General features: G+C 72.6%; 185 protein-coding genes, 1 pseudogene and 1 riboswitch (1 of these 187 running past the window's edge). Of the genes and pseudogenes, 46 read left to right on the top strand and 140 right to left on the bottom strand.

Going from position 1 to position 196,698, the window contains the following annotated elements; translation table 11 throughout:
- Positions 1–615: 615 nt before the first annotated feature.
- Complete coding sequence (gene tyrS, locus ACIRG9_RS20490; protein WP_402857949.1) at positions 616–1,899, bottom strand: tyrosine--tRNA ligase; 1,284 nt, start codon at positions 1,897–1,899, stop codon at positions 616–618.
- Positions 1,900–2,005: 106 nt separating this feature from the next.
- Between tyrS and ACIRG9_RS20485 the strand changes: the two genes are divergently transcribed.
- Positions 2,006–2,389 (top strand): PaaI family thioesterase, encoded by a 384-nt coding sequence (locus ACIRG9_RS20485; RefSeq protein ID WP_402857900.1) that lies wholly within the window; start codon positions 2,006–2,008, stop codon positions 2,387–2,389.
- Positions 2,390–2,400: 11 nt separating this feature from the next.
- On the opposite strand, the gene ACIRG9_RS20480 is transcribed toward ACIRG9_RS20485, so the two are convergent.
- Together ACIRG9_RS20480 and ACIRG9_RS20475 are read right to left on the bottom strand one after the other, a co-directional pair.
- Positions 2,401–3,039, bottom strand: coding sequence for a hypothetical protein (locus ACIRG9_RS20480; RefSeq protein ID WP_402857897.1), 639 nt, complete (start codon positions 3,037–3,039; stop codon positions 2,401–2,403).
- 10 nt (positions 3,040–3,049) lie between these two features.
- The gene (locus tag ACIRG9_RS20475) at positions 3,050–3,553 is read right to left on the bottom strand and encodes a GNAT family N-acetyltransferase (protein ID WP_402857894.1); all 504 of its coding nucleotides are present in this window, start codon (positions 3,551–3,553) and stop codon (positions 3,050–3,052) included.
- A 144-nt stretch (positions 3,554–3,697) separates the two neighbouring features.
- Here ACIRG9_RS20475 and ppdK point away from each other — a divergent pair, with 144 nt between their 5' ends.
- From ppdK to ACIRG9_RS20460, 3 genes are all read left to right on the top strand, one after another.
- Positions 3,698–6,358, top strand: a complete 2,661-nt coding sequence (ppdK, locus tag ACIRG9_RS20470) for a pyruvate, phosphate dikinase (RefSeq protein WP_402857891.1) — start codon at positions 3,698–3,700, stop codon at positions 6,356–6,358.
- 12 nt (positions 6,359–6,370) lie between these two features.
- Positions 6,371–6,805: a hypothetical protein gene (locus ACIRG9_RS20465; RefSeq protein WP_402857888.1), complete on the top strand. Its 435-nt coding sequence runs from the start codon at positions 6,371–6,373 to the stop codon at positions 6,803–6,805.
- 225 nt (positions 6,806–7,030) lie between these two features.
- Complete coding sequence (locus ACIRG9_RS20460; protein WP_402857885.1) at positions 7,031–7,255, top strand: hypothetical protein; 225 nt, start codon at positions 7,031–7,033, stop codon at positions 7,253–7,255.
- A 59-nt stretch (positions 7,256–7,314) separates the two neighbouring features.
- Here the strand turns inward: ACIRG9_RS20460 and ACIRG9_RS20455 are convergent, their stop codons facing one another.
- Positions 7,315–7,785 carry a cyclic nucleotide-binding domain-containing protein gene (locus tag ACIRG9_RS20455; RefSeq protein WP_402857882.1) on the bottom strand — a complete coding sequence of 157 codons (471 nt, stop codon included), beginning with the start codon at positions 7,783–7,785 and terminating at the stop codon, positions 7,315–7,317.
- 58 nt (positions 7,786–7,843) lie between these two features.
- Positions 7,844–8,260: an Hsp20/alpha crystallin family protein gene (locus tag ACIRG9_RS20450; protein WP_402857879.1), complete on the bottom strand. Its 417-nt coding sequence runs from the start codon at positions 8,258–8,260 to the stop codon at positions 7,844–7,846.
- 151 nt (positions 8,261–8,411) lie between these two features.
- Between ACIRG9_RS20450 and ACIRG9_RS20445 the strand changes: the two genes are divergently transcribed.
- Together ACIRG9_RS20445 and ACIRG9_RS20440 are read left to right on the top strand one after the other, a co-directional pair.
- On the top strand, positions 8,412–9,308 hold the full coding sequence (locus tag ACIRG9_RS20445) for a universal stress protein (RefSeq protein ID WP_402857876.1): 897 nt from the start codon (positions 8,412–8,414) through the stop codon (positions 9,306–9,308).
- Between the two features lie 225 nt (positions 9,309–9,533).
- On the top strand, positions 9,534–10,421 hold the full coding sequence (locus ACIRG9_RS20440; protein ID WP_402857946.1) for a universal stress protein: 888 nt from the start codon (positions 9,534–9,536) through the stop codon (positions 10,419–10,421).
- A 52-nt stretch (positions 10,422–10,473) separates the two neighbouring features.
- Here the strand turns inward: ACIRG9_RS20440 and ACIRG9_RS20435 are convergent, their stop codons facing one another.
- From ACIRG9_RS20435 to ACIRG9_RS20415, 5 genes are all read right to left on the bottom strand, one after another.
- Complete coding sequence (locus ACIRG9_RS20435; RefSeq protein ID WP_402857873.1) at positions 10,474–11,100, bottom strand: FMN reductase; 627 nt, start codon at positions 11,098–11,100, stop codon at positions 10,474–10,476.
- The gene (locus ACIRG9_RS20430; protein ID WP_402857870.1) at positions 11,097–12,236 is read right to left on the bottom strand and encodes an LLM class flavin-dependent oxidoreductase; all 1,140 of its coding nucleotides are present in this window, start codon (positions 12,234–12,236) and stop codon (positions 11,097–11,099) included. The genes ACIRG9_RS20435 and ACIRG9_RS20430 overlap by 4 nt, the downstream gene beginning before the upstream one ends.
- A gap of 148 nt (positions 12,237–12,384) precedes the next feature.
- A complete protein-coding gene (locus ACIRG9_RS20425) occupies positions 12,385–12,660 on the bottom strand; it encodes a MoaD/ThiS family protein (RefSeq protein ID WP_402857867.1) in 276 nt (91 codons plus the stop codon).
- The gene (locus tag ACIRG9_RS20420; protein ID WP_402857864.1) at positions 12,661–13,743 is read right to left on the bottom strand and encodes a WD40/YVTN/BNR-like repeat-containing protein; all 1,083 of its coding nucleotides are present in this window, start codon (positions 13,741–13,743) and stop codon (positions 12,661–12,663) included. It lies immediately after the preceding gene.
- A gap of 89 nt (positions 13,744–13,832) precedes the next feature.
- Complete coding sequence (locus ACIRG9_RS20415; RefSeq protein WP_402857861.1) at positions 13,833–14,450, bottom strand: DNA-3-methyladenine glycosylase; 618 nt, start codon at positions 14,448–14,450, stop codon at positions 13,833–13,835.
- A gap of 85 nt (positions 14,451–14,535) precedes the next feature.
- On the opposite strand from ACIRG9_RS20415, the gene ACIRG9_RS20410 reads away from it, so the two are divergent.
- A complete protein-coding gene (locus ACIRG9_RS20410) occupies positions 14,536–14,970 on the top strand; it encodes a DNA-binding protein (RefSeq protein WP_402857858.1) in 435 nt (144 codons plus the stop codon).
- A 59-nt stretch (positions 14,971–15,029) separates the two neighbouring features.
- Positions 15,030–15,383, top strand: a complete 354-nt coding sequence (locus ACIRG9_RS20405; RefSeq protein ID WP_402857855.1) for an MmcQ/YjbR family DNA-binding protein — start codon at positions 15,030–15,032, stop codon at positions 15,381–15,383.
- Positions 15,384–15,511: 128 nt separating this feature from the next.
- On the opposite strand, the gene argH is transcribed toward ACIRG9_RS20405, so the two are convergent.
- From argH to ACIRG9_RS20345, 12 genes are all read right to left on the bottom strand, one after another.
- Complete coding sequence (argH, locus tag ACIRG9_RS20400; RefSeq protein WP_402857943.1) at positions 15,512–16,975, bottom strand: argininosuccinate lyase; 1,464 nt, start codon at positions 16,973–16,975, stop codon at positions 15,512–15,514.
- Positions 16,976–17,054: 79 nt separating this feature from the next.
- Positions 17,055–18,260 carry an argininosuccinate synthase gene (locus tag ACIRG9_RS20395; protein ID WP_402857852.1) on the bottom strand — a complete coding sequence of 402 codons (1,206 nt, stop codon included), beginning with the start codon at positions 18,258–18,260 and terminating at the stop codon, positions 17,055–17,057.
- Positions 18,257–18,772 carry an arginine repressor gene (locus tag ACIRG9_RS20390; RefSeq protein WP_402857849.1) on the bottom strand — a complete coding sequence of 172 codons (516 nt, stop codon included), beginning with the start codon at positions 18,770–18,772 and terminating at the stop codon, positions 18,257–18,259. Before ACIRG9_RS20390 ends, ACIRG9_RS20395 begins: the two co-directional genes overlap by 4 nt.
- Complete coding sequence (gene argF, locus ACIRG9_RS20385; RefSeq protein WP_402857846.1) at positions 18,769–19,698, bottom strand: ornithine carbamoyltransferase; 930 nt, start codon at positions 19,696–19,698, stop codon at positions 18,769–18,771. The genes ACIRG9_RS20390 and argF overlap by 4 nt, the downstream gene beginning before the upstream one ends.
- A complete protein-coding gene (locus ACIRG9_RS20380) occupies positions 19,695–20,948 on the bottom strand; it encodes an acetylornithine transaminase (RefSeq protein ID WP_402857843.1) in 1,254 nt (417 codons plus the stop codon). The genes argF and ACIRG9_RS20380 overlap by 4 nt, the downstream gene beginning before the upstream one ends.
- Positions 20,945–21,835, bottom strand: a complete 891-nt coding sequence (argB, locus tag ACIRG9_RS20375; RefSeq protein WP_402857840.1) for an acetylglutamate kinase — start codon at positions 21,833–21,835, stop codon at positions 20,945–20,947. Before argB ends, ACIRG9_RS20380 begins: the two co-directional genes overlap by 4 nt.
- Positions 21,832–23,004, bottom strand: a complete 1,173-nt coding sequence (gene argJ, locus ACIRG9_RS20370; RefSeq protein WP_402857837.1) for a bifunctional glutamate N-acetyltransferase/amino-acid acetyltransferase ArgJ — start codon at positions 23,002–23,004, stop codon at positions 21,832–21,834. Before argJ ends, argB begins: the two co-directional genes overlap by 4 nt.
- Before the next feature lie 16 nt (positions 23,005–23,020).
- Positions 23,021–24,022, bottom strand: coding sequence for an N-acetyl-gamma-glutamyl-phosphate reductase (gene argC, locus ACIRG9_RS20365; protein WP_402857834.1), 1,002 nt, complete (start codon positions 24,020–24,022; stop codon positions 23,021–23,023).
- 30 nt (positions 24,023–24,052) lie between these two features.
- Entirely contained in the window at positions 24,053–24,268 is a 216-nt protein-coding gene (locus tag ACIRG9_RS20360; protein ID WP_402857831.1) for a hypothetical protein, read from the bottom strand.
- A gap of 228 nt (positions 24,269–24,496) precedes the next feature.
- Entirely contained in the window at positions 24,497–25,318 is an 822-nt protein-coding gene (locus ACIRG9_RS20355; protein WP_402857828.1) for a hypothetical protein, read from the bottom strand.
- Positions 25,315–27,567 carry a hypothetical protein gene (locus tag ACIRG9_RS20350; protein WP_402857826.1) on the bottom strand — a complete coding sequence of 751 codons (2,253 nt, stop codon included), beginning with the start codon at positions 27,565–27,567 and terminating at the stop codon, positions 25,315–25,317. The genes ACIRG9_RS20355 and ACIRG9_RS20350 overlap by 4 nt, the downstream gene beginning before the upstream one ends.
- A complete protein-coding gene (locus tag ACIRG9_RS20345) occupies positions 27,564–28,388 on the bottom strand; it encodes a hypothetical protein (protein ID WP_402857823.1) in 825 nt (274 codons plus the stop codon). Before ACIRG9_RS20345 ends, ACIRG9_RS20350 begins: the two co-directional genes overlap by 4 nt.
- A 227-nt stretch (positions 28,389–28,615) precedes the next feature.
- On the opposite strand from ACIRG9_RS20345, the gene ACIRG9_RS20340 reads away from it, so the two are divergent.
- Complete coding sequence (locus ACIRG9_RS20340; protein WP_402857820.1) at positions 28,616–29,326, top strand: Crp/Fnr family transcriptional regulator; 711 nt, start codon at positions 28,616–28,618, stop codon at positions 29,324–29,326.
- A 24-nt stretch (positions 29,327–29,350) separates the two neighbouring features.
- On the opposite strand, the gene ACIRG9_RS20335 is transcribed toward ACIRG9_RS20340, so the two are convergent.
- Both ACIRG9_RS20335 and ACIRG9_RS20330 read right to left on the bottom strand, forming a co-directional pair.
- Entirely contained in the window at positions 29,351–29,560 is a 210-nt protein-coding gene (locus ACIRG9_RS20335; protein WP_402857817.1) for a hypothetical protein, read from the bottom strand.
- 99 nt (positions 29,561–29,659) lie between these two features.
- A complete protein-coding gene (locus ACIRG9_RS20330; RefSeq protein WP_402857940.1) occupies positions 29,660–30,904 on the bottom strand; it encodes an amidohydrolase in 1,245 nt (414 codons plus the stop codon).
- 208 nt (positions 30,905–31,112) lie between these two features.
- On the opposite strand from ACIRG9_RS20330, the gene ACIRG9_RS20325 reads away from it, so the two are divergent.
- The gene (locus ACIRG9_RS20325; protein ID WP_402857814.1) at positions 31,113–31,289 is read left to right on the top strand and encodes a thiazolylpeptide-type bacteriocin; all 177 of its coding nucleotides are present in this window, start codon (positions 31,113–31,115) and stop codon (positions 31,287–31,289) included.
- A gap of 108 nt (positions 31,290–31,397) precedes the next feature.
- Here ACIRG9_RS20325 and ACIRG9_RS20320 read toward each other — a convergent pair whose 3' ends face one another.
- The 11 genes from ACIRG9_RS20320 to ACIRG9_RS20270 are packed head-to-tail and all read right to left on the bottom strand — an operon-like array spanning position 31,398 to position 47,839.
- Positions 31,398–33,332, bottom strand: a complete 1,935-nt coding sequence (locus ACIRG9_RS20320) for a TOMM precursor leader peptide-binding protein (RefSeq protein ID WP_402857811.1) — start codon at positions 33,330–33,332, stop codon at positions 31,398–31,400.
- Positions 33,329–34,084, bottom strand: coding sequence for an ABC transporter permease (locus ACIRG9_RS20315; protein WP_402857808.1), 756 nt, complete (start codon positions 34,082–34,084; stop codon positions 33,329–33,331). Before ACIRG9_RS20315 ends, ACIRG9_RS20320 begins: the two co-directional genes overlap by 4 nt.
- Positions 34,081–35,007, bottom strand: a complete 927-nt coding sequence (locus ACIRG9_RS20310) for an ABC transporter ATP-binding protein (RefSeq protein WP_402857805.1) — start codon at positions 35,005–35,007, stop codon at positions 34,081–34,083. Before ACIRG9_RS20310 ends, ACIRG9_RS20315 begins: the two co-directional genes overlap by 4 nt.
- Positions 35,004–36,176 (bottom strand): metalloprotease, encoded by a 1,173-nt coding sequence (locus tag ACIRG9_RS20305; RefSeq protein ID WP_402857802.1) that lies wholly within the window; start codon positions 36,174–36,176, stop codon positions 35,004–35,006. The genes ACIRG9_RS20310 and ACIRG9_RS20305 overlap by 4 nt, the downstream gene beginning before the upstream one ends.
- Positions 36,173–37,234 (bottom strand): lantibiotic dehydratase C-terminal domain-containing protein, encoded by a 1,062-nt coding sequence (locus ACIRG9_RS20300; protein ID WP_402857799.1) that lies wholly within the window; start codon positions 37,232–37,234, stop codon positions 36,173–36,175. Before ACIRG9_RS20300 ends, ACIRG9_RS20305 begins: the two co-directional genes overlap by 4 nt.
- The gene (locus tag ACIRG9_RS20295; protein ID WP_402857796.1) at positions 37,231–39,963 is read right to left on the bottom strand and encodes a lantibiotic dehydratase; all 2,733 of its coding nucleotides are present in this window, start codon (positions 39,961–39,963) and stop codon (positions 37,231–37,233) included. Before ACIRG9_RS20295 ends, ACIRG9_RS20300 begins: the two co-directional genes overlap by 4 nt.
- The gene (locus ACIRG9_RS20290) at positions 39,960–41,573 is read right to left on the bottom strand and encodes a SagB family peptide dehydrogenase (RefSeq protein ID WP_402857793.1); all 1,614 of its coding nucleotides are present in this window, start codon (positions 41,571–41,573) and stop codon (positions 39,960–39,962) included. The genes ACIRG9_RS20295 and ACIRG9_RS20290 overlap by 4 nt, the downstream gene beginning before the upstream one ends.
- A 9-nt stretch (positions 41,574–41,582) precedes the next feature.
- On the bottom strand, positions 41,583–43,523 hold the full coding sequence (locus ACIRG9_RS20285) for a TOMM precursor leader peptide-binding protein (protein ID WP_402857790.1): 1,941 nt from the start codon (positions 43,521–43,523) through the stop codon (positions 41,583–41,585).
- Positions 43,520–45,703, bottom strand: a complete 2,184-nt coding sequence (locus tag ACIRG9_RS20280; RefSeq protein WP_402857787.1) for a TOMM precursor leader peptide-binding protein — start codon at positions 45,701–45,703, stop codon at positions 43,520–43,522. Before ACIRG9_RS20280 ends, ACIRG9_RS20285 begins: the two co-directional genes overlap by 4 nt.
- On the bottom strand, positions 45,703–47,544 hold the full coding sequence (locus ACIRG9_RS20275) for a BTAD domain-containing putative transcriptional regulator (protein ID WP_402857784.1): 1,842 nt from the start codon (positions 47,542–47,544) through the stop codon (positions 45,703–45,705). The genes ACIRG9_RS20280 and ACIRG9_RS20275 overlap by 1 nt, the downstream gene beginning before the upstream one ends.
- 34 nt (positions 47,545–47,578) lie before the next feature.
- The gene (locus ACIRG9_RS20270; RefSeq protein ID WP_402857781.1) at positions 47,579–47,839 is read right to left on the bottom strand and encodes a hypothetical protein; all 261 of its coding nucleotides are present in this window, start codon (positions 47,837–47,839) and stop codon (positions 47,579–47,581) included.
- Positions 47,840–48,311: 472 nt separating this feature from the next.
- On the opposite strand from ACIRG9_RS20270, the gene ACIRG9_RS20265 reads away from it, so the two are divergent.
- Positions 48,312–49,283: a LuxR C-terminal-related transcriptional regulator gene (locus tag ACIRG9_RS20265; protein WP_402857778.1), complete on the top strand. Its 972-nt coding sequence runs from the start codon at positions 48,312–48,314 to the stop codon at positions 49,281–49,283.
- Between the two features lie 72 nt (positions 49,284–49,355).
- Here the strand turns inward: ACIRG9_RS20265 and pheT are convergent, their stop codons facing one another.
- From pheT to ACIRG9_RS20215, 10 genes are all read right to left on the bottom strand, one after another.
- A complete protein-coding gene (gene pheT / locus ACIRG9_RS20260; protein WP_402857775.1) occupies positions 49,356–51,905 on the bottom strand; it encodes a phenylalanine--tRNA ligase subunit beta in 2,550 nt (849 codons plus the stop codon).
- Between the two features lie 40 nt (positions 51,906–51,945).
- Positions 51,946–53,019: a phenylalanine--tRNA ligase subunit alpha gene (gene pheS, locus ACIRG9_RS20255; protein WP_402857772.1), complete on the bottom strand. Its 1,074-nt coding sequence runs from the start codon at positions 53,017–53,019 to the stop codon at positions 51,946–51,948.
- Between the two features lie 212 nt (positions 53,020–53,231).
- On the bottom strand, positions 53,232–54,071 hold the full coding sequence (locus ACIRG9_RS20250) for a TrmH family RNA methyltransferase (RefSeq protein ID WP_402857769.1): 840 nt from the start codon (positions 54,069–54,071) through the stop codon (positions 53,232–53,234).
- Between the two features lie 35 nt (positions 54,072–54,106).
- Positions 54,107–54,499, bottom strand: coding sequence for a 50S ribosomal protein L20 (gene rplT / locus ACIRG9_RS20245; protein ID WP_091087503.1), 393 nt, complete (start codon positions 54,497–54,499; stop codon positions 54,107–54,109).
- A 32-nt stretch (positions 54,500–54,531) separates the two neighbouring features.
- On the bottom strand, positions 54,532–54,726 hold the full coding sequence (gene rpmI, locus ACIRG9_RS20240) for a 50S ribosomal protein L35 (RefSeq protein WP_091117618.1): 195 nt from the start codon (positions 54,724–54,726) through the stop codon (positions 54,532–54,534).
- 19 nt (positions 54,727–54,745) lie between these two features.
- Positions 54,746–55,360, bottom strand: a complete 615-nt coding sequence (gene infC, locus ACIRG9_RS20235; protein ID WP_402857763.1) for a translation initiation factor IF-3 — start codon at positions 55,358–55,360, stop codon at positions 54,746–54,748.
- A 332-nt stretch (positions 55,361–55,692) separates the two neighbouring features.
- Positions 55,693–56,151 (bottom strand): PH domain-containing protein, encoded by a 459-nt coding sequence (locus ACIRG9_RS20230; protein WP_402857937.1) that lies wholly within the window; start codon positions 56,149–56,151, stop codon positions 55,693–55,695.
- A gap of 17 nt (positions 56,152–56,168) precedes the next feature.
- On the bottom strand, positions 56,169–57,140 hold the full coding sequence (locus ACIRG9_RS20225) for a DMT family transporter (RefSeq protein WP_402857760.1): 972 nt from the start codon (positions 57,138–57,140) through the stop codon (positions 56,169–56,171).
- Positions 57,128–57,973, bottom strand: coding sequence for an ATP phosphoribosyltransferase (gene hisG, locus ACIRG9_RS20220; protein ID WP_402857757.1), 846 nt, complete (start codon positions 57,971–57,973; stop codon positions 57,128–57,130). Before hisG ends, ACIRG9_RS20225 begins: the two co-directional genes overlap by 13 nt.
- Positions 57,974–58,022: 49 nt before the next feature.
- Complete coding sequence (locus ACIRG9_RS20215; protein WP_221623237.1) at positions 58,023–58,304, bottom strand: phosphoribosyl-ATP diphosphatase; 282 nt, start codon at positions 58,302–58,304, stop codon at positions 58,023–58,025.
- 130 nt (positions 58,305–58,434) lie between these two features.
- On the opposite strand from ACIRG9_RS20215, the gene ACIRG9_RS20210 reads away from it, so the two are divergent.
- Genes ACIRG9_RS20210 through ACIRG9_RS20200 form a run of 3 tightly spaced genes read left to right on the top strand, consistent with a single transcriptional unit; the run spans position 58,435 to position 60,885 of the window.
- Positions 58,435–59,298 carry a transporter substrate-binding domain-containing protein gene (locus ACIRG9_RS20210; protein ID WP_402857754.1) on the top strand — a complete coding sequence of 288 codons (864 nt, stop codon included), beginning with the start codon at positions 58,435–58,437 and terminating at the stop codon, positions 59,296–59,298.
- Positions 59,295–60,140 carry an amino acid ABC transporter permease gene (locus ACIRG9_RS20205; RefSeq protein WP_402857751.1) on the top strand — a complete coding sequence of 282 codons (846 nt, stop codon included), beginning with the start codon at positions 59,295–59,297 and terminating at the stop codon, positions 60,138–60,140. Before ACIRG9_RS20210 ends, ACIRG9_RS20205 begins: the two co-directional genes overlap by 4 nt.
- A gap of 1 nt (position 60,141) precedes the next feature.
- Complete coding sequence (locus ACIRG9_RS20200; protein WP_402857748.1) at positions 60,142–60,885, top strand: amino acid ABC transporter ATP-binding protein; 744 nt, start codon at positions 60,142–60,144, stop codon at positions 60,883–60,885.
- 171 nt (positions 60,886–61,056) lie between these two features.
- On the opposite strand, the gene ribH is transcribed toward ACIRG9_RS20200, so the two are convergent.
- The 7 genes from ribH to rpe form a co-directional block, all read right to left on the bottom strand.
- On the bottom strand, positions 61,057–61,554 hold the full coding sequence (gene ribH / locus ACIRG9_RS20195) for a 6,7-dimethyl-8-ribityllumazine synthase (RefSeq protein ID WP_402857745.1): 498 nt from the start codon (positions 61,552–61,554) through the stop codon (positions 61,057–61,059).
- Between the two features lie 2 nt (positions 61,555–61,556).
- The gene (locus tag ACIRG9_RS20190) at positions 61,557–62,825 is read right to left on the bottom strand and encodes a bifunctional 3,4-dihydroxy-2-butanone-4-phosphate synthase/GTP cyclohydrolase II (RefSeq protein WP_402857742.1); all 1,269 of its coding nucleotides are present in this window, start codon (positions 62,823–62,825) and stop codon (positions 61,557–61,559) included.
- A 76-nt stretch (positions 62,826–62,901) separates the two neighbouring features.
- Positions 62,902–63,588: a nicotinamide riboside transporter PnuC gene (gene pnuC / locus ACIRG9_RS20185; RefSeq protein WP_402857739.1), complete on the bottom strand. Its 687-nt coding sequence runs from the start codon at positions 63,586–63,588 to the stop codon at positions 62,902–62,904.
- Positions 63,588–64,205 (bottom strand): riboflavin synthase, encoded by a 618-nt coding sequence (locus tag ACIRG9_RS20180; protein ID WP_402857736.1) that lies wholly within the window; start codon positions 64,203–64,205, stop codon positions 63,588–63,590. The genes pnuC and ACIRG9_RS20180 overlap by 1 nt, the downstream gene beginning before the upstream one ends.
- Before the next feature lies 1 nt (position 64,206).
- Positions 64,207–65,268 (bottom strand): bifunctional diaminohydroxyphosphoribosylaminopyrimidine deaminase/5-amino-6-(5-phosphoribosylamino)uracil reductase RibD, encoded by a 1,062-nt coding sequence (ribD, locus tag ACIRG9_RS20175; RefSeq protein WP_402857733.1) that lies wholly within the window; start codon positions 65,266–65,268, stop codon positions 64,207–64,209.
- 166 nt (positions 65,269–65,434) lie between these two features.
- Positions 65,435–65,607, bottom strand: a riboswitch (FMN riboswitch).
- An 82-nt stretch (positions 65,608–65,689) separates the two neighbouring features.
- Positions 65,690–66,667 carry a response regulator gene (locus ACIRG9_RS20170; protein ID WP_402857730.1) on the bottom strand — a complete coding sequence of 326 codons (978 nt, stop codon included), beginning with the start codon at positions 66,665–66,667 and terminating at the stop codon, positions 65,690–65,692.
- Complete coding sequence (gene rpe, locus ACIRG9_RS20165) at positions 66,648–67,328, bottom strand: ribulose-phosphate 3-epimerase (protein ID WP_402857727.1); 681 nt, start codon at positions 67,326–67,328, stop codon at positions 66,648–66,650. The genes ACIRG9_RS20170 and rpe overlap by 20 nt, the downstream gene beginning before the upstream one ends.
- A gap of 275 nt (positions 67,329–67,603) precedes the next feature.
- Here rpe and ACIRG9_RS20160 point away from each other — a divergent pair, with 275 nt between their 5' ends.
- The gene (locus tag ACIRG9_RS20160) at positions 67,604–68,494 is read left to right on the top strand and encodes a septum formation family protein (RefSeq protein WP_402857724.1); all 891 of its coding nucleotides are present in this window, start codon (positions 67,604–67,606) and stop codon (positions 68,492–68,494) included.
- Positions 68,495–68,548: 54 nt separating this feature from the next.
- Here the strand turns inward: ACIRG9_RS20160 and ACIRG9_RS20155 are convergent, their stop codons facing one another.
- The 19 genes from ACIRG9_RS20155 to pyrR all read right to left on the bottom strand — a co-directional run bounded on the left by ACIRG9_RS20155 (position 68,549) and on the right by pyrR (position 91,995).
- Entirely contained in the window at positions 68,549–70,279 is a 1,731-nt protein-coding gene (locus tag ACIRG9_RS20155; RefSeq protein WP_402857721.1) for a M28 family peptidase, read from the bottom strand.
- 304 nt (positions 70,280–70,583) lie between these two features.
- Positions 70,584–72,215 (bottom strand): transcription antitermination factor NusB, encoded by a 1,632-nt coding sequence (locus ACIRG9_RS20150; RefSeq protein WP_402857718.1) that lies wholly within the window; start codon positions 72,213–72,215, stop codon positions 70,584–70,586.
- Complete coding sequence (gene fmt, locus ACIRG9_RS20145) at positions 72,212–73,138, bottom strand: methionyl-tRNA formyltransferase (protein ID WP_402857933.1); 927 nt, start codon at positions 73,136–73,138, stop codon at positions 72,212–72,214. The genes ACIRG9_RS20150 and fmt overlap by 4 nt, the downstream gene beginning before the upstream one ends.
- Before the next feature lie 5 nt (positions 73,139–73,143).
- Entirely contained in the window at positions 73,144–73,704 is a 561-nt protein-coding gene (gene def, locus ACIRG9_RS20140; protein WP_402857715.1) for a peptide deformylase, read from the bottom strand.
- Positions 73,705–73,885: 181 nt separating this feature from the next.
- Entirely contained in the window at positions 73,886–74,869 is a 984-nt protein-coding gene (locus tag ACIRG9_RS20135) for an AAA family ATPase (RefSeq protein WP_402857713.1), read from the bottom strand.
- 278 nt (positions 74,870–75,147) lie between these two features.
- Positions 75,148–77,118, bottom strand: coding sequence for a primosomal protein N' (locus ACIRG9_RS20130; protein WP_402857711.1), 1,971 nt, complete (start codon positions 77,116–77,118; stop codon positions 75,148–75,150).
- Positions 77,119–77,177: 59 nt separating this feature from the next.
- A complete protein-coding gene (gene metK / locus ACIRG9_RS20125) occupies positions 77,178–78,368 on the bottom strand; it encodes a methionine adenosyltransferase (RefSeq protein WP_402857708.1) in 1,191 nt (396 codons plus the stop codon).
- A 53-nt stretch (positions 78,369–78,421) separates the two neighbouring features.
- Entirely contained in the window at positions 78,422–79,675 is a 1,254-nt protein-coding gene (coaBC, locus tag ACIRG9_RS20120) for a bifunctional phosphopantothenoylcysteine decarboxylase/phosphopantothenate--cysteine ligase CoaBC (protein WP_402857705.1), read from the bottom strand.
- 15 nt (positions 79,676–79,690) lie between these two features.
- Positions 79,691–79,957: a DNA-directed RNA polymerase subunit omega gene (gene rpoZ / locus ACIRG9_RS20115; protein WP_013285517.1), complete on the bottom strand. Its 267-nt coding sequence runs from the start codon at positions 79,955–79,957 to the stop codon at positions 79,691–79,693.
- Between the two features lie 44 nt (positions 79,958–80,001).
- On the bottom strand, positions 80,002–80,535 hold the full coding sequence (locus tag ACIRG9_RS20110; protein ID WP_402857702.1) for a guanylate kinase: 534 nt from the start codon (positions 80,533–80,535) through the stop codon (positions 80,002–80,004).
- Between the two features lie 25 nt (positions 80,536–80,560).
- Positions 80,561–80,878 (bottom strand): integration host factor, actinobacterial type, encoded by a 318-nt coding sequence (gene mihF, locus ACIRG9_RS20105; RefSeq protein WP_073835268.1) that lies wholly within the window; start codon positions 80,876–80,878, stop codon positions 80,561–80,563.
- 175 nt (positions 80,879–81,053) lie between these two features.
- A complete protein-coding gene (pyrF, locus tag ACIRG9_RS20100) occupies positions 81,054–81,893 on the bottom strand; it encodes an orotidine-5'-phosphate decarboxylase (protein ID WP_402857697.1) in 840 nt (279 codons plus the stop codon).
- A gap of 194 nt (positions 81,894–82,087) precedes the next feature.
- Positions 82,088–83,362, bottom strand: a complete 1,275-nt coding sequence (locus tag ACIRG9_RS20095; protein ID WP_402857694.1) for an adenosylmethionine--8-amino-7-oxononanoate transaminase — start codon at positions 83,360–83,362, stop codon at positions 82,088–82,090.
- A gap of 55 nt (positions 83,363–83,417) precedes the next feature.
- Positions 83,418–84,437: a quinone-dependent dihydroorotate dehydrogenase gene (locus ACIRG9_RS20090; RefSeq protein WP_402857692.1), complete on the bottom strand. Its 1,020-nt coding sequence runs from the start codon at positions 84,435–84,437 to the stop codon at positions 83,418–83,420.
- Positions 84,438–84,537: 100 nt separating this feature from the next.
- Positions 84,538–87,915, bottom strand: coding sequence for a carbamoyl-phosphate synthase large subunit (carB, locus tag ACIRG9_RS20085; RefSeq protein WP_402857689.1), 3,378 nt, complete (start codon positions 87,913–87,915; stop codon positions 84,538–84,540).
- Positions 87,908–89,053, bottom strand: a complete 1,146-nt coding sequence (carA, locus tag ACIRG9_RS20080; RefSeq protein WP_402857686.1) for a glutamine-hydrolyzing carbamoyl-phosphate synthase small subunit — start codon at positions 89,051–89,053, stop codon at positions 87,908–87,910. Before carA ends, carB begins: the two co-directional genes overlap by 8 nt.
- A 55-nt stretch (positions 89,054–89,108) precedes the next feature.
- Positions 89,109–90,431: a dihydroorotase gene (locus ACIRG9_RS20075; protein WP_402857683.1), complete on the bottom strand. Its 1,323-nt coding sequence runs from the start codon at positions 90,429–90,431 to the stop codon at positions 89,109–89,111.
- A complete protein-coding gene (locus ACIRG9_RS20070) occupies positions 90,428–91,414 on the bottom strand; it encodes an aspartate carbamoyltransferase catalytic subunit (protein WP_402857680.1) in 987 nt (328 codons plus the stop codon). Before ACIRG9_RS20070 ends, ACIRG9_RS20075 begins: the two co-directional genes overlap by 4 nt.
- A complete protein-coding gene (gene pyrR, locus ACIRG9_RS20065; RefSeq protein ID WP_402857677.1) occupies positions 91,411–91,995 on the bottom strand; it encodes a bifunctional pyr operon transcriptional regulator/uracil phosphoribosyltransferase PyrR in 585 nt (194 codons plus the stop codon). Before pyrR ends, ACIRG9_RS20070 begins: the two co-directional genes overlap by 4 nt.
- 284 nt (positions 91,996–92,279) lie before the next feature.
- Between pyrR and ACIRG9_RS20060 the strand changes: the two genes are divergently transcribed.
- Positions 92,280–92,768: a transcriptional regulator gene (locus tag ACIRG9_RS20060; protein WP_402857674.1), complete on the top strand. Its 489-nt coding sequence runs from the start codon at positions 92,280–92,282 to the stop codon at positions 92,766–92,768.
- An 80-nt stretch (positions 92,769–92,848) separates the two neighbouring features.
- On the opposite strand, the gene nusB is transcribed toward ACIRG9_RS20060, so the two are convergent.
- The 15 genes from nusB to ACIRG9_RS19985 form a co-directional block, all read right to left on the bottom strand.
- A complete protein-coding gene (gene nusB, locus ACIRG9_RS20055; RefSeq protein WP_402857671.1) occupies positions 92,849–93,259 on the bottom strand; it encodes a transcription antitermination factor NusB in 411 nt (136 codons plus the stop codon).
- 23 nt (positions 93,260–93,282) lie between these two features.
- Positions 93,283–93,840 carry an elongation factor P gene (gene efp / locus ACIRG9_RS20050; RefSeq protein ID WP_402857668.1) on the bottom strand — a complete coding sequence of 186 codons (558 nt, stop codon included), beginning with the start codon at positions 93,838–93,840 and terminating at the stop codon, positions 93,283–93,285.
- A gap of 125 nt (positions 93,841–93,965) precedes the next feature.
- Positions 93,966–94,415, bottom strand: coding sequence for a type II 3-dehydroquinate dehydratase (gene aroQ, locus ACIRG9_RS20045; protein ID WP_402857665.1), 450 nt, complete (start codon positions 94,413–94,415; stop codon positions 93,966–93,968).
- Positions 94,412–95,488 carry a 3-dehydroquinate synthase gene (gene aroB, locus ACIRG9_RS20040; protein WP_402857662.1) on the bottom strand — a complete coding sequence of 359 codons (1,077 nt, stop codon included), beginning with the start codon at positions 95,486–95,488 and terminating at the stop codon, positions 94,412–94,414. Before aroB ends, aroQ begins: the two co-directional genes overlap by 4 nt.
- A gap of 16 nt (positions 95,489–95,504) precedes the next feature.
- The gene (locus ACIRG9_RS20035; protein WP_402857659.1) at positions 95,505–96,014 is read right to left on the bottom strand and encodes a shikimate kinase; all 510 of its coding nucleotides are present in this window, start codon (positions 96,012–96,014) and stop codon (positions 95,505–95,507) included.
- A 55-nt stretch (positions 96,015–96,069) separates the two neighbouring features.
- Positions 96,070–97,248 (bottom strand): chorismate synthase, encoded by a 1,179-nt coding sequence (aroC, locus tag ACIRG9_RS20030; protein WP_402857656.1) that lies wholly within the window; start codon positions 97,246–97,248, stop codon positions 96,070–96,072.
- A 241-nt stretch (positions 97,249–97,489) separates the two neighbouring features.
- Entirely contained in the window at positions 97,490–98,299 is an 810-nt protein-coding gene (locus ACIRG9_RS20025; RefSeq protein ID WP_402857653.1) for a shikimate dehydrogenase, read from the bottom strand.
- Positions 98,296–99,519, bottom strand: a complete 1,224-nt coding sequence (mltG, locus tag ACIRG9_RS20020; protein WP_402857650.1) for an endolytic transglycosylase MltG — start codon at positions 99,517–99,519, stop codon at positions 98,296–98,298. Before mltG ends, ACIRG9_RS20025 begins: the two co-directional genes overlap by 4 nt.
- Positions 99,516–99,977: a Holliday junction resolvase RuvX gene (gene ruvX / locus ACIRG9_RS20015; RefSeq protein ID WP_402857647.1), complete on the bottom strand. Its 462-nt coding sequence runs from the start codon at positions 99,975–99,977 to the stop codon at positions 99,516–99,518. The genes mltG and ruvX overlap by 4 nt, the downstream gene beginning before the upstream one ends.
- A 73-nt stretch (positions 99,978–100,050) precedes the next feature.
- Positions 100,051–102,729, bottom strand: coding sequence for an alanine--tRNA ligase (gene alaS, locus ACIRG9_RS20010; RefSeq protein WP_402857644.1), 2,679 nt, complete (start codon positions 102,727–102,729; stop codon positions 100,051–100,053).
- Positions 102,726–103,031, bottom strand: a complete 306-nt coding sequence (locus ACIRG9_RS20005) for a hypothetical protein (protein WP_402857641.1) — start codon at positions 103,029–103,031, stop codon at positions 102,726–102,728. Before ACIRG9_RS20005 ends, alaS begins: the two co-directional genes overlap by 4 nt.
- A 24-nt stretch (positions 103,032–103,055) precedes the next feature.
- Positions 103,056–103,517: a DUF948 domain-containing protein gene (locus ACIRG9_RS20000; protein ID WP_402857638.1), complete on the bottom strand. Its 462-nt coding sequence runs from the start codon at positions 103,515–103,517 to the stop codon at positions 103,056–103,058.
- Positions 103,518–103,663: 146 nt separating this feature from the next.
- A complete protein-coding gene (locus ACIRG9_RS19995; protein WP_402857930.1) occupies positions 103,664–104,281 on the bottom strand; it encodes a hypothetical protein in 618 nt (205 codons plus the stop codon).
- Positions 104,282–106,911: 2,630 nt separating this feature from the next.
- Positions 106,912–108,414 carry a replication-associated recombination protein A gene (locus ACIRG9_RS19990; protein ID WP_402857635.1) on the bottom strand — a complete coding sequence of 501 codons (1,503 nt, stop codon included), beginning with the start codon at positions 108,412–108,414 and terminating at the stop codon, positions 106,912–106,914.
- A 74-nt stretch (positions 108,415–108,488) separates the two neighbouring features.
- Complete coding sequence (locus tag ACIRG9_RS19985) at positions 108,489–108,686, bottom strand: hypothetical protein (protein ID WP_402857632.1); 198 nt, start codon at positions 108,684–108,686, stop codon at positions 108,489–108,491.
- Between the two features lie 165 nt (positions 108,687–108,851).
- Between ACIRG9_RS19985 and ACIRG9_RS19980 the strand changes: the two genes are divergently transcribed.
- Positions 108,852–109,592, top strand: a complete 741-nt coding sequence (locus ACIRG9_RS19980; protein WP_402857629.1) for a GNAT family N-acetyltransferase — start codon at positions 108,852–108,854, stop codon at positions 109,590–109,592.
- 65 nt (positions 109,593–109,657) lie between these two features.
- On the opposite strand, the gene ACIRG9_RS19975 is transcribed toward ACIRG9_RS19980, so the two are convergent.
- From ACIRG9_RS19975 to ACIRG9_RS19950, 6 genes and pseudogenes are all read right to left on the bottom strand, one after another.
- Positions 109,658–110,989: an MFS transporter gene (locus ACIRG9_RS19975; RefSeq protein WP_402857626.1), complete on the bottom strand. Its 1,332-nt coding sequence runs from the start codon at positions 110,987–110,989 to the stop codon at positions 109,658–109,660.
- Positions 110,986–111,609, bottom strand: a complete 624-nt coding sequence (locus ACIRG9_RS19970; RefSeq protein WP_402857623.1) for an ArsR/SmtB family transcription factor — start codon at positions 111,607–111,609, stop codon at positions 110,986–110,988. The genes ACIRG9_RS19975 and ACIRG9_RS19970 overlap by 4 nt, the downstream gene beginning before the upstream one ends.
- An 86-nt stretch (positions 111,610–111,695) precedes the next feature.
- Positions 111,696–112,503, bottom strand: a pseudogene (locus tag ACIRG9_RS19965) (sugar nucleotide-binding protein).
- A 104-nt stretch (positions 112,504–112,607) separates the two neighbouring features.
- Positions 112,608–114,413, bottom strand: a complete 1,806-nt coding sequence (gene aspS, locus ACIRG9_RS19960) for an aspartate--tRNA ligase (protein ID WP_402857620.1) — start codon at positions 114,411–114,413, stop codon at positions 112,608–112,610.
- Positions 114,414–114,613: 200 nt separating this feature from the next.
- Positions 114,614–115,666 carry a S1 family peptidase gene (locus ACIRG9_RS19955; protein WP_402857617.1) on the bottom strand — a complete coding sequence of 351 codons (1,053 nt, stop codon included), beginning with the start codon at positions 115,664–115,666 and terminating at the stop codon, positions 114,614–114,616.
- 244 nt (positions 115,667–115,910) lie between these two features.
- Entirely contained in the window at positions 115,911–116,384 is a 474-nt protein-coding gene (locus tag ACIRG9_RS19950; RefSeq protein ID WP_402857614.1) for a winged helix-turn-helix transcriptional regulator, read from the bottom strand.
- A 55-nt stretch (positions 116,385–116,439) separates the two neighbouring features.
- On the opposite strand from ACIRG9_RS19950, the gene ACIRG9_RS19945 reads away from it, so the two are divergent.
- Entirely contained in the window at positions 116,440–116,949 is a 510-nt protein-coding gene (locus ACIRG9_RS19945) for a PaaI family thioesterase (protein ID WP_402857611.1), read from the top strand.
- 130 nt (positions 116,950–117,079) lie between these two features.
- Here the strand turns inward: ACIRG9_RS19945 and ACIRG9_RS19940 are convergent, their stop codons facing one another.
- The 3 genes from ACIRG9_RS19940 to ACIRG9_RS19930 are packed head-to-tail and all read right to left on the bottom strand — an operon-like array spanning position 117,080 to position 120,179.
- Entirely contained in the window at positions 117,080–118,015 is a 936-nt protein-coding gene (locus tag ACIRG9_RS19940; RefSeq protein WP_402857608.1) for an acyl-ACP desaturase, read from the bottom strand.
- Between the two features lie 51 nt (positions 118,016–118,066).
- Positions 118,067–119,404 carry a histidine--tRNA ligase gene (hisS, locus tag ACIRG9_RS19935; protein ID WP_402857605.1) on the bottom strand — a complete coding sequence of 446 codons (1,338 nt, stop codon included), beginning with the start codon at positions 119,402–119,404 and terminating at the stop codon, positions 118,067–118,069.
- Between the two features lie 55 nt (positions 119,405–119,459).
- Positions 119,460–120,179 (bottom strand): MBL fold metallo-hydrolase, encoded by a 720-nt coding sequence (locus ACIRG9_RS19930; protein WP_402857602.1) that lies wholly within the window; start codon positions 120,177–120,179, stop codon positions 119,460–119,462.
- Between the two features lie 263 nt (positions 120,180–120,442).
- Here ACIRG9_RS19930 and ACIRG9_RS19925 point away from each other — a divergent pair, with 263 nt between their 5' ends.
- Both ACIRG9_RS19925 and ACIRG9_RS19920 read left to right on the top strand, forming a co-directional pair.
- Complete coding sequence (locus tag ACIRG9_RS19925) at positions 120,443–121,294, top strand: peptidylprolyl isomerase (RefSeq protein ID WP_402857599.1); 852 nt, start codon at positions 120,443–120,445, stop codon at positions 121,292–121,294.
- Positions 121,295–121,362: 68 nt separating this feature from the next.
- Positions 121,363–122,199, top strand: a complete 837-nt coding sequence (locus tag ACIRG9_RS19920; RefSeq protein WP_402857596.1) for a peptidylprolyl isomerase — start codon at positions 121,363–121,365, stop codon at positions 122,197–122,199.
- Positions 122,200–122,262: 63 nt separating this feature from the next.
- Here ACIRG9_RS19920 and ACIRG9_RS19915 read toward each other — a convergent pair whose 3' ends face one another.
- From ACIRG9_RS19915 to ruvC, 8 genes are all read right to left on the bottom strand, one after another.
- Positions 122,263–124,746 carry a RelA/SpoT family protein gene (locus ACIRG9_RS19915; protein ID WP_402857593.1) on the bottom strand — a complete coding sequence of 828 codons (2,484 nt, stop codon included), beginning with the start codon at positions 124,744–124,746 and terminating at the stop codon, positions 122,263–122,265.
- Between the two features lie 291 nt (positions 124,747–125,037).
- Positions 125,038–125,604: an adenine phosphoribosyltransferase gene (locus ACIRG9_RS19910; RefSeq protein WP_402857590.1), complete on the bottom strand. Its 567-nt coding sequence runs from the start codon at positions 125,602–125,604 to the stop codon at positions 125,038–125,040.
- 118 nt (positions 125,605–125,722) lie between these two features.
- Positions 125,723–126,913 (bottom strand): protein translocase subunit SecF, encoded by a 1,191-nt coding sequence (gene secF, locus ACIRG9_RS19905; protein ID WP_402857587.1) that lies wholly within the window; start codon positions 126,911–126,913, stop codon positions 125,723–125,725.
- A gap of 1 nt (position 126,914) precedes the next feature.
- Positions 126,915–128,864 (bottom strand): protein translocase subunit SecD, encoded by a 1,950-nt coding sequence (gene secD / locus ACIRG9_RS19900; protein ID WP_402857584.1) that lies wholly within the window; start codon positions 128,862–128,864, stop codon positions 126,915–126,917.
- A 221-nt stretch (positions 128,865–129,085) separates the two neighbouring features.
- Positions 129,086–129,433 (bottom strand): preprotein translocase subunit YajC, encoded by a 348-nt coding sequence (gene yajC / locus ACIRG9_RS19895; RefSeq protein ID WP_402857581.1) that lies wholly within the window; start codon positions 129,431–129,433, stop codon positions 129,086–129,088.
- Positions 129,434–129,571: 138 nt separating this feature from the next.
- Positions 129,572–130,636 (bottom strand): Holliday junction branch migration DNA helicase RuvB, encoded by a 1,065-nt coding sequence (gene ruvB, locus ACIRG9_RS19890; protein WP_402857578.1) that lies wholly within the window; start codon positions 130,634–130,636, stop codon positions 129,572–129,574.
- Positions 130,633–131,235: a Holliday junction branch migration protein RuvA gene (gene ruvA / locus ACIRG9_RS19885; RefSeq protein WP_402857575.1), complete on the bottom strand. Its 603-nt coding sequence runs from the start codon at positions 131,233–131,235 to the stop codon at positions 130,633–130,635. Before ruvA ends, ruvB begins: the two co-directional genes overlap by 4 nt.
- On the bottom strand, positions 131,232–131,762 hold the full coding sequence (ruvC, locus tag ACIRG9_RS19880) for a crossover junction endodeoxyribonuclease RuvC (RefSeq protein ID WP_402857572.1): 531 nt from the start codon (positions 131,760–131,762) through the stop codon (positions 131,232–131,234). Before ruvC ends, ruvA begins: the two co-directional genes overlap by 4 nt.
- Positions 131,763–132,039: 277 nt before the next feature.
- On the opposite strand from ruvC, the gene ACIRG9_RS19875 reads away from it, so the two are divergent.
- Together ACIRG9_RS19875 and ACIRG9_RS19870 are read left to right on the top strand one after the other, a co-directional pair.
- Positions 132,040–132,822, top strand: a complete 783-nt coding sequence (locus ACIRG9_RS19875) for a 3-hydroxybutyrate dehydrogenase (RefSeq protein ID WP_402857569.1) — start codon at positions 132,040–132,042, stop codon at positions 132,820–132,822.
- A gap of 14 nt (positions 132,823–132,836) precedes the next feature.
- The gene (locus ACIRG9_RS19870) at positions 132,837–134,756 is read left to right on the top strand and encodes a helix-turn-helix domain-containing protein (protein ID WP_402857566.1); all 1,920 of its coding nucleotides are present in this window, start codon (positions 132,837–132,839) and stop codon (positions 134,754–134,756) included.
- Between the two features lie 105 nt (positions 134,757–134,861).
- On the opposite strand, the gene ACIRG9_RS19865 is transcribed toward ACIRG9_RS19870, so the two are convergent.
- Positions 134,862–135,470 carry a TetR/AcrR family transcriptional regulator gene (locus ACIRG9_RS19865; RefSeq protein ID WP_402857563.1) on the bottom strand — a complete coding sequence of 203 codons (609 nt, stop codon included), beginning with the start codon at positions 135,468–135,470 and terminating at the stop codon, positions 134,862–134,864.
- A gap of 11 nt (positions 135,471–135,481) precedes the next feature.
- Positions 135,482–137,050 (bottom strand): MFS transporter, encoded by a 1,569-nt coding sequence (locus ACIRG9_RS19860; RefSeq protein WP_402857560.1) that lies wholly within the window; start codon positions 137,048–137,050, stop codon positions 135,482–135,484.
- 946 nt (positions 137,051–137,996) lie between these two features.
- Between ACIRG9_RS19860 and ACIRG9_RS19855 the strand changes: the two genes are divergently transcribed.
- Positions 137,997–138,584 (top strand): hypothetical protein, encoded by a 588-nt coding sequence (locus tag ACIRG9_RS19855; RefSeq protein ID WP_402857557.1) that lies wholly within the window; start codon positions 137,997–137,999, stop codon positions 138,582–138,584.
- Positions 138,585–138,688: 104 nt separating this feature from the next.
- On the opposite strand, the gene ACIRG9_RS19850 is transcribed toward ACIRG9_RS19855, so the two are convergent.
- The 5 genes from ACIRG9_RS19850 to ACIRG9_RS19830 form a co-directional block, all read right to left on the bottom strand.
- Positions 138,689–139,696 carry a branched-chain amino acid ABC transporter permease gene (locus tag ACIRG9_RS19850; RefSeq protein ID WP_402857554.1) on the bottom strand — a complete coding sequence of 336 codons (1,008 nt, stop codon included), beginning with the start codon at positions 139,694–139,696 and terminating at the stop codon, positions 138,689–138,691.
- A 73-nt stretch (positions 139,697–139,769) separates the two neighbouring features.
- Positions 139,770–140,651 (bottom strand): branched-chain amino acid ABC transporter permease, encoded by an 882-nt coding sequence (locus tag ACIRG9_RS19845; protein WP_402857551.1) that lies wholly within the window; start codon positions 140,649–140,651, stop codon positions 139,770–139,772.
- Between the two features lie 2 nt (positions 140,652–140,653).
- Complete coding sequence (locus ACIRG9_RS19840) at positions 140,654–141,907, bottom strand: ABC transporter substrate-binding protein (RefSeq protein ID WP_402857548.1); 1,254 nt, start codon at positions 141,905–141,907, stop codon at positions 140,654–140,656.
- Between the two features lie 46 nt (positions 141,908–141,953).
- On the bottom strand, positions 141,954–142,646 hold the full coding sequence (locus ACIRG9_RS19835; protein ID WP_402857545.1) for an ABC transporter ATP-binding protein: 693 nt from the start codon (positions 142,644–142,646) through the stop codon (positions 141,954–141,956).
- Entirely contained in the window at positions 142,633–143,394 is a 762-nt protein-coding gene (locus ACIRG9_RS19830; RefSeq protein WP_402857542.1) for an ABC transporter ATP-binding protein, read from the bottom strand. The genes ACIRG9_RS19835 and ACIRG9_RS19830 overlap by 14 nt, the downstream gene beginning before the upstream one ends.
- A gap of 481 nt (positions 143,395–143,875) precedes the next feature.
- On the opposite strand from ACIRG9_RS19830, the gene ACIRG9_RS19825 reads away from it, so the two are divergent.
- Entirely contained in the window at positions 143,876–145,084 is a 1,209-nt protein-coding gene (locus ACIRG9_RS19825) for an RNA-guided endonuclease InsQ/TnpB family protein (RefSeq protein ID WP_402857539.1), read from the top strand.
- A gap of 22 nt (positions 145,085–145,106) precedes the next feature.
- Positions 145,107–145,478, top strand: coding sequence for a TetR/AcrR family transcriptional regulator C-terminal domain-containing protein (locus tag ACIRG9_RS19820; protein ID WP_402857536.1), 372 nt, complete (start codon positions 145,107–145,109; stop codon positions 145,476–145,478).
- A gap of 11 nt (positions 145,479–145,489) precedes the next feature.
- Here ACIRG9_RS19820 and ACIRG9_RS19815 read toward each other — a convergent pair whose 3' ends face one another.
- Positions 145,490–146,527 (bottom strand): aminotransferase class V-fold PLP-dependent enzyme, encoded by a 1,038-nt coding sequence (locus ACIRG9_RS19815; protein ID WP_402857533.1) that lies wholly within the window; start codon positions 146,525–146,527, stop codon positions 145,490–145,492.
- A gap of 626 nt (positions 146,528–147,153) precedes the next feature.
- On the opposite strand from ACIRG9_RS19815, the gene ACIRG9_RS19810 reads away from it, so the two are divergent.
- Entirely contained in the window at positions 147,154–148,017 is an 864-nt protein-coding gene (locus ACIRG9_RS19810; RefSeq protein ID WP_402857530.1) for an SPFH domain-containing protein, read from the top strand.
- Positions 148,018–148,188: 171 nt separating this feature from the next.
- Here the strand turns inward: ACIRG9_RS19810 and dnaE are convergent, their stop codons facing one another.
- Positions 148,189–151,722 (bottom strand): DNA polymerase III subunit alpha, encoded by a 3,534-nt coding sequence (gene dnaE / locus ACIRG9_RS19805; RefSeq protein ID WP_402857527.1) that lies wholly within the window; start codon positions 151,720–151,722, stop codon positions 148,189–148,191.
- 230 nt (positions 151,723–151,952) lie between these two features.
- Here dnaE and ACIRG9_RS19800 point away from each other — a divergent pair, with 230 nt between their 5' ends.
- Positions 151,953–152,294 carry a PadR family transcriptional regulator gene (locus tag ACIRG9_RS19800; RefSeq protein ID WP_402857524.1) on the top strand — a complete coding sequence of 114 codons (342 nt, stop codon included), beginning with the start codon at positions 151,953–151,955 and terminating at the stop codon, positions 152,292–152,294.
- Positions 152,291–153,235 carry a permease prefix domain 1-containing protein gene (locus ACIRG9_RS19795; protein ID WP_402857521.1) on the top strand — a complete coding sequence of 315 codons (945 nt, stop codon included), beginning with the start codon at positions 152,291–152,293 and terminating at the stop codon, positions 153,233–153,235. Before ACIRG9_RS19800 ends, ACIRG9_RS19795 begins: the two co-directional genes overlap by 4 nt.
- 53 nt (positions 153,236–153,288) lie before the next feature.
- Here ACIRG9_RS19795 and ACIRG9_RS19790 read toward each other — a convergent pair whose 3' ends face one another.
- The gene (locus ACIRG9_RS19790) at positions 153,289–153,858 is read right to left on the bottom strand and encodes a GNAT family N-acetyltransferase (protein WP_402857518.1); all 570 of its coding nucleotides are present in this window, start codon (positions 153,856–153,858) and stop codon (positions 153,289–153,291) included.
- A gap of 151 nt (positions 153,859–154,009) precedes the next feature.
- Between ACIRG9_RS19790 and ACIRG9_RS19785 the strand changes: the two genes are divergently transcribed.
- The 5 genes from ACIRG9_RS19785 (at position 154,010) to ACIRG9_RS19765 (ending at position 158,593) form a co-directional block, all read left to right on the top strand.
- A complete protein-coding gene (locus ACIRG9_RS19785) occupies positions 154,010–155,281 on the top strand; it encodes a sensor histidine kinase (RefSeq protein ID WP_402857515.1) in 1,272 nt (423 codons plus the stop codon).
- Entirely contained in the window at positions 155,278–156,042 is a 765-nt protein-coding gene (locus ACIRG9_RS19780) for a response regulator (RefSeq protein ID WP_402857512.1), read from the top strand. The genes ACIRG9_RS19785 and ACIRG9_RS19780 overlap by 4 nt, the downstream gene beginning before the upstream one ends.
- Positions 156,043–156,124: 82 nt before the next feature.
- Positions 156,125–157,018, top strand: coding sequence for an ABC transporter ATP-binding protein (locus tag ACIRG9_RS19775; RefSeq protein WP_402857509.1), 894 nt, complete (start codon positions 156,125–156,127; stop codon positions 157,016–157,018).
- A complete protein-coding gene (locus ACIRG9_RS19770; RefSeq protein WP_402857506.1) occupies positions 157,018–158,079 on the top strand; it encodes an ABC transporter permease in 1,062 nt (353 codons plus the stop codon). The genes ACIRG9_RS19775 and ACIRG9_RS19770 overlap by 1 nt, the downstream gene beginning before the upstream one ends.
- 112 nt (positions 158,080–158,191) lie before the next feature.
- On the top strand, positions 158,192–158,593 hold the full coding sequence (locus ACIRG9_RS19765) for a hypothetical protein (protein ID WP_402857503.1): 402 nt from the start codon (positions 158,192–158,194) through the stop codon (positions 158,591–158,593).
- 108 nt (positions 158,594–158,701) lie between these two features.
- Here ACIRG9_RS19765 and ACIRG9_RS19760 read toward each other — a convergent pair whose 3' ends face one another.
- From ACIRG9_RS19760 to pgsA, 7 genes are all read right to left on the bottom strand, one after another.
- Positions 158,702–159,451, bottom strand: a complete 750-nt coding sequence (locus tag ACIRG9_RS19760; RefSeq protein ID WP_402857499.1) for a YebC/PmpR family DNA-binding transcriptional regulator — start codon at positions 159,449–159,451, stop codon at positions 158,702–158,704.
- Positions 159,452–159,726: 275 nt separating this feature from the next.
- Positions 159,727–160,332, bottom strand: coding sequence for a pyridoxal 5'-phosphate synthase glutaminase subunit PdxT (gene pdxT, locus ACIRG9_RS19755; protein ID WP_402857497.1), 606 nt, complete (start codon positions 160,330–160,332; stop codon positions 159,727–159,729).
- A 57-nt stretch (positions 160,333–160,389) separates the two neighbouring features.
- Complete coding sequence (gene pdxS, locus ACIRG9_RS19750) at positions 160,390–161,307, bottom strand: pyridoxal 5'-phosphate synthase lyase subunit PdxS (RefSeq protein WP_402857495.1); 918 nt, start codon at positions 161,305–161,307, stop codon at positions 160,390–160,392.
- Positions 161,308–161,480: 173 nt separating this feature from the next.
- The gene (locus ACIRG9_RS19745; protein ID WP_402857494.1) at positions 161,481–161,981 is read right to left on the bottom strand and encodes a hypothetical protein; all 501 of its coding nucleotides are present in this window, start codon (positions 161,979–161,981) and stop codon (positions 161,481–161,483) included.
- Between the two features lie 82 nt (positions 161,982–162,063).
- Positions 162,064–163,224 (bottom strand): glycosyltransferase family 4 protein, encoded by a 1,161-nt coding sequence (locus tag ACIRG9_RS19740; RefSeq protein WP_402857492.1) that lies wholly within the window; start codon positions 163,222–163,224, stop codon positions 162,064–162,066.
- Between the two features lie 101 nt (positions 163,225–163,325).
- Positions 163,326–164,261, bottom strand: a complete 936-nt coding sequence (locus ACIRG9_RS19735; RefSeq protein WP_402857490.1) for a phosphatidylinositol mannoside acyltransferase — start codon at positions 164,259–164,261, stop codon at positions 163,326–163,328.
- Entirely contained in the window at positions 164,258–164,875 is a 618-nt protein-coding gene (gene pgsA, locus ACIRG9_RS19730; RefSeq protein ID WP_402857488.1) for a phosphatidylinositol phosphate synthase, read from the bottom strand. Before pgsA ends, ACIRG9_RS19735 begins: the two co-directional genes overlap by 4 nt.
- Before the next feature lie 255 nt (positions 164,876–165,130).
- Between pgsA and ACIRG9_RS19725 the strand changes: the two genes are divergently transcribed.
- Positions 165,131–167,293: an elongation factor G-like protein EF-G2 gene (locus ACIRG9_RS19725; RefSeq protein WP_402857486.1), complete on the top strand. Its 2,163-nt coding sequence runs from the start codon at positions 165,131–165,133 to the stop codon at positions 167,291–167,293.
- 134 nt (positions 167,294–167,427) lie between these two features.
- Here the strand turns inward: ACIRG9_RS19725 and ACIRG9_RS19720 are convergent, their stop codons facing one another.
- Positions 167,428–168,060, bottom strand: coding sequence for a hypothetical protein (locus ACIRG9_RS19720; RefSeq protein ID WP_402857484.1), 633 nt, complete (start codon positions 168,058–168,060; stop codon positions 167,428–167,430).
- Between the two features lie 81 nt (positions 168,061–168,141).
- On the opposite strand from ACIRG9_RS19720, the gene ACIRG9_RS19715 reads away from it, so the two are divergent.
- Positions 168,142–168,678: a hypothetical protein gene (locus tag ACIRG9_RS19715; RefSeq protein WP_402857482.1), complete on the top strand. Its 537-nt coding sequence runs from the start codon at positions 168,142–168,144 to the stop codon at positions 168,676–168,678.
- 119 nt (positions 168,679–168,797) lie between these two features.
- On the opposite strand, the gene ACIRG9_RS19710 is transcribed toward ACIRG9_RS19715, so the two are convergent.
- The 3 genes from ACIRG9_RS19710 to ACIRG9_RS19700 all read right to left on the bottom strand — a co-directional run bounded on the left by ACIRG9_RS19710 (position 168,798) and on the right by ACIRG9_RS19700 (position 172,666).
- On the bottom strand, positions 168,798–169,355 hold the full coding sequence (locus ACIRG9_RS19710; RefSeq protein WP_402857480.1) for an HIT family protein: 558 nt from the start codon (positions 169,353–169,355) through the stop codon (positions 168,798–168,800).
- A gap of 157 nt (positions 169,356–169,512) precedes the next feature.
- Positions 169,513–171,525, bottom strand: coding sequence for a threonine--tRNA ligase (gene thrS / locus ACIRG9_RS19705; RefSeq protein ID WP_402857478.1), 2,013 nt, complete (start codon positions 171,523–171,525; stop codon positions 169,513–169,515).
- Between the two features lie 211 nt (positions 171,526–171,736).
- Complete coding sequence (locus tag ACIRG9_RS19700) at positions 171,737–172,666, bottom strand: ADP-ribosylglycohydrolase family protein (protein ID WP_402857476.1); 930 nt, start codon at positions 172,664–172,666, stop codon at positions 171,737–171,739.
- Between the two features lie 73 nt (positions 172,667–172,739).
- On the opposite strand from ACIRG9_RS19700, the gene ACIRG9_RS19695 reads away from it, so the two are divergent.
- Positions 172,740–173,429: a response regulator transcription factor gene (locus tag ACIRG9_RS19695; RefSeq protein ID WP_402857474.1), complete on the top strand. Its 690-nt coding sequence runs from the start codon at positions 172,740–172,742 to the stop codon at positions 173,427–173,429.
- Positions 173,430–173,458: 29 nt separating this feature from the next.
- On the top strand, positions 173,459–174,844 hold the full coding sequence (locus tag ACIRG9_RS19690; protein ID WP_402857472.1) for an ATP-binding protein: 1,386 nt from the start codon (positions 173,459–173,461) through the stop codon (positions 174,842–174,844).
- Positions 174,845–175,123: 279 nt separating this feature from the next.
- Here the strand turns inward: ACIRG9_RS19690 and ACIRG9_RS19685 are convergent, their stop codons facing one another.
- Complete coding sequence (locus tag ACIRG9_RS19685) at positions 175,124–176,146, bottom strand: adenosine deaminase (protein ID WP_402857470.1); 1,023 nt, start codon at positions 176,144–176,146, stop codon at positions 175,124–175,126.
- The gene (locus ACIRG9_RS19680) at positions 176,143–176,937 is read right to left on the bottom strand and encodes a trans-aconitate 2-methyltransferase (RefSeq protein ID WP_402857468.1); all 795 of its coding nucleotides are present in this window, start codon (positions 176,935–176,937) and stop codon (positions 176,143–176,145) included. Before ACIRG9_RS19680 ends, ACIRG9_RS19685 begins: the two co-directional genes overlap by 4 nt.
- Positions 176,938–177,020: 83 nt before the next feature.
- Between ACIRG9_RS19680 and ACIRG9_RS19675 the strand changes: the two genes are divergently transcribed.
- Positions 177,021–178,004 carry an aldo/keto reductase gene (locus ACIRG9_RS19675; RefSeq protein ID WP_402857466.1) on the top strand — a complete coding sequence of 328 codons (984 nt, stop codon included), beginning with the start codon at positions 177,021–177,023 and terminating at the stop codon, positions 178,002–178,004.
- A 91-nt stretch (positions 178,005–178,095) separates the two neighbouring features.
- On the top strand, positions 178,096–178,293 hold the full coding sequence (locus tag ACIRG9_RS19670) for a hypothetical protein (RefSeq protein ID WP_402857464.1): 198 nt from the start codon (positions 178,096–178,098) through the stop codon (positions 178,291–178,293).
- Between the two features lie 89 nt (positions 178,294–178,382).
- Here ACIRG9_RS19670 and ACIRG9_RS19665 read toward each other — a convergent pair whose 3' ends face one another.
- The 5 genes from ACIRG9_RS19665 to ACIRG9_RS19645 form a co-directional block, all read right to left on the bottom strand.
- A complete protein-coding gene (locus ACIRG9_RS19665) occupies positions 178,383–178,586 on the bottom strand; it encodes a cold-shock protein (RefSeq protein ID WP_007075740.1) in 204 nt (67 codons plus the stop codon).
- A gap of 284 nt (positions 178,587–178,870) precedes the next feature.
- Complete coding sequence (locus ACIRG9_RS19660; RefSeq protein WP_402857462.1) at positions 178,871–179,143, bottom strand: DUF4235 domain-containing protein; 273 nt, start codon at positions 179,141–179,143, stop codon at positions 178,871–178,873.
- Positions 179,140–179,508 (bottom strand): DUF3618 domain-containing protein, encoded by a 369-nt coding sequence (locus tag ACIRG9_RS19655; RefSeq protein ID WP_402857461.1) that lies wholly within the window; start codon positions 179,506–179,508, stop codon positions 179,140–179,142. The genes ACIRG9_RS19660 and ACIRG9_RS19655 overlap by 4 nt, the downstream gene beginning before the upstream one ends.
- Positions 179,508–179,939 (bottom strand): phage holin family protein, encoded by a 432-nt coding sequence (locus tag ACIRG9_RS19650; RefSeq protein WP_402857460.1) that lies wholly within the window; start codon positions 179,937–179,939, stop codon positions 179,508–179,510. Before ACIRG9_RS19650 ends, ACIRG9_RS19655 begins: the two co-directional genes overlap by 1 nt.
- Before the next feature lie 466 nt (positions 179,940–180,405).
- The gene (locus tag ACIRG9_RS19645; RefSeq protein ID WP_402857458.1) at positions 180,406–180,771 is read right to left on the bottom strand and encodes a hypothetical protein; all 366 of its coding nucleotides are present in this window, start codon (positions 180,769–180,771) and stop codon (positions 180,406–180,408) included.
- Between the two features lie 86 nt (positions 180,772–180,857).
- Here ACIRG9_RS19645 and ACIRG9_RS19640 point away from each other — a divergent pair, with 86 nt between their 5' ends.
- The gene (locus ACIRG9_RS19640; protein ID WP_402857456.1) at positions 180,858–181,145 is read left to right on the top strand and encodes a GNAT family N-acetyltransferase; all 288 of its coding nucleotides are present in this window, start codon (positions 180,858–180,860) and stop codon (positions 181,143–181,145) included.
- A 34-nt stretch (positions 181,146–181,179) separates the two neighbouring features.
- Here ACIRG9_RS19640 and ACIRG9_RS19635 read toward each other — a convergent pair whose 3' ends face one another.
- A complete protein-coding gene (locus ACIRG9_RS19635) occupies positions 181,180–182,682 on the bottom strand; it encodes a glycoside hydrolase family 3 protein (RefSeq protein WP_402857454.1) in 1,503 nt (500 codons plus the stop codon).
- A 143-nt stretch (positions 182,683–182,825) separates the two neighbouring features.
- Between ACIRG9_RS19635 and ACIRG9_RS19630 the strand changes: the two genes are divergently transcribed.
- From ACIRG9_RS19630 to ACIRG9_RS19605, 6 genes are all read left to right on the top strand, one after another.
- Positions 182,826–182,948 carry a hypothetical protein gene (locus ACIRG9_RS19630; RefSeq protein ID WP_402857452.1) on the top strand — a complete coding sequence of 41 codons (123 nt, stop codon included), beginning with the start codon at positions 182,826–182,828 and terminating at the stop codon, positions 182,946–182,948.
- A gap of 96 nt (positions 182,949–183,044) precedes the next feature.
- The gene (locus ACIRG9_RS19625; protein ID WP_402857450.1) at positions 183,045–183,995 is read left to right on the top strand and encodes a TIGR03557 family F420-dependent LLM class oxidoreductase; all 951 of its coding nucleotides are present in this window, start codon (positions 183,045–183,047) and stop codon (positions 183,993–183,995) included.
- Between the two features lie 83 nt (positions 183,996–184,078).
- On the top strand, positions 184,079–185,122 hold the full coding sequence (locus ACIRG9_RS19620; RefSeq protein ID WP_402857927.1) for an ATP-binding protein: 1,044 nt from the start codon (positions 184,079–184,081) through the stop codon (positions 185,120–185,122).
- Positions 185,123–185,211: 89 nt separating this feature from the next.
- Positions 185,212–186,963, top strand: a complete 1,752-nt coding sequence (locus ACIRG9_RS19615) for a hypothetical protein (protein ID WP_402857924.1) — start codon at positions 185,212–185,214, stop codon at positions 186,961–186,963.
- A 214-nt stretch (positions 186,964–187,177) separates the two neighbouring features.
- On the top strand, positions 187,178–187,681 hold the full coding sequence (locus tag ACIRG9_RS19610; protein ID WP_402857448.1) for a hypothetical protein: 504 nt from the start codon (positions 187,178–187,180) through the stop codon (positions 187,679–187,681).
- 130 nt (positions 187,682–187,811) lie between these two features.
- Entirely contained in the window at positions 187,812–188,855 is a 1,044-nt protein-coding gene (locus tag ACIRG9_RS19605) for a helix-turn-helix domain-containing protein (RefSeq protein WP_402857446.1), read from the top strand.
- Between the two features lie 200 nt (positions 188,856–189,055).
- Here ACIRG9_RS19605 and ACIRG9_RS19600 read toward each other — a convergent pair whose 3' ends face one another.
- The 8 genes from ACIRG9_RS19600 to ACIRG9_RS19565 all read right to left on the bottom strand — a co-directional run.
- Positions 189,056–190,042 carry a DNA topoisomerase IB gene (locus ACIRG9_RS19600; RefSeq protein WP_402857444.1) on the bottom strand — a complete coding sequence of 329 codons (987 nt, stop codon included), beginning with the start codon at positions 190,040–190,042 and terminating at the stop codon, positions 189,056–189,058.
- The gene (locus ACIRG9_RS19595; protein WP_402857442.1) at positions 190,026–190,991 is read right to left on the bottom strand and encodes a glycosyltransferase family 9 protein; all 966 of its coding nucleotides are present in this window, start codon (positions 190,989–190,991) and stop codon (positions 190,026–190,028) included. The genes ACIRG9_RS19600 and ACIRG9_RS19595 overlap by 17 nt, the downstream gene beginning before the upstream one ends.
- On the bottom strand, positions 190,988–191,689 hold the full coding sequence (locus tag ACIRG9_RS19590; protein WP_402857440.1) for an SDR family oxidoreductase: 702 nt from the start codon (positions 191,687–191,689) through the stop codon (positions 190,988–190,990). Before ACIRG9_RS19590 ends, ACIRG9_RS19595 begins: the two co-directional genes overlap by 4 nt.
- A gap of 76 nt (positions 191,690–191,765) precedes the next feature.
- Positions 191,766–193,181 (bottom strand): PfkB family carbohydrate kinase, encoded by a 1,416-nt coding sequence (locus tag ACIRG9_RS19585; RefSeq protein ID WP_402857438.1) that lies wholly within the window; start codon positions 193,179–193,181, stop codon positions 191,766–191,768.
- Between the two features lie 11 nt (positions 193,182–193,192).
- Positions 193,193–193,879, bottom strand: a complete 687-nt coding sequence (locus tag ACIRG9_RS19580) for an SIS domain-containing protein (RefSeq protein ID WP_402857436.1) — start codon at positions 193,877–193,879, stop codon at positions 193,193–193,195.
- On the bottom strand, positions 193,879–195,096 hold the full coding sequence (locus tag ACIRG9_RS19575; protein WP_402857434.1) for a glycosyltransferase: 1,218 nt from the start codon (positions 195,094–195,096) through the stop codon (positions 193,879–193,881). Before ACIRG9_RS19575 ends, ACIRG9_RS19580 begins: the two co-directional genes overlap by 1 nt.
- Positions 195,081–196,055 (bottom strand): glycosyltransferase, encoded by a 975-nt coding sequence (locus tag ACIRG9_RS19570; protein ID WP_402857432.1) that lies wholly within the window; start codon positions 196,053–196,055, stop codon positions 195,081–195,083. Before ACIRG9_RS19570 ends, ACIRG9_RS19575 begins: the two co-directional genes overlap by 16 nt.
- A protein-coding gene (locus ACIRG9_RS19565; RefSeq protein ID WP_402857430.1) for an HAD-IIIA family hydrolase crosses the window boundary here: on the bottom strand, positions 196,052–196,698 show its end. It continues 1,045 nt past the right edge of the window; the window shows 647 of its 1,692 coding nt (coding positions 1,046–1,692); the start codon falls outside the window, past its right edge — the gene reads right to left on this strand; the stop codon is at positions 196,052–196,054. The genes ACIRG9_RS19570 and ACIRG9_RS19565 overlap by 4 nt, the downstream gene beginning before the upstream one ends.

Genomic DNA, 196,698 nt, shown 5'->3' with positions numbered 1-196,698 from the left:
CAAAAAACTGTCAGAAAACAAATCCCAGCAACAAAAATGTTGCCAAAGGAATCCCAACCAGACAGACCAAAGCCTGACCAGTCCGGGGAATCAAACAATTTGGCACTGGCTTATCAAGCACCCTGTTGAGTTCTCAAAGAACAACCACACACCATCCGGAAACCCCCCACCAGGAGGACCCCCGTCCGGGGCATCTCGTTCAACCGCCCCCGCCGCTCTCGCGCCGGGCACTTTTACTACGTTACCCGGTGGTTTCTGCCGTGTCAAACCGGTGTTTCGCGGCTTGTCATGCTTCCACGCATTTTCCGGGCACCCCGATTCATCCGACTTCCGTCGGAGGTTCCGAGGATTCAGCAGGACGGCCGTTGCGGTGCGGTTACCCGCTCGCTCGTCCGTTTCCCTGCCGGCCGATAACCTTACCCGGTCGGTTCCGCCTCGCCAAATCCGCCTTTCGGCGAATCCGGGGCACCACCCGGTTATCAGTCCTGCGCTCCGGCCTTCCAGGTCTTTCGCCCTGTTTCGTCCGTTCCGCGCTGGCAGAGAGAAAGTTACGCGCCCGGCGGTTTGATCGTCAAATCCGCCGGGCGCGTCCCGCGTCACATTGTCGACGTACGGCTATTTGCGCAGTTCGACACCGGCGAACGAGCGCTTGCCCCGGCGCAGCACCAGGTACCGGCCGTGCAGCAGGTCCGCCGGCGAGACGGTGGCTTCCACCGCCTCGATGCGGGTGTTGTTGACATACGCACCGCCCTCGGCGATCACCCGCCGCGCCTCCTTCATGCTCGGCACCAGGCCCGACTCCTTCAGCAGGCCGGCGACGTCCGGCAGCTCGCTCAGGTGGACCAGACCGGCTTCGGTCAGCGCGGCGCGCAGGGTCTCCGGCGTCAATTCGTCAAGCGAGCCGCGACCGAAGAGCGCCTGGCTGGCCGCGACCGCCTGCGCCATCTCCCGCTCACCGTGCACCAGGGCGGTCAGCTCCTCGGCGAGCGCCCGCTGGGCGAGCCGCGCCTGCGGGCGTTCCGCCGTCGCCTTCTCCAACTCCTCCAGTTCCTCGCGGGAGCGGAAGCTGAAGTAGCGCAGGTAGCGGTTGACGTCCCGGTCGTCGGCGTTGACCCAGAACTGGTAGAAGGCGTACGGACTGGTCATCTCCGGGTCGAGCCAGACCGCGCCGGTCTCGCTCTTGCCGAACTTGGTGCCGTCGGACTTGGTGACCAACGGAGTGGTGAACGCCTGCACCGGTCCGGCGCCGCGCCGACGGATGTAGTCGACCCCCGCGGTGATGTTGCCCCACTGGTCGGAGCCGCCGTACTGGAGCTGGCAGCCGTGCCGGCGGTGCAGCTCGAAGAAGTCGTTGGCCTGCAGCAGTTGGTAGCTGAACTCGGTGTAGCTGATGCCGGTCTCCAGCCGGGCCTTGACCACCTCGCGGGCCAGCATCTTGTTCACCGGGAAGTGCTTGCCGACGTCCCGGAGAAACTCCACCACCGACATCTCGCCGGTCCAGTCCAGGTTGTTGACCAGTTGGGCCGCGTTCTCCCCGGTGTACGAGACGAACGGCGCGAGCTGGTCGCGGATCCGCTGGACCCAGCCGGCGATGACCTCGGGCGGGTTCAGCGTCCGCTCCGCGCTCTCCTTCGGGTCACCGATCTGGCCGGTGGCGCCACCGACCAGCAGCAGCGGCCGGTGCCCGGCGAGTTGGAGCCGGCGGGCCATCACGACCTGCATGAGGTTGCCGACGTGCAGGCTGGGAGCGGTCGGATCGAAGCCCACATAGAAGGTGGCGCTCGGGCCGTCGAGCAGCTCGCACAGCTCGTCGAGGCCGGTCGAGTCCTGGAGCAGGCCCCGCCACCGCAGTTCTTCGAACAGAGAGTCCCGCCCGTGCGGGAGGTTGCTGTCGGTCACGGTCACCGATTCTCCCTCATCAGCGGGCCTGGCCCGTAGCGGGTTTGGCCTCCGGGCGCGACTAGGCTGGCGGCGCCACCTGAGGCTTGGAGGGACTGCCGTGGAGATGCCGGAGCTGTCGGGGGGCTTCGCGGCCCTGCTGGGCCTCAAGTTCGACGAGGTCAGCGGGGACCGGGTGGTGATCCGCTGGCAGGTCCGACCGGAACTGCACCAGCCGTACGGCATCCAGCACGGCGGGGTCTACTGCTCGGTGGTGGAGACGGCGGCCAGCATCGGCGGCGCCGTGTGGCTGGGCGACCGGGGCCGCGTCGTCGGCGTGTCCAACCAGACCGACTTCCTGCGCGCGGTGCGGGACGGGGAACTGATCGCGGTCGGCACGCCGATCCACCGGGGCCGCAGCCAGCAACTCTGGGCGGTGGAGATCAGCGACGACGACGGCCGGCTGGTGGCGCGGGGTCAGGTGCGACTGCAGAACCTCACCGTCACCTGACCACGGCCACGTCAGCTGCGGGAGCCGGCCGGGGCGGCGGTCAGCTCCAGCACGTACGCGTCGCCCTCCTGCCGGAAGCCGAGCCGGTGGTAGTACGGGGAGACCATCCCCGGCGGAGTGACCACCCGGCGGAAGCCGCGGTCGGTGAACAGGCGGCTGCGCCGGTAGACGAACTCGCCCGGGGTGAAGTCGCGGAACGGCGGGGTGACGTAGTCCAGGTCGATCTGGGCCGTGCCGCCGGCCTCGGCGTGCGACACCACCACGCCGACCACCTCGTCGGCACGGACCACCAGGAACGCCGACCGGTCGGCCGCCGGGTCCCAACTGAAGTCCGGGTTGAACCGGGCGATGTCCGCCTCGTGCACGCGCAGCGTGTGGGCCAGGAACGCGTCGCCGGTGCCCACCTCGACCACCTGGTACGTCTGCTCGTCGTGCCGGGTGGCCAGCAGCTTGCGCAGATACCAGACGTTGATCACGGTGAGCACCACATTCAGCCCGACCATCGGCCACACGGCCACGGCGGCGTTGTAGCCGATCAGGATGAGGCAGCCGAGCAGGTTGAGCGCACGTAGCCGCAGGATGCGGGTCTGCAGCAGCGACCAGATCAGCAGCGCGGAGCCGGCCCAGCCGACAAGTTCCAGCCAGTTCACCCGGGGGAGACTAGTCGTCGGACCGGCCGACCGACCAGGCGGGCAACTCCAGCACGTACTCCTCGACCTCGACACCGCGACTCTCGGCGTATCCGGAGTCCTCGCCGATCACGACGAAGCCGCACTTGCGGAGCACGGCGAGGGAGGCGGCGTTGTCCTTCGCGGCACGGGCCTGCACCGGCCGCTGCGACAGCTCGCCCAGGAGCGCGGCCAGCGCGGCCGTGGCGTGGCCCCGGCCCCAGCGCCCCGGGTCGATCCAGTAGCTGACCTCGGTGCGCTCCCCCACCGGGAAGGCGACCACGTGCCCGACCACCTCGCCGCCGACCGTCACGGTCCGCGGGAGGATGCGCGGGTCGGCGCGGATGCGCACCCAGTGGGCGTCGAAGGCGGCCCGGTCGGCCGGGTCCTTCGGGCCGAACGCGGCCATCCAGTTGGCCTGCGGATCCTGCTCGTTCGCGAAGAACGCCGGCAGGTCGTCGTCGCGCACCGGACGGAGCCGCACCTCACTGGTCACGGGTCGGAGGATACGCGGACCCACCGACGCCGATCGGGACCTCCGGCCCGCCGAACGTCCCGTCCGGCCCTGCCGCCCGCGCCCCCGTCGTCGGTACGAAGAAAGGGGACGTCGAGGTCCCGCATGAGCCGAGGAGGTCGGACCATGCCGAGGTACGTCTACGACTTCATCGAGGGTGACCGGAGCCGCGCCGACCTGCTGGGCGGCAAGGGCGCGAACCTCGCCGAGATGACCCGGCTGGGGCTGCCCGTCCCGCCCGGGTTCACCGTCACTACCGACGCCTGCCGGGCGTACCTGGCCACCGGCTCGCCGCCGCCCGGCCTCTTCGAGGAGGTGAACGAGCACCTGCGGCAGGTCGAGGCCCGGCTGGACCGGCGCCTCGGCGACCCGTACGACCCGCTGCTGCTGGCGGTCCGCTCCGGTGGCCGGTACTCGATGCCGGGGATGATGGAGACGATCCTGGACATCGGGCTCAACGACGCCACCGTGGCCGGGCTCGCCGCGCGCAGCGGCGACGAGCGCTTCGCCTGGGACTCGTACCGGCGGCTGATCCAGATGTTCGGCCGCACCGTGTACGGCGTCCCGGCCGAGGAGTTCGAGCAGGAGCTGGCCTCGGTCCGGGCCACCGCCGGCGCGGCCGGCCCGAGCGCCGCACAGCTGCATGACCTGGTGGAGACGTACAAGAAGATCTTCGTCCGGCGCGTCGGGCACGAGTTTCCGCAAGCCCCGCACGAGCAGCTCTTCCTGGCCGTCCGCGCGGTGTTCGCGTCATGGCGCTCCGAGCGGGCCCGGATCTACCGGCGGCAGGAGCGGATCCCGGACGACCTGGGCACCGCGGTCAACGTGATGGCGATGGTCTTCGGCAACCTGGGCCCGGACTCGGGCACCGGCGTGGCGTTCACCCGCGACCCGGCCACCGGCGCCCCCGGCGTGTACGGCGACTACCTGCCCGATGCGCAGGGCGAGGACGTGGTGGCCGGCGTCCGCAACACGGTCGGCCTGCCCGAGCTGGCCCGGATCGACCCGGCCAGCTTCCGCCGGTTGCTGGAGATCATGGCGACGCTGGAGCGGCACTACCGGGACCTGTGCGACATCGAGTTCACCATCGAACGCGGCCGGCTGTGGATGCTGCAGACCCGGGTCGGCAAGCGCACTCCGGCGGCGGCGTTCGTGATCGCCGCACAACTGGTCGACGAGGGGACGATCACCCCGGAGGAGGCGCTGACCCGGGTCACCGGGGCGCAGCTCGCCCAACTGGTGTTCCCGGCGTTCGACCTCGCCGGCGCGCCGGAGCCCCTCGCAGTCGGGGTGGGCGCCTCGCCGGGCGCCGCGGTCGGGCGGGTGGTCTTCGACTCGGCCGCCGCGGCGGCCGCCACCGATCCGGTGATCCTGGTCCGCCCGGAGACCAACCCGGACGACCTGCCCGGCATGATCGCCGCGACCGGGGTGCTCACCTCGCACGGCGGGAAGACCTCGCACGCCGCCGTGGTGGCCCGGGGCATGGGCCGGACCTGCGTCTGCGGGGCGGAGGCGCTCGACATCGACCCGCGACGCGGCGAGTTCACCGTCGACGACCGCGTGGTACGGGCCGGCGAGGTGATCTCGATCGACGGCACCACCGGCCGGATCTACCTGGGCGAGGTGCCGGTGCAGCCCTCGCCGGTGTCCCGGTACCTGGCCGGAGAGCTGGCGCCGGAGGCGGATCCCCTGGTCGCCGCGGTGCACCGGCTCCTCGGTCACGCCGACGCGGTGCGCAGGCTGGGCGTACGCGCCAACGCGGACACGCCCGCCGACGCCCGGCGGGCGCGACGGCTCGGCGCCACCGGCATCGGGCTGTGCCGCACCGAGCACATGTTCCTCGGCGACCGCCGCGAGCTGGTGGAGCGGCTGATCCTGGCCGACGGGCCGGCCGAACGCGAGGCGGCCCTGGCCGCGCTGCTGCCGCTGCAACGGGTCGACTTCGTCGGCATCCTCACCGCGATGGACGGGCTGCCGGTGACCATCCGGCTGCTCGACCCGCCGCTGCACGAGTTCCTGCCCGCGCTGCCCGAGCTGACCGCCCGGGTCGCCCGCGCCGAGGCGCTCGGCGTGGATCCGGGCCGGGACGCGACACTGCTGGCCGCCGTACGCCGGATGCACGAGGCCAACCCGATGCTGGGGCTGCGCGGCGTCCGGCTCGGACTGGTGGTCCCCGGGCTGTTCGCCATGCAGGTACGGGCCGTGGCCGAGGCGGCGGCGCAGCGGCGCCGGGCCGGCGGCGACCCGCGGCCCGAACTCATGGTGCCGCTGGTCGGGGACGTGCGGGAACTCGCCGCGGTGCGGGACGAGGCCGAACGGGTGCTCGCCGAGGTCGACGGCGCGCCGGAGATCCCGATCGGCACGATGATCGAGATACCACGGGCGGCGCTGACCGCCGGGGAGATCGCCGCCGAGGCGTCGTTCTTCTCCTTCGGCACCAACGACCTGACCCAGACCACCTGGGCGTGCTCCCGGGACGACGCGGAGGGCTCGTTCTTCGGGGCGTACCTGGAGCGCGGGATCTTCGCGGTCTCGCCGTTCGAGCGCATCGACGCCCGGGGCGTGGGGCGGCTGATCCGGCTGGCCGTCGCCGAGGGACGGGCGGCCCGGCCCGAGCTGACCGTCGGCGTCTGCGGGGAGCACGGCGGCGACCCCGACTCGGTGGCGTTCTTCGCCGAGGCCGGACTGGACTACGTCTCCTGCTCCCCGTACCGGGTACCGATCGCGCGGCTGGCCGCCGGCCGGGCCGCGGTCGACACCACCACCGGCACGTCCGACCCCCGTTAGGAGGGCAGCGCCATGATCGCGATCTTCAACCCGACCGGACTCGCCCCGACCCCCCGGCCCGCGCCGGCCCCGGTCCCGGTACCGCCGCCGGGACCGGTCGGGCCGGTGCTGGAACTGCCCGGCACGCCGCCGGCCGCACTGGTGCCGGTGACCCACGAGGGCCGGCCGCTCGGGGCGTTCGTGCTCTCCGGCGGGCGGGTCCGGTACCGGCGGGTGGTCGACCCGGACCAGCTCGTCGCGGCCGCCGCCGGGGCGTTCGCCGTCGCCGCCCTCACCGCCGCCGTGGCGGTCGCGGCCCGTCGCCGGCCGCCCACCATCGGCACGGTACGGATGGGCCCGGGCGGCTGGGTGAGCCTGCGCGGCGCCAGGACGCCCGCGCTGCGGCCGGACCGGCGACCGTGGTGGGCGCGGCTGCTGCGGGCTCGCCGGCTCGTGGTCGAGCGCTGACGCGCAGCGGGTACGCCCCGGGTCCCGCCGGGTGTGGGGCGTACCCCGGTCCGCCGGGTCATCCGGGTGGTGGACGGCGGGTCCGAACCGGCACCGGCGACCGGTTCATGCGCCGAGAATCGGGGCATGATGACATCCCGGCGTTGCGCCCACCACCGCCACGGCCCGGCATCCCGCGGCCACGCCATGGCCCCTTCCTCGTACGGCGGATGGCCGAGACCACGGGTGGTGGGCCCGACGGCGGCCGGACCACGGGCGCTCGGCCCCACGGCAGCCGCGCCTCTGGCGCTCGCCGCGGCCGCGGTCGGCGCGGTGGCGGTGGGCACCCTGGCGATCGGGCGCCTGTTCATCCGCCGGGCGATGATCCGGGAGCTGCGCATCGGCCGGCTGGAGGTGGACGAGCTGGTCGTCCGGCGGCGCGTTGACGCGACGGCGGGGATGAACGGTTAGCGGACCACGTCCACGGTGCGCACGGCCGACGGCCGCCCGCACCATGGCGGTACGGCGGCTCAGCTCGCCTCGGATGTCGGGTAGCCGTACAGGTCGAGCAGGCGCACCCGGGACGCCTGGAGCCGGTCCACCACCACGCTCATGAACCGGGTGGCGAGCTGGCGGCCGAGCGCGTCGTCGGACTCCATCAGCCGGCGTACCCCGGCGGCGTCGAACTCGACGGCGGTGCTGCGCTGCACGGCGACCGCGCCGAACTGCCAGCGGTACGGCGGGAAGAGCCAGGACCAGCCGAGCACCCCGCCCGGGCCGATCGTCTCGATCCCCACGTCGCCGCGGCCGGGCACCGGGAAGTCCAGCGCCACCTCGCCGCCGCGGAACAGCCAGAACCGCTCGGCGGGCTGGCCGGCGCGGAACATCCGGTGCCCGGGGTGCCAGACCACCGGGCGGGCGTAGCCGGTCAGCCGGGGCAGCCACTCCTGGGGCAGGCCGGCGAGGAAGGGATGTTCACGGAGCATCTCCAACGGGGTCATCACGTCTCCAGGAAAGGGTGAGGGACCCGGCCCCGTCGCCAGGTCCCTCGGGGCAGGGTCACGTCCGGGCGCCGTGCTCCACGGTGATCGGGATCTCCCGGGCGGTCGGCTCGGTCGCGGCGACGGTCGCGGTGATCTCGAGGATGCCGTTCGCGTAGCGGGCCGCGATGGTCTCCTCCTTCACCCCGGCGGGCAGCGTGATGAGCCGGGAGAAGGTGCCGTAGTGGAACTCGGAGTGGGCCTTGTCCGGGTGGCTCTCCCGGCGGACCACGTCCAGCCGCAGGCTCTCCCCGGTGCAGGTGATCCGCACGTCCTTCGCCGGGTCGATGCCCGGGAGTTCGGCGCGGACGACGTACCGGTCGCCGTCGAGGTAGTTCTCGACGCGGATGGTCGGCGCCAGCTTCGGCAGCCAGGACAGGTTCGTCCAGTCGAACGGCGCGAGGGTGCCGCCCCGGAACCTGGTGACAGTGGACATCTTCGACCTCCTTGTCGATCGTCCCCGACTCCATCCCACCTCCGCAGGGCCCGAACTGTCAGGGCCGATGGTCCCGGTCCCCGCGGGCGCAAGGCCCCTGCCGGCCGGCTGCTGGCCGGAGAACCCTGGAGGTGGACGAAGGGAGCGCGTGATGACCGACAGAGCTGGTGCCCCGGTTGTGGTGGGCGTGGACGGTTCCCCCTCGGCGCTGGACGCGGTGCGGGTGGCCGCGCGGGAGGCGGCGGGACGGCACCGGCCGCTGCGAGTGGTGAACGCGTTCCTGTGGCCGGTGCTCGGCACCCCGCTCGGTCCGATCGCCGTCAAGCTGCCGGACGGCGAGCTGCGGTTGGGGGCCGAGACGATCGTCGCGGACGCGGTCGACGAGGCGCGGAAGATCGACCCCGAGCTCCAGGTGACCGGTGAGGTGGTCGATGGCGGCCCCGTCGCGGTGCTGATGCGGGCGAGCCGGGACGCCGCGCTGCTGGTGCTCGGACACCGTGGCCTGGGCGGCTTCGCCGGGCTGCTGGTCGGTTCGGCGGCCGTGCAGCTGTCGGCCCGGGCCGACTGCCCGGTACTGGTGGCCCGGGGTGAGCCGCGAGCCGACGGCCCGGTGGTGGTCGGGGTGGACGGCTCCCCGATCTCCGACGAGGCGATCGGTTTCGCCTTCGCCGCGGCGGCGCAGCGCGGTGCCGAACTGGTCGCGGTGCACGCCTGGCTCTACCCGTCCCCGATCGGCCCGGGCGACATCATGCCGCTGGTGTACGACCCGGAGAGGCTGCGCGCCGAGGAGGAGCGGGTGCTCGCCGAGGCAGTGGCCGGGTGGGCCGAGCGCTACCCGGAGGTCCGGGTACGGCAGAAGCTGGTCGCCGCGACCGCGGCCCGGGCGCTGGTGGAGGAGTCCGCCGACGCGCAGCTGACCGTGGTCGGCGCGCACGGTCGGGGCAGCCTGGGCGGGCTGCTGCTCGGCTCGGTCAGCCACGCGGTGCTGCACCACTCCCGCAGCCCGCTGGCCATCGTCCGGCATCACAAGGGCGGTGCCGCCGCCTGACCTGGGACCGCATCCGCGCCGGCCGCCACCCGCGGTCGGCGCGGAGCCGTACCGGGTGGTCCACTCCATGTCAGGCAAACGGTGGTATCCGACCCGCACCGAGACCACCACATGCCGCGCATCGAGTCGATCGGGCGCATCTACCGCGTGTGCCGGCCGGCTGTCGGGGCAAATACGGTGTGCCGGGCAATTCGCCGTCGAGAATGGTCTGAGTCGACCGGAGGAATCTCAGTGAACCGACCTGTCGTGGTGGGCGTCGACGGATCGTCGACCAGCCTGACCGCCGCCGAGCACGCCGCCCGCGCCGCCGTCCAACGGTCCCGGCCGCTGCACCTGGTGCACGGCTACCTGCACCCGCTCGGCTTCGGCGTGCCGCTGAACCCGTACGACCTCGGGGTGCCGGCGCCCACCGCGGAGGCGCAGCGGATGCTCGAACAGCTCGCGGCGGAGCTGACCGAGCGGCATCCGGGCCTGCGGGTGCAGGTCCGCCAGGTGGCCGGCGGCCCGGGTGCCACCCTGGTCGAGGAGTCCCGCCGGGCGGAACTCGTGGTGGTCGGCAGCCGGGGCGTCGGCGGCTTCGCCGGCCTGCTGCTCGGCTCGGTGAGCGGGCAGATCGCCCAGCACGGCCACTGTCCGGTGCTGGTGATCCGCCCGGCCGAGCAACCGATTCGGGCCGAGGGGCCGGTGCTGGTCGGGGTGGACGGTTCCGAGTCGGCCGACCTGGCCGTCCGGCTCGCCGCCGACGAGGCGGTACTCCGGGGCAGTGAGCTGGTGCTGATGCACGTCCTCCCGCCGGAGCGGGCCGGGGCGGCGCCGGCGGAGGCGGCCGGGGCCGCGGCGGCCGAGCAGGCCGAGTCGACGGAGTTGCTGGCCCGGGCGGCGGCCCGGCTCCGCGCGGACCATCCGCTGCTGACCGTCTCGCAGCGGCCGGTCCGGGCCGCCTCCGCGGAGCAGGCGCTGGTCGCGGCGAGCGGGGAGGCGGCGCTGGTGGTGGTCGGGTCGCGCGGCCGGGGCGGCTTCGCCGGGCTGCTGCTCGGCTCGGTCAGCCAGGCGCTGGTGCAGCACGCGCACTGTCCGGTGCTGGTGGCCCATCCGTACGAGCCGGCGGACTGAGTGGAAAGAGGGGCCCTGCCAACGCGGACAGGGCCCCTCTCGACAGGCCGGGTCAGGCCGGGTCGCGGCCGGCGAGCAGGTCCTCGAAGCTGGTGGTGAGGGCGAACGGGTCGGCCGGGCCGGTCACGGCCGGGCGCCGCTGCACCTGTTCGGCCAGTTCGGTGCCGGCCCGCCGGATCCGGGCGCGCAGGGCGTCCTCGACGCCGTCCCCGGACCAGTCCTCGGGTGCCGCGAAGACCGCCGTCGGCACCACCACCGCCCGCAGGTACGCGAACATCGGTCGGACCGCGTGTTCCAGCGCCAACGAGTGCCGGGCGGTGCCGCCGGTGGCTCCGATCAGCACCGGCCGGTCGGCCAGGGCGTCCTTGTCCACCACATCGAAGAACGACTTGAACAGCCCGTTGTACGAGGCGTTGAAGATCGGGGTGACCGCGATCAGCCCGTCCGCGCTCGCCACCGTGTCCAGCGCCTCTCGCAGGGCGGCCGGTGGGAAGCCGGTGAGCAGGTGGTTCACCACGTCGTGCGCGTACTCGCGCAGCTCGACGGGCCGGATCTCCACCTCGGCGCCGCGCCGGACCAGCTCGTCACGGGCGGCCGTGGCGAGCTGGTCGGCGAGCAGCCGGGACGAGGAGGGCTGGCCGAGGCCGGCCGAGACCACGGCCAGGGTGCGCCGGGTCATCGGCCCACCTCGGGCGCCTTGCCGGTCACGTCGTCGACGGCGTGGACGGTGCCGTCCTTGGCGCCGCCCGCGGCGGCCAGCAGCGAGGCGTGCGTCGGCGCCTCGGGCACGTGCGCCGGGCGCAGCGAGTCGAACTCCTTGCGGAGCACCGGTACGACCTCCTCGCCGAGGATGTCGAGCTGTTCCAGGACGGTCTTGAGTGGCAGCCCGGCGTGGTCCATCAGGAAGAGCTGGCGCTGGTAGTCGCCGACGTACTCGCGGAAGCCCAGCGTACGGTCGATGACCTGCTGCGGGCTGCCCACGGTCAGCGGGGTCTCCCGGCTGAACTCCTCCAGCGACGGCCCGTGCCCGTAGACCGGGGCGTTGTCGAAGTACGGCCGGAACTCGCGGACCGCGTCCTGGGAGTTCTTCCGCATGAAGACCTGGCCGCCGAGCCCGACGACGGCCTGGTCGGCGGTGCCGTGGCCGTAGTGCTCGAACCGCTGCCGGTAGAGGCCGACCATCCGCTGGGTGTGCTCCTTCGGCCAGAAGATGTGGTTGGCGAAGAAGCCGTCCCCGTAGTAGGCGGCCTGCTCGGCGATCTCGGGGCTGCGGATCGAGCCGTGCCAGACGAACGGCGGCACCCCGTCGAGCGGGCGCGGGGTCGAGGTGAACGACTGCAACGGGGTGCGGAAGCGGCCCTTCCAGTCGACCACGTCCTCGCGCCACAGCCGGTGCAGCAGGTCGTAGTTCTCGATGGCGAGGGGGATGCCGTTGCGGATGTCCTGCCCGAACCAGGGGTAGACCGGGCCGGTGTTGCCGCGCCCCATCATCAGGTCCACCCGGCCGTCGGCCAGGTGTTGCAGCATCGCGTAGTCCTCGGCGATCTTCACCGGGTCGTTGGTGGTGATCAGCGTGGTCGCGGTGGAGAGCAGCAGCCGCTCGGTACGGGCGGCGATCCAGCCGAGCATGGTGGTGGGCGAGGAGGGCACGAAGGGCGGGTTGTGGTGCTCGCCGGTGGCGAAGACGTCGAGGCCGACCTCCTCGGCCTTGAGCGCGATGGCCACCATGGCCTTGATCCGCTCATGCTCGGACGGCGGCCGCCCGTTGGTCGGGTCGACCGTGACGTCGCCGACGGTGAAGACTCCGAACTGCATGACAGCTCCTTGCGTGCCGACCGGGACCGGGATGGCCCTGGATCGCACCGCACAACATATTTGACGAGTCAACTATTCCGCCAGGCATCGGCCACCGGGTGGCCCACCTCACCACCCGCGCACGCGGGCCGGGATCCGTCGCTGCGGGTCAACCGCCGGCCACCGACGGCAGCACCTGCACCTCCGCGCCCTCGCCGACCGGGGCGTCCAGCCCGCCGGCGTGCCGGCAGTCCTCGCCGTCGACATAGACGTTGACGTAACGGCGCAGCTCGCCGCGCTCGTCGCGGATCCGGCGGCCCAGCCGGGGCCAGGCGCCGTCGAGCTCGTCCAGGACGGTCCGCAGCGTGCCGCCGGCGGCGACGGTGAGCCGGCCCGCGCCGCCGGCCTCGCCGCGCAGCGGGCCGGGCAGCAGCACAGTGACCACTCAGATCACCGCGGCGCGGACGCAGAGCACGTCGGGCAGGTGGGCGGCGACCAGCGACCAGGAATCCCCCTCGTCCCGGCTGGCGTAGACCTCGCCGGACCGGGTGCCGAAGTAGACCCCGGCCGGATCGGCGTCGTCGGCGCACATCGCGTCGCGCAGCACCGAGGGGTAGAACGGCTCGTCGGGCAGCCCGGCCGAGAGCGGCTCCCACTTGTCGCCCGCGTCTGCCGAGCGGTAGACCTGGCAGCGGTGCTCGACCGGGAAACGCTGGGAGTCGGCGGTCAGCGGGAAGACGTAGACCGTGCCGGGGCGGGACGGGTGGGCGACCATCGGGAAGCCGAAGTCGGTGGGCAGGCCGGCGGCGATCGAGGCCCAGGTGCGGCCGTCGTCGTCGGAGCGGTAGACGCCGTGGTGGTTCTGCGCGTAGAGCCGGTCGGGATTGCCGGCGTCCCGCGCGATCTTGTGGACGCACTGCCCGAACTCGGGCCACTCGTCGGGCATGAAGTAGGCCCGGATGCCGGTGTTGCCGGGCGCCCAGCTCGCCCCGGCGTCCTCGGTGCGGTAGACGCCGCCGGTGGACATGGCCACCGTCATCCGGGCCGGGTCGCCCGGGTGTGGCAGCACGCTGTGGATCGCCTGGCCGCCGAAGCCGGCGCCCCACGACTCGCGGTGCGGATGGTCCCAGAGCGCCCGGACGAGCTGGAAGCTTCGCCCGCCGTCGTCGGAGCGGAACAGCGCCGACGGCTCGGTGCCGGCCCAGACCACGTCGGGCTGGTCGACGCCGGCCGGGGTGAGCTGCCAGACCCGGCCGAGGCTGGCTCCGGTGTCGGCCGGGAAGGCCACCGGCGCCTGGTCGGGCTCCTGCCACGAGGCACCGAGGTCGTCGCTGGTCGCCACGCTCGGACCGAAGTGCGAGCTGGTCACGCTGGCGAGCAGCCGGGGCCGGTCGCGACGCTTGTCAACGGCGACCGCGTAGACACCGGTCATCGGGAAGTGCGGGCCGCTCACCTCCCAGGCGCGCCGGTCGGGACTGGTGGCGAGGAAGAGCCCCTTGCCGGTGCCGATCGCGAGCAGGGTCGTCATGTCGGTCCTCCGATCCGTCGCCGAGCGCGGTGTGGTGATTATGGCCACGCCCACCGACAGAATGCCGCGCTGCCGCGCCGACCGCCAGCTCAGCGACGGACGCGGGGCACGTGCCGGCGGTAGGCGCTGACGGTCGGGTCACCCTCGAGCCAGAACCGCCAGGGCACGTCGTGGGCACCGGTGACACCGACCCGGGGGCCGGCCGCGACCGACGCCTCCGGCACCGGGTCGAGCGGGGGCCGCAGCCGGACCGGACCGTCGCCGAGCAGGTCCGCGCCGTAGACGGACCGGTCGACGCCGAGCGCCGCACAGAGCCGGGCGGGTCCGCGCGCCAGATCCACGTCCCGTCGCACGGCGGGCCGGCGGGCCCGGGCGACGTCGAGGCCGTCGACCACCTCGCCGGCGCGCAGCAGCACCGCCGAGGCCTCCCCGTCCGGGCCGGTGACCACGTTGACGCACCAGTGCATGCCGTACGTGAAGTAGACGTAGGCGTACCCGGACGGGCCGAACATGACCGCGTTGCGCGGAGTGCGCCCCCGGTGGGCGTGCGAAGCCGGGTCCCCGGCCGTGCCCGCGTACGCCTCGACCTCGGTGATCCGGACGGTGACCCCGTGGCCGGTGAGCCGGCAGCCGAGCAGCCCCCGGGCGGCGGGAACCACCGGCCCGGCGAGCAGGTCGGCGAGGGGCGCGAGGTCGGTGCCGGTCACGGCTGAACCCTATCCGGTGGTCCGGATTGATGAGCACAACCCGCTGCCAACAAGGTGTTGACAAAGAGTCGTTCAAAGGGTTCTGATGGACGACATGGACACGCTGGACAACGACCCGTTCACCGCTCCGGACGCGGCCCAGGCCCGGGCCCACCGCAACTACGCGGCGTTGATGCGGATCGCGGAGCGGCACGCGGGCACGAACTCCCGGCGCCGGCGCTACGCCCACCCGGACGTCCCCGACGCGTACGAGGCGGCGACCCTGGTGATGGCCCTCGCGGGCGGGGCGGAGCGGGAACCGGGCGAGGACCCGGTGGACCAGGCCGACCTGATGGCCGCGCTGACCCTGATCCCGCACGTCCGCGCGGAGGTGGACACGCTGGAGGCCGGCCTGCTGCAGGCGGCCCGCGGCCGGGGCATGACCTGGCAGGCGATCGCCTTCGGGCTGGGGCTGGGCAGCGCCCAGGCGGCCCGCCAGCGCTACGAACGACTGACGGTACGGACCGGCACCGCCGACTGACCGGCGCAGACTGTCACAGAGCCCGGCCAGACTGGCCGGGTGGACGAGGCGAGAGTGCTATGACACGCGACGAGATGCTGGCGTACTGCCTGGCAAAGCCGGGCGCGTGGCCGGACCAGCCGTGGGAGGGCGACGAGGTCGTCAAGGTGGGCAGCAAGATCTTCGCCTTCCTCGGCTCCGCCGAGGGCGAGGCGCGGGTGGGCGTCAAGTGCGGCCCGTCCCGGGAGGTCGCCGACGAGTGGCTGCACCGGTTCCCCGACGACGCCCGCCCCTCCCCCTACATCGGCCGCTCCGGGTGGAACACAATCCGGCTCGACGGCGGCATCCCCGACGACGAACTGATCGACGCGGTCGACGGGTCGTACGACGCGGTGGTGGCGAAGCTGCCGAAGCGCGAGCGACCGGCCGGCTGACCGCCTGCGCGCGGCGCGACCGTCGGGGGGTCGCACGGCTGCGTTCTGCGGCACACCATCGGATCTGCGTCGAACAAAGATTGAAAGGCCCTCGGCAGCACGCCGAGGGCCTTCACGGTGTTCCAGGGTCAGCGGGGCACGACCTGCTCGGCGGCCCAGTCCCGCCAGCCGGCCAGCTTGTCCGCGGCGGTGGCGAGCTGGTCGGCCACCGGCCCGGGGCCGGTCGAGCCCGGGGTGGTGCGGGCGGCCAGGGCGGAGCGGACCGAGAGCACGTCCCGCACCGACGGGTCCAGGTGCGGGCTCACCGCGGCGAGGTCGTCGTCGGAGACCTCGTCCAGGGCGCAGTCCCGGGCCACGCAGAGCGCCACCAGCTTGCCGGTGATCTCGTGCGCGTCGCGGAACGGCACGCTCCGGCGGACCAGCCAGTCGGCCACCTCGGTGGCGAGCGAGAAGCCGACCGGCGCGGCGGCGACCAAGCGGTCGACGCGTACCGTCATCGTGGAGATCATCCCGGCGAGGGCCGGCAGCAGCAGTTCCAGGGTGTCGACCGCGTCGAAGGCCGGCTCCTTGTCCTCCTGCATGTCCCGGTCGTAGGTCATCGGCAGGCCCTTGAGCATGGTGAGCACGCTCATCAGCCCGCCGACGAGCCGCCCGGACTTGCCCCGGGCCAGCTCCGCGATGTCCGCGTTCTTCTTCTGCGGCATGATCGACGACCCGGTGGCGAACGCGTCGTCCAGCTCGACCCAGCCGAACTCGTGCGACGTCCAGAGCACCAGCTCCTCGCCGAGGCGGGACAGGTGCACGCCGATCATCGCGGTGACGAAGAGGAACTCGGCGACGAAGTCCCGGTCGGCGACCGCGTCCATCGAATTGGCGAAGGACGTCCGGAAGCCGAGCTCCTTGGAGACCGCCAGCGGGTCCAGCGGCAGGCCGGAGCCGGCGAGCGCACCCGCGCCGAGCGGGCTGATCGCGGTCCGGTGGTCCCAGTCGCGCATCCGCTCCAGGTCACGCAGCAGCGGCTGCACGTGGGCGAGCAGCCAGTGCCCGAAGGTGACCGGCTGGGCGTGCTGGAGGTGGGTCATCCCGGGAGCGGCCGTGTCCACGTGCCGTCCCGCCTGCTCGACCAGGGCCTCGGCCAGCTCCACCAGCCGGGCGGCCACGCCCCGGGCGTGGTCACGCAGGTAGAGCCGCAGGTCGGTGGCGACCTGGTCGTTGCGGGACCGGCCGGCGCGCAGCTTGCCGCCGAGGCTGCCGAGCCGCTCCAGCAGGCCACGTTCCAGTGCGGTGTGCACGTCCTCGTCGTCGACGGTCGGCCGGAACGCCCCGGAGGCGCAGGCGGCCTCCAGGTCGTCCAGCGCGGCCAGCATCTTCCCCAGTTCCTCCGGGTCGAGCAGGCCTGCGCCGGCCAGGACCCGGGCGTGCGCCCGGGAGCCGGCGATGTCGTACGGGGCGAGGCGCCAGTCGAACTGGACACTCACCGACAGCCGCGCGAGCGCCTCGGAGGGTCCGCCGGCGAACCGGCCTCCCCAGAGGCTCGTCCGGTTGGTGGCGGCGCTGTTCTCGGTCAGACTCTTGTCGTCCACCCCACCCATTGTGGCAGTGTTCACCTTTCGCTCCCGACTGCGGGGCTCACTCGCTGCACTCGTTCACTCCTCGCGCTCACAGCCACGATCAGGCACCACCCAGCCGGGCGTCCCGCGCGGCGGCCATCTTGCTGGGCAGACCCCACAGCTGCACGAAACCCTTGGCGAGGGACTGGTCGAAGGTGTCGCCGGTGTCGTAGGTGGCCAGGCCGAAGTCGTACAGGCTGGCCTCGGAACGCCGGCCGGTGACGGTGGCCCGACCACCGTGCAGGGTGAGCCGCACCTCGCCGCAGACGTGCCGCTGGGCGTCGTCGACGAACGCGTCGAGCGCCTGCTTCAGCGGCGAGAACCAGAGGCCGTCGTAGACCAGCTCGCCCCAGCGCTGGTCGACGCCGCGCTTGAACCGGGCCAGGTCCCGCTCGATGGTGACGTTCTCCAGCTCCTGGTGGGCGGTGATCAGGGCCAGCGCGCCCGGGGCCTCGTACACCTCGCGGCTCTTGATGCCCACGAGGCGGTCCTCGACCATGTCCAGCCGGCCGACGCCGTGGGCGCCGGCGCGCCGGTTCAGCTCGAGGATCGCCTGGTACGGGGTGACCGTCTCGCCGTCGATGGCGACCGGTACGCCCGCGTCGAAGGTGATGACCACCTCGTCGGCGTCCCGCAACTCGGCCGGGTCGGCGGTGTACGAGTACAGGTCCTCGATGGGGGCGTTCCAGATGTCCTCCAGGAACCCGGTCTCCACCGCGCGACCCCACAGGTTCTGGTCGATGGAGTAGGGCGACCGGGCCGACACGTCGATCGGCAGCCCCTTCTCCTCGGCGAAGGCGATCGCCTTGTCCCGGGTCCAGGCGAAGTCCCGGGCCGGCGCGATGATCTTCAGGTCGGGCGCGAGCGCGCTCAGGCCGACCTCGAAGCGAACCTGGTCGTTGCCCTTGCCGGTGCAGCCGTGCGACACGATGGTGCCGCCGTGCTTCTTCGCGGCGGCGACCAGGTGCTTGACGATCAGCGGCCGGGACAGCGCCGAGACCAGCGGGTAGCGGTCCATGTAGAGGGCGTTGGCGCGGATCGCCGGCAGGCAGTACCCGGCGGCGAACTCGTCGCGCGCGTCGACCACCTCGGACTCCACCGCGCCGCAGTCCAGCGCACGCTGCCGGATGGCGGTCATGTCCTCGCCGCCCTGGCCGACGTCGACCGCCACCGCGATCACCTCGGCGCCGGTCTCCTCGGCCAGGTACGGAATGGCGACGGAGGTGTCGAGACCCCCGGAGTACGCCAGGACGACCCGCTCGGTCATGGCGTGGTGCTCCCTTCAACGAATTCTTCCCGGCGGGCCCACGCCGCGAGCTTGTCGCCCAACGCGGCGCCGCCGACGGCCTCGCGGGCCACGACGAGAATGGTGTCGTCGCCGGCGATGGTGCCGACGACCTCGGGCAGGCCCGCCCGGTCCAATGCGCTGGCCAGGTAGTGGGCCGCGCCCGGCGGGGTACGCAGCACGGCGATGTTGCCGCTGGCGTCGACCCCGTTGAGCAGCTCACTCAGCAGCCGGACGAGCCGGGCCGGGGCGGCCTCGGCCTCACGCAGCGGCCGGTGGCCGTCCTCGGGGATCAGGTAGACGCCCCGCCCGTCGCCACCGCGGGCGGTGACCGCCCCCAGTTCCTTGAGGTCCCGGGAGAGGGTGGCCTGGGTGACCTGGATCCCGTCGCCGGCGAGCAGGTCGGCCAGCTCGGGCTGCGAGTGGACGGCCCGGTCGCGGATCAGCTCGACGATGCGGGCGTGCCGGGCGGCACGGGTCAGCGGGGCGGTCATGGTGTGGATGCCTCCAGGAGAAAGGTCAGTAGCGCCTTCTGGGCGTGCAGACGATTCTCCGCCTGGTCGAAGACCGCGCTGTGCGGCCCGTCGAGCACCTCGTCGGTGATCTCCTCGCCCCGGTGGGCGGGCAGGCAGTGCAGCACGATGGCGTCCGCCGCGGCGTGGCCGAGCAGCGCACTGTTGACCTGGTACGGCAGGAACGGCGTGGTCCGGTCGATCCCGTCGGACTCCTGCCCCATCGAGGTCCAGGCGTCGGTGGCGATCACGTCCGCGTCCCGGACCGCGTCGACCGGGTCGGTGAGCACGCGGACCGACCCGCCGGTGCTGGCGGCGATCTTCTCGGCCCGGGCGACCACCTCGGGGTCGGGCTGGAATCCGACCGGCCCGGCGACCCGGACGCGCATCCCGGCGGCCGCCCCGGCCAGCAGGTAGGAGTGCGCCATGTTGTTCGCCGCGTCCCCGACGTACGCCAGGGTCCGCCCGGCGGTGGCGCCGAACCGCTCGCGGACGGTGAGCAGGTCGGCGAGGAGCTGGCAGGGGTGGTAGGCGTCGGTGAGCGCGTTGACCACCGGCACGGTGGCGTGCGCGGCGACCTCGGCGATCCGGTCGTCGCCGTGGGTGCGCAGCACGATCGCCGCCACGTAGCGGGAGAGCACCCGGCCGGCGTCGGCCAGGGTCTCGCCCCGCCCGAAGTGGGTGACCTGGGTGTCCACCACGAGCGGGTGTCCGCCCAGTTCGGCGATGCCGACGTCGAAGGAGAAGCGGGTCCGCAGGCTCTGCTTGTCGAAGAGCACCGCCACCGACCTCGGGCCGGCCAGGGGCCGGTGGCCGAACCGGTCCGCCTTCATCCGGGCGGCGAGGTCGAGCACGGCCGACTGCTCGGCGGGGGTCAGGTCGTCGTCGCGCAGGAAGTGCCGGATCATGCGTTCGCCTCCGTGGTGGTCGTCGCGTCGGTCGAGATCGTGGACGGTTTCGGCCCCTGCGGGGGTCGCCTCCGGCCAGGATCTGCGGCGGCTGCCGTCAGGGCGGCGGGGAGGGCGGTCAGGAAGGCGTCGGCCTGGTCGGTGGTGAGGATCAGTGGCGGGGCGAGCCGGACCACGTCCGGCTGCACCGGGTTGACCAGGAAGCCCGTCTCGCGCAGCGCGTTCGCCACCGAGCCGGAGACCGGCTCGGCGAGCACGACGCCGAGCAGCAGACCGCTGCCGCGGACCTCGGTGACGAGGGGGTGGCCGAGCGCCTCGATCCCCCGCCGCAGCCGCTCCCCGATCCGCTTGACATGGTCGAGCAGCCCCTCGTTGGCGATGGTGGCGATGACGGCGAGGGCGGCCGCGCAGCTGACCGGGTTGCCGCCGAAGGTGGTGCCGTGCGAGCCGGGGCCGAGCAGGTCGGCGGCCCGGCCGAAGGCCAGGCAGGCGCCGATGGGCAGGCCTCCGCCGAGCCCCTTGGCCAGGGTGACGACGTCCGGCTCGACACCCTCGGCCTGGTGGGCGAACCAGTGGCCGGTGCGGCCGACGCCGGTCTGCACCTCGTCGAGCACCAGCAGGGCGCCGTGCGCGGCGGTGATCCGCCGGGCCTCGGCCAGGTAGCCGGGCGGCGGCACGACCACGCCGTTCTCGCCCTGGATCGGCTCGATGATCACCATCGCGGTGGCGTCGGTGACGGCCGCGGCCAGGGCGGCGGTGTCGCCGTACGGGATGTGGGTGACGTCGCCGGGCAGTGGGCGGAACGGGTCGGCCTTGGCCGGTTGGCCGGTGAGCGCCAGGGCGCCCATGGTCCGGCCGTGGAAGCCGCCCCGGGTGGCGACCACGTGGGTGCGCCCGGTGAGCCGGGACAGTTTGAACGCGGTCTCGTTCGCCTCGGCGCCGGAGTTGGCGAAGAACACCCGGCCGGGCCGGCCGGCGAGGGCCAGGAGCAGTTCGGCGAGGGCGACCGGCGGCTCGGCGACGAACAGGTTGGACACGTGCCCGAGGGTGGCGACCTGCTTGGACACGGCGGCCACCACGGCCGGGTGCGCGTGGCCGAGGGCGTTGACGGCGATGCCGCCGAGCAGGTCGACGTACTCCCGGCCGGCCTCGTCGACCACGACGGCGCCGGAGCCGGAGACGAGCGCGAGCGGCGGGGTGCCGTAGTTGTCCATCATGGACTGGCCCCAGCGTTCGACGAGCGTGGTCATTGCGCCACCACCATCGTGCCGAATCCCTCCGAGGTGAAAACTTCCAGGAGCGTGGAGTGGGCGACCCGGCCGTCGACGACGTGCGCGGCGGGCACTCCCCCGCGCACCGCCCGCAGGCAGGCCTCCATCTTCGGGACCATCCCCGACTCCAGGGACGGCAGCAGCTTCGCCAGGTCATCGGTGCTGATCTCGCTGACCAGGCTGGACGTGTCCGGCCAGTCGGCGTAGAGGCCGGCCACGTCGGTGAGGACGACCAGCTTGCGCGCCCGCAGGGCGACGGCGAGCGCGGCGGCGGCCGTGTCGGCGTTGAGGTTGTGCAGCACCCCGTCGGCGTCCGGCGCGACGGTGGAGATCACCGGGATCCGGCCGGCCGCGATCAGGTCGGCCACCGCCGAGACGTCCACCGACTCCACGTCGCCGACCTGACCGATGTCGACCGGCTGCCCGTCCACGTACGCTGGGCGGCGTACGGCGGTGAACAGCCCGGCGTCCTCGCCGGAGAGCCCGACGGCGAACGGGCCGTGCGCGTTGATCAGGCCGACCAGTTCCCGGCCGACCTGCCCGACCAGCACCATCCGGACGACGTCCATCGCCTCAGGGGTGGTGACCCGCAGTCCGCCCTTGAACTCGCTGGCGATGCCGAGCCGGCCCAGCATGGCGGAGATCTGCGGCCCGCCGCCGTGCACGACGACCGGCTTGAGTCCGGCGTACCGCAGGAAGACCATGTCGGCGGCGAAGGCCCGCTGGAGCTCGGGCTCGATCATGGCGTTGCCGCCGTACTTGACCACGACGGTGGCGCCGGAGAAGCGGGCCAGCCAGGGCAGGGCCTCGATCAGCGTCTCGGCCTTGGCCTGGGCCCGGGTGAGGTCCGCGGTGAGACTGCTCATGTTGAATACGCCGAGTTCTCGTGCACGTACGCGTGGGACAGGTCGTTGGTCCAGACGGTCGCCGCCGCGTCCCCGGCGTGCAGGTCGATCCGGATGGTGACGTCCCGCCCGGTGAGGTCGACCTTGGACCGGTCCTCGGCAGCGGCCCCGCCCCGGCACACCCACACCCCGTTGACCGCGACGTCCACCCCGTCGGGCTCGAACGCGGCGGCGGTGGTGCCGACCGCGGCGAGGATCCGGCCCCAGTTCGGGTCGTTGCCGAACAGTGCGGTCTTGACCAGGTTGTTCCGGGCCACCGACCGGCCGGCCTCGACCGCGTCCTCCTCGGTGGCCGCGCCGACCACGTCGATGGCGATCTGCTTGGTGGCGCCCTCGGCGTCGGCGATGAGCTGCTGGGCGAGGTCGTGGCAGGCGGCGGTGACCGCGGCGGTCAGCTCCGCCTCGGTCGGCTCGATGCCGGACGCGCCGCTGGACAGCAGCAGCACCGTGTCGTTGGTGCTCATGCAGCCGTCGGAGTCGATCCGGTCGAAGGTGACCCGGGTCGCGGCCCGCAGCGCGGCGTCGAGGATCTCCGGGCCGGCCACCGCGTCGGTGGTGAGCACGCAGAGCATGGTGGCCATCGCGGGGGCGAGCATGCCAGCCCCCTTGGCCATGCCGCCGACGGTCCAGCCGCTGCCGGCGGCGACCGTGGTCTTGGGCCGGGTGTCGGTGGTCATGATCGCGTCGGCGGCCGCCCGGCCACCGTCGCGCGACAGGCCACGCACCGCGTTGCGTACGCCGGAGAGCAGCGCGGTCATGGGGAGCCGCTCGCCGATCAGGCCGGTGGAGCAGACCGCGACCTCGCCCGCGCCGAGCATCAGCCGGGGGCTGCTCGCGGTGAGCGTGGCGGCGGTGTGCTCGGCGGTGGCGTGGGTGTCCTGGAAGCCGGCCGGGCCGGTGCAGGCGTTGGCCCCGCCGGAGTTGAGCACCACGGCGCGGACCACGCCGCCGTGGACGACCTGCTGGGTCCAGAGCACCGGGGCGGCCTTGACCCGGTTGGCGGTGAAGACGCCGGCGACCCCGGCGTCGGGGCCGTCGTTGACGACGAGCGCGACGTCGTTGGCGCCGCTGGTCTTCAGTCCGGCGGCGACGCCGGCCGCCCGAAAGCCTCGGGGGGTGGTGACGGTCATGCTGCGCTCCTCGCGCTCACGGTGCGACTCCGAAGATCGGCAGGCCGGTGGTCTCGGGGAGGTCGAACATCAGGTTGGCGTTCTGCACGGCCTGGCCGGCCGCGCCCTTGCCGAGGTTGTCGATGGCGCTGACGACGATCACCCGGCCGGAGTCGACGTCGACGGTGGCCTGGAGGTGGCAGGAGTTGGAGCCGGCGGTGGCGGCGGTGTGCGGCCACGTCCCCTCGGGCAGCAGGTGCACGAAGGGCGCGTCCGCGTACGCCGTGGCGAGCACCTCGCGCGGGTCGGCGTCGCCGGTGGGGACGGCGGTGACGGTGGCGAGGATGCCGCGCGGCATGGGCGCGAGCACCGGCGTGAAGGAGAGGCTGGTCGCCCCGGTGGCCTGCTTGATCTCGGGCACGTGCTGGTGGGCGCCGACCTTGTAGGGCGACAGGTCGCCCATCACCTCGCTGCCGAGCAGGTGGGCCTTGGCGGCCCGGCCCGCCCCGGAGGTGCCGGAGGCGGCGACCACCACCACGTCGGCCGGGTGCACCGCGCCGGCGGCGATCAGCGGGGCGAGCGCCAGGGTGGTGGCCACCGCGTAGCAGCCGGTGCTGGCGACCCGGTTCGCCGCGGCGATCGCGGCCCGCTGGCCGGGCAGTTCGGGCAGGCCGTAGGCCCAGGTGCCGGCGTGCGGGCCGCCGTAGTACCGGGCCCAGGCGTCCGCGTCGCGCAGTCGGTGGTCGGCGCCGAGGTCGACCACCTTGACCGTCTCGGGCAGGGCGTCGGCGAGGGCCGCCGACTGGCCGTGCGGCAGGGCCAGGAAGACCAGGTCCGCGTCGGCCAGGGTGGCCGGGTCGGTCGCCCCGAAGACCAGGTCCAGCCCGGCGAGCTGCGGGTGTACGGCGGCGACGGGCCGGCCGGCCGAGGAATGGGCGGTGGCGGCGACGAGGTCGAACTCGGGGTGACCGGCGAGCAGGCGGAGCAGCTCGCCACCGGCGTACCCGCTGGCCCCGGCGACCGCGACTCGGATGCCCATACTCACCTCCGCATGACTATGCAACGAAGGCTAACAGGATCGACGATGGACTGCAAGTTCATGCAATGGACTGCATGAAGTTCGACTCGCGGCCGCCGCCCCGGCGTTCCATGCCCTCAAATTCCGGGCGGCGGTAAGGGCGAGGGCCAGCACCATCGCCGAATAGAAGCTGGACCAGGTGAGATGTTCGATCAGCCGGCCGGTGATGCGGGTGAAGGCGAAGACCAGCACCACGTCGAAGAGCAACTCGACGAAACCGGCACGGCTCGGGGGCTCACGGCTCCCCGGCGGCTCCGCCGCCCCACCCCGCATGGCCATGTCGGCTGCCCTACGTTTTGCCCTATTTTGCCGCCAATATTCCAGAGCGTTTCACGAGGGACGTAGCTGCGGAGAGATCCGATGCCTCGCCTACCCAGGCTGAGTGACCCGGGGGCCCTTCTCGATGATCGCCGGGAAGAGCCCCTCGGTGGGGCGTCAGTTCGTTCGGTCGTCGAGACCGTGCTGCCGTTCGTAGGTACGCAGCGCGGTGTCCCACGCCTGCGTGTACTCCGACGGCCCCATGCCGAGGTCGTTGTGGCCGCGCACCGCCTCCCGGAGCAGTTCCACCAACTCCGGCACCGTCTCCCGCCGCTCCGCGACGTAGCGTCGGTAGACCTCGGCGAACTGCTCCCCGGTCAGTCGCGCCGCGTGCGCCGTCACCGGGTCGTCCTCAAGATTGAGCAGGACCCCACACCAGCGCCGGGTCAGATCGTCGGCCTGGCGAGCCTTGATCTTCTCGAGCTCGTGGTCGCACTCCAACTTGATCCGGTCTTCCCAGTACGGTCGCAACCGCTCCCGGACGCGCTCGTCCGGGCTCACCCTGACCTGCACCGTGAAGTACGGCAGGTTGCCCTGGCGGGGCCAGCGCTGCCCCGAGAGGCGCAGGTTCAACGCCTGCTCCAACTCGTGCGAACGGTGTGGTTCGTGCTGCCGTGCCAGGTCGACGGTCTGCTCGCGGACGATGCCACCGGCCCAGAACAGATAACGCTCAGCTCGGAACCGAAGCTCGTCGTAGGTCATGTTCTGGCCCGTCCAGGTGTAGACGGCGTGGAGACGGAAGTCGAAGGCGTCTCCCTTCGCGGGCACGAGGATGGGCTGCGGCACGTCTTGGCGGAAGGAGGCACTGACAGCAGCCGGAGGCGGCGCGAGAACGTGCGAGTCCTGGGGCGGGAAGACGCCATGCCACCAGCGGCGACGCTCCGGTTGGCGGGGAAGGGAGGAGTGGACGCTCGGGTTGGTGCGGGGGTGAGTGCTCATCGGTGGTCCTCGTCGGTGAGTCGTCGTACGTCGTCAAGGAGGGTGTTGTGGGGCATGAGGGGGCCCCAGACGTGCCGCAGCTGGTGCTCCAGGCGGCGCCGCAGCGGCTCGCGGCCGGCCACCACCAGCCTCAGCAGTTCCAGGCTGTGCGCTGCGACCTCCGAATGCCCGTCGGCCCGGTTGAGCCAGAACCCGAGCGTCCGCCAGGTGCGGTAGGCGGTCCCGGGAAGACTGAGCGCCACTGCCCAGCAGCTGGCAAGATCGCTCAGCGAGACAGCGCCGCCGCGGGCCAGATCCAGCAACTCGGGCCAGTGCTCCCGGGGAGCGGGCGACCACCGCTCGGCGAGCGTTCGCAGCGCCCGCCCGGCGTGCAGACGCACCTCCGGTTCCGACGAGGCGCTCCATTCGGCCAGCGCTGCCACCACGCTCGGCGCGTGCCCTGCCTCGTACACCTGCACCAGGCCGCGGACCACGGAGTTGTGCCACCGCTGCATCCGCGCCTGAGCCACCAGGCGGAGCTGTACGAGCGCGGCGTCCGGCCAGAGACGGGCCAGGCCGAGGGCGTAAGTGCGCGCCACCGTGTCGCGCAGGTGCGCCGCGCCGCCTTCGGCCCACCGATTCAGCTCGGCGCGGATCCGTTGCCGCAACCGAGGTTGCATCGCCATGGCGACCAGCGCGATGGCCGCCGTCTGGCGTACGCCGGCACGCCGCTCGCGGGCCAACCGGTCCACGGCCCGCAGCGCGCGGTGTACATCACGCCCGGCCGACCAGCCGATCGCACCGGCGGCGGCCTCCTGGATGCCCGGCGTACAAGTCCGGGCGAGTTCGGTCCACCAGTTCAGCAGTTGTTCGGGCGTCCACCAGTCATGCCAGGCGACGTCCAACAGGCTGGACCGGAGGGCGTCGTTACCCGGGGCGAACTCGATCCGTCGGCCGGCCGGAAGCAGTTCGTCGTCCGCCACCAGTACCGCCTGCCGAAGGGTGGGTCCCAGAAGGTAGTCGAGTGCCGCACCGGCGCGACCCGACGGCATGGCGTTCGGTACGGCATCGGACGGGCTCGGCGTGGTCAGGAGCCGCGCCGCCTGGTGAATCTCCGACAGCGGCTGCCCGGCCAGTACGGCGCAGGAGATCCGGAAGGCACGCCGCTCATCGTCGGTCCAGAATCCCGCCGTCTCCGGGCCGGAGTCCGCGCAGTCGAGGATCCGCGTGGCCCGCTCCCGCAGCTGTCTGGGCAGCAGGCGCTCCAGGCGCTGAGTGAGTTCCGCTCCCCGGGCGGGGTGCTGCGCGATGAGGTCGACCATGCCGACCACCTCACCCGGACGGGGCGCACCGCTCAGGTAGGCCAGCAGCAGCGGGTGGGTGCCGCATTCCTCATCGACGTAGCGGTCGACGCACTGCCCGGTGCAATTTTCTCCACACCACCCGACGCATCGGCTCCGCAACTGCCGGCGCAGCTGCGCCCGGAAGACGTCAGCCGCGGCGGGAGCCCGGTGCTCGACGAGGTGAACGGTGACGTCGTCGCGGCGTCGGAAGTCGCCGACGAGCACCACGCTACAACTGGCCGATTCGACTCGCGCCGCCAAGGCGACCAGGGTCATCCCGTCCAGCTCCCGGGCTCCCGCCTCGTCCAGACGCAGGACGTAGCCGTGTGCCGGTTGCAGGGCTGTCGCCGCACGAATCAGGTCGACCGGACTCTCCGCGTGCACCAGGCCCACGCGGTCGTAGCCGTGCCGTCTTGCGACGGCGAGGCAGGCCGCCGAGTAGCGCCCGGTGCCGTCCTGCCCGGAAAGGCAGACCATGCTCTGCTGCTTGAGACGGCGATCGAGGTGCGGGTCGTTCGGTGCCGCGGCGTATCCGTCGGCCAGCTGCCGTACCGCCGTCCCGGTCAGGGTCTCCGACCAGGTCCGGCCGCCACTCGCGCCGGCCATCGTGACGTTCACCGTACCGATCGCGGTCGCCCCGGCCCCGGTCGCGTTCTGGCCGCGGACGTGCATGTCCCCGACCTCGATCCCGGCCGAAGCGCCGAGCAGCGCGGAGAGCCGGTCGAGAATGGCCACCGGGTCGAGCGGCTCGTCCTCGGCCTCTTCATCCTCGGCCTCCTCGTCCGCGCCGTCCCTGCCCTCGGCGGTGGTGAAGTCCGGCGTCTCGTCTCCGTCGGGAGGCGGCTCCTCGGCGGCGTCCGGATCGAGCAGCCGGTCCGGCACCGGTTCCGCTCGGTCCTCGTGCGATAGCTGGGCGACGTCGTTCACCGGTCACCGCCGTCGCGGCCGAGGATCGCGTCGCGGCCGACCGACCCGATCGCCGTCGCGTTCGTACCGATCGCGTTCTGCCCACGCACTCGGATGTCACCGGTACGAATGCCACCGCCACCGCTGTCGGCGGAGTGCGGGGAGTCGGCACCCGTCCGGCCGGTCAGGGTCGGCAGGATCCGCTCGGCCCCGCTGGCACGACCCGTCTGGTCACCATCGTGCAGCGGCGTCGCGGACACATCCTCGTCCACCACGCACACCCACGCGTACTCCTCGAAGTCCTTGTCCGCGTGGCTGGCCCGGATGCGCTGGAAACGTTCCGGGCGCATCTCCTCCGGATACTCACGGACCACATCCCGGAAGATCTCGGTTGAGACGACGAGCGCCACGCCCGCTTCCGGGAAGGCCGCCAGCGCACGCTTCACCGGGCGGGCATCACAGAGCCGGCAGACGAGGACGACGGCCGCGCCCGGAAACCCGTTCGCCCCGTCGAGGTGCACGAGACCCTGATGCACGGCGATCCTCAGCCGGATCCGCGCCGCCTCCACCCGGCTCGCGTTGTAGGCCCGTAGCCGCCTGTTCAGTTCGGGAACGAAACGACCGATCACCTGGGACTCCGGTACGTCGCGGGGCAGGATCGCAAGTTCCCCGTCACCGGCCTGTTGAGTGCTCCAGGTCATCCGGTCCAGTCCGACCGCGCTGGCGGCACCGCGCAGAAGGCTGTGGAATTCCTTCTGCGCCTCGTACTGCTGCAGATTGCTCCGGCGGCTGTACCGCTCCATGTCCACACAGACCAGCAGCCGTCGCTCGGGATGGTGCATCGACGTGTCGCCCCTTCGCCGTCAACCCGCCTCTTCCAGCGGGACCGCAGGCCCATGGAATCGCCATCGCCGCCGCAGAACCCCGTAGAAGTACGGCTTCCGTGGAAGTTGTCCGCTACCCGCCATCCCGCCCTGGTGTGGCGGTCGCCCGCTCCCCAGCATCGCGCTGCGCACCGACTCAGCTACGCTTCGACAGCCTTCACTGGACGAGGAGAGTGAGGTGGCCGATGCGGCAAGGCGATCCGCCGGAGGCCCAGTGGCCGCACGGAACCTTCCTCAAACGATTGGACCCGCGCGCCCGCGCGGTCGTCTTACGCCTGGGCGTCCGGCGACGGGTCCCGGCCGGCCAGATCCTCATCCATCAGGGAACGCGCGAGTCGCATCTCGTGTTGCTGGAGGAAGGGCTGACCAAGGTGACCGCCCATCTTCCCGACGGGCGTTCCGCGTTGCTGTCCCTACGCGTCGGCGGTGACCTCGTCGGTGAGATGTCGGCGCTCAACGACCAACCCCGCTCGGCAACGATCACCACCTGCGGACCGACCCGCTACAGCGTCATCCCGCAGGAAGCCTTTACCCGGTTCCTCAAGGATCATCCCGAGGCCGCTCTTGAACTCGCCGCCATGGTCTCGGACCGGCTGCGCTGGTCCAATCGGCGCCGCATCGACTTCACCTCGTACGCGGTGAAGATGCGGGTAGCGCGGGTGGTCGCCGAGTTGTGCCGGACGCACGGCCGGCGCTGCCGGGACGGAGTCGTCATCGACGTACACCTCACCCAGCCCGAGTTGGCCACCATCTGCGGAGCAGCAGAGACCTCCGTCCACAAGGCCCTGCGCGAACTGCGCGCCGACCGCCTCGTCGACACCGACTACCGGCGGATCACCGTGCGGGACCTGACGCGCCTGCGTGACCTCGGCGAGCTGGACCCCGACGAGGATTGAGGGACGGCCTACCAGCGGGCGGGGTCAGTCCGACGACCGCGGCTGCTTCTCCATCCGGTCGACCCGGGTCTGCAGGTCGGCGAGCTGCGTCGACTGCGCCTCCAACTCGGCGCGCGAACGGGTCTGCACCGCCATCCGGGCCTGGCCCCGCCGGTGCCGCAGGACGATCCAGGTCAGCGCGATGGCCAGCCCGGCGAAAACCCAGATCAGGGCCATCAGCTCGTAGAACTTCAACAGACTTCACCTAACTCGCCGAGGGGCGTGGCTCGCGCGGGAACCAATGACTGAGAGATGGACCAAACCGACAGATGAGGCTCGATCTGTCACGAAACGCTAACATGCGCCATCGACTGGATCAATCGGTCCGAGCGCGGTCAGCGCCGCGACGACCAGCGCCTCCACGCCGGCCGGCAGGGCCAGTCCGACGCTCGGGGCGAAGGCCGAGCTGTGGTTCGTCGGCAGATTGCCGAGCTTCTCGGCCGCGCTCGCGCCGGCCGCCGCCTTCCACTGACCCGGCCCGACGGTGCCGAGCATCCAGTAGCTGCTCGGAATCCCGTCGGCGACCAGGAGCGGGAAGTCCTCGGACGCCAGGGACGGGGGCCACCCGGCGACCCGTTCCGGCCCGAACGCCCGCGCGTGCGCGGCACGCACCCGTGCGGTCGCCGCCGGGTCGGCCTGATACGCCGGGGTACGCGACACCACTCGCACGTCCGGATCGCGCGGGCTGCCGGCGGCCTCGCAGGAGGCCCGGATCGTGCGGACAACGCTGCGTAGCACGCGGTCCAGCGTCTGGTCGGACAGCGCCCGGATCGTGATCCCGAGTGTGGCGTCGTCGGCGATGACACCCGGATGCCGGCCGGCCCGCAGCGTCCCCACGGTGAGCACCACCTGCTCGGCGGGACTGACCTGCCGCGCCACGACCGTCTGCAGTTGCACCACGATGCTCGCCGCGAGCACCACGGGGTCCACGCACAGGTGCGGGGTGGCGGCGTGGCCGCCCCGGCCGGTCACGGTGACGTCCAGGGTGAGGCTGCCGGCGGTCATCGGGCCGGCCCCGTGCGCGACCATGCCCGCGGGCAGTGGCGCGGCGTGCTGGGCGAGGACCAGGTCGGGGCGCCCGAATCGCTCGTAGAGGCCGTCGTCGAGCATGGCCGCCGCGCCGCTGAGCGTCTCCTCGGCCGGCTGTCCCAGGACCAGCACCGTGCCCCGCCAGCGGTCGCCGGTGCGGGCGAGGTGGGCGGCGGCCCCGACCGCCGCGGCCATGTGCAGGTCGTGCCCGCAGGCGTGCATGACGGGCACGCTCCGGCCGTCGGCGTCGAGGCCGGTGGCGGTGCTCGCGTACGACAGGCCGGTCTCCTCCGCGACGGGGAGCGCGTCGAGTTCGGCGCGGATGAGCACGGTCGGGCCGGGCCCGTTGGTGAGGACACCGACGAGGCCGTGCCCACCGATTCCCGTCGTGACCTGGCAGCCGACCTCGCCGAGCGCGGCCGCGAACCGGGCCGCGGTGCGTTCCTCCGCCCCGGACAGTTCCGGGTGGGCGTGCAGGTCGCGATAGATCAGTCCCGCGTCGCGAACGATGTCCGGATCGACCGCCTGGCCGGGTACTCGGACTCGGGTCTGGGGTCCAGGTGGTGCCACGGCATGAGCCAAGTGCAGGATGCTGTCATCCTGCTGTCATCGAGTGACAGCGGTTTGAGACTCGTGGTGAGGGCGATTGGTGAGCGCCTGACGGTGTGCTTGCCTCGGGGCCGGAAAAGCCGGCCGTCACGACCCTTTGGAGGCCATCATGGCGCCGGACACCGACCTCAACGCCCTCGCCGAGGAGATCCTGGAGCTCGAGTCGGAGACCTTCGCGATCTCCGACTACGCCGACGCGTCCGAGGCCATCCTGGCCTCCTGCTCGTCCTCGGGCACCACCTCGACCTGCAGCAGCACCACCTCCACCACCAGCTGCTCGGCCTGATCGCCGGCAGTGTCACGTAGGGCCGCCCGTACGGGCGGCCCTACGTTTTTCTGTGCGTACCGCCGCGACGGTCGGGCCGGCGGCGATCCGTTCCGGCGCGAACCTGGCCTACGGGAACGGGTGCGGCACGAGACGCAGGTCGGCGTCGGTGAGGTCACTGTCGGCCAGGCCCGCCGCGCCGGGCGCGGTACGCAGCCGCGGCATGTGCGGTGCCCGCTGCCGGGTCCAGCCGAAGTCGATCGGCAGCAGCCCGGGCACGATCATGCACACCGACCGGAGCCCGACGGCGTCCTGCTCCGGAGTGGTCTGGTCGACCATGATGGCCACCAACCCGCGGGCCCGCAGGACGTCGAGCACCGCCCGGAGATCGTCGAGCAGGTTCCAGGTGCCGGCGGGACGGTATCCGTCGAACACCCGCTCCGCGGGAAGCGCCGCGTCGCCGTCCAGGTAGGTCCCGGCGTGGACCGCCATGCGCGGCAGGCCGAACAGTGCCGAGTGGTCCGGCAGCCGGCGCACCAGCGAGTAGTCGTCGGCCATCAGCTCCAGCTCGGCCCGGCGGCGGCGTACCGTGCCGGGCTGGTGGGGTATGTAGGTGAGCGCCTCGGCGAGCGCGCCCGCGACGGCCTGGTGCGGGTCGAGGTGGGCCGCGGCGGCGAACGACAGCATTCCGGGACCGCCGTCGTGGCGTACGGCGAGGCTGGTGACGACGGGAATGTTCAGGTCGACGCGGTTGTCGAAGGCGAGCAGCCGGTACCCCTGCAGCTCGGCGCGATCGGCCATCGCCCGCACCTCGGGCGAGCAGGTCTCCAGGTCGATCCGGGGCAGCGTGAGGCCGCCGTACCAGGCCAGCAGGAAGGCGTCCCGCTCGATGAGCTCCAGCAGCCCGAACAGTGCCGCCTCCTCCAGGCAACTGCCGGTGGCACAGCCGCTGGAGGACGACAGCACGAAGGTGTCGTCCGCGGCGGGCGAGCTGTAGAAGCAGAGCCGCCGGGGCACCAGAACCGGCCGGTCGGTGTGGAGGTTGTGGCCCCACACCCACGGGATCGGCCGCTCCGGGGAGAACCGGCGCAGGATCGGGTCGCTGTCGTACACGGCGTCCGGATAGGTGCCGCACCGGTCCGGGTGCAGCGCGTGCTCGCTGATTTCGGCGTAGGACGCGACGACCGGGGTGACGTTGCGGCGGCGGTGGGTGCCGGCGTAACGCTCCAGGCCCTCCAGATAGGCCAGCGACCGGCTGGCGTCATAGCCGGTGGACTGGCCGCTCCAGGAGACGTCGAGCAGCCCGCCGTAGCCTCGGATGAAGACGCTGCCGGTGACGGGCGCGGTGGTGGGTGAGGTGATGGTGAGCTGGGTGCCGGCGCCCAGAACACCGCAGACGGGGTTGACCAGCGCGGTCTCCGGCATCGGATAGCCCCCGGCGGCGCGGAGACGGTACGCGTCGGGGTGCAACTTCGTGCGGGGCTGCCACGCGCCCGCCACACCGGCGGGGGTGTCGGGCTGCGGGGCGCAGCAGGTGGGGCAGCGCGGCTCGGCCAGGATCGGGTAGGTCCGCACCCGCAGGCTGGCCAGGTCGAGTTGGCTGACCCGGGCGAGCGGGGTGCTGTGGCGGTCCCAGGTGGGTGGTGGCGCCGGTGTCGGGCCGGCGTGGACGGCACGGTAGAGGTCCCAGACGGCGTCGAGTTGGTAGGCGGTCAGCCGCGGCCACGGCGCGACCGGGGTCATCCGGTCGCCGACCTCCAGTGCGTCGCGTTCGCTGCGCGTACGCAGCCGCTGCCACCGGACGGCCAGGCAGTGCCCGCACGCCGGGTTCGGGCCCGAGCCGCCGAACGGGCCGATCAGCACGGCGTTCGCGCTGAGGTGCACGTCGGCGTCGCGGCGGTCGGGCTGGGGCCCGGCGAGCGCGTCGACGCCGCCCAGCGTCACGACATGCGGCTGGGCGCCCACCGAATGCCGCGTCCAGCGGTCGTGCAGGTGCTCCCGCAGCTGGGCCGCGGCGGCGGACAGCGGGGCAGGGCGTGCTGCCGCCGCCGCGGTGGTGGTCACGAGTCGTTGCTCCAGCGGAAGGTACGGACTCCGATGACCGCGAACACGGCGCCGAACACGACGAGCGCGCCGCACGCCAGCAGGTAGTCGTTCATGGTGCCGAACCCGGTGAAGGCGTACGCCATGCCGTCGTTGACGTAGCGCAGCGGCAGGGCCCGCGAGATCCCCTGCAGCCAGCCCGGCATCAGTTCGAGCGGATAGAACGAGCCGGACAGGAAGGCCATCGGCACCACGATGCAGTTGGCGATCGCGGCGACCGCCTCGGGGGTGTTCGCCCGTGAACCCACGATCAGGCCGAGGGCCAGGAACGCCGTCACCGCGAGCAGCATCACCGGCACCGACAACGGCCACTTCGGATCCGGGCGCATGCCGAGGAACGGCAGCATGGCGACGCCGACGAAGAGCAGGCTCTGGGCCACGCCGATGGCCAGCGCGACGGCGTAGCGGGAGCCGACCACCGACCAGATGCTGGCCGGGGAGAGCCGGACGATGCGCAGCAGGTCGTCGTGGCGCCACTGCATCAGGGTGAACGACACCCCGAACAGGGCGGCGCTGGCCAGACCCCAGGACAGCACGCCCGGGGCGATGAAGTCGACGTAGCCGTGGCCGGTCTCGGCGACCTCCTGGTTGCGGAAGATCAGTCCGAAGATGAGCAGGAAGACGAGCGGGAACGCGAAGGTGAAGAACAGCGTCGTGGCGTCCCGGACGGTCGCCTTGTAGGTGGCTCTGGCCAGTGCGGCGTAAGCGCTCATGCCTGCGGCGCTCCCATCAGGTCGAGGTAGACGTCTTCCAGGGTGGCGGGCCGGGTCTCCACGTCGTCGAGGCTGCCCTGGGCGCCGAGCGCGGCCAGCGCCCGGGCGGTGTGCGTGGTGCGCAGGACGATCGCGTCGTCCTCGAGGTCGACGCCGTCGACACCGTCGAGCTGGGCGGCCTGCTCCAGGGTCAGCCGGCCGGGCGGGACGACCAGCCGGGTGCCGACCCCGGAGCGGGTGATCAGCTCGCGGGGGCTGTCCAGGGCGAGGATGCGCCCGCCGGAGAGGATGGCGACCCGGTCGCACAGACCCTGTGCCTCGTCGAGGTGGTGGGTGGTGTAGACGATGGTCTTGCCGATGGCCTTGAGTTCCCGCAGCATCTGCCCGAGATCGCGGCGGGCCTGCGGGTCCAGTGCGGCGGTGGGCTCGTCGAGGAAGATCACCTGCGGGTCGTGCACGAGGGCCGAGGCGATGGCGAGGCGCTGGCGCTGGCCACCGGAGACGTTGGTGACCCGTACGTCGTTCGAGCTGGTCAGCCCGACCAGCTCCAGTGCCCGGTCGGCGGCGGACGTGGGCAGGCCGTACAGGGCCGCGACGGTCACCAGGTGTTCCCGGGCGGTCAGCCGGGTGAAGAACGCCGAGCGCTGGGTCTGCACGCCGATTTGCGGCAGCAGGGCGAGGTTGCGCGGGGCCGGCGACATGCCCAGCACGGTGACGGTGCCGGTGTCCGGCGTACGCAGTCCCTCGATCATCTCGATGAGGGTGGTCTTGCCCGCGCCGTTGGGGCCGAGCAGACCGAAGAACTCACCACGGGGGATCGACACCGAGATGTCGTCGACCGCCCTCACCTCGCCATATGACTTGCTCACGGCATCCAGCACGATGGCTGGACCGTCGGTGGGTGGCATTGGCTCGCCTTTCACTGGTTGTCCTGTTTGAGGAGTCGGGACGGCGCCGCGCCGGCGGGGCGTGCACGTCGGGGGCGGGCCAGCCAGCCGGCGATCGTCAGGCCGACGATCGCGGCGGGCAGGACATAGGCGAGTCCACCGAGGACGGGTCGGAGCTGCGCGCCCACGAAGTAGATCATGACGGCCGCGACGGTGGCGACCGCGATGAGCCACCACGCGCCGTAGAGGCCGAGCCAGATCGCGGCCGGTCGCGGGTAGCGCGGGGCGGTGCGCAGAAGCAGCCGGCGGGGCGCCGTCCAAAGGTAGCGGCGGCTCTCCGGGGCCAGGTCCAGCATGCCCAGCAGGTGGCTGGCGATCTTGTAACCGTCCAGCGGCGGCAGCGGGATGAAGTTGATCAGCGTCTGGGCGGCACCGACCAGGAGGTACGCGCTGAGCAGTCCGGGTGTGCGACCGTCCGGCACGACCGCGAGCACGCCGGCGAGGAACAGCAGGACCAGCCCGTTGGCCAGGCCACCGGCCGCCGCGATCATCACCTGTTGCGAGCGGCGCGGCAGGTAGAGGTAGTCCTCGATCTGGCAGGTCAGGGTGACCAGGTTGATCCGCTTGACGGTCGCGCCGAAGTGGACGGCCGCCAGCGCGTGGGCGAACTCGTGCAGCGCGGCGCCGATCCAGGCCAGCAGGGCCAGCGCTACCAGGCTGGTGGGGTCGGTGAACGCCGGGCGGGCGGCCGGCCAGAGCGAGCCGAGCTGCAGCGCGACGACGGCCAGCGCGGCGGCGACGATCCCGCACAGCAGTGCGAACAGCCCGGGGTGCAGCGTCCAGCGCAGGCGTCGCGCCCACCAGCGGACCGCCGCGTGCCGCGCGTCGCCGGGCGTGGCGACGGACTCGGTGGCGTCGGCGCTGAGCAGGCCCCGTTCGTGCAGCAGCCACAGCAGCCGGACCCAGTGGTCGTCGTTGAGCCGACGGCCGAACTCGGCGGCGTACTCGTCGGTGATCTCGGCCAGGGACCGGACACCGTCGAGGCGGCGGAAGAGGAACTGCTCCTTCTCCGCGATCTCGAAGGCCCTGCCCCTCGTGCGGTCCTTGATCAGGTAGACGGTGGCGGGGCCGCGCCGCAGCGGCCGCGAGAAGAGCAGGTCCGCGCGCAGCCGTGGGCGCTTGGCCAGCAGACCCGAACCGGTCATGCTGGTACCGCCGGGTCGCGCAGCACCCGCGCGAGCAGGTACGACAGGTACGCCTCGTCGCGGATGGTGGCGTGCAGCCGGTTGTTCGTCATGTGCAGGTACGGCGACAGCAGCGACGCGAGCGCCTCGTCCGGATCGGTGATGACCCTGTCGTCTCCGCTGCTCCACGTGCGCACGGCCAGCCGGCCGGACCCGGCCAGCGCCAGCACCTTCTCCTTGAGCAGGGCGGCGTGTTCGGCCCAGCCGCGCAGGAATCCCGGCAGTCGCTGGATCTGGCCCTGTTCGACGAGGGTGAGGATCTGCTTCACCCGGCGACCCAGTTCCCCGGAGACGCTGTCGTACATCCGGGTGTACTCGTCGACGCCGATGAGGCTGGTGCCGGCGAACGCGTGGTGCCAGAAGTGGTGGTACCGGTCGAGGAAGTCGACGAGCGCGTCCCGGTCGGTGAGGAACGTGCCCGCCATCACCGTCATGAGCTGCGCGGCGGTGCCCAGCAGCACGGGACGCAGGTGCAGGTTCATCGACGAGATGGCCCGCAGGACCACATCGCTGGAGTGCTGGAAGTGCCACTCGGCGACCTCGATGCCGTCGGGGCCGCCGTACTTGCCGTACTCGGGCTCGTAGGCCCGGTACCCGAAGGAGTTGTTGGGCTGCAGCAGCATCTGCCCGTTCTCGTCGACGAGTTCGGCCGGCCTGCCGTCGGGGAACTCCAGCGCGAACAGGATGTCGTAGAGCTCCCGCAGGTAGCCGGTGCCCATCGCGTAGAGCGCCGGGCGGGTGGCCAGGAACCGGCTGATCGCGGCCTCGGCCTGCGCCCGCACCGCGGGTTCGTCGTCCGGGGTGCGGGGGCGCAGCCGCAGCCGCACGTGTGGTCCCTCGATCCAGTAGTTGATGAAGAAGTGGCCGGCGAGCAGGCCCTGGTCGGTGAGGTCGCGGATCAACGGTCCGACGCACTCGACCAGCAGGGGTTGCGGGTTGGCCGCGTAGAAGACGTGCAGGGCGAGCCACTGCCCGCGCGGGTCGGTGGCACGGTCGGTGGCGAGGAGCGGGGCGGTCATCGGGTCTCCCTGGGATCGGTGCGGAAGGTCTCCACGGCCAGTTCGGAGACGTGGTCGCCGCGCCCGCTGCGGGCCGCCAGCTCGTCCGCGGCGGGCAGCATCTCGCGCAGCACGATCCGGTCGTCGGGTCCGTCCAGCGCGCCCCGGAGCGCCTGCAGCGACAGCGGGCTGTCGAAGTCGACGTACTGGGGCTTCGGGTTGGCCACTACCCGGCCCGGGTCGGCCGGGTAGATGGTGGCGAAGACCTGCTGCGGCATGCCGTGCCGGGCGCGCCACCGGCGCCAGTCGAGGAAGGCCGTCGGATCGGCCGCGGGATCGCCGGTGTCGGGGAGGTCGTGCACCCGCGCCGACCAGCTGCGCCGGCTGAGCACGATGTTGCCGGCGCGCACCCGCGGCCGTGCGGTGACCCCGTCGGGGCCGGCCGGTGCGGGAACGCCACGCCACAGGTCGAGCCGCACCATCGACGCCGGCGACAGCAGCAGGAGGGTACGCGGGATCTGCGGCAACGCCATCGGCACCAGGTAGCCCAGGTAGACGGCGATGACCTCCCGGCCGAGACGGGCGGAGCGGAGCACGACCCGGTCGGTGTCCGGGTCGTGCACGAGATAGAGGTCGTCGAGGGTGAGCTGCCGTTCGGCGGGCACGCTGCTGGTCTCGCCCGGGCAGACGATGACGTAGTCGGTGAGCCGCCCGTGCAGGTTCAGGTTGGTGGTGGCGGGTCCGCCGGTCAGTTCGGCGAACACCGCGCCGGCCGGCGTGATCGCGCTCGCCTGGTCCCGCAGCCGCTCGGCGAGCGTCGGGGTGTCGGCGTCGAAGCAGTGGGTGAAGCGGCTGAACGGGAACGACAGCCCGCCGAACGACTGGTTGAGCACCACGAGGGGTTCCGGGTCGCGCATCGCCAGTTGCACGAAGTGTCCCTGCGGGTGGAAACCGCGGGTGGCGTCGCCGAGCATGCCGTCGAGTTCGGTGAGCAGGTCCGCGGGCAGCAGCAGCTCGGTGTGGTCCGGGTCGGCGTCGGCGAGCCCGCGCAGGCGGGCGGCGAAGGCCTGCCGGGCCTGGTCCAGCGCGGTCATCTCGGGTCGGCCCAGCCAGTTCTCCTCCGGCGTGTAGGTGCCGTCGTCGGCGAACGGGCGGCGCCCGGCGGTGTAGGAGGAGTACTGGTCGTAGAGATCGTCGTGGAAGTCCTCGACCAGACGCAGCAGGTCGTCGCAGCGACCGCCGGCGCCGAACCGGGCGAGGAAGAATCCGTGGAACATGATCCGGTGCGGCAGGGTCTGGTCGAAGGCGGGCAGGATCCGCTCCACCGCGGCGAGGTCGGTGCCGACCAGCCGCCGCCAGGCCTCGGCCGAGACGGCGACGGGTTGGCCGGCGACGCGGCTGTCCTCGTACAGCAGCGTCTGCGGCAGGACCGCGTCCTCCTCGCCCAGCCCGGCCATGGCCGCGCGCAGCTCGCCCCGCAGCCGGTGCCGCAGTTCCCGGCGCTGCCCGAGGTCGCCGTGCGGATAGGCGTCGACCAGCTCCGTGATCTCGTCGAGCCGGCCGGCGAGCCGTCGGGCCCAGGGGCGGTCGAGCTGTCCCAACGTGCCGGCCAGCGCCCGCAGCGGATCCGGGACGTGCACGTCGGTGTCCAGGCCGACCAGCCGGAGCATGCCCAGCCGCAGCAGGGTCGACAGGTACGCCTCGCCGTCCGGTCGGGAGGCGCCGGTCCCCTCGCACAGCCGGTCCACCAGGTCGGCGCAGCGTAACGTGCCGCGGTCCTGGAGCAGGGTGGTCAGCTCGTCCAGGACGCCACTGCGGCGCAGGAAGAAGAGCCCGTCCCGGACCGAGTCGAAGCTGACCGAGGCGCTGTCGTCGCCGGCGGTGACCCAGTGCCGCACGTAGCGGATCCGGTCGGCGTCGCGGCGCCAGCCCGGACTCAGCGCGACCGGCAGGTCGCCGCGCCGCTCGGGATCGGCGCTGATCAGATCGGCCAGCCGGGAGACGATCACGACGTTGAGCCGGACATGCCGCTGCCAGTCCTCGCCGACGGCCAGGTCCAGCCCCGGCGCGCCGTCCTCGAAGCGGCCCAGCGCAACCGTGGTGAAGGTGCTGAACGGGCTGGTCTTGCACGCGGTGCGGTAGAGGTAGGACAGCAGCGAGCGCTCGACGCGACGGGTCTTCTTGTTCGCGGGCCGGGTCAGGTCCGGCTGGACGGCGGTGGCGAGCTGCTCGTCGAGGGTCGGCGAGGCGAGTTGGAGCCCGCCGCGCAGGCGCGGTTCGCCGGCCAGCTCCCACAACCGTTCACGGGTTCGGGCGACGTCGGCGGCGAACACCGCGGCGCCGTCGTCCTGCAACCGGGCGAGCCGCGCGCGCAGTTCCAGCCACTGCCGCACCGCGGGCAGGGCCGACGGGCGGGCGCGTTCGACCGCGGCGAGCGCCTGCTCGGGAGCGGCGGGCAGGCTGTTGTTGAAGATCTGCCGCCGCAGCGCCAGCAGGCGCCGCCGCGAGGACTCGTCGTCGTTGTCGTTGACGAGTTCGTGGAGCAGATCGCTGAGCCGTGCGCCGTCGGCCGCGAGGTGGGCGCGCAGCGCGAGGACGGAGTCGGCCCAGGCGCACGCCTCGGGACAGCGAAGCTGGTCGACCGTGGACAGCGGCAGGCCGGCGACCCGGGCGGTGAAGTAGGTTCCCGGCTGCCAGCCGGCGGGGGCGGCGGACCGGAGTGGGCTCTGGGACAGCACGGCCGGCGTCACCGCAGCTCGTAACGGTAGTCGCCGAGTCCGGCGCGCTCGTCGCCGGCCAGCATGATGAGCAGCGGGAACTCGCCGGTGTCGGCGAGCCCCAGCTCCTCGACGTACGAGACGTTGTCGAAGCCCAGCGCCACGCCCGCGCCGAGTTGCAGCGCCGCGGCGGCGGTGTAGAAGGTCTGGGAGATCGCGCCAATGGTGGCGTTGACGAGGTTGTAGCCGCGGTCGCCGGTGGCGTCCAGCACGGCGTGGGTACGCACGGTCGGGACGAGGACGACCGCGGCCTGTTCCAGGTTGTAGTTGGCCAGGAAGTAGTTGCGCTGCAGGAAGTCCCCCGGTGGGCCGCTGGTGACGCGGACCAGGGTGTGGGTGTCGGGGTCGTACCCGTAGCCGCCGGCGGGAACGCCGACGACGTGGTTGACGAACGCGTAGACCTTGGCCAGCGGACCGTCCGCGTCGCCGTCGATCTCGCAGGGAATCGTGGTGGCGGCGGTGGCGCGGAGCAGCGCCGCGAGCTGTTCGGCCGGCATCGGTCGGCTGGCCGCGAACCGGCCGAAGCTGCTGCGCCGGCGGGTGAGGGCGGTGCTGACGGGCATCTCCATGGGTTGGGGGTCCGGTAACGGCACCCGTGTCCCGTCTGCCGGCGCCGGGTGCGCGGCGGCGGCTGCCAGGGCCCCGACGGGAGGTCGCTCGTCGGCCGCCGCGGCGGTGCGGCGGTTGATCCGGCGCAGGGTGTCGAAGCCGATCAGGGTCCGCGACCGCTCCTGGTCGGTGTGCCGGACCCGGACGGTGTCCAGCGCCGGCTGCGGCGTGGCGGCCACCGGGTCGCGACCGACCTCGGGGGTGGCCGCCGCCCAGGTCAGGGGTACGACGGCGAACAGCGCCTCGTCGTCGGGGGCGAGCCCGAGCAGGTCGGCGAGCGCGGCCTGGTCGAACCAGAGGATCGGCCTGATCCGCAGCCCCTGGGCGCCGGCCCACAGCCGCCAGGTCTGCAACACGGTGCCCACGTCCATCGACACGGCGTGGTAGGAGAAGTTGTTGTACTTGAAGGCGTTCTGCCAGTACTTGACCCCGATGATCAGGAACTGGCTGGCCGGGGTCCGCGGTCCGACCGCCGCGTTCACCCGGGCGGTGACGTCGCCGGCCAGCAGCCGGCGCATGGCGTGGTGGGTGTGGGCGTAGTGGTAGACGCCGGGGCTGACCCCGGCGCCGGGCCCGGCGACCCAGTAGACGCTGCACGGGTAGAGGCCGCCGCCGGAGGCCGTGCCGCGGTGCCAGTTGGCGTGGGCGTACGAGGGCAGGGCGGCCAGGTCGGTGTTGGCCTGGATGCCGAGCCGGCGGCCGAGCAGCCCGTAGGAGTGGTGCAGCATGCCGGCCAGCAGCGACAGCGTGAACGGCTCGTCGGCGTCCGCCGGGCCGGCCAGCGCGCTGTCCAGGCCGGCGGTGACCTCCGGTGCGGCCGGCAGCGGGAACGCGGTCGCCGCCGGGTAGTACTTGCCGCGCCGGGGTGCGTCCGCCCAGTTGGGGGTGAAGTCGGCCGGAGGCATGGGTTCACGGCCGCGACGGAGGATCGCGGTCGCGTACGCGTGGGCGAAGCCGGGAGTGTCAGACGTCATGGCGGCACCTCACGGGAACGGGTGGGGAACGGAGTGGATCTCGTCTTCGTGCAGGTCGCGGTCGAGCAGCCCGGCCTCGCGGAACGCCGTACGCAGCCGCGGCGAGTGTGGGGCCCGCTGGCGCATCCATCCGAAGTCGATCGGCAGCAGCCCGGGTACGACGACGCTGGCGTTGCGGAGGCCGAGGTCGCGCTGCTCGGGCGTGGTCTGGTCGACGGCGATCACGTCGAATCCGTGTGTGGTCACCGTCTTGAGGCAGTGTTCGAGGTCGTCGCGGAGGTCGGTGGAGACCGGCGGGCCCGGACGGTCCCGCTCGTACAGCTCGCTCATCGGCACCGGGCTCGGGCCGCGCTCCAACAGGAACGCGGCGTGGTGCGCCATCTCGGGCAGGCCGTAGAGCAGCGGGTGGTCGTGCAGCCCCTGCACCTCGGAGAAATCGGCCACCATGCGGCGCAGGCGAGGCTCGTTGGCGCCGGCGCGTACCCGGACCATGACCGAGTCGGTGGCGATCTCGCACAGGGCCGCGGTGATGGCGGCCTGCGGGTCGAGGCTCGCGCCACCGCCGAAGGCCAGCGTGCCCAGGCCGCCGTCCTCACGGACGGCCACCGCGGTGATCACCGGGATGTCGAAGGTCATCCGGGTGTCGAAGAATCTGGCCCGGTAGCCGTACATCGCCAGCCGGTCGATCATCATGCGGGTCTGCGGCCGGTCGATGCTGGCTGGGTCGATCTCCGGCAGGGGCCGCCCGCCGTACCAGGCCAGCAGGAACGCGTCCCGCTCGACCGCCTCCATCAGGCCGTGGTAGACCGCCTCCACCATGGACCCACCGGAGGCGCAGCCGTTGGACGTCTCCTGCACGAAACGCTCGTCCACGGTAGCCGTGTGGTAGTAGACGAGGATCTCCGGCACCAGCCGTGGCCGCTGGTCACGCAGCGACCAGCCCCAGACCCAGGTAATCGGCCGATCCGGGTCGAACCGGTGCACGTACGGGTTGGCCCGATAGAAAGCATCCTGGTAGAGGCCGCACTCGCGCGGGTCGAGGGCATCGTCGCCCAGCTCCCGCAGGGTCGCGGTGACCACCGTACGCTTGCCCCTCGGGCGCAGCCCGGCGGCGCGTTCGAGCCCCTCCAGCACGGCGATGCGGGAGCTCTGCCGGTAGCCGTCGGCGTGCCCGCCGTACAGGGTCTCCCGCAGGTAGCGGCCGGTGCGCAGGGTGAAGGAGCCGATCGCCGGCGAGGTCGACAGCGAGGTGACGTCCTGCCACAGGGTGGCGCCGAGCGCACCGCAGACCGGGTTGGCGAACGCCTCGACGTCCAGCGGGTAGTCGTCCAGGTCGTGGCCGCGGAACGCGCCCGGCGCGCACTTCGGCGTCGAACGCAGCTCGATCGCGGCGAGTTCGGGCGCGTCCGGGACGGCACGGCCGCACCGGGGGCACTCCGGGTCCGGCACCAGCGGAACCCGGCGCACCTGCAGGGTGTGCAGGTCGACCTGGAGCACGGCACTCGGACCGTCGTCGGGCGTGGCGCCGGCGCCGTACGCCTCGATCAGGGCGTGCAGGAAGTCCGCGACGAACGCGGTCGCGTACGGCGACGGGCCCACGGCGACGGTGTCGCCGCCGAGTTCGACCGCGTCGCGCAGATCGCGGTGCCGCACCGCCTGCCACCGCCGCGCCAGACAGGTCGGGCACGCCGCGGCCCGCGGCATCGGTCCGAGCAGCGCCAGGTGCCCGTACAGCAGCACCCGGGGCGCGCGGGCCCGCTCGGCCGGCGCGCCCAGCTCGTCACGTACCCCGAGCGCGACCACCTCGACGTCGCAGCCGCGCCGGGCGAGCAGTCGCGCCAGGCCGGCGCAGACCAGCTCGTCGACCGCCGCCGGTACGGTGGCCACCTCGCTTCGCTCGGCGGCCGCATGAGGCCCGACCGCACCGCGCCTGATGATTCGCTCGCTCATCGGTCGTCCCCGCTGGCCAGCAGCACCTTCACCGCGACGAGACCACCTGCCGCCAGGTCCGTCCCACCGACCGGCGCCACCAGCACGTCGTAGCCGTGTTCCCGCAACTGGCCGAGGACGTCGGCCCACCGGTGCGCCCGTCCCGTACCGGCCTCGACCTCGGCGTGCACGGCCAGCGTGCCCGCGTCGAAGTCGACCAGCACGGGGTCACCGCTGTCCGGGACCGTGTCGGGCGCCTGCTGGTGCGCCTGCGCCTGCCCCAGCAGGTCGCGCAGCGCCGCGACGGCCGCGACGGTCCAGACCGGGTCGACACCCAGGGCGTACGACCACTGCCGGCGGTCCTGGTCCCAGTGGCGCGCGAGCAGCACCGCCATCCCGGTGGCGGGTTCGGTGCTCAGGTCCAACAGCTCCGTCGCGACGCCCAGGTTCGCCGCGGACTTGGTCAGGAAGACCAGCTCCGGGTGGGCGCCGACGGTGTCGAGGCGAACCTGCCGCACCGTGCCACGGCCGCTGACGGCCTGCCGCAGCGCGAGGTGGCCGAGCGCCGAAGCCAGCCCGGCGCGGACGGCCTCGCCCAGGTCGCTGCCCGCTCCCCCGCCGGCGCAGCTCGGCTCCACGCCGCGCCCACGGTTGGCGGCCCCGAACGGCTCCAGCGCCGCCACCGGCACCGCCGCCACCTCGCCGGTCAGCAGCGAACGCGCCGCGGCCCAGGATTCCGTGGTGGTGTCGGTCCAGCCCGACGCGACGCCGAGGCGGGTGGCGGAGAGCCGGGGAGCGCCGTCCGGGGCGGTTCTCGCGACCGCGGCGTGGCCGGTGTGGGCCACGGCCGCGACGCGCAACGCCCGCAGCCTGGCCGCGGCGACATGATGAACGTCGAAGGCGTGCACGGTCCGGCGGCGCCCGCCGGCGTCGGTGAACTCGACCGTGCCGACCTTGATCGGGGTCTGGTCCCACCGTTCGTCGTCGTAGCGGCGGAACACGCCCAGGTGCGGCTGCAGCAACGGCTGGTGGGCGGCCAGCCGTGCCACGGCGGCCTCGGCCTGCGCGGTCGGGTCCGCCTCGGCCTCGTCGTCGGTGCGCGCGACGTCCAGCTCGACGTCGTCCCAGGACAGCTCGGGCGGCTCCGGGCGGCAGAAGACACACCCCGGGTGGGTCAGCAGCGGTTCGGTCAGGACATCGAGCGACGCGAGGTGCTGCACGATCACGCTGCCGTCGGTCTCGGCCGGCAGCGCCCCGGTGGTCAGCCGGAAGACCTCGTACGCCAGCAGGTTGCCGACCATCGCCGCCAGCGGTCCCGACGGGCTGGCGGCGACCGGTGCGGCGCCGGAGGGCAGTGCCGCGGCCCGCCACACCTGCGCGGCCGCGCCCGTCCCGTCGTTGTCGGCGAGTCGCACCATCGCGCAGCTCCAGCAGCCCCGTCGGCCCTCACCCTGCACCGGGCCCACCAGCATCCGCTCCCCGGCGACCCACGCGGGCAGGAGCAGCCGGTCCTGCGGGATTCCCGCCGCGAGCAGCCGCAGGGTGTCGCGGGGGGCGTCGTCACCGGCGGCGACGAGGACGATGTCCACCTCGTCCAGATCGGACCATTGGACGTCGGGGCCCACGCTGGTCAGCGCCGTGACCGTCGCGGCGCAACCCGCCGCGCTCAGCTCGGCCAGTTCCGCCGTGAGCGCCGGCGCGATCGCGGGTGGCACCGTGACCGCGGCGGCGCCGTTGCGCAGCAGGCTGACGGCGCAGGCCCGGGCGACGGGGCCGGTGCCCAGCACGGCGACCCGGGTCGTTCGGAAGTCGGCGAACCGCCGGGCGGCCCGGTCGGTGTAGTGGTCGACGTAGGCGAGTTGCGCGGCGAAGTGCTCGGCGACGGCCGGATCCAGGATCGCCGCCGGGTCGGCGTCGTCGTCCGGGATGTCGCGGGCGAAGCCTCGGTCGTAGAGCGCCTTGATCAACTCGCCGATCATGGCGCGCTGTGCCTCGGGCAGCGGGGCGCAGATCTCGGCGACCCTGTTTCGCCCGTTGAGATGCGGGACGAGCAGCGACGCCAGCCGGTACGCGGTGGCGGAGGAGAGACGGAAGCCGCTGTTGGCGTTGTGGAACAGCACTCCGTCCTCGGTACGGGTGAACAGCACGTCGTGGCGCATCCGCGGCCGTGTCTGAGCCACCGTCTCGTAGCCAGTGCTCATCACAGGGTTCCCTTCGTTCGGTACGGGTGTGGTGGCACACCATCGGGGTGGGTGTAGCGGTCGGAGACACCTCGTGCGTGCAGCCTCAGCAGGTCTCTGATCCAGTAGTGCGTCGCGGCCTCTTCCACCAGGCTGTGGTCGACGAGTTCGTCGAGGAGATCGCGGGCCGTGTGCGGCTCGGTTTCCAGCAGCTGCGCGGCCCGGTCCACGGTGATCGTGTCGAGGGCGGACCCGGCCAGGCGGACGAACGCTCCGGCCAGCGTTCCCCCGGCCCGGTCCAGCGCGTCGTCGAAGCGGAAGCCGAGCGACATGCCCGGATCACCGGGCAGGCTCAGTCGGCCGATGCGGTCCGCGCGTAGCCACTCGACCGCCTCGGCGAGGGTCATGCGCGAGCGCAGCAGGATGCGGGTCGCGGCGATGCGCAGGGCCAGCGGCAGATGCTGGCACAGCGCCGCGAGTTCCGCGGCGGCCTGCGGCTCGGCTCCCACCCGTTCGGCCCCCAGCACGGCACTGAGCACCTGAAGGGAGTCGCTGGGGTCGAGCGGTTCGAGCCGGTGCAGCCAGCCACCGAGCCGCGCGACCAGACCGGACAGGCTCTGCCGGCTGGTCAGGACCATGACGTCGCCGGGTGCCAGCAGCGCCGGTAGTCGCAGTACCTGGGCGGCGTTGTCGACGTCGTCGAGCAGCAGCAGCCGCGGGCCGGTGCGGGTGCCGTCGCCGACGGCCAGCATCTGCCGCTCGGCGTCCTCGGGCGGCAGCGCCGCGCCCGTCGCGGACCGCATCTCCACGGGCAGCAGTCCACCGGGGAAGTCGTGAGCGACGAGATGGGCGACCTGTCTCGCCAGCGTGGTCTTGCCGACGCCCGGCACGCCGCTGAGCACCACGATCGTGGTGCCCGCCCGGAGCCGGTCGACGATGGCGCGGCAGAGCGCGACCCGGCCGACGAAGCCGGGTGCGGCCGTGACGCGGCCGAACTCGGGACCGGACCGCGCCGCCGGGCCGGCCGGGGCAGGCGGGGCGGGTGGGGTAGGCGGGGCGGGTGGCTCGCCGCGCAGGATGGTGAGTTCCAGTTCGCGCAGTGCCGGGCCGGGATCGACGCCGAGTTCGTTGCCGAGATGTTCCTTGATGCGGCGGAACTCCGCCAACGCGTCGGCCTGTCGGCCGGTTCGGTACAGCACCTCGACGAGCCGCGCGGAGAACCGCTCGTTGGCCGGGTAGGCGCGGGTCGCGGTCCACAGGTCCACCAGCGCCGATCGGTCCCGGCCCAGGCCGATCTTCAGGTCGCAGACGCGCTCGATCACCCGGACGCGCTCCTCGCTGATCCGGGGTACGACGTCCCGGTGCAGCGACTCCGACGGCACGTTGGCCAGCATCGGGCCGCTCCACAGTGCGAGCGCCTCCTCCAGCATGGCCAGTTCGGCCTCGGGGTCCGGCTCGTCGCGGGTCTGGCGGATCAGCTCCCGGAAGCGCATCAGGTCGACGGTGTCCGCGGTGGCCGTGATGCGGTAGCCGCCCGGCACCGTCTGGATCACGCTGCCGGTGATGCCGTGTCGGGCGAACATCTGCCGCAGCCGCAGCGCGCATGTCTGCAGCGCGGCTTTGGCCGAGGCGGGCCGCTCGTCGCCCCAGATCGCCTGTTGCAGCATGGCGACCGACACGACCTCGTCGGGGTGCAGCAACAGCGCCGCCAGAAGCGAGGTCACCTTCGACGGTGGCAGGACCAGCGAGTCTCCGGCGCTGGTGAGCGTCAGGGGGCCGAGCACCCGGAAGGCCGCGGCCCGGGCGGGCGGCTCCGGCGGCGCGGCGCGCCACCCGGGCCGGCTCACCGGTTCACGGTCCATTGTGATCTTCTCGTTCCAGCGGATGAGGATCGGGCTAGCTGACCGTCCAGCCACGCAACGCCGGTACGACCCGTACCGCGCGCTCGCACACACGCTGGACGATGTAGTCGGATATTTCCTGTTCGGAGGCGATCGTGAAGACCGCGACCTCCACGCATCCGGCGATCGCGCGGGCATGGATGTGCCTGATGCCGTCGGCCGCGGTCGCGTTGAGCCACAGCAGGTCCGTCAGCTCGCCGGCGGACAGGTCGGATTCGTCGCGCGGCGGTCGCAGCGCGATCCGGGTGAGCAGCACGGCACTCCTCCGCTGAACCGGGCCGAACGGGTCTGCGCGCCTGCCCGCTCCGACCCGATCTCGCGGTGACGATCAGGCATCTCCACGGGCCAGATCCGCGCGACCCGAGATCACGATCCTCCGGCTGGCCTTCGGTTGTCGCCCGGTCCGCATACCGCGCCTCCTTCTGCCGCACGCCGCCATGCGATGTCGGGTAAGAGACTGCGGTCCGGCCACCGCTTACGTCACCACCCTTGGCACCGGCGGAACCGGCCGTGTCCGGTTCCGGCAGGGCAGGGAGACCCCGTCGAACATCGCCGATATCCCGGGGCAGGACCCCCCTGTCGCCCCGGTGAACATCCGACGGCGGGGCCGGCCAGGTCAGGGCCGCCCTGGCCAGGGATTTGTTACGCGCCGGCCACGAATTGGTCCTTGCGGAGAACGTGAAGTCAACTAATGTGGATCAAGGCAGAGATCAATATGGAGGCACACCTTGCTCGAACGGCTGGGAGTGTCGGCAGCCGCCGAAGCCGTCTACTGGGCCATGCTGGAACATCCGATGTGGGATGTCGACGAACTCGTCGCGAACCTCGACATCCCAGAGACAGCCGTCCATGACGCGCTGTCCGCCCTGGCTGACAACGCGCTCATCCTGCCCTCACGCAACCGCCCGGGAACCCTGCGCGCGGTGAGCCCACAGATCGGCCTGATCGCGCTGCTCGACCGGGCCGAGCAACAGACGATCGCCCAGCAGGCGGAGATCCAGGCGGCACGCACCTCGATCCTCGCCCGCGCCGCCAGCCACGACACCAGCCGGGAGCGGGAGGAGATCGTCCGGCTGGAAGGGCTCGACGCGGTACGCGACCGGCTGGCCGAACACGCCCGTACCGCCTCCGAGAGCTGCCTGACCCTGACCACCGGCAGGGCGATACCGGCAGCCGTCATCGAGACCGGCAAGACACTGAGCCGGATGGCCCTGTCCCGGGGCGTGACGATCCGTCACATCTATCAGGAGAGCATCCTGCGCGACGCCGACTCCCTCAGGTACGCCGAGTGGATGGCCACACAGGGTGAACAGTGCCGGATCGTGCCGGAGGCTCCCCTCCGCATGACCCTCATCGACCGGCGGTTCGCGCTCATCCCGATCGAGCCGAGATCCGGCCGCGGCGCACTGGAGATCCGCAGCAGCCGTCTGGTCTCGGCGCTGTGCCTGCTGTTCGACATGATGTGGGAGAAGGGCCGGCCCCTCGCCAGCCGGAGAGCGGGTGAGGGGAACGAGCTGACCGACCAGGCGGTCGCCATCCTGAGGCTGCTCCGGCGGGGGCGCACCGACGAGGCCATCGGCCGCCAGCTGGGGCTCTCCGAGCGCACCGTACGCCGCACCGTGTCCGACCTCATGAAGCGCCTCAACGCCGAGAGCCGCTTCCAGGCCGGCGTCGAGGCCGCCCTCCGCGGCTGGATCTGAGCAGCCTGCGATCTTGGACAGTTACCGTTCCATCGGCGCGGCAACTGTCCAAGATCTCGGCCACTGCTCCCGTCAGGCGCCGCGCAGGGTGGCGCCGAAGCGGCGGGCCGCCTCGGCCACCGCCGCGTCGCGGGCGACCACCGCCTCCTCGCCGGCGAGCGTCCGGTCCGGGGCCCGGAACGTCAACTTGTACGCCAGCGACCGGCGGCCCGCACCGAGCTGCTCGGAGGCGTACACGTCGAAGAGCCGGACGTCCTCCAGCAGGTCGCCGGCCCCCTCGACCAGGGCCCGCTCGACCTCGGCGGCGGGCACCGACTCGTCCACCACCAGCGCCACGTCGATCAACGCCGGCGGGAACGTGGAGACGGGCGGGCCGGTCACCATCGGAGCCGCGGGCAGCGCGTCCAGGTTCAGCTCCATGGCGCAGGTGCGGCGGGGCAGCTCCAGCGTCGCCACCACGGCCGGGTGCAGCTCACCCGCGTAGCCGACCGTGGCGCCGTCCACCAGCAGTTCGGCGCAGCGGCCGGGGTGCCAGGGGGCACGCTCGGCCGCCCGCACGGTGACCCGGTCGGCCGGAATGCCGGCGGCGGCGAGGACCTCCCGACCCGCCTCGACGGCGTCCGCCCAGCCGGCCGCCCGGCCCGCGCCCCACCAGCCGGCCGGATCGAGCTCGCCGGCCAGCGCCACGGCGACGTGCCGCGGCTGGTCCGGCACCACCGCGTCGGCGCGGGCGAACTCCTCGTCGGTGGGCCGGCGGTCCACGCCCATGGCCGGCGGGGCGCCGACGCCGGGACGCGGGTGGAACACCGCGCCGATCTCGTAGATCGCCACGTCACGCTGACCCCGGCCGACGTTGCGCTTGAGGATGCCGAGCAGCGGGCCGAGCAGCGTGGTACGCAGCAGCGGCTCCTCCTCGGACAGCGGGTTGGCCACCCGTACCGCCGGACGGCGCGGGTCGCCGGCCGGCAGGCCGAGCTGGTCGGCCAACTCGCCGGAGACGAACGGGTGCGCGAGCACCTCGACGTACCCGCGCTCGGCGAGCGACCGGGCCACCGACCGGCGGCGCTGCTGCTGCCAGGTGAGGCCACGGCCGGGCGGCGCGGTGGGCAGCACCGACGGCACCCGGTCGTACCCGTCGAGGCGGACCACCTCCTCGACCAGGTCGGCCGGGTCGGTGAGGTCGGGCCGCCAGCTGGGCGGAGTCACCGTCAGCGCCTCGGCGCGACCGGCGGCGGCCACCCCGGCCTCGCCCGGGTCCTCGCCGAGCCGGTCGGTGCCCCGCTCGACCGTGCAGCCGACCTGCTCCAGCAGCTCGACCACCCGCTCCGGCGAGTACGCCACCCCGACCCGCCGGGTCGACAGGTCCACCGGCAGGATCACCGGGGTACGCGGCCGGACATGGTCGAGGTCGAGGATCTCCGCGCCGGCGCTGCCGCCGGCGTGGTCGGTGAGCAGCCGGACCGCCTTCTCCAGCGCGATCAGGGGCAGGGCCGGGTCGACGCCCCGCTCCCAGCGCTTGGCCGCCTCGCTGAACAGCTTGTGCCGGCGGGCGGTGCGGCCCACCATCGCCGGGTCCCAGTGCGCCGCCTCGAAGAGCACGTTCGTGGTGGAGGCGACGACCTCACTGGTCTCGCCGCCCATCACCGCGGCGAGCGAGATCGGCCCACTGTCATCGCAGATCACCATGTCCTCGGCGACCAGCGCCCGGGTCACCCCGTCCAGGGTGGTGAGCTTCTCCCCCGGCTCGGCGCGGCGGACCACCAGCGGCCCGGTGATCCGGTCGGCGTCGAAGGCGTGCATCGGCTGGCCGAGTTCGAGCATCAGGTAGTTGGTGATGTCGACCGGCAACGAGATGCTGCGGATGCCGGCGACGGTGAGCCGCCGGGCCATCCAGCCGGGCGTCTCCACGGTCGGGTCGACGCCGTGGACCATCCGGGCGGCGAACCGGTCGCAGCCGACGGTGTCCCGCACCTCGACCGGGTACGCCGGCTCGGCGGTGCCGCCCGGCGCGTCCCCGGCGGCCGGGTCGCGGAACGGCACGCCGAGGGCGTGCGACAGCTCACGGGCGATGCCCCGCACGCTCAGCGCGTACCCCCGGTCGGGGGTGATCTCGACGTCGACCACCACGTCGTCGAGCCCGACCACCGGGCGGGCGTCGTCGCCGGGCTTGGCCGCGAGGTCCTCGGGCAGCACGATGATGCCCGAGTGGTCGTCACCCAGGCCCAGCTCCTTGGCGGAGCAGATCATGCCGTTGGAGTTGCGCCCGTACGTCTTGCGCGCGCCGATGGCGAAGTTGCCGGGCAGCACGCCGCCGGGGAGGATCACCACCACCCGGTCGCCCGGAGCGAAGTTGCGCGCCCCGCAGACGATCTCCTGCGGCTCGCCGGTGCCGTTGGCGGCGCCGACATCGACCCGGCAGAACCGGATGGGCTTCTTGAAGCCGGTCAGCTCCTCGATCTCCAGGACCTCACCGACCACCAGCGGACCGGTGACCGACTCCCGCAGGTCCTCGATGGACTCCACCTCGATGCCGAGGTCGACCAGCGCCTGCTCCAGGTCGCCGGTGGGCAGGTCGGCGGGGAGATCGACGTACTCCCGCAGCCAACTGACAGAAACTCGCATGACTGTTAAACCACCGTCTCCGTAACTCGTGCCCGCACCGTCAGACCCCGAACGCGCGGGTGAACCGCACGTCGCCCTCGGCCATGTCCCGCATGTCGCTGACCCCGTGCCGGAACATCACGGTCCGGTCGATGCCCATGCCGAACGCGAATCCGGAGTAGACCTCCGGGTCGATGCCGCAGGCGCGCAGCACCCGCGGGTTGACCATGCCGCAGCCGCCCCACTCGACCCACTGCGGCCCGTCCCGGTGCTCCGGGAACCAGACGTCGAACTCGGCCGACGGCTCCGTGAACGGGAAGTAGTGCGGGCGGAACCGGGTCTTCGCCCCCTCGCCGAACATGGCCCGGGCGAAGTGGTCCAGCGTGCCGCGCAGGTGCGCCATGGTGATGCCCTTGTCCACCACCAGGCCCTCGACCTGGTGGAAGACCGGCGCGTGGGTGGCGTCCAGCTCGTCGGTGCGGTAGACCCGGCCGGGCACCACCACATAGATCGGTGGCTTACGGGTGAGCATGGTGCGCGCCTGCACCGGTGAGGTGTGGGTGCGCAGGACCAGGCCGGAGCTGTCGGCCCCCGCCGGCGGGGCGATGTGGAAGGTGTCCATCAGGCCACGCGCCGGATGGTCGGCGGGGATGTTCAGCGCGTCGAAGTTGGTCCACTCCAGCTCGACCTCGGGGCCCTCGGCGATCTCGTAGCCCATCCCGATGAACAGGTCGCTGATCTGCTCCATCAGCGTGCTGAGCGGGTGGCGGGCACCGCGCGGCCGGCGGTCGTACGGCAGGGTCACGTCGACCCGCTCCTCGACCAGCACCCGCTCGGCCTGCTCCTGTTCCAGGACCTCCTGGCGGGCGGCGTACGCGGTCTCGATGGCGCGGCGGGCCTCGTTGACCCGCTTACCGGCGTCGGACTTGGCGGCCGGCGGCAGCGCGCCGATCTCCCGGCGGGCCAGCGAGACCGGGGCCCGGTCCCCGAGGTGCGCGGGGCGCAGCGCGTGCAGCGCGTCCGGGTCGGTGGCGGTGGCGAACGCCTTTTCGGCCTCGGCCACGGCCCCGGCCAGGGCGTCGGGGTCGAGCAGGGCGACCTGCTTCGGGTCGTACGGATCGTTGCGGTAACTCATGGCGAACGGGACTCCCTCACGGCGTCGCCGGCCCTCACGGGCGGCTAGGCGAGTCTACGGACGCGCGGCTTCGCCGCAGCCCGCCGGTGGGAGTTACGCGGGGGGAAGGGTCAGGCCCGCCGCCCGCCGACACCGGCGGGCTGGCTAAACGAACGCCGTGGCGCGTTCATCACGTGGACGACTCCCCCTGCTGTGTTCGCGCTTGACGGAGGTCAGCGCAGTGCTCTCGCTGAAGAGTACAGGCAGACGGCCGCCGCCGCAGCCAGGTTCAGGCTCTCGGCGCGCCCGTGCAGCGGCACCCGGACCCGGGCGTCGGCCGCCCCGGTCAGCTCCTCCGGCAGGCCGTGCGCCTCGGAGCCGAAGAGCCAGGCGGTGGGGGTGGCCAGCCGGCCGGCGTCGGCGAGGTCGTCGAGGTCGCTGTCGCCGTACCCGGTGGTGGCGAAAACGGTCATCCCGGCGGCGCGGAGCGCCTCGACCGCCGCGACCGGGTCGGCGGCGCGGACCACGTCCACATGGAAGAGGCTGCCGGCGGAGGCCCGCACGCACTTGCCGTTGTACGGGTCGACCGCGTCCCCGGCGAAGACCACCGCGCCCGCGCCGGCGGCGTCGGCGGTGCGCAGCACGGTGCCGGCGTTGCCCGGGTCGCGGATCTCGGCGAGCACGGCGACCAGCCGCGGCCCCCGCGCCAGGGCGGTGTCCAGCGGTACGTCGAGTTGCCGGCAGACCGCGACCAGGCCCTGCGGGGCGACGGTCTCGGCGAGCGCGGCGAGTGCCTCGTCGGTGACCTCGGAGACCGGCACGTCCGCCCGGGCGGCCCCGGCGGCCAGGTCGGCGTACCGGTCGAGGGCGGCCGGGGTGCCGAAGAGCTCGACGACGGTGCCGGCGCGGGCCAGGGCCTCACGGACGGCCTGCGGTCCCTCGGCCAGGAACCGGCCGGTGGAGTCGCGGTCGCGGCGGCGGTGCAGCCGGCGGGCCGCGACGACCCTCGGGGTACGCGGAGTGAACGGGCCGGAGACAGCGTCGAGGCGCCTCCCGCGCGATGGTGACTGCATGGGGGACGCCTCGATCTGCTGCTTCGGGTGGTGGATCAGGCGGCCTGAGCCGCGGCACCACCGGTGCCCTCGGCCGCCACGGCGGCGCGCGCGAGCTCGACGATCGCGGCGAACGACGCGGCGTCGTTGACCGCCATGTCGGCCAGGATCTTCCGGTCGACCTCGATGCCGGCCAGGCGCAGGCCCTGGATCAGCCGGTTGTAGGTCATGCCGTTGGCCCGGGCGCCGGCGTTGATCCGCTGGATCCAGAGCTGCCGGAAGTCGCCCTTGCGGTCGCGACGGTCCCGGTAGGCGTACTGCATCGAGTGCAGCACCTGCTCCTTGGCCTTGCGGTAGAGGCGGGAGCGCTGACCGCGGTAGCCGCTCGCGGTCTCGAGCAGGGTACGACGCTTCTTCTGGGCGTTCACAGCCCGCTTGACGCGTGCCATCTCAACTCCTTCTTCGGTTCAGGTGGCGCGCGTCAGCGGCCGAGCATCTTGTTGATTCGCTTGACGTCGGCCTTGGCCACCTCGACGGTGCCGGTCAGCCGGCGGGTGCGGGTGGAGGCCTTCTTCTCCAGGTTGTGCCGCATGCCGGCCTGCTGGGCAACGATCTTGCCCTTGCCGGTCACGCGGACCCGCTTGCCCATACCCGTGTGGCTCTTCATCTTCGGCATTGGAACGTCTTCTCCCCTGTTACTCGCCGGTGGTCCCGGCGGGCCCGGCCGCCTCGGCCGGCTCGGCCGCAGGCGCCTCGGCGGCGCCCGCCTCCCGCTCGCGCGGCGCGCCACCGCGGGCCGCCGTGGCGGACGCCTTCACGGCCCTGTGCGGCGCAAGCACCATGATCATGTTACGGCCGTCCTGCTTGGGAGCGGCCTCGACGTACCCCAGCTCCGAGATCTCGGACTCGAGCCGGCGCAGGAGCCGGTAACCCAGCTCCGGGCGGCTCTGCTCGCGACCGCGGAACATGATCGTCACCTTGACCTTGTCGCCGGCCTTGAGGAACCGCACCACGTGACCCTTCTTGGTCTCGTAGTCGTGCGGGTCGATCTTCGGCCGGAGCTTCATCTCCTTGATGACGGTCTGCTGCTGGTTACGCCGCGCTTCGCGCGCCTTCAGTGCGCTCTCGTACTTGAACTTGCCGAAGTCCATGAGCTTGCACACCGGCGGGCGCGCCATCGGCGCAACCTCGACCAGGTCCAGGTCGACGTCCGCGGCCAGCTGAAGGGCGCGCTCCAGCGGGACGATGCCCACCTGCTCACCTTCAGGGCCGACCAGTCGGACCTCACGTGCCCGGATCTGCTCGTTCACGCGTGGTTCGACGCTGATGGGGCCTCCTCGAGTCGAGTCTCCTACGGTGCCGACTCCGCGGGCTCCCGGGCGGGAGCCGACCCGGAAAGCAGAAGGCCCCGGCGCATGCCAGGGCCTACTCGACCGGTCAGCACGATCACATGATCGCGCATCCGGAACCGGGACGTGCCCGGAACCGGGGGACCGGACCCGGCCACCTTCGCGGCGACTCGGGTGGGAGCAGGCGCTCCGCTTCAGGACCGCCCACCCGTCAGGAACGGGGGCAGTCTGGTCGACCCCGCAACACTACACCCTCACCCCACCAGGCCCCAACTCGCCCCATCAGGGGCGGGTCAGTGGGGGGCGGGGTCGGCGGACAGGGCGGCGAGGTGGGCCTGGTGGAGGCGGCGCAGGGCGCGTACGCCCTCGACCGCGAGCTCCTTGTCGGCGGCCTGGAGCGCGATCATCGGCAGCAGGTCGTCGTCGTACAGCTCCAGGCTGGCCCACGGGGCACCGCGGTCGAACCGGACCCCGCGGATGACCTCCCACGGCAGCTCGTGCGAGCCGATCACGTTGCGGACCCGGACGCCCTTGGCGTCGGCCACCACCCGAGGGCGGGTGAAGAGCAGGATGCCGAGGGCGCCGAAGACGCCCAGCCCGATCATGGCGAGCTGGTCGCCCCGCTGGAACGTGCCGTAGCCGCTGCCGGTGCCGCCGGTCAACGAGGTGGCCACCACGCTGAACACCACCAGCAGAGTGACGGCCGCGATCCAGCAGACCAGCCGGATCCGTCGGGGCCGCACGGTCACCACTGAATCGCTGCGCTCGCTCACGCGACCAGTCTGCCACCTGGTTCGGGGGTGCGTTCCGTCGCCACACTGACGGGTGTCTGCCTCGACACGCCGGCGACCAGCACCGCGACCGCGGTGAGCCCGGCGCCGGCCAGCACCGGCCAGCGCGCCCCGGCGCCGCCGGACACCGTCAGGTCCAGCACCAGGGCGCCACCGAGCTGCCCGGCGACCAACGCCAGGCCGGTCCGCAGCACCCCGACCGTGTGCACGCCGACCAGCAGGGCGAGCACGATGCCGACCCCGAGCAGGCCGCCCACGTACAGCCACCACTGCCCCGGCCAGCGGGGTGCGGCGGCGAACGCCCCGACCAGCGCGGCCACGGCGAAGATGGGCGGGGTGCTGACGGCGAAGTTGACCGCGATGCCGGCGGCCGTGGTGCCGGCGGCGGAGACCCGACCGTTCAGCGCGGACTGGAGGGCCACCGCCAGACCACCGGCGACCGCGAGCAGGACCAGTCCCAACGCCAGGTCACCGACCGGGCGGCCGAACTGGGCGAGGGCCACCGCGGCGATGCCGAGCAGCCCTCCGGCGACCCGGGGCGCGGTCAGCGGCAGCCGCCCCACCGGGGACAGGCCGGCCCGGTCGACGGCCAGCCCGCCCAGGCTGCCACCGGTCACCTGGGCGATGGTGAACACGGCCACCCCGAGCACCGGCACGACGTACGTGCCGATCACCACGATCGCGGCCCCGCCGAGCCCGCCCAGGTACGTCCACCAGGGCAGGCCGGCCCGGCGCAGCGCGGCCAGCCCGGCCCGCATCGAGGGAAGGGCGACCAGCCCGACCAGGACGAGGAGACAGCCGCCGAGGTTGTTGACCACCGCGCCGAGCACCGGGTCGCCGGCCCGCTGCCCCAGCTCGGAGTTGACGACACCCTGCGCGGCCGAGGCCACCCCGCCGAGAACGACCACCGACAGGGCGGCCGGAGCCGGCAGCGGTCTCACAGCCGGCACGCGTGGATGTTGGTGACCAGGATCGCCCGAGCGCCCAGCTCGTAGAGCTCGTCCATGATCCGGTGCACGTCCTCGCTCAGGACCATCGCCTGCACGGCGACCCAGCCCTCGCGGTGCAGCGGGGAGACGGTCGGCGACTCGATGCCGGGGGTCAGCGAGCTGGCCCGGTCGAGCAGGCCGGCCGGCACGTCGTAGGCCAGCATCACGTAACGCCGGGCGACCAGCACGCCGTGCAGCCGGCGCAGCAACTGGTCCGCCTGCGCGCAGCCCGGGGCGCCGATCCGGCGGACCAGCACGGCCGAGGAGCGCAGCAGCGGCTCCCCGAACACCACCAGCCCGGCCTGGCGCAGCGTGGCACCGGTCTCCACCACGTCGGCGACCACGTCGGCCACGCCGAGGCGGATGGCGTTCTCCACCGCGCCGTCCAGGCGGATCACGTCGGCCTTGACGCCCAGCTCCGCCAGGTGCCGCTCGACCAGGCCCGGGTACGCGGTGGCGATCCGGTGCCCGCCGAGCTGCTGGACGGAGTCCACGTCCTCGGGGCGGGCCGCGAACCGGAACGTCGCACGGCCGAAGTTGAGGTCGACGACCTCCTCGGCCGGCGCGCCGGAGTCGAACAGCAGGTCGCGGCCGGTGATGCCGACGTCGAGGTCACCGGAGCCGACATAGGTGGCGATGTCCTTGGGGCGGAGATAGAAGAATTCGAGGTCGTTGGACTCGTCCCGGCAGACCAGGTCCTTCGGGTCGGTGCGCTGGCGGTAGCCCGCCTCGCGCAACATCTGGGCGGCCGACTCGGCCAGGGCGCCCTTGTTGGGTACGGCGACACGCAGCATGGGTGGAGTGCTCCTTCGATCGATCAGAATGATCAGCGGATGGGAACACTCAGAGATGTCGGTAGACGTCCTTGAGTTCGAGACCGGTGGCGAGCATCAGCACCTGGGCCTGGTAGAGCAGCTGGGAGATCTCCTCGGCGGCCCGCTCGGGCCCCTCGTGCTCGGCGGCCATCCACGACTCGGCCGCCTCCTCGACGACCTTCTTGCCGATGAAGTGCACCCCCTTCTCGAGCGCGGCGACCGTGCCCGAGCCCGGGGTGCCGGCGGCGGCCTTGGCCTGCAGCTCGGCGAACAGCTCCTCGAACGTCTTCACGGAAGGCGATTCTTCCAGCTTGCCGGCGGGAGGGCGCGCGGCGGGTCCGGCCCGGCCCGGTGGTCGGGACGGCCCGTCCGACCGAACTTGATCCACAACTGTGGGACAAGTCTCGGCCACACGCGTCCGCGGCCCTACCATGTTGACCATGGTGAATACCCCTCGTATCCTCGCGCTCGGCGCGGCCGGCACCGTGCTCGCCGCGGTCGCCGCCTGCGCGCCCCAGGACAACCCGTCCCCCACCCCGAACCCGCCCGCCGCGGCCTGCACGAAGGACAAGATGCCGACACGGACCACCGGCAAGCTCACCATCGCGACCGATGAGCCGGCGTACGAGCCGTGGTTCCGCGACAACAAGCCGGACAACGGCGAGGGCTACGAGGCCGCCGTGGCGTACGCGGTGGCCGAGCAGCTCGGGTACGCCCGCGAGGACGTCACCTGGACCCGGGTGAAGTTCGACGCCGCCATCGCCCCCGGGCCGAAGAGCTTCGACTTCGACATCAACCAGTTCTCCATCACCGACGAGCGCAAGCAGGCGGTCGACTTCTCCGCGCCCTACTACCTGGTGCGGCAGACCGTCATCACACTCAAGTCCTCCAAGATCGCCGGGAAGAACTCGCTGGCCGACCTGAAGAACGCCACCCTCGGCGCCCAGGTCGGCACCACCAGCTACCAGGCGATCACCGACGTGATCAAGCCGACCCGGAAGCCGCAGGTCTTCAACAACAACGACGACGCCAAGAAGGCGCTGCAGAACGGTCAGCTCGACGGCCTCGTCGTGGACCTGCCGACCGCCTTCTACATGACCGGCGCCGAACTCACCGACGCCACCATCGTCGGCCAGGTGCCGCAGGTCGGCGCGCCCGAGGCGTTCGGGCTGCTGCTGGACAAGGACTCACCGCTCACCCCGTGCCTCAACGACGCCATCAGCCAGCTCACCAAGGGCGGCACCCTCACCGAGCTGCAGCAGAAGTGGCTCACCCAGGCGGCCGGGGCGCCCGAGCTCACGTGAGCCTGCTGCTCCACACCCCCTCGGCCGCCCACCAGCGGCGGACCGCGTACCGGCGCCGGCAGACCGTCCGCAGCGTGCTGGTCGCCGCCTCCTCCACGGCGGCGCTCGGCACGCTGCTGGTCGTCGCGGTCACCGGCGCACCCGGCTGGGACCGGGTACGCCAGTCGTTCCTGGACCCGGCGATCGCCCGGGACGCCCTGCCGGCGGTGCTCGACGGGCTCTGGCTCAACGTCCGGCTGCTGGTCTGCTGCGCCGCCGGCTCGCTGCTGCTCGGGCTGCTCATCGCGCTCCTGCGTACGCTGCGCGGCCCGGTCTTCTTCCCGGTACGCACGCTCGCCACCGGCTACACGTACACCTTCCGCGGCCTGCCCCTGATCATCGTGATCTATCTGCTGACGCTGGGCGTGCCCGGATTGCGGTTGCAGGGCACGCCCTCGGTGCTGGTGCTCGGCGGGCTCGCCCTGGTGCTCACCTACGGCGGATACCTGGCCGAGGTGTTCCGGGCCGGCATCGAGTCGGTGCACCCCAGCCAGCTCGCCGCGGCCCGGTCGCTCGGGCTGACCTACCGGCAGAGCATGCGGCACGTGGTGCTGCCGCAGGCCGTCCGCCGGGTCGCCCCGCCGCTGCTCAACGACGTGGTCGCGTTGCAGAAGGACGTGGGCCTGGTCTCCCTGGCCGGGCCGATCGACGCGGTCCGCGCCGCCCAGATCGCCACCGCGCAGCACTTCAACTACACCCCGTACATCCTGGCCGGGGCGCTGTTCGTGCTGCTCGCCATCCCGCTGATCGCGGTCACCGACTGGGTGACGCTGCGCGCGGCCCGACGCCAGTCCGGAGGTTGAGATGTCCGTGCTGACCTGCCGCGGATTGCGCAAGGAGTTCGGCGGCCAGGTGGTGCTCGACGGGCTCGACCTGACCGTCGCGGAGCACCAGGTGGTGGCGCTGATCGGGGCCTCCGGCTCGGGCAAGTCGACGCTGCTGCGCTGCGTCAACCTGCTCGAGGAACTGGACGACGGCGTCATCGAGCTGGACGGGAAGGACATCTCCGACCCCCGGGTCGACCCCGACCTGGTCCGCCGCCGAATCGGCATGGTCTTCCAGTCGTACAACCTCTTCCCGCACCTGACCGTGCTGCAGAACATCACCCTGGCACCGCGCCGGGTGCACCGGCGGGCCCGCGCGGAGGCCGAGGCCCAGGCTCGGGAGCTGCTCGACCGGGTGGGGTTGGGCGAGAAGGCGGACGCGTACCCGGATCGGCTCTCCGGCGGGCAGCAGCAGCGGGTGGCCATCGTCCGGGCGCTGGCCAACTCCCCCCGGCTGATGCTGCTGGACGAGGTCACCTCGGCACTCGACCCGGAGCTGGTGGGCGAGGTGTTGACGTTGATCCGCGAGCTGAAGACCGACGGGATGACCATGGTGCTGGCCACCCACGAGATGGGGTTCGCCCGCGAGGTCGCCGACCAGGTCTGCTTCCTCGACGGGGGCCGGGTGGTGGAGGCCGGGCCACCGGCACAGGTGCTCGGCGAGCCGACCCAGCCGCGTACCCGGCAGTTCCTCAGCCGGATCATCGAGGCCGGCCGGCTCTGACGCGGCCTGCTCGGGCTACTCGCCCCCGGGTGGCACCGCCGCCTGCTTGATCAACTCCACTTGCGGCAAGTTGTGGTCAAACCCGAGGACGAGACCACGACTTGCCGCATACCGAGCCGATCAAGCCCAGGAACGCTGACAGCCGACGGACGGACACCGGTGGAACGAGGGTCAGGCGAAACCGACGCGGTGGCCGTTGGCGGCGTCGAGGCCACGGATCGCCAGGGCGGCGTCCAGGGCCGCCACGGTGGCCGCCCAGCCCTTGTCCTCCGCCGAGCCGGGCAGCCCGGCCCGGTCCCGAGCCTGCTCGATGGTGTCCACCGTGAGCACCCCGTGCGCCACCGGCTTGCCCTCGTCCAGCGCGATCCGGGTCAGCCCCTCGGTCACCGCCTTGCAGACGTAGTCGAAGTGGGCCGTCGCACCCCGGACCACCACGCCGAGCGCGACCACCACGTCGTACCGGCGGGCCATCGCCTGGGCCACCACGGGCAGCTCCACCGAGCCGGCCACCCGGGCCACCACGGACCGCGCACCGCTCGCCTCGGCGGCGGCCACCGCCCGGTCGACCATGTGGTCGGTGAGGTCGCCGTGCCAGCGCGCCGCCACGATGCCGACGGTCAGCCCGGCCGCGTCAACCGGGGTGACGCCCGGTTCCCCGAAACCCGCCATCGCTATGCTCCGATCTCGTCGTCGGCGACCGGGCGGCCCATCGGCGCCTCGGTCACCTCGTCCAGCCCCTCCAGGAGGTGGCCCATCCGGTCCCGCTTGGTCCGCAGGTAGCGCACGTTCTCCGGGTTCGACCGGACGGGCAGCCCCTCGCGGCCGCTCACCGTGAGGCCGTACCCCTCCAGGCCGGCCCGCTTGGCCGGGTTGTTGGTCAGCAGCCGCATCGAGCGGACGCCGAGGTCGTAGAGGATCTGCGCACCGGTGCCGTAGTCCCGCGCGTCGGCGGGCAGACCCAGGTCGAGGTTCGCGTCCACGGTGTCCCGCCCCTGGTCCTGGAGCTGGTACGCCTGGAGCTTGTGCAGCAGCCCGATCCCCCGCCCCTCGTGCCCGCGCACATAGAGCACCACACCACGCCCCTCCTGGGCGACCCGGGCCAGGGCGGCCTGCAACTGTGGGCCGCAGTCGCAGCGCAGCGAGCCGAAGACGTCCCCGGTCAGGCACTCGGAGTGCACCCGGACCAGCACGTCCGCCCCGTCACCGAGGTCACCCATGACCAGGGCGACGTGCTCGGCCGGATCGTGCTCGCTGCGGTAGCCGAGCGCCCGGAACACCCCGTACGGGGTGGGCATCCGCGCCTCGGCGACCTGCTCCACCTGCTTCTCGGTGCGCCGCCGGTACGCGATCAGGTCAGCGATGGTGATCAGCGTCAGCCCGTGCTCGGCGCAGAACTTCTCCAGGTCCGGCAGGCGCATCATGGTGCCGTCGTCGTTGACCAGCTCGCAGAGCACCCCGGCCGGGCGCAGTCCGGCCAGCCGGGTCAGGTCCACGGCCGCCTCGGTATGTCCCGGCCGGCGCAGCACCCCGCCCGCCCGGGCCCGCAGCGGCACCACGTGCCCAGGACGGGCCAGGTCGGTCGGGTCGGTGCCTGCGTCGGCGAGCAGCCGGATGGTGTGCGACCGGTCGGCCGCCGAGATCCCGGTGCTGACCCCCTCCCGAGCGTCCACGGTCACCGTGTACGCGGTGCCCCGCCGGTCCTGGTTGGTGTGGTGCATCGGGGGCAGGTCCAGCCGGTCGCACTCGCTCTCGGTGAGCGGCACGCAGATGTAGCCCGAGGTGTAGCGGACCATGAAGGCGACCAGCTCCGGGGTGGCCAGCTCGGCCGCGAAGATCAGGTCGCCCTCGTTCTCCCGGTCCTCGTCGTCGACCACGACGACGGGCCGGCCAGCGGCCATGTCCGCCACCGCCTGCTCGATGGAACCGAACCTCGTGCTCATGCCGGCACTCCGCTTCGCTCCGTGCCACCATGAGGCACCAAAAGACTGACCCTGATGATTCGCTCACTGCGCTCGCTCATGCGACCGCCTCCGAGTAGATCGGGGTGCGGGCGGGCGCGGGGGCGCGGGAGGTACGCCACCAGGCGACCAGCCCGGCGGCGCAGAACCCGCCGTAGACCAGGTACATGGCGGCCGACGGATAGAAACCGCCGCGCAGCAGCAGCGGCACACCGACCGCGTCGACCGCGATCCAGACCAGCCAGAACTCCACCCAGCCACGGGCCATGCCGTACGTGGCGAGCAGGCTGCCGACCAGGATCCAGGCGTCCGGCAACGGCCCCCACGAGCCGAGCGCGGCCAGCACCGGATACGCGGCCGCGGTGCCGAGCACCGCGACGGCGAGCAGGCCGAGCCGCTCCCGGCCGGTGGCCCAGCGCGGGGTGACCGCCGGCTGCTCCGCACCGCCGGCACGCCGGTTACGTGACCAGCGCCACCAGCCGTACACGCTCACCGCGAAGAAGAAGACCTGCCGGCCGGCCTGGCCGTAGAGGTCGTGGGCCTGCGGGGTGGCGAAGGCGCCGCCGAGGAACACGGTGAACAGCAGCGCGTTGCCGATCATGCCGATGGGCCAGGCCCAGACCAGCCGGCGCAGCCCGAACAGCGCGGAACCCAGACCGAAGACGTTGCCGACGATCTCCCGGACCAGCACCGGCGAACCGGCGACCTGGAGCTGGGCGTCGAGCAGCCAGCGCAGCGGGCCCATCAGCGATCACCGCCCGGGCCGGTGGCGCGCTCGCCGAGCATCCGCTCGACGTATTTGGCCAGCACATCCACCTCGAGGTTGACCGGGTCGCCGACGCCCTTCGCGCCGAGGGTGGTGAGCTTGAGGGTGGTGGGGATCAGCCCGACGGCGAACCAGTCGTCGCCGACCCCGGCGACGGTCAGCGACACGCCGTCGACGGTGATCGAGCCCTTCTCCACCACGTACCGGGACAGCCCGGCGGGCAGCCGGAAACGGACCGTCTCCCACTGCGCGGCCGGCTCCCGGGAGAGGATCTCACCGACCCCGTCGACGTGCCCCTGCACCAGGTGCCCACCGAGCCGGCTGTTCAACGCGGCGGCCCGCTCCAGGTTGACCGGGTCGCCCGGACGCAACGCGCCGAGCGCGGTACGGCGCAGGGTCTCCCCCATCACGTCGGCGGTGAACACTCCGCCGTCGACGTCGACCACGGTCAGACAGACCCCGTTGACGGCGATGGAGTCGCCGTGCCGGGCGTCGGAGGTGACCAGCGGGCCGCGGACGGCGACCAGCGCGGAGTCGCCCGCGGTCTCGGCGGTCCGGACGATCTCGCCCAGTTCCTCGACGATGCCGGTGAACATGTCAGGCCTCTCTCTTCCGGGGCAGCGCGGTGATCCGCAGGTCGGGGCCGACCTGCGTGACGTCGGTGAGCTCCAGGTCGATGACGTCGGCGATGGTGGTGATGCCGGCGTCGAGCAGCGCGGTCGGGCCGGCGCCGAGCAGCTTCGGCGCGACGTACCCGACGACCTTGTCGACCAGGCCGGCGGCGAGGAACGCGCCGGCCAGCCGGGGGCCGCCCTCCAGCAGGGCGGCCCGGACGCCGCGGTGGTGCAGCTCCGCGAGCAGCGCCGGCAGGTCGACCCGGCCGTCCGGGTCGGCGCCGACCTCGGCGGCGGTGGCGATCCAGGTCCGGGCGGCGCCGTCGCGGACCCGGGCGTCGGCCGGGGTACGCCCCGAGCTGTCCACCACCACCCGCAGCGGCTGCCGGATGGCCAGCGTGCCGTCGCGCAGGTTGCGGGCGGTGAGCCGGGGGTCGTCGGCGAGCACGGTGCCCACTCCGGCGATCACCGCGTCGACGGTGCCACGCAGGGCGTGCACGTCGATCCGGGCTGCCTCCGAGGTGATCCACATACTGGTGCCGTCGGCGGCGGCGGAACGCCCGTCGAGGGTGGCGGCGTACTTCCAGATCACATACGGCCAGCCGCGGCGCATCGAGGTGAGCCAGGCGACGTTGCCGGCCTCGGCCTCCTCGGCGCGTACCCCGACCTCGACCTCGACCCCGGCGGCGCGCAGGGTGGCAGCGCCGCCGGACGCGACCGGATTGGGGTCGCCCACGGCGACCACCACCCGGGCGACCCCGGCCGCGATGAGCGCGTGGCTGCAGGGCCCGGTGCGGCCGGTGTGGTCGCAGGGTTCCAGGGTGACCACGGCGGTGCCGCCCTTGGCCCGCTTGCCGGCCTGTGCGAGGGCGACGATCTCGGCGTGCGGGCCGCCCGCGTACGCGTGGAACCCCTCGCCGGCGATCTCGCCGTCCGCGTCGAGCAGCACGCAGCCGACCACCGGGTTGGGGCTGGTGGTGCCGAGACCGCGGGCGGCCAGGGTGATCGCGCGGCGCATCGCCTCGTCGACGGAGACGCTCGCCATCGCCTGTCCCTGCCCTCTCGCTCGCCGGTCGCGCGGGCGAGGCTGGGAGGTTACGGCACGGATGCCGCGGACACGCGACGGCGGAGACCCGGGGACGGCGGCGCCGACCCCGAGAAGCCCAGGCGACGGCTGACAACGCCAGCGGCCGGCAGGGCCTCCCCGTCCCGCGCGCTGTCTCCCATCCGGACTGTCTGGGGGCGGACGAGCCGCACCCCAACCGTCGGCCCCGGATTCTCACCAGGTCCACCTTCAGGCCGAAGCCGTCCGGGTCGCGGGCTTACCACGGTCGGACCGTGGATCACCGCCGGTTCGGAATTTCACCGAGCCCCGCCAGCGCGTGGTGGGTATACCGAAAGTCTTACACGGCAAGCGGGGGGCAGCGCCAGAGACGCGAGCTACCTCACAGCGAGGAATGCCCGGTTCAGGTGACCCCGCGCCGGCGGTCGACCGCGACGTACGACCCGGGCTGGCTCTTGGCGACCGTCTTCATCTCGGAGGCGACGGCGATCGCCTCCAGCGGGCTGGTGAGGCGCTTGCCGGAGTCGGAGAGGGAGACCCCGATGGAGAGGGTGACCAGGGCGGCCCGCCTGATGTTGCCCCGCCGGTCCTTCAGCTCGACGAAGCCGCGTTCCCGGTCGGTGGGGTCGTAGAGGGCGTCGGCGGCCTTCTCGAAGTCGACCACCGACCGGCTGGTCAGCGGCCGGACCTGGTTGGGGGCGCAGACGATGACGAAGTCGTCGCCGCCGACGTGGCCGAGGAACGCCGGCGGCAGGCCGATCGACACCACCGCCCGGTGCAGGCTGCGGGCCAGGGCGGAGATGAACTCGTCGCCCCGGACGAAGCCGTACCGGTCGTTGACGCTCTTGAACCGGTCGATGTCGATGTATCCGACGGCGTAGTCGACCCCGCTGCGCACCCGGTCGCTGATCTCCCGCCGGATCCGGCTGTTGCCCGGCAACCCGGTCAGCGGGGAGACCTCGCGGAACTCCTTGTTGCGGCGCAGCGTGGAGCTGACCCGGGCGACCAGCTCGGCGGTGTCGAAGGGTTTCACCAGGTAGTCGTCGGCGCCGGCGCTGAGGCCGTTGACCTTGTCCACGGTCATGCCCTTGGCGGTCAGCATGATCACCGGCAACGCCGAGGTCATCGGGTCGGCGCGCAGCCGGCGGGTCAGCTCCAGTCCGTCGATGCGGGGCATCATCAGGTCGACCACGGCCAGGTCCGGCCGGTGCCGCTCGATCACCTCGAGCGCTTCCTGGCCGTCTGCGGCGTGCAGCACCTCGAAGCCGTGCAGGCGCAGGTTGAACTCGACGAATCGCGCGATGTCCTCGTCGTCGTCGACGACCAGGACGACGTCGGGTTGCTCGTCGGCCGGGTCCACGTCAGCCGCCAAGGGCCGCACGTTCCGCCAGGCCCCGCAGGCGGCGTACCGCCTCGGCGGGGTCGTCGGCGCCGTAGACCGCGGTGCCGGCGACGAAGGCGTCCGCGCCCGCCGCGGCGGCCTGCTCGATGGTGTCGGCGGCGATCCCCCCGTCGACCTCGATCCGCAGCTCCAGGTGGCCGCTGTCCACGTGTCGTCGGGCGGCGCGTACCTTGTCCAGCAGCTGCGGGATGAACCGTTGCCCGCCGAAGCCGGCCTTGATCGTCATGATCAGCAGCGTGTCGAAGCTGGGCAGCAGCTCCAGGTACGGCTCGATCGGGGTGTCCCGGTCGATCGCCAGCCCCGCCTTCGCCCCGGCCGAGCGGAGGTCCTTGGCGAGCGCCACCGGATCGTCGCACGCCTCGGCGTGGAAGGTGACGTTGTAGGCCCCGGCGTCGGCGTACCCGGGGGCCCAGCGCCGCGGGTCCTCGATCATGAGGTGCACGTCGAAGGGCAGCTCGGTCGCCGCGCGCAGGCTCTGCACCACCGGCAGCCCGATGGTCAGGTTCGGCACGAAGTGGTTGTCCATGACGTCGACGTGCAACCAGTCGGCGGCGTGCTCGACGGCACGGACCTCGTCGGCGAGGTGGGCGAAATCGGCGGCCAGGATGCTCGGCGCGACGATCGGCGGCGGTACGGTCACCGGGCCAGTGTACGAACGCCGCCGTTCGCCGTCGGAGGCACGGCACCGGCGAGGACTCGCTGTGATCCGGCCGTGACCCCGGCACCGAACCGGCTACCGGCCCCGGCGCTCCGCGCCGAGCGCTCCCCCTTCACCGGAGCCCGGTGCCGTATGCTCCACCGCCGTGGCGTGAGGTGTCGACAAGGGCCCCTTCCTGTCGCCTCGGGTGGAGAAGGATCCCCTTCTCACCAGCACCCAGCGGCCGCCACCACTGTCGACGGGGAGGTCGGTACGCGATGCGGCGATGGTGGACAGCGGCTGCTGTGGGCGCGACGGCGGCGCTGGCGCTGGCCGGGTGCGGCGCCCCGGGCGGGGTGGACGGGGACCTGACCGACGACTGGGCCGCCTTCCCGGCCGTCAAGACCTTCGTGCCGGAGGCCGGGGTCTGCCACCTCACGATCCAGGACGTCGGATACTTCAGCGGATACGACCCGCTCGACTGCACCGCGTCGCACCGCGCCGAGACGCTGCACGTGGGCACGCTGACCGGTGCGGACGCCGACCGGGGTGCTCCCCCGAAGGCCGGGTCGACCGGGATACGGGCCGCGCACGCCGAGTGCGACCGAGAGGTCAGCAAGGCCGTCGGCGCCGACTGGCGCTCGGGACGGCTGCAGCTCATGATCGTCTTCCCGTCGCCCCAGGGCTGGACCGGCGGGGCCCGCTGGTTCCGCTGCGACCTCTCCGAGGTGGTCAGCCTGGAGGACAACGGCACCCACGAGCGCAGCGCCAGCCTGCGAAACGCCCTGGCGCCGGGATCCCCGCTGGCGCTCGGCTGCTTCGACCCGAAGCTGGACAAGGACGATATCGAAGAGATGCGACCGGTCGGGTGCACCGCGAAGCACAAGGCGGAGTTCGTCGGGGTGTCCCCCTTCCCCGACATCACCTACGCCGAGTTCCAGCGCACTCCAAAGCGTACGCACGAGGCGTGCCTGTCGGTGATCGCGAAGTACGTCAAGGTGCCGGACAACAGGGACATGGGGTACCGGTCGGGCACGATCTACTACTCCCCGGCCGAGGAGGAGTGGAATGACGGCAACCGCGGTGTGCAGTGCTTCCTCTGGCTGTCGGACCGGACGCTGACCCGCTCGCTCAAGGGCGCCGGCAGCAAGGGCCTGCCGGTCCGCTGACCGGGACCGGGTGGGGCCGCCGCTGCCGGTCGGCCCCACCCGGTCTGCGGCCGCTCAGCCGACCTGCAGCGTCACGTCGTCGATGACGAAGCTGGTCTGCAACAACGCGTCCTCCACGCCGGTCCACTTCAGGGTCACCGTCTGCCCGGTGTACGCGGTCAGGTCGAAGCTGCGCTGCGTGTAGCCGGTGGCGGCGTTGAGGTTCGAGTACGTCGCCAGCGTGGTCGTGCCCACCTGGACGGTCAGCTTGTCGTACGCCGTCGACGAGGTGGTTTCCGCGGTGTCGATGTGCAGCCAGAACGCCAGGGTGTAACTGGTGCACCCGGTGGGCAGGGTCACTGACTGCGACAGCGTGTCGGTGTGCGAGCTGCCGTACCCGTCCAGCCACGCCTTGTACGAGCCGGTCCGCGCCGGCTGGCCCTGGGCGCTGGTGATCACGCCTGAGGTCGCTGTCCAGGGCGAGGTGCCGGCCTCGAAGCCGCCGTTGCCGATGAGCTGCCCGCCGGTGCAGCCGCCGGTGCCGGTCACGGTGAGGCTGTAGGTGGTGCTGCGGGTGGTCGACCCGGTGCCGGTGACCGTGATGGCGTACGTCCCCGTGGCGGCCGTCGCCGAGGCGCTGACCGTCATGGTGGCCGAGCCGCCCGAGGTGACCGAGGACGGGCTGAACAACACGGTCACCCCGCTGGGCGCGCCGGTGGCGGAGAGGCTGACGGTCTGGGCGCTGCCGCTGGTGGTGGCGGTGTTGACGGTCGCGGTGGTGGCGCCGCCCCGGGCCACGCTGCCCGAGGTCGGGCTCACCGAGACGGAGAAGTCGTTGGTCGGGGTGCCGCCGACCGCGAGCTGCCAGATCGCGTACGCGACGCCGTCCGCGGCCCGGTCGAGGATGGTCGCGTTGATGTTGCCGGTGGTGTCGCAGGCCTTGTGGTAGCAGGAGTCGTACGCCGTTGCGGCGGTGCCGCCCCACTTGCTGGCCTGGGCGGACGTCTTGGTGTAGCTGGCGCCCGCCGCGTAGCCGGAAGTGGGGATGCCGGCGTTGGCGAACGAGTAGTCGTCGGAGCGGCCCTGCCCCTCGGTGTTCTCCTCCGGTTGGAGGCCCAGCGAGTCCCAGTACGCCTTCAGGGGCGCGGCGGTGGTCGAGGTGACCCGGTTGATGAAGTAGCCGCCGTTGGGCGAGGCGACCATGTCGAAGTTGTAGTACGCCTTGAGGTAGCTCTTCTGGGTGGCGCTCAGCGAGTTGACGTAGAACTTCGAGCCCTGCAGGCCCTGCTCCTCGCCGTTCCACCAGGCGAACCGGACCCGCTGGGTCATGGTCGGCTTCTGCTGCGCCAGCACCAGGGCGTTCTCCAGCAGGGTGGCCGAGCCGGAACCGTTGTCGTTGATACCCGGGCCGGCGGCGACGCTGTCCAGGTGGGCGCCGAACATCACAACCTGGTCGGCCGGGCCCTGCGGCCACTCGGCGATCAGGTTGCTCGCCGGGTAGGTGCAGGTGGTGCAGGTCTGCTCGGTGACGCTGTAGCCGGCGGCCTGGAGCTTGGATTTCACGTAGCTCACCGAGGCGGTGTAGCCGGCCGAGCCGGCCCGCCGGGTGCCGCCGTTGCTGGTGGCGATGGTGTTGAACTGGGTCAGGTGGGCCTGCACGTTGGTCACCGAGATGTCCGGTGCGGCCAGGGCCGCCGCGGCGACGGCGGCGATCGGAGCGGCGGAGGCAGGGGTGGCGCCCAGGACCGCCGTCACGGCGGTGAAGAGGGCGAGCGCGAGGCCCGCGGTCGGGGTGCGGCGTCTCATGCGGACTCCTCGTGGGGGTCGGCGGGGTGTTGCGGGGCGGCGTGGCGCGACCGGTGCTCGGGTGGAGCCCGGCATCGACGAAACCACGATCGAGACACTCACATGCATCGATCAACGAAGTCAACGAGCCGCCACATCCCACGTGCCCCCTCCCCCCGCCGAGATGCCCACCCCCCGGCCACCCCGCCTCACCCCCCACCTCGCTGATCAAGGAGTTCGCGTCGCAGCGCGACGATTTCCCGACGCAAACTTCTTGATCAACTTGCCGGAGGGGTGCGGGCGGGGGGGGGTGGGTGGTGGGGGATCAGGTTCGGCGTAGGAGGGCCAGGAACATGGCGTCGGTGCCGTGGCGCTGCGGCCACAGCTGCACCGTGGGGCCGTCCCCGAGCCCCGGCATGCCGGCCGGCAGCAACGGCCGGGCGTCGACGAAGTCGATCGGGAAGCCGGCGCGGCGGGACGCCTCGGTCACCGTCACGTGCGTCTCCACGATGTGTGGGGAACAGGTGACGTACGCGACCAGCCCGCCGGGCCGAACCGCGCGCAACGCCGCGGTGAGCAGCTCCCGCTGCAGGCGGGTCAGCGGCGGCAGGTCCGACGGCTGGCGGCGCCAGCGGGACTCCGGCCGGCGGCGCAGCGAGCCGAGCCCGGTGCACGGGGCGTCGACCAGCACCCGGTCGAAGTGCCCCTCCGGCAGCTTCGGGTCGGCGCCGACCGTCCGCCCATCGATATTCAGCACGTTCACCGGCAGGCCCCGGGTGGCCTGGGCGACCAGCCGGGCCCGGTGCTCGGCGACCTCGACCGCGGTGAGCCGGGCGTCGCGCTGGGCGGCGAGCGCGCCGAGCAGGCCGGCCTTGCCACCCGGGCCGGCGCACAGATCCAGCCAGCGGCCGTCCGGGCCGTCCAGCGGCGCGGTCGCGAGGACGTTCGCCACCAGCTGGGAGCCCTCGTCCTGGACGTGGGCGCGCCCCTCGGCCACCGCCGACAGCTCCCCCGGCGCGCCGCCGGACAGATAGACCGCGTATGGCGAGAAGGCACCCGGGGCGCCGCCGACCTCGTCGGCCAGTTCCACCGGGTCGGCCAGGCCAGGGCGGGCACACAGGTGCACGGGCGGGCGCTCGTTGTCCTCGATCAGCAGACGCGCCGTCTCGCCCAGATCACCCCCGAGCGCCTCCGCGAACGCCCGGACGATCCACTGCGGATGGCTGTACGCCAGCGCCAGATGGCCGATCGGGTCGGTCTCCGCCGACGGGGCGAGCTTGGCCACCCAGCCGTCGATGTCGCGGGTCGCCACCTCGCGGAGCACCGCGTTGGCGAAGCCGGTGGCCCCGGGGCCGACGATCCGGACCAGGTCCACGGTGGAGGAGACCGCCGCGTGCGGCGGCACCCGGGTGTGCAGCAGCTGGTACGCCCCGAGCCGCAGCGCGTCCCGTACCGGCGGGTCGATCCGCTGCACGTCCCGGCCGGCCGCGTCGGTGATGATCGCGTCCAGGGTGCCGGTGTGCCGCAGCGAGCCGTAGGTCAGCTCGGTGGCGAACGCGGCGTCCCGCCCGGTCAGCCCCTCGTCGCGCAGCATCGACGGCAGCACCAGATTGGCGTACGCGTCGTCCCGATGCACCGCCGCGATCGCCTGGTACGCGACGTGCCGGGGCAGGTCGACGGCGGGCCGCCCGGGACGGCGGTCACCGAAGCGCCCCTCCCGCCCCGGCCGGCCGGGGCGCTCTCCGCGGCCGGGCCGGCCCTCGCGGGACCGCTCGGCGCCGCGCCCGCCACCGAACCGACCGGTGTCGTCGGCGCGCGGGCCGGACCCGTACCGGGAGCCACGCCCGGCGGCACGCTCGCCGTCCCGGGGGCCATGGGCGTCCCGGCGATCGGCCGAACCGTCACGCGGGCCGTCGGTGGGGAAGCGGTCACCCCTGGGTTCGGACGGCCCCGTCACGCGAACACCTCACCGGCGGCGACCCGGGCGCCCCGCGCCCAGTCACTCGCCGACATGGCCTTCTTGCCGGCCGCCCGCACCTCGCCGAGGCACACCGGGGCGGTGGCGGTGCCCGCCAGCACCCGGGACTTCTCGATCAGCAGCTCGCCGGGCTTCAGCTCGGGGCCGTCGGCCAGCGGGGTGACGGGACCGAGCTTCACCCGGTCGCCGCGGAACGTGGTCCACGGACCGGGCGCCGGGGTGCAGGCGCGGACCCGCCGGTCCACCGCGAACGCCGGGTCGGTCCAGCGGATCCGGGCGTCCTCGACGGTCAGCTTGGGCGCGAGCGACACCCCGTCGGCGGGCTGCGGCACGGCGCGGGCGCCCCCGGCCTCGAGCGCGTCCAGGACGGCCACCAGCAGGCCGGCACCCGACCGGGCGAGCCGGTCCAGCAGGTCCCCGGAGGTGTCGGTGCCGCGGATCTCGTCGGTGACCGTGCCGTACACCGGGCCGGTGTCCAGCCCTTCCTCCAGCTGGAAGACGCTGGCCCCGGTCAGCTCGTCGCCGTGCAGCACGGAGTGCTGCACGGGGGCCGCTCCGCGCCAGGCCGGCAGCAGCGAGAAGTGCAGGTTGATCCAGCCGTGCCGGGGGATCTCCAGCGCCACCGGCGGCACCAGCGCGCCGTACGCGACCACCGGCACGCAGTCCGGTGCCAGCTCGCGGAGCCGGTCCAGGAACTCGGGCTCGCGGGGCTTCGCCGGGGTGAGCACCTCGACGCCGTGCGCGTCGGCCCACGCGCCGACCGGGGAACGGACCAGACCCCGGCCGCGCCCGGCCGGGGCGTCGGGACGGGTGACCACGGCCAGCAGCTCGTGGCCGGACGCGGCGATGGCGTCCAGGGCGGGGACGGCGACGGCCGGCGTGCCGGCGAAGACCAGACGCAACCGGCTCACCGCCCCAGGCCGAACGGGCTGCCGGCGGCGTGCGGGCTGAGCTTGACGGTCGGCGGGGCGTCCGGGTCGTACCACTCGGCCTGGCGGATCGCCTTCATGGCCTCCTTGCGGCCGGCCGGATCCAGCCGGTCGACGAAGAGGACCCCGTCGAGGTGGTCGGTCTCGTGCTGGACGCAGCGGGCCATCAGCCCGGTGCCGACGATCTGCAGCGGGTCGCCGTGACCGGTGAAGCCCTTGGCGATGACGTTCTGCCGGCGCTTGGTGTCGAAGTAGAGCCCGGGGATGGACAGGCAGCCCTCCGGGCCGTCCTGCTCCTCCTCGTCGGGAAACTCCAGCACCGGGTTGACCAGGTGTCCGACGATGTCGTCCACGTCGAAGGTGAACACCCGCAGGCCCACTCCGAGCTGCGGCGCGGCCAGGCCGGCCCCGCCCCGGTCGCGCATCGTGTCGGTCAGGTCGGCGATCAGCCTGCGCAGCTCGGCGTCGAAGTCGACCACCGGGTCGGCCGGCGTGCGCAGCACCGGGTCTCCGAACAGACGGATGGGCTGGACGGTCACGCGGGGTGGCTCCTTGTCTGGGACGAGTGCTGTCGTAACAGTCTACGGAGTCGCCCCCGCCGCCCCGGTCGGCGTACCGCGATCAGTGCGCGACGACACGTCACCGCCGGCGATATCACCGACGGTGATGGGAAGGGTGGCGCGGCCCCGCAGGGTGAGCCGGACCGCCGGTCTGCCCGGGTCAGGCGTTGGCGCCCGGCTCCCCCGCGAGCACCGCGTCGCCACCGAGCAGGGCGTGCTCGGGCAGCGGGAGCTGGATGCCGTGCGCGGCCGCCCAGTCGTGGATCACGCTGGGGCGGGCCTGGGCGGCGAAGTAGTCGATCGCGCTCATCCCGCCGACCACCGGTTCGTCCACCTCGCCGACCAGCCTGGCGGGGACCAGCGGGAAGCCGCTCTGCAGGGCGGCGCTGAGCCGCCGGTGGCCGTCCACCACGAAGAAGTACTCACCGGTGTAGCCGATGGTCAGCGGGGGCAGGGCCTCGTCACCCGCCTCGGCCACATCACCCACGAACTCGGAGTCCCAGAGGCCCCGGAGGGTGGCGATGTCCTCGGTCGGGTAGATCCGGGCCGGGTCGAGCAGCAGCAGCGGCACGCCCTCGCGCAGCACCTCGGCGCCGAGCCGCTCCTGGAAGACGTCGATGACGTGCTGGATCACCTGCTCCGGGGCGGCCCGGGTGGTGTCGCAGACCAGGTCGTAGTTGCGCAGCCGGGCCTTGTCGACGCCGTACCGGACGATGAACCGGCCGCGCTCGCTCTCGCTGCGCTCCTTGAGCTTGGTCCGGGCCTCCTCCAACGAGGTGTAGCTCTCGGCCGGGCCGGACGGGCGGGCGAGCACCCGCCGGGCCGCCTCGGACGGCTCGGTGATCATGTGCACCTTGAGCGCGTCGGTGAAGAAATGCCAGGCCAGCCGGGAATCCATCACCAGCCGCTCGCCGGAGGCGGCGATGTCCCGCTGGAGCTGGTCGACGTACCCGTCGACGGCCTGGTCGAGCTCCGCGTGCAGGTTGAGCTGCAGGGCGGTCATCTGCCGCTCCTGGGCCATCTGCCGGTAGAGGTCGCCGACGCTGACCCGGCGCAGCCCCAGCCGCTTGGCGATCTCGACGGAAACGGTGCTCTTGCCGCTGCCGAGGTCACCGTTGAAGACGATCGATTGACGAACGGTCACGAGTGGTCCACCCCTGCTCACCGGCTGGTTGACATCATCGATTCGGTGCCGGCTCGACGTGCTGCCGCCTGGCTCTCGGCCAGCCTCCGGCAACTCCAGCCCGGCGCGTCTGGCGCCGCGCCGCGACCTGGAATCATCGTGCGTCCGGGCATGACGGGCGATGTTATCACGCGGTCTCCACCCATTTGCCGGACGAGGTGTGCGACGACGTGTTGGTCAGCGGGGCCGGGTGCCGGGCCGGCCAACAGCGCCCGCACGGATCGACGACGCCGGGACGGTCAGAAGAGGCTGAGCGGGTCGACCTGGAGCCGGACCGGGTCGGCGGCCTTGCGGGCGCTACGCTGCCCGGCTGCCGCGTGCAGCGCCTCGGCCAGGGCGGCGGCGCGGGCCCGGGGAACCCGGACCAGCATCCGCTCCCGGCCCTCATCGGCGGGAACCGGGCCGAGCACCTCGGCGTCGGCGGGCAGCCGGGCCCCGGCGAGCAGATCCGACACCGCTTCCGCCGGGCCGGTAACGCTGGCCATCCGGACCGCCGGTGGGAAGCCCAGTTCACGCCGTTCGGCCAGCTCCCTGGCGGCGAACCAGGCCGCGTCCCAACGCAGCAGCGCCTGCACCGGCGCGAGGCCGCCGTCGGCGACCACCACCACCCGGCCGCCCGCCGCGCCGGGCCGGGCCAGCGCGACCGCGGCCAGCCAGCGGCGCAGCGCCTCCTCCCCGGCCCGCAGGTCGGCCCGGGTGAGCAGGGCCCACGAGTCGAGCAGCAGGACCGCCCCGTACCCACCGTCGGCCATCGGTTCCGCGCCCGGCGTGGCGATCACCAGGCCGGCCCCGCCCGGCACCGCGCCCAGCACCTCGTCCCGTCCGGAGGTACGAACCGGCACGCCGGGGAAGGCCCGGCCCAACTCCTCCGCGGTACGCCGGGCGCCGGTGACCGAGGCGCGCAGCCGCCGCCCCCCGCACTCCGGGCAGGCGTACGCGGCGGCACCCCGGCCGCACCAGCGGCAGGCCGGCAGGCCATCGGCGGCGGGCAGGGCGAGGGGCCCGGCGCAGTGCGGGCAACGGGCCGGCGTACGGCAGTCGGCGCACGCGATCGAGGGCAGATAGCCGCGCCGGGGCACCTGCACCAGCACCGGCAGGTCGGCGCGGAGCGCATCCCGGGCGGTGGTCCAGGCCAGGCTGGGCAGCCGGGCGGAGGCCGCCCCGGGGTCGCGGGCCAGGTGTGGGTCGTCCCCGGTCGGCGCGATCGCCGGCATCCGGGCCCGTACGGTCACCCGGTCGGCGACCACCTCCCGGGCCCAGCGGGTCTCCACCAGCAGCTGCGCCTCGGCGGTGCGGGCGTACCCGCCGACCAGGGCGGCCGTCTCGCCGAGCTGGGCCCGGGTGAGCAGCACGTCCCGGGCGTGCGGATACGGCGCCCGAGGCTCGGCGTGCAGGTCGTCGCCGTCATCCCAGATGGCGACGAGGCCGAGCCGGTCGACCGGGGCGAACATCGCCGCCCGGGTGCCGATCACCACGGGCACGTCGCCACGCCGGGCGGCGAGGAAAGCCCGGTACCGGCGGGCCGGACCGAGCGCGGCGGAGAGGCAGACGTGCCGTCCCGCCCCGAGGACGCCGGTCAGGGCGGCATCGAGGCGTTCCAGGTCCCGAGCGTCGGCCACCACGACGACCGCGCCCCGGCGACCCGCCACCACGGCGGCGACCGCGTCGGCGTACCGGGCGGCCCAGTCCTCGCCGGGCAGGGCCGACCAGACCGCGCGGGGCGCCCGGCCGTCGGCGAGCGCGTGCAGGAGGGCCGGCCCGGCCGGATAGTCCCGCCACCCACGCGGGTCCACCGGCGCGCCGGGGTCGGTGCCGTCCGACGGAGCGGTGACCGTCCGCTCGGCATCGTCCGCCGGTGCGGCGGGGTCCGCGTCGTCCGGCGGCGCGGCGGTGAGTTCCTTCTCCGCCCTGGCATGCCGGGGCGGTACGGCCAGCCGGAGCACGTCGGCGAGGCTGCCGGCGTACCGGTCGGCGACCGCCCTGGCCAGCCGGGCCACCTCGGGCGCGAGCACCGGCACCGGGGAGACGACCTTCTCCAGGTAGCGGGGGCGGGGGTGGTCGGACTCCGCGACGCGTTCCAACAGCCAGCCGTCGACCAGCTGGCCGGCGAAGCGCACCTTCACCCGCACCCCGGGCAGCGCCTGGGCGTCCAGCTCGGCCGGAACCAGGTAGTCGAACGGGCGGTCGAGATGGGCCAGGGGCAGGTCCACGCAGACACGAGCGACCGGCGACCCCTCGGCGGGCCGCCGGTCGCCGCGCCTGGTTCCGGTCAGGCTCCCGCGGCCGACTTGAGGTCGGCGGCCCGGTCGGTGCTCTCCCAGGTCAGGTCCGTCAGTTCCCGGCCGAAGTGGCCGTACGCGGCGGTCTGCTGGTAGATCGGGCGGAGCAGGTTGAGGTCCCGGATGATCGCGGCCGGGCGCAGGTCGAACACCTCGGCGACGGCCTTCTCGATCGAGGCGACCGGCACCGTCTCGGTGCCGAAGGTCTCGATGAAGAGGCTCACCGGGTGCGCCTTGCCGATCGCGTACGCGACCTGTGCCTCGCACCGCTCGGCCAGGCCGGCGGCGACCACGTTCTTGGCCACCCAGCGCATCGCGTACGCGGCGGAGCGGTCCACCTTGGACGGGTCCTTGCCGGAGAACGCGCCACCACCGTGGCGGGCGTACCCGCCGTAGGTGTCGACGATGATCTTCCGGCCGGTGAGGCCGGCGTCGCCCATCGGCCCGCCGATCTCGAACCGCCCGGTCGGGTTGACCAGCAGCCGGTAGCCGTCGGTCTCCAGGCCGAGGCCCTCCAGCTCCGGAGTGATCACGTGGTCGCGGATGTCCGGGGTGAGCAGCGAGTCGAGCGAGATGTCCGCGGCGTGCTGGCTGGAGACCACGACCGTGTCGAGCCGGACCGGGCGCAGCCCGTCGTACTCGACGGTCACCTGGGTCTTGCCGTCCGGCCGCAGGTACGGGACGGAGCCGTCCTTGCGCACCGCGGCGAGGCGCCGGGCCAGCCGGTGGGCGAGCGCGATCGGCAGCGGCATCAGCTCGGGCGTCTCGGAGCAGGCGAAGCCGAACATCATGCCCTGGTCGCCGGCGCCCTGCGCGTCCAGCGCGCTCTCCGACGAACCGGTACGCAGCTCGAACGCGTTGTCGACACCCTGGGCGATGTCCGGCGACTGGGAGCCGATGGAGACGCTGACGCCGCAGGACGCGCCGTCGAAGCCCTTCTTCGACGAGTCGTACCCGATGCCGAGGATGGTCTCCCGGACGATGGTCGGAATGTCGGCGTACGCCTTCGTGGTGACCTCGCCGGCGACGTGCACCTGGCCGGTGGTGATCAGGGTCTCGACGGCGACACGGCTGTGCGGGTCCTGGGCGAGCAACGCGTCGAGAATGCCGTCACTGATCTGGTCGGCGATCTTGTCCGGGTGGCCTTCCGTGACCGATTCGGACGTGAAGAGACGTGTCACGGCACTCCTAAGGATGTGAAAACTTCTGGAAAAGTCGCTCGGCGGCAGTTTAGTCACCGCGTTCCCAGCGTGCTCCCCGGAACGGAAGGTGCCAACCGTCGGGATTGCCCCATCAGCCGAGCGTGTACGAGGTCCCAGACAGCGTCGGCCAGGTCCTCCTTGGGCTGCTCGGGCAGCCGGTGCACCGAACCGTCCGCACCGATCACGGTCGCGGCGTTGGTCTCGGCGCCGAAGACCTTGTCCACGCCGACCTCGTTGATCACGATGAGGTCCGCCCGTTTCCGGGCGAGCTTGGCCCGGCCGTTGGTCTCGGCGTCGCCGGTCTCGGCGGCGAAGACCACCAGCACCTGCCCGGGCCGCCGGCGCTGCCCCAGCTCGGCGGCGATGTCCGGGTTGGTGACCAGTTCGATGGTCGGCGCGCTGCCGTCCTCCGCCTTCTTGATCTTTCCCGGAGCGTAGCTGGCCGGGCGGAAGTCGGCGGGGGCCGCGGCCATCACCACGACGTCCGCCTCGGCGGCCGCCTCCAGGGTCGCGGTGCGCAGTTCCTCGGTGGTGCCCACCCGGACCAGGTCCGCCCCGGCCGGGTCGGCGAGCGCGACGTTGGCCGAGACCAGGGTGACCCGGGCGCCCCGGGCGACGGCGGCGCGGGCGAACGCGTACCCCTGCTTGCCGGACGAGCGGTTGCCCAGGAAGCGCACCGGGTCGAGCGGCTCCCGGGTGCCGCCGGCGGTGACCACCACGCGTCGGCCAGTCAGATCGGCCGGGGCGTCGACGCCCCGGGCCAGGGCCCGGCGGGCGACCGCGAAGATCTCCGCCGGGTCGGGCAGCCGGCCCTTGCCGGTGTCCTTACCGGTGAGCCGACCGACGGCGGGCTCGACCACCCGGACTCCCCGGGACCGCAGGGTCGCGACGTTGGCGATGGTCGCCGGGTGTTCCCACATCTCGGTGTGCATGGCCGGGGCGAGCACGACCGGGCAGCGGGCGGTCAGCAGGGTGTTGGTGAGCAGGTCGTCGGCGAGGCCGTGGGCGGCCTTGGCGAGCAGGTCGGCGGTTGCCGGGGCCACGACGACCAGGTCGGCGTGCTGGCCGAGGCGGACGTGTGGCACCTCGTGCACGTCCGACCAGACGTCGTCGGCGACCGGCTGGCCCGAGAGCGCGGCCCAGGTCGGCGCCCCGACGAAGCGGAGCGCCGACGCGGTCGGCACGACCCGGACCCGGTGGCCCGACTCGGTGAAGAGCCGGAGCAGCTCACACGCCTTGTAGGCGGCGATGCCGCCGCCGACCCCAAGAACGATCTCGGCGGACATCGACGCGGACGGGGATTACGGCTGGTCGGTCGGCTCGGCGGTGAGCAGGCCCGCGTTGATCTCGCGCATGGCGATGGAGAGCGGCTTCTCCTGCGGGGTCGTCTCCACGAGCGGGCCGACGTACTCCAGCAGGCCCTCACCGAGCTGGCTGTAGTAGGCGTTGACCTGGCGCGCGCGCTTGGCGGCGAAGATCACCAGAGCGTACTTCGAGGTCGTCTTCTCGAGGAGCTCGTCGATCGGCGGGTTGGTGATGCCCTCGGGGTTGGTGGCGATGGATCCCACGAATTACCTCTGCGTCTCGTACACCGCCCGGGGGCGGTGGTCTCTCAACCGCTCGGGTGCGGTTGGGCCGGAGCCAGGAAGGAAGAACCGAGCAAGCCTACCAGCTCCTCCGCCGCACGCTCCGTGCGGTCGTGCACCACGGCGTGTACGAAGGCGGCCGCGACGGCCGGATCCGGCCGGTACGACGGCGGGGCGAGCAGCACCAGCTCCGCGTCCGGTACGGCGGCCCGGACGGCGAGCGCGCCGGGCAGGTCCAGCGGGAGCAGCACCGGCCGCCCGGCGGCGAGCCGGGCCCGGACGCCCGCCCGCGGCACGCCGCGCCGGTACGGTCCGATCCGGCACCACTCCAGCAACTCGTCGGCGGCGATCATCCGGTCGAACTCGGCCGGGTCGAGGAAGATCCGGTCGACGCCGTTCACCTCGCCGGGGCACGGCGGCCGGGTGGTGGCGGCCACCGGTACCCACAGAGACGGAAAGCGCGCCCGGACCCGCTCGACGACACTCTCCCTGCCGGCCCCGGAGGGACCGGCCAGGACAGTGAGCCGAGCCGCCGGGCGCGCCTCGTCATCCGTGCTCACCGCTTGTTTCTACATGCTGCGGCGTTCAGTTGGCGGCGAACTCTCCAAGCAGAGCCTTGCGCTGCTGCTCGCCCAGGCCACGCAGACGACGGCTGTCGGCGATCTTGAGCTTCTCCATGATCTGGGTAGCCCGGATCTTGCCGATGCCCGGCATCGCCTGGAGGACGGCCGACACCTTCAGCTTGCCGACGACGTCGTTGGACTCGGCCTGCTCAAGGACGGTGGCGAGGCTGGTCTTGCCCTGCTTGAGGTCCTCCTTCAGCTTGGCACGGGCCTTGCGGATCTCCGCGGCCTTCTCCAGCGCGGCAGCGCGCTGCTCGGGGGTCAATGACGGGAGCGGCACCAGTTCTCCTCAGGTCCCTAGCGCGGCGGGCGGTAGTTTCCGCCGCTTCTGTGAAACGTGGTGTCGCTGGCAACCAAAGGGGTCCGTGGTTCCCAGCGCGGGGAAAACTAGCGGTCAACGGAGTTTTCGGCAACGTGGACGCGCGAAGATCATCGCAAAGTGACCGAGCCGTCAGTCAGTCACGGACGGCCAGCGCGGCCCGGCAGTCGGCCAGCGCCCGCTCGGCGGCGGCCCGCAGGGCCGCCGGGTCCGGCCCGGCGTGCAGCACCTCCCGGGAGTACGACGGCAGCACCGAGGGCAGGCTGGAGCCGAACACGGTGCGCAGGTCCGCGGCCGTGGCGCCCTGCGCGCCCAGCCCCGGGGCGAGCAGTGGACCGTTCACTTCGGAGAGGTCGTGGCCGGTTTCACCGACCGTCGCGCCGACCACCAGACCGAAGCTGCCGAGCGGCTCGGCACCCCGGTTGAGCTGGGAAATCTCGTCAATGACGGTCTGCGCCACGGTCCGCCCGTCGGCCCCGACGGCACGCTGCACGGCGGCGCCCTCCGGGTTGGAGGTGAGCGCGAGGACGAAGACCCCGCCACCGTGCGCGGCGGCCAGCTCGAACATCGGCGCGAGCGAACCTACTCCCAGGTAGGGGCTCGCCGTCACCGCATCGGCATACAGCGGGCTGGATGGATCAAGGTACGCCGAGGCGTACGCGCTGACCGTCGAACCGATGTCGCCGCGCTTCGCGTCGAGGACAACGAGAGCTCCGGCATTTCGCAACTGTCGGATAGTTGACTCAAGCACCCCGATACCACGCGACCCGAAGCGCTCGAAGAAGGCCGACTGCGGCTTGACCACCGCGACCTGCTCACCGAGCGCCTCCACCACCGTCCGGCTGAACCGGTCGAGGCCCTCGACGTCGTCCGCGAGCCCCCAACGGGCCAGCAGCCCGGGATGCGGGTCGATACCCACGCAGAGCGGTCCCCGCTCGGCCACGGCCCGGTGCAGGCGGGCGCCGAAGCTCTCCATCGCGACTCTCCTTCTCCTCGCGCGGCGTCGCACCGCGGTCCGCGTCGACGGGCCCACGCCGTCGCCGTCCTGCCGCCCGTACGGGCGGCCCCGATCATGGTCTTCTGGCGCCTTCGTCATCCCGATCAGCGGCTCTTGTTCCCGACCGATCGGTGCGGAGCGGAGGCGGCGGGTGCCGCGGCGGGGATGACGGCTCAGCCGGCCTTGACCGCCGCCTCGACCCCGGCGACGATCCGCGCCACGTCCGCCGCGTCGGTGACGTACGGCGGCATGGTGTAGACGAGGTCGCGGAAAGGTCGCAGCCACACACCCTGCGCGACCGCGGCGGCGGTCGCCCGGGGAAGGTCCACCTCGTGGTCGAGCTGGACCACACCGATCGCGCCGAGCACCCGTACGTCGGCCACCCCGGGGGCGCCGCGCAACGGCTCCAGGCCGGCCCGCAGCCCCTCCTGGATCTCCGCCACCCGCCCGGCCCAGTTTCCGGCCCGCAGCAGGTCCAGGGAGGCGTTGGCGACCGCGCAGGCGAGCGGGTTGCCCATGAAGGTCGGACCGTGCGCCAGTACCCCGTCCGCCGAGATGCCCCGGGCGACCTCGGGGGTGCAGAGCGCGGCGGCCAGTGTCAGGTAACCGCCGGTGAGGGCCTTGCCGACGCAGAGCACGTCCGGGACGACCCCGGCATGCTCGGCGGCGAACATGGCGCCGGTCCGGCCGAAGCCGGTGGCGATCTCGTCGAAGATCAGCAGGATGCCGTGCGCCCGCGTCACCTCGCGCAGCACCCGCAGGTAGTGCGGATGGTGGAAGCGCATCCCGCCGGCGCCCTGCACCACCGGCTCCACGATCACCGCGGCCAGCTCGTCGGCGTGCCGCTCCACCGCGTCCACCAGGGCCGCCTCGTACGCCGGGTCGGGCGGGGTGTCGAAGCCGCCCGGCGGCACCGGCGCGAAGACCTGCCGGGGCAGCACGTCCCCCCAGAGGTGGTGCATGCCGCCCTCCGGGTCGCAGACGCTCATCGGGTGGAACGTGTCGCCGTGGTAGCCACCCCGCCAGGTGCCCAGCCGGTGCCGCTCCGGCCGCCCGGTGGCCCGCTGGTACTGCAGGCACATCTTCACCGCGACCTCGACGCTGACCGAGCCGGAGTCGGCCAGGAAGACGTGTTCCAGGCCGTCCGGAGCCAGCTCGACCAGGGTACGGGCCAGGCGTACCGCGGGCTCGTGGGTGAGGCCGCCGAACATCACGTGACTCATCCGGCCGAGCTGGTCGGTGACGGCGGCGTCCAGCACCGGGTGCCGGTAGCCGTGGATCGCCGCCCACCAGGACGACATCCCGTCGACCAACTCCCGGCCGTCGGCCAGTCGCAGCCGTACGCCCTCGGCGCTCTCCACCAGGTACGGCGGGCTGGCCGGCGGCAGCGCCGCGTACGGATGCCAGACGTGCCGGCGGTCGGCGGCGAGGATCTCCTCGGGTGTCACGGGCTCTCCTTGTCCTCGCGGGGGTGCGGCCCGCCCCGGGGCGGGCCGCCGCCGCTCAACGCTCGCCGGCGGCCGCCCGGGCGACCGACCGGACCAGGGCCGGGCCCCGGTAGATGAACCCGGTGTAGAGCTGGACCAGGCTCGCGCCGGCATCGAACAGCCGGGCGGCGTCGTCCGGGTCGACGACACCCCCGACGCCGACCACCGGCAGCCGGCCGCCGGTCTCCCGGTGCACGAAGGCGACCACCTCGCGGGCGCGCCCCGCCAGCGGACGACCGGACAGGCCGCCGCTCTCCCCGCCCCGCACCCGGTCGGCCACGGCGAGCCCGTCCCGGGCCAGGGTGGTGTTGGTGGCGATCACTCCGGCCGCGCCCCGGTCGAGGCAGACCTCCAGCAGCTCGGCGATGGCCGGTTCAGTGAGGTCGGGAGCGATCTTCACCAGCACCGGCTTCTCCCCCACCAGCGCCGCGAGCAGCGCGTCCAGGTGGGACCGGTCCTGCAGGGACCGCAGGCCCGGGGTGTTCGGCGAGGAGACGTTGATGGCGAAATAGTCCCCGTGCTCCCGCAGCGCCTGGTAGGACGCCACATAGTCCTCGACGGCCCCGTCCAGCGGGGTCACCTTGGACTTGCCGAGCGAGATGCCCAGGGGTACGCCGATCGGGCAGGGCAGCGCCGCGAGCCGGGCCGCCAGGGCCTCGGCGCCGGCGTTGTTGAAGCCCATCCGGTTGACCACGGCCTCGCTCTCGCGCAGCCGGAACAGTCGGGGCCGGGGATTGCCCGGTTGGGCGTGCGCGGTCACCGTGCCGACCTCGACGAAGCCGAAGCCGAGCGCCGGCCAGGCCGGCAACGCGACGCCGTTCTTGTCCATGCCGGCCGCCAACCCGACCGGGTTCGGGAAGTCCACCCCGAACACCCTGCGCGGCGCGGCCCGGAAGTACCGCGCCCGCAACGCTCCGAGCACCGCCGGCCGCCGGGACACCGAGGCCAACCGCGCCAACGTCCACTCGTGCGCCGCCTCCGCGTCCCCGTCCCCCACCCGGAACAGCCAGGGACGCATCACCCGCTCAAAGATCACGCCCGCCCTCCCCGGCACCGGCCGTTGATCATGAGGTTGTCGTCACGACACGCCGGGGCGGCCGGCAACAACCTCATGATCGACGAGAGCCGCCCGGCGGTCACTCGCCGGCCCGCAGGGCGGCGTGGAGATCCTGGAGGGGGCGGACGTGCATGTCGCCGCGGATCCTCGCCTCGATGCCCATGACCGCGGCGGCGGCGCCGGGAACGGTGGTGATGCAGGGGATGTCCGCCGTCACCGCGGCGCTGCGGATCTCGTAACCGTCGGAGCGGGCGCTCGCGCCGGAGCCCTGCGGGGTGTTCACCACCAGCGCCACGTCGCCGCCGAGGATCAGCGACACCGCGTCCTCGCCCGCGCCCGACTCGTAGTGCTTGCGGATCTGCTCACAGGCGATGCCGTGCCGGCGCAGCACCTCGGCGGTGCCGGCGGTGGCGACGATCTCGAAGCCGAGGTCCGCCAGCCGCTTGATCGGGAAGATCATGCTGCGCTTGTCCCGGTTCGCCACCGAAACGAAGATCTTCCCGTCGGTCGGCAGCGACCCGTACGCCGCCGCCTGCGACTTCGCGAAGGCCTGCCCGAAGCCGATGTCGATGCCCATCACCTCGCCGGTGGACTTCATCTCCGGGCCGAGCAGCACGTCGATGCCCTTGCCGGCGGGGGTGCGGAAGCGCTTGAACGGCAGCACCGCCTCCTTGACCGCGATCGGGGCGTCGGCCGGCATGGTGCCGCCGTCGCCGGTGGGGAGCAGCGTCCCCTCGGCGCGCAGCTCGGCGATGGTGGCGCCGAGCGCGATCCGGGCCGCCGCCTTGGCCAGCGGCACGGCGGTGGCCTTGGAGACGAACGGGACCGTCCGGGACGCCCGCGGGTTCGCCTCCAGCACGTACAGCACATCGTCCTTCAGCGCGTACTGGACGTTGAGCAGGCCGCGGACGCCGATCCCGCGGGCGATCTCCTCGGTGTACCGGCGCACCTGGGCCAGGTGGGAGCCGGCCAGGGTGATCGGCGGCAGCGCGCAGGACGAGTCGCCGGAGTGGATACCGGCCTCCTCGATGTGCTCCATCACACCGCCGAGGTAGACCTCCCCGTCGGCGTCACAGAGCGCGTCCACGTCGATCTCGATGGCGTCGTCGAGGAAGTGGTCCACCAGCACCGGACGGTCGGGCGAGATGTCGGTGGCCCGGCCGATGTACTCGCGCAGGGTGGCGTCGTCGTAGACGATCTCCATGCCCCGCCCGCCGAGCACGTACGAGGGGCGGACCAGCACCGGGTAGCCGATCTCGTCGGCGATCGACTTCGCCTCCTCGAAGGAGGTGGCCATGCCGTGCGCCGGGGCACGCAGCCCGGCCCGGGCCAACACCGCACCGAACGCGCCGCGCTCCTCGGCCAGGTGGATCGACTCCGGCGAGGTCCCGACCACCGGCAGGCCGGCGTCCTTGAGCCGCTGGGCCAGGCCGAGCGGGGTCTGCCCGCCGAGCTGCACGATCACCCCGACCACGCCCGGACCGCCGGCCGCCCGTCCGGAGACGTCCTCGGCGTGCCAGACCTCCAGCACATCCTCGAAGGTCAGCGGCTCGAAGTAGAGCCGGTCCGCGGTGTCGTAGTCGGTGGAGACGGTCTCCGGGTTGCAGTTGACCATGACCGTCTCGTAGCCCACCTGCCGGAGGGCCATGACCGCGTGCACGCAGGAGTAGTCGAACTCGATGCCCTGCCCGATCCGGTTCGGCCCCGAGCCCAGGATGATCACCTTGGGCCGCGCCGAGGGCGCCACCTCGGTCTCCTGGTCGTACGTCGAGTAGTGGTACGGGGTGGTCGCCTCGAACTCGGCCGCGCAGGTGTCCACGGTCTTGTAGACGGGGCGTACGCCGAGCCGGTGGCGCAGGGTGCGCACGCCGTCCTCGGCGGCCAGTTCGGGGCGGAGCGCGGCGAGCTGCCGGTCGGACAGGCCGGCCCGCTTCGCCCGGCGCAGCAGGTCGGCGTCGAGCACCGGGGCGTCGACGATCTCGGCGCGCAGCTCGACCAGCGCGGCGATCTGGTCCAGGAACCAGGGGTCCATCCCGCCGGACGCCTCGGCGACCTCGGCGATCGTCGCACCGAGCCGCAACGCCCGCTCGACGGTGTAGATCCGCCCGTCGTGCGGTACGCGCAGCGCGGCGAGGGCGTCCTCCTTCGTCGTGCCGGTCGGGTCGGCCCCCGTCGCAGCGGCGACGACCGGATCCGGAACGGACCAGAATCCGGCCGCCTTCGTCTCCAGCGAGCGCATCGCCTTGTTCAGCGCCTCGGTGAAGTTGCGGCCGAGGCTCATCGCCTCGCCGACCGACTTCATGGTGGTGGTCAGCTCCGGGTCGGCCCCGGGGAACTTCTCGAAGGCGAACCGGGGAATCTTCACCACCACGTAGTCCAGGGTCGGCTCGAACGCCGCCGGGGTCTTCAGGGTGATGTCGTTGGGGATCTCGTCCAGGGTGTAGCCGATGGCCAGCTTCGCGGCGATCTTGGCGATCGGGAAGCCGGTGGCCTTCGACGCCAGCGCCGAGGAGCGGGACACCCGGGGGTTCATCTCGATCACGACGATCCGGCCGTCGGCTGGGTTCACCGCGAACTGGATGTTGCAGCCGCCGGTGTCCACCCCGACCTCGCGCAGCACGGCGATGCCGAGGTCGCGCAGCCGCTGGTACTCCCGGTCGGTCAGGGTCATGGCCGGGGCGACGGTGACGCTGTCGCCGGTGTGCACGCCCATCGGGTCGACGTTCTCGATCGAGCAGACCACCACCACGTTGTCGTGACGGTCGCGCATGAGTTCGAGCTCGTACTCCTTCCAGCCGAGCACGCTCTCCTCGATGAGCACCTCGTGCACCGGGCTGGCGGCCAGGCCGGAGCCGGCGATCCGCGCCAGGTCCTCGCCGGTGTGCGCCATGCCGGAGCCGAGGCCGCCCATGGTGAACGACGGCCGGATCACCACCGGCAGGCCCAGCTCGGCGGCGGTCTCCTCGACCTCGGCCATCGAGTGGCAGACCCGGGAGCGCGGCACCAGCGAGGACGGGTCGTCCAGGCCGAGGCGTACGCCTGCCTTCGCCACGATGTCCTTGAACAGCTGCCGGTCCTCGCCCCGGTTGATCGCCTCGATGTTGGCGCCGATCAGCTCGACGCCGTACTTCTCCAGCACGCCGGCCTCGTGCAGGGCGACCGCGGTGTTCAGCGCGGTCTGCCCGCCCAGGGTGGGCAGCAGCGCGTCGGGGCGTTCCTTGGCGATGACCAGCTCGACGAACTCCGGGGTGATCGGCTCGACGTACGTGGCGTCGGCGAACTCCGGGTCGGTCATGATCGTCGCCGGGTTGGAGTTGACCAGGCTGACCCGGATCCCCTCGCTGCGCAGCACCCGGCAGGCCTGCGTGCCGGAGTAGTCGAACTCGCACGCCTGCCCGATCACGATCGGCCCCGAGCCGATCACCAGGACGTGCTTGAGGTCGGTCCGCTTAGGCATTCTTTCCGCCTTCGATGAGCTCGGCGAAGCGGTCGAAGAGGTAGTCCGCGTCGTGCGGGCCGGCCGCCGCCTCCGGGTGGTATTGGACGGTGAAGGCGGGCACGTCCCTGGCCCGCAGCCCCTCGACCACGTTGTCATTGAGGCAGACGTGTGACACCCGGACGCCGCCGAACTCGGTGTCGATCACCTGGTCGGGGACCACCACACCCGGTCCCGCGCCCGGCACCTTCACGGCGAAGCCGTGGTTGTGGCTGGTCACCTCGACCTTGCCGGTGGCCCGGTCGAGCACCGGCTGGTTGATGCCGCGGTGGCCGTAGCCGAGCTTGTAGGTGCCGAAGCCGAGCGCCCGGCCGAGGATCTGGCTGCCGAAGCAAATACCGAAGAGCGGGATCCGCCGGGTGAGCACCTCGCGGGCCAGCGCGACCGGGCCGTCGGCGGTCGCCGGGTCGCCGGGACCGGGCGAGAAGAAGACCGCGTCCGCGCCGGTGGCCAGCAGATCCTCGATGGTGGCGGTGGCGGGCAGCACGTGGGTGGTCACGCCGCGCGCCGCCAGCCGACGGGGCACGTTGCGCTTGATGCCCAGGTCCAGCGCGGCGACCGTGAACCGGTGCTCCCCCTGCGCCTCGACCACGTACGGCTCGGCGGTGGTCACCTCGGCGGAGAGGTCCGCGCCGACCATCTGCGGCGACCGGCGGACCCGATCGAGGAGGGCACGCGGGTCGTCGTCGACGCTGGAGATGCCGACCCGCATCGCGCCCCGGTCCCGCAGGTGGCGGGTGAGCGCCCGGGTGTCCACGCCGCTGATGCCGACCACGCCCTCGGCGGCGAGCCGGTCCTCCAGGCCGCCGGTGGCCCGCCAGTTGGAGCCGATCCGGGCCGGGTCACGGACCACGTACCCGGCGACCCAGATCCGGGACGACTCGTCGTCCTCACCGTTGACGCCGGTGTTGCCGATGTGCGGCGCGGTCTGCACCACCACCTGGCGGTGGTACGACGGGTCGGTCAGGGTCTCCTGGTATCCGGTCATGCCGGTGTTGAAGACCGCCTCGCCGAAGGTCTCCCCAACGCTGCCGTACGCCTCGCCGTGGAACGTGCGCCCGTCCTCGAGCACGAGGATCGCGGGTCGTCTACGGGTCACTGTGCCGGCCTTTCGTTCGCGACTGCGGAATTCCGCTTCGCTGCATTCCTCGCGTTCACCGAACTGCCTTTCCGTCCAGGACCGTCGGCTCGCCGCGCAGGAAGGTCGCCACGATGCGACCCGGCAGCGTCATGCGGGCGTACGGGGTGTTGCGGCTGCGACTGGCCAGTTCCGCCGGCTCGATGACGCGACGGGCGGCCGGGTCGACCAGGGTCAGGTTGGCCGGCACGCCGGGGGCCGGGTCGACGCCGTGCCCGTCCAGCCCGGCGATCCGGGCGGGTGCGCGGGACATCCGCTCGGCGATCAGGTCCCACTGCGGGCCGAGCACGTCCAGCGCGATGGAGAGCGCCGTCTCCAGGCCGAGCATGCCCGGCCGGGCGTACGCCCACTCGCACTCCTTGTCCTCCACGGCGTGCGGGGCGTGGTCGGTGGCGATGATGTCGATCACGCCCTCGGCGAGTGCGGCCCGCAGCGCGGCCACATCGCTCGCGGTCCGCAGCGGCGGGTTGACCTTGTAGACCGGGTCGTAGGGAGCGGCCGGGCTCCAGTTGTCGGCGAGGGAGAGATCGCTCCGCCCGCTCACGACCTCGTCGGTGAGCAGCAGGTGGTGCGGGGTCACCTCGGCGGTGACCCGCACCCCGCGGGCCTTGGCGTGCCGCAGCACCTCGACGCTGCCGGCGGTGGAGACGTGGCAGATGTGCAACCGGCTGCCCACGTGCTCGGCCAGCAGCACGTCCCGGGCGATGATCGCCTCCTCGGCCACCGCCGGCCAGCCGGTCAGCCCGAGCCGGGTGGAGACCTCACCCTCGTGCATCTGCGCGCCCTCGGTGAGCCGGGGCTCCTCGGCGTGCTGGGCGATGATCCCGTCGAACGCCTTCACGTACTCCAGCGCCCGGCGCATCAGCTTCGGATCGGCGACGCAGTGCCCGTCGTCGGAGAAGATCCGCACCCGGGCCGCCGAGTCGGCCATCGCGCCCAGCTCGGCGAGGCGCTCGCCGGCCAGGCCGACGGTGACGGCGCCGATCGGCTGCACGTCGACCAGCCCGGCCTCCCGGCCGAGCCGCCACACCTGCTCCACCACCCCAGCGGTGTCGGCCACCGGCGAGGTGTTGGCCATCGCGCAGACCGCGGTGTAGCCGCCGGCCGCCGCCGCCCGGGAGCCGGACTCGACGGTCTCGGCGTCCTCCCGGCCGGGTTCGCGCAGGTGGGTGTGCAGGTCGACCAGGCCGGGCAGGGCGACCAGGCCGGTGGCGTCGAGCACCGTGGCGTCCGGCGCGGTCAGCCCCACGCCGGTCTCGGCCACGACGCCGTCGCGGATCAGCAGGTCGGTCGGCGCGGCGCCGACCACACTCACGTTCCTGATCAGGTACGCGGTCACCGGTTGTTCCCTCCGAGCAGCAGGTAGAGCACGGCCATCCGCACGGAGACCCCGTTGGCGACCTGTTCGACGATGGTGGAGCGGGGCGAGTCGGCGACCTCGGGCGTGATCTCCATGCCCCGGTTCATCGGCCCGGGGTGCATGACGATCGCGTGCTCTGGCAGCCGGCGCAGGCGCGGCCCGTCCAGCCCGTAGCGACGGGCGTACTCACGGGCCGAGGGGAAGTAGGAGTCGTTCATCCGTTCCCGCTGCACCCGCAGCATCATCACCACGTCCGCGGCGGGTAGCACGGCGTCGAGGTCGTACGAGACATCGGTGCCCGGCGCGAGCGCCTGCGCTGCGCCGCCCTCGCGGGGGCCGCCCAGCGAGAGATTCGGCGTCGCGGCGCCCGGCCTGGCGGCCCAGTCGACCGGGATGAGGGTGGGCGGGCCGACCAGGGTGACCTTGGCGCCGAGGGTGGAGAGCAGCAGCACGTTGGAGCGGGCCACCCGGGAGTGCAGCACGTCGCCGACGATCGCCACGTGCAGGCCGGCGAGCCGGCCCAGCCGGGAGCGCATCGTGTACGCGTCGAGCAGCGCCTGGGTGGGGTGCTCGTGGGTGCCGTCGCCGGCGTTGACCACGGACCCGTCCACCCAGTTGGCCAGCCGGTGCGGGGCGCCGGAGGCGGGATGGCGGACGACCACCGCGTCGGCCCCCATGGCCTGGAGGGTCAGCGCGGTGTCCTTCAGGCTCTCGCCCTTGGTGACGCTGGAACCCTTCGCGGAAAAGTTGATCACGTCCGCGCTGAGCCGCTTGGCGGCCGCCTCGAACGAGATCCGGGTCCGGGTGGAGTCCTCGTAGAAGAGGTTCACCACGGTCCGGCCGCGCAGCGCGGGCAGCTTCTTGACCTCGCGTCCGGCGACGGTGGCCATCTCGGCCGCGGTGTCCAGGATCTGGGTGGCGGTGGCGGCGTCCAGGTCGGCCCCGGAAAGCAGGTGCCTCATGCGGGCGTACCCCCGTAGAGCTTGACCTCGTCGGCGCCGTCGGTCTCGGCAAGGGTGACCTTGACGTTCTCGGCCAGCGCGGTGGGGATGTTCTTGCCGACGTAGTCGGCGCGGATCGGCAACTGGCGGTGGCCGCGGTCGACCAGGACGGCGAGTTGCACGGAGGCCGGCCGGCCGACGTCGCTGAGCGCGTCGAGTGCGGCCCGCACGGTACGGCCGGAGAAGAGCACGTCGTCGACGAGGATCACCCGCCGGCCGTCGATCCCGCCGCTGGGCAGTTCGGTGGGGCCGACCGCGCGGGTGGCCTGCCGGCGCAGGTCGTCGCGGTAGAGAGTGATGTCGAGCACGCCGACCGGGACGGTCACGTCCTCGAAGGTGCTGATCCGGGCGGCGAGGCGCCTCGCCAGCGGAACTCCGCGGGTGGGTATGCCGAGCAGGACCGTGTCGGCGGCACCCTGGGTCTTCTCCAGGATCTGGTGGGCGATGCGGTCGACCACCCGCGACACGTCCGGTGCGGCGAGGATCACCTTCACCGAGGGTTGTCGCGGCGGCGACGACTGGGCAGCCGGTGGGTAGGCCACGGCGGACCTCCTTCCCCGCCTCACGGGACGGGTCGTTAAAGGACGTCTGGATTTCCGGTGCGGCCACGCGGGGCCGGACCGGGGCTTCACGCCACGTTACCAGCGGTCACCGGGCCGATCTTCGCCGGTACTGGCCCCCGGGTCAGGATGGCAGAAATGCGGATAACCTCCCCCATGCTCCCCAACGGTAAGGTCACGGCACTTGACCAGGTGTCGCAATCCCCGTACCGTCACGCTCCGTAGCGATAGCTGGGTGAACCCCGAGCAGCACTGGGAGTGTCCGAATGCCCTCTGAATACGCCAAGTCGCTGGGCGCCCGCCTGCGCTCCATCCGCCAGCAGCAGGGCCTGTCCCTGCAGGGTGTGGAGGAGAAGTCGAACGGGCGGTGGAAGGCCGTGGTGGTCGGCTCTTACGAGCGTGGCGACCGCGCCGTCACCGTGTCCCGCCTGGCGGAACTGGCCGAGTTCTACCGCGTTCCCGTCTCGGAGCTGCTGCCCGACGGAAGCGGGGTGCGGCACGAGCCCACCAGCAAGATCGTGCTGGACCTGGAGCGCCTCTACGACGAGGCCTCCGAGGAACTGGCCTACGTCGCCCGGTACGCCCGCGCCATCCAGCAGCAGCGCGGCGACTACAACGGCCGGGTGCTCTCCATCCGCGCCGACGACCTGCGCGCCCTCGCGATCGTCTACGACGCCTCGCCGTCGGGCCTGATCGAGCGGCTGACCGAGCACGGCGTGCTGGTCGCCGACCCGCGGGCGTTCTTCGCGAACTGACCGCTGTCACCACGTTGAAGGGCCCGTGCCGTTGCGGCACGGGCCCTTCAACGTGGTCGGTGTGATTCGGCTGATGCCGGTCAGCGGGTGGCGTACTCGGCGATCCGGCCGAGGATGCCGTTGAGGAAGCGCGGCGAGTCGTCGGTCGACATCTGCCGGGCCAGTTCGACGGCCTCGCTGATCGCCACCGCGTCGTCGATCTCGTCGACGTAGAGCAGCTCGTACACGGCGATCCGGGCCAGGTTTCGGTCCACCGTCGGCATCCGGTCCAGCGTCCAGCCCTCGGCGTAGCTGGCGATCAACTCGTCGATCCGGTCGAGGTGCGCCGCGACGCCCTCGACCAGGCCCACCGCGTAACCCAGGTGCTCCGGGTGGGGCTTCTCGATCCGTTCGAGGTAGCCGGCCAGCACCTCGACCGGCGGCCGGTCCCGCAGGTCGGCCTCGAACAGCACGTCCAACGCCCGTTTGCGCGCCTTGCGGCGCGCCGGCATCTGTTGCTTGGAACCTTCAGCCATCAGGAGCGGCCGAGGTAACGGCCGTCGCGGGTGTCGACCTTGATCTTCTCGCCGGTGGTGATGAAGAGCGGCACCTGGACGGTCGCGCCGGTCTCGACGGTGGCCGGCTTGTTGCCGCCGGTCGACCGGTCGCCCTGCAGGCCCGGCTCGGTGTAGGTGACCTCCAGCACCACGGAGGTCGGCAGCTCGATGTAGAGCGGCACGCCCTCGTGGGTGGCGACGGTCGCCTCGGCCTCGGGGAGGAGATAGTTGGCCGCCTCGCCGACGGTTCCGCCGGGCACGGTGATCTGGTCGAACGTCTCCAGATCCATGAAGACGTAGTCCTCGCCGTCGGCATAGAGATATTGCATGGTGCGCTTGTCGACAGTCGCGGTGTCGACCTTGGTGCCCGCGTTGAAGGTCTTGTCGACCACCTTGCCGGACAGCACGTTCTTCAGCGTGGTACGCACGAACGCGCCGCCCTTACCGGGCTTGACGTGCTGGAACTCGACGACTGCCCAGAGCTCGCCGTCGAGGTTGAGTACCAGGCCGTTCTTAAGATCGTTGGTGGTGGCCATTTCCTGCCTTGATCATCAATTGGCGGACAGACCCAGGAATTCTACTAGTAGCGGCGAGCTGGCCGCTGCGCTGCGCGCCCCGGCCGGCCGCTGACAGGCAAGACGGGCGGGAAACGTGCCGAACATCACCCAGCGCGGCCCTCGGCGGCCGGCCGGGCGGCCAGGTGGCGCAGGGCCAGCCGGTAGCCGTCCACGCCCAGGCCGCAGATCACCCCGGTCGCGACGGCGGAGACCACCGAGTGGTGCCGGAACTCCTCCCGGGTGTGGATGTTGGAGATGTGCACCTCGATCAGGGGGGCGCGGAGCATGGCGCAGGCGTCCCGGACCGCGATCGAGTAGTGCGACCAGGCGGCCGGGTTGAGCACCACCGCCGCCCCCTCGTCCGCCGCGTCGTGCAGCCAGCCCAGCAGCTCGTGCTCGGCGTCGGTCTGCCGCACCACCACGTCCAGCCCCAGCTCCCGGCCGGTGTCGACACACATCGTCACCAGGTCGGCGTAGCTGGTCATCCCGTACACGTCGACCTGGCGGGTGCCGAGCCGCCCCAGGTTCGGCCCGTTCAGCACATAGACCCTCACCCGGACACCTCCTGGTAGGCGGACGCCAGCAGCTCGTCGGAGGGGCCCTCCAGGATCGCCGGGCGGGCCACTCCGTCCAGCACCACGAAGCGCAGGGTGTTACCCCGGGCCTTCTTGTCCACCCGCATCGTGGCCAGCAGGCGCTGCCAGGCGTCGGCCCGGTAGCCGGTGGGCAGACCGAGCAGGCTCAGCACGGCACGGTGCCGCTCGGCCGTGGCCGGGTCCAGCCGGCCGGCGAGCCGGGCCAGCGCGGCCGCGTAGACCAGACCCACCGCGACGGCGTGACCGTGCCGCCAGCGGTAGCCCTCCACCTTCTCGATCGCGTGGGCCAGGGTGTGCCCATAGTTGAGCACCTCGCGTACCCCGGACTCGCGGAGGTCTCCGGCGACCACGTCCGCCTTGACCCGCACGGCCCGCTCGATCAGCTCCCGCGCCACCGGCCCGGTCGGGTCGAGCGCGGCGGCCGGGTCCCGCTCGACCAGGTCGAGGATCACCGGGTCGGCGATGAACCCGCACTTGACCACCTCGGCCAGGCCGGCGGCCAGGTCGACCGGGGGCAGGCTGTCCAGGGTGGCGAGGTCGCAGAGCACCCCGGCCGGCGGGTGGAAGGCGCCGACCAGGTTCTTGCCGGCAGCCGTGTTGATCCCGGTCTTGCCGCCGACGGCCGCGTCGACCATCCCCAGCAGCGAGGTCGCCACCGGCACCCAGCGCACCCCGCGCAGCCAGCAGGCAGCCACGAAGCCGGCCAGGTCGGTGACGGCGCCGCCACCCACCCCGACCACCGCGTCGGTACGGGTGAACCCGGCCTCGCCGAGCCGGTCCCAGCAGGCCGCGGCCACGTCGACGTGCTTGCCGGCCTCGGCGTCCGGCACCTCGATCGGCAGCGGGGTCGCCCCGGCCGCGCTCAGCCGCTGGCCGAGCGCGTCGGCCAGCGCCTTCAGCGGCGGCGCGTGCAGCACCGCCACCCGGGTAGCGTCGGGCAGCAGCGGGGGCAGCGCGTCGAGCAGGTCACGCCCCACCAGCACGTCGTACGGCCGCTCGCCGCCGACCGGGATCCGGGTCACCTCGTCCATGTCCGCTCCGTCGGGGTCAGGGCTTGAGCAGGGCGACGATCTCGGCGGCGATCTCCTCCGGGCTACGCCCGTCGGTGACCACGGTCGCGGTCGCCACCTCCGCGTAGAGCGGGCGCCGCTGCTCCATCAGGTACTTGAGGGTGGCCCGCGGGTTGAGCGCCAACAACGGGCGGCCGGCGTCCAGGCCGACCCGCTTCACCGCGTCGGGCAACTCCACCGACAGGTGCACGACGGTGTGCCCGACCAGCGCCGCGCGGGTGTCGTCGGCGAGGACCGCGCCACCGCCGAGGGCGAGCACACCCGGATGCGAGGCCAACGCCGCCACCACCGCCGCCCGTTCGAGGGTACGGAAGTGCGCCTCCCCCTCGTCCACGAAAATCTCCGGGATGGGCTTGCCGGCGAGCTGCTCGATGTCGGCGTCGGTGTCCCGGAACGCGACGCCGAGCGCCTCGGCGAGCGCCTGCCCCACCGTGGTCTTGCCGGAGCCAGGCGCCCCGACCAGCACACAGACCGGCCGCGCGCTCATCTGAGCCACCTTTCGTTCGCGACTGCGGGACTCCGCTGCGCTGCGTTCCTCACGCTCACCGGATCACCATGCATTCGAGGTAGCCGGCCAGGTTGCGGCGCATCTCGGCGACCGAGTCGCCGCCGAACTTCTCCACCGCCGCCTCGGCCAGCACCAGGGCCACCATCGCCTCGGCCACCACCGCGGCGGCCGGCACGGCGCAGACGTCGGAACGCTGGTTGATCGCGGTGGCCGGCTCGCCCGTGGTGACGTCTACGGTGGACAGCGCCCGGTTCAGCGAGGAGATCGGCTTCATCGCCGCCTTCACCCGCAGCGGCTCGCCGGTGGTGATGCCGCCCTCCAGGCCCCCGGCCCGGTCGGTCATCCGGCGCACCCCGGTGGCGGTGGGCATGATCTCGTCGTGCGCCTCGGAGCCACGGGAGCGGGCCTGCTGCCAGCCGTCGCCGATCTCCACGCCCTTGATCGCCTGGATCGACATCAGCGCGGTGGCCAGCCGGGCGTCCAGCTTGCGGTCCCACTGCACGTGGCTGCCCAGGCCCGGCGGCACCCCGTACGCGAGCACCTCGACCACGCCGCCGAGGGTGTCGGCGGCCTTCTTCGCGGCGTCGACCTCCGCCACCATCCGGGCACTGGCCTCCGGGTCGAGGCAGCGCAGCGGGTCGGCGTCGATCCGGGCGGCGTCCTCGGGGGCCGCGCGCAGGCCGGCCTTGACCGCGACCGGACCCAACTCCACCACATGGGAGACGATCTCGACGCCGAGCGCCTGCTTCACCAGGGCCTTGGCGACCGTGCCGACGGCGACCCGGGCGGCGGTCTCCCGAGCGCTGGCCCGCTCCAGGATCGGGCGGGCGTCGGTGTGGCCGTACTTCTGCATGCCGGCCAGGTCGGCATGACCAGGACGGGGGCGGGTGAGCGGGGCGTTACGGGCCTGCCCGGCCAGCTCCTCCGGGTCGACCGGGTCGGCGGCCATGACGGTCTGCCACTTGGGCCACTCCGAGTTGCCGACCCGGATCGCCACCGGGCTGCCGATCGTCAGCCCGTGCCGCAGGCCGCCGATGATCTCGACCTCGTCCTGCTCGAACGACATCCGGGCACCCCGGCCGTAGCCGAGCCGGCGGCGGGCCAGCTCACCGGAGATCTCCCCGGTGGTCACCTCGATGCCGGCGGGCACCCCCTCCAGCAGCGCGACGAGGGCGGGTCCGTGCGATTCACCTGCAGTCAACCAGCGCAACACAGCGGCAAGTCTGTCACGCCCGGTGGCCGCTCCGATGCGCCGCCCGTCCCGTCCCGCCCTGCGGACACAAACGTCCGCAGAGCGGAGCGCCTACCGGTCCCGCCTGACCGATCCGCCATCCTCGCCCCGCCGGTCCCGCCCGGTCGATCAAGGAGTTTGCGTCCGGTTGGAGATCGACTCCGACGCAAACTCCTTGATCAACGCCAGCTTTCCGGCGACGGCCGGTCCGGTGGGGGGGTAGTTAGGCGCGGGAGGTTGTTAGGGCGGTGCGCATGGCGTCGACGGGGGCGGGGACGCCGGTGAACTGGGTGAACTGGCCGACGGCCTGGGCCAGCAGCAGATCGAGCCCGGAGATCACCCGGCAGCCGGCGGCGAGCGCTGTCGTGGCGAGCGGCGTCGGCCAGGGGTCGTAGAGCGCGTCGAAGAAGACCGACCCCGGCCGCCAGTCGAAGTGCCCGGCGAGCGGGTCGGCGACACCCTTCGGCACCGTCGAGATCACCAGGTCGGCACGGGCGTGCGCCGGAGCACCGTCCCAGTCGGCGCCGGCGAGCGGCACGCCGACCGCGGCGGCCACCGGGCGCAGCTCGTCGACCGCCTCGGGCCGGCGGGCCACCACCGTCACCTCGGACGCGCCGATCCGGGCAGCCGCGGCAAGAGCGGCCCGGGCGGTGCCGCCCGCACCCAACACGGTCACCACGGCACCTGCCACGCAGCCGGCGGCGGTGAGCACGTCGACCATGCCGGTCACGTCGGTGTTGTCGGCGTACCAGGAGCCGTCGGGCCTGCGTACCAGGGTGTTGGCGGCACCGACGGCGGCAGCGACCGGCGACACCTCGTCGGCCACCGCGAGCGCCGCCTCCTTGCCCGGCATGGTCACCGACAGGCCGGCCCACTCCGGGCCCAGGCCCGCGACCAGGCCGGCCAGCTCGTCGGCCGCGCACTCGATCCGGGTGTACGACCACCCGGCCAGCCCGGCCGCCGCATATCCCGCCTCGTGGATCACCGGAGACAGCGAATGGGCGATGGGTTTGCCGACGACGGCGGCCCTCACGTGCAGTTGCTTCCCGTCAGAACCCCGTTGTCGCACATCTGCTTGTTCAGCTTCTTGAAGTCGGCGTCGTTGGAGCCGTAGCCCATCGTGCCCTTCTTGTCCACCGTCATGAAGTAGATCCAGTCGCCGCTCGGCGGCTCCAGCGCACCCTTGAGGGCGCCCTCTCCAGGGTTGCTGATCGGCGTGATTGGCAGACCGGCTACATCATGTGTGTTGTAAGGGTTCGTCAGGTCGTGGATCTCCGACGTCTTGAGCACATCGGAGTCCTTCGGGTCCTTGCCCTGCAGCCGCAGCCAGTAGTTGATGCCGCTGTCGATGCCGAGGCAGTTGCAGCCGATCTTGCCCGCGTAGACCCGGTTGTAGATCACCCGGGAGACCTTCGGGAAGTCCTTCGGGTCGACCGACTCGGCCTGCGCGATGGAGGCGGTGATCAACGCCTCGTACGGGGAGATCTTCCGTTCCTTCTGCACCCGGTCGACGAAGTCCAACTGCTTGGTGACCTCGAGGAACTGCTGCACCATCATCGACAGGATCTGCTCGGCGGTCGCCTTCGGCGGGATCTCGTAGGTCGCCGGGTAGAGGAAGCCCTCGATGCTCTTCTTCGGGTTCTTCTTGCCGTCCCCGCGGTTGAACCAGAAGTCCGGCACGCCCAGCTTCTCCGGGTCCGCTGCGGCCTTCTTGAACTCCGCGACCGGGATCTTGGTCTCCTTGGAGAGCTTCTCGTAGATCGCCAGGCTGATGGTGCCCTCGGGGATGGTCACTCCGTTGACCACCCGGCTCTTCGGGTCGAGCAGCAGGTTGACCACGTCGGCGGCCTTCATCTGCTTGCGGACCTTGTAGCTGCCGACCTGGATGTTCTTCGCGCGGGAGTTCGCGTCGGCGGCCTCGATGAACGCCTTGGTGCTCTTCACGACCCCGGCGTCGTAGAGCGAGTTGCCGATGTCGGTGAGCGTGTCGCCGGCCTTGACCTGCACCAGCACCTCGCCCGAACCCGGGCCGTCGTAGTCCGGGGTGACGAGGTAGTTACGGATCCGGTCGAACCCGACGTACGCGCCGCCGCCGATGCCGCCCAGCAGCACGAGCGCCATCAGGAGAGCGAAGATCGTCTTGCCCCGGCCGCCGCCCGACTTGCCCTTGCGCTTACGCACCGCGCCGCGCCGGTGCCGGCCCTTCTCCCCCCTCTCCGCCTCATCGAACACCAGGTCAAGATCGTCGATCATTGCGTCCGCCTCCGCTGTGCGTCCAGCCAGCTCTGCAGAATCTCCACCGCGGCGGCCTGGTCGACCACCGCCCGTTGGCGCTTTCCCCGGACGCCCCGTTCGGCCAGCCTACGGCTCGCGACCACGGTCGACATCCTCTCGTCCGTCAGCGTCACCGGAATCGACCCCATTACATCAGCCAATCGGTCAGCGTACGCCGACACGTTCACCGCCGCCGGGCCATGCTTTCCGGCGAGGTTGACCGGCAGGCCGACCACGATCTCGACCGCCTCGTGCTCGGCGGCCAGCCGGACCAGCTCAGCCATGTCGGTGGGCACCGTATCCGGTTCCGCGGTCAGATCGCGAGCAAGCGTTACCAGCGGCGTGGCCAGGATGCCGTGCGGATCGGAGCGGGCGACCCCTACCCGGACCTGCCCGACATCGACCCCGAGCCGTACGCCACGGGTCAGTTCAGCCATCTACCGGGCACATCCCTCCGGCACAGGCCAGGGCGGACCATCCGGTCCGCCCTGGCCTCGATCGATGCGTCCATCACGCCTCGGCGATCGCCTTCTCCACCGTGAGCAGCAGGTTCGGCGCCTCCGCCGCGGGCAGGCCACCGCCCTGGGCAAGGTCGTCGCTGCCGCCGCCGCGACCGGAGAAGGCCGCCTTCACCAGGTCCTTCGCGGTCAGGCCCCGGCCCCGGGCGGCCTGGTTGACAGCCACCACCAGGGACGCCTTGCCGTTCGCGCGGGCGGCCACGGCGACCACCGCCGGGCGGGCCGGGTCGATCCGGCCCCGGATCTCCTGGGCCAGCGTCCGCACATCGTTGGTGGCCGCGCCCTCGGGCGCCTCGGTGCCGACGTACGCGACGCCGTGCACGTCCTTCGCCTGCCCTGCGAGCGCCGCCGCCCCGCCCAGCACCAGCTGGGCGCGCAGCTTCTCCAGCTCCTTCTCCGCGTCGCGGAGCTGGGTGACGGTCTGCTCGACCCGATCGGCGACCTGGTCGCCGGGGACCCGGAACAGCTCGGCGAGCCGGGAGACCAGCAGGTGCTCGCGGGCCAGGAACCCGAACGCGTCCATGCCCACCAGCGCCTCGATCCGGCGGACACCGGAACCGACCGACGACTCGGAGAGGATCTTGACCAGGCCGAGCTGGGCCGAGCGGGCCACGTGCGTGCCGCCGCACAGCTCCCGGGCGTAGTCGCCGACCTCGACGACCCGGACCCGCTCGCCGTACTTCTCGCCGAAGAGCGCCATCGCGCCGATCCGGCGGGCCTCCTCCTGCGAGGTGATGAAGGCGTGCACCTCAAGGTCGGCCAACAGCACCTCGTTGACCTGCTGCTCCACGTCGTGCAGCACACTCGGCGCCACCCCGGTCGGGGTGTTGAAGTCGAACCGCAGCCGGCCCGGCGCGTTCAGCGAACCCGCCTGGGTGGCCGACTCACCGAGGAAGTTACGCATCGTCTGGTGCACCAGGTGGGTGGCGGTGTGCGAGCGGGAGATCGCCCGGCGCCGGGAGACGTCGATCTCGGCGTACCCGCTCTCCCCGGTCCGCACCTCGCCCCGGACCACCTTGGCCCGGTGCACGATCAGGCCCGGCACCGGCTGCTGCACGTCGAAGACCTCGACCTGGCCGCCGCCGACCGTGATCAGGCCCTGGTCCGGCTGCTGGCCGCCGCCCTCGGCGTAGAACGGGGTGGTGTCGAGCACCAGCTCGACGGTGTCCCCCTCGACCGCGGCCTGGATCTCACCGCCGCCGGCGAGCAGGGCCCGCACCCGGGACTCCCGGTTCAGCTCGGTGTAGCCGGTGAACTCCACCGGCCCGCCACCGTCGAGCACCGACCGGTACGCCGACACGTCGGTGTGGCCGGTCTTGCGCGCCTGCGCGTCCGCCTTGGCCCGGCTGCGCTGGTCGGCCATCAGTCGGCGGAAGCCCTCCGCGTCGACCTGGAGCCCCTGCTCGGCCGCGATCTCCAGAGTCAGATCGATCGGGAAGCCGTACGTGTCGTGCAGCTGGAACGCCTTGTCGCCGGAGATCGACGCCTTGCCCGCCGACTTGGTGTCGGCGATGGCGGTGTCCAGGATCGTGGTGCCGGCGCGCAGCGTGGCGAGGAACGCGTCCTCCTCCGCGTACGCGTACTGGGAGATCCGGCCGAACTCCTCGGCCAGCTCCGGGTACGACGGGGCCATGCAGTCCCGGGCCACCGGCAGCAGCTCGGGCAGCGCCCGGTCCTGGTAGCCGAGGAGGCGGACCGCCCGGATGGCGCGGCGCATGATCCGGCGCAGCACATAGCCGCGGCCCTCATTGGACGGGGTCACCCCGTCACCGATCAGCATCAGCGCGGTGCGGACGTGGTCGGCGATCACCCGCAGCCGGACGTCGTCCGGGTGCGACTCGCTGGCCACATGACCGGAGTGCGCGCCGTACCGCTTGCCAGTCAGCTCCGCGGCCCGGTCCAGGATCGGCTTGACCTCGTCGATCTCGTAGAGGTTGTCGACGCCCTGCAGGATCGAGGCCATCCGCTCCAGGCCCATGCCGGTGTCGATGTTCTTCGCCGGCAGTTCGCCGAGGATCGGGAAGTCCGCCTTGCCGACGCCCGGGCCGCGCTCGAACTGCATGAAGACGAGGTTCCAGAACTCCATGTAGCGGTCTTCGTCGACCTCCGGTCCACCCTCGCGGCCGTACTCCGGCCCCCGGTCGTAGAACAGCTCGGAGCACGGACCGCACGGGCCGGGGATGCCCATCGACCAGAAGTTGTCGGCCTTGCCCCGGCGCACGATCCGCTCGGCCGGTACACCGACCGAGCGCCAGATCTCGTACGCCTCGTCGTCGTCCAGGTAGACGGTCGGCCAGATCCGCTCCGGGTCCAGCCCGAAGCCGCCCGCCGCGACCGGCTTGGTGACCAGGTCCCAGGCGAGCGGGATCGCCCCGTCCTTGAAGTAGTCGCCGAAGGAAAAGTTGCCGTTCATCTGGAAGAACGTGCCGTGCCGGCTGGTCTTGCCGACCTCGTCGATGTCCGGGGTACGGATGCACTTCTGGACGCTGACCGCGCGGGGGTACGGCGGGGTCTGCTGGCCCAGGAAGTAGGGGACGAACTGCACCATGCCGGCGTTGACGAACAGCAGGTTCGGGTCGCTGATGGCGGGCAGCGGAGCGGACGGCACCACGGCGTGGCCGTTCGCCTCGAAGTGGGCGAGGTACCGCCGCTTGATCTCCGCCGTCTTCATCGCTGGTGTTCCTCCGGGAAAATCTCTCGGTCGCCGATCCGCGGGTCTTCCCGCAACTCGGCGAACTGGTCGTCGTACAACTCACCGCGGGCGAAGGCCTCGTGGATCTCCTGCTCCCGCTCGGCCATCCCGATCCGGACGTCCTCGACGAAGCCGCGGACCGACTCGACGAGGCTGCCGGCGGACTCGGACAGACCGCCGGCGATACCCGCCGGCGTGTACGCCTGCGCGGCACGGGTGGCCTTGCGGACCACCAGCACACCCACCGCCAGCCCGATGCCCAGCCAGAACACGCGTTTCATGTCACATCCTCCCGCTCGGCCGGGTCATCGGTTCGCGCGCTTCTCAGCGCGGCGCCGCTGCTTGATGATGTCGCGGGCCTCCCGGTCATCCTCCGCGTGCCGGCGGGCGGCGGCGGCCCGGCGTACGCCGTAGCCGAAGGCGGCCACCTTGACCAGCGGGTTCGCGGCGGCGGCGGAGACCACGGCGGCGAGGTTGGCGACGTTGGCGGTGACGTTCTGGGCGTGGGTGGTCATGGTGTCCACCTTGGCGAGCTGGAGGTTCACCCCGTCGAGGGTGGTCTGCGCCTGCTCCAGGGCCGTGTTGACGTTCTTCACCGTGGCGTTGACGTCACCGAGCAGCGGCGCGGTGCGGTCGTTGAGGTCGTTGATCATCCGGGTGGCGGCGTCGACGGTGTGCCGCAGCCGCAGGATGGGCAGCGTCAGGATCAACACGAGCATCGCGAACGCGATTGCCGCGACCAGCGCCGCGACCTCCATAAACTCCACGCCTGTCCTCCTCGAAAGGTCCCCAGGCCCCACGCCCCGGGACGTGCGACCGTCCTACCCACTCCGCCTCGGCCCGACCCGTCACGACCGACCGGCACGACCGGACCCGCCAGCCCCAGACCCTACCGTCCGTGATGGAGCGCTGCTCACGACGGTGAGGCTGTCAATTCGCCGAGTGGATCGTCGGTGGGGGTCGAGTACGGATCCACACCGGTGAGGGATGGGTCGGTGGTCGGCTGCGGCCCGGTCCGCTCGTCGTCGATCGCGTTGCGGACCTTCACCGACACCAACGATTTGGCGCACTTCTCCGCTGCGGGTCCGGGCGCCGGAGTCGGCGCGGGCTGCCCGTCCACCGGCGGCGGCACGCAGGTGGGTTCGCGTACCCAGAGGTCGAGGGTGAGCTCGTCGCGCCGCCAGCAGGTGTAGCTGCCCTCGACCGGCTGCTCCGGGCAACGCGCGTTCTTCCAGCGTTGCCAGCCGTCCCCGGCCAGGGCCTGCTCGTACGCCTGCGCGGTCTCCTTCGGTGCCCGCTGCGACTCGACGGTCCGCTCCCGCAGCCGGCATTCCTCGAGGCACCAGCGGCTGCCGCTGACGTGGTCGACGGTATTCACCGCGGCCCAGGCGGGCACGTCCAGCCCGTCGAGGGTGTCGAAGACCGGGTCGTGGCTGAGCGCGCGCAACCCGAAGTAGAGCGGGACCGCGCCGAGCAGCACCAGGCTGACCAGGACGAGGACACCCAACCGCAGCCGCCGCCGCTCGCGCATCTGCCGCCGCAGTTCGGAGCGGGCGCCACGCAGGCCGCCGGCCTGCGCCGGCTGCGCCTCGACCCGCGGCGCCGGTCCGGCCACATCGGCCGGTCCGGGTCGCAACCCGGCCGGCTCTGCCGGTGGTACCACCGCGGCGGCCCGGGCCACCGCCGGACCGCCGGACCCGGGCGGGGGTACGGCTGCCGTACCGGTCGGTCCGGGCCGACCCGGCTCCGCCCCGGGCGGGACCGAACGGCCGGCCGGCCGTTGGGCGGGCCCACCGGGAGGGGCCACGGAGGCGGCCGCCCGGGCCACCGCCGGAGCGCCGGCCGCCCCGGCACGCCCAGCGGGCCCGCCGCCGGCCTGCGGACCGTGCCCGGCGTCGCCGGATGCTGCTGGGACGAAACCGTCCGGGCCGGGCCGGACGGCGCCCCGGGCCGGGCCGGCACCGGCTGCGTCAGCTACGCCCGGGCCGGAGCGGCCGGGCTGGCCGGGGGCCGGCCCGGGACGGCCGCCGCGAGGCGACGTGTCACGCCCGGCGTCGCCGCCGTGCGGCAGGCCGCCGGTCCGAGCGGGATCCCCACCCACGGGGAAGCCTCCGGTACGGGTCGGATCGTCCGCGCCGCGGTGACCACCGGCCGCCGTGGGGAAGCCTCCGGTACGGGCCGGATCGTCCGCAGCGCGGTGGCCGCCGGCCGCCGTGGGAAAGCCTCCGGTACGGGCCGGATCGTCCGCGCCGCGGTGGCCGCCGGCTCCCGCGGTGGGGAATGCTCCGGTGCGGTCGTGGTCGGCGGCGGACCCGGGACCGGCAGGGCGGCCGGACGGGCCGGCGGGACGTGCGGCGCCCCGGGCGGTTCCGGTCTGGCCAGGCTTCACCGACGGCACGGCCGCGCCGGCCCGGGCCCGGTCGGGCCCGGCGGGAGTGCCGGGTCGTCCGGTCGTCGGTTCGCCGACCGGAGAGCCGGTCGGGCGGGCCGGGGGGACGCTCGGGTCGCCGTCATGGGTGGCCCGCCCGGCCTGCCGGAGCCAGTCGGCAGGGCGCTCGGGGCGCTGCGAGTCGGTCTCCTCGCGGGTCGCGCGGCGCGGGCCCGGAGTCTGCGGCGCCTCGCCGGAGGACCGCCGGGCACCCCGCGCCTCGGGGGCGGCCCGGCGACCAGCCGCGGTCGGTTCGTCGTCGGGCGCCGCCCGGCGACCGGCCGGTTGCTCCTCGGGCGCGGCCCGACGGCCAGCCACGGTCGGCTCGTCGACCGACGCGCCCCGGCGACCAGCCACGGTCGGTTCATCGACCGACCCGCCACGACCGCCCGGCGCGGCACCGCCATCGGGAGCCGCCCGGCGACCCGTCGGCGCGGAAGCGCTCCGGTGGCCACCGGGCGCACCCGGGTCCTCGGTGGCCGCCCGGCGACCACCCGGCACCGCCCCGCCAGGACCAGCCGGACGACCGGCCGACGTCGCGGCGCCGTCCGCAGCGGCGCGGCGACCGGCCGGAGCATCGGTGGCGGCGCGGCGCGGCGTCGGCGTGCCCGGGACCTCCGCCCGGTGTTCGGGGGACGCCTCGGACGGGGCACCCGGGACCGGCGGGGCGTTCCCGCTGAGCGGCACCGCCACCGGTTGGTCGGGCGCGCCGGCCCGGCGTCGACCGCCCCCCACCCTGGCGGGACCGTCCATCCCGGACGGATCGGGCTCCGGAGCACCACGGCGGCGCCGGGCCTCGGAGGCGCCCGGGACGCCGGTCACCGGGTCGACACCGGCGTGGCCGGCAGCGGGCGGACCGGCCGCGCCGGCTGCCGACGGCACGTTGACCCGGCCGGTAGCGGGTTCGGCGGCGGACCGGCGGCCGGCCCCGGAGACCGGGCGGGCCTCGACGTCGTCGGGCAGGGATCGCCGGCCGCCACCGGACCCGGGTCGTCCGGGCGGGGCTGCCCCCTCGGCGTACGGGCCGGTTCCGCCGGCGCCGTGCCGGCTGCGGGGAGTGGGTGGCACGGCGGGACCGGGTGGCTGAAAGCCGGGTCCGGGCGCCTGCCCGTCGCGGGCGTGATCCGGTGCGGGTGCGGCCGGCGGGGCAGTTCGACCGGGCGGGCCAGCCGGTTGGCCCGGCTGTGCGGTGGCGGGAGGAACCAGGCTCTGCTGCCCGGTGGGCACGTCGGGGCCCCGGCGCGGCGGTCGGGACGGCGCGGCGGGTTGCCGGGGCGGCTCGGGTGCACCGGGCCAGGGCCCGTCGACCGGGCGACGGGCAGCCGCCGGATCGGGCCCGCTGGGGCCGCTGGGGCGTACCGGGGGCACCGCCGGTCCGGCGTCCGGACCACGCTGGGCGGACGGCCTGCCCGGACCGGACGGTCCAGGTGGCGGCACCGGAGCGGGGGCGCCGCGCGGCGGCTCGGCGGCGGGCGGGCCGGGTCGCGGCCCCGGGCCCGCGGGGGGCGGCCCGCCGCGCGTCGGCGGCGGGGCGGCGGAACCGCCGGCATCCGGGCCGAGGTCGGCGCGCTGCTGCTTGGCCGTACGCAGGTCGTCGATCCAGCCGAACTCCTCGCCGACGGTCGCCTCGTCCGGCTCGGCCTCGGCTCTGCCCCGCCCCCACCGACGACCCTTGGCGCTCCGGTCGCGCCGCTCGTCGGGGCCGTCCTCCGGCCGCTCCGGACCACGCGCCATCACTGCTGACCCTCCTCGACGGCGTCGCCGCCGCCCTCGTTCACGCCGTTGCCCTGCCCCGCGCCGGCCGGACGACCGGCGGGCACGGCGGCCGGCGCACCGGCCTCCTCGCGGACCACCGGTGCCGGCAGCCCGCGGACGATCCGGCGCAGCAGCGGCAGCCGTCCGGCCACCGCACGTTCCGCGCCGTGCCCACTGGGGCGGTAGTAGTCGGTCCCGACGAGATCGTCCGGAGCGTACTGCTGGGTCACCACGCCGCGGTGGTCGTCGTGCGGGTAGCGGTAGCCCGCGCCGTGCCCGAGACCCCGGGCGCCGGCGTAGTGGGCGTCGCGCAGGGCCCGCGGCACCGGGCCGCCCTGACCGGCGCGTACGTCGGCGATGGCCGCACCGATCGCGGTGGTGGCCGAGTTGGATTTCGGGGCGGTGGCCAGGTGGATCACCGCCTGGGCCAGGTTGAGCTGTGCCTCGGGCAGCCCGACGTACTCGACGGCGTGCGCGGCGGCGGTGGCGACGGTGAGCGCGGCGGGGTCGGCCATGCCGACGTCCTCGCTGGCGAAGATCACCAGGCGCCGGGCGATGAACCGGGCGTCCTCGCCGGCCACCAGCATCCGGGCCAGCCAGTGCAACGCCGCGTCCACGTCCGAGCCGCGCATGCTCTTGATGAACGCGCTGATCACGTCGTAGTGGGCGTCGCCGTCCCGGTCGTAGCGGACGGCGGCGACGTCGACGGCCTGCTCGGCGGTGGCCAGGTCGATCTGCCCGGCGCCGAGGGCGGTGGCGGTGGCGGCCGCCGCCTCCAGGGCGGTCAGTGCCTTGCGTACGTCGCCGCCGGCGAGGCGGACGAGATGTTCCTCCGCCCCGGTCTCCAGGGTGAGTGCACCGCCGAGCCCGCGCTCGTCGGCGACCGCGCGGCGCAGCAGGCCGCGCACCGCATCGTCGTCCAACGGCTGGAGGGTGAGCAGCACGCAGCGGGACAGCAGCGGTGAGATGACCGAGAAGTAGGGATTCTCGGTGGTCGCCGCGAGCAACGTGACCGTCCGGTCCTCCACCGCGGCGAGCAGCGAGTCCTGCTGGGTCTTGCTGAACCGGTGCACCTCGTCGATGAAGAGCACGGTCGGCGGACCGCCCGCGCGCCGCTGCCGGCGGGCGGTGTCGATCACCGCGCGGACGTCCTTCACGCCGGCCGTCAGCGCGGACATCGCGACGAAGCGGCGGTCGGTGGCCCGGGCCACGAGGTGGGCGATGGTCGTCTTGCCGCTGCCCGGTGGCCCCCAAAGGATCACCGACATCGGCGCCGCACCCTCGACCAGCTGGCGCAGCGGTGCGCCCGGGGCGAGCAGGTGGTCCTGCCCGACGAGCTCGTCGATGCTCGCCGGCCGCATCCGGACGGGCAGGGGCGAGTCCGCGCGCGCGGTGGCGAACCCGTCCACGCCGGTGGAGCCCGCGGGGGCGCCGGGCGCTCCGGTGGGTTCGCCGATGGTGAAGAGGGCGTCGGACTGCATCACGAGAACACTACCGGGCCGGGCCGACGACGCTGGAATCGCGCCGCGGCTCGGCCCGCGATGATCCGTTCCGGTCAGCCTCGACCCGGACGCCGACCCCGGTACCAGCGGCCCCGGCCGTGGCCGAATCCGGCCAGGTGCAGGGCGAGCAGCAGGAAGCCGATCAGGCTGAGGGTCTGCGCGTTGAACAGGTCGGGGGCGCCGAGGTTGGTGTTCAGGAAGTCGAGCAGCAGCGCGAAGCCGAACACGATGGCGGCGAGACTGGCGAACATGGCCACTCCTCCGGTGGGGGTCCCAGCAGGGTTGGCGTGGGATGTACCCGATCGGTCTGCCCGTCAATCTCCACCGTGGAACCGCCCGCGGCCGGCGGTGTCACCGCTCGGTGACGAGCAGGAATCCGATCGAGCTCACGGACTCTCCTCTCCTACGCTGGTCGCATGATCACTGCCGACCAGGTTCTGGCGGGCCGGGACACGCTGCTCGCCGCCACCGGTCACCACCCGTACGCCCGGCACGCGCTGTGGCGGGACCACGACGCGCACGGCTGGCGGCGAGACGGCGCGGTGGGCTGGTTGCTCCCGCCGGAACAGGGGCCGGCCGGCGGCGCGCTCGGCACGGCCGGGCCGGCGCTGGACGTCTTCGCCGGCCTGGTCGCCGTCGGGACGCTGCACGCCGGGCAGTGGCTGCACCTGCCCCGCGTCCCACCCGAGGAGGTGTCCGGCCGGCTGACGGTGGCCCGGCTGGACGACTGGGACTTCCTGTGGACCACCACGCCCCCGCCCCGGCAGCCGGAGGAGGAACGGGTGGTCCGCCTCACCGAGTCCGACCACCCGGCCCTTGAGGCGCTGATCGAGGAGTCCTTCCCGACCACCACCTCCCGCACCGGCGACCCGCGGATCGTCGACTGGTACGGCATCCGCGACGGGGACCGCCTGGTCGCCTGCGGGGCGGATCGCAGCCGGGGCGACATCGGCTTCCTCGCCGGTCTCACCGTGGCGACCGACCGGCGCGGGCGGGGCCTCGGCGCGGCGCTCACCGCCGGAATGGCCCGCGCCCTCTTCGCCCGGTACGACCACGTGGCGCTCGGCGTCTATGCCGACAACCTCGGGGCGATCCGGCTCTACCGCCGGCTCGGCTTCACCGGCACCGAACACCGCACCTCGGTCAACCTCGGCTGAGCGGAAGGAAGGGCCCCTGTTAGCGCCTCAGGCAGAGCAGGGGCCCCTTCCTAACAGGTCCGCCCTCAACGCGCCTGAACCGGTGCGACGTCGAGGCCAGCCGGTGCGGCGGCGCGGTCCTCGGATTCCGCCGGGTCGAGAGGCGGCTGACCGACGGGCGTGGCGTTCCGGCCGACGCGCCAGGCCGGCAGGTAGAGCGGCGCGGCCAGGGCGAGCACCACCCCGCCGACCAGCATGGCGAGGCTGATGCTGGTGCGGTCGGCCAGGGCGGTCAGGACCACCGCGCCGAGCGCACCGGCCGGCTGCGACATCATCGAGTTCAGCGAGATGACGCTGGTCCGGTACGGCCCGTCGACCTGCCGGTGCAGCAGCCCCATGTGCAGCGGGTTGGACGCGCCGTGCACGGTGTAGCAGGCCAGGTAGGCGATGAGCACCCCGACCGGTCCGGCGAGCAGTCCCATCCCGACCACGGTCACCCCCTGGAGCACCCGCAGGAGTGCGGCGGCGGGCGCGGCGCCCAGCCGGCGCAGCAGGAGCGGGGTGAGCGCGGCGCCGGCCGCGTTGGCCAGCCAGGCCGCCGAGCCGACCGGGCCGAGCAGCGCCGCGGCACGATCGGCGTTGCCGACCACCTCGGCCAGGCGGACCGGCAGCAGCGACTCGAAGGTGACCATGCCGAAGCCCCAGAACAGTTCGACGCCGACCAGGGCGAGCAGCACCCGGGAGCGGCGCAGCAGGCCGATCGCCTGCCCGACCATCCGGGGCGCCTCGACCATCGACGCGCGCAGCGCCGCGGCTCCGGTGGCCGGCCGGCGCTCGGCCATCAGGACCAGCAGCGCGACCAGCGAGACGACGTGCAGGACGATGGCCACCAGCACGGGCAGGGTCAGCGCGCTGACCGGACCGATCGGGCCGAGCGCGACGAGGCCACCGCTGAGCAGCGCACCGGCGCCGATGGCGAGGCCGATGACGGTGCCGGCATGGCCGAGGCCGCGCTCGTACTCGGCCTGGGGGTCGGCGGCGAGGGTGGCGTCGACGTACCAGGACTCCATGGGGCCGCTGTCGAGTGCCCGGTAGACGCCCTGCAACGCCCACGACAGGAAGAAGAGCCAGAACGAGTCGGCGAACGCGAAGATGGCCAGCGAGATCAGGCCGATGACCCAGGCGGTGGCGAGGACCGGCTTGCGGCCCAGCGCGTCGGCGAACCCACCGGTCGGCAGCTCCAGCGCGAGGACGACCAGGCCCTGCGCGGTGGCGACCAGGCCGATCTGGGACAGCGAGAGGCCGCGCTCCTGCATCAGCAGGATCATCACGGGGATCATCAGGCCGGTGGGCAGCCAGCGCAGGCCGTAGAGGGTGAGGTAGCGGAACCGGACCTGGCGTACGGAGAGACTGTTCATCGCTCCTCCTCGGCGGTCGGTGGGGTGGCGGGTCGCCGGCCCGCAAGCAGCGGCAGGGCGGTGAGGAAGATCTCCACCTGCTCCGCGCCGGGCTCGTCCGGGTCGGCCTCGGTGCGGTAGCGCTCGAGGATCTGCCACAGCTCGTCCGCCAGCGCCTTGAGTCGGGCCGGGGTGATGGTCACGACGTTGTCGCTCATGCCGAACGCGTCGCGCCAGGCCGGTGACCACTGGTGGCGCACGGCGAACCAGTGCTCGGCGTTCTCGACGAGCTGGCGCACCTGGTTGTCCTCGATCCACTCGACGGCGGCCCGGGCGTCGGGGTCGTCGTCGAAGTCGGTGGGCTCCCAGTTGGTCAGATCGTGCTCGGCCCGCCAGAACCGCTGCCGGCCGGTGCCGAGATCCGGGTCCTCGGCGACCAGGCCCACCTCGGCGAGCTGGCGCAGGTGGTAGCTGGTCGCCCCGGTGTTGGTGTCGAGCATTTCGGCGAGCTTGGTGGCGGTCGCCGGTCCCCTGACCCGCAGCGCGCCGAGCAGCCGCGTGCGCAGGGGGTGCGCCAGGACGCGCACCTGCTGGTGAGAGAGCCGCACTGCGCGCGGCGCGGAGCTTTCGTCGTTCCCCATGGGATGCACAATATCTGTGCACACTTCCTATGCACAAGAGTTGTGCACAGGAAGTGTGCATGATTTGAGAGGTGACCGGACGACGGTCAGGCGAGGAGTTCGGTAACCCCGCGCAGCCGGGTACGCAGCAGCCCGGCGGCGCGGGAGGAGTCGAGGCGTACCTCGGCGGGGCGGTGCACGCCGGCGGCGACGGCGGTCGTGGTCTTCAGCCCGGCCGGGTCGAGCCCGGAGTGCCGGGCGACCAGGAGACCCAGCTCGGCCCGGCTCACCGGGTCCGGCCCGGCCACGTTGAGCGGGCCGGCGTAGTCGGACGGCACCAGCTCCAGCACGGCGGCGGCCAGATCGGTCACGTCGATCGGGCAGCGAAGCTCGTCGGTGAAGAGGGTGGCGCGGCCGGCGAGCGCATCCTGGCAGAGCTGGATCTGCTTGCTGCCCTTCCCCACGATCAGCGACGTCCGCACCAGCACCGCGCCCGGATCGACCGCCCGGACCGCGGTCTCCGCCGCCGCCTTCGCCGCCCCGTACGCGTAGATCGGCGTCGGCGGCTCGTCGTCGAGGTACGGCGTCGGCCGCCCGGCGTGCAGGGCGTCACTGGACAGGTGCACCAGCCGCGCCCCCACCTCGGCGGCGGCGTACGCGACATGCGCCGCGCCGTCGGCGGTGACCGCCCAGTCGTCGTACCGGTAGGGGGTGGCGACCACGGCGTCGGGGCGTACCTCGGTCAGCAGCGCGCGCGGCGGCCCGGTCGGTGACGTCGAGCCGGCGTCGCTCGACGCCGGGGACGGTGACGGCGGTCGAGTGATACGTCCCGACCACCCGGGCGCCCGCGGCGACCGCCTGCCGACACACCTCACCGCCGACAAACCCGCTGGCCCCCACCACCAGCAACGTCACGCCGCCCACCCTTCGCCGCATCGATATCCGCGATCATGAGGTTAGCGGGGCGACACGCGGAGCGCGGTCCCCGCCAACCTCATGATCGACGACGAGGGACGGGATCAGGTGGGGTCGGCGACCGGGGCCACCGGGCCGGCGGTGCCGGCGTGCGGGCCGGTCGGCGCCTTCGGCTTGGCGTCGACGCCCGCCTCGGCACGCTGCTGCGCGGTGATCGGCGTCGGCGCGCCGGTCAGCGGGTCGAACCCGCCCCGGGTCTTCGGGAACGCGATGACCTCACGGATCGAGTCCGCGCCAGCGAGCAGCATGCAGATCCGGTCCCAGCCGAAGGCGATGCCGCCGTGCGGCGGCGGGCCGTACTTGAACGCCTCCAGCAGGAAGCCGAACTTGTCCTGCGCCTCCTCCGGACTGATGCCGAGCAGCTCGAAGACCCGCTGCTGCACGTCGCCCCGGTGGATACGGATGGAGCCGCCGCCGATCTCGTTGCCGTTGCACACGATGTCGTACGCATAGGCCAGGGCGCGGTCCGGCGCCTCCTCGAACCGGTCCACCCACTCGGCGTTCGGCGAGGTGAACGGGTGGTGCACCGCCGTCCAGCCACCCTCGTCGGTCTTCTCGAACATCGGCGCGTCGACCACCCAGCAGAACGCCCAGGCGCTCTCGTCGATCAGGTTGGCCCGCTTGGCGATCTCGATCCGGGCCGCGCCGAGCAGCTCCTGCGCCTCCCGGGTGTTGGTGCTGGCGGCGAAGAAGATCGCGTCGCCCGGCTTGGCGCCGACCGCGTCGGCCAGGCCGGCCAGGTGCGCCTCGGAGAGGTTCTTGGCCACCGGGCCGCGCGCCTCGCCGGTCTCCGCGTCGAGCACCACGTACGCCAGGCCCCGCGCGCCGCGCGCCTTGGCCCAGTCCTGCCAGCCGTCCAGCTCCTTGCGGCTCTGCGCCGCGCCGCCCGGCATCACCACCGCGCCGACGTACCCGCCCGCGTCGATCGCGCCGGCGAAGACCCGGAACTCGGTGCCGCGCAGGTAGTCGGTCAGCTCGGTCAGCTCGACGCCGTAGCGCAGGTCCGGCTTGTCCGAGCCGTACCGCGACATGGCGTCGTGCCAGGTGATCCGCGGGATCGGCCGGGAGATCTCGTAGCCGGCCAGGTCCGACCAGAGCGCCGAGACGATCGACTCGCCGAGTTCGATGACGTCGTCCTCGACGACGAAGGACATCTCGATGTCGAGCTGGGTGAACTCGGGCTGCCGGTCGGCGCGGAAGTCCTCGTCCCGGTAGCAGCGGGCGATCTGGTAGTACCGCTCCATGCCGCCGACCATGAGCAGCTGCTTGAACAGCTGCGGCGACTGCGGCAGCGCGTACCAGCTGCCGGGCTGGAGCCGCACCGGGACCAGGAAGTCGCGGGCGCCCTCCGGGGTGGAGCGGGTCAGGGTGGGGGTCTCGATCTCCAGGAAGTCCCGCTCGTGCAGCACCTTCCGGGCGAGCTGGTTGGCCCGCGAGCGCAGCCGCAGCGCCTTCGCCGGGCCGCTGCGGCGCAGGTCCAGGTAGCGGTACTTGAGCCGGATGTCGTCGCCGGCCTCGATCTGGTCGTCCACCGGCAGCGGCAGCGGCGCCGCCTCGGAGAGCACCTCCAGCTCGCTCGCGGTGACCTCGACCTCGCCGGTGGGCAGCTCCGGGTTCTCGTTGCCCTCGGGGCGGCGGGTCACCTCGCCGGTGACCTTCACGCAGAACTCGTTGCGCAGCGCGTGCGCGTCCTCCTCGCGGAAGACCACCTGGGCCACGCCGGAGCCGTCGCGCAGGTCGACGAAGATGACACCGCCGTGGTCGCGCCGGCGGGCCACCCAGCCGGCGAGCGTCACCGTGGTGCCGGCGTCCGCCGCGCGCAGGCTGCCGGCGTCATGGGTACGGATCACGACTTGCGTCTCCTCATCTGCGGTCCACGTCTGCTCCCCGCATTCTGTCAGGGTGCCCCGCCCGCCACCGGCACCGGGCGTGGTTGCCCGGTCAGCGAACGGCTCCCGCCGGAGGCGCACGCCTTCCCGTGCTTGCTGTCCAGACGCGGAGAGCGGGCCGCCGGAGGTCGGCGGCCCGCTCTGCACGATGTCGGTCAGGGTCAGATGATGCTGACGCCGTAGACGCTCATCGGCTCGGTGACCGGCTGGAAGTAGGTGGTGCCGCCGGAGCGGCAGTTGCCGCTGCCGCCGGAGGTCAGGCCGACCGCGCTGTTGCCGCTGAACAGCGAACCGCCGCTGTCGCCGGGCTCGGCGCAGACGTTGGTGCGGATCAGGCCGGAGACGCTGCCCTCGGCGTAGTTGACCGTGGCGTTCAGCGCCTGGACCGTGCCGCTGTACACGCCGGTGGTGCTACCGGAGCGCGACACGCTCATGCCGACGTACGCGTTGGCGGCGCCGGTGACGTCCCGGTAGGAGCCGTTGTACAGGTAGACGTTGCCGGTCGCGTTGGCGGAGTTGCTGTGCTTGACGATGCCGTAGTCGTTGCCCGGGAAGCTGGTGCCCGCGCGGGTGCCGAGGACGGTGGTCTGGCCGGAGTTGGAGTACCAGGTCGAGCCGATGTTGGTGCAGTGCCCGGCGGTCAGGAAGTAGGTGGTGCCGGAGCTGCTGCGGACGTTGAAGCCGAGCGAGCAGCGGCCGCCGCCGGCGTAGATCGCCTGGCCGCCGGAGATGCGGGTGCTCAGCACACCGGCCTCGGCCTCGATCCGGACGGTGCCGCCGGTACGGGCGGCGGCGGCCTTGACCCGCTCCAGCTTGGCGCCGGTGATGGTGCTGTCGACGGAGACCACGACCTGGTTGGTGGCCGGGTCGACCCACCAGGCGGTGCCCGGGATCTTGGCGGACCGCTCCAGCTCGTCGGTGGCCGCCTGGAGCTTGTCGGCGCCCCGGGTGACGAGCTTCGGGGTGGCGCCGGCGGCGCGGACCTGGCGCGCGGCCGCGTCGTCGGTCACCGCGATGACCATCTTGCCGCTGTTGTCGGTGTACGCGCCGGCGGCACGGTCACCGAGCTTGGTGGCCAGGTCGGCCGCGGCGTCGGGGGAGGCGGGCGAGGCAGGGGCCGCCTGGGCGGGTGCGCCGAGGAGTGAGCCCGTGACCAGGGCACCGGCCACCGCGATGGCGGCGGCGCGGCGGAGCGAGGACCTCGTGGGTCGCATGTAACAACCTCCAGGGAGGGGGTGACGGGCGGCGTCACACCGACGCGCCCGAGGACAACCGGCCGACCTGGGGGGAACCGGCCGAGTGACCAAAGTATTCACATATTTAAGATCATTGGCAAGGTAATGCTTTGCCCGGATTGAGCCCGCTCGAAAAGCAATCAGGGCGCAACAATGTGGACACAGAGTGTCATCGATACGATTGGTGTCGCGTCCCTCGTCCGACCGTACGCCGAGGGACGCCTCAGCTCCGGCGGCGCGCCCCCGGACCCGGCCGGGGCAGTAGGTCGCGCGGTTCGATCACCCCGTGCCCGTCGGCGCAGCGCAGCGCGACCCGGACCTCGGCCCCACAGTCCCGGTGGGCGACCGTCAGCGGCGAGCCGTCCGGATCGGCCAGGTAGCGGTCGCCCCAGCCGAGCACCGCCACCAGCACCGGCCACAGGTCGAGCCCCTTCTCGGTGAGCCGGTACTCGTGCCGCAGCCGGCTGCCCGGCTCCCGGTACGGCTCCCGGCGCAGCACTCCCTGCTCGACCAGCGTGGCGAGCCGGTTGGTGAGCACCTGCCGGGGGATCCCGGTGCGCACCCGCATGTCGTCGAAGCGGCGTATGCCGTTGAAGACCTCGCGGAGCACGACCAGGGTCCAGCGCTCGCCGAGGATCGTCATCGCGCGGGCGATGGTGCAGTTCTCCACCGACCAGTCCAGTGCCGCGGGTGTCATGCCGACAGGCTAAGTCTGATTGACAGACTCAGCAACGCGCTGCGAGGCTGCGTCCATGACGCAGACGCAGGACCGCAGCCGCACCTTCTCCTGGTCCGACCCGCTGGCCGGGGCCGCCCACGTCGGCCGCCGCAGCGGCCTGGAGCTGCTGCGCGCGATGATCGCCGGGGAACTGGCCGCGCCGCCGGTCATGCACCTGATCGACATGGCCCGACTGGAGGCCGACGAGGGCCGCGTCGCGGTCGAGCTGGTGCCGCAGGAGTTCCACTACAACCCGCTCGGCACGGTGCACGGCGGGGTCATCTCCACGCTGCTCGACACCGCCGCCGGGTGCGCCGTCCACAGCACCCTGCCGGCCGGCGTCGGCTACACCTCGCTGGACCTGAACGTGAAGTTCCTCCGGCCGGTGACGGTGGAGAGCGGCCGGCTGCGCTGCGAGGGCACCGTGCTCCAGCGCGGCCGCCGCACCGCCCTGGCCGAAGCCCGCCTGACGGACACGAGGGACCGCCTGATCGCCCACGCGACCTCGAGCTGCCTCCTCTTCCCCCTGGACACCCCCGCCTAACCCGCTCCCACCCCGACCCTCACCCGGTTGATCATGGAGTTGTCGTCGGCCGCCCAGCGTGTCACGACGACAGCTTCATGATCAACAATGCGGTCAGAGGGTCAGCGGGTCAACAACGCGGGTCAGCGGGTCAGCGCGTCGCGGCGAGGCGAGCGGCGCGGGCGGCGCGCCTCTCCTCGAAACGGGACGCCTGGCGGTCCAGGTCGGCCAGGTGGGCGCCGATCTGGTCGCGGGCGGCCTCGCCGTCGGCGTCCAGCCCGGTCACCTCGAAGATGTCCCACTGCCGCAGCACCGGATTCACCACCTCGTCCCGGTGCTGGCGCAGGTCATAGATGCCGGCCAGGGCGATGGCCACCGACTTTCGGGCGAAGCCCTCGATGCCGACGCCCGGCATCTGGAAGTCGGCCAGCACGTCGGCGACCGCGCGCATGGCCTGGCTCGGCGCGAGTTCGAAGGCCGCGCCGAGCAGGTTGCGGTAGAAGACCATGTGCAGGTTCTCGTCGGCCGCCACCCGGGCCAGCAGCGCGTCGCAGTTCGGGTCACCGGCGGCCCGGCCGGTGTTGCGGTGCGAGATCCGGGTGGCCAGTTCCTGGAACGAGACGTACGCCAGCGAGTGCAGCACCTCGTCGTCGTGGACGTTGTGGTAACCCGCCGACATGTGCACCATCCGGGCCCGCTCCAGCGCCACCGGGTCGACCGCCCGGGTCACGGTCAGGTAGTCCCGGATCGCGGTGCCGTGCCGCCCCTCCTCGGCGGTCCACCGGTGCACCCAGGTGCCCCACGCGCCGTCCCGGCCGAAGAGCGTGGCGATCTCGTGGTGGTACGAGGGCAGGTTGTCCTCGGTGAGCAGGTTGACGATCAGCGCGGTGCGGGCCACCTCGGGCAGCTTCGTGTCCGCCTCCGTCCACGCCTGCCCGCCGAGCGGGCCGTCGAAGGTGCGCCCCTCGCTCCACGGCACGTACTCGTGCGGGAACCACTCCTTCGCCAGCGACAGATGCCGGTCGAGGTTCTTCTCGACGACGGGCTCGAGTTCGAGGAGAAGGGCAGTTTGGCTGAGCACGGTCACGAGGTTCTCCCTACGGTGGCGTAACTTACGCCACCGTAGGGTGAATCGTCGTCACACGCCAGTCGAAGGACCCACCAGCGGCTTCAGGTCCTCCCGGGCCGGGGTCCACTCGCCGGCCGCGGCGGCCAACTGCTCGCCGGAGCGGATGTCTTTCACCTCGTCGCCCGCCACGCCGGAGAACCAGACGTACGGGATGCCGCGGCGCTCGGCGTACCGGATCTGCTTGCCGAACTTGGCCGCGCTCGGCGACACCTCGGTCGGGATGCCCCGGGAGCGCAGCGCCTCGGCGATCTTGTTGCTCACCGGCCGCTCCTCCTCGCTGTTCACGGCGACCAGCACGCAGGTCGGCACGCTACGCGAGACCGAGAGCGCGTCGGAGCCGAAGAGCAGGCCGAGCAGCCGGGTGACCCCGATGGAGATGCCCACGCCGGGGAACCGGACGTTGCCGGCGCTGGCCAGGTTGTCGTACCGGCCGCCCGAGCAGACCGAGCCGAACCGCTCGTAGCCGATCATCTGCGTCTCGTAGACGGTCCCGGTGTAGTAGTCCAGGCCCCGCGCGATGCGCAGGTCGGCGACGCAGAGGCCGGGCGAGTGCGCCGCGGCGGTCTCCACCACCGTGACCAACTCCGCGATGCCCTCGTCGAGCAGTGGATCGGTCACCCCGAGGGCGTGCACCGCGTCGGCGAAGGAGGCGTCGGGCGCGGAGATCTCCGCCAGCGCCAGACACGCCTTGGCCTGCGCCTCGCTCGCCCCGGCGGTCTCCGCCAGCAGCTCGGCCACCTTCGCCGGGCCGATCTTGTCGAGCTTGTCGACCGCGCGCAGCGCCGCCTCCGGGTCGGTCAGCCCGACCCCCCGGTAGAAGCCCTCGCAGATCTTGCGGTTGTTGACCTGGATCCGCACCGGCGGGATCGGCAGCGAGCGCAGCGCGTCCCCGATCACCAGTGGCATCTCGGCCTCGTAGTGGGCCGGCAGGGTGTCCCGGTCGACGATGTCGATGTCGGCCTGCAGGAACTCGCGGTAGCGCCCCTCCTGGGGGCGCTCACCCCGCCACACCTTCTGGATCTGGTAGCGGCGGAACGGGAACTGCAGCTTCCCGGCGTTCTCCAGCACGTAGCGGGCGAACGGCACGGTCAGGTCGAAGTGCAGGCCGAGCGCGTCGTCGCCGGTCGCGCCCCCCGGGTCGGCCTGCAGCCGGCGCAGCACGTAGACCTCCTTGGAGGTCTCCCCCTTGCGCAGGAGCTGGTCCAGCGGCTCCACCGAACGGGTCTCGAGGGGGGCGAAGCCGTACAGCTCGAAGGTGGCCCGGATCCGGTCGAGGACGAACTGCTCGATCATCCGCTGGGCAGGCGTCCACTCCGGGAAGCCGGAGATGGGCGTGGGCTTGCTCATGGCGTAACTCCTTGGGCGCCGCGCGGACCGCGCGGACAGGTCGTGGTCGCGGTACTCAGAGACCGCGGGTGGGCGCGGCCGGGCGCGCGCCGCCGATCCCCGCCACCTCGATGAGGTACGGGTTGGTCGCGCGCTCGCGGCCGATGGTGGTCGCGGGGCCGTGGCCGGGCAGGACGACGGTGTCGTCGGCCAGCGGGAGAACCTTCTCCCGGAGGCTGGCCAGCATGCGGGGCATGCTGCCGCCCGGCAGGTCGGTGCGGCCGATCGAGCCGGCGAAGAGCACGTCACCGGAGAGGCAGATCTGCTCGGCCTCCCAGGGCGAGCCGGCGCCGGGCGTCCGGAACAGCACCGACCCGCCGGTATGGCCGGGCGCGTGGTCGACGGTGATCTCCAGGCCGACGAGGCGGAGCGTGGACCCGTCGGTCAGCTCGGCCACGTCGTCCGGCTCGGCGTACGGCAGGCGACCGCCGAAAAGCTGGGTGAGATCCGTCGAGAGCGCCTTGGCCGGGTCGGCGAGCAGCTCCCGGTCCTCCGGATGGACGTACGCGGGGATGCCGCGCGCGCCGCAGACCGGCGCCACCGAGAAGGTGTGGTCGAGGTGGCCGTGGGTGAGCAGCACGGCGGCCGGGTGCAGGCGGTGCTCGGCGAGCACGGCGTCGAGCCGGTCCAGCACCCCGATCCCGGGGTCGACCACCACGCACTGCTCCCCCGGCGCGGTCGCCACCACATAGCAGTTGGTGCCGAAGGCGTCCGCGGGAAAGCCGGCCACGAGCACGTCCGCTCCCCTTCCGTTCGAGTCGTCGTCCCCCTGGGCAGCCTAGTCGTCCGGGCCATCGGGTTCCGCCGGCACATGCGTCCCAGGGACCCCGGCAGGGCACAACGAGAACGTCCGAAAAATCTTGGACCGAACCTCGTACACCACTTTCCCAGCCGGTGGCCGTACACTCTGGCGGGCGTGTGGCGTGGCGCACCTAATTATTGACGGGGCGGACAGCGCAGAGCGCCGGCGAGGACCAGGGTAGAGGAAGGGGAGCACGGGTGGCTTCCAGCAGGGACCGGCAGCGCAAACTGGCGCGGGCCAAGCTCGACCGGCAGCTCGCCCGGCGGGCTGCCGCCGCGAAGCGCCGCCGGCAGATCCAGGCCGGGGTCGGCGCGTTCGTGGTGCTCGCGTTGATCGGGCTCGGTTCGGCGTGGGCGCTCGGTGCGTTCGACTCCAAACCGAAGCCGAAGGCCGCCGAGGACACTTGCCTCTGGACCCCGCAGGACGCCGGCGCCAACACCAACCTCAAGGACGTCGGTACCCCGCCCACCAGCGGCCTGCCGACCGCCGGCACCCGGGCGATGACGGTCACCACCGACCAGGGTGGCCCGATCACCACCGAACTGGACGTCGCGTCGGCGCCGTGCGCGGCGGCGAGCATCTCGTACCTGGCCGGCAAGTCGTTCTACGACAACACCAAGTGCCACGAGATCACCGCCGAGGGCGCGCTGCGCTGCGGCGACCCGAGTGGCACCGGCATCGGCGGCCCGGCCTACTCGTTCTACGACGAGAACGTGCCCACCGCGCCGGAGGCGAGCCCGTCCGCCTCGCCGGCGCCGGATCAGCCCCCGGCGTACCCGAAGGGCACGGTCGCCATGATCGCCAACCCGCCGGGGGCCAACGGCAGCCAGTTCCTGATCTTCTTCAAGGACTTCAACCCCGAGAAGCCGGCCTACCCGATCATCGGCAAGGTCACCGGCGGGCTCGACGTGGTGGAGAAGATCGGTGCCCTGGAGACCGTGGACAATGGGAGCGGGGCCAAGGTCACGCCGAAGACGGACGTGGTGATCCAGAGCCTCACCGTCGGCGAGCCGGACGCGGCGCCGGCGGCGAGCCCCAGCGCCGGCTGATCCGGCCGCCCCACACCCCATCAGAAGCGGCAACGTCCGCGCCCGGAGAAACACCGTAAGGAGTGACCGTGACGTCCACCAGAGAGCGGCAGCGCGCGGCGGCGCGGGCCCGACTCGAGCGGGAGATGAGCGAGCGGGCCACCAAGGCGCGCAAGCGCCGGCAGACGCAGGCCATCGTCGGTGCCGCGGCGGTGCTGGTGCTCGTGGTCGCCGGCACGGTGTGGCTGGTCACCTCGCTCGGTGATGACGACAAGCAGAACACCGCCAACGCCGCCGGCTACGCGCAGTGCGCCTACACCGAGCTCCCCACGGAGGGGCGCCCCCAGCAGATCAAGGACGTCGGGCTGCCGCCGAGCCAGCAGGACAACAAGGGCAGCCAGACGATGACGATCGACACGAACCTCGGCCCGATCACCGCGAAGATCAACCGCGACCAGGTGCCCTGCACCGCCGGCAGCTTCACCCACCTCGCCAGCAAGGGCTTCTTCGACAACACCAAGTGCCACCGCCTGGTCACCCAGGGCATCCAGGTGCTCCAGTGCGGTGACCCGAGCGCGACGGGCAAGGGCTGGCGGGACACCGACGGCACCGGCGGCCCGAGCTACAACCTGGCCGAGGAGAACCTGCCCACCGACAAGCGCCCGCCGTACCCCGAGGGCGTCATCGCGATGGCCAACTCCGGCCAGCCGGGCAGCACCGGCAGCCAGTTCTTCATCGTGTACGGCGACTCCCAGCTCGACCCGAACTACACCGTGCTGGGCACGATCACCGGCGGCATGGACCTGGTCAGGCAGATCGGGGCGGCCGGTGACGACGGCGCGTTCGCCGAGCAGGCCGGGGGCGGGCACCCGAAGAAGGAGGTCGTCATCAACAAGCTGACGATGAGCGACATCCAGGGCGGCTGACCCACCGCACGGACAGACAGAAGCGCCCGCCGGCCGAGCCGGCGGGCGCTTCCGCGTGGTGCCTCAGGCGCCCGAGGTGACCCGGTACGCGTCGAAGACGCCGTCGACCTTGCGGACGGCGGCCAGCAGGTGCCCGAGGTGCTTCGGGTCGGCCATCTCGAAGCTGAACCGGCTCACCGCCACCCGGTCCCGGGTGGTGGTGACGGTCGCGGAGAGGATGTTGACCCGCTCGTCGGAGAGCACCCGGGTGACGTCGGTCAGCAGCTTGTGCCGGTCGAGTGCCTCCACCTGGATGGCGACCAGGAAGGTCGACGCGGAGGTGAGCTTCCAGCTCACCTCGACCACCCGCTCGCTCTGCGCCTTCAGGTCCTCCGCGTTGGCGCAGTCGTCCCGGTGCACGCTCACCCCGCCGGAGCGGGTGACGAAGCCGAAGACGGCGTCCGGCGGCACCGGCGTGCAGCAGCGGGCCAGCTTGATCCAGACGTCGCTGACGCCCCGGACGACCACGCCCGGGTCGTGGCTGGACGCCCGGCTGCGCGGCGGCCGGGTGGCGACGGCGGTCTCGGCGATGTCCTCCGCCGCACCCTCCTCGCCGCCGTACGTGGCCATCAGCTTCTGCACCACCGACTGGGCGGAGACCTGGCTGTCGCCGACGGCGGCGTAGAGCGAGGCGACGTCGGCCAGGTGCAGGTCCCGGGCGATCGCCATCAACGCGTCCGGGGTGAGCATCCGCTGCAACGGCATGCCCTGCTTGCGCATCGCCTTGACGATCGAGTCCTTGCCGGCCTCGATCGCCTCCTCGCGCCGCTCCTTGTTGAAGTACTGACGGATCTTGGTGCGGGCGCGCGGGCTCTTGACGAACCCGAGCCAGTCCTGGGTCGGGCCGGCCGTGTCGGACTTCGACGTGAAGATCTCGATCACGTCGCCGTTGGACAGCGTCGACTCCAGCGGCACCAGTTTGCCGTTGACCCGCGCGCCGATGCACTTGTGCCCGACCTCGGTGTGCACCGCGTACGCGAAGTCCACCGGCGTCGACCCGGTCGGCAGCGGAATGACGTCACCCTTCGGGGTGAAGACGTACACCTCCTGGCTGGACAGGTCGAAGCGGAGCGCGTCGAGGAACTCGCTCGGGTCGGCCGCCTCCCGCTGCCAGTCCAGCAGTTGGCGCAGCCAGGTCATCTCGTCGATGTGCGCCGGCGGGCCGACGATCTGGGTGCCCTTCTGCTCCTTGTACTTCCAGTGTGCGGCGATGCCGAACTCGGCGGTGCGGTGCATCGCGTACGTGCGGATCTGCATCTCCACCGGCTTGCCGGTGGGCCCGATGACCGTCGTGTGCAACGACTGGTACATGTTGAACTTGGGCATCGCGATGTAGTCCTTGAACCGGCCCGGCACCGGCTGCCAGTTGGCGTGGATGACGCCCAGCGCCGCGTAGCAGTCCCGCACCGTGTCGACCAGGATCCGCACCCCGACCAGGTCGTAGATGTCGTTGAAGTCCCGCCCCCGCACGATCATCTTCTGGTAGATCGAGTAGAGGTGCTTCGGCCGGCCGGTCACCTCGGCCTTGATCTTGGCGGCCCTGAGGTCGGTGCCGACCTTCTGGGTCACCTGGCGCAGCAGCGCCTCCCGCTGCGGCTGGTGCTCCCCGATCAGCCGGTTGATCTCCTCGAACCGCTTGGGGAAGAGGGTGCCGAAGGCGAGATCCTCCAGCTCCCACTTGATGGTGTTCATGCCCAGGCGGTGCGCCAGCGGCGCGAGGATCTCCAGGGTCTCCTTGGCCTTCTGCTCCTGCTTGGGGCGGGGCAGGAAGGTGAGGGTACGCATGTTGTGCAGCCGGTCAGCCAGCTTGATCACCAGGACGCGCGGGTCCTTGGCCATGGCGACCACCATCTTGCGGATGGTCTCCGCCTTGGCCGCGTCACCGAGCTTGACCTTGTCGAGCTTGGTCACGCCGTCGACCAGCAGGGCCACCTCGCCGCCGAAGTCGGCGCGCATCTGGTCGAGGGTGTACTCGGTGTCCTCGATCGTGTCGTGCAGCAGCGCCGCGACCAGCGTGGTGGTGTCCATCCCCAGGGTGGCCAGGATGGTCGCCACGGCGAGGGGGTGGGTGATGTACGGGTCACCGGACTTGCGGTACTGACCCGAGTGCCAGCGGGCCGCGGTGTCGAACGCCCGCTGCAGCAGCCGGGCGTCGGCCTTGGGGTGGTTCTCCCGATGTAGGGAGATCAGCGGCTCCAACACCTCGCTGACCTGGGAGGTCTGCCACGGTGCGTTGAACCGGGCCAGCCGGGCGCGCACCCGGCGCCCGGTCGGGGCGTTGGAGAGGGCGAAGCCACCGCTGGCGGAGGATTCCCCCGCGCCGTCGGCCCGCAGCGGCACCACGACCGCGCCGCCGGACGGCGTGCCGCCGTCCGCCCTGGCGTCGGGCCCGCCGTCGGAGCCGGTCAAGCGGGTCGGCAGGTTGCCGTTCTGCCCGGCCGCCGAGCCGTCCGCGTCGCCTGTCGGGTGCACCGTGCCCTCCACCGGAGGGACGACATCGTGGGACACCGGCCTCCTCACCGCTCGCCGGGATGCGCCGGCCGTCCGGCCGACGTTCTGTTCAACCGGCCCGGGGGCCGGCCTTGTTCCGCCGCCGGCCGCCCCGTCGACGTGGTCCGCGCCGGCGCATCGGGACCTCCCAGTCCCGGCGCACCCGCGCGCCGCGCCGGCCGCCGGCCGGACGTCGCGCCGCCCGGACGGTCACCCGCCCGGTCAGCAAAGGGCAATCCTACCCGTACGCAGGGTGCCCCGCCCCTCCGCCGGACGGACCTCGTCGCGGCGGCGCGGCCGGCCCCGGCGTCAAACGGTCAGCAGGGCATGGACCGGACGCGGGGCGAGCCGCTCGCGGCCGTTGAGGAAGCCCAACTCCAGCAGGACGGTGAAGCCGCTGACGGTGCCGCCGGCCCGCTCGACCAGGTCGAGGGTGGCCTCGGCGGTCCCCCCGGTGGCGAGCACGTCGTCCACCACCAGCACCCGGTGCCCGGCGGTGAAGGCGTCCTGGTGCACCTCCAGGGTCGCCTCGCCGTACTCCAGGGCGTACGAGGCGGCGTGCGTGGCGCGGGGCAGCTTGCCGGCCTTGCGCACCGGCACCACCCCGACCCCCGTGGCGTACGCGATGGCCGCGGCGAGCACGAACCCGCGGGCCTCGATGCCGGCCACCGTGTCGAACGAGTCCCGCCCGTGGTACGCGATGATCCCGTCGATCACCTCGCGGAAGACCGCACCGTCGGCGAAGAGCGGCATCAGGTCCTTGAACATGACCCCGGGCTGGGGGAAGTCCGGCACGTCCAGCACCCGGCTGGCGACCAGTTGGGCGACCTCCGGGCCGCTGTCTCCCCGTACGCCGGTGGTGTGGGTCTCCGTCACGTTACGTCCCATGTCCCTTCGAAACGACGACGGCGTCCGTCATGCCGCTCGCACAGCATGACGGACGCCGTCGTGTTGATTCCTGCCGGGTCGACCCGGTCAGGTCGGCGGTTCCGGGTCAGCGGCGCTTCGCGCCGCCGGGCCGGTTGGCTCCGCCGCCGGGGCGACCGCCCCGGGCGCCGGAGGAACGCTTGGCGGCCGGCCGGGCGCCCACCTTCGGGGCGGCACCGGCGAGGGCGGCCGCCTCCGGGTCGATGGGGTCGTCGGCGGCGGCCACCGCGGCCCGCGGGGCGCCCTTCGGGGCGACCTCGCCCCGGGCGATCGCACCCCGGCGGGCCAGCACCCGCTTGTTGTGGGCGCTGATCCGGGGGTCCTGGTTCTTCAGCAGGACCAGCGCCGGGGTGGCCAGCAGGATCGAGGTCAGGAACGCCACCGCCATACCGACGAAGAGCACCAGGCCCAGGTCCTTCAGGGTGCCGGCACCGAGCAGGCCCGCACCGATGAAGAGCAGACCACCCACCGGGAGCAGGGCGACCACCGAGGTGTTCAGCGACCGCATCAGGCTCTGGTTGAGCGCCAGGTTGGCCGCCTCGCCGTAGGTCTGATTGTTGTTCGCGGTGATGCCGCGGGTGTTCTCCTGGACCTTGTCGAAGACCACCACCACGTCATAGAGCGCGAAGCCCAGGATGGTGAGGAAACCGATGATCGTCGACGGGGTGACCTCGAAGCCGACCAGTGAGTAGATGCCGGCGGTGAGGAGCAGGTTGGTGAGCAGCGAGGCGATCGCGGCGATCGCCATCCGTAGTTCGAAGCGGAGGACCAGGTAGATCGCCACCACCGCGATGAAGATCAGCAGACCGAGCAGGGCCCGGTCGGTGACCTGGCTGCCCCACGCCTCCGAGACCTGGCTGCCGCTGATCTGGTCCGGCTGGATACCGAACGACTGCGCCATCTCGCCCTTGACCGCGTTGGCCTGCTCCGCGCTGAGCTGCGGGGTACGCAGCTCGTAGTACTCACCGCTGGTGCTGCCGACCTTCTGGGCGGTGACCACCTCGATGCCGCCGCCCTTGGCCAGCAGCGCCGCGTTGACCTTCTGCTCGGCGTCGTCCAGGGTGCCGACGCTGGCCGGCACCTGGAACGAGTTGCCGCCGGCGAACTCGATGCCGAGGCTGAAGCCACGGAACACGAAGCTGGACAGGGCGACCAGCACCAGCAGGCCGGCGACGCCGAACCACACCTTGCGCCGGCCGACGATGTTGACATCGGCCTCGCCCCGGTAGAGCCGGGACGCCAGACCAGTCTTAGCCATCTCAGGCCTCCTTGACGCGCGGGTTGCGAGCGGTGGCCTGCTCGGCCGACCGGGCCGGCAGGGCCCGGCCGAGACCGCTGACCCGCGGGGACAGGAACGCCCGGGTCCGGGCGAACATCGTCATGATCGGGTGACGGAAGAGGAACACGACGACCAGGTCGAGGACGGTCGCCAGGCCGAGCGCGAAGGCGAAGCCCTTGACCGCGCCGACCGAGACGATGTAGAGCACCACGGCGGACATCAGGGTGATGGCGTTCGCCGAGATGATCGTCCGGCGGGCCCGGATCCACGCCCGTGGCACCGCGCTACGCGGGCTGCGGCCCTCCCGGATCTCGTCCTTGAGCCGCTCGAAGTAGATGACGAACGAGTCCGCCGCCACACCGAGCGAGACGATCATGCCGGCGAGGCCGGCGAGGGTGAGGGTGAACCCGATCGACCGGCCGAGCACCACCAGCGAGCCGAAGACCAGCAGGCCGGAGAGGACCAGGCTGAGGAAGATGACCGAGCCGAGCAGCCGGTAGTAGAAGAACGAGTAGATGATGACCAGCAGCATGCCGATGCCGGCCGCGAGCAGGCCCGCCTTGAGGTGGCTGTCGCCCAGGGTCGCGGTGACGTTCTGCTGCTCCTGCGGCACGAAGGTCACCGGCAGGGCGCCGTAGCGGAGCTGGCTGGCCAGCTGGTTGGCGCTCTGGCTGTCGAAGTTGCCGGTGATCTGGGAGTCACCGGTCAGCACGCCCTGGATCTCCGGGGACGAGACGATCTCGTTGTCCAGCACCACGGCGACCCGGCACTTGCCGTCCTGGCCGAGCGCGGTCTGGTCGCAGGCCTGGCCCTCGTTGTTGAACGACTCGCGGGTCAGCGCCGTCCACCGCTCCTGGCCCTTGCCGGTGAAGTTCAGGCTCACCACCCAGGCGCTGGCCTGGTCGAGCTGGGCGGACGCGTTCTTGACGTCGGTGCCGACCACCTTCGCCACGTCCAGCAGATACTTGGCGCCGGACTCGCAGGCCACCGCCCGCTGCTTCTCGTCCTTGATCGACGCCGGCGGCCGCTTGTCGAGCTGCTCGCAGGTGATGCTGGGGACGTTGAACTGCATGTCGACCGGCAGCACCGCGATCTCCTCCGGGGAGAGGGCGCCGAACGGCTTGATCTTCTCGGCCAGCGACGGGTCGGTGGTGAGGTCGGCCGGGGCCTGCAGGCCACTGGCGGCGGCCCAGGCGTCCTTGCCGACCTTCTCCTCGACGGCCTTGCGCTGCTCCTCGACGCTCTGCGACACCGGCTCCTCGCTGGCGCTCGCGCTCGGGGTCGCGCTCGGCTCGGCGGCGCTCGCCGAGGCCGACGGGGTCGCCGTGGCGCTGGCGCTCGGCGCCGGTGCCATGCCGCCCTGACCGCCGGTGCTCGGCGAGGCGGTGGCCTTCGACTCGGCGCTTCCGGACGGCTTCGGCGTCGCGCTGCCCGACGGGGCCGGCGTGGCGCTGCCCGACGGGGCCGGGGTCGCGCTGCCCGACGGGGCCGGGGTGGCGCTCGGGGCCGGCGCGACGGCGGCACCGCTGCCGTCGGTGGCCTTGAGGACCTTGCGGAAGCGCAACTCCGCCGCGCTGCCGACGTCGGTCAGGTCCCGGTTCTCACCGGGCAGGGAGATGACGATGTTCCGGTTGCCCTCGGTGACCACCTCGGCCTCGGCCACGCCGTACGCGTTGACCCGGCTCTCGATGATCTGGCGCGCCTCCTCGAGGTTGGCGGCCGTCGGGGGCTTGCCGTCCACGCTGTTGGTGGCCTCAAGCGTCAGCCGGGTGCCGCCGACCAGATCCAGGCCGAGCCGGGGCTCCAGCCGGTCCTTCCAGCCACCGCTGGCACCGCCCGAGAAGAACACCAAGAGATAGAGGACGACAAAGATGAGCCCGAGCACGGCGAGCTGCCGTCCGGGCCGCATCTGTCCCTGAGGTGGTGCCACGGCTGTCTTGTCTCCCTGTACGGTCGCGCCGCTGGGCAGCGGCGACGAATATCGGGCCGGGGGTGTCCGCCCGACTGGTTTGGTGGGCCGGCGCCGTCCGCTGACATGCCTCCAGGGGTGACGACGAGGCGCCGGAGGAAATTCCCGGCGTGCCGGCGTCGGGCGCCGATCCAACTATCCACTTGTATCGCTGAATCCGCTGCCCCGTCCGGGGCCCGCGGTCACTCCTTGACCGGCTCCGCGTCCTCGGTGACCGGCTCGATCGTCTCGGGACGCTCGGCCCGGGTGGTCACCCGGGCGATCGCCGGACGCGCGTACCGGGTCTGCACGCCCGGAGCGACCTCCAGCAGGACGGTCTCGTCGTCCACCTGCGTGACCGTGCCGTAGAGCCCGCCGATGGTGACGACCTCGTCGCCCGCGCCGAGCGCGGACTGCATCTGCTCGGCCTCCCGGCGCCGCTTCTGCTGGGGGCGGATCATCATGAAGTACATGACGCCGAAAAGCAGAGCGATCATCAGGATCGGCGTAAGGCCGCCGGCTCCCCCACCACCCGCTGCTGCGTAGAACACGGTGCTGACCTTCCCATTGGTCTCCGCACCGGGCCGAGGGCGCCGGAGCGGAGGCGGATTCTTACGTCCTGTACAAACCGCGGCGAAGTCTAATCCCTGTGCCTGAGAAGACCGAATGCGGTGCAGATCACGTTCGGATCACGGCTGGTCGGCCTGGGCCGAGAACAGATCGGGCGTGGCAGGGGTATCGGCACCAAATGTACCATTCGGTGGCGTACGGCCCAGGTGGTGCCAGGCAGCCTCGGTGGCCACCCGCCCACGGGGCGTACGGGCCAGCAGACCGGCCCGCACCAGGAAGGGCTCGCAGACCTCCTCGACCGTGTCCGGCTGCTCCCCGACCGCCACGGCCAGGGTGGAGAGGCCGACCGGGCCGCCGCGGAACGATTCGACCAGCGCGGTGAGCACCGCCCGGTCCAGCCGGTCCAGCCCGAGCGCGTCGACGTCGTACACGGTGAGGGCGGCCCGGGAGGTCTCCAGGGTGACCACCCCGTCGGCCCGGACCTCGGCGTAGTCCCGGACCCGGCGCAGCAGCCGGTTGGCGATCCGCGGGGTGCCCCGGGACCGGCCGGCGATCTCGGCCGCGCCCTCGTCGGTGATCGGCACGCCGAGGATCCGGGCCGAGCGGCGCAGCAGCACCTCCAACTCGGCCGGGGTGTAGAAGTCGAGGTGGGCGACGAAGCCGAACCGGTCCCGCATCGGCCCGGTGAGCAGGCCGGAGCGGGTGGTCGCGCCGACCAGGGTGAACGGCTCGACATCGAGCGGGATCGCGGTGGCGCCGGGCCCCTTGCCGACCACCACGTCGACCCGGAAGTCCTCCATCGCGCTGTAGAGCAGTTCCTCGGCCGGCCGGGCGATCCGGTGGATCTCGTCGATGAACAGGACGTCGCCCTCGGCGAGGCTGGTCAGGATGGCGGCCAGGTCACCGGAGCGCTCGATCGCCGGGCCGCTGGTCACCCGGATGCCCGAGCCCAGCTCGGCCGCCACGATGTTGGCCAGGGTGGTCTTACCCAGGCCAGGAGGCCCCGACAGCAGGATGTGATCGGGCGGGGAGCCGCGCCGCATCGCGCCCTTGAGCAGCAGGTCGAGCTGGTCGCGGACCCGATGCTGGGCGATGAACTCGTCCAGGCGCTTCGGCCGGACGCTCGCCTCCGCATCCCGTTCCGAGTCGTTGACGTACGCCGAGACCAGGTTCTCCCCCGTCATCGGGTCCGGCCCAGGAGTCGGATGGCCTGCTTGAGCAGGACCGGCACCGGCGGGGTCGCTCCGTCGACCGTCTCGGCGACCGCGGCGACCGCCTGCTCGGCCTGGGCAGCGGTCCAGCCGAGCCCGACCAGGGCCTGACGCACCTGCTCCGGCCAGGCGCCCGTGGCGACCCCGGCGGCGCCGTCGGGACCGATGGGCACCGGGCCGATCCGGTCGCGCAGTTCGAGGACGAGCCGCTCGGCGCCCTTCTTGCCGATCCCAGGCACCCGGGTCAGCGCGGCGGTGTCGGCGTTGGCGATGGCCTTGCGCACCGCGTCCGGGGTGTGCACGGCGAGCACCGCCTGGGCCAGCCGGGGCCCCACCCCGCTGGCGGTCTGCAGCAGCTCGAAGAGCTGCTTGGCGTCGTCGTCGGCGAAGCCGTAGAGGGTGAGCGAGTCCTCCCGGACGACCAGGCTGGTGGCGAGCCGGGCCGGCTGTCCGACCCGCAGCTCGGCGAGGGTGCCGGGGGCGCACTGCACCGCCAGGCCGATGCCGCCCACCTCCACCACCGCGTGGTCCGGACCGGTCGCGGTCACCGTGCCGCGCACGCTGGCGATCATCCTCGGACTCCTCCTCGTCGTGCCCGTTCCGCGGCGGCGGCCAGCTTGGACCGGGTGCCGCCGCGCCAGACGTGGCAGATGGCCAGGGCCAGGGCGTCGGCGGCGTCGGCGGGGCGGGGTGGCTCGGGCAGCCGCAGCAGCCGGGTGACCATCATGGTCATCTGCGCCTTGTCGGCCTGGCCGGAGCCGGTCACCGCCGCCTTGACCTCGCTCGGGGTGTACGTCTGCACCGGCAGCCCGGCCCGCGCCCCGGCGAGCACGGCGATCCCGCTGGCCTGGGCGGTGCCCATCACCGTGCGAACGTTGTGCTGGCTGAACACCCGCTCCACGGCCACCGCGTCCGGCCGGTGCTCGGCGACCAGGTCGGTGAGCGAGCGGTCCAGGTGCAGCAGGCGCAGCGGCAGCTCGTCGTCCGGGTCGGTGTGGACGACGTAGTAGGCGACCAACGTGCAGGGCCGCCCCGGCACGCCCTCGACCACGCCGACCCCGCACCGGGTCAGCCCCGGGTCGACGCCCAGCACCCGCACGTCGCCTCCTCCCCAGCCCGCCAGCAGTACGTGTGTTCGACACCCTACCGATGCCGCCGGACGGCCACGGGCCGGGACACGCCCGAGGAGGGTTGAAGCCCGCGCGTTCCGGCGGCCCGCCCAGGTTGCCACGGCCCGCCGACACTTCCGCAGGGGCCGGTCGGCGGCGGGGGCGGTCCGCTCCCGGGCATGTCCGCCGCACCCACACAGACCAGTCGCCGAGTGTGTGTCGTCGCCCCATGTGCCGCCGGCCACACAACTCGTAACTTCTTGCGCCATGACGGCAGAACCCGTGGCGGTACCCCACGTCGTACGCGTCGACCTGTCCGGTCGTAGCGCCCTGGTGACCGGTGGTGGCAGCGGCATCGGACGGGCCTGCGCCCTGCGCCTGGCGGCGGCCGGCGCGACGGTGCTGGTGGTCGACCGCAACGTGGCGGCGGCCGAGGCGGTGGCCGCCGAGGCGGGCGGCCGGTCCGAGGGCATCGACCTCGCCGACACGGCGGCGGTGGACCGGCTCGAGGTGAACGTGGACATCGTGGTCAACAACGCCGGGCTGCAGCACGTCGCGCCGGTGCAGGAGTTCTCCATCGAACGCTTCGAGTACCTGCACCGGGTGATGGTGGAGGCGCCGTTTCTGCTGATCCGGCGGGCCCTGCCGCACATGTACGCGCAGGGCTGGGGCCGGATCGTCAACATCTCCTCGGTACACGGGCTGCGCGCCTCCCCGTACAAGGCGGCGTACGTGTCGGCCAAACACGCCCTGGAGGGGCTGTCGAAGGTGGTGGCGCTGGAGGGCGCCGCGCACGGGGTGACCGCCAACTGCATCAACCCGGCGTACGTGCGGACGGCGCTGGTGGAGAGCCAGATCGCCGACCAGGCGGCCACCCACGGCATCGGCGAGGACGAGGTGGTCGAGAAGATCATGCTGGCCCGGGCGGCGATCAAGCGGCTGATCGAGCCGGAGGAGGTGGCGGAGCTGGTCGCGTACCTCTGCGCGCCGCCGGCCGCGTTCATCACCGGCGCCTCGATCGCCCTCGACGGGGGCTGGACGGCCAACTAGTGGCCACCCGCACAATGTCGGTCATGTCATCGCCGGTCGAGTTCCTGGAACTGTTGGCCCGGGAGGCCGCCGCGGTCGAGTTCGAAGGGCCGCTGGTCGCGGCCCGGGCCGCCGGCCTGCCGGCCGAGCGGCTGGCCGAGCTGGAGCAGGCCAAGGTGGTGGCGCTGCGGGTTCGCGCGCTGCTTGAGCGCCGGCGCCGCCGGGAGACCGAGCTGTCCGGCCTGTACGACACGGCCAGCGACCTGGCCGGGCTGCGCGACCTGGACGACGTGCTGCGGGCGATCGTGCACCGGGCCCGGATCCTGCTCGGCACCGACGTGGCGTACATGACGCTCAACGACGACGAACGCGGCGACACGTACATGCGGGTCACCGACGGCTCGATCTCGGCGCGGTTCCAGCGACTGCGGCTGGAGATGGGCGACGGCCTCGGTGGGCTGGTGGCCCAGACCGGCACCCCGTACGTCACCTCGAACTACCAGGAGGACGCCCGCTTCCGGCACACCAACGAGATCGACGGTGGGGTCGGCGAGGAGGGCCTGGTGGCCATTCTCGGCGTACCCCTGCGGCTCGGGTCCAGCGTGATCGGCGTGCTGTACGCAGCCAACCGGTCGGCCCGCCCGTTCGCCCGGGAGGAGGTGTCGCTGCTGGTCTCCCTCGCGGCGCACGCGGCGGTGGCGATCGACACCGCCCGGCTGCTCGCGGAGACCCGCTCGGCGCTGGCGGAGCTCTCCGCGGCGAACAGCACGATCCGCGCGCACAGCAGCTCGGTGGAGCGGGCCGCGGCCGCGCACGACCGGATGACCGCCCTGGTGGTACGCGGCGGCGGGATCGAGGACGTGGCGGCGGCGGTCGCCGAGGTACTCGGCGGGGCGCTGCTGGCGATGGACGCCGAGGGACGGCGGCTGGCCCGGGTGGGCGAGATCGAGGAGCCGGACCGGGCCGACATGGTGGAGGCGGTGGCCGCGTCGCGTACCGAGGGACGCAGCGTCCGCCGGGGTCCCCTCTGGTACGCCGCGGTGGTGGCCGGCACGGAGAACCTGGGCGCGCTGGTGCTGCGCCCGGACGGCGAACTGGTCGACGCCGACCAGCGGATCCTGGAACGTGCCGCGCTGGTGACCGCGCTGCTGCTGCTGTTCCGGCGGACGGTGGCCGAGGCGGAGGGACGGGTCCGGGGCGAGCTGCTGGACGACCTGATCGCCCGGCCGCTACGGGACACCGACGCGTTGCGCAGCCGGGCCCGCCGGATCGGGGTGGACCTGGACGCCCCGCACGTGCTGGTGGCGGTCGGCGACGACGCGTTCGCCTCGACCGGCTCGGCCCGGCAGCGGGTGTTCTCCTGGGCGACCACGTACGCCTCGGCCCGGGGCGGCCTGGCCGCGGCGCGGGACGGCCGGGTGGTGCTGATGCTCCCCGGCAGGGACGCCGGCGGCACGGCGCGCGCGGTGGCCCGCGACCTGGCCCGGGTCACCGGCCGGCCGGTGACCGCCGGGGCGAGCGGCCCGTCCACCGGGCCCGCGTCGTTGGCCCCCATCTTCGCCGAGGCGGAACGCTGCCTGACCGCGTTGGGCGCGCTGGGCCGCGCCGGACAGGGCGCGAGCACCGCCGAACTGGGCTTCGTCGGGCTGCTGCTCGGCACGGTCGGCGACTCCGGCGACCGGGACGTGGCCCGGTTCCTCGCCGCGACGGTGGGACCGGTGGTGGACTACGACGCCCGGCGGGGCACCGCGCTGGTGAAGACGCTGGAGGCGTACTTCGGGATGGGCGGCAGCCTGGCCCGGGCGGCCGAACTGCTGCACGTGCACGTCAACACGGTCACCCAGCGGTTGGAGCGGGTCGGGCAGCTGCTCGGCGCGGACTGGCAGAAGCCGGAGCGGGCGCTGGAGGTGCAGTTGGCGCTGCGGCTGCACCGGCTGCGTACACCCGCCGGCTGAGCCTCGCCGGCGCGGTTCACCCGGGCGAGCGGGTTGGCCGGGCTGGTCGGGTACCGCTCCCCTGCGGGGGCCGCCGAGGCGCGGACCCGTACGCCGGGGTGACGGTCAGCGGGCGCGGAGACCGTCCAGGACGACGTCGACGATCCGCTCCGGCAGGAGCGTGCCGTCCAGTTCCGGCTGCCACCGCAGCATCCGCTGCATCAGCATCGGCCCGCTCAGCAGCGCCATCGCCAACTCGATGTCCAGGTCGGCGCGGAGTTCCCCGGTGCGTACGCCGCGTTGGAGCACCTCCCGCATGAGCTTCCGGCGCGGTTCGACCATGTTCTGGTAAAGCCGGTAGTGGGCCGGGCTGCGGTTCACCTCCGGAACCAGGCAGGGCATGATCTTCGCGGCCCGGGGGTCGATGTTGTGCCCGATCGCGCCGACCAGGAGCGCCAGGTCCTCCCGGATGGAGTGGCCCGCCGGCTGGGGCGGGGTGCCCTTGAGCGTGTGCAGCGCGTCGAGCAGCAGCGCATCCTTGCCCGACCAGCGGCGATAGATGGTGGCCTTGCCCACCCCGGCCCGGGCGGCGATCGCCTCGATGGAGAGCGCCTCGATCGTGCTGCCCTCGGCCAACAGGTCCAGGGTGGCCTGCACGATCGCCTCGTCCGCGCGGATGCTCCGCGGTCGCCCGGGCGACCGCGGAGCATCGGCGGTGGAACTCATGTCAGACATTGTCGCCGAGCCTAGGCGGTCCCGGCCAGCTCAGGTTCGGCCGCCGGTCGGGCCTCGGCCGGCGCGGGCACCGGACGGCCCGGCATCCAACGCAGCACGATGACGACGCCGAGCGCGGCCACCAGCGCGGAGACCGCCGCGGCCCAGTGCATCGCCGAGACGAACGAGTCGTTGGCCGCCGCGATCAGCTTCGGCGCCGCCGGGCCGAGCTTGGCCGCCGCCGCGTACGCGCCGGAGATGGACTCCTCGGCCGCCGCCCGCGCCGGAGCGGGCAGGCCGGCGACCGCCGCGGCGACGTGGTCCCGGTAGACCGCGGAGAGCACCGAGCCGAGTATCGCCACGCCGAGCGCACCGGCCACCTGGCGGACGGTGTTGCTCACCGCCGAACCGACGCCGGCCTTCTCCCGGGGCAACGCGGACATGATCGACTCGGTGGCCGGCGGCATGATGTTGGCCATCCCGGCGCCCTGGAGGAAGCCCAGCGCCGAGAAGATCCAGATCGGCGTGTCCGCGTCGATGAGGACGAACGCCCCGAGCGCGGCGGCGGTGAGCAGCAGCCCGACGGCGGAGACGGCCCGGCCGCCGTAGCGGCGGACCATGGCGGCGCTACGCGGGGCGAAGATCAGCTGGGCGACCGCGAACGGCAGGAAGAGCAGGCCACTCTCCAGCGGGCTGTAGCCGCGTACCAGCTGGAGGTAGAACGCGCCGAAGAACATCACGCCCATCGCGGCGAAGAAGACCAGCCCGACCATCGCCACCGGAGCGGCGAACCGGGGCACCCGGAACAGCCGGACGTCGAGCGACGGGTGGTCACTGCGCAGCTCGTGGATGATGAACCAGGCCAGCACCGCGAGCCCGCCGACGATGGCGGCCCAGACCGGGAGCCGGCCGAACCCGTGCTCGCCGCCGTCGATGATGCCGTAGGTGAGGGCGACCAGGCCGACCACGGACAGCAGCACGCCGCCCATGTCCACCCGGCCGGGGTTCGGGTCACGGGACTCCGGCACCAGCGTGGTGACCAGCACCAGGCCGAGCGCCACCACCGGCACGTTGATCAGGAAGACCGAGCCCCACCAGTAGTGCTCCAGCAGGGCGCCGCCGAGGACCGGGCCGATCGCCACGGCGAGACCGACCGCACCGGCCCAGATGCCGATCGCCCGGGCCCGCTCCCGGGGATCGAAGACGTTCGAGATGATCGACAGGGTCACCGGCATGATGGCCGCGCCACCGACACCCATCAGCGCGCGGGTCCCGATCAGCTGCGCCGGGTCCTGGGCGTACGCCGACAGCAGCGACGCCAGTCCGAACAGGGCCAGGCCGATCAGCAGGAAGCGCCGGCGCCCGAGGCGGTCACCCAGGACTCCGAAGGTGAAGAGCAGGCCGGCGAAGACCAGCGTGTACGAGTTGATCGCCCACTCCAGCTCGCCCTGGCTGGCGCCGAGCCCGTGCACCGGGTCGGCGAGGGTACGCAGTGCGACGTTGAGGATGGTGTTGTCGAGGACGACCACGAGGAGGCTGATCACCAGCACCCCCAGGATCGCCCACCTCCTCGGGTGTCCGGTGTTCTGATGCGGTTCCATGCCCGGTTCTCCCCCCGGTTGACCCGCGTCGAAATACGATACGGGGCAGACTCGTAACGTGCCTGAGCGTAGGGGACCCAGATTCGATACGGAACCGGTTCGTATCGTTTGTGCGCCAGGTCACGTCCGCGCCTCAGGGCACGAACAGCGCCTTCTGCCGCTGCCCCGCCGCCTCCCCTGCCCCGACCAGGCCCCCTTCGCCTTCGCCCCTCGCCCTCCGCCTTTGATCGACTCCACGTGCGGCATGTGGTGGTCACGACCGGGTGTCGGATACCGCGCTCCCATGCCCGCCCGCCCCGCCCGGGTTGATCAACTCCACGTGCCGCATGTGGTGGTCTCGACCGGTGGCGGATACCGCCGTTTGCGGGACATGGAGTGGATCACCCGAGCCTTGCGATCACCTGCTTCGAGTTTGGGCGGGATGTCCGGTTCGGGGCTGAGCGGTGGCATCCCCGGGACCGGAATGGCCGGCGGGTCGGGGCCGTTGAACACGGGTGCACGGCCGAGGAAGGGCCACTGGCCGCAGCGCCGGCGTGTTGGCTGTCCGCTTCCACCGGATATGTGCGAGCCCGCCCGCTTCGGTGGACGTGCGCAAGCCCGCCCGCTTGGCGGGTGTGTGCGAGCCAGCCCGCCTTGGCGGGCGCCCGCTTCGGTTGGGTGCCCGGTCCCGGAATGATCGGGGGCCGCCCGTCGTTGTAGATGGCTGCACGGCCGAGGAAGGCCCCAACCCCGGGCCGGCCCGCTTCGGCGGGCACCCGGTGCCCGGGAATGATGCCGGGCCGTCGGTCGTTGTGCATGGTCCCGGCGCCGCGAAGAGGCGACCCCCTCCTCGCCCCGCGAGCCAGCCGGCCGAGACTTTCCCCCTGTTGTTAGCGCCTGACGGTGCTTGCGCACGCGATCGCCGACCCCCGTCGGTGTGTGCGCCAACCCCCGAATGGAGCTTGTGATGAACACGATCTTCCGTAAGAGCGTTCTGGGTATCGCTGGTCTGGCCTTCACCGGTGGCGTGTTCGCCGGTCCGATCGCCGCGCACGCCGCCGCCCCGGTGCACACCACCCCGGCCGCCGTGCAGGCCGACAAGCCGGCCGTGGACATGGCCAAGCTGATCCCGCACGGTGTGCAGGGCACCCAGTCGAAGATCAACCTCAACGACGAGCAGACCGCCAACGCCAAGGCGATCATCGCCGCGACGAAGAAGGCCGGCATGCCCGAACGCGCCGCGGTCATCTCGATCGGCACGTCGCTGCAGGAGTCGAAGCTGGAGAACCTGGGCCATCTCGGCGACGCCAACGACCACGACTCGCTGGGCCTGTTCCAGCAGCGCCCGACCAGCGGTTGGGGCAGCCCGGAGCAGATCACCGACCCCGAGTACTCCACCACCGCGTTCCTGAAGGGCCTCAAGCAGGTCGACGGCTGGCAGGACATGCCGCTGACCAAGGCCGCCCAGACCGTGCAGGTGTCGGCCTACCCGGACGCCTACGCCCAGTGGGAGCAGCAGGCCGCCGACCTGGTCGCCCAGTACTGGAACAGCTGACAACCGAACAAGCACAACGCCGCTGGCCGGCACCCCGAACACCGGGGTGCCGGCCAGCGGCATCTCCAGACCGTGGACAGCACGATGATCGGTAACCGCGCAACTCACCGACGACGGAACCGCAGCGCCAGGGCCGCGACACTCCCCCAGATCCCCCGCCGGAACAGCAGCACGACGAGGACAAAGATGCCGCCGGTGACCAGCCCTATCGCCTCGAAGCCGGAGAACGACAGCCAGTCCTCCAGGCGCACCACCAGGGCCGCCCCGAGCACCCCGCCCCAGAGAGTGCCGATGCCGCCGAGCACCACCACGATGACCGCCTTGCCGGAGGTGGTCCAGTGCAGTACGTCGAGGGAGACGAACCGGTGGCTGACGGCGAAGAGCCCGCCGCCGAGCCCGGCAAGGAAACCGGAGAGGACAAACGCGGTCAGCTTGTACCGGTGCACGGGGTAGCCGAGGGCGCGGGCCCGGGCCGGGTTGTCCCGGATCCCGACCAGCACCCGACCAAACGGCGAGTGGACGATCCGCCAGGCAGCGGCAAGCCCGAGCAGCACGATCGGCAGGATCGCGTAGTAGAAGTAGTAGTCATCGGAGAGGTCGACCCCGAAGAAGGAACGCGGCACGCCCTGGAGGCCGTTCTCGCCATGGGTGACCGAGCGCCACTCGTTTGCCACGTAGTAGACCATCTGCGCGAAGGCCAGGGTGACCATCGCGAAGTAGATCCCCGTGCGCTTGACGGCGAGGTAGCCGATCGGGAGCGCCAGCACCGCTGCCGCGAGGGCCCCGGCCAGCACCGCGGCCGGGAAGGGCAGGCCGGCGTGGACCGCCACCAGGCCGGTGACGTACGCCGAGGTGCCCCAGAAGGCGGCGTGCCCGAAGGACAGCAGTCCGGTGAAGCCGAGCAGCAGGTCCACCGAGACGGCGAAGAGCGCCCAGCACAGGATGTCCACGGCCACCGCCGGGTAGAGCCCGTTGGGCAGCCAGAGCGCCACGACCAGTCCGACCGCGAGCAGCGCGTACCGGACCCAGCCGGGGGCCCGGGCGACGGTGACCAGCCCGGACGGGGGCGCGGGGCGGGCCGCCTCGGCGGGCGTGTCGACGGCGTTGGTCATGCCGTCACCTCGCTTCGCTCGGCGTCGGTACGAGGCACCGGACTGCGCTGATGGTTCGCTCGCTGCCGCTCGCTCACGCCGGTGCCTCCTCACGGCCGAACAGGCCGGCCGGGCGCCAGAGCAGCACCACGGCCATCACCACGAAGACGATCGTCTGCGACACGATCGGGAAGTTCGACAGGTACGCCTCGCCCCACGCCTGGGTCAGGCCGATGCCGAAACCCGCGGCGACCGAGCCGAAGATCGAACCGAGACCGCCGATCACCACCACCGCGAACACCACGATGATCAGGTCTGCGCCCATCAGTGGGTTGACCGCGCGCATCGGGGCGGCGAGCACTCCGGCCAGCCCGGCCAGGGCGATGCCGAAGCCGAAGACCGGGGTGACCCACCTTCCCACGTCGATGCCGAACGCCCGGGTCAGCTCGGGCCGCTCGGTGGCGGCCCGGACCACCATGCCGACCCGGGTACGGCCCAGCACCCACCACGCCGCGACGCAGAGCAGCACGGTGAAGCCGAGGATGAACACGCGGTAGGTGGGGAAGTCGAAGAGCCCGAAGTCGACCGTCCCGCTCAGCTCGGTCGGCGTTGCGTACGGGCTGGACTGCACGCCGTACCGGGACTTGACCAGGTCCTGGAGGATCAGCGTCAGGCCGAAGGTAAGCAGGAAGTTGTAGAGCGGGTCGAGCCGGGTCAGCCGGTGGATGACCGCCCTTTCCAGGATCATGCCGAGCAGTCCCAGTCCGACCGGCATGATCACCAGCGCTGCCCAGAACGGCACCCCCGCCTCGGACAGCAGCACGTACGCCCCGAACGCGCCGAGCATGTAGAAGGCGCCGTGGGCGAAGTTCACCACCCGGAGCATGCCGAAGATCACCGCGAGCCCGAGGGCGAGCAGGGCGTAGAACGCCCCGCTCACCAGCCCGTTGAACGTGTTCTGCGCGAAGCCGGACATCGTCACATCTGGCAGTCGGCCGATGGGGCGCGGAACGCCTCGGCCGCCGGGATGGTCTTGAGGACCTTGACGTAGTCCCACGGCTCGGTCACCTCGGCCTGCGGCTTCACCTGGGCCAGGTACGCGTCGTGGAGGACCCGGTGATCCTCGGCGCGGATCTTGCCATTACGCAGGAACAGGTCGTTGACCTCCTTGCCTTCGAGCTTCTTGACCACGGTGTCGGCGTCGTCGGTCCCGGCGGCCTGTACCGCCTCCAGATACTGCATGGCGGCGGAGTAGTTGGCCGCGTGCGCGAAGGACGGCCGGGTGCCGGTCTCGGACTGGAACCGGTCGGCCCACTCCCGGTTCTGCTGGTCGAAGTTCCAGTACCAGGCATCGGTGTAGGTGGTGCCGGCGAGGGCGTCCGGGGTGAGCGAGTGGATGTCGGTGATGAACATCAGGCCCACGGCCAGCCCGATGCCCTTGTCCCGCAGCTTGAACTCGTTGTACTGCTTGACCACGTTGACCAGTTCCGCGCCGGCCTGCATGGTGCCGAGCACCTGCGGCTTCGGGTTCAGGGTGGGGGCCTTGAGCAGGAATGACGAGTAGTCGCCGCTGGTGTTCGGGAACGGTGCGCCGTCCTTGCCGACAACCTGTCCGCCGGCCGCGCCGATCGCAGCGGAGAAGCTCTTCTCCATGTCCTGCCCGAAGGCGTAGTTCGGGTAGAGGATGTACCAGTTCTTGCCGACCTGCTGGGTCGTCACCGTGCCCGTGCCGTGGGCCAGCATGTACGTGTCGTAGGCATAGTGGAACGTGTACCTGTTGCAGCTCTTGCCGGTCAGGTCGGTGGTGGCCGCGCCGATGTTGAAGTAGAGCTTCTTCTTCTCCTTGGCCACGTCGGCGACCTTCAGGGCGGCCGAGGAGGTCGGCACGTCGAGGATGGCGTCGACGCCCTTGCGGTCGTACATCTCCTGGGCCTTGCTGTTGGCCACGTCCGGCTTGTTCTGGTGGTCGGCCGTCTCCACCGAGATGTTCTTGGTGACCGCCTTGCCGCCGTACTTCGATTTGAAATCGGCGATGGCCAGCTCCACCGCCTTGACCGAGTTCTTCCCGGACAGCTCCGAGTAGGCCCCGGACTGATCGTTGAGGACGCCCAGCACGATCTTGTCGCCGGTCAGCTTCGAGTCGCCGCCGGACTGCGGGCCACCACCACCGCAGCCGGTGACCAGCGCCGCCACCGCCACCGAGGCGGCGGCCACACCCACGCTCCTGCGCATGTCGATCCCTTCCGTACCGCGCGGTCCGCGCGGGTCAGCCGTCGGTTCAGATGCCGAGGTACGCCAGCAGCTCGCGTTCCCGCGAGCGCACCTCGGAGTTGTCCATCGCCTCCACGACGCGCCCCTCGGCCAGCAGGTAGTGCCGGTCGGCGACGCCGGTGGCGAAGTGCAGGTTCTGCTCGACCAGCAGCACGGTCACGCCGTGCTGCTTGGCCTCCCGCAGCAGGTCGCCGACCTGCCGCACGAGCAGTGGCGACAACCCTTCGGTGGGCTCGTCGCAGAGCAGCAGCCGGGCGCCCATGCGCAACACCCGGGCCAGGGCGAGCATCTGCTGCTCGCCGCCGGAGAGCATGGTGGCCGCCGAGTCCCGCCTGGCGTACAGGGCGGGAAACGCCTCGTACACCCGCTCCAGCGGCCACGGGTCGGGGCCGACCCGGGGCGGCAGGGTCAGGTTCTCGGTGACGCTGAGGGTGGCGTACGCGCCACGGTCGTCGGGGACCCAGCCGAGCCCGAGCCGCGCCCGCTTGTACGCCGGCAGCCGGGTGAGATCGGCGCCGTCCAGCGTGACCGTGCCGCGCTGGCCGGGATGCAGCCCCATCACGCAACGCAGCAGGGTGGATTTGCCGGCGCCGTTGCGGCCGACCAGAGTAACCACCTCGCCGGGGGCCACCTCCAGGCTCACCTCCCGCAGCACCTGCGCCTCGCCGTACCAGGCGGAGAGGGTCTCAATGCGCAGCATCGGCGGCTCCCAGGTAGGCGGTTATCACCCGCTCGTCGGCGCGGACCTGCTCGTACGACCCCTCGACCAGGACCTTGCCGGCCTGAAGGACGGTGACGGTGTCGGCGAGCCGGCCGACGACGCTCATGTTGTGCTCGACCATCACCACGGTCCGGCCTTTTCGGACGGTGGTGATCAGGTCGACGGTCCGGTCGACGTCCTCCAGCCCCATCCCCGCGGTGGGCTCGTCGAGCAGCAGCACCCTGGGTTCGAGTGCGAGGGCTATCGCGAGCTCCAGCGCTCGCTTGCGCCCGTACGCGAGGGCCTCGGCCGGGGCTTCGGCCAGCTCGGCGAGGCCGACCATGCCCAGCAGTTCGTCGGCCCGGTCCCGGTAGCGGTGCATCAGCTGGGCCGAGCGCCAGAACCGCCAGCCCAGGCCGCTCGGCGACTGGAGAGCCAGTGCCACATGCTCCCGGGCGGAGAGCTGCGGGAAAAGGCTGGTGATCTGGAAGGAGCGGGCCACGCCGAGCCGGGCGACCCGCTCCGGGGCCAGCCCGGTGATGTCCCGGCCGGCCAGCTCGATCCGCCCGGAGGTGGCCGGCAGGAAGCCGGTGAGCAGGTTGAACAGTGTGGTCTTGCCGGCCCCGTTGGGCCCGACGAGGGCATGCACGGTCTCCGGCGCCACGTCCAGGTCGACCCCGTCGACCGCCCGGAAGCCCCGGAAGTCCCGGGTCAGCCCGCGGGCCGCCAGGAGCGCTTGCCCGGCCATCGTCACGCCCTCCGTAGGTCCTGCGCCCGGCGGCCGGTTCCGTGACCGGGGTCACATGGCCGTCGCGTGCAGGAAACCTACGGCGCATCCATAGATTCGATCCATGTCGATTCCCCACACATTTGCCCCGGGGCAGGCGGCCTCCGCCCCCATACGAGGCAGCCCGCCCGACCCGCCTCGCCGACATCGAACGACGCCGGCGAGCATCGACATGTGGAGATACCACCGTCACCGGCTGACGGCGTACTCCGGCAGGGTCAGACCATCGGCCTTGCTGAAGAACAGCCGGGTGGCGAGCCCCCGCAGCGGCCGGGAGGTCATCAGATTCCTTCCGTGGATACCCCGGCCTTCAGGCCGGGGAGGAAACGGAACTCCTGCCGGGCAGGGCAGGGCAGGAAAAGCCGATTCGCCGCCAAGGCGGATCGGCGTGCGTCCACATGCAACCGCAGGGTTCCCGAACAGGCGTGCTAACGTGTGGGCCGTGGTCAGGGCGGTGAAGCGGGCGTTCAAGTACCGCTTCTACCCGACCGACGTGCAGGCTGCTGAGCTGGCGCGGACGTTCGGGTGTGTGCGGAAGGTGTACAACCTGGCGTTGGCCGCACGCACCGAAGCGTGGGTGTCGCGCCAGGAACGGGTCACCTACCACGCCACGTCGGCGATGCTGACCGGCTGGAAGAACACCGAGGACCTGGCGTTCCTCAGCGAGGTGTCCTCGGTGCCGTTGCAGCAGACGCTGCGGCACCTGCAGACCGCTTTCGCGAACTTCTTCGCCAAGCGTGCCGGCTATCCGACGGTCAAGTCGAAGAAGAAGTCGCGGCGGTCGGCGGAGTACACCCGCAGTGCGTTCCGATGGCGCGACGGCGAGTTGACCCTGGCGAAGATGACCGAACCCCTGGCGATCGTGTGGTCCCGGCCGCTGCCCGAGGGCGCGACACCGTCGACGGTGACCGTCTCCCAGGATCCGGCCGGGCGTTGGTTCGTGTCCCTGCTCTGCGACGACCTGATCCCCGACGCCCCCGCCACCACCGCGGCGGTCGGGATCGACGCCGGGCTGGACAGCCTGCTCACCCTCTCCACCGGGGAGAAGATCACCAACCCGAGGGGTGAGCGGGCCGACCGGGCCCGACTGGCCCGCGCCCAACAGCACCTCGCCCGCAAGGAGAAAGGCTCGGCGAACCGGGCCAAGGCCCGCCTGAAGGTGGCCCGGGTCCACGCCCGCATCGCTGACCGGCGGCGGGACCATCTGCACAAGGTGACCACTCGACTCGTTCGTGACACCCAAACGATCGTGATCGAGGACCTGACCGTACGGAACATGATCAAGAATCACCGCCTGGCCCGGGCGATCTCGGATGCGGGGTGGCGGCAGTTCCGCACCATGCTGGAGTACAAGGCCGACTGGTACGGCCGTGACCTGATCACGGTCGACCGCTGGTACCCGTCCTCCAAACTCTGCTCGACCTGCGGCACCCTCGCCGAGCAGATGCCGCTCGCCGTGCGGTCGTGGACATGCCGCTGCGGCGCCGTCCACGACCGGGACGTCAACGCGGCACGTAACCTTCTGGCCGCCGGGCTGGCGGTGACTGCCTGCGGAGCTGGTGTAAGACCTCAACGGGAAACCTCCCGGACCAGGCGACCGGCGGTGAAACAGGAAACCTCGTGGGCGACCACGGGAATCCCCTTTCCTTGAGGAGGGGGAGGATGTCAACTCGATGTCCCGTCCGCAACCGCTGCCGAACGGGATGGCGCACACCGAGTGGGCGCTGCGCGCCACCGCCGGCGTCGGTCTGGACACAGAGTTGCGCTGGCAGGCCGCGGTGACGCTGGTGGCGTACGTGCGGGGCGTCGCGACCAACCTGGAGGCGCAGGCGCACGCCGAGCAGGACACCGGGCTCACCGACGAGCAGTGGGTGGAGACCCACGAGGCGACGTTCCACCGGATGATGGCCGGCGGCCGGTACCCGACCATGGCGGCGCTGCAGGAGTCGGTCGGCCTGGACCTGGACAGCGTCTTCGAGTTCGGCCTGCACCGCCTGCTGGACGGCTACGCCGCGCTGATCGACGCCGCCCGGCCGGCCCCCTGAACCGCGTCCGGTCAGCTGGTCAGCGCGTCCAGCGCCAGGCCGACGTCCTCCTCGGTGGTGTAGAGGTGGAACGAGGCCCGGACCCGGCCGGCGCGTACCGCCGCGCGCACCCCGGCCCGGGCCAGCCGCTCCGCCGCGCCGGGGACCTCCACGGTGACGATCGCGCTGTCGCCGGGCGGCTGGCCCAGCCCGGCGAGGAACCGGTTGGCCAGCGCCACGTCGTGCGCGTGCACGGCCGGCAGCCCGATCTCGGCGAGCAGTTCCAGGGTGGGTGCCGCCGCGACGTAGTTGAACCAGGCCGGGGAGATGTCGAAGCGCCGGGCGTCGTCGGCCAGCCGCAGCGGCGGGCCGTAGTAGGAGGCGTGCGGGTCCTGGCCCGCGTACCAGCCGGCGGCGTCGGGGCGCAGCCGGTCGCGCAGCGCCGGGGCCAGGTAGGCGAAGGCCACGCCGCGCGGCACCATCAGCCACTTGTACGCCCCCACCACCACCGCGTCCGCCAGGCCCGCGTCGAAGGGCAGCCAGCCGCACGCCTGGGTGGCGTCCACCGCGACGAGGGCTCCGTGCGCCCGGGCCGCCGCGACGATTTTCTCGTACGGGGCGACCGTGCCGTCGGAGGACTGCACCAGGCTGAACGCGACCAGGTCGGTGTTGGTGTCGATCGCGTCGACGAGGCCGTCCAGCGGCACCGCGCGGACCCGGACGCCTCGCTCCTGCTGCACCAGCCAGGGGAACAGGTTCGAGGTGAACTCCACCTCGGGGACGACCACGGTGGCCCCCGGCGGCAGCCCGGCCGCGACCGGGGCGAGCAGTTGTGACGCGGTGCTGCCGATCGCCACGTCCACCGGGGCCACCCCGACCAGTTGGGCGAACCCGGCACGGGCCTGCCCGGCGGCCTCGCCCCAGCCCTCCCAGGAGATCCGTCCCACCCGCCAGTCCGCGAGGGCGTCCTGCAACGCCACCCAGGCCGGCTCGGGCGGCAGCCCGTAACTGGCGGTGTTCAGCCAGCCGGGCTCCGGCTGCCACAGCTGCTGCGCCTTCTCCAGCTCCATGTGGATGACGCTAGCGCCGCCGCACCGGTGCCGATCAGCGCCAATTCAGTACCGGTGGACCCGGGCACCGGACGGGACGGCCTGGCTGGCCCGCAGCGACTCCCAGCAGTCGGCGCAGGTTCAGGTGCTGGCGGTGGCGCAGACCGTCGTCCGCTCCCCCGCGCCGAGCATCCGGCGCGGCGCCGGGTCGGGCGTGGGCCCGGTGACGGTGCGCCCGGCGCACGGCGGCACCTGTGCCGGTAACGGTGCACGCGCCCACACCGCCGGCCTCCGCCGGGCGGCGCGGCGTACGGCTACGCGGCCGGCGTCAGCAGCCGGCGGACGGCGGCGGTGATGATCGCGATCAACGCGGCGCTGATGACGTTCACCGCGACGGCGACGAGAACCTGGCTCATCTTCTTCTCCTCGGGTTGCCTCTTCCGACGGCGCACGCGGTGGAGCGCCGCCGGGAAGCGTAGGGATCCGAGATTACGGGCAGCTTTACTCAGAGTGATATCCGCTGGTCAGGCAGGATGTGCCTCGTCGCGATCCACCGGGGTGCAGGACCTGGCCGGGCGCCTTGTCCCGGGCCGCTACCTTGATGATCGACTCAGCACCCCACCCCGGGAAACGAAAGGTGCGCGCACATGCCGTCCGGCTTCACCCTCGCGATCGTCACCGTCATCGCCGCGATCATCGCCGTCGCCGTCGCCCTGTTGACTCCGCGGCGGGCCCTACGGCGGCAGGGCCTGCTGGCGGCGGCCGTCGCCCTGGCCGCCACGGTCCTGCTCGCCGTCGCGTCGAGCGCCCACTCGGTACCGATCCGCTCGGTCGGCATCGTCACCAGCTTCGGCAAGCCGACCGGTGAGGTCACCGGCTCCGGCCTGAAGTGGGTCGCGCCGTGGCAGCGGGTCGGCGAGTGGGACGCCGGACGGCAGAAGTACGACCACATCGGCAACAACAACTGCGTCCGGGTGCGTACCGGCACCCTCGCCGACGCGTGCGTCGAGGTGCTGATCGAGTGGCAGGTCCAGCCCGACAACGCCCCGAAGCAGTTCATGGACTACAAGGGCGACTTCGACAGCTTCCGCGGGCAGCGGGTCGGCGTCCAGCTCGACAGCGCCGTGAACGACGCCTTCTCCACCTACAACCCGCTGGAGCGGATCGACGCGAAGACCGGCAGCCTGAACGTCGACCTCAAGCCCTTCGCGGAAAACATCAAGTCCAACGCCGAGCGCCGGCTTTCCGAGGACGCCGACATCCTGTCGGTCACCATCACCAGGGTCAACCACGACGAGAAGACCGAGGGCAACATCAAGGCGTTCCAGGACAAGCTCGCCCAGACCCGTAACCTCGAACAGGATCGCCGCAACGCCGAGATCCAGAAGCAGATCACCGAGACCAACGCCAAGGTGGACAAGGTGACCCGCTGCCTGGAGATCGCCGAGAAGAACGGCAGCTCCCCGGGCCTCTGCATCAACCCGGGCATCGTCACCGGTACGGCCAAGTAAGGCACGCTCCCGCCGGCTGACCGGCGTCCGGGCACCCTCGGGTGGGCAGCGCGTCGAGGGCCAGGTCGGCGTCCGCCGCGTGGAGCAGCGGTGGAAGCGGGCCTGGTCCCGACCGGAGCGGGCCGGGGTACGCGCCCCGGCCCGCGCCGCGTCGTGGGCGTACGCCTGCGGTCAGCTCACGTTGGCCGGGCCGAGAACGCTCTTCAGGTCGCCCATCAGCGCGGTGGTGGGCGCCACCCGGAACGGACCGAGCCGCAGCGTGGTGACCTTGCCACCGTTGAGCAGCTTGACGTGCACCTCGGTGTCGCCCGGGTGCAGCACCAGGGTCTCCTTGAGCTTCTCCACCAGCGGCGGCGTGCAGCGGTGCACCGGGATGGTCAGGGTGACCGGCTTGCTGGCGGGGTTGCTGCTGATGTCCGGCATGGACATGTCCATCGCCATGATCCGGGGCGTGTCGTCGCGCCGGTCCACCCGCCCCTTGACCACCACGATCGCGTCCTCGGCGATGTACTGGCCGATCACCTCGTAGGTGTTGGGGAAGAACAGCGTCTCGACGCCACCGGCGAGGTCTTCCAGCGTTGCCGAGGCCCAGGCCCGGCCCTGCTTGGTGACCCGACGCTGGACGCCGGAGAGGATGCCGGCCAGGGTGACCACCGCGCCGTCGGGCACCGTCCCCTCCTCGGAGAGGGCGGCGATGGTCGTGTCGGCCGCCGCGCCGAGCACGTGTTCCAGGCCGAACAGCGGGTGGTCGGAGACGTACAGGCCGAGCATCTCGCGCTCGAAGGCGAGCTTGTCGCGCTTGTCCCACTCCCCCTCGCCGATGACCGGCATCACCGTGGTGCTGGTGGCGGCCTCCGCGTCACCGAACCCGGCGCCGAAGAGGTCGTACTGGCCGACCGCCTCCTTGCGCTTGACGTCGGCGTACGCGTCGATGGCGTCGGCGTGCACGGCGAGCAGGCCCTTGCGCGGGTGGCCGAGCGAGTCGAACGCCCCGGCCTTGATCAGGGATTCGACGGTCTTCTTGTTGCAGGCCACCGCGTCGACCTTGGACAGGAAGTCGTAGAAGTCGGTGTAGGCGGACTTCTCGTCGCGGCACCGCATGATCGAGGCGACCACGTTCGCGCCGACGTTGCGGATGGCCGCGAGGCCGAAGCGGATGTCCTTCCCCACCGGGGTGAACGGCCCGGCCGAGGTGTTCACGTCGGGCGGCAGCACCTGGATGCCCATCCGACGGCACTCCGACAGGTAGAGCGCCATCTTGTCCTTGTCGTCGCCGACGGAGGTGAGCAGCGCCGCCATGTACTCGGCCGGGTAGTGCGCCTTGAGGTACGCGGTCCAGTACGACACCAGCCCGTACGCGGCGGAGTGGGCCTTGTTGAACGCGTAGCCGGCGAACGGGACGAGCACGTCCCACACGGCCTGGATCGCCTCGTCGGAGTAGCCGCGCTCGCGGCAGCCGTCCCGGAACGGCACGAACTCCTTGTCGAGGATCTCCTTCTTCTTCTTGCCCATCGCCCGGCGCAGCAGGTCGGCCTGGCCGAGGCTGTAGCCGGCGAGGATCTGCGCAGCGCGCTGCACCTGCTCCTGGTAGACGATCAGGCCGTAGGTGGGTGCCAGGATCTCCCGCAGCGGCTCCTCCAGCTCAGGGTGGATCGGTGTGATCTCCTGGAGGTTGTTCTTGCGCAGCGCGTAGTTGGTGTGCGAGTCGACGCCCATCGGGCCGGGCCGATAGAGCGCGAGGACGGCGGAGATGTCCTCGAAGTTGTCCGGCTTCATCAGCCGCAGCAGCGAGCGCATCGGCCCGCCGTCGAGCTGGAACACCCCGAGCGTGTCACCCCGGGCCAGCAGCTCGTAGCCGGCCTTGTCGTCCAGCGGCAGGGCCAGCAGGTCCAGCTCCTTGCCGTGGTTGAGCTGGATGTTCTTGACCGCGTCGTCGATGATGGTCAGGTTGCGCAGGCCGAGGAAGTCCATCTTCAACAGCCCGAGCGACTCGCACGTCGGGTAGTCGAACTGGGTGATGATCACCCCGTCGGAGTCCCGGCGCATCAGCGGGATGTGCTCGATGATCGGCTCGGCGGACATGATGACGCCGGCGGCGTGCACGCCGGTCTGCCGGATCAGCCCCTCGATGCCCTTTGCGGTCTCGATGACCTTCTTGACGTCCGGGTCGGACTCGTAGAGGCCGCGGATCTCGCCGGCCTCGGCGTAGCGGGGGTGCTTCGGGTCGAAGATGCCGGACAAGGGGATGTCCTTGCCCATCACCGCCGGGGGCATCGCCTTGGTGATCCGGTCACCGACTGCGTACGGGTAGCCGAGCACCCGGGCCGAGTCCTTGATCGCGGCCTTCGCCTTGATCGTGCCGAAGGTCGCGATCTGGGCGACCTTGTCCTCGCCCCACTTGTCGGTGACGTACTTGATCACCTCGCCGCGCCGACGCTCGTCGAAGTCGATGTCGACGTCCGGCATCGAGATGCGCTCGGGGTTGAGGAACCGCTCGAAGATCAGCCCGTGCGGGATCGGGTCGAGGTCGGTGATGCCCAGGGCGTACGCGACCAGTGAGCCGGCGGCCGAGCCACGGCCGGGGCCGACCGCGATGCCCTGGTTCTTCGCCCACTGGATGAAGTCGGCGACCACGAGGAAGTACGACGGGAAGCCCATCTGGACGATGACGCCCAGCTCGTACTCGGCCTGCTTGACGTGGGTCTCCGGGACCCCGTTCGGGAAGCGGCGGGCCAGCCCCTTGGCGGTCTCCTTGCGGAACCAGGACTCCTCCGTCTCCCCCTCTGGGATCGGGAAGCGCGGCATCAGGTTGTGGAACTCGAACATGCCGGCCGGGTCGACCTTCTCGGCGACCAGCAGCGTGTTGCGGCAGCCCTCGAGCCAGGCGTCGGAGTGGTCGACCGCGCGCATCTCGTCGGCGGACTTGATGTAGTAGCCGCTGCCGTCGAAGCGGAACCGGTTCGGGTCGGCGACGTTCGCCGCGGTCTGTACGCAGAGCAGCACATCGTGCGCCTCGGCCTGCGCCTCGTGCGTGTAGTGCGAGTCGTTGGTGACCACCGGCGGGATGCCCAGCTTCCGGCCGATCTCCAGCAGTTCCTGGCGGACCCGGTGCTCGATGGAGATGCCGTGATCCATGATCTCCAGGAAGTAGTTCTCCTTGCCGAAGATGTCCTGGTATCTGGCCGCGGCCTTCAGCGCCTCGTCGAACTGGCCGAGCCGCAGCCGGGTCTGCACCTCGCCGGACGGGCAGCCGGTGGTGGCCATCAGCCCGTCCGCGTATTCGGCGAGAACCTCGGCGTCCATCCGCGGCCACTTCACGAAGAAGCCCTCGGTGTACGACCGGCTGGTGAGCGTGAACAGGTTGTGCAGGCCGGTCTTGTTCGCCGCCCAGATCGTCATGTGCGTGTAGCCGCCGCTGCCGGAGACGTCGTCGCTCTTCTGCTCCGGACGGCCCCAGCGGACCCGCTGCTTGTGGAACCGCGATTCGGGCGCCACGTACGCCTCGATGCCGAGGATGGGCTTCACCCCGGCGGCCGTGGCCTGCTTGTAGAAGTCGTTCGCGCCGTGCATGTTGCCGTGGTCGGTCATCGCCACCGCCGGCATCCCCTGCCGGCTCACCTCGGCGAAGAGGTCCTTCAGCCGGGCCGCCCCGTCGAGCATCGAGTACTCGGTGTGCACGTGCAGATGCGCGAACGAATCGGCCATGCGGCGCCCCCCGGCGTTATGGATCTTGATAGTCCGGACCGGACCGGGGCCTACCCTACCCAGGCCGTCCGACCGGCTCCACCGTCCGCGCCGGAGGTGGTCTCCGTCTCGTCCACCCCGGCTCCGGGCCACCCGGTCGGCACGGGCATCGCCGGAACGCAACCCTGTTCCGTACCGCACGATGTAATGCTGCTCGACAATAGTGTGCGCAACACAGTATGGTGTGAGACATGGTTAGCGACGATGTCCTCCGGACCCATCTGCAGGAGTTGCGGCGCGGCACCGTCGTGGTGGCGAGCCTCGTCGCCCTACGCCACCCCGACTACGGCTACGCGCTGCTGCAACGGCTGGCCGCGCACGGCTTCCCGGTCGACGCGAACACGCTCTATCCCCTGCTCCGACGACTGGAGGAGCAGGGGCTGCTGACCAGCGAGTGGAACACCGAGGAGAGCCGGCCGCGCAAGTTCTACCGCACCAGCGACGAGGGCGAAGCGGTGCTGGACCGCCTCCTCGGCGACCTCGCCGCCGTGCAGACCTCCGTCACCAGCCTGATCCAAGGAGCGCACCGATGACTTCCCTGACCGACCGCTACGTCGCCGCCACCCTCCGGAGCGTCCCGACGCAGCGCCGCACCGAGATCGCCACCGAGCTGCGCGCCTCCATCGAGGACATGATCGACGGACGCGCCGACGGCGGGCAGGACCGCGGCACGGCGGAGCGCGAGGTGCTCACCGAACTGGGCAACCCCGAGCAACTCGCCGCCCGCTACACCGACCGCCGGTTGCAGCTCATCGGCCCACGCTACTTCCTGCTCTGGTGGCGGCTGCTGCGCACGCTGCTCACCTTCATTCCCGCCATCGTGGGTGTCCTGACCGCCGCCGTGAAGGCGACGGTCGACGGCGAGCCCGGCGCGGCGATCGGCGCCGGAGTGGTCAGTGCGATGCAGACCGCGGTGCAGATCGCGTTCTGGGTCACCGTCGTCTTCGCCGTGCTCGAACGCACCAACACGCCGCTGGACCTGCCGGAGTGGAGCGTCGACCGGCTGCCCGAGGCACCGGAGGAACGACAGGTGACCCTGGTCGACACCTGCGCCTCGATCCTGTTCCTGCTGATCGCCATCGCGTTCCTGCCCTGGCAGCACTTCCAGCCCTGGCTGGCGGGCGACGGCACCCGGCTGCCGATGATCGACCCGGCGCTGTGGGACTCCTGGCTGCCGGTGCTGGCGGCGGTGCTGCTCGCCAACATCGGCCTGGAGCTCGCGAAGTACCGGGCCCGCCGGTGGACCTGGCCGCTGGTCGCGGTCAAGGCGGTGCTCGATCTCGCGTTCGTCGTGCCGCTCGCCTGGCTGCTGCTCACCGACCGGCTGCTCAACCCGGAGCTGGTCCAGCGGTTCGAGTGGCTGCGCGAGGGCGGCGCGCAGGACGTGGCCCGGGTGACGGTCGTGTTCGCCGCCGTGATCGTCGTCTGGGGCGTCATCGACAGCGCCGTCAAGGTGCGGCGGCACACCGCCTGAAACCGATCCCGGCCCGGCGCGCACGGGGGCGCCGGGCCGGGACATCATCGCGATCAGACGTCGGCCGACCCGGCCCGCCACTCCCGGTCCAGCACGGCGTACACCGCCTCGTCGGTCCACTCGCCCTTGACGAACTCGTTCTCCCGCAGGCACGCCTCGCGGCGCATGCCGAGCCGTTCCAGCACCCGGGCAGAGGCGGTGTTCCGGGCATCCAGGCGACCGACGATCCGGTGCAGGCCGAGCCCGTCGAAGCCGAGCCGCAGCATCTCCCGGGCCGCCTCGGTGACGTACCCCCGGCCGGTGTGGTCCGGGTGCAGCACGTACCCGATCTCGCCCTGCCGGTGCTCGACGCTGGTCCAGACCAACAGCACGTCCCCGACGAGCTCGCCGGTCTCCGGCAGGACGATCGCCAGGTTCAGCCCATCGCCCGGTTCGCGCAGCGCGGTACGCCCGCGCAGGCGTTCCAGCGCCGCCCGGGCGGCGGTCTCGTCGTACGGGTCGTGGTAGAGGAACCGGGTGACGTCCGGCCGGGAACGGTACGCGGCCAGGGCGTCGAGGTCGTCGGCGGTGAACGGGCGCAGCAGCAGCCGCTCGGTACGCACTGGCAGGTCGGGAACGAGCATGCCGGCAGGGTACGGACCGGCCGGCGGAGCGGTCAGCCGAGTTTCGCCGCGACGCGCCCGCTACGGCTGGTCGCGGCGCGGTCCGACCTCACGGCCCTCGGCGCGGTGGCCCGCCGCTTCGCCACCGACCGACGAATGGCATGGTCAGCGGGTGAGCACCGCACCAGCCGTTCCCTGGCGCCGTCCGGCGCCGACCACCGGCCAGCGGCGCGCCGATGCCTGGACCGCCCTCGCCGTCGCCGTACTCGCCCTGTTCGACCTCGCCCTCGCCCGCAGCACCGGAGCGTTCCCGTTCGGTTCTCCGCCCTCCCTGGCGGAGCAGATCTGGTGGTCGCTCGCGGTCACCCTGCCACTGGTGTGGCGGCGCCGGTGGCCGGTGGCCACCACCGTGGTAATCTCGGTGGCGTTCATCGCCGGGCAGGTCCGCGCCATCCCGCTGACCAGTCTGCCGTCCGGCGCGCTGTTCGCCGCGCTCTACAGCCTCGGCGCGTGGGGGCCGGACCGGCGCACGGCCGGCCGGGTCCGGATCGGGGTGATCGTGGCGATGTTCGCCTGGCTCGGCCTGTCCTTGGCCCTGCGGATCGACGAGTTGTCGGCGGCGCCCTTCACCGGCGCCGCCGGACCGGTGCCGCCGGTGCTGGCCGCGATCATCGACGGCGTGGTCTTCAACCTGCTCTTCTTCGGCTTCGCCTACTACTTCGGCGAGCTCTCCTGGCTGGCGGCGCGGCGCGAGCACGAGCTGCGTACGCAGGCCGAGGAGCTGCGCCGGTCCCGGGCCGAGGCGGCCGAGCGGGCGGTGATCGGCGAACGGGTCCGCATCGCCCGTGAGCTGCACGACGTCGTCGCCCACCACGTCTCGGTGATGGGTGTGCAGGCGGCGGCGTGCCGGCGGGTGTTCGACCGGGACCGGGAGAAGGCGCGCGCGGCACTGGCCGCCATCGAGCAGACCGCGCGGACCGCCGTCGACGAGCTGCGCCGGATGCTCGGCGTGCTGCGCGACCCGGGCGGCGCCGAGTCCGTCCGGTCGACCGCGGCCGGTGTGGAGCAGGTCGCGGAGCTGGTCGAGAACGCCCGCGAGGCCGGCCTGACCGCCACCGTCGGGGTGTACGGGGATCCCGTGCCGCTGCCCCGCTCGGTGTCCCAGGCGGCGTACCGGATCGTGCAGGAGGCGGTGACGAACACGGTGAAACACGCCGGCGCTACCGTGCTGGACGTGCGGATCCGTTACCTGGCCCGGGAGCTCGAGGTCGATGTGAGCGACGACGGACGGTCCCGCAAGCCGCCGGGCGAGGGCGGGCTCGGGCTCATCGGCATGCGGGAGCGGGTCGCCGCCCACGACGGTGTGCTGGAGGCCGGCCACCGCCCGGGCGGTGGCTTCCGGGTCCGCGCCCGGATTCCGCTCGCCCGCGAGGCGGTGGCATGAGCGAGCGGAGCGAGCGAATCAGCCAGCTCAGTGCGTCGGTGCCTCAAGGCGGTGGCTTGAACGGCGCGGTCGCGGGTGGGACCGTCCGGGTGTTGCTCGCCGACGACCAGCATCTGGTCCGCACCGGGTTCCGCGTCATCCTCGAGGTCGAGGACGACATCGAGGTGGTGGGCGAGGCCGCCGACGGTGAGCGGGCGGTCGCGATGGCCCGGGCGACCCGACCGGACGTCGTGCTGATGGACGTCCAGATGCCCGTCCTGGACGGCCTGGCGGCCGCCAGCCGGATCACCGCCGAGGGCGGTCCGGACGGCCCGGCGGTGCTGATCCTGACCACATTCGACCGGGACGACTACCTGTTCGCCGCGCTACGCGCCGGGGCGAGCGGGTTCCTGCTCAAGAACGGCACCCCGGAGGACCTCATCGACGCGGTACGCGTGGTGGCCCGGGGCGACGGCCTGATCGCGCCGGCGCTCACCCGGCGGGTCATCGCCGCCTTCGCCCAGCCCGGCGGCCTCGGCCGGCCGCCTGCGGTGTCGCCGCCCGCGGGGTCGCCGCCCGCGTCGTTGACCCAACGGGAGTACGAGGTCCTGGAGCTGCTCGCCCGGGGCGTCAGCAACGCCGAGATCGCCGCCGCGCTGCACCTCGGCGAGGCCACCGTGAAGACCCACGTCAGCCGGGTGCTGGCCAAACTCGGCCTGCGGGACCGGGTGCAGGCGGTGATCTTCGCGTACGAGCACGGCATCGTCCAGCCCGGCGGCTGACGGGGTCCGCCGCGCGGCGGACTTCGATGATCATCCGCTGGGCGGACGGCGCCCCGGCCGAGAGCGGCTAGCGTCCGGTTCCATGACCAGCACGCTCCGCCTGGACGGCGTCGATCGCAGCTTCGGCGACCGCCAGGTGCTCAAGAACATCTCCTTCGAGGTGACCGCCGGACGGATGACCGGCTTCGTCGGCGGCAACGGCGCCGGCAAGACCACCACCATGCGGATCATCCTCGGCGTGCTCGCCCCGGATGCCGGCCAGCTCCTCTGGCGCGGCTCCCGGTTGACCCGACAGGACCGGCAACGGTTCGGTTACATGCCGGAGGAACGCGGTCTCTATCCGAAGATGACCGTCCGGGAGCAGGTCGTCCACCTGGGACGCCTGCACGGGCTCGACCTCGGCGCGGCGCGGCGCAACACCGACACCCTGCTGGACCGGGTCGGGCTCGCCGAACGCGGCGACGACCTGCTGGAGACGCTGTCACTGGGCAACCAGCAGCGGGCCCAGGTCGCCGCGGCGCTGGTGCACGACCCGGAGGTCCTCGTGCTGGACGAGCCGTTCTCCGGGCTCGATCCGATCGCGGTGGACACCGTCGTGTCCGTGCTGCGGGAACGGGCGCGGGCCGGCGTGCCGGTGCTCTTCTCCAGTCACCAGCTCGACGTCGTCGAACGGCTCTGCGACGACCTGGTGATCATCGCGGATGGTGCCATCCGGGCGGCCGGTGGCCGGGAGGAGCTGCGGGCGGCGTACACCCTGCCCCGCTTCGAGCTGGTCGTCGACGGCGACGCGGGCTGGCTACGGGACCAGGCGGGGGTGACCCTGATCGATCTCGACGGCCCGCGCGCGGTCTTCGACCTGGCCGCCGACGCCGACGACCAGCGGGTGTTGCGCGGCGCGCTCGCTCGCGGCCCGGTCCGTGTCTTCCGGCCGGTCACCCCGTCCCTCGCCGAAATCTTCCGAGAGGTCAACCAGTAGTGAACACCTACCAGGCGGTCCGGCTGATCGCCGGCCGCGAGATCCGGGTCAAGCTGCGGGACCGGACGTTCCTGATCGGCACGCTGTTCTTCCTGCTCATCGCCGTGGCCTCCACGGTGCTGCCGGCCCTGCTGGCCGGCTCACCCTCGGCGGTCGCCGCGACCGCGTCAGTCGCCGCCCCGCTACGCGAGGCCGGCCTCGACGTCCGGGTGGTCGCCGACGACGCCGCCGCCGAGCGGGCGGTCCAGGCCGGCGACGTGGACGCCGCGGTGGTCACCGGGCCGACCGTGCTGGCCATGGACGAGGCCCCCGACGACGTGGTGAAGGCGTTGAGCAGTGCACCCGCGATACGGCTGCTGAACCCGGACGCGGTGGACCCGCTGGCCGCCTTCTTCGTGCCGTTCGCGTTCGCGTTCGTCTTCTTCACGACGTCCCAGATGTTCGGGGTGCAGATCGCGCAGAGCGTGACCGAGGAGAAGCAGACCCGGATCGTGGAGATCCTGGTGGCCGCCGTACCGGTGCGGGCGCTGCTGGCCGGCAAGATCGTGGCGGCGTGCGTGCTGGCGGTCGGGCAGATCGCGCTGATCGCCGTGGCCGCGGTGGCCGGGATGCAACTCTCCGACAACGGCGGCCTGCTCGCCCTGGTCGGCCCGGCGATCGGCTGGTTCGTGCCGTTCTTCCTGGTCGGCTTTCTGCTGATCGCGGCGCTGTGGGCGGTGGCCGGTGCGCTGGTCAGCCGGCAGGAGGACATCGGTGGAGTGTCGCTGCCGGTGCAGCTCGCGGTGATGCTGCCGTTCTTCGCGGTGATCTTCCTGAGCGACAACGCCACCGCGATGCGGATCCTGTCGTACCTACCGTTCTCGGCACCGACGGCGATGCCGCTGCGGATGTTCACCGGCGACGCGGCCGGGTGGGAGCCGCTGGTGTCGCTGGCCCTGCTGCTGCTCACGGCGATCACCTTCGTCGCCGCCGGCGCCCGCATCTACGAGGGCTCCCTGCTACGCACCAACGGCCGCACATCGGTGCGCACCGCCTGGCGAGCCCGCGAACCCCTCACCTGACCCCACCCCGCTCTTCGTCGATCATGGAGTCGTGGCGCCCGGTTCGCCCCACTTGACACAATCATCCACTGCCACAACTCCATGATCGACGAGTGTGCGAGGATCGCCGATCATGAGCGCACCGGATCGGAATTACCTGCAGACACTGGCCGAGGAGTGCGTGGGGCTGGTGTCCCGGCAGTTCGACCGGCGGCTGGACTGGTCACCGGAGAGCCTGTCGACGCTCGACGAGGTATGCGTCGACCTGCTCGCCGACGGACCGCTCGCCGAAGAGCACCTCGACCTGTGGTGGAAGTTGATCGGCGCCTACACCGGCGAGGTGGCCATCCGGGTCCACGGCGGCGAGTGGGTCGAGCACGAGACATCACCCGGTGCCCCGGCGATCTCGGTCCTCGGCGTGACCGGGTTCCCGTTCGGGCTGGCGGCGCGGGTCCTCGACGGTGAACCGTACAAGAGCCTCGCCTCGTTCGTGCGTGCCCTACCGGCGATCGCCGAGCGCTCGAAACGCGACTGACCGCAGGGTGGGTTCAACGGCCTGATCACAACTGCGCCCGACCGCGGTGGTGAAATGCACCTCCCGGATAGCGATAAATCCGGGAGGTGCAGATATCCATGGCGACGGTCAGCCGACGGCCGCCATGATCTCGTCGCTGACGTCGAAGTTCGCGAAGACGTTCTGCACGTCGTCGCAGTCCTCGAGCACATCGATCAGCTTGAAGATCTTGCGCGCGCCCTCCTCGTCGAGCGGCACGTTGACGCTCGGGATGAGGGAGGACTCGGCCGACTCGTACTCGATGCCGGCGTCCTGCAGTGCGGTGCGCACAGCGATCAGGTCGCCCGGCTCGGAGACCACCTCGTACGCCTCGCCGAGGTCGTTGACCTCCTCGGCGCCGGCGTCCAGCACGGCCATCATCACGTCGTCCTCGCTGGTGCCGGCCTTCGGCACGATCACCACACCCTTGCGGGAGAACATGTATGACACCGAGCCGGCGTCGGCGAACGAACCGCCGTTGCGGGTCAGCGCGGTGCGCACCTCGGTGGCGGCGCGGTTACGGTTGTCGGTCAGGCACTCGATGAGCAGCGCGACGCCGTTCGGGCCGTAGCCCTCGTACATGATCGTCTGGTAGTCGGCGCCGCCGGCCTCCAGGCCCGAGCCGCGCTTGACGGCGCGATCGATGTTGTCGTTCGGGACGGAGTTCTTCTTCGCCTTCTGGATGGCGTCGTAGAGGGTCGGGTTGCCGGCCGGGTCGCCGCCGCCGGTCCGGGCCGCCACCTCGACGTTCTTGATCAGCTTGGCGAACATCTTGCCGCGCTTGGCGTCGATGACGGCCTTCTTGTGCTTGGTGGTCGCCCACTTTGAGTGGCCAGACATCTCATACCTCCGTTAGTGATCCACGCCTGCGTCGACTGCCCGCGCCGATTCCGCGGTCAACCGGTACGGATGGAGCTGGCCGGACGGCTCCGCGTGGACGGCTGCGGCGAGCTGTGCCCTGCCGAACCGCGGCAATCCTACCGAGAGGGGGTCCCCGCATGTCACACCCGGCACCCGGTGCGGCGCGGGGCGATAGTCCGGCGGGGTGGCCCGGCCGCTCCGGGAGGACAAAGAACCGCAGGCCGGTGGCCATGCCCGGCGGCGTACGGCGGCGCTCAGGCCGCGGCCCGGACCAGGTCCACGAAGTAGCGGTGCAGCCGCAGGTCGCCGGTGAGTTCCGGGTGGAACGAGGTGGCCAGCAGGTTGCCCTGCCGGACCGCGACGATCCGGTCGGACGCCGGCTCGTCGGTGACCCGGCCGAGCACCTCGACGCCCTCGCCGACCCGCTCGACCCAGGGGGCCCGGATGAAGACGGCGTGGAACGGCGCGCCCTCGACCCCGGCGATCCGCACCGGCGCCTCGAACGAGTCGACCTGCCGGCCGAAGGCGTTGCGCCGCACGGTCATCTCGATGCCCTGGAAGCCGCGCTGGTCGGGGCGGCCGTCGAGCACCTCGGACGCCAGCATGATCATGCCGGCGCAGGACCCGTAGACCGGCAGGCCGGCGGCGATCCGCTTGTCGATCGGCTCGCGCATCTCGAAGATGTCGGCCAGCTTGCTGATGGTGGTGGACTCCCCGCCGGGGATGACCAGCCCGTCGACCGCGTCCAGCTCGGCCGGACGGCGGACCGGGCGAGCCTGCGCGCCCGCGCCGGCCAGGGCGGCGACGTGCTCGCGTACGTCCCCCTGCAGGGCGAGCACCCCGATGACGGGTGCGGTCACCTTCGCTCCTCTCGGTCGACCGGACGGGCCCCTGGCCGGGGGCCCGTCCGGTTCACGTCACCAGCCGCGCTCGGCCAGGCGGTGCGGCTGCGGGATCTCGTCGACGTTGATGCCGACCATCGCCTCGCCCAGGCCGCGGGAGACCTTGGCCAGCACGTCAGGGTCGTCGTGGAAGGTGGTGGCCTTCACGATCGCGGCGGCACGCTGGGCCGGGTTGCCGGACTTGAAGATGCCCGAACCGACGAAGACGCCCTCGGCGCCGAGCTGCATCATCATGGCGGCGTCGGCCGGGGTGGCGATGCCGCCCGCGGTGAAGAGCACCACCGGCAGCTTGCCGGTCTCGGCAATCTCCTTGACCAGCTCGTACGGCGCCTGCAGCTCCTTGGCCGCGACGAACAGCTCGTCGGTCGGCAGCGACTGGAGCCGACGGATCTCCTTACGGATCTTGCGCATGTGGGTGGTGGCGTTGGAGACGTCACCGGTGCCGGCCTCGCCCTTCGAGCGGATCATGGCCGCGCCCTCGGTGATCCGCCGCAGCGCCTCGCCCAGGTTGGTCGCGCCGCAGACGAACGGGACGGTGAACGCCCACTTGTCGATGTGGTTCTCGTAGTCGGCCGGGGTCAGCACCTCGGACTCGTCGACGTAGTCCACGCCGAGCGACTGGAGGACCTGCGCCTCGACGAAGTGGCCGATCCGGGCCTTGGCCATCACCGGGATCGAGACGGCGTTGATGATGCCGTCGATCATGTCCGGGTCGCTCATCCGGGAGACGCCGCCCTGCGCACGGATGTCGGCGGGCACCCGCTCCAGCGCCATCACGGCGACCGCGCCGGCGTCCTCAGCGATCTTGGCCTGCTCGGCGGTGACCACGTCCATGATCACGCCGCCCTTGAGCATCTCGGCCATGCCCCGCTTCACGCGGGCGGTGCCGACGGCGGGGGTGGCGTTGGTGTTCGGGGAGGTGGATTCGGGCACGGGTCATCGCTCCTCGGGCATGCTCAGGGGGTGGCTGCGGAAATGCTACGACGGGGTCAACACCGTTCCGACAGCCAATCAGACCCATGGTGGCCTGCTCTGTGGTCGGCGTCACGCCCGCTACCGACGGCTGGGCGCCGGCGCAGGTCAAGCTGCGGGTCAAGCGGCGCGGGTCAGCCGGCGGGGACGTCCGCCGCGCGACTGAGGGTGGGATCGTCGACGTCGAAGTAACGGGGCAGATCGTGCCGGCGTCCCATCCGCAACAGGCGCACCAGGGGGCGGCGGCGGGCCGCCCGGGCATCCCGGACCAGGTCGGTGTGCACCTGCCGGGACAGCGCCAACCGCCGGCTCGCCGCGATCACCGCCTCGCAGGCCGGGTCGTCCGGGTCCAGCTCGACCGCGCGCAGCTGCCGGGTGAGGTCGTTCTCGGCGGCCTCCCGCTCCTCGGGGACGGCGTCCAGGGCGATCCGCGCGGCCGCGTACAGCTCCACGCCGTACCGCTGTTCGGCCAGCACGGCGGCGGCCGCCGCGCGCCGCAGCAGGTGGGCGTCGAGCGCCCGGGCCGCCGACTCCGCGCGGATCTGCAGCCGTTCGACCCGGTTGGCCGTCCAGAAGAGGTACGCCGCGACGAGCCCGACGACCACCAGCGCGACCACCAACCACATTCCCGGCATCGTAGTGCTGCTCCGTTCCCGCCCGGGTCGGCGCGCTCACCGGCCGACACGCTGGTCACACCGCTCCCACCGGCCACCCGGCTCAGCCCAGCTCCACCCATTCCTGGTCCATGACCCGACCGTCGGTGGCCTCGATCGCCGCCGCGTACACCTCCAGCACCCGTCGGGCCACCACCGGCCAGTCGAAACCGGCCACCACCTGATCGCCGCAGGCGGTCAGCGCCGCCCGCCGGTCCGCGTCGTCCAGCAGCTCGGCCAGGGCGGTACGCAGGGCCACCGCGTCGCCGGTCGGGAACAGCAGCCCGGCCCGCCCGCCGTCCAGCACCCGGCGGAAGGCGTCGAGGTCGCTGGCCACCACGGTGGTGCCGGCGGCGAGCGCCTCGGTGAGGATCATCCCGAAGGACTCCCCGCCGGTGTTGGGTGCCACGTACAGGTGCAGGCTGCGCAACATGCGAGGTTTGTCCGCCTCGGGAATCATGCCGAGGAACGTCACCCGATCCCGCAGCCCGGCCGGGAACTGCCCGTACAGATCGTCCCGGTCGCCGGGACCGGCCACCAGCAGGCGCAGCCCCGGACGGTGCGGGGCGAGCGCGACGAACGCGTCCCGCAGAATCGGAAAGCCCTTCCGGGGCTCGGTGAACCGGCCCAGGAAACCCACCGTCCCGCCGCTGCCCGGACCGCACTCCCCCGGCCAGCCGGGCAGCGGCTCGACGCCGGCGAACTTCGCCACCGCCACCCCGTTGGGGATCTCCACCGCGCCGCCGTCCATGTGCTCGACCTGCACCTTGCGGGCCAGGGCGCTGACCGCGATCCGGGCGGTGATCCGCTCCAGCACGATCTGGAGCATCCCCTGCGCCGCGGAGAGCACCCGGGAGCGGGTCATCGCGGTGTGGAAGGTGGCCACCACCGGGCCGCGGGCGGAGAGCACGGCCAGCATCGACAGGCTCGGCGTGAACGGTTCGTGCACGTGCAGCACGTCGAAGTCGCCCCGGGTGATCCAGCGCCGCACCCGGGCGGTGGAGACCGGGCCGAAGGCGATCCGGGCCACCGATCCGTTGTACGGCAGCGGCACCGCCCGCCCGGCGGCCACCACGTACGGGGGCAGCGGCGAGTCCTCGTCGGCCGGGGCGAGCACGCTCACCTGGTGGCCCAGCCCGATCAACGCCTCGGCCAGGTCCATGACGTGGTTCTGCACCCCGCCCGGCACGTCGAAGGAGTACGGGCACACGATGCCGATCCGCATGTCAGTGCCCTTCGTTCGCGACCGGCTGGTTCCGGGTTCCCGGCCGCGCCGCCGTGGGGCTCCGCCGCGCCGCACTCCTCGCGCTCATCGCCGGCCCCTCCTCAGATCGTCCCGGTGGCGGCCGGCGGCTGCGGCGCAGCGGCTGGGCCGTCGGTCCGCTGGTCCAGCCACATCCGCTGCAACATGTGCCAGTCTTGCGGGTGGCGGGCGATGCCCGCGGCCAGGCCGTCAGCGATCCGTTGGGTGAGCACGCGAACCCGGAACTCCAGTGAGCCGCTGCTCGGGTCCGGCAGCTCCAGCGGGCCGTCGAGGGCGGCGCAGGCGCGGTCCGGCTCGTACCACATCGTGGTGACGTAGAGAGGCGCGCCGGTCCGGATCGCCAGCAGCGCCGGGCCGGCCGGCATCCGGGTCCGGCCACCGAAGAAGTCCACCTCCACGCCGCGCGCGGAGAGGTCCCGGTCGGCGAGCAGCGGCACCACCGTACCGGCCTGGAGCCGGTCGACCAGCACCTCGAACGCCGGCCGCTCGCCGCCGTGGGTGGGCAGGATCTCCATGCCCAGGCCCTGCCGGTAGGCGAGGAAACGCTTGTAGACGCTCTCCGGCCTGAGCCGCTCGGCGACCGTGGTGATCGGCCAGCCGGTGGCCGCCACCCAGGCGCCAGCCGCGTCCCAGTTGCCGCCGTGCGGCAACGCGATCACCGCGCCCCGACCGGACGCCACGTCGGCGCCGAGCTTGTCCGCGCCGCCGAGGCGGAACCCGTCGAGGATCTCCTGGCGGCTCAGCGACGGCAGCCGGAACGCCTCCATCCAGTACCGGGCGTACGACCGCAGGCCGGCCCGGACCAGTTCGTCCAGTTCCGCCTCGGGCAGATCCGGGCCGACCACCCGGCGCAGGTTGGCCCGGAGTCGGTCCGTACTCCGACCGCCCCGGCGGTACGCGCGGTCGGCGCCCGCCCGGAAGGCGGCGGCGACCACCGGCCGGGGCAGCGTGCGGGCCAACCGCCAGCCGGCGACGTAGCCCAGCTCGGTGAGGTTCACTCGTGGCCCTGCTGCGCCTGCCGGTACACGTGCGTCATGCGCTGCCCGACCGTGAAGATCGAGACGGCGGCGAGCAGCCAGAGCGCGATCGGCAGCGCCAGGTCGACGCCGAGGCCGGTGAGCAGGCCGCCCACCCCGACGATCAGCAGCCGCTCGGTGCGCTCGGCGATGCCCACGTTGGCGGTCATCCCGAGCCCCTCGGCGCGGGCCTTGACATAGGAGACCAGCCCGCCGGCGGCCAGGCAGAGCAGCGCGGCGGCCATCCCGGCGTGGTCGCCCTGGGTGGCCAGCCAGTATGCGACCGCGCCGAAGACGGCGCTGTCGGCGATCCGGTCCATGCTCGAGTCGAGGAAGGCACCGAAGCGGGTGGAACCACCGCTCATCCGGGCCATCGTGCCGTCGAGCAGGTCGGTGAGCGCGAAGACCGTGACGATCAGCGCACCGGCGACCAGGTGACCGCGGGCGCCGAAGCCGAGCGCGCCGACGAGCACGCCGACGGTGCCGGTCACGGTGACCGCGTTGGGGGACACGCCGGCGCGGAGCAGACCGCGCGCGACCGGCTCCACGACGCGGGTCATGCCCGCCCGGGCCGTTACTTGGAAGATCTTCGCCATGGCGGTCCCACGATAACGGCCGGAAGCCGCCGGCGGCACGGCCGGTCGGCTCGAAGGGTCTGTCGGCCCTTGTGCGGGGTCGGCGACGGGTGTGAGATCGAGCCTGGGAGGTGAGCCAGCTCACCGAACCAACCGTCCGGGAACCCGTCGTCCACGAGACCATCGGAGGATATCGCCGCGGCACCCGCCCGCCGGGGCCCGCTTCCCCGTCGCGCGGCGGCCGCCACCACCACCGGCTGAGGGAGGTGCGCCGCGATGGCGCAGAAAAATCAGGAGAAGGGTGTCACCGGCGGCGCGCCGGTGGTGACCGAGCCCGGCAGGGTTCGCAACGTGGTGCTGGTCGGGCACTCCGGGGCGGGGAAGACCACCCTGGTCGAGGCGTTGCTGACGGCCAGCGGCACGATCGGTCGTGCCGGCACCGTCACCGACGGCACCACGGTCTGCGACCACGACCCCGCCGCCGTACGCCAGCAGCGTTCGGTGAGCCTGTGCTGCGCCCCGCTGCTGCACCGCGACGTCAAGGTGAACCTCCTGGACACCCCCGGCTACGGCGACTTCGTCGGCGAGCTACGCGCCGGCCTGCGGGCCGCCGACGCGGCGCTGTTCGTCGTCTCGGCCGTCGACGGGATGGACGCGGCCACCGCCGCGCTTTGGGAGGAGTGCGCCGCGGTCGACATGCCGCGCGCGGTCGCGGTGGCTCGGCTGGACCACCCGCGCGCCGACTTCGACGAGGCGGTGGCGCTCTGTCAGCGGGTCTTCGGCGACAACGTGCTTCCGCTCCACCTGCCCATGCTCGGCGACGACGGCGTGTCGGTCGTCGGCCTGATGGGGCTGATCAACCGCCGGGTCTTCGACTACACGGCCGGGCTGCCCGCGACGGTCCGGGAGCCGGACCCCGAGCACCTGCCCGCGATCGTGGAGGCGCGCAACGAGCTGATCGAGGGGATCATCGCGGAGAGCGAGGACGAGACCCTGATGGACCGCTACCTCGGCGGCGAGGAGATCGACACCGAGGTGCTCGTCACCGACCTGGAGAAGGCGGTGGCCCGGGGCCACTTCTACCCGGTGGTGCCGGTCTGCGCGGAGACCGGGGTCGGCCTGGACGTGCTCCTCGACGGCCTGGTGTCGGCGTTCCCGTCGCCGCTGGAGCACGAGCTGCCGGCGATCACCGGGGTGGACGGCTCGCCGCGCCCGCCGCTGGACTGCGACCCGGACGGCCCGCTGGTCGCCGAGGTGGTCAAGACGACCGTGGACCGGCACGTCGGGCGGGTGTCCCTGGTCCGGGTCTTCTCCGGCACCCTCCGTCCCGACCAGGTGATCCACGTGTCGGGGCACGGCATGACCGAGCGGGGCCACGCCGACCACGACGCCGACGAGCGGGTCGGCCACCTCTACAGCCCGCTGGGCGCGGCGCTGCGCGAGGTGCCCGCCGCCGTCGCCGGGGACATCTGCGCGATCACCAAGTCGGGCAGCGCGGAGACCGGCGACACCATCTCCGCCAAGGATGAGCCACTGCTCATCGCCCCGTGGGAGATGCCGGAGCCGCTGCTGCCGGTGGCGATCGTGGCGAAGAGCCGGGCCGACGAGGACACCCTGGCCCGCAACCTGGCCCGGCTGGTGGCCGGCGACCCGACGCTGCGGCTGGAGCGCAACGCCGAGACCCACCAGCTGGTGCTCTGGTGCATGGGCGAGGCGCACGCCGACGTGGTGCTCGACCGGCTGCGCGCCGGCGGGGTGGAGCTGGAGACCGAGCCGGTCCGGGTGGCGCTGCGCGAGACGTTCGCCGCCGGCGCGAAGGGGCACGGCCGGCACGTCAAGCAGTCCGGCGGCCACGGCCAGTACGCGGTCTGCGACATCGAGGTGGAGCCGCTGCCCCGCGGCGCCGGCTTCGAGTTCGTCGACAAGGTCGTCGGCGGCGCGGTCCCGCACAACTACATCCCGTCGGTGGAGAAGGGCGTCCGGGCGCAGATGGAACGCGGCCTGGTCGCCGGTTCCCCGGTGGTGGACCTGCGGGTGACCCTCTTCGACGGCAAGGCGCACAGCGTCGACTCCTCCGACGCGGCGTTCCAGACCGCCGGGGGCCTCGCGCTGCGCGACGCCGCCGAGAAGGGCCAGCCGACGCTGCTGGAGCCGGTCGACGGGGTGACCGTCCGGGTGACCGACTCGTCGGTCGGCGCCGTGATGGGCGACCTCTCCGGCCGCCGCGGGCGGGTGCTCGGCACCGAGCCGGACCCGGACGCCGAGGGGCGCACCCTGGTCCGCGCCGAGGTGCCCGCCACCGAACTGCTCCGGTACGCGGTCGAGCTGCGCTCGATGACCGCCGGCACCGGCACCTTCCGCCGCGAGTTCGCCCGGTACGAACCCATGCCCACCCATCTCGCCGAACAGGTCCGCAAGGAGCACACTGCCCACTCCTGACCCCGCCGCGCGCCACCCCGCGAGCCGGGCACTCGACGCAGGCGGTCCGCCCGGCCCGTGACGACTCGGGATGCGGCATGTGGTGGTCTCCCGGGAAGCCGGACACCCTCACATGCCGCACCTGGAGCGGATGGCTAGTGAAGCGTGGCGTAGGCCAGCAGGAGCGGGGTGGGTTGGCCCGGCCAGGTGGCGGTCAGGCCGGGGGCGGAAGAGGGCTCGGAGGGGGCGGGCCGCCGGACAACGGCCAGCTCGACCTGATCGGCCCGGATCAGCGTGGGATCGCCGTCGACCACCTCCTGGGGCGCGCCGACCACCGGCGGCTCGACCCCGTCCACCCGGCTGCCGGTCAGGGTCATCGTGGGCGGGCGGACCTCCCGCCGGCCGTCCACCTCGAAATACTCCTCCGCCTGGCCGGCCCCGGCGAGCACGGCGGCGGCCAGGGCAGGCGGGTAGACCGGGTCGGCGCAGGCGTCGTACACCCAGCGCGGGCCTAGCACGGAGTGCTCGGTGGTGCCGACCAGCCAGTCGTCGGCGCCGGGCAGCGGGGCACCCCGATAGGTCAACGGCACCTGCAGGACCGGCCCGGCCCCGGACCGGACGAGCAGAGTCTCGATCCCGACCTCGCCGGCCGGGTCATCGAAGCGGCAGGTCGCCACCCTGGTGAGGTCGGCGCCCGCCGTCCCGGTGAACCAGGAACGGCCGGGGAGCCAGGCGGCGAGCAGGTCAAGCTTGGACGGGCGCAGTTCCGCGCGGTGCAGCAGAGCCATGCGCGAGATCGTACTGTCGATGCTGACGCTCCGGGGTTTGCCGATCTTGGCAGCGCGACACCACCGCTACCTGGAGGAGCTTTGAGCACCACGGCGGACGGGACCGAGCGGGCGAACGAGGTGCGGCCGGTGCCGCGCTGGGTGGCGCCCACCTTCGTGGCGCTGGCCCTGCTCACCCTGCCGTGGGCCGGCTACCTCGCGCTGACCCTGCCCCGGCACGCCGTGACGGCGCACTACCGGGCCGCCTGGGTCGGGTTCGACCTGGGCCTGGCGGCGCTGCTCTCGCTGACCGCCTGGTACGCGTACCGGGGCAACCGGCAGGTGGTGCTGGCCGCCGGCGGTACCGCGACCATGCTGGCGGTGGACGCCTGGTTCGACGTGACGACCACCGCGGCCGGGCCCGACCTGGTGATGTCGGTGCTGCTGGCCGTGCTGGTCGAGCTGCCGCTCGCCGGGGTCTGCATCTGGATCGCCCGGCACGCCGACCGGATGGTCGAGCGGCGGCTGCGCCAGGTCGCCGTCCGCGTCGAGACCACCGCCGACCGGGCCGAGGCGGTCCGGCGGACCGCCACCACCGCCCGCCGGCGACCGGCCCGGGGCCGTGGTCGGCTGCGCTGACGCCGCCGCGCCCCCGCGCACTGACTGGCCGGACGCGCGCCGGCGGGCCCGAGGCGGGCGGTGGCGGTGAGCCGGGGTCGACCACGATCAGCCGGCCGCCGCCAGCCGGCCGGGCCGGATCAGGCCGGCCAGGCCTTGGCGAACAGGTCCCGGGTGTCGGCGAGCAGCTGCGGCAGCACCTTCGTCCGGCCGATGACCGGCATGAAGTTGGCGTCGCCACCCCACCTCGGCACCACGTGCTGGTGCAGGTGGGCGGCGATGCCGGCGCCGGCGACGCCGCCCTGGTTCATGCCCAGGTTGAAGCCGTGCGCGTTGGAGACCTGGCGGACCACCCGCATGGCGTCCTTGGTGAACGCGGCCAGCTCGGCGGTCTCCGGCGCGTCCAGCTCGGTGTAGTCGGCGACGTGCCGGTAGGGGCAGACCAGCAGGTGTCCCGGGTTGTACGGGTAGAGGTTGAGCACCGCGAAGACGCGCTCGCCCCGGGCGACGATCAGGCTCTCGTCCGGAGGCAGGCCAGGGGCGAGGCAGAACGGGCAGCCGGCGGGCTTCTCGTAGCCGCCCGCGGGCCGGTCCTCGCCGGAGATGTAGGTCATCCGGTGCGGCGTCCAGAGCCGCTCCAGCCCGTCCGCCAGACCGTTGTCGGTGCCGCTGTCGAAGTGCCGATCCGCCCCAGTCACACCGCCGATCCTACGGTCACCGCGCTGCGGCGAGCCGGGTGGCTGTTGGGGGCTCGACGCCGTGCCGTGCACCCGGACACGGCGAACGGTGGTGGCCCGATGCCGGGGGCACCACCGTTCGCGGCAGGTCACGCCCGGCGCGCGGCCGGGCCGGGGCTCAGCTCTCCGCCGAGGGCCCCGAGTTGGTCCGGGAGTTCACCACGTCGAGCACGTGGGTGACCGCCTCGGCCACCGGTACGCCGTTGCGCTGCGAGCCGTCCCGGTAGCGGAAGGACACCGTGCCGGCGGCCACGTCGTCGTCGCCGGCGATCACCATGAACGGGATCTTCTGCTGCTGGGCGTTGCGGATCTTCTTCTGCATCCGGTCGTCGCCCGCGTCGACCTCGGCCCGGATCCCCGCGGCGCGCAGCGCCGTGACGAACTCCTGGAGGTAGTCGGTGTGGTCCTCGCGGATCGGGATGCCGACCACCTGGACCGGGGCGAGCCACGCCGGGAACGCCCCGGCGTAGTGCTCGGTGAGTACCCCGATGAAGCGCTCGATCGACCCGAACTTGGCGCAGTGGATCATGACGGGCTGCTGCCGGCTGCCGTCGGCCGCCTGGTACTCCAGCCCGAAACCCTTCGGCTGGTTGAAGTCGTACTGGATCGTCGACATCTGCCAGGTCCGGCCGATGGCGTCCTTGGCCTGCACCGAGATCTTCGGGCCGTAGAAGGCCGCGCCGCCCGGGTCCGGCACCAGGTCGAGCCCGGTATCCCGGGCGCACTCCTCCAGCACCGCGGTCGCGGTCGCCCAGTCCTCGTCCGAGCCGACGAACTTGTCCGGCCGGGCCTCGTCGCGGGTCGACATCTCCAGGTAGAAGTCGTCGATGCCGAAGTCCTTCAGCAGGCCGAGCACGAAGCCCAGCAGGTGCTTGATCTCAGCCGGCGCCTGCTCCTGGGTGCAGTACGAGTGCGAGTCGTCCTGGGTGAAGCCGCGCACTCGGGTCAGGCCGTGGATGACGCCCGACTTCTCGTACCGGTACACCGACCCGAACTCGAACAGCCGCATCGGCAGCTCGCGGTAGGACCGCCCGCGCGACCTGTAGATCAGGTTGTGCATCGGGCAGTTCATCGCCTTGAGGTAGTAGTCGCTGCCCTCCATCTCCATCGGAGGGAACATCGTGTCCTTGTAGTAGGGCAGGTGGCCCGAGGTGTGGAAGAGACCTTCCTTCGAGATGTGCGGGGTCCCGACGTACTGGAAGCCCTCCTCGATGTGCCGGGTGCGGACGTAGTCCTCCATGACGCGCTTGAGCACGCCGCCCTTGGGGTGGAAGACCGCCAGGCCCGAGCCGATCTCGTCGGGGAAGCTGAACAGGTCGAGGTCCGCGCCGAGCTTGCGGTGGTCGCGCCGGGCGGCCTCCTCCAGCAGCCTCAGGTACGCCTTGAGCTCGTCCCGGGTCGGCCACGCGGTGCCGTACACGCGCTGGAGCTGCGGGTTCTTCTCCGACCCCCGCCAGTATGCGGCGGCCGAGCGCATCAGCTTGAAGGCGCCGATCAGCCGGGTGTTCGGCAGGTGCGGGCCGCGGCACAGGTCCGACCAGCAGACCTTGTCCTCGTTCGCGGCGAGGTTGTCGTAGATGGTCAGCTCGCCGCCGCCCACCTCCATCACCTCGGAGGAGTCCAGCCCCTCCCCCTTGACCTCGATCAGCTCCAGCTTGAACGGCTCGGCGGCCAGCTCGCCCCGCGCCTCGTCCAGGCTGCCGAACCGGCGGCGGCGGAACCGCTGGCCGGACTTGACGATCTCCTGCATCCGCTTCTCGAGCTTCGCCAGGTCGTCCGGCTGGAACGGCTTGTCGACCTGGAAGTCGTAGTAGAAGCCGTTCTCGATCGGCGGGCCGATGCCGAGCTTCGCCTCCGGGAAGACGTCCTGCACGGCCTGGGCGAGCACGTGCGCGGTGGAGTGCCGCAGCACGTTCAGCCCGTCGGGCGAGTCGAGGGCGACCGGCTCGACCGTGATCTCTTCGGCCGGCTTCCAGTCCAGGTCGCGCAGCTGGCCCTGCGGGTCGCGGACCACCACGACGGCCTTCGGGCCGCTGGTCGGCAGCCCGGCCGCGGCCACCGCGTCGGCCGCCGTCGTCCCGGCGGCGACGACGACGGGGTCGGCCACGACGGGGGTACGGGGTGCGGACACGGTGACTCCTGTCGTCGATGGGGATCGGATCTGCCGGACACCCGGCCCCTGCGATGCTATCGGTCCCCCTTTCCGCCCCGTCGCCGACGCCGCCGTGTCCCGAAACGATGGCCGGGGCGCGGCGCGAGGCCGCACTTTCCCCGAAACTGTCGCCTCCGCCCGCCGCGAGGCCGCACTTTCCCCGAAAGCGCGCGTTCCGCGGGGTGGGGAGTCAGGCGGGGGTGGGGAGCCAGGGCGGGAGGGGCTCACGGGCGGCGAGCCAGTGCTCGGGGACGCCGCCCGGGGTGCCGGACCCGGTGTAGGCGGCGACCACCCCGCCGACGATGGCCGACGTGGTGTCGACGTCCCCGCCCGCCTCGACACAGACGCCGATCGCGGCCGGATAGTCGTCGAGGTGGGTGGCGGCGACCCAGAGCGTGAACGGGACGGTGTCCTGCGCGGTCACCCGGGAGCCGTTGCCGAGCGCCTCGGCCGCCACCGCCGGCGAGTGGCCGAGCAGTGCGGCGGCCCGACGTACGCCCCGGTGCAGCTCGCCGCCCGGGTCCAGGGCGCCGGCCACCGCATCGAGCAGCCGGGCCGGCTCGGGTCGCCCCCCGTCCAGCCGGGCCCGGGCGGCGAGCGAGGCGGCGACCGCCACCGCGACCGCACCGGCGATCCCCTCGGGATGGGCGTGGGTCACCTCGGCGGAGGCGCGCGCCTGCTCGGCGGCCCGCCGGGTCGAGTCGGCGTACCAGGCGCCGAGCGGGGCGACCCGCATGGCGGCGCCGTTACCGCAGGAGCCCTGCCCGTCGAACGCCGACGCGGCGGCCACCGGCCACGGCGTACCGGTGCGGATCATCCGCAGGATGACCACCGCTCCCGGACCGTAGCCGCGGTAGGGCTCGCAGCGCTCGGCGAAGGCGAGCGCCAGCGCGTCCCGGTCGACCCGTCCCGCCTCGCCCAGCGCGGCCACCACGGAACAGGCCATCTCGGTGTCGTCGGTCCACTGCCACGGGGGCGCCGGCAGCCGGCCGGCGGCGAGATCGGCCGGGTGCCGGCCGGGTACGAAGAACTGGGAACCGAGGGCGTCACCGACCGACAGCCCGGCGAGGGCGTCCCGCGCGAGCGCCAGGCGGGTGTCGGGGAAGAGGGTGAACGTCATCGCCGTCTCAGCTTGCCCGGTTCCGTCGGTTGCCGCAACGCGATCAACTTGCCCCGCCGAGTACCGTCTTGACGTGGCCACCGTGCTCCTGGTCGAAGACGATCACGTCGTACGCGGCGCGATGTTGCGGTCCCTCACCGACCGGGGGCACGCCGTACACGCCGTCGGTACGGCGCTGGACGCGCTGCGCCGGGTCGCCGCCGAGACCCCCGACCTGGTGGTGCTCGACCTCGGCCTGCCCGACCTGGACGGCTCGGACGCGCTGCGGATGCTACGCGGGATCACCGACGTGCCGATCATCATCGCCACCGCCCGGGACGATGAGCAGTCCGTGGTGCGGCTGCTGCGGGCGGGCGCCGACGACTACATGGTCAAGCCGTTCACCGGGGCCCACCTGGATGCCCGGATCACCACCGTGCTGCGCCGGGTGGGCCGGGCCAGCCGTACGGTCCAGCCGGCGGTGCACAGCGTCGGTGGGCTGCGGGTGGACGTGGGTGAGCGCAGCGCGGTGCTGGACGGGCAGCCGCTGGCGCTGACCCGCAAGGAGTTTGACCTGCTGGCGTATCTCGCCGCACGTCCCGGCCGGGTAGTGTCCCGGCGGGAACTCTTGGAGGAGGTATGGCGCCAGCCGTCGGTCGGCGAGGACCAGACAATCGACGTTCATCTATATTGGCTGCGCCGCAAAATGGGCGAGTCCGCGGCGAAGCCGCGCTACCTGCGCACCGTGCGGGGGGTCGGCTTCCGGCTGGTGGCGCCGGACTGAGGCCCGCGCTGGCCTGGCTCACGGCCGGCATGTGCACCCTCGTCGCGCTCGTCTTCCTCATCCCGCTCGGGCTGACCCTCGGCGACCAGTCGCGGCACGAGAAGCTGGCCGACGCGGCCCGACGCAGCGCCCTGGTCACCGGCACGCTCGCGGTCAGCACGAACCCGGAGGTCGTCCAACGCGCGGTCGCCGCCACCGACGACGACCCGGCGCTACGGCCGGTCGTGCACGGCCTCGGCGGTGACGAGTCCGGCAGCCGGGCCGAACCCGCCGCGCTGGCCCGGGCCGGCGCCGACCGCCGATCGGTGGTCACCGACGTGCCCGGCGGCGTGCTCCGGCTGGACCCGGTGGTGCTCGGCGACAAGGTCGCCGTGGTGGAGGTCTTCGTCCCCGACCGGGTGCTCGACGAGGGTTCCGGCCGGCGGTGGCTGCTGCTGCTCGCGGTGGGCGCGGCGCTGGTCGGAGCCGTGGTGATCGTGGTTGACCGGGTCGCCGCGCGCGCCGTGGACGCCACCGGTGAACTCGTCAAGGCGGCCGTCGCCATCGGTGACGGCGACCTCGGCGTACGGGTCGAGCCGACCGGCCCGCGCGAGCTGGCCGAGGCCGGGCACGCGTTCAACCGGATGGCGGAGCGGCTGGTCGCGCTCCGCGCCGACGAGCGGGAACTCGTCGCGGACCTGTCCCACCGGTTGCGTACCCCGCTGACCGCGTTGCGGCTGGACGCCGAGGCGCTGGAGTCCGACGACACCAGCATCGGGACCTTCAGCGCGGCGGAACTCGACCGCCGGCGCGGCATCCGGCGGATCCGTCAGGCCATCGTCACCCTGGAGGGCGAGGTCGACCAGCTGATCAAGACCACCCGCAAGGCGGTCAGCCAGGAGACCGGACCGGCGACGTGCGACGTGAGCGAGGTGGTCCGGGACCGGATGGTCTTCTGGTCGGCCCTCGCCGGCGACCAGAACCGGCCGCACCGCGTCGTCGGGGCCCAGCTGCGCATCCCGGTGCCGGTGCCCCGGGCCGAGCTGGCCGCCGCGCTCGACGCGGTGATCGGCAACGTCTTCCGCTACACCCCGCAGGGCACCGCGTTCGAGGTGGCGGTCAGCCGGCGGGACGGCTGGGTGGCGATCCGCATCGACGACGCCGGCCCGGGCATCGCCGATCCGGACCGGGCGCTGCGCCGGGGTGCCAGCGACCAGGGCTCCACCGGGCTCGGGCTGGACATCGCCCGGCGGGTCGCGTTGCAGGCCAACGGGTCGGTCAGCATCGACCAGGCCCGGCTCGGCGGGGCCAGCGTGGTGATGCTGCTGGCCGATCCGGAGGCGACGCCGCGGCAGGTCAACCGGTTCGGGCTGGTCGGCCGGATGTCGCGGGACGGCCGGGAGCACAAGACCCGCCGCCTGCCCCGGCCGCGCTGACCGAGCCTCGGCCCTCGGCTGTGGCCTGGCGCAAGTCTTCCTTAGGTCTGGGTTAACGACCGCCACGCCGGCCCGACCGGCTGTCAGGATTACTTCCGAACCCATCAGTTCCGTCGGCCGGAACGCCCCGGTAACACCTTGGCCGACGAATCGGTGCGCGCGGCGGGAGTCCTCGGTCCCCCACACCTCACTCCCGCCGCGCGCCACCCCCTCTCGACCGCGTCGCCGTCGGCGCGGGTCCGCCCGGTCAGGGCGCAGCACCCACCGGTTACGCGTCGGTCACCCCGCACTCGCCAGGTACGCGTCGATCTCGTCGCTGATCCGGGCCTTCTCGGCCGGCTCCAGGAACGATGCGGTGACCCCGGCCCGGGCCAGCGCGGCGAGCCCGTCCGGGCCGACACCCAGCAGCCGGCCGGCGACGGCGTACTCGTCGTTCAGGGTGGTGCCGAACATCGGCGGGTCGTCGGAGTTGATGGTGACCAGCAGCCCGGCTTCGACGAGTTGCCGCAGCGGATGCTCGTCGAGGGTCGCCACCGCCCGGGTACGGATGTTGGAGGTGGGGCACACCTCCAGCGGGATCCGCCGCTCGGCCAGGTGGGTGAGCAGCTCCGGATCGAGCGCGGCGGAGATGCCGTGGCCGATCCGCTCCGCGCCCAGGTCCCGCAGCGCGTCCCAGATCGTCTCCGGACCGGTGGTCTCGCCGGCGTGCGGCACCGAGCGCAGCCCCGCGGCCCGGGCCTGGTCGAAGTACGGCTTGAACTGCGGTCGCGGCACCCCGATCTCGGGGCCGCCCAGCCCGAAGCTGATCAGCCCGTCCGGCCGTTCGCCCAGGGCGATCCGCAGGGTCTCCTCGGCGGCCGGCAGCCCCGCCTCGCCGGGAATGTCGAAGCACCAGCGCAGCGCGATGCCGAAGTCCGCCTCGGCCCGCTTGCGGGCGTCCTCGATCGCCTCGCAGAACGCCGGCGCCGGGATCCCCCGATGCACGTGCGAGTACGGCGTGACGGTCAGCTCGGCGTACCGGACCTGCTGGCGGGCCAGTTCCCGGGCCACCTCGTGGGTGAGGATCCAGACGTCCTCCGGGTCGCGGATCAGGTCCACGACGCTGAGGTAGACCTCGATGAAGTGCGCGAAGTCGCGGAACGCGAAGTATTCGGCGAGCCGCTCCGGGTCGGCCGGGACGGGGCTGCGTCCCTCGTGCCGGGCGGCCAGCTCGGCGACGATCCGGGGCGAGGCGGAGCCGACGTGGTGCACGTGCAGCTCCACCTTGGGCAGTCCGGCGATGAAGGCGGACAGATCGGTCACGTGTTCTCCTCTGCGCGGGCGCCGGTGCGGGCCACCGCGAAGATCCGGCGGAACGGGAAGTACACCTGACCCTGCCGCACCGGGTACTCCTGCGCGAGCCGGATCCCCAGCTCGGCACGGAACTCGGCCCAGCCGGCGGCGGTCAGCGCGGCCCGGACCGGTCGCAGCGCCGTACCCTCCATCCAGGTCAGCACCGGGTGGTCTCCGTTGGCGGCGGCCGGGAGCAGGTGCACGTAGGTAGTCTCCCAGGCGTCGACGGCGCACCCGGCACCGACCAGCAGCGCGGCATAGTCGACCGGGTCGTCGACGGGCGCCTCGCGCAGCAGCGGGGCGAGTGTCTCCCGCCACGGTTCACGCCCGGCGACCGCACGCAGCGCCCGATGCGACGGGGCGTCGAAGTTGCCCGGGACCTGGACGGCCAGCCACGCGCCCGCCGGCAGCAGGGCGGCCCAGCGGGTGAGCAGCTCCTGGTGGCCGGGCACCCACTGGAGCACCGCGTTGCAGACCACCACGTCCACGTCCGGCTCCGGGCGCCAGGACCGCACGTCGCCGACGGCGAAGGTGGCCGGCGTGTCCAGGGCGGTCGCCCGCGCGATCATCTCCGGGGACGAGTCGATCCCGTTCAGCCGGGCCTGCGGCCATCGCCCGGCGAGGGTGGCGGTGAGCGTGCCGGGGCCGCAGCCGAGGTCCGTCACGGCCCGCGGGCGTTCGGCCGGGACCCGGGCGACCAGGTCGTGGAAGGGCCGAGAGCGCTCGTCGCCGTAGCGCAGGTAGGTGGTCGGGTCCCACATGACAGCCTCCAAACCGTACGTACGTCTTGCTAGACGGTACGGCCCGTCGCGCGCTCCGGCAAGCCGATCACTAGGCTGCCGGGATGGAACTGCGCAGCTTCGACCGGCTCGGCCGGCACGTTGGCATCGTCGGACTCGGCGCCTGGCAGCTCGGCTCCGACTGGGGTGAGGTCAGCGAGAGCGCGGCCATGGACGTGCTCGCCGCCGCCGTCGATGCCGGCGTCACCTTCCTGGACACCGCCGACGTGTACGGCGACGGCCGCAGCGAGCGGCTGATCGGCCGGTTCCTGCGCGAGCGCCCCGGGCACGGGCTGACCGTGGCCACCAAGATGGGCCGGCGGGTGCCGCAGACGCCGGAGGCGTACACCCTGGACAACTTCCGGGCCTGGACCGACCGCTCCCGGGCCAACCTCGGCGTGGACACTCTCGACCTGGTGCAGCTGCACTGCCCGCCCACCGGGGTCTTCGCCGACGACCGGGTCTTCGACGCGCTGGACACCCTGGTCGCCGAGCGGCGCGTCGCCGGGTACGGGGTCAGCGTCGAGACCTGCGACCAGGCGCTCACCGCCATCGCCCGGCCCGGCGTGGCCAGTGTGCAGATCATCCTCAACGCGGTCCGGCTCAAGCCGCTCGAGCGGGTGTTGCCCGCGGCGTCGGCGGCCGGGGTGGGCATCATCGCCCGGGTGCCGCTGGCCAGTGGCCTGCTCTCCGGCCGCTACGACGAACACACCACGTTCCCGGCGGACGACCACCGCAACTTCAACCGGCACGGCGAATCCTTCGATGTCGGCGAGACGTTCTCCGGGGTCGACTATGACCTGGGCCTGGCCGCCGTACGCCGGCTCGCGCCGCTGGTCGGCGACGGCCGGACGATGGCCCAGTTCGCGCTGCGCTGGATCCTCGACCAGCCCGGCGTCACCGTGGTCATCCCCGGTGCCCGCGACGCCGAGCAGGCGCGGCGCAACGCCGCCACGGCCGACCTGCCGCCGCTGACCGGGGCGGAGCTGGCCACCGTCCGCGAGACGTACGACGAGCTGATCCGGCCGCAGGTCCACGACCGCTGGTGATGCGGGCCCGGCGGCCGGTCGGCGCGGCGCCGTCGCCGACCGGCCGCCGGGCGCATGCTGGAGTCAGGTGCCCATCGGCGGAGGGGGAACGATGAGGGGTTGGTTCCGACTCACCCTGGGGTTGCTGGCCGTCGTGCTGGGGGCGCTCTGGACCGTGCAGGGGCTGGGTTACGCGAGCGGCAGTGTGATGACCGGCCATCGAATCTGGGCGGTCATCGGCGGGGCCGTCGTCCTGATCGGACTTGTCACGCTCTATTTCGGCCTGCGCGCCCGGGGCGGCCGGAGCTGAGGTCTCGAATCGACGGCGAATACGGAAAGCCCCGCCTCCCGGAAGGGGACGCGGGGCTGCTCGGCGGCCGGCGGGGGCCGGCGCCGCGCTCAGATGGGGCGGACCTGCTCGGCCTGCGGACCCTTCTGACCCTGGGCGATCTCGAACTCCACCCGCTGGTTCTCCTCCAGCGTGCGGTAGCCGCTGGTCTGGATGGCCGAGAAGTGGACGAACACGTCAGCACCCCCGCCGTCGACGGTGATGAAGCCGAAGCCCTTGTCAGCGTTGAACCACTTCACGGTTCCCTGCGCCATGTGTATCTCCTTCTAAAACTGGCGGCCGAGCACGCCGTGCGGCCGATTGGCCGTTTTCGAGCAGCGGCGCCTGAGGCGGCCCCCGGTAAAGGAGACTTCTCTCAACCCACGCGTCTCTCAACAGCGTGAGACAGCAAACCACGTACGCAAAAACTCTGCACAGCCTACCCGACGAAATTTTCCGACATGTGACCTGACGGTCGCGGCGGGTCCACTGCCCGGGCCGGGCGGGCCATGCGAAAGGCCCCTTCCCTTACCGGGAAAAGGCCCTCTTCACGGACGGATCAGTCGGGCCAGTGCCCGGTGAGCCGACGCACGCTGATCGCTCCGCCACGGTCCACGGCGGCCCGGACCACCGCGAAGATCGCGCCCTGCAACGCGGCGGCGGCCAGGATCTCGCCCCAGCGCCGGTTCTCGTCGGTGGCGCTGGGCGCCTCCCCGTCGCCCGCGGCGACGCGCCAGACCTGCCGGAAGACAACCCCGGCAACCGCACCGGCGGCCAGACCGAGCAGGATCCCGACCGGCTTGTACGCGGCCTTGCCGACCTTGTTGCTCACCTGCGCCTCCCATGGACGATCAGCAGCACCACCGCGGTCGCCACCGCACCCGCCGCGACCACCGCCCACGGCATCGGACCATGTCGGACCGCCCCGCTCTTCCCGTGCGCCCGGGCGAGCCGGGCCTTACCGGCCGCCTGTTCCCCGGCGAACCGGGCCGACCCGGTCGCCTGCCCGCGCACCCGGGCCATGGTCTGGGCGGCCTGCTCGCGCATCCGGCCCTTCGCCTGCGCGGCGGACTCCCGCAGCCGGGCCTTGACGTCGACCCTGGCGGCCAGCAGTTCCATCGTCTCACCCAGTTCGACCCGGGTCCGGCGGATCTCCTCGCGGAGTGCCTCCACGTCCCCGGTCCCGTTGCCGGTCATCACCGCCTCCCGTCCTTCATCGCGGCGGTGACCGTGTCGACGTCCGCCCGTACGCTGCGGACCGTCGCCTCCGGAACAGGTGGGACGGCACGACTGATCTGTTGCTTGCCGACAAGTGCGAGGAGCCCGGCGAGCAGGAAGAGGGCCGCCGTCACGATCAGCGCGGCCAGCCACGCGGGCAGCACCAGCGCCAGCAGCAGGATCACCGTGGCGACCCCCGCGCCGGTGCCGAGGAGGGCCATCAACCCTCCGCCGCCGAGCAGACCGACTCCGATCCCCGCCTGCTTGCCCTTGCGGGTCAGTTCGGCCCGGGCCAGCGTCAGTTCGTCCCGTACCAGTCGGGTGACCTGCTCGGCGGCCCGTTGCACCAGTTCTGTGGTGGACGGATCGCTCCCGTTCCGGGACGTGCTGCGACTCGCGACGTCAGCCATGCTGTCCCCCCTTCCTCATCACCGCGCTGTATGCCCGGAGTCACCGCCCGTCAATCCTGTGCGGAGCGACCCTCGTCCGGCCGCGCACCACCGGGCGCCCGGCCGCCCGAGGCGGACCGGAACCGGGGCTTGCCCAGCAGATCCCCTGAAACCGGCGGAACAAACGCAGCCGACGCGAATGTTCCGCGACCGGCGACACCGACCGACCGGCGCGGCGGTGCGACAGGTTCGCCATCACGGCGTTCGGTGCCTCGACGGCCGGCTGAGGGCTCGACGGAGCCACGGGATCAACGGAGCCACGGGATCAGCGGTGGGCCTGGTCGTCCCGGCCGGCTAAGACCTCGCCGCGCGCCTCGCCGTCGTCGCTGCCGCCGAAGACCCGTGCGTCGTCGGGCACCTCGGTCTCCGGCGGCACAATCTCCGGACCGGCGGACTTCCAAACGTCGACCCGCCGCGGCCCGCGCGATCAGCCGTTCGGGTTGCGGGTCACCCGGAGCACGACCTGCTGCTTGGTGACGCTGTCCAGGGTCACCTGGAAGCCGCCGGCCTCGGTAGCCTGCTGGCCCGTGGTGAGCGACAGGCGCTCCCCGGCCACCTCCACCGTGACCTGGTCGCCCTCCACGCCGACCAGCTTCGCCTCGACGCCGAGCAGGCTGGCGCGGGCCTCGACACCGCGGTCGAAGGTGACCGTGCAGGCGTCCAGGCCGCAGTCGGTGGAGGCCCCCGCCGAGCCGCATCCGGCCAGCAGCGCGACGCCGAACGCGAGGCCGGCGAGCAGGCCGGCGACGCGGCGGGTGGAGGTCAGCGAGGGGGATACGGGTCGGCTCGTCACCCGGCCAAGGGTACGAGGCGAGGAGAGGTGGACCGGTTGCCGGCCGAACCGGACCGGCCGGCCGGCTCCGGGGAGACAATGGCCCGGTGAGCTTCCTGGTCGAGGAGAACCCCGCCGAGCGCCGCTTCGAGATCCTGGTCGACGACGCGCTGGCCGGGTTCACGGCGTATCAGCCGCGCGGCGAGGTGCTGGTCTTCACGCACACCGAGGTGGATCAGCGTTACCGGGGCATGGGCGTCGGCGAGGCGCTGGTCCGGAGCGCCCTGGACCAGCTCCGCGAGCGCGGCGACCGGCTGGTGCCGAAGTGCCCGTTCGTGGCCGCGTTCATCGAGCGTCACCCCGAGTACGCCAACCTGGTGGTCGCCGAGCCATGACGGGATTCGCGATCACCGGCCGGAGAGCTCCGGATCAGCGCGGGCCGGTGAGAAGTTCGGCCGCGGCGTACCCGGCGGCCCGGGTGGCACCGTGGGTGGCCAGGTGCACCGCGCCGGTGACCAGCTCGGGAACGCCCAGTTCGACCACCACGGCGTCCGGGCGGGCCGCCAGGGCACGAGCCACCGCGTCCCGCATCCAGGCGTGCCGGTGCAGATCCCGCACCACCAGCACGAGAGGACGGTCGGCCGCCGCGGCGGCCGGGTCGGCCACGGCGTCGTCCTCGGCGTAGCGGACGGTGGTGGTGCCGGGCACCAGGTCGGCGAGCGGGGCGGCGATCCCCCACGGGGTCTCCGCGCCGATCGCGATGTTGCGGGGCGGGACGAACTCCACCACGTGCGCCGGGCCGGGCAGCGGCAGCAGCCCGGCCGGGCCGGTGACCACCCGCAGGGCCCGCCGGGCGGCGGCCAGCCCGACCAGCGAGACGTCACCCGGCCGGCTGGTTGCCGGCTGGCCGGCTCGGGTGGCGACGGTCCAGGCGGCGAGCTGGCCGACCCGCTTCGCCGCCTCGGCCAGCCGTTCCTCCGGCAGGTGGCCGGCGACCACCGCCGCGACGATGGCGTCGCGCAGCTCGATCGCGTCCGCCTCGGTGGCCCGCTCTCCGCCCACGCAGATGGCGTCCGCCCCGGCGGCGAGGGCGCGGACCGCCGCTCCGGGGAAGCCGTACCGGTCGGCGACCGCCCGCATCTCCACCGCGTCGGTCACCACCGCACCCTGGAAGCCCAGCTCGTCGCGGAGCAGGCCGCCCAGGATGCGTGGGCTGAGCGTGGCCGGCAGCTCCGGGTCCAGCGCCGGCACCAGCAGGTGCCCGGTCATCACCGCCTGCGCCCCGGCGGCCACCGCGGCCCGGAACGGGGCCAGCTCCACGGCGTCCAGCCGGGCCCGGTCGCCGTCGATGCGGGGCAGGTCGTGGTGCGAGTCGACGTGGGTGTCGCCGTGGCCGGGGAAGTGCTTGGCGCAGGCGGCCACCCCGCCGGCCTGGAGTCCGCGTACCCAGGCGGCGGTGTGCCGGGCCACCAGCGCCGGGTCGGCGCCGAACGAACGGACCCCGATGACCGGGTTGGCCGGGTTGGAGTTGACGTCGGCGTCCGGGGCGTAGTTGAGGGTGACGCCCAGGGCGGCCAGCTCGGTGCCCAGGTCGCGGGCGACCTCCTCGGTCAGCGCCTCGTCGTCGACCGCGCCGAGGGCGAAGTTGCCGGGCCGCGAGCTGCCCCGGGCCGACTCGATCCGGGTGACGTCACCGGCCTCCTCGTCGATCGCGACGATGACGTCGGGCCGCTCGGCGCGCAGGGCCGCGGTGAGCGCGGCGACCTGGTCGTGGTCGGCGACGTTGCGGGCGAAGAGGACCACCGATCCGAGCCCCTCGCCGAGCCACCGGTGCACCCAGGGCGGCGGGGTGGTGCCGACGAACCCGGGTTGCAGGACGGCGGCGGCGAGGGCCGCCAGGTCTCCGGTCGCTCCCACAATCCGCTCGCTCATGCGCTGCAGTACCCCCGTCTTTTTTCCCACGGTCCGGCCGCCGGCGGCGGTGCTGCCAATGTTCACATCGCGACCCAGTAATAGTCAACAATCCTTACTGTTAGCGCCTGGCGCACCCGGACCGACCGTGCGAGAGTGCGAGCATGTCCCCCACGCTGCTCGCCGACGCCACCTCCGCCGCGGACATCCCCGGCGTACGCCTGCTCGGCCTGGTGGTCGGCGGCCTGTTCCTGCTGATCGCGATCCGCGCGATGTTCCGCCGCTGATCGCACGCCGCGCACGGCGTTCGGGCCGGCACCTTCCGGGTACGGCTGTCGTCGGCCGGACGGACCGCCCGGTCACGGACGCGGCGAGGGGGAGCGATGCGGATCGGCTATTTCCTGTCCAGCGAGGAGTACGCCCCGGCGGAGTTGCTGGCGCAGGCCCGCGCCGCCGAGCGGGCCGGCTTCGCGGCACTGTGGATCTCCGACCACTACCACCCCTGGGTCGACGCCCAGGGTCAGAGCTCGTTCGTCTGGTCCACGATCGGCGCGCTGAGCCAAGTCTGCTCGCTGCCGGTGACCACGGCGGTCACCTGCCCCACGGTGCGCCTGCACCCGGCGGTGATCGCCCAGGCCGCGGCCACCAGCGCGGTGCTGCACTCCGGCCGGTTCGTGCTCGGCGTCGGCAGCGGCGAGGCGCTGAACGAACACATCCTCGGCGGCCCCTGGCCGCAGACCGACGTCCGGCTGCGGATGCTGGAGGAGGCGGTGGAGGTGATCCGCCAACTGTGGCGGGGACGCTTCGTCAACCACTACGGGGAGCACTACACCGTCCAGCACGCCCGGGTCTACACCCTCCCGGACGCTCCCCCGCCGATCTACGTCTCCGGGTTCGGCCCGAAGTCCATCGACCTGGCGGCCCGGATCGGCGACGGCTACATCAGCGTCAAACCCGACCCGGAGATGGTCCGCCGCTTCCGGGACAACGGCGGCGGCGACAAGCCGTGCCAGGCCGCCTTCAAGGCGGCGTACGCCGACAGCGAGGCCGAGGGCGTGCGGCTCGCGTACGAGAAGTGGCCGAACGAGGGCCTGCCGGGCGAGCTGTCCCGGGTGCTGGCGTCGCCGCGGCACTTCGAGCAGGCCGCGCAGCTGGTGCGGCCGGAGATGATGAAGGAGTTCTTCGTCTGCGGCAAGAACCCGGACGCCCACCTGGAGATGATCGACAAGTACGCGCAGGCCGGCTTCGACGAGGTCTACGTGACCAACACCGGCCCCAACTGGCAGGGCCTGATCGACCTCTATCAGCGCGAGGTGCTGCCCCGGCTACGGTGAGCAGGCCCAGCCGGGAAGCCGATATTCGGATGCGGCGGACTCACCTCGGCCCGACCATGGTCGGCGTGCACTCCGCCCTCACGGTGACCCCGGCCGAACTACCCACCCTGCTGCTGCACGTCGCGGTCGTCCGGCCCGTCTTCGTCTGGGGTCCCCCCGGCATCGGCAAGAGTTCGCTGGTACGAGCGTTCGCCGACTCGCTCGGACTGCCCTGCGTGCCCCTGGTCGGCACCCAGCTCGCCGCAGAGGACCTGATCGGGGTGCCCGAGCTGCGCGACGGGCGCAGCCGGTTCGCACCGCCGGAGTCGATCGCCCGCGATGACGCGTACTGTCTCTTCCTCGACGAGCTCAACTCCTCCAGTCCCGAGGTCCAGAAGGCCTTCTACTCGCTGATCCTCGACCGCCGGATCGGCTCGTACGAACTGCCGGCCGGCTCTATCGTGATCGGTGCCGGCAACCGCGCCACCGACAATGCGCTGGCCCGGCCGATGGCGTCGGCGCTTGTGAACCGGCTGGTGCACGTGCACCTGCGCGCCTCGCCCACCGACTGGCTGGCCTGGGCGGCCGGCGCCGGGGTGCACCCATGGGTGGTGGACTACCTGACCGAGCGCCCCGACCAGCTCTGGGTGGCCCCGCCGAAGACGGAGGAGGCCTTCTCCACCCCACGCAGTTGGCACATGCTCTCCGACGCGCTGCACTCCTTCGGTGACGACGCCGACGAGGCGACGGTGCGGCTGCTGGCCGGCGGCACCCTCACCGGGGAACACGCGGCCGGCTTCACCGCGTACGTCAAGACCGTGCGCCACCGCTACGGTCTCGACGCCATCGTGCGCGGCGACGCCGGCTGGCCGCGCGCCACACAGGACCGGGACCTGCTCTACTTCTTCGCCCAGGCGTTCCGGGCGCGGCTGGTCAAGGAGTTGCCGGCTTCCCGGGAGCATGCCTCCCCAGCCGTCCGGAACTTCTCGATGCGGGCGAAGGGGCTGCTGGTGGAGCTCGCCGAGATCTCCCTGGAGTGCGCCCAGCTGGTCGTCGCCGCCGATGATGACGGGATGCCGGTGCTGCCGGCCTGGTTCCTGGTCGAGGTGACCCGGGACCTGCCCCGACTGGTCGCGGCCCGGGCCTGACCGTGGCCACCCGACGTCGCGCCGCCCGTCGGCCGGACCCGAACGAGGAGGCGTTCACCCAGGCCGAGAAGCGGACGTACGGCCATCCGATGTTCCGGTCGCTGCTCTGCGACGGGTACCCGAGCGCGCGGATCCGCTGGCTCGACGACGAGGAGCTGGCGGAGGCGCAGGGCTGGGCCCGGGTGGCCGGCGACGGGGAGATCGTGGTCGACCGGCGACGGCGCGCCGACACCGAGGAGTGGTACTGGGTGATCACCCACTGCCTGCTGCACCTCGGCTTCGGCCACCTCGACGCGGACCGGGACGGCCAGAGCGATCCCGCCGCAACGGCGGCTGCCTGCCTGGCGGTGGCCCGCTTCCAGCTCGACGCGCGGCTCGGCCGGCCGCCACGTCCGCTGCCCACCCCGTTGCCCGGTGGCACCGAGGAGCGGCTGGCCGCCGACTGGCGCCAGCGCGGCGTCCCGCCGGAGTACCTCGCCTGCGGCGTCGGCGGGCAGGGACCGGACCTGGTCCGGCGGTTCGCGCCGGCCCAGCGCTGGGCCGGCCCGCCCTTCGCCGGCACCCGGTGGCAGACCTGGCCGGAGCGCTTCGCCGTGGGGCTGGCGGCGGCGGCCACCGCAGCCGTGGAGGCGGCGGGCGCGCCGAAGCCGGGGCCGGACGGGACGGTCCGGGACAATCCCTGGGAGCGGGCACGACGCTGGTTCGTCTCGTCGTACCCGCTGCTCGGGGCGCTCGCCGCCGGATTCCGCATCGTCTCCGACGTGGAGCTCGCCCGCTCCTGGGACATCGCGGTCGCCGCCGTCGAGCCGAACGCCGGGGAGATCTACGTCAACCCGCTGCGGGTGCTGTCGGAGGAGCAATGCCGCTTCGTGCTGGCGCACGAGATGCTGCACGCCGCGCTGCGGCACGGCGACCGCGTGGCGCACCGGGACCCGTACCTGTGGAACGTCGCCACCGACTTCGTGATCAACGGCTGGTTGGTGGAGATGGCGGTCGGTGAGATGCCCGACGGTCTGCTGTACGACCCGCAACTGCGCGGCCTGTCGAGCGAGGCGGTGTACGACCGGCTCGCCACCGACCTGCGCCGCTATCGCAAGCTGGCCACCCTCTGCGGCCCGGGGCGGGGCGACATCCTGGGCCATGGTGCGCCCGGGCCGGGCGAGGCCCGGCGCGGGGTCGACCTGGACGAGTACTACCGCCGGGCGTTGACCAGCGGCCTGCGGTACCACCAGTCGTCCGGGCGTGGGTTGCTCCCGGCCGGGCTGGTCGCCGAGATCCGGGTGCTGGACGAACCGCCGCCGCCGTGGGACGTGCAACTGGCCCGCTGGTTCGACGAACGCTTCCCGGCGCGGGAGCGGCGGCGGTCGTACGCCCGGCCCTCGCGCCGGCAGGCGGCCAGCCCGGGTATCCCGCGCCCCGGTTGGCACCGGCACGACGAGGAGGACCGCCGGCCGACCTTCGGCGTGCTGCTGGACACCTCGGGGTCGATGGGCATCCGGCTGCTGGGGCGGGCCCTCGGCGCGGTCGCCGCGTACGCGACGGCCCGTGACGTGCCCGCGGCACGGGTGGTGTTCTGCGATGCGGTGGCGTACGACGCCGGCTATCTCCCGGTGGAGGAGATCGCCGGCCGGGTGCGGGTACGCGGTCGTGGCGGCACCGTGTTGCAACCCGGCGTACGCCTGCTGGAGCATGCTGACGACTTTCCGGCGGACGGCCCGATCCTCGTGATCACCGACGGCGAGTGCGACGTGCTGCGGATCCGCCGCGACCACGCGTTTCTGGTGCCGCGCGGCGCCCGGCTGCCCTTCTCGCCGCGTGGCCCGGTGTTCTGGATGAGCTGACCTGTCGGCCCGGGCGGCTCAGCCGTCCCGGCCGAGGTGGCGCGTCAACACCCGGCCCGGTTTCGGCCGCAATCGCCGGGGGTACCTGCGGATCCGTTGAAACTGTCCACGCCGTCCGGTGTCCGAACAGGGCCTGTTGACGAGGGACTAGCCTGACCCGGGCACCGACGCGGTGCCTGTCGACAACGACGACCAGCGCGAAAGGGGCCTGATCGTGATCGAGCAGCCGGCGTACAGCGGGTTCGGTTTCTCCGACGAGGAGTGGGGGCTGCTGGTCGGGCTGCCGCAGTCCGTCCTCGGCGCAGCGAGTGCGGCCGAGTCCGACGGAACCCGGCGCACCATGGCCGAGGGCGCCGCCGGCCTGGAGGCCATCGCCGCGGGACGCGAGTCGGCCAGCCCGCTGGTGGCCGCCGTGGCCGGTGAGGTCGTCTCGCGGGTGGGCGACCCGGAGGTCGGCGCGGAGCTGCCGGTCGTCGCGCCCGCCGACCCGCAGGCGCTGATCGACGACGTGCTCGACCGGGTCGCCAAGGCATCGGCCCTGCTGGCCGGCAAGGTGGACGAGGGGCAGGCCGGCGCGTACCGGCACTGGTTGGTGGAGATCGCCGAGCAGGTGGTGGGCGCGGCCGTCAGCGGCGGCCTCCTGGGACTCGGCGGCGACGTGGTCAGCGACTCGGAGCGGCGCTTCCGGGACCGGCTGGCCCAGGTGCTGAACGACTGACCCCGGATCCGAGCGCGCAAATAGCAGAAGCAATCATTGCCGTCAATGACGGATATCTGACGCCCCACGGCTGCCGCCTTGTCAGCCCGTGGGGCGTGATCCGCATGTAGGACGAGCACAGGGGCCGGCAATGGACGCATTACTGAATCGGCAGATCTTCGACACGACGTACGCGCCCCCGCGCGACCGCTTCGGGGCGTGGTTGGACATGCTCGCGCACACGCCCGCGCTGATGCGGATCCGCACCGAGCACGCCGATGATTTCGTCGCGCGGGCGGAGTTCCTCGATCTGGGACCGATACAACTAATCCGCCACCGCTACCCCTCGCTGGACGGGATCCGGACCCGGAAGCTGATCCAGCGCTCCGAAGCGGACTACTACCTGCTCGCGCTGACCCTGACCGGCACCGGCATCGCGGACCAGGACGGGCAACGCGGCGTCTGCCGCCCCGGCGACTTCACCTTCTACGACTGCGCCCGCCCACAGGAGCTCAGCCACCGCGGCGACGACAACGGGCGGGAACCCGCCAGCTCGATCGTCGTGTTCGTCCCGTACGACGCGCTGCCGCTGTCCCACCGCCGGCTCGCCCCGCTGTTCGCCGGCCGGATGTCCGGCACCGAGGGGGTCGGCGCGCTGCTGGCGAACTATCTCATCCAACTCACCGGCAATCCCGAGCAGTATCACGCCGTGGACGCCGAGCGGCTGGCCGGAATCGGCCTCGATCTGCTCTCCACCATGCTCGGCCGGCACCTGTTCTCCACGGACGCGGTGCCCACCGAGGTACGCCGGCGCGCCCTGCTGACCCAGGTGCGCGCCCACATCCGCCAGCACCTGGGCGACGTGACGCTGAGCCCCCAGCACATCGCGGACGTGCACCACATCTCGGTCCGGTCGCTGCACCGGCTCTTCGAGGCGGAGGAGACCACCGTCGCGGCGTACATCCGGGACCAGCGCCTGGAACGCTGCCGCCGCGACCTCGCCGACCCGGCCCTGCGGGACCAGCCCATCCAGGCGATCGCCGGACGCTGGGGCTTCCGGGACAAGGCACACTTCAGCCGGGCGTTCCGGGCCGCGCACGAGGAGACGCCGCAGGCCTACCGGGCGCAGCGCCTGGAACAGGCACGCATCGTCAACACGGCGGCATCCCTGGTCAACTCGGAGCCGACATACTGATTGCGGGCCGCGTCGGGAAACCGACCCGGCCCAGTGGTATCGGGGGACCGTGGCGAGGCGCTCGCGACCCTTCCGTCGCGGGCGGCCGCCCGGTGCCGCTGCCGTTCGTGCCGGCGAAGCCCCCCGTCGCCACCGGCCGTCCACGGCCACCCGGCCTCCGACCCCGTCGTGGTCTCCCCCAGCACCGACGACGGGGTCGGTCAGCTTTCCTCCTTCAACAACACCAGCACGGCCTTCTCCACCGCCTCCCGCGGCATCTCCGCCTCCACCGGAACGACCACACCGTCGTGGTAGAGGTCCACCACCCGCGGGTCCACGTAGGACGTACGAGCCACGGTCGGCGTGTTGCCGAGCAGCTCGGCAACCGAACGCATCACCCCGGCCACCGCCCGCTTGCGGGCGGCCACGGATCGCTGCGCGCCGGCCGTCGCCAGCTCGGTGGCGGCCAGCACCGTGGCGTGCCAGGTACGGAAGTCCTTCGCGGTCATCTCCCCGCCGCTGGCGTCGCGCAGATAGTCGTTCACCTCGTCGCTGCGGACGTCCCGCCAGGTGCGGCCGTCCCAGTAGCCGAACAGCCGCTCCTCGGCCCGCCGCTGGCGGCGCAGGTTGGTCAGTACCTGGCACAGCTCGGGGTCCTCGATCCGGCGTACCTGCTCGACGCCACCCTTCGCCGGAAACTCGAAGACCACGCAGCCGGCCCGGGAACGGGCGTGCTCGGGGCGCAGCGTGGACACCCCGAACGTGGGGTCGTCCCCGGTCGCGTACTGGTCGTTGCCGACCCGGAACGTGCCCATGTCGAGCAGCCGGGCGACGGTGGCGAGGACCCGCTCCCGCCGTAGCCCACGCAGCGCCAGGTCGTGGCCGACCCGGTCGCGCAGCATCGGCAGCCGGTGGGCCACCTCCAGCACGTGGTCGAACTTGGCCTCGTCCCGAAGCTGGCGCCACCGCGGGTGATAGAGGTACTGCTTGCGCCCGGCCGCGTCGACGCCGGTGGCCTGGATGTGCCCGTTCCGGTGCGGGGAGATCCAGACGTCGCGCCAGGCCGGCGGGATGACGAGGCCGCGCAGCCGGGCGAGCTCGTCGAGGTCGCGGACCGACTCGCCCTTCGGGTCGACGAAGAGCCAGCCCTTCCCGCGCCGCCGGCGTCCGTACCCCGGCCGGCCCGGATCGCTACGCCGCAACCGCACCGGAGACCCGCACAGCCCGTTCCGCCTCGCCAACGGCGGCCAGCACCTCGTCGACCGGGATGGCCGCCAGGCGCGGGTGGGTGGCTTCCGCGCCGGCGCGGTCCCGGTCGAGCCGCACCCGGTGCCCGGCCCCGAGCACCCGGTGCCGGGGGCGGTCCGCCGGTGGCCCCCAGTGCTCGGGCGGCACCGGGCCGAAGAGCACCACCGAGGCGATGCCGTACCCGGTGGCCAGATGGGCCACCCCGGTGTCCCCGCTGACCACCAGCCGGGCATCGGCCACCAGCGCGGCCAGTGCGGCCAGGTCGGTCCGGCCGGCGAGCACGGCGTCCGGCGGCAGCCCGGCCTCCCGGGCGACCCGATGGGCGAGGTCCCGCTCGTCGGCGGAGCCGGTGAGCACCACCCGGTGCCCCTGGTCGGTCAGCGCCCGCGCGAGCGCGGCGAAGCGCTCCGCCGGCCAGCGCTTCGCGGGGATCTTGCTGCCCGGGTGCAGCACGGTCGCGCCGGCCGGGGATCCGGTCGCGGGCGGGCGGCGCAGCGCCAGGTCGGTCGGGTCGGCCGGCAGGTCGTACCAGTGCAGCAGCCGGCACCAGCGGCGGACCTCGTGCTCGTCGTCGTCCCAGGCCGGGCCGCCGGCGGGCCCGGCGTCGGGGTGGGCGAACGCCAGCAGCCGGCCGGGCCGGGTGGCGGTGAGCATCCGGTGCGACCGCGGACCCCGGCCGTGCAGGTTGACCGCCACCTCCGGCGGCGGGACCGGCCAGGTCGCCCGGTCGGCCAGGCCGTCGGTGGGCAGCACCCGGTCGACCACGCCGACCAGGTCGACCAGCGGCGCCAGCCAGCCCGGCGCGGCCAGCACCAGCTCCCGGCCGGGGAAGCCGGCCCGCAGGCCGCGCAGCGCCGGCACGGCCGTCGCCAGGTCGCCGACCCCGAGCGCCCGCAGCACCAGGATCACGGGTACGACGACTCCTGCTCGGCGCAGACCACCATCTCGCGTACCGCGCAGCCGGGCGGCTGGGAGAGCGCGAACATGACCGCGGCGGCGGTGTCGGCGGGCTCGTTGAGCACGGCGTCCGGGCCGGGGCGGTACTGCTCGTCCCGCGCGTCGAAGAAGGCGGTGCGCATACCGCCCGGAATCAGCAGGGTGACGCCGACCGCGCCGGCCAGTTCGGCGGCGAGCGCCCGGGTGAAGCCGACCACCCCGAACTTCGCCGCGCAGTACGCGGTGGCGTCGCTGACCGCCTTGACGCCGAGCGTGGAGGCGATGGTGACGATGCTGCCCCGGGACGCCTCCAGGAAGGGCAGGGCGGCCCGGATCACCGCCGCCGTGGCGAGCAGGTCGACCGTGACGACCCGTTCCCAGGTCTGGGCCGGGACGTCGACCAGCTTCCCCGGCACGTCCACGCCGGCAGCCGTGACCACGGCGTCCAGGCCGCCGGAGCGTTCCGCGAGTTCGCGGGTGGCCGCCTCGGCGGCCCGGGTGTCGGCCAGGTCGCACTCGACCCATGGCACCCCGTCGCCGGGCCGCTGCCGGTCCAGGACCAGGGGCCGGCCCCCGGCGCGGGCCACCGCGACGACCACCGCGGCGCCCAGCCCGCTCGACCCGCCGGTGACCAGGACGGTCGGCCCGGCCCCGGGTGGACTGCTGCTCATGCCGCCCCCTCGCTCCGCTCGGCGTCGGGATGAGGCACCACGGCAGTGCAGCGATGATTCGCTCGCTGACGCCCGCTCATCGTGCTCCCTCCGCCGCCGCCGCGATCATGTCGGTGGTGGACCGGCCGTCCAGGTACGGCACGACCACCGTGTGCCCGCCCCAACGGGCCAGGATCTCCGCCTCGGGGAGGGTCTCGTCGCCGCCGCCGGTGGCGTAGTCGCCACCCTTGACCCAGATGTCCGGGCGCAGCCAGGACAGCGCCGCGTGCGGGGTGGACTCGTCGAAGACCAGCACGGCGTCCACGCAGCCCAGCGCGGCGAGCAGCCGGCTGCGATCGCCCTGCGGCACCACCGGCCGCCCCGGTCCCTTCAACCCGGCCACGCTGGCGTCGGAGTTGAGGCAGACCACGAGGCAGTCGCCGAGCTGCCGGGCCGCCTGCAGGGTCGCCACGTGGCCGGCGTGAAGCAGGTCGAAGCAGCCACCGGTGGCGACGACGGTGCCGCCGGCGGCGCGTACCTCGGCGATCACCGCGCCGGCGGCGGCCGCGCCGATCCGCGCCCCGCCGCCGGTGACCGTCGCCGGCGCGGCGGCCCGCACCGGGGCGGGCAGCGCGGCGGCCACTCCGCCGCCGGCCACGTACGCGGACGCCTCGGCGACCGACTCCTGCACCGCCTCGGAGACCAGTGCGCCCCCGGCCAGGGCGAGGGTCGCCGCCGCGGCGAACCGGTCGCCGGCCCCGCAGGTGTCTCCCTCGGCGCTGGTCGGGGCCGGCACCACCAGCGGGGTGGAGCCGGCGTGGCAGAGCAGCGCGCCGTCCCCGCCCAGGGTCACCGCCACCGCGCCGGCCCGCCACCGTTCGCGCAGTGCCTGGGCGCTGCGGGACGCGGTGACCAGCCGGGAGGCGTCCGGCCGCACCTTGGCCAGCTCGCGCGCCTCGGGCTCGTTCGGGGTGATCAGGTGCACCCCTGGCACCGCGGTCGGGCCGCGCGGGTGCGGATCCCAGACCACCGGCGCACGGGTGGCGGCGAGGGCGGCCCGCAGCGCCGGCTGCCGCGCCACGCCCCGGCCGTAGTCGCTGACCAGCACGGCGGAGGCGTTGGCGAGCAGCCGCAGCACCGCGTCGCTCGGCTCGCCGGGCGGGCTGGCCGGCCCGCCCCGGTCGTGGCGAAGCAGCACCCGGCCCCGGGCCCGCAGCCGGATCTTCTCCGGGGTGGCCCCGGCCAGCGGCAGCGCGTAGAGCTGCACGCCGGCGGCGGCGAGCAGGGTGCCGAGCCGAGCCCCGCCCACGTCGTCGGCGACCGCGGTGACCAGCGCGACCTCGGCGCCCCCGGCGGCGGCGAAGACGGCGGCCAGGCCGGCGCCGCCCGGGCGGTCGACGTACGTGGTCTCGTCGAGCACCGGCACCGGGGAGTCCGGGCAGAGCCGGTTCACCACGCCCTCGACGTCCCGGTCCAGCAGGATGTCACCGAGCACCACCACAGGTCCCGTCACGCTCGACCTCCTCATCCGGCCTGCACCTCCCGACCGGCGGCGTTCCCGAGCACCACCTCGACGCCGGTACGCACCGGACCGGCCGGCCCCCGGTCCGCCGCCGCCGTGGCGAGCGCGGCCAGCAGTGCCCGGTCGACGTACTCGCAGAGCACGTGGGTGGCGACCAGGTGCAGCTCCTGCACCACCTGGCTCTCCGGCGAGTCGACGGCGAGGCTCTCGTGGCAGGCCTCCGCGAGTGGGTTCGGGGCCGGGCCGGTGAAGCCCCAGCAGCGCAACCCGTGCTCCCGTCCGGCGCGGACCGCGGCGAGCAGGTTGGCGCTGGCGCCGCTGGTGGACATGAGCAGGAGGATGTCGTCGGGGCGGCCGTGGGCCCGGACCTGGCGGGCGAACACCTCCGGAAAGCCGTAGTCGTTACCGATCGCGGTCAGCGCGGAGGTCTCCGCGTGCAGCGCGATGGCGGAGAGCGGTTCCCGGTCGTCGCGGAGCTTGCCGACCAGTTCCGCGGTGAGGTGCTGCGCCTCGGCGGCGCTGCCCCCGTTGCCGGCCACCAGCAGCCGCCCACCGGCGGCCAGCCGGTGCGCCAGCTCCCCGCCCCAGCGGGCCAGCAGCTGCTCCGACCGGCGCAGCGGCAGCAGCGCGGCGGCGAGCTGGGTCAGGTGGTCCTCCAGCACCGTCCCGCCGGAGTCCGTCGCCGCCATCAGGCGACCACCCGGGTGCGCCGGCGCACGGCGGTCACCTCGCCGTACACCCCGGCGAGCCGCTCGGCGGTGGTTGACCAGGAGTAGTGGGTGCGGGCCCGGTCCAGCGCCGCCGTCGCGTACGCGAAGCGACGGATGCGGTCGCCGAACAGCCGGCGGATCGCGGCGCCGAGCGCCTCGGGGTCCCGGGCTGGCACCAGGTCGCCGGTCCGGCCGGGCACCACCGTGTCGATCAGGCCGCCGACCGCGGTGCCGATCACCGGTACGCCGCACGCCATCGCCTCCAGCGGGGTGAGCCCGAACGGTTCGTACCAGGGCGCGGCGACCAGCACGTCCGCCGAGCGGTACCAGCGACCCATCTCCTCGCGGGGCACCGCGCCGATCAGCTTGACCCGGTCGGCGATCCCGCAGGACCCGGCGAGCGCCCGCAGCCGCAGCGCGTACGCGTCGGTCTCCAGTAACCCGGCCGGCGGCCCGCCCACCACCACGCACTCGGCGTCGGGGACCAGCGCGGTGGCCCGGATGACGTCCTGGAAGCCCTTGCGTTCCACCAGCCGTCCGACGGTGAGGATGCGTGGCCGGGTGCCGTCGCGCTCGGCGACCGGGCCGAGCGGGGCGAAGGTGGCCAGGTTCACCCCGGACGGGACGACGGTGATCCGGGATCGGGGCACGCCCATCCGGACCAGCTCGGCGACCTCGTCCTGGCACTGTGCCACCACCCGGTCGACCGAGCGGCCCAACTCCCGTTCGTGCCCGATCCGGCCCGGCGGGCTGGTGTCCTGGGTGCCCTGGTGGCGTCGCTTGACCGTGCCGAGCGCGTGGTACGTCTGCACCACCGGCACCCCGGTGCGCCGGCCGGCGGCGAGGGCCGCGAGGCCGCTCATCCAGAAGTGCGCGTGGACCACCTCGGGCTGCCAGTCGTCGACCCGCCACCGCTCGGCGAGCCACTCCCCGAACGCGGGCATGTACGGCAACAGGTCGTCCTTGGCGACCGGCTCGGCCGGCCCGGCGGGCGCGTGCACCACGTCGTAGCCGTCCGGGGCACGGACCGTCACCGGCAGGTCCACGGCGTCGCGCCGGGTGTAGACGCGGACGTCGTGGCCGGCGGCCGCGAGCGCGGCGGAGAGCTCCGCGACATGCGTGTTCTGGCCGCCGGCGTCCTCGCCGCCGAGAACGGCGAGCGGACTGGCGTGCTCCGAGATCATCGCGATGCGCATACTTCCTCCTCCAGCAGCCGGTCCCAGTCGGCGAGGAAACGCTCCAGGCCGTAGCGGTCCCGGGCCGCGGCCCGGGCGGCGGCGCCCGCCCGGCGGGCCGCCGCCGGGTCGTCGACGAAGCCGCGGGCGGCGTCCAGCAACGCGTCGACCCGGGTGGACAGGGCGCCGGCGGACGGCGGCACCGCCTCCACGGCCTCGGTGGTGGCCAACGCCACCACCGGCATGCCGATGGTCATCGCCTCGATCAGGCTCAGCCCGAGCGAGGTCCACCGGCACAGGTGCAGGTACGCCCGTCGGCGCGCCAGCTCGGCGTGCATGGTGTGCTGCGGCACGTCGTCGTGGCTGGCCAGCCGCTCCGGTGGCAGGCCGAGCCGGTCGGCCAGGCCGGCCACCCCCATGCCGTAGACGTCCAGCGGGGCGATCTCGGCGAAGCGATGCAGCAGGTCGGTGCCGGTGACCCGCCAGCGGCGCACCGGCTCGTTGATGACGACGGCGAGCCGGTCCAGCTCGCCGGTCCACTCGACGTCCGGGGCGACCACCCCGTGCTCGACCACGGCGGTGCGGCTGCCGCCGTTGTCCCAGAACAGCTCGTTGAAGTGGGTGACGTGGGTGAGCAGCAGGTCGTCCCGGCCGGCCATCGGGTGCCGGGTGTTCGGCACGTCGCCCTTCGGGGTGTTGTGCTCGACGTAGATCGCCGGCACGTCGCGGCCCACCCGGCGGCCCAGCCACTCGCAGGCCAGGTCGAACTCCTCCGGGCGCTGCAGCAGCACCACGTCCACCTCGGACTGGCGCAACTGCTGCGGGGTCACCTCGACGGCGTTGTCCGGCCACGGGTAGGTGCGCGCCCGGCCGAGGCCGTACGGGCCCCGGTCCGGGGTGACCGGCACCAGGTAGCGGTGTTTGCCGTGCACGAACGACGTGGTCCACGAGCCGTGCACGTGCCAGACCAGCACGTTCATCGCACCACCTCGCAGGCGGGCACGGCCGGCCCCGAGACCAGGGGCTCCGGCGCGTCGGCGGGTACGCCGAGCAGGCGCAGCGCCTCCAGCACCCGTCCCGGCTCGACGGCCGAGAGGCAGGGGTGGCCGGGGACCGGGCAGCGGGTGGCCCGGGTGTTCCGGCAGGCCGCTCCGGCGTCACCGAGCCGGACGGCCGGCACCCGGTACGGCCCCCACTGTCCGAACGGGACGGTGGGGGCGAAGAGGCTGACCACCGGCACGCCGAGCGCGGCGGCCAGGTGCGCCGGTCCGGTGTTGCCGACCACCAGCGCGCCGGCCCGGGCGATCACCGCGGCGAGCTCGCCGAGCCCGGTGCAGCCGCCCAGGTCGAGGCCGCCGGCGGCGGCGACCCGGGCGGTCAGCTCTCGTTCGTCCGGGCCCCCGGTCACCACCACCCGGTAGCCGGCGGCGCTGAGCACCCGGACGATCCGGACGGCCAGTTCGGGCGGGCAGGCCCGGGTCTCCACCGAGGAGCCCGGGTGCAGCACGACGTAGCCCGGCTCCCCCGGCCCGGCCGGGGCGGGTGGCAGCCGGTCGACGCGCAGCCGCAGGCCCGGCTCGTCGCCGGCGGGCAGGGCGAAGCCGGCGGCGGCGGCGAGGGATA

It is taken from the genome of Micromonospora sp. NPDC093277, from assembly GCF_044765245.1.
Taxonomy (GTDB): domain Bacteria; phylum Actinomycetota; class Actinomycetes; order Mycobacteriales; family Micromonosporaceae; genus Micromonospora.
Note: the sequence above shows the minus strand (reverse complement) of the source record. Positions and strands in the feature narration are given on the sequence as shown.

Bases quoted from the DNA above. Each gene is read 5' to 3' on its own strand.
- argC (WP_402857834.1), bottom strand. From the start codon at position 24,022: ATGGGCATCCGAGTCGCGGTCGCCGGGGCCAGCGGGTACGCCGGTGGC.
- aroB (WP_402857662.1), bottom strand. From the start codon at position 95,488: ATGGACGAGGTGACCCGGATCCCGGTCGGCGGCGAGCGGCCGTACGAC.
- ACIRG9_RS19680 (WP_402857468.1), bottom strand. From the start codon at position 176,937: ATGTGGGACCCGACCACCTACCTGCGCTACGGCGACGAGCGCTCTCGG.
- ACIRG9_RS19800 (WP_402857524.1), top strand. From the start codon at position 151,953: ATGGTTAGCGACGATGTCCTCCGGACCCATCTGCAGGAGTTGCGGCGC.
- efp (WP_402857668.1), bottom strand. From the start codon at position 93,840: ATGGCCACCACCAACGATCTTAAGAACGGCCTGGTACTCAACCTCGAC.
- nusB (WP_402857671.1), bottom strand. From the start codon at position 93,259: ATGCCGGCGCGCCGCAAGGCGCGCAAACGGGCGTTGGACGTGCTGTTC.
- pyrF (WP_402857697.1), bottom strand. From the start codon at position 81,893: ATGGAGAGCTTCGGCGCCCGCCTGCACCGGGCCGTGGCCGAGCGGGGA.
- ruvX (WP_402857647.1), bottom strand. From the start codon at position 99,977: ATGGCTGAACTGACCCGTGGCGTACGGCTCGGGGTCGATGTCGGGCAG.
- argJ (WP_402857837.1), bottom strand. From the start codon at position 23,004: ATGACCGTCACCACCCCCCGAGGCTTTCGGGCGGCCGGCGTCGCCGCC.
- ACIRG9_RS19635 (WP_402857454.1), bottom strand. From the start codon at position 182,682: ATGAGCGAGCGGATTGTGGGAGCGACCGGAGACCTGGCGGCCCTCGCC.
- ACIRG9_RS20305 (WP_402857802.1), bottom strand. From the start codon at position 36,176: ATGACCGGTTCGGGTCTGCTGGCCAAGCGCCCACGGCTGCGCGCGGAC.
- ACIRG9_RS20410 (WP_402857858.1), top strand. From the start codon at position 14,536: ATGGACGACATGGACACGCTGGACAACGACCCGTTCACCGCTCCGGAC.
- ACIRG9_RS20465 (WP_402857888.1), top strand. From the start codon at position 6,371: ATGATCGCGATCTTCAACCCGACCGGACTCGCCCCGACCCCCCGGCCC.
- ruvB (WP_402857578.1), bottom strand. From the start codon at position 130,636: ATGACGGGGGAGAACCTGGTCTCGGCGTACGTCAACGACTCGGAACGG.
- ACIRG9_RS19970 (WP_402857623.1), bottom strand. From the start codon at position 111,609: ATGGGGAACGACGAAAGCTCCGCGCCGCGCGCAGTGCGGCTCTCTCAC.
- ACIRG9_RS19975 (WP_402857626.1), bottom strand. From the start codon at position 110,989: ATGAACAGTCTCTCCGTACGCCAGGTCCGGTTCCGCTACCTCACCCTC.
- ACIRG9_RS20485 (WP_402857900.1), top strand. From the start codon at position 2,006: ATGCCGGAGCTGTCGGGGGGCTTCGCGGCCCTGCTGGGCCTCAAGTTC.
- ACIRG9_RS20280 (WP_402857787.1), bottom strand. From the start codon at position 45,703: ATGAGCACTGGCTACGAGACGGTGGCTCAGACACGGCCGCGGATGCGC.
- pheT (WP_402857775.1), bottom strand. From the start codon at position 51,905: ATGCGAGTTTCTGTCAGTTGGCTGCGGGAGTACGTCGATCTCCCCGCC.
- ppdK (WP_402857891.1), top strand. From the start codon at position 3,698: ATGCCGAGGTACGTCTACGACTTCATCGAGGGTGACCGGAGCCGCGCC.
- ACIRG9_RS19605 (WP_402857446.1), top strand. From the start codon at position 187,812: ATGGACGCATTACTGAATCGGCAGATCTTCGACACGACGTACGCGCCC.
- ACIRG9_RS19615 (WP_402857924.1), top strand. From the start codon at position 185,212: ATGTTCCGGTCGCTGCTCTGCGACGGGTACCCGAGCGCGCGGATCCGC.
- ACIRG9_RS20325 (WP_402857814.1), top strand. From the start codon at position 31,113: ATGGCGCCGGACACCGACCTCAACGCCCTCGCCGAGGAGATCCTGGAG.
- ACIRG9_RS19580 (WP_402857436.1), bottom strand. From the start codon at position 193,879: ATGGCGGCGACGGACTCCGGCGGGACGGTGCTGGAGGACCACCTGACC.
- hisS (WP_402857605.1), bottom strand. From the start codon at position 119,404: ATGAGCAAGCCCACGCCCATCTCCGGCTTCCCGGAGTGGACGCCTGCC.
- ruvA (WP_402857575.1), bottom strand. From the start codon at position 131,235: ATGATCGCCAGCGTGCGCGGCACGGTGACCGCGACCGGTCCGGACCAC.
- ACIRG9_RS20285 (WP_402857790.1), bottom strand. From the start codon at position 43,523: ATGAGCGAGCGAATCATCAGGCGCGGTGCGGTCGGGCCTCATGCGGCC.
- ACIRG9_RS19835 (WP_402857545.1), bottom strand. From the start codon at position 142,646: ATGCTGCGCATTGAGACCCTCTCCGCCTGGTACGGCGAGGCGCAGGTG.
- ACIRG9_RS20380 (WP_402857843.1), bottom strand. From the start codon at position 20,948: ATGACCACGCTCGTCGAACGCTGGGGCCAGTCCATGATGGACAACTAC.
- ACIRG9_RS20445 (WP_402857876.1), top strand. From the start codon at position 8,412: ATGACCGACAGAGCTGGTGCCCCGGTTGTGGTGGGCGTGGACGGTTCC.
- ACIRG9_RS20390 (WP_402857849.1), bottom strand. From the start codon at position 18,772: ATGACCGCCCCGCTGACCCGTGCCGCCCGGCACGCCCGCATCGTCGAG.
- ACIRG9_RS20160 (WP_402857724.1), top strand. From the start codon at position 67,604: ATGCGGCGATGGTGGACAGCGGCTGCTGTGGGCGCGACGGCGGCGCTG.
- ACIRG9_RS20155 (WP_402857721.1), bottom strand. From the start codon at position 70,279: ATGAGACGCCGCACCCCGACCGCGGGCCTCGCGCTCGCCCTCTTCACC.
- ACIRG9_RS20355 (WP_402857828.1), bottom strand. From the start codon at position 25,318: ATGAGCACTCACCCCCGCACCAACCCGAGCGTCCACTCCTCCCTTCCC.
- ACIRG9_RS19855 (WP_402857557.1), top strand. From the start codon at position 137,997: ATGAACACGATCTTCCGTAAGAGCGTTCTGGGTATCGCTGGTCTGGCC.
- ACIRG9_RS19780 (WP_402857512.1), top strand. From the start codon at position 155,278: ATGAGCGAGCGGAGCGAGCGAATCAGCCAGCTCAGTGCGTCGGTGCCT.
- ACIRG9_RS19995 (WP_402857930.1), bottom strand. From the start codon at position 104,281: ATGCGCGAGCGGCGGCGGCTGCGGTTGGGTGTCCTCGTCCTGGTCAGC.
- pgsA (WP_402857488.1), bottom strand. From the start codon at position 164,875: ATGGCGAAGATCTTCCAAGTAACGGCCCGGGCGGGCATGACCCGCGTC.
- ACIRG9_RS19745 (WP_402857494.1), bottom strand. From the start codon at position 161,981: ATGCCGGGAATGTGGTTGGTGGTCGCGCTGGTGGTCGTCGGGCTCGTC.
- ACIRG9_RS20450 (WP_402857879.1), bottom strand. From the start codon at position 8,260: ATGTCCACTGTCACCAGGTTCCGGGGCGGCACCCTCGCGCCGTTCGAC.
- ACIRG9_RS20315 (WP_402857808.1), bottom strand. From the start codon at position 34,084: ATGAGCGCTTACGCCGCACTGGCCAGAGCCACCTACAAGGCGACCGTC.
- ACIRG9_RS19575 (WP_402857434.1), bottom strand. From the start codon at position 195,096: ATGCGCATCGCGATGATCTCGGAGCACGCCAGTCCGCTCGCCGTTCTC.
- ACIRG9_RS20420 (WP_402857864.1), bottom strand. From the start codon at position 13,743: ATGACGACCCTGCTCGCGATCGGCACCGGCAAGGGGCTCTTCCTCGCC.
- carB (WP_402857689.1), bottom strand. From the start codon at position 87,915: ATGCCTAAGCGGACCGACCTCAAGCACGTCCTGGTGATCGGCTCGGGG.
- ACIRG9_RS20250 (WP_402857769.1), bottom strand. From the start codon at position 54,071: ATGCAGTCACCATCGCGCGGGAGGCGCCTCGACGCTGTCTCCGGCCCG.
- argH (WP_402857943.1), bottom strand. From the start codon at position 16,975: ATGGGTGGGGTGGACGACAAGAGTCTGACCGAGAACAGCGCCGCCACC.
- ACIRG9_RS19820 (WP_402857536.1), top strand. From the start codon at position 145,107: ATGTCCCGTCCGCAACCGCTGCCGAACGGGATGGCGCACACCGAGTGG.
- argF (WP_402857846.1), bottom strand. From the start codon at position 19,698: ATGATCCGGCACTTCCTGCGCGACGACGACCTGACCCCCGCCGAGCAG.
- ACIRG9_RS20210 (WP_402857754.1), top strand. From the start codon at position 58,435: ATGGTGAATACCCCTCGTATCCTCGCGCTCGGCGCGGCCGGCACCGTG.
- ACIRG9_RS20435 (WP_402857873.1), bottom strand. From the start codon at position 11,100: ATGACCCGGCGCACCCTGGCCGTGGTCTCGGCCGGCCTCGGCCAGCCC.
- ACIRG9_RS19845 (WP_402857551.1), bottom strand. From the start codon at position 140,651: ATGTCCGGCTTCGCGCAGAACACGTTCAACGGGCTGGTGAGCGGGGCG.
- ACIRG9_RS19850 (WP_402857554.1), bottom strand. From the start codon at position 139,696: ATGACCAACGCCGTCGACACGCCCGCCGAGGCGGCCCGCCCCGCGCCC.
- ACIRG9_RS19875 (WP_402857569.1), top strand. From the start codon at position 132,040: ATGACGGCAGAACCCGTGGCGGTACCCCACGTCGTACGCGTCGACCTG.
- ACIRG9_RS19590 (WP_402857440.1), bottom strand. From the start codon at position 191,689: ATGAGCAGCAGTCCACCCGGGGCCGGGCCGACCGTCCTGGTCACCGGC.
- ACIRG9_RS20035 (WP_402857659.1), bottom strand. From the start codon at position 96,014: ATGAGCGCGCGGCCGGTCTGTGTGCTGGTCGGGGCGCCTGGCTCCGGC.
- ACIRG9_RS20455 (WP_402857882.1), bottom strand. From the start codon at position 7,785: ATGACCCCGTTGGAGATGCTCCGTGAACATCCCTTCCTCGCCGGCCTG.
- ACIRG9_RS20300 (WP_402857799.1), bottom strand. From the start codon at position 37,234: ATGACCGCCCCGCTCCTCGCCACCGACCGTGCCACCGACCCGCGCGGG.
- ACIRG9_RS19720 (WP_402857484.1), bottom strand. From the start codon at position 168,060: ATGGCTCTGCTGCACCGCGCGGAACTGCGCCCGTCCAAGCTTGACCTG.
- ACIRG9_RS19775 (WP_402857509.1), top strand. From the start codon at position 156,125: ATGACCAGCACGCTCCGCCTGGACGGCGTCGATCGCAGCTTCGGCGAC.
- ACIRG9_RS20275 (WP_402857784.1), bottom strand. From the start codon at position 47,544: ATGGACCGTGAACCGGTGAGCCGGCCCGGGTGGCGCGCCGCGCCGCCG.
- dnaE (WP_402857527.1), bottom strand. From the start codon at position 151,722: ATGGCCGATTCGTTCGCGCATCTGCACGTGCACACCGAGTACTCGATG.
- ACIRG9_RS19985 (WP_402857632.1), bottom strand. From the start codon at position 108,686: ATGTTCGCCAGTCTCGCCGCCATCGTGTTCGGCTTCGCGCTGCTGCTC.
- ACIRG9_RS19655 (WP_402857461.1), bottom strand. From the start codon at position 179,508: ATGACCGGCAACGGGACCGGGGACGTGGAGGCACTCCGCGAGGAGATC.
- ACIRG9_RS20290 (WP_402857793.1), bottom strand. From the start codon at position 41,573: ATGACGTCTGACACTCCCGGCTTCGCCCACGCGTACGCGACCGCGATC.
- coaBC (WP_402857705.1), bottom strand. From the start codon at position 79,675: ATGTCCGCCGAGATCGTTCTTGGGGTCGGCGGCGGCATCGCCGCCTAC.
- ribH (WP_402857745.1), bottom strand. From the start codon at position 61,554: ATGGCGGGTTTCGGGGAACCGGGCGTCACCCCGGTTGACGCGGCCGGG.
- ACIRG9_RS19795 (WP_402857521.1), top strand. From the start codon at position 152,291: ATGACTTCCCTGACCGACCGCTACGTCGCCGCCACCCTCCGGAGCGTC.
- secF (WP_402857587.1), bottom strand. From the start codon at position 126,913: ATGGCTAAGACTGGTCTGGCGTCCCGGCTCTACCGGGGCGAGGCCGAT.
- ACIRG9_RS19860 (WP_402857560.1), bottom strand. From the start codon at position 137,050: ATGGAACCGCATCAGAACACCGGACACCCGAGGAGGTGGGCGATCCTG.
- ACIRG9_RS19945 (WP_402857611.1), top strand. From the start codon at position 116,440: ATGACGCAGACGCAGGACCGCAGCCGCACCTTCTCCTGGTCCGACCCG.
- ACIRG9_RS20060 (WP_402857674.1), top strand. From the start codon at position 92,280: ATGCCCTCTGAATACGCCAAGTCGCTGGGCGCCCGCCTGCGCTCCATC.
- ACIRG9_RS19570 (WP_402857432.1), bottom strand. From the start codon at position 196,055: ATGAACGTGCTGGTCTGGCACGTGCACGGCTCGTGGACCACGTCGTTC.
- ACIRG9_RS19865 (WP_402857563.1), bottom strand. From the start codon at position 135,470: ATGTCTGACATGAGTTCCACCGCCGATGCTCCGCGGTCGCCCGGGCGA.
- ACIRG9_RS20005 (WP_402857641.1), bottom strand. From the start codon at position 103,031: ATGAAACGCGTGTTCTGGCTGGGCATCGGGCTGGCGGTGGGTGTGCTG.
- pheS (WP_402857772.1), bottom strand. From the start codon at position 53,019: ATGAGTTACCGCAACGATCCGTACGACCCGAAGCAGGTCGCCCTGCTC.
- ACIRG9_RS20340 (WP_402857820.1), top strand. From the start codon at position 28,616: ATGCGGCAAGGCGATCCGCCGGAGGCCCAGTGGCCGCACGGAACCTTC.
- hisG (WP_402857757.1), bottom strand. From the start codon at position 57,973: ATGCTGCGTGTCGCCGTACCCAACAAGGGCGCCCTGGCCGAGTCGGCC.
- ACIRG9_RS19740 (WP_402857492.1), bottom strand. From the start codon at position 163,224: ATGCGGATCGGCATCGTGTGCCCGTACTCCTTCGACGTGCCGGGCGGG.
- ACIRG9_RS19980 (WP_402857629.1), top strand. From the start codon at position 108,852: ATGATCACTGCCGACCAGGTTCTGGCGGGCCGGGACACGCTGCTCGCC.
- ACIRG9_RS20200 (WP_402857748.1), top strand. From the start codon at position 60,142: ATGTCCGTGCTGACCTGCCGCGGATTGCGCAAGGAGTTCGGCGGCCAG.
- alaS (WP_402857644.1), bottom strand. From the start codon at position 102,729: ATGAAGACGGCGGAGATCAAGCGGCGGTACCTCGCCCACTTCGAGGCG.
- ACIRG9_RS19870 (WP_402857566.1), top strand. From the start codon at position 132,837: ATGTCGGTCATGTCATCGCCGGTCGAGTTCCTGGAACTGTTGGCCCGG.
- ACIRG9_RS19725 (WP_402857486.1), top strand. From the start codon at position 165,131: ATGGCGCAGAAAAATCAGGAGAAGGGTGTCACCGGCGGCGCGCCGGTG.
- ACIRG9_RS19840 (WP_402857548.1), bottom strand. From the start codon at position 141,907: ATGCGCAGGAGCGTGGGTGTGGCCGCCGCCTCGGTGGCGGTGGCGGCG.
- mltG (WP_402857650.1), bottom strand. From the start codon at position 99,519: ATGATCGACGATCTTGACCTGGTGTTCGATGAGGCGGAGAGGGGGGAG.
- ACIRG9_RS20405 (WP_402857855.1), top strand. From the start codon at position 15,030: ATGACACGCGACGAGATGCTGGCGTACTGCCTGGCAAAGCCGGGCGCG.
- ACIRG9_RS19625 (WP_402857450.1), top strand. From the start codon at position 183,045: ATGCGGATCGGCTATTTCCTGTCCAGCGAGGAGTACGCCCCGGCGGAG.
- ACIRG9_RS19760 (WP_402857499.1), bottom strand. From the start codon at position 159,451: ATGTCTGGCCACTCAAAGTGGGCGACCACCAAGCACAAGAAGGCCGTC.
- ACIRG9_RS20180 (WP_402857736.1), bottom strand. From the start codon at position 64,205: ATGTTCACCGGCATCGTCGAGGAACTGGGCGAGATCGTCCGGACCGCC.
- ACIRG9_RS19990 (WP_402857635.1), bottom strand. From the start codon at position 108,414: ATGCAGTCCGACGCCCTCTTCACCATCGGCGAACCCACCGGAGCGCCC.
- pnuC (WP_402857739.1), bottom strand. From the start codon at position 63,588: ATGGGCCCGCTGCGCTGGCTGCTCGACGCCCAGCTCCAGGTCGCCGGT.
- ACIRG9_RS19955 (WP_402857617.1), bottom strand. From the start codon at position 115,666: ATGCGACCCACGAGGTCCTCGCTCCGCCGCGCCGCCGCCATCGCGGTG.
- ACIRG9_RS19950 (WP_402857614.1), bottom strand. From the start codon at position 116,384: ATGACACCCGCGGCACTGGACTGGTCGGTGGAGAACTGCACCATCGCC.
- argB (WP_402857840.1), bottom strand. From the start codon at position 21,835: ATGAGCAGTCTCACCGCGGACCTCACCCGGGCCCAGGCCAAGGCCGAG.
- ACIRG9_RS20430 (WP_402857870.1), bottom strand. From the start codon at position 12,236: ATGCAGTTCGGAGTCTTCACCGTCGGCGACGTCACGGTCGACCCGACC.
- ribD (WP_402857733.1), bottom strand. From the start codon at position 65,268: ATGGCGAGCGTCTCCGTCGACGAGGCGATGCGCCGCGCGATCACCCTG.
- ACIRG9_RS20070 (WP_402857680.1), bottom strand. From the start codon at position 91,414: ATGAGGCACCTGCTTTCCGGGGCCGACCTGGACGCCGCCACCGCCACC.
- ACIRG9_RS19700 (WP_402857476.1), bottom strand. From the start codon at position 172,666: ATGACGTTCACCCTCTTCCCCGACACCCGCCTGGCGCTCGCGCGGGAC.
- ACIRG9_RS19670 (WP_402857464.1), top strand. From the start codon at position 178,096: ATGAGGGGTTGGTTCCGACTCACCCTGGGGTTGCTGGCCGTCGTGCTG.
- ACIRG9_RS19810 (WP_402857530.1), top strand. From the start codon at position 147,154: ATGCCGTCCGGCTTCACCCTCGCGATCGTCACCGTCATCGCCGCGATC.
- ACIRG9_RS19665 (WP_007075740.1), bottom strand. From the start codon at position 178,586: ATGGCGCAGGGAACCGTGAAGTGGTTCAACGCTGACAAGGGCTTCGGC.
- ACIRG9_RS20190 (WP_402857742.1), bottom strand. From the start codon at position 62,825: ATGAGCACGAGGTTCGGTTCCATCGAGCAGGCGGTGGCGGACATGGCC.
- ACIRG9_RS19630 (WP_402857452.1), top strand. From the start codon at position 182,826: ATGTCCCCCACGCTGCTCGCCGACGCCACCTCCGCCGCGGACATCCCC.
- ACIRG9_RS20395 (WP_402857852.1), bottom strand. From the start codon at position 18,260: ATGACCGAGCGGGTCGTCCTGGCGTACTCCGGGGGTCTCGACACCTCC.
- ACIRG9_RS19650 (WP_402857460.1), bottom strand. From the start codon at position 179,939: ATGGCTGACGTCGCGAGTCGCAGCACGTCCCGGAACGGGAGCGATCCG.
- rpmI (WP_091117618.1), bottom strand. From the start codon at position 54,726: ATGCCGAAGATGAAGAGCCACACGGGTATGGGCAAGCGGGTCCGCGTG.
- ACIRG9_RS19675 (WP_402857466.1), top strand. From the start codon at position 177,021: ATGGAACTGCGCAGCTTCGACCGGCTCGGCCGGCACGTTGGCATCGTC.
- ACIRG9_RS19690 (WP_402857472.1), top strand. From the start codon at position 173,459: ATGTGCACCCTCGTCGCGCTCGTCTTCCTCATCCCGCTCGGGCTGACC.
- rplT (WP_091087503.1), bottom strand. From the start codon at position 54,499: ATGGCACGCGTCAAGCGGGCTGTGAACGCCCAGAAGAAGCGTCGTACC.
- ACIRG9_RS19765 (WP_402857503.1), top strand. From the start codon at position 158,192: ATGAGCGCACCGGATCGGAATTACCTGCAGACACTGGCCGAGGAGTGC.
- ACIRG9_RS19790 (WP_402857518.1), bottom strand. From the start codon at position 153,858: ATGCTCGTTCCCGACCTGCCAGTGCGTACCGAGCGGCTGCTGCTGCGC.
- ACIRG9_RS19815 (WP_402857533.1), bottom strand. From the start codon at position 146,527: ATGGAGCTGGAGAAGGCGCAGCAGCTGTGGCAGCCGGAGCCCGGCTGG.
- ACIRG9_RS20345 (WP_402857823.1), bottom strand. From the start codon at position 28,388: ATGCACCATCCCGAGCGACGGCTGCTGGTCTGTGTGGACATGGAGCGG.
- ACIRG9_RS19830 (WP_402857542.1), bottom strand. From the start codon at position 143,394: ATGGCCGGGCAAGCGCTCCTGGCGGCCCGCGGGCTGACCCGGGACTTC.